Source organism: Pseudomonas sp. Root401 (assembly GCF_001425105.1).
GTDB classification, from domain to species: domain Bacteria; phylum Pseudomonadota; class Gammaproteobacteria; order Pseudomonadales; family Pseudomonadaceae; genus Aquipseudomonas; species Aquipseudomonas brassicacearum.
In genome coordinates this window covers 1-225,053 of the sequence record NZ_LMDO01000055.1, presented here as the reverse complement: position 1 = coordinate 225,053, position 225,053 = coordinate 1, and the positions used below count along the sequence as shown (strand labels likewise).

The following is a 225,053-nucleotide window of genomic DNA, read 5'->3' as shown; positions in this document are numbered from 1 at the left end:
TCGAGGCACCCAGCTCTTCTTGCACTTCTCGGGCGATGGCATCATGGCTCCTCTCGCCGAATTCAATGCCACCACCAACGGGACGAAAAAACATCTGCTTTTTGTTGGCATCGTAGAACTGGTTGACCAGTATTTTTCCATGATGATGAAAGATACAAAGAGCGAGGGGGCGAATGCGTTGCTCCGACATGAATAAAACTACCTTTTGATTTAATGATGCACAACGTCCTGCAAATCCCAGTGCCAGGGATTGAAACACCTACCGACTCAGCCTTGACTCATCGTCCCCGAAAAACTCGCCTCCACCGGCCCGATAAGAAAGACCGCGCCCACGCCATCCCAGCGAACCGTCACACACCCGCCATCACATTCAACCTCGACGGTGCTGTCCAACAAACCACGACGAATTCCATTAACAACCGCGCCACACGAGCAAGAACCTGAACCCAGTGCAATCCCTGCACCGCGCTCCCAGATGCGCAACCGAATATGCGTGCGATCAATGATCTGGACAAAATGAACGTTGGTCCTGAGTGGGAATAGCGCGTGGGTTTCGATGGCCGGGCCGATGGTCGCGATATCAACGGTTGCCAAATCTCCCACAAAGTAAGTGCAGTGCGGATTACCCATGCTGCACGCGGCTGGACTGCCGGCAAGTGGCAACACCGCGGTGTCCAGTGCTTGCGCCAAGGGGATATCCGACCAGCCGAAAAGCGGCACACCCATGTCGACGGAAATGTCGCCAGTTGGGGTACGTTCGCACGTGAGCAGGCCACGGTTAGTGCGCAGCGCTACCGAAGCAACATTTGCTTCGCGCATCAGCATATCCGCCGCTCCCCGTGTTGCGCTGCCGCAAACGTCCAGCGCGGAGCCATCCGCGTTCCAGAACATCACGCGCGCATCGGCATCGTCGCAATCGAGCAACACCGCGAGTTGGTTGAAGCCCACGCCCCGGTTCCGATCCCCCATTCGCTGGGCCATGGCACTCGTCACCGGGTTGGCCGAATTTCGCGAATCGACAATAACGAAGTCATCGCCATTGGCATGCATCTTTTGAAAGTTCAGCGGCATGCAAACGCCCTGCTGGAGATGGAAATGGAATTACCGTCGGGGTCTTTGGCGTTGGCGAAAGAGTAACCGTCCGCCCTGTGCGTAGCGCCAAACTTCAGGCCTTGGGCCAGGCACTTTGCCTTGAAACCCTCGACATCCTGGAGATCAAAGACAAGCTTTACGGTAACTTGCCCTGTTTTAACGGCCTTCCCTGCCGGGTGAACCATCAGGATCGCACCACCGTTTGCAGGGCTCAATTCGGTGACGCGGTCATCGGTTTTTCTTTCACTGGTAAAACTGAAATGACGCTCATAAAAATCGCAGGTCGCTTGAACGTCCCGGACATACAGCATGATTCGATTGAGTGACGGTTGCATGTGTTCTTCCTTGATCATTATCGGTGTTGCGCCTGCTCATATGCCTTAGTCATCACCTCCCAGGTTTTCGCGTCGGCAGGAATCAGATGCTCGATACGCAATGAGCTCATCGTGATGTCGAGCGGCATGCCGAAGGTTGTGAACGTTGACATGAACTTCAGCTCTCCATGGGGAGAGTCGACTCGCGTCAGCAACAGCGGAGGCAGCTCGTTAACCAGCGCCGCAGAGCTGTATGGGGCGGGCAGGCTCTTCAGAATCTCAGCCAACGCGGGATTACTCAAGGCTTCCCGAGATGCCCGTTGCCAGGCCACTAATCTTATTTCCTCGGCGTTACTCAAATGATCGCCCAAGCCACCGGGTTGCAGCAGTGTCACCAAGAGGTTGAGCCCATCGGCTGCATCCCTGGCAAGACCCACCAGATCGAACAAAACACCCGCGCTGGTATTGGCTGCAAGGATGTCCCATCGGGCACCCAGAACAATCGCCGGAGCGGGGTTATTGGCGTGAAGTACATGATTAATGGCATCACGTACCACTTCCATTGACGACGACGTGAGCGGCGTTGTTTCGTAGCGAGGGGCATAGCCACTGGCGATGAAGATGTCGTTGCATCGCTCCAAAGGTACATCCAGGGCAGTCAATAAGTTATGCAGAGTGCCGGGGCTTGGCTTGGCGCGCCCCGTCTCGATGCAACTAAGGTGACGCTGAGAGATCCCTGTGATCAGTGCGCAGTCCAACTGACTCAGTCCGGCCTGTTGGCGCAAGTGACGCAGTTGCGCACCAGCAGAGGTTGGCGGCGTTGTTCGAGAGAAAGGTCGACTGGTCATCCGTTGACTCTGGCATTGCGGGTAAGCGGCGCCCATGACCTCAGAGGTCATTGAAACCATGATGGTCAAATCACTAGCCTACCTCTACTGACCAATGAAAGAGTCCAAGGAGGTAAAGTGAAAAGACCCTACGTTGCACTTGTCGCGCTCCTGCTTTTTTCCGTGTACACGGCGAGTACGTTGTTTCTCGCCGAGCAATCGCTCCTGGCGTTCGGCGTCAGGCTCATGTCTAGCCCGGACACCGCGCAGGTAGTCATCGACCTTTATCTGCTCGCTTGCATGGCGTGCATCTGGATGTACCAGGACACACGTTCGAAAGGCAGATCGCTCACATCGTTGCTGCCTTACCTTCTGATCACGGCGATCTTCGTATCAATCGGTCCACTGTTGTACATCGTCGTTAACGGATTTGGACGTCAATCGCCGATGACAGGTACTCATGATTACCCACCTCCTTAAGCAATGCACTGCAGAGGACGATTAAAGCTCAAGGCCAATCAACGAGCACCGCTTTCGCATCTCCCTGGCGCATCTGGGCCAGTTCAGCATCCACCTAGCTGAGCACCAGAAAAGATGCACTGGCTCGAACCACGCGCTCCTCTCCAGCGCTGATATAGGTATTGGCAAACACCAATCGACTACCGGTTTTTTGAATATCTACGGCAGCCTCCAACCAATCGCCGATCTTGGCGGAGCCAGCGAAATCAGTAGTCATCGTGGTCGTCACGAGCTTGAGAGGCGGATCTTTCGAGAACGCAGCGCTGTAGCCCAGCGCGATATCAGCCAGCGCCATGAACAATCCTCCGTGAGCGAGTCCACGCGCATTGGTGTGTTTCTCCTCAACCCGAATCCCAACGGTAAAACCTTCGGAGTTTTCCCGATAATAAAAGGGACCTAGTAAGTCAAGGAAAGGGCTGCTACGAAATAACGGCTTGAAATCCTGTGGAATATCCATTTCACATTCCTTTACCCGTTAACCTGACAGATAGATCCTGGCGACGACCGTGGTGAATTGTCGTACACAGGCGACTCATTTGACTCTGCTCAATTCGATCCCAACGCGGCCTTTTTCTCAAGCCAATTCCCACGCGTCATCTCCCAAACCTCCTTAAGCAACGACCCACAAACAAAGTCCCCCTGCTGCGTCGCAATCAGGCGCATGCCTTCATGCTCCGAAACTTTACGCGAAGCCTCGTTGCCCACTGCCTTTGGCACTTGCATGACGGGACGTTCCAGCGCTTCAAACCAATAGGCGTTGATCACTTCGCAGGCCTCGCGCATGTAGCCTTTGCCCTGCCATTGCGGCGCCAGCCAGAAACCACGGTTGTTGCCGGGCTGGTCGTAGAGGCTGATGCTGCCGATGCTCTGTGTTGGCTCTTCGGCAATACGGATCATCCAGTGCCACTCGCATCCGGCTGCAATAGCCGGGAGCGCATGGTCGCGCACGTAAGTCAGCGCGCCGTCATCCGGGTAAGGCCAGGGCACGCGACTGTCCAGGTAACGGACCACTTCCCAATGGGGAAATAGCTGTTGGATCGCCGGTGCATCCGTCAGCTCAAGGGGGGTGAGGATGAGACGGCGGGTTTGGAACGTGGGGCTGGGGCTCATGATGAAACTCCTTTTTCAACGTTATGGCGTCCTTGGAAAATCCTCCACGCTAGAAGTTATCCGTCACCCTGCACAGTTTGCTGTCCTTCAAGAATGAACGGGGAAGTTGCGTCGTTGCCGCAGGCAGTTGCTTGAGCCTCACCTCACACTCATAACGCCCCGCAGCGTCCAGTTGGTAATCCTCCCCTGCCTTAGGGACAAAGCTGAACATGTTGTAGCATTGAGCACCGATGTAATGGAAAGCAATGGGCTGCCCGGCAGGCACCAGCAGCTCAGTCATTACCGTGGAAGATGAGTGTTTGTCGTCATCTGGCATGCCCAGGCTTTCGCCGTTGCGATTGGCGTAGCCATCGCGGAACGCCACCATGACGCCCGCGCCCGGCAGGCGGAAGTCCACACAATCGGACTTGGGTACGGCCCTGACCATGCCATCGCTGATCACCCGCAAGCGCGCGGTCTCGCCACCGTTAGGTGTTGAATAAGGTGTGGAGAAAGAGCGGACATCCGTCAATGCGCCACATCCGCTGAGCAAGGCCAGGACGCTGATGCTCAAGGCATACTGCAGCACACGGGAGGGCTTTTTGCGCGGGCAGAAGTTGATTCGGGCGCTGAGGGGGCGTGGCGATTGGCTCACGATGATGCTCCATGCGGGTCAGATATCCAGGGCCAACGACGGTCGAGAGGAACGCGATGCCAGCGCGAGATTTTATAGAGGGTTCGGGGACTGGCTGCAATGGCCGACGTATCGGGGCGTGTGTCATCCTGAGCTCCCATGGATCGACAACCACCCCTGCCCCTTGATCAGCAGATGATTGCCCTACCCCTTGTCCGGCTCTTTGGCTGTCTTTCTGCGGCCGTTCGAAGTTACTACTTTGTATTCATTCGATATGAGCCGTCACCTTTGCTGAGGCCGCAGTCAAGAAAGCACTCGGCTCCATCGCAAACCGCTCCGCCAGCGCATACGCCATCTTGTGGCTGATAGGCCTATCGCCATTGAGCACTTTGGACACCGCCGTTTTATCACCGATCTCAGGGAGGTCTGAACCGGTGAGCCCGAGCGTCTCCATCAGATCCTTGATCAATTGCACAGGCGTGCAGGTCGCCTCAAAAGCGGCATGGGACTCGCGAAACTGGTCGGAGTCGCGCTGGTAGGCCAGGATTTCGTCCTCGAGTTCAACGAGAATTTTCTCCTCAGTCTTGCTCAATTCGCGCCCGTCGGTGAGCGCATCGAGCAGGTCGGTCGCACGCTCATAGTCGGCAGGGGTCTTGATGCCATGCACAAACTCACCGCGCAGGCGATCCAGTAACGCATGTAGCTCGCCAAGCGTTGCGATCACGGTTTGAAAGTCGTTCCGGGCTGCGCTCATCGTCTTACCCCTTTGTTTCTTGCATACCAGACGTTGGCAACGTCGTAATCGGCATGCGTGTAGATGTGTTTGACGTAGAACTTCTGCCGGGTGTAGTTGACGCCACCTATCACCCTGAGATTATTGCCGCCTACGTCGATCACCACCCAGTTCATTGCGGCTCTGGGCTTGAACAAAACACCGTGCGTACCGAACAGCTTTTGCAGGTCCGCGAACGCTTTGGGGCGTGCCATCCTCAAAATGCGCAGGCATCGATCAAGCCCGGCCTTGTCGTTCGGGTACAAAATCGCAGCGTCGTCAAAACGTGATGGCGTGAGTATATCCATGGGCTTCCTTGTCTTTGAGCCGATGGTACTCTGGTTGTGTTTTTTCACAACTCCGATTTATTGACGACAGCGGGATTCATACCTTGGCAAGCGGGCGATTTAGCCGGCAGCATTGGGGCAAATGGGCTTATCACCTACACATCCCGAGACAAAAACATGAACCCTGTCGACTCGAACCGCCTGAAAACCTGGCAGGTCCTCTCCTCGCTCTTCCTGGATACCGACATCGACGACCTGACCTACGACTACATCGCTCGCGTAGTCCTTGAAACCAATTATTCGCCAAAGGAAATCCACAGCATCCTGTGGAATGAAGTGTTCCCGGTGCTCGAAGCGAACCTCAGGTCCGTGGCGGGTGAATGGGCGGGGTGGACGGACGAATGGCTGCTGGAGCACCTCAGTGCAAGTGATGGGATTGAGCCCGGGAAAGGCCGCGGCAGCATTGCCAAGGAGATTGCCAGGTGTTGGAGCCAAGTTGCAACGCGGTTGCCGCCTGGATATGCCTGACTAATGGCCCTCTCCCCCAATCAAAACCCTCCAGTCATTCTGGTCCCTGCTCAATATTCGGCAGAGCGTTTGCACGACTGACCCGGCTCGCTGGACCAAGCGATGCAGTTACCGCAAGATCAACACCGCCGCCACCGCAATCACGGCCACCACGCCAAAGACCATCCGCGCGATCCACGGCGCGGTGAGCCAGACGCCGGTCACCCCGGCAATCTGCCCCACGTTCTTTTCGGTCAGGCGGAAACTCGGCTCCCGGAAAGGATTGCCGCAATGTGGGCAGGCGTAGGCCTTGTCGGAAATTCGGGAAGCGCATTCAGGGCAATCGATCAGACTCATGTGCGACCTCAGGGAGAGACGAACTTGGGGTACTGACAGAGACCACGCATCTCCAGTTTTGGTTCTGAATCGAGTCAACCTTTTGGAGAGCACACTACGCAAAAGCGAACTGCTTCACAGCCAACAAGATAGCCCAGCCACTACTGTGGGGGTTTTACGCGCCGGATAAGGTCGTTCAGCACGTAGGTGTCCAGAAAGGCTGTGACTTCAATGATCTGACCATTCTTGAAGGTCATGTGCCACAGGTAGGTGTTGTTGTAGGGTTTGTGATCAAGCGCCGTGGCTGTTCCGTTCCACAGAACAACCACGACATCATTCTGAGCAACGATGCTCTGCACCGTGGGGACAATCGGTGTTGCCAGTCGCGCGGTAATCGGCCGCACGACTTGGGCCAGCTCAGCCTTGCTGTTATAGACACCGGAAACAGGACTCGTCCCGGCCACGGTCCATTTCGCATTGGGCGCCAGCAGATCGAACACCGTGCCTTTGCCCTGCTGCCAGTGAGTGAACGCCTGGCGGACCAGAGTCGCATTCGCGTGCTGGGTGTTTTCCGAAGCCCAGACGTTGTTCGTAAAAAATATTAAAGACAGTGCAAGCGCCTGGACGCGCCAAGCCAAATTCATCCATCTGGTCATGATGTTCTCTCACAGCAATGCAGTTGATAAGACGCTCTTCCAGGAGGACCTTAACGGCATGTGCCCAGAAACCTTTGCCCGATACTGCTGTGAGGTTGTCTGATGCTGTTTGGTAATCAGGCCACTGTGGGAGCGAGCTTGCTCGCCATAGCGGTGGATCAGTCACTTCGATGTTGGATGTATGGCCGTCATCGCGAGCAAGCTCGCTCCCACAGGGGTCAGTGCTTATTCCTGGATATTCCACGCGCCTTGTGTATTTTTCAGACGGCAGAAACCACAAAACCCCTGGTTTTCTTGGAAAACCAGGGGTTTTGTGTGTATCGAATGTGGCGGTGAAGGAGAGATTCGAAAGCACCCGATTGCCGTTTTCGGCGAATCAGGTCCCGGTTTATAGGGGTTTCAGGCCGATAGTTTGCGTGCAAACGTTCCCATGGCAGTCCCATGGAATCTGTGGGCCAGCAGGAGGCACGCTTGTGTAATGGGAGTTTTGCGTTTTTTGGGATTGGCGTCGGCAATGAGTAGTTTTGGTAACTCGCCCCATGGAGCTACCTTCAAAGCTTGATTTCGTTGGGGAACATAGGTTCGATACAAGGTGATTTTCTTGTAATGTAAAAGCAAGGTAATTACTTTCAGAAAAGCAATCTTTGATTTTAATAAAACCTTATAAATCAATCAGTTAAATAAAAAATATCTTTCCATCACTCTAAATTTCTTTCTGAAGTAATTCATCGAAACCAATCAATGCGGGGCTTTCAGCGCTGCTACGGTGTCTGAATTCGCGCATTACTTTTTTCCGACTGCGTTCCTGTGGTCCGGAGCCTTGGGAAGATCTGCGGCAGGCGAACGAATCGCGCTGTCGCGAACATATCAGACATACCCACCCTTCGCAGGGATTCGCAGGCCTTTCACTCCCTACATACTCCAGCCGAGTGGCCGGCCTCACTTGCGCTGAGCAGGACGCAGCCATGCAGAAAAAAAGATCGATTTAGCCCGCAGGCGTGGTGGGGGGATGACGGCGCGCGCCCCTGTACAATCTCGGAATCAGATGGAAGGGCTACCTCCCTGATGCAATCAAAAAGCCACATCCTGTATAGTCACTCTTTTTTGCCGAACCGTTGACGATAAACGGTCGGCGGACCTTATTCATGGATGGCTTCGATGGCTAAAAACCCGTTTCAGAAAATTGCGTTGCAATCACAGCAGATACCAGATTGCTTGGCGCGTAACGGTGCAGCAGTTGTCGGCATAGACACATCGAAAAGCAGCCCCCACATCTATGAATACTTACACAAAGAAATTCCCCACAAATTCAGTCTGTTCATTCTGGGAAATGGAACATTCACTATTGGACAGTGCACTGGCTACTGCAAAGAAACCTTCAATTTTTTTGCCGAAAAGATAGTCAGTGAGTGCGCGGGTGACGACACACCGTTCAACTATTCGAAATCCAATCTTGCTAATCGCGCGCAAGAGATAATTGACTATCTCTTGCACGAAGGCGCTTTAATTGAAGACGATGTAGTTGATGCAACTGGTCGCCGACTTCGTATGAGAGGGCCTCAGAGAGACACACTCACAATAAAAATACATAAAAACAACACAGTTCAGTTCCAAGGAAAGCGCCTAGAACTTTCAACTAAGCTATCTGACTTTTTGAGCAACATCTTATCTTTAGATGACGTCCTACAGAGTCAAATAGAGATTTTCTCAGTTGCCCTAACGGTTTCAGAAGTAAAGGATGAACTCGCGGAGAGAATCCCTGCGGCATGCTCATATATTAGTGAAGCTGTCAGAATTCAGCTCTCGGCAGCTCTGACCCTTACTAAAGTCGAATTAGATATCGAAGATCACTCTTATATAACTTTTCCTGCATTACGAGGTTTGGAAGGCTTTTTAAAGGACGTCCTGAGAGCTGCGGGTTATCAAGTACAGCCGAAACTGGGATTTGGGGAGTATTTTGATGACGGGAAAATGCGACGTGACCAGGCTAACCATGCCGGAGCTGTAAAAGCAGAAGTTCTGAACCAATGCTATCGTTACTGGTCAGACCAACGACACCGGCTTTTCCATATGGACAGCGTTGACATTCAGACAACACGGCGCTTGGATGCGAATGAGGCAAGGCACGTCGTCACGCATGTGTTCGAACTGGTGGAAGCATCTTCACGAGCCCTACTTTGCGAGCAGCCATGAAAAACTACCTATGCACGTTGACTAACACTCCATCTGCTGACTTGAGGGCGGTCATTTTCGCGACTAGCCCACAAAGTCCTTTTGACGAAATACAGAATATCGAGAAGCAACTGTGCAAAAGTAAAGTCAAGGGCAAAATCCTTTTTGATATGCTTTTGGCAAACGGATCAAAGATCAATAGATTTTTTATCGCAGAGTTTGATGGCCATCGCATTTCTTTACAATCATTAAAGAATGCGGATGACAATTACTCCACCTTCTCTAAAGTTTGCGCTGCAACTCTAAGCAAGCACACCGAACAACTTGACGACTCATTGCTGACCAATGCAATGAAGTACGCACTAAAAATCGGCACGCCCTTTTAGGACAAATATACCTTCCAGCATCACTGCCTCCACAAAAATAACGCATTCATATAACGACTCACAATACGACCTCAGCTCACCCCTCACTTTCAGCTTTATATTTTTTAAAGACAATTACTTCCTCGCCCAACCAGTTATTCAATTCTGACATCCGCGTCTGAATCGGTTCCAATTCGTTGGCCGAATAGATTTGCGCAGCCTCTCTGATCGATCCAAACCCGCCCGCGTTCTGCGGAACGATGCCCATCAACTGGGGCGGAATGCGCAAGCTCGCCAACACATCATCCCGGGTCTGATTCTTAATCGAATTGAATTCATCCTTGGCAGCCACCTCACTGACCGGAATCAACTGAATCCCATCCTTCTTGCCAGTAGGCGAATAAACAAACAAATTCCGAAAATTCCCTGGCCCCTTCGACTCCTTCAACGCTTTGCGCAAAGCATCAATATCCGCCTCAGTCTGCGCCGCATCCGTCATGTAAAGAATGAACCCCGCATGACTGCCGTTCTCGTAATACTTGCGCCGGAACAGGGTCGCCGACTCGTTGAGAAGTGCTGATTGCAACGCACTGATCCACTCCGGCAGCCCATAGATCTCCTGGTGCAAATCCGCCTCACGCAGATGAAAAATGCTCCCCAGCTCAAACGCGTGCTCGTTCTTCCAACCCTGCACCTGGTAGAACTGCCCCTCCTGTCCCACCCGCATGTACTTAGCCAGCGACGGCACCACTTGCCGTGTTTTGCCCAGCACCGACCGGCGCTTCTCCAGGTACCCATTGCCCAAGCATAGAAAATCCAAGGCGAACTGCTCAAAAGCTGCCCGGGACAACATCGGATGCGGGATAAAGGTCTTACTCAACAGGTTCCGCTTCAACATTAACCCCGAATGCAAATGCACGCTCGCCCCCACCGAACGAGCCAGACCATTGAGCGACAACGGCGGTTCATACCACCGCCCGTTGAACCAGCATTCCAAGTAATCAAACACCTCCCGACCGCCCAATACCGGCGTCGGCTCCCCAAAGCTGAACACCTGAGTCCCCGCACTGGCGGCATCGAGGGAGACCGGCAATAGTTGCTGGCTGGCAAGTTGTTCGGTCATGTAAAAATCTCCATACGCCCAGTATTGGCAGCGGTCTGCCCTTCAAGCGGTTCGTTCTGCAATGCGTGAAAGAGCGCCCAAGCCAGGTCGGCATGACCGGTGTTGTCGTTGCGCCCTGCGGTATAGGTGAATTGCCGGCCACCTGCGGTGATAGTTTTACGAATAGCCATGAGCGACTGGGCCATATCAGTCCAGCCGGCATCGAACTCCAGCCGCCCCTTGTGAATGACGTCATAGGCTTTGAGAACCAGGCGGGTTTTCACCTCGGGCGAGTAGCTGAAGGTAGTCACGGCCGGGAAGAACTGGCGCACCAGCTGGGCCACTCCGCTGCCCAGGCCGGTGACGTCGATACCGATGTAGGTGACCCAGTAGCGGTCGCACACACCCTTGATGGCGGCGGCCTGGGCGGCGAAGTCCATGCCGCGAAACTGGTGGCGCTCTAGCACGCGGAACTTGCCGCCGGGCACCAGGGGCGGCGCGACCACCACGAGGCCGGAACAATCGCCCGTCTCGGCCGGGTCGTAGCCGACCCATACCTGACGGTCGCCGAACGGGCGCATGGCGAACGGTTTGTAGTCCTCGGCCCACTCCACCCAGCTATCGACCATGCAAGACTGCAACACCGACAGCGGGAAGATGCTCGCGCCGTCATCGACGAACTCGCACATCAGCAGGTTGGCGAAGGCCTCGGGGCTGTACTCTCGGCGCAGCTCTTCGATGTCGAACCGATCGCACCCGCCCCGCTCGGCGTCAAGGATGGTGACGATCTGGCGCCACAACCGATCCTCACAAAACCGGCCCTGCTGGAGCGCGCCATGGGTCACGTCCACTTTGGTGTGCTGCGCTGCGGGCTTACCCTTGTTGAAGCGCTCCCCCGTCCAGAAGGTGTACGCCTCGTGGGCCATACTCGACGGCGTGGAGAAGTAGGTTTTGCGCCACTTCTTGTGCATCGCCATGCCCGAGGCGACCTTGTTCAACTCCTCGAACTTGAACGTCCAGAAGAACTCGTCGAAGTAGAAATTGCCGTGATAGCCCTGGGCGGTGCGAGCGTTGGTCCCGAGGAAAAACAGCTCGGCGCCGTTGGGCAGCACAATCGGGTCACCGGTCAGCTCGACGCCGATGACTTCCCGGGCGAAGGCCTGGATGTAGCCACGGAACAGGTAGGCCTGGTTCTTCGAAGCCGACAGGAAAATCTGGTTACGACCGGTGTCCAGGGCATCGATAAACGCCTCGCGAGCGAAGTAATACGTGGCGCCGATCTGCCGGCTCTTGAGGATGACGCGGGTGCGCTGATTGCCGGCCCGGTACCAGTCCTTCTGGTAGTCGAAACAGCCGTCGATGAACGCTTCGCGCAGCAGCTCGATCTGGTCTTCGCTGATGTCGTTCTTCGGGGACTTTTTCTTCGGCCTCTCGTTGCGCTTGGCGAGGTTCGGGTTGAGGTCGGTTTCGGTGCCGCCGCCCTGGAAACGCTGAATGCGGGCCTGGCGCTCAAGCTGCCGATGCAGCAGATCGATCTCCTTGAAATCGCCGCCGGTCTTGTTGTCCTTGAGGATCAACTGCACCAAGCGCGCTTCCAAGGCGCCGCCGATGCGCTCGACGTTGTCAGCCTGGTCCCACTTGTCGCGAGCCTTCCAGCTGTGTAGCGTTTTCTCCTTCTCGCCTGTCGCCTCGGCTATCTCACAGACGCGCCAGCCCATCCAGTACAGAAACTTGGATTGGCGTCGGGGATCGATGGGCAGCAAGGCGGTCGTCATGCCGAGATGCTGCCGCCCACCGCGGCGACTCAATAGCGCCGCCCCTTGTACCCTCCCCGCCTACAGTCCCGCCCCGTTGCCGCCGCTCGCGCCCATACCGACCATGCCCCTCATTGCAACGCACTGAGAATCCCTGGCATGAAGAAGTACCGCAGCAACTGGTTCCGCGTCGCCATCGAAGGCGCCACGTCGGACAAGCGCACCATCAAACGCAGTTGGCTGGAACAGGCCGCCAAGAACTTCAACCCGTCCACCTACGGTGCCCGTATCTGGCTGGAGCATTTCCGCAGCCTGCTGCCCGACAGTCCCTTCAAGGCCTACGGCGACGTACTGGCGGTAAAAGCCGAAGAGGTGGACGTCAACGGCCAAAAGAAATTGGCGCTGTTCGCCAAGGTCGAACCCACCAACGACCTGATCGCCATGAACAAGGCCAAACAGAAAATCTATACGTCCATCGAGATCGACGAGAGCTTTGCCGACACGGGCGAGGCCTACATCGTTGGCCTCGCCGTGACCGACTCGCCCGCCAGCCTAGGGACCGACGTCCTGGCGTTCTCAGCGCAGAAGCCCGAAGCCAGTCCATTCCAAGACCGTCACTATTCCGCGACCTCCATGTTCACCGAGGCGGTGGAAATCGAGCTGAAGTTCGACGAAATCGACGAGAAACCGAGCCTCGGCGCCCAGCTCCTCAACAAGGTACAAACCCTTCTGAGCGGCAAACAGGCCAAGGACGACACCGAGCTCTCCCAGATAGGCGAAGCGGTCGAAGCCATCGCCGAACACGTCAAGGATCTGCCCGACCAACTGGCCGTCGAAAAGCAATTCTCGGCGGGGCTGAAAACCCGACTCGATCAAGTCAGCACCGAACTGGCCGAGCTGAAAACCCAGCTGTCCACCACCCAGGATCCCCAGCAGAAGACGCGCCCGCAGGTCTCCGGCGGCGGTAACCAAGTCATGACCGACTGCTGACCATCAAGGACGATCAACATGCGTAACGACACCCGAGTACTGTTCAACGCTTACCTGCAGCAACTGGCGCAACTGCATGGGGTGGCTGACGTCACCACCAAATTCACCGCAGACCCGAGCGTCGCCCAGACCTTAGAAACCCGTATGCAGGAATCCAGTGCGTTCCTCAGTGCAATCAACGTTTACCCCGTCTCGGAACAGTCGGGTGAAAAGGTCGGTATCGGCATCGACGGCACCATTGCCAGCACCACCGACACCACCGTCAAAGACCGCGAACCACGCGATCCAAGCGGCCTGGATGACCGAGGGTACACCTGCACTCAAACCAACTTTGACACCAGTATTCGCTATCAAAAACTGGACCAGTGGGCCAAGTTCAAAGACTTCCAAGCACGCATTCGCGACGCCATCATCAAGGCCCAGGCCCTCAACCGGATCATGATCGGTTGGAACGGCATCAGCCGCGCCGCGACATCCAACCCAACCATCAACAAGCTGCTGCAAGACGTGAACATCGGCTGGCTGCAAAAGATGCGCGAGGAAAACCCTGCCCGGGTCATGACCGAAGTGAAAGACGGCAGCGGCAAAATCGAAATCGGCGCCAACAAAGACTTCGCAAACATCGACGCCCTGGTCGTCAGCATGGTCAACGAATTCATCGAGCCCTGGTACCAGGAAGACACCGAACTGGTGGTGATTTGTGGTCGCCAACTGCTGGCCGACAAATACTTCCCCATCATCAACACCATTCAGGCACCGTCTGAAATGTTGGCCGCCGACATCGTCACCAGTCAAAAGCGCCTCGGCAACCTGCCGGCCGTGCGCGTACCGCACTTCCCGGCCAGCGGCCTCATGGTCACCCGCCTCGACAACCTATCGCTGTACTGGCAGGAAGGCACTCGCCGCCGCACCGTCATAGACAACGCCAAGCGCGACCGCATCGAAAACTTCGAGTCGGTCAACGAAAGCTATGTCATCGAAGACCTGGGCTGCGCCGCCCTGGCCGAAAACATAACCCTGAACTGAGGCGGCCACCATGACCAACCCCTGCCGCCGCCACTTTGAACGCGTCACCGCTGCCGTCGAAGCGGCGGCCACAGACCCCACCCAAACCATGGCCGGCGCCACGGCTTACGAGCATCAGTTAAATCAGTTGCTGCAGGACCGCCTGCGCCTGAAACAGGTCCAGTCCAACCAGGGCAAGGCCGAACTCAAGCGCCAGTTACTACCGAGCTATGAATCCTACGTGCAAGGTGTGCTGGAGGCCGGCAAAGGCGCTCAGGACGAAGTGATGACCACCGTCATGGTCTGGCGCTTCGATGCCGGCGACTTCACCGGTGGCCTCGACATCGCGACCTACGTGCTGAAGTACAAGATGGTCATGCCGGACCGCTTCGCCCGCACCTTGGGTTGTCTGGTCGCCGAAGAGGTCGCCACAGCGGCGTTCAAGGCCCAGAAAATCGGTGAACCGTTCGACCTGGCAATCCTGCATCGCACCGCCGAACTCACCGACGCCGAAGACATGCCCGACCAGGCCCGCGCCAAGCTGTTTCTCGCCATGGGCCGCGCCACGCTGGAAGGCATCACCGAAGAGGCCCCAAGCCAACCCGGCCAGCTCCAGGCCGGCGTGGATCTGCTGAAAAAAGCCATCGCCCTGCACGACGCCTGCGGTGGCAAGAAAGATCTGGAGCGGGCCGAACGCCTGCTCAACAAACTTGCCGGCCCTGCTGGCTAACCGAGCGTCCCCACGCACCCCGCCGGCTCGGGGCGGATCGGCCAGGCCGCTCCCCCTGAACGTGAAGCCCCGACCACCGGCGACCTATTCTGAGTGCTGTTCCATGAGCGGATTTATAGCCGGCGGCACCGTCGCCAGCGGCCTTATCAATACCGATGCATTTTGGCCCCCAATCGACCTGGATCAGTTGCGCGCCACGCTACGGATCGACGCGAGCGTCACCGCGCCACGCCTGGAAACCGCCGCCGTTGCCGCCGCCATCAGCGTCAACCGCGAGCTGAGCGAATGGCGCACCACCCAGCAAGCGGCCGGCCATACGAAACTTGCCGATATGCCCGGCGAGCGTATCAACGGTGTACTTGTCCTGGTGCATCTCTACCGCCGCGCCATAGAGGCTGCGACCGGGGCCGAAGTTTGCGAGCGCTACCGCTCCTATGACTCCACAAACAGCGGCCACCAGAACGCAGAAGAACTCACCCCGAACATCGACGATTACCGTCGCGACTTACGTTGGGCCGTGCGTGATTTTCTCGGCGTCAATCGCACCACAGTGGAGTTGATCTGATGAAGGTCACCGTCCGCGCTCACCAAAACGACACCGTCGATTCCCTTTGCTGGCGTCATTACGGGCGCACCGCTGGCGTGACTGAAGCGGTACTTGAAGCTAATCCCGGCCTGGCCGACTACGGGCCAATTCTGCCCCAGGGCCTGGCCGTACAAATGCCCGAAGCCCAGACGACCGCACCACAGCGGCAGATGGTGAATCTATGGGACTGATGCCCTCTACAAGACCTGGACCTGATGAACAAACCTGAAAGCCTGCGCACTCATCTGCTCGCTACCATTGGCGAACTCAAGCACAACCCCGACCGACTGCTGATCTTCATCGACAACGGCAAAATCCGCTGCACCGCCGCAGCCAGCCTGTCCTTCGAGTACAGCTTTGATCTGCAGGTGATCCTCACCGACTTCGCCGGCCATCCTGACAGCGTTATGTTGCCGGTGCTGGGGTGGTTAAAAGTGAATCAGGCCGATCTGCTCGAAAACTTGAACAAGTCCGCCGAGGGCATTCAGTTCGAAGCCGACGTTCTGGACAACAGCAAGGTGGACCTCAGCCTGACCCTGTCGCTGAGCGAACGCGTGATCGTGGGGAGAGACGCCGACGGCACCACAACTATCCGCCACCCTGGTGAACCTCAGCCCACTGCCGCGTTTCTCGACCCGGCGTGGATACCCAGCGCCCAGAGCCCCAGCAGCGAATGGGTCATACCGAAATGACCAACCGACTAGAAGCGCTGGAAGACTGGGCCTCAGGTCTACTGAGCCAACTTGAACCGGCCGCACGAAGCAAACTCGCCCGCAACATCGGCCAGACACTACGGCGCAGCCAGCAGCAACGAATCACCGCTCAGCGAAACCCAGATGACAGCAAGTTTGCGCCACGAAAGCGAGACAGAATACGTGAAAAAAAAGGCCGATTGAAAAGGAAGAGGCTGATGTTTCAGAAATTACGTACCGCAAGGCTACTAAAAGCCTATGGCAACAGCAGCGTCGTTAGCGTAGGTTTTATTGGACGAGTTGGACGTATAGCTCGAATACATCAATTCGGGTTGAAAGAGCCTGCCGATGGCAGGCGTCCTGAGATAAAGTATAGCCAACGACAGGTCTTGGGTTTTAGGGAGGAAGATTTGGATTTGATTAAGCGCCAATTAATATCAAGCCTCATATCGACATGAGAAACATTCCCACCGACTCCCAAAAAAGCTGAAAGTCACACTGGATTCACTCAAACCGAAATCAGGGAAGGATATAGCAATGGAACATGCTGAAACCTCAGCAGAGATCAATGTAAGAGTTTCAACCGACGACACGGCCAACACGTTCGAAATAATCAAAGTTCAAGATGACAATAAATACTATCCAAGAACACATTACCTACTGATAGAGACCGAACTCAAATCCCATAGCTGGTCCTCTGAGACCGCATCCACTTCCACTTCAAAAATAAAAGTTAGAGCCACATATCTCTATGGAAGTGAAGGCATATACAAAGCGGGGTCCTTGATCAGCGAGATGGGCGGGGAAATGCAATCCTATAAGCAAAGCGTGAGATTGACCAATGGTGCGATCATGGTCAATGACTCAATGCAAGGATTACATGTCGGCACTTACCTTTTCCATAAAATTGTCACTTGGGCAAAACAATTTGACCACTCTTACAACATCGTCCCAATATCAGTTATCGCTGGGGATGCATACAAGGAAAACAAAGACCGAAGAAACAAACTCTACACCAATTCAGGAATAAAATTCTTATGGGATGGTCCTATAGGAATGCAAGGATCATCAGATCCTACGTTAACAGTTTCAGACCTTATCGCCTATGCTAACTGGCCCAACATACAAAAAGACTATGGAATGAGATCTCTTGATACAATGTGGGGAGAATTAGCCACTTTGAGGGAGAAGGTGCGAGGGCTTAAAGCCTCTAAACGCTATTACCGCCTTGAACATAAAACGATAAGATCGCGCCTGAGGTCCATTGCTGGATTTCTGAATATTCCAATATGCATCGGTTGCGTTTTTTTAGGTCTTGCTATTGGAAAATTTTTGGGTTGGCACCAACAATTGTAGCCTCTAGTTCTGCTAGCATATAAAGAATCCTAAAAACCGCAACAAACACTACAACAAACAAAGGCAAGGAGCATAGCATGGCCAAATTCATCTTCGATAAAAAGCTGCCTTTCAAGTCCAAAGAGGGAACAATGAAGCTGCAACGTTTTCTTCTACGACAGGCAGAGGCAAGATACGGCAACAGGGATTCAAACAAAAAAATCAACCAGCCGATTTATGAAGATAAAAATAAGAAATTCGGAGGTAGAGCTCCATTTATACTTAACAGTTTAGACGGAACAAGCGCATCGGCCATTCTAAGCAAAAATGCAGCCAACTATTGGCCAACAGCTCTATATGAACTTGCTCACGAAACAATTCACCTGTTAAATCCAATCAAGGGATACACCAACTACTTAGAAGAAGGTGTCGCAGTAGTATTCTCTTTAGAGGCTATGGAAGAGTACACTAATCACCAACCGCTACCAGAGCCCACCCCACATTACCGCCGTGCATTAGAACTTGTAAAAAAATTGCCAAACGACTTTGATGCGGCCATTCATTCAATACGTGAAAAATGTGGATCCTTAGGGGCTGCCACACCTGAAGATTTACTATTATTATTCCCAACCCTGGACCCAACAATAGCAAAGGAACTTTCCAACACTTGCGACTTCACATAAACAACAAACAGCACTACACCCTTGCGTTTCTTAGAGGCTCCACACAACCAAAGGAAATATTCTATTGAACAGCTTCCACGAAACACTTTACAGTCCAGAATCAGAAAAACTATTCGCCCCTATAATTCCAACCACCACCCAAGCAGCAGATACAATAGTAACAAAACTCAAATCACAAGTTTCGGACCCGCTTTACACCCCCCCTAAAAATCTGACTCTAAAATGGAAAGGCTCTTTTGCTTTTCAAGCAAGCGCAAGTGCGATGGCGACAAACCCGAACGAACACATCATAGAAATTTCCGATGGCGCGTCAATAGCAATCTATAAAGACGCGCTTCTTTTTCCTGAAATGTGCCGCACGCACATACTAGAAAGTCAATATCAAGTGTTATTTTCTTTACTAGACTACGGCAATGGAGCAAACCAAATATTGCCACCAGATCTGACTAAAGAAGACGCGAAAAATGATTTCTTTAGCATGTCACTGGAATGGCTATATTTACACGAACAAGCGCATTTATTTCAGGATCACGGAACGATACTTAGGTCTGAACTTGGAGATGAAAACAACCACTATCAATTTGTCTGGGACGAGTTCAATGCAGACTCTAACGCACCCGTAGTAGGAAGAGAAGCCTGGATACGCCACGCATTTGAGATATCCGCCGACTACGAAGCGACGAATTTACTAATACAGCATGTGCTCACTAAAAACAAAAAACAAGTAACCAAAACCACTCTATGGATGCTCACTTCAGCGCTTACCTGTATATTTCATAGATTTTATGGCAAAGAAAGACCTCTTCATGGAGGAGAGGCCGTTGGCACACACCCGGACCCGGCCTATCGTATGCGATATGCATTTTCAAACGTCATTAACACCCTCAACCACCCTGATGTAAAACCCTATGCCCCATGGGCTTCAACAGCCGAGGACATACGTAAAGTCATGCTACATGCGTTTAATGCGGCCAACATATACATGCAAGTCGCTCATTTTCAGGAGCCCGCATTTCCGCAGTTCATGTCTAGAATGACTGACAATAGCGAAGAATCAAAAAAATATAGAGACACTTTAAAAACAACTTGGAGCGAGTTACACCCAAAGGTGTTAGAAAAACACTTCGGATGGGGACATGAATGCGTGATGACTTTTATCTAGGACTGTCTTACTTACCAATCCCATTTTGAAAAGCTTTTGTAAATGGTCATACTACAACAAACAAAAAATGTATTTTCAGATTCATGGCGCCACCATCAGCGCCATGAACAACCTACCCACCCTCACCCGCCTACTCGAAAACCTCATCCGCTACGGCACCATCGCCGCCGTCCAGATGAAGCCACCACGCGTACGAGTAAAAACCGGAACCCTAACCACCGCCTGGCTACCCTGGATCGCTCTACGCGCTGGTGCCGACCGGGAGTGGAATCCTCCAACAGAAAACGAGCAGGTCCTACTCTTCAGCCCCTCCGGCCAGCTCGCCAACGGCGTCGTCCTAACCGGCCTGTTCGGCGACCACATCCCCGCCAACGGCGACCGCGAAGGCCTGCACCGCTGCACCTACCGCGACGGCACGGTGATTGAGTACGACAGCATCGCCCACCACCTCAACGCCACGCTCACCGATGGCGGCACCACCAACATGGTCAGCACTGGCGGTATCAACATCGTCGGCAACATCACGCACAAGGGCAATTACACCCAGACAGGCAATCAGAAAATCACCGGAAAGGTCACCGTCTCGACGGACGTGATTGCCGCTGGCATCAGCCTGGTGAACCACCCGCACGGCGGCGTCAAGCCGGGCAGCGGCAGAACAGGAAAACCGGAATGAACCGACACACCGGCGCCTCCCTCACCACCGTCGAAAGCATCGCTCAATCCATGAGCGACATCCTCAGCACGCGCATCGGTACCCGGGTCATGCGGCGCGAATACGGCAGCCTGTTGCCCGAGCTGGTAGACCACCCTTTCAACGACATCACCCGCTTGCAGGTGTACGCGGCCACCGTCATGGCGCTGATGCGCTGGGAGCCGCGTATCAGCCTGAGCCGCGTGCAGTTCCAGGGCGCCACGCTGCAAGGTCAATCCTCGTTGGACATCGAGGGCAGCATCGTCGATAGCAACGAACCGCTGAGCCTGAGCGTGCCTCTGAACCTGGGGGGTAGCGCATGAATTCATTCGTCGCGATTGACCTGGGCCGGCTCCCCGCGCCCGAGGTCGTTGAGCAGGTCGATTACGAGCAGATCCTCGCCGAGCGCAAGGCCTACGCCATCAGTCTCTGGCCGGTCGAAGAACAAGCCGAGATCGCTGCACGGCTTGAGCTGGAATCCGAGCCCCTGACCAAACTGCTCCAGGAGAACGCCTACCGCGAGACAGTGTGGCGTCAGCGCGTCAATGAGGCGTCCGTCGCCAACATGCTGGCCCTAGCAAAGGGCAGCGACCTGGAGAACCTGGCCGGCAACTTCAACGTCAAGCGCCTGGTCATTCAGGCCGCCAAGCCCTCGGCCGTGCCACCGGTTCCATTGCTGATGGAAAGCGACGACAGCCTGCGGGAGCGGGCTCAAATGGCATGGGAAGGCCTCAGCACCGCCGGCCCGCGCAACAGCTACATCTTTCATGCGCGCTCTGCCGACGGCCAGGTTGCCGACGCCACTGCCGAGAGTCCCGCCCCGGCCGAGGCGGTAGTGACCGTGCAATCGATCCTGGGTGACGGCACCGCCTCGCCCGCGCTGCTGGCAAAGGTCAATGCCTACCTCAGCGACGACGACCGCCGCCCTGTCGCGGATCGGCTCACCGTGCAAAGCGCCCAGGTCATCAACTACCAGGTCAAAGCCAAGCTGTTTCTTTCGACGTCGGGCCCTGAGAGCGAGTTGATCCTTGCGGCGGCCAATGCGCAGTTGCTTGCCTTCGTGCACCAACGGCGGCGGCTGGGCTTGGAAGTTTCGGAATCGATTATCCACGCCTCGCTGCACGTCGAGGGTGTGCGCAAGGTCGGGCTGGAGAACTGGGCGGACATCGTTGCCACGAAGTACCAGGCCCCGTACTGCACGGCCATCGACTTGGCGTTGGGGGTTGAATGATGGAAGACGCGCCCCTGCTCCCCAGCAATTCGACGCCGTTGGAGCGCCAAGCGGCGCAGGCGCTGGCCCAGATCCAACGAGTGCCGATTCCGTTGCGCACGCTGTACAACCCGGACCTATGCCCGTTGTCCCTGCTGCCTTATCTGGCCTGGACCTTTTCAGTGGATCGCTGGGACAGCAAGTGGTCCGAAGCGGCCAAGCGCGCCGCCATCCGTAGCGCGTATTACATCCACTCGCGCAAAGGCACCATCGGGTCACTGCGCCGCGTTGTTGAACCGCTCGGCTATCGGATCGAGATCATCGAGTGGTGGCAGACCGTTCCGGTCGGCCCTCGCGCCACCTTCAAGCTCAAGGTCGGCGTGCTCGACACCGGTATTACCGAAGAGATGTACCAGGAACTGACCTGGCTGATCGACGACGCCAAGCCCCTGACACGCCATCTCACCGGGCTCGCCATCAGCCTGGAAACCACCGGCATTGTTCATATCGGCGCCTGCCTCACCGAGGGCGACGAGATTGATATCTACCCACCTACACAGCGAGACATCGAAGTCACGGGCTACATCCACCAGGGCGGCCGTGAACACCAGATCGACACCATGGACATCTACCCATGACAGACCTAAACAGCCAGTTTTTCGCCATCCTCACCGCCATCGGCAAGGCCAAGCAGGCCAACGCGGACGCTTTGGGCGTTGCGTGGACCTTCGCGCAGATGGGAGTGGGCGACGCCAATGGCACCGATCCCATCCCCAGCGAGCAGCAGACACGCTTGATCAATGAGCGCCGCCGTGCCCCGCTGAATCAGTTGAAGGTTGACCCAGCCAACCCCAACATCATCATCGCCGAGCAGGTCATCCCTGAGCACGTCGGTGGCTGGTGGATTCGTGAAGTCGGCTTGTATGACGCCGATGGTGACCTGGTCGCGGTGGCGAACTGCGCGCCAAGCTTCAAGCCGTTGCTGACTCAAGGATCGGGCCGCACGCAGGTGGTGCGGATGAACCTCATCGTCAGCAACACCGCCAACGTCGAGCTGAAGATCGACCCGTCCGTTGTGCTGGCGACCCGTCAATACGTTGATATGAACGTTCAGGACATCACCCACGGCTTCGCTCGCTTGCTGTCGCCGACCTTTACTGGCAAGCCCAAGGCCCCGACGCCCGCCCAGCACGACAACACAAAAGCCTTGGCGACCACTGAGTTTGTCCAACGCGGCATGGGCAACTATCGAGGGTTCATCAACGCCACCGGCTCATTGACCCTGACCGCTGCCAGTATCGGGGCGGTGGTGAGCTGCATTGGCACATTCACGGTGACGCTCCCCCCGGCCGCTGATAGCCGTAGCGGCTCAACCGTCCACGTTCGAAATATTGGAAGTGGCACCATCACCGTCGCTTGTGCTGGGGCCGATACGATTAACGCCGGCTCCGGCCAGGTCACTAGCATGGTTCTTGAGCCCGGAACGAACCTTGAATTGATCGGCAACGGCGCTTCGAGTTGGTGGGCTTCTGGGTCTGCCCAGCTGGGATACTCCGATATTTTCAGTGGACAGTACTCGCCCGCTGGTTTTCAAAAATGGCCGAACCGTTTTATCGAGCAATGGATGCAAGTCACCTTGTCGGCCTCTGGTACCAGCACAATCACCTATCCACAAACGCTATCGGCGGTTTATGGGATTCACCCCGTGGTGATTTTCGGTGGGGCCCACTATGGCGTGTCGGTTGACGGTACTCCCGGGTTGTCCTCGTGCGGACTGAGAGCGAGCGCAGCGGTACCGCTGCACGTATTTGTCCGAATCATTGGGAAGCGTTAACCATGCCTTACTACATCGCTGATATTCGTGGATTCGATCATTCTGAAATTCCGCCAGCTGGATCGGTGTTCATTTCCGATGAGGACTTTCAAGCCTTGTTCAGGGACGTGGCGAGTCGCCCTGGCGTCTCGATCGTCCCTAACCGACAAGGTTATCCGGTGTTGCAGGATGCACCTGAGCCGACGCCGGCAGAGCTGGCCGCTGCGGCTTTGGTTCGTCGTGACGAACGGCTGGCCCAGGCAGCATTGCGAATAGCGCCGCTACAGGATGCGGTCGATACCGATCAAGCCTTTAAAGCAGAGGTACAGCAATTGAGGTTGTGGAAGAACTACCGGGTTGATCTCAATCGGATCGATCAGCAGGACGGTTTCCCTACTTCGGTTGCCTGGCCCATTGAGCCCGCGTCCAGCGAAAGCTGACGTTGGCCTGCCTGGGCAGGCTCGATTCTTTCCAACGGCAGGCAAAGAGCCTACAGCCACATACCCGGTTACACCGGATGCTGGCCTAGAGGCTACATCGCCTTGCGCCTTTGCCTACAACTAAGCCAGAATCCGCCCGCTTGTGCGGCTTGGTCCATACCGGTAGCTTGGTTTCCGTCACTGCTCATCAGTGATCGGGTTTAGCGACCCGAATCGGTATGGATGCAACAGCGCTCCTGATTTCATTGCGGATACTCATGTCTGCAATCGTTGCAATGGCGGCTGTACGCGGGAGACCTTCGGGTCTGCCGGGCTCCTGTACCCCCGGTTCGCTAACCTGCGTCCAGCTGCCACCCTTACTTGCTTAGCGACAAGTCATGGTGGCCCAATCAGGTCAGGAGATTCACCATGTTCAAGGTTACACCCAATCCTCCGGAATCAGATCCCACCTCTGCCTACTCAAGCCTCGACCCGGAAAAATTCCACGAAGCCACTGAGCGGGCGCTTGATTATTATTTGAAGCCAGAACAGACCAAACCCAAGAAAGAACCGGAAGCGGATCAGCTCTTCACTGTCGTCGAGAGCGTCGACACTGAAAGCCTGCTCGCCAACCTCAGTGAAAACCTGGCGTCCGCCAATGCCATGATCAGCGACCTGGCATTCGATCTCGAAGGTTCTCGCCGGCATGTTGCGATGGGTATCCAGCAAGTCATTGAAGTGAGTGAACTGCTGGCAAATCGTGCGCTGGATATCGTCGATCCGCGTTAGCAATGGGGCCGTGACCGAAAGGGCTAACCGGCGCTTGTAGCCCCCCTGCCTACAAGGCCGTCGGCTCGCCCAATCGGTGTAAGCGCGGCAGCCTGTGCAGTGTCATTTCCAACACTGCACAGGCACCCCATGACCGATTATCTCCATGGCGTGCGGGTCATCGAACTCAACGACGGCACCCGCCCCATTCGCTCCATCCCCACCGCTGTCATCGGCATGGTCTGCACGGCCGACGACGCCGATGCGGCCGCGTTCCCCTTCGACACGCCAGTCCTGCTAACCAACGTTCAAACCGCCATCGGCAAAGCCGGTACCACGGGCACCCTGGCGTCCAGCCTGCAGGCCATCGCGGACCAGACCCGGCCCTATACCATCGTCGTGCGCGTGAAGGAAGGCGCCACCGAGGAAGACACCACCAGCGCCCTGATCGGTACCACCACAGCCGACGGTAAATACACCGGCATGAAAGCCCTGCTCGCTGCCAAGGCCCGCGTTGGCATGGTGCCGCGCATCCTGGGTGTGCCAGGTCTCGACAGTCTGCCGGTCGCCACCGCCCTGGTGTCCATCGCGCAGCAGGTACGCGGCTTCGCCTACGTCAGCGCCTGGGGCTGCAAAACCAAGGAAGAGGTAGTCGCTTACCGGGCCAACTTCGGCGCCCGTGAAGCGATGGTCATCTGGCCCGAATTCCAGAATTGGAACACCGTCACCAACGCCACGATGACCGCCTCGGCGGTGGCCCGCGCCTTGGGTCTGCGCGCCAAAATCGATCAGGAAGTCGGCTGGCACAAGACGCTGTCCAACGTCGCGGTCAACGGCGTCACCGGCATCAGCGCCGATGTGTTCTGGGATCTGCAGAACCCCGCCACCGACGCCAACTACCTCAACAGCCACGACGTGACCACGCTCATCAACGAGGGCGGCTTTCGCTTCTGGGGCAGTCGCACCACCAGCGCGGACCCGCTGTTCGCTTTCGAGCATTACACCCGTACCGCGCAGATCCTCGCGGACACCATGGCCGAAGCTCATATGTGGGCGGTGGACAAGCCGCTGCACGCCTCCCTGGTGCGGGACATCATCGAAGGGGTCAATGCCAAGTTCCGCGAAATGATCAGCGCGGGCTATTTGATCGGTGGCAAATGCTGGTACCCAGACGACGCCAACGACAAAGACACCCTCAAGGCCGGCAAGCTGTTCCTGGACTACGACTACACCCCTGTGCCACCGCTGGAAGACCTCACGCTGCGCCAGCGCATCACCGACCGCTACCTGATCGACTTCGCCAGCAAGATCAATAGCTGACCCCCGCCCCTGCGCTCCGGAGAACCTGACATGGCCATGCCCCGCAAACTCAAAAACCTCAACCTGTTCAACGACGCCAACAGCTACCTGGGCGTGGTCAAGTCCGTCACCCTGCCGCCGCTCGGCCGCAAGATGGAGGGCTATCGCGGCGGCGGCATGAACGGCCCGGTCAAGGCTGATCTCGGCATCTCCGACGACGGTATCCAGTTCGTCTGGAAGACCGGTGGGCTGGACCTGATCGTTCTCAGGCAGTTCGGCGCAGTCAACGCCTCGGGTATCGCGTTGCGTTTTTCCGGCGCCTTTCAACAGGACGACACCGAAGCCATAAGCGCGGTCGAGGTGGTGATGCGCGGTCGTCACGAATCCATCGAGATGGGTGAAGCCCAGCCCGGGGAAGACACCGAACACAGCATCACCACCACCTGCACCTACTACAGATTGATCGTCGACAACGAAGACATCATCGAAATCGACCTGCTCAACTTCATCGAAATCGTGGATGGCGTGGACCTGCTGGACAAGCAGCGCAAAGCCATCGGCATCTGACCCATCCCACCCTCCGGAGCCTGTTGTGAACACACAAGACAATCTCGAAACCCTGCCGCCCCAAGACGACAACACCGTGCAACTGGACACCCCGATCATCCGGGGCAAGACCGTCATCGACAGCATCACCCTGCGCAAACCGCAATCCGGCGAGCTGCGCGGTGTGCAACTAGTGGACCTGCTGAATATGGACGTTGCCACTTTGTTCAAGATCCTGCCGCGCATCAGCCAGCCCAGTATCACCGCACCGGAAGCCGCCAACTTGGACCCGGCCGACTTGTTCACCTGCGGCACCAAGATCGCCGGTTTTTTATTGCAGAAAGCGGCGAAGCCCGATGCCTGCCTCGTTGCGTAGAAGACGCCATGGCCGACCTGGCTGTGGTTTTTCACTGGGCGCCAGCTGACATGGACATGCTGGGTCTGCAAGAACTCATGGAATGGCGCGAGCGCGCCCGTGTGCGGAGTTCCACCGATGGCGAATGACTTGAAACTGCGTGTGCTGCTCGATGCCATCGACAAAGCCAGTGGCCCGCTGAAGGCCATCGACAAAAGCAGCATCGCCACCGCTCGCGCCTTGAAAGAAACCCGCGACCGCCTCAAGGCCCTCAACGCGCAGCAGCAAGATGTCAGTGCCTGGCGTGCTCAACGCTCGGCCGCACTGCGCACCGAACAGGCGCTCAACGCAGCGCGGGAAAAGGTCAAAACACTCAGCCAACAATTCGCCGCCACCGGGGCGCCGACCCGTGCCATGACCCAGCACTTTCAGAAGGCTGTCCGAGCCGCTCAGGCGCTCAAGCAACAGCATCAAAAACAAAACGAACAGCTCCAGACACTGCGCACCCGAATGTCCGCTGCCGGCATCAGCACCCAACATCTGGCCCGCGATGAACGCCATCTGCGGCGACAGATCAGCAGCACCACCGCCAGCCTAAGCGTCCAACAAAAACAACTCGCCGCCTTGACGGAACAACGCCGACGCCTCAACGCTGCGCGGAGCTCGATGGACGGCTCTCGACGCACCGCTGGCGAGCTGGCCGCCAAGGGGGCTGTTGCGACGGCGGGCGGTGGTTCGGTGTTGTATGCAGGGGCACGATTGCTGTCGCCGGGCATCGACTTTGATGCCAGCATGAGCCAGGTGCAGGCCATCACTCGACTCGAGGAACAGGCCGACGCGCTCAAAGCCTTGCGCGCCCAGGCACGTCAGCTGGGCGGTGCAACCCAATTCACGGCGGGTCAGGCCGCCGATGCACAGGGCTATCTTGGTATGGCAGGTTTTGAGCCCCACGCCATCCAGACCGCGATGCCCGGCATGCTCAATCTCGCGGCAGCCGGCGGCACTGAGTTGGCCCAAACGGCCGACATTGCTTCGAATATTCTTTCCGGGCTGGGGCTAACAGCCGATGAAATGGATCGTTTGGGCGACGTATTGGTGGGCACGTTCACCCGCTCCAATACCACCTTGCAAATGCTGGGCGACACCATGAAATACGCCGCGCCTATGGCGAAAACCTACGGCGTGGAACTGGAAGTGGCCGCGGCGATGGCCGGTAAGCTTGGCGATGCTGGGCTACAAGGCAGCATGGGCGGCACGGCGCTCAGTTCGATCATGAACCGCTTGGCCGCACCGCCCAAAGGCGCGGAAAAGGCTCTGAAGCGATTGAACATCGCCACGGCCGACGCCGTTGGCAATCTGCGCCCGCTGCCGGATTTGCTGAAGGAGATCCACGACAAAACCCGCGCCTTGGGTACTGCCGAGAAAGGCGGCCTTCTCAAAGCCATTGCCGGTGAAGAGGCGGTAAAAGGCATGGCTCAACTGGTCGAACAAGCCGGCACCGGGCAACTACAAGCGCTCATCGCCAGCCTGCGCCAAAGCCGGGGCGAAGCCGCTCGTACGGCAAAGGTCATGGCGGACAATCTCAAAGGTGACCTGATTACCCTCAGCAGTGCCTGGCAAGACTTGGGCATCGAGCTGCAAGACCAGCAGAACGGCCCATTGAGGGAGCTGGTTCAGTCCGTGACGGGACTTGTTCGAAGCATCAAAAGCTGGACCCGGGAGAATCCAAAACTGGCGGCTGGGCTGGTGAAAGCTGTGGCCGTCATGGCCGCGCTGGCTGTCGCTGTTGGCGGTTTGATGTTGGCCCTGGCGAGTGTGCTGCTTCCGTTCGCGGCGTTACGTTTTTTCCTGATGCTGCTGGGCTTTCGCTTGCCAGGATTGATTGGCCTGCTGACAACGCTGGGCCGTACCGTGCTGCCCTTCCTCGCCAAAGGTTTGTGGATGATCGGGCGCGCTTTGATGCTCAACCCCATTGGCTTGACCATCACCGCCATCGCCGGCGCGGCCTACCTGTTGTATCAGCACTGGGACGCCGTAACGGCTTACTTGCTTGGCGCTTGGGACGAGATCCGAAGTGGCTTTGATGATGGGCTGGGCGGCATCTTGAGAGTGCTCGCAGACTTCAGTCCGGTTGGGCTGATCTATCAAGCTTTCGCCGCGGTGTTGAAGTACTTGGGCGTCGATTTGCCCAATCGCTTCACCGCCTTTGGTGGGCTGATGATTGATGGCCTGGTTAAAGGATTGACCGCCGGCATCGGCAAGCTCAAGGAGGTGGTCGATCGGCTTGGCACCCGAACGATTGATGCCTTCAAGGAAACCCTCGGCATCCACAGCCCCTCGCGAGTGTTTGCCGAGCTGGGCGGCTTCACCATGGACGGTCTCATCCAGGGCCTAACACGGCGCACCGACGATCCCGTGCGCACCATGACGGTTTTAAGCCAACGGCTCATCGAGGCCGGTGGACGCTTGGCGTCCTTTGATTCGTTGACGATTGATCATCGCGCCCCGATCAGCCCTCGGCCCGCCCAGCACATAGACAGTCACGACACCTACGCCATTCACATCCACGCAGCGCCCGGCATGAACGCCGATGCGGTCGCCCGGGCGGTGCGTGTCGAGCTGACGCGGCATCAACACGAGCAAGCCGCTCGACGCCGCAGCCGCCTTGCGGACCTGGAGTAACCGACCATGATGCTTGCCTTGGGCATGTTCGTCTTCAGCCTTTCCACCGCGGCCTATCAGGCACTGCAACGTCAAACCGAATGGCGCCACGCCAGCAATCCGCGCGTTGGCGCTGCTCCGGCTCGGCAGTTTGTCGGGCGCGGTGACGACACCATCACCCTGCCCGGCATCATCCTGCCGGAGCTGGCCGGCAGCGCACTGAGCCTCGACGCCCTGCGCCTGATGGCAAACACCGGTAAGGCCTGGCCGATGGTTGAAGGCAGCGGTCGAATCTATGGCTTGTGGATTATCGAGAGCCTGAACGAAACCAAAACCCTGTTCTTCCGTGACGGCACGCCACGGCGTATCGAATTCACGCTCAGCCTCAAGCGCATCGATGACGACCGCATTGACCTGCTCGGCGCAGCCACCCGTGTGGGCGTCAGTATCATGAGGGCGCTACTGTGATCGACGCGGCGCTGTCCAAGGTCACCGGATACATCGACGGCTTAGTCGAAGGCTATCGCCGCGATGCCGCTTACCCCGTGCCGGCGTTTCGCATCACTGTCGATGGAAAGGACATCGCCCAGTTGATCAGCCCGCGCCTAATGAACCTGGACCTGACCGACAATCGCGGCATCGAGGCCGACCAGCTCAGCATCACCCTCAGCGATCATGACGGGCTGCTGACTATTCCGCCGAAAGGTGCAGTGATCCGCCTGTGGCTGGGCTGGAGCGACACTGGCCTGGTGGACAAGGGCAGCTACACGGTCGATGAAATCGAACACAGCGGCGCGCCGGACGTGCTGAACATTCGCGCCCGTTCCGCGGACCTGCGCAAGGGTTTCAAAGCCAAGCGCGAGCGCAGCTGGAGCAATACCACGCTCGGCGCGGTGCTGGGCGATATCGCCTTGGGCAACGGCCTGACCACTAACATCGCCGACGCCTTGGCCGGGTTGCCCATCCTGCAGCTGGACCAGGCCAACGAATCTGACGCCAACCTGGTCAGTCGCATCGGCGAAGAGTTCGACGCCGTCGTCACCGTCAAGGCGGGGTGTCTACTGTGCCTGCCGGCTGGCGGCGGCAAGACCGCCAGCGGCGCCGACCTGCCGCACATCATCCTCACCCGCGCCGACGGCGACCAACATCGCTACCTGGAGGCTGATCGCGACAGCTACGACGGGGTGCGAGCGTACTTCTACGACGTGAACAGCGCGAAGAAACTGGAAGCCATTGCCGGCGGTGGCGACTACCTCAAAGACCTGCGCCACACCTACAGCGACCGTCAATCAGCTTTGCGCGCCGCTCGTGCTGAATTCAATCGGTTACAGCGCGGTAGCGCGACGCTCAGCTACACCCTCGCCCGGGGGCGGCCTGACCTGATTCCCGAATTGACCTACACGCTGCAGGGCGTGAAGCCGGAGATCGACGCGATCATCTGGTACGGCGGCAACGTGCTGCACAGCCTCAATGCAGACAACGGCTACACGGTCGACCTGGTGCTGGAAAGCAAGCTGCCCGAGGATAGGGTTGAGGATCAGGCTGAAGAGAACAAAGGCGACTTCACCGGGGTAATTGCTCACTACCGTGACAGGAGGACCGGGAAGGAAAAGACAGTGTCGATCGGTGATCAGAGCAGGCCTAAGCGACTGCGGTGGTTGTACGCCACGGAGAAATCGGCCAAGCGAGCGATTGACCGGGAGTGGCGACAAATGCAGACAGAGACGCCATGACCGGGGCACGGAAAAACGATTACGAATAACTCAAGGACGATTGCATGCAGGACATACGTTGCGGCCATTGCTGTCGCAAGCTGGCCGCCGCCAGCGGCTTCCAGGAACTACAGATCAAATGTCCGCGTTGCCGGACGCTCAACCATTTGAAGGCCCAGAGCCTCCCCTCAGTGTGCCGCGAGCATCCAGAACAACGAGTTCATGAATGCAGCAACCCACTATCGGAAGCCTGTTCGCAGGCATAGGAGGCTTTGATGTCGGATTTGAAAACGCCGGATACCGCAGCGCCTGGCAAGTTGAACTCAACCCCATCAACCGGGCTGTGCTTGCCGATCGATTTCCCCATGCACAGCAATTTGAAGACGTGCGTCAGTGCGGCGCCCATAACCTCAGCCCGGTCGACGTGCTCACCGCCGGCTTCCCCTGCCAGGACATCAGCCTTGCAGGAAACCGAGAAGGCAACCACGCCTCCCGAGGACTACGGGGCGAGCGCAGCGGCTTGTTCTGGGAAGTCATACGTATCCTCAAAGAGATACAACCTGGCTGGGTGGTGCTTGAGAACGTCGTTAACCTGCTCGCTGTCAACGATAGCCAAGACTTTGAGACAGTCGTCAGGGCCCTTGCGGACTGCGGGTATGTGGGATTTTGGCGAGTGCTTAATGCTCAATATTTCGGAGTCCCCCAGCAACGTCGTCGAATATTCCTGGTCGCCGGTTATCGACGAATGCCCCCCTTCGAGTTCCTGGCTGACGCCGCGCCAGTGGACGCAATACCTCCAGCGGCTCGCTCGATCCAATGGCCTCGGCCCGCGGATGCCTGGGCTGCCAATACTCTATTGGCAAACAAAGCCGGCTCCCAGATCGCTATGGGCTGTACCACTTTCGTCGCTCACCCGAACGGATGGGATCAGATGGTTGAGCGGCAGCGAGCGGCTGAAGATGATGGGTTTTGCCTCGGACTGGATGCGGCCAACCTTGCGGAGGCTTTCAGTGCCGGAAACGCCGTTGTTACGCAGGTCGCGGAGTGGGTTGGGCGGGGGTTGAGGGCGCATAGACCGGGCCCTGACGATTCCAACGACTAACGGCTGATGTCACCCACAGTTACCATCGCACCCTGGGCACGCATGGTATCGAGCACACGCTCCAGCTCGGCCTCAGAAAGAGCAAGCAGCGCCGCCAAGTAAAAATGCATATGCACACCCAAGGTACGCGGCGCGGCGCCGCCGGTGTACTTACGCCACTGTCCGCCCTGAGCCAGACCAGCCAGCTCAGCCATTTGTTGGCTGGTATAGCCGAGGTCGATTTTCAGGCGCGCCAAAGCGTCCGCGGACGGCGGACTGTACTGCTCGATTATTTTCATGGGGGCTCGATGCTGAAAGGCCCCGCGATTGCGAGGCCTGGTCCGGTTAGACGTATTTGATCAGCAGCGTGGTGACGGTGGCCACCGTGCCGATCAAGCCGGTGGCGACCGCGACTGGGTACCAGAACGTTTCGCGGGTCATCTTGCCCGCTTCGGCGTTGAGCTTTTTGGTCTCGGCCATCAATTTAGCAATTTCGACGTGGACCTTTTCCAGTTCTGCGCCGCTCATACTGAATTCCTGCATGGTGTTCATCCTTTCGGGTCACGGGTCGCGCTTTGTGCGCTGCCCTGAGACTCATGTTGTACCCTTAGGGTACAGTCCGCAAGCTTTCTCATGTTTCTGAGTATAACCATTTGAAACCCTCGCAGCTTGATACCACGACCAATTGCCAATCGCCCACCTCAAGCCTACGCCATGAAAGCCAGTACAGGGACGATCTCTTGCGGAACGCGACCAGTCAGCACCAGGAAGCGGCGCCAAACACCATAAGGCGGGGCCTTACTGCCATCCTTGAAGGCTCTTACACGGCGATCCGAAGACAACCCTAACAGGGCCGCCAGCTTTGCATCGGTGTTGTATGCAGGAAAATGCGCCTGGAAGTGTCGGAAGTAGGCACCGGTCAGATCCCGGTGCGGTGGCTCCCATCCCTCTTGCTCGGTCAGAAGGTGGGTTCGCGGGTACTGGCTTTCGTCCACCTCGGTTTGCCCAGGCAGTTTCGGTGCCTTCAGGTTGGCTTGGAGCTGCGTAATGCCCGCCTTCGTCGCCGCTTCGAACACAAAAGCCTGCTGTTCGGTAATGCTCGGTAGATCGATGTTCATAAACCAATTCCTTAAGCGCCTGTGAAGCGTCAGGGGCCTTACGGCCCCCTTTGCTACCGTGGCGACAGCTCGATACGTCGAACGTCTGAAACACGGATATTGACCAAGCTCAACGTCCCGGTGGCTACCCTTTGCCAGTCGCCGCGCTGGTGAATCGCTGCGAGACAGTAGAACAGGTAATCCGGTAACAACAGATCAGTTCGTTCCACCCGTAACCCGATGTGCTCGGGGTTGTAGCTTCGGGTGGGCTCGCCGCACCGTTGTATTGAGCCCCGCCGTACGATCCAGAAATGTGCCTCGGGAAAGCGCGTGCGGATGGTCGCTACCTCAGAAAGTTTCATCTCGTTCTCCGCCGGCGGCATGGCTAGCCCCCTCAGAGTCGAGTGGCTTTCTGCATGCCACCAACGGAATCGATACTAGGCTCTTTGAGCCTATCTGTACAGCTTTATTTAGGCTCATCGAGCCTAACCGAAAACGCAATTCGCGCTTTCACGCCCAAACCTCGCTGCAGGATCCGGCGTGATGGGGTGAAAGATCCGCTTAGCTTTGACTCTCTGAACTTAGAGCAACGTTCAAATCCGAAGTTTTGATGGCTTTATAAAGTATTCATCGCAACTGTATTGATATCGGACAACAGCAACTTTCCATGGTCGCTAGGACATAATGTCCTAGTCGACACGCAGTTCTACCGAAGCGCCACATACCGCTCGTCGGATTTTTTTGAGAACTCTTGGATTTATGCATTTGCACATCGCTTACCCCCCATGTCGCAAAACGGAGCATTTGGATAAGGCCAAACCCGCTGTTTGTCGAGATATCTCCCTGTCGGTCGCGCATTTGGGTTCTCCAGACACAACGAAGCCCGCGCAATGGCGGGCCTCGGGGCAGATTTTTCAGGTTGATTCCCGGAGGAATTCCTGTGGTAATCTCGCTTCAACCACTTACAGCCTTGCTTTTTGTTTCTCGCAATTCAGAGGGTATGGCCAAGTGACGAAACCGTCAACAGCGTGCGAGTGGTAAAAATACCATTAGACACGTTAATTTATTAGCTAAGTGTTTTACTTATCCGATAGAAAATATGGTTTTGATCATTACGTAGGTGGGATATGCATGGACCGTTAATATGGCGTTTCATGTCTCGCCAGAGCTTTGGAGTATTCCGAATGAAATCTTTCATTGGCCGATACCTTCCTGAAGAACTAATCCGACTGTTGCAGACTGCTTATTGGTCAATGCGACTGATTAGAATCCTTCAGCAGCTGTAACGCTTTAAAACGCTGGGGCCAATGGCCCCAGCGTTCGTTTCGGCAATCAGCTCACTCAATTGCACCTGACGGTCCATAACTGGTCGAGCTTCGTTGTAAAGCTCTGACTCATCATCTCTCGCCTCATCCCCCACTCCGGACTGGACGGCACGCTAGCAGTACGCAACGTCCCACGCCCCCACCGCTCGTTGATTTCATCCAAAACTCCCATCACCTTCTCAGCAATCAACGGTTGAGACTGAGCGAACAAGTCGTCCGTAAATTCACCAGACTGGCGCAAATCCATCAGCAGGATCTCAGCCTTGCTGTATTTGAATCCCGACATGAACAGACGATTCACCGCCTCGGTCGCCGCCTTCGTCAGCAATCGCACATCGTTGGTCGGGTAAGGCAGTTCGACCAAGGCCCCGTTGGCGTACTTCGCCTCTTCTGGGTTGAACATACCGGTGCGGATGCTGACGCGAATCTTCTTGCACAACGAGTTTTGCGCTCGCAGCTTTTCCGCTGCCCGGTGAACGTAGGTGGCCACCGCTTCCTTGATCGGCTCTATGGTCGTCAGGCGCTTGCCGAACATGCGGCTACTGCAGATCTCCTGCTTGGGCGGATCAGCCTCGGAAAGCTCCAGGCACGGGGTGCCGGCCAGCTCGCGGGCGGTCTTCTCGATCACCACGCTGAATTTCTGCCGGAGCATCCAGGGGTCGGCTTTCGCCAGGTCCATGGCCGTCTTGATGCCCAGGCCTTCTAGGTGGACCTTCATTCGGCGGCCTACGCCCCATACCTCGCTCACGGCGGTGTTGCGCAGCACCCAGTCACGCTTGACCTGGTCGCAGATATCCACGACGCCACCGGTGTGGGCCTGAAGGCGTTTGGCGGTGTGGTTGGCGAGCTTGGCCAGGGTCTTTGTGGGAGCGATGCCGACGCCCACCGGAATGCCGGTGCGCTTGTGAACCGCGGCGCGAATAGTGCGACCGAACGCCGTCAGATCGCCGCGAATACCTGTCAGGTCGGCAAAGGCCTCGTCGATGCTGTACACCTCCACGGCAGGCACCATCGATTCGATGATGGTCATCACCCGCTCGCTCATGTCGCCGTATAGAGCGTAATTACTGCTGAACACCTGGACACCGTTGCGGCGCAGCACGTCCTTTATCTGGAAGTACGGCACGCCCATCTTCACAAAGGGCTTCGCGTCGTAGCTGCGTGCAATGACGCAGCCGTCGTTGTTGCTCAGCACTACGATGGGGATCTTCGCCAGGTCCGGCCGGAAGACGCGCTCGCAACTGGCGTAGAAGCTGTTGCAGTCGATCAGCGCAAAGACTTGTTCACGGTTTGCCATGGTCACGCACGCTGTAGGTCACCACACCCCAGATAATCAGCTCGTCGCCCTCCATCACGTAGCGCGGCGGGTACTTGCTGTTCGCCGATAACAGAATGATTGTGTTGTCACGCATGTGCAGGCGCTTGCAGATGGGTTCCGAGTTCAGCCCGGCGATAACGATGTCGCCGTGCTCGGCCGTCAGGCTGCGATTGACGACCACCAGGTCCCCGCAAAATATGCCAGCGCCCTGCATGCTCTCGCCCTCGATCTTTGCCAGGTAGACATGCGGGGCACGGATCTCGAACAGCTCGTCCAGAGAGATGTGCTTTTCAATATGGTCGGCTGCCGGCGAAGGGAAACCCGCAGGAATCTGGAACGAGTACAGCGGGAGCTTTTCGCCCCCTTCCAACAGCGGGCCAAGGATGGTGACACTCATGACGCGAACTCAACGTAAGTTACTGTATGTGCATACAGTAAACTCGGCGTTGTACAGGCGGTCAATTGGTGTATAGGAAATTTCGACGGGTGACACTATGTGTGGACGCTATTCGATTTACGAGCCGATCGATCACTACCTGAGAGAGCTTGGCTCACAGCAACTGGTGATCAACGGCTATGACCTTTGGGCCATTGATCGGTACAACGTGGCGCCCACGACTCGTGTGGAAATCATCCGGCCGGCGGACGGTGGGTTGAGCATCGATAAGGTGCGGTGGGGATGGTCGCCGTTCTGGGCGAAGGGCAAGAGACCGGACCCTATCAACGCTCGAGTGGAAACGGTCACCACCGGGAAATTCTTCAAGCAGCTTTGGCCGAACGGCCGAGCTATCGCGCCTGCCAATGGCTGGTTTGAGTGGGTCAAGGATCCGGACGATCCCAAGAAAAAGCAGCCTTACTTCATTCGCCTGAAAAGCCAGGCGCCGATGTTCTTCGGCGCCCTGGCCCAGGTGACGCCTGGACTTGAGCCGAATGACCAGGACGGGTACGTCATCGTCACAGCTGCCAGCGATCAGGGAATGGTTGATATTCATGATCGGCGTCCGCTGGTGCTCGCTCCTTCAATGGCTCGGGAATGGCTCGATCCTGAGCTGGACGCGGTCAGGGCTGAAGAGATCGCCAAGACCGCGTGTCGACCGACTGAGGACTTCGAATGGTTTCGGGTTGGCAAAGAGGTGGGGAATGTCCGCAACCAAGGGCCGCAACTAATCCTTCCGCTGGATGATTTGTTTTGACCGCTTGGCAGAATTCGGGCAAGCCAACAAAAAGGCCAGAGAAGTTGGGGACTTAGAACGCTCCCCAACAGATTGTTTATCGATGGCCTACGTTTATTTGGCGTCTTCCCCCTCCAGCCGCTTCTTCAAGGCGTCTTTTGCAATGGGTCCGAGAGCGTCTGTCACAGCTTTAATTTCGGCTTTACTCTTGGCATTTTTACCCGACAGGGTTCCTGTCTCCACCACGGCGAACTTCAAATAGAGATCGCTAGCTGTTGGGAAGGCCATTGGCTTAGTAAGGGTCAGCCCACTCATCTCGTAGTTGCCTTCTCCATCCTTCACCGCTCTTCCGACAGCCTTGTACATTTGGACGGGCTTCTTGACCGAATCACCTACGTCAATCCCGGATACACTTATTGCGTCAGGTGACGCGTCCTTCAAGGTGCCATCATCAAAATACGACACGACGCCCGCCACAGACAGGCCAATCTTGCCTTTTCCATTACCCTCATCCTTGGTCAAAGCAGCGCTCGATTTTGACGCTACAAGGAGTGGCGCGAACTGAACGGCTGAAAGGCCATCCTTGCCAGGATTAAACGAGTCAACACTGAGCAGAATTGCCATCTGCGGGTCGTAGCTGACCTTTTTGTCCAGTCCGACTATAGGCCTATATCGAACGAGCGCTACACACTTCGCACTCGTCAGCATCGTACCGTTCGTGGTCCAAGTAGCGGTCCAGGTGCTACTCGATTGCTCTTGAATTTTGTCGACCTTGTTATTCACGGCCTCAACAGCCAGATCCCAAGCTACCCCGCCGAGAGCTGAAAGTGCAGCAGCTCCCACCGGTCCAATATCCAATGGATCGAACTCGCCTTTTCTAAAGCAATAATCCTTGAACTCCTCGGTGAGCTCGTTTTTTTCAAACAAGTTCGACCATTGCTTTGGATCAGTAAGCGAAGTAACCATGCTCCAACTTCCTTCGGAGCTGGAAGGTTCAATTTTGGAGGAGGTAATAATTGACCAAGATTCACAACCGCCTAAAACTAAACAAGCAACGGCGATCCCTACGTTATTTAATCGTCGCATTATCGTGGCACTCCGTATTCTCGCATCGGACAAGCATGGCAATATGCCACGGGAAAACTTTGTATAGCTCAGGGAAGCCATCTTGGCAAATAACCTTAAAAAAGGTTTCGCGACCGTGCGCTCACTTTATGGGGAAAAACCGCGCGAAGGCCAACCGTAATCTTTGCACCGTGCAGATCGTTGGGCTTGTAGCTGCAGACACTAGGTACCAATTCGATAAAAATTAAATAGCATCACACCAAAAAAAGCGCACCTGAACACACGTCAAAACTCCGCAACGCTAGCTAGGAAAAAGAGGATGATTTTGAACGACACGGGGAATTAGGTAGAGGTCTCTGCCCTGCCAGAGGTCCTCTACCTTACCAGTTTCAACTACGACATCGGTTGATAAAGCGCCCAATTAGGCGTTGGAGAAATTTAAATCATGAAGCGCAAGCCAGAGCCTTCGCCACGTGTCTTATATACCCTCGATCTGTATCAGACGACTCTCGATACCATGTAAGAAGATTCCACTCATCTCGTGTTAGCTCAGAATTTTCGCGGTCGTTCTTCTTCACGCCAATGTTCTTTTTCTCATCCTGATCCAACATGCCCACTACTCCATTAAGTGCATTGCGCGCGCAACGTTACTTAGGCGTGTGGGAAATCAAAACCGAAATTCGTCGTAACGAATCGTTTAAATACAACCAGTTATTTCTCGACGCGGGAAAGGCCGGGAGCTTCAGCCATCGCGCTAATGATGCGATGCACAGCTTTTTGGTCATAGTCAGACAAAGTCCTGAACTGGTGCAGCAGCGCTTCTTCGGCCTCGTTCAAGCCTTCGAGCGCACGTTGCGTCCGCCTTCCCGTCAAGACATACGGGACATCGACACCAGCCTTCAGCACCGCTGTAAGGTAGACGGAATCAGGGTTTCGCTCACCTTTTTCATAGCTGCCTTGGGTATTGCGGGTGATGCCACCCAGTTGCGCAAAGGCCTCCTGGTTGAGCCCAAGCCGCGTCCGTTCCTCACGCAAGCGTTCACCCACGCCAACGTCCATGTCATTTTCAGATGCACAACTTTTCAAACTTTCACCCTTTACAGGCACAAATCTTTGGGCATAATTGCACCAAATCAACACGGATGCCCACGAATGGACACTATGCCCGCCCCTCTCACACCCGAGCAAGCCCGAGCGATGCTTGATCGAAAAGGTATCAGCATTGCGGAGTTCTCTCGTCAGAACGCGCTGAACAGCAACCTGGTCAGCGACCTGCTCAATGGCCGGAAGAAAGGACGCCGCGGCGAAGCCCATCGGGCCGCGGTGTTATTGGGCATCAAGGTCGGCACTGTGCCGGCAACTGTCATCCCATCAGCCGTAGCGCAAGGACGCCGCCGTGAGCACTTACAAATTGGTCTGCCCTCATTGCCAGTCACGGATGCGCATACGCACCAGTGAAGGCACGCATATTTTTCTTCGCATTGCTTACTTGCAATGCACTAACGAGGCGTGCGGTTGGTCTGTTCGCGCCGAGTTTGAAATGACACACGAGATGAGCCCCAGCGGGATGGCCAACCCTTCGGTCAAGTTACCTTTGGCCGACGTCGCGCTACGTCGTGAGGCGATGACAACGAATGTCGCTCAACTCGAACTATTACCCCACTCAAGGATGGAGCGGACTGAATGAACGATACCCAGCCCATTTCGCTTGATTACCGCAGCAGCATGCAGCAGGCCGCCCTTGCCTATCTAGCTCGACACCAAGCAGAACATTTAGCCGATGGCGATCAATTGTTCAAAAACTGTATCCGCCATCTGATCGTTGCACTTGAGGTGCCGTCCGGCATTGCGACGAAACTGGCGCAGTTAGCCTGGACTGAGCATCACGCGGCGTCCGGCCTCAACCACCCCACCTCGCTTTAACCCTTAATCATTGACTCAACCCTACTCGACCGTAGGGCTGGGCTTGTATTGCCCATCAGTTGGTGCGACATGGAACAGTCAGAAACGCTACGAGCTGAAGTGCTTCAACGGCTCAAGGACGATTACGGATTCAAGGCGCGGCACAGCGACGTCTATTGGCGCGGCGGCAAGTGCCCAGCCTGTGGGCAAAAAGAGCTCTATACCCGGGTTTCGAAACCGTGGCTGATCATTTGCGGTCGCGAGAGCAAATGCGCAAAACGCTGGCACGTTAAGGAGCTGTATGAGGACTTGTTCGATGACTGGAGCCGTCGAGCGCCCTCCTGCGATCAATATCCCAACGCAACAGCTCGAGCTTATCTGGAGTTTGCCCGTGGGTTTCGTCTTGAGCTGATTCAGGGCTGGTTTAGCCAAGAGTCCTACTATTCCAGAGAGCTAAACGAAGGCAGCGCTACGGTCCGCTTCGCCCTGGACAAAGGGGGATATTGGGAACGTCTGATCGATCGTCCGCACCGCTTCGGCAAGATGAAAGCTCGGTTCAAGCCTGGCGAGAGTCCTCGCGGCGTTTGGTGGTGTCCGCCTTGCGTCGAATTGCTGGAGGTCGCAGAGCTGTGGATTGTCGAGGGGATCTTCGACGCTATCGCTCTGGTGCATAACGACATTGCAGCGGTGTCGTCTATGTCGTCCAACGCCTTTCCCGAAGAGTCGTTGAGAGAGCTGGCACGACTGCGCGGCGGCAGATTGCCCAAGTTGGTCTGGGCGCTGGACAACGAGCCCGGTGCGCACAAATACACCAGGCAATGGGTGCGACAGGCCCGTGCCTTGGGCTACGAATGTGAAGCAGCGCAGGTCCCTCAGCCTGACAGCCGCAAAGTTGACTGGAATGACCTGCATCAGCGCTGGGCCTTTATAGATGACGAGCCCCAGCGTACCGAGCAAATCAAAAGAGACTTGGCTACTGCCCGCTACCACGGCTCGCTTCTGATTGCCGAAAGCGCGACCGAGAAAGGCGTGCTGATGTACGAATGGCGAGAGCGTTTTGAGTTTCACTTCGGGTTCGAGAGTCGGCTGTACTGGTTCAAGATGGACTTGGATAAGTTCAACAAAGCCATGCAGGCATTGGAGTCGTCGGAGCGCCACGAAGACCAGCTGCTTAACGATAAACAACGTCGTGACAAGGCGCTGCGCCAATGCGGTGGTGTCGTCGAAATCGCCAACTGCTATCCCCAGGCGCTGTACTTCCAACGCAACGAGGTAACCGACGAGTCCTGGTACTACTTTCGGGTGGACTTTCCTCATGACGGCGGCAGCGTAAAAAACACTTTCACTGGAGGCCAGGTCGCTGCCGCCAGCGAGTTCAAGAAGCGCTTGCTCAGCATGGCGGCCGGTGCGGTGTTCACCGGCAGCGGGCAGCAGCTCGACAAGATCATGAAGGACCAGCTCTATGGGCTGAAAACTGTAGAGACCATCGATTATGTGGGCTACAGCAAAGAGCACGGCGCCTATGTGTTCGGCGATATTGCCGTGCGAAATGGCATCGTCAGCCAGGTCAACAAAGAAGACTTTTTTGAGTTCGACAAGCTGCGGCTCAAGACGCTGCAGAAGTCGATTGCGATGCACATCCAGCGTGATGCCAAGCACTACCGAAACGACTGGCTACCCATGCTTTGGACATGTTTTGGCGCTAAGGGAATCGTCGCGTTGGCGTTCTGGTTTGGCTCGTTGTTCGCCGAACAGATTCGCGCACAGTACAAGTCGTTTCCTTTCCTGGAAGTCACGGGCGAGGCCGGTGCCGGCAAAACGACGCTTCTGACTTTTCTCTGGAAGCTACTGGGCCGAGAGCACGAAGGTTTCGACCCGTCGAAATCAACACGTGCCGGCCGCCAGCGGGCCATGGGTCAAGTGTCCAACATGCCGGTGGTGTTGATCGAGGGCGACCGCAACGAGCCGGACAAAGCGCATGCCAAGGGTTTCGACTGGGACGAGCTGAAAGACTTCTTCGGCGGCGGCACCCTCGGCACCCGTGGTATGAAAACCAGTGGTAACGAAACCTACGAACCGCCGTTTCGAGGTGTCGTCGCCATCAGCCAGAACGCCGACGTCAGCGCTTCGGAGGCGATCCTGACGCGGATTATCAAAACTCACTTTGCTCGCCCTGCTGTGACCACCGAGAGCCGTGCCGCTGCGGACAATCTGAATTTGATCCCAGTGGAACAGCTCAGTCACTTTCTGCTGATGGCTGTGCGAGCTGAAGGCCAGGTCATGGCGAAGTTTGCCGAGCGCGTGGCGGTGCATGAGCAGCGTCTGCGCCAGCTCAAGGAGATCCGTGTGGAGCGGATCATTAAGAACCACAGCCAGATCATGGCGCTGGTGGACTGTCTTTGTTTGATCTGTCCGCTGGATGAAAACCAGCGCGTCACGACCCATCAGGCGCTGACCGCCATGGCTTTGGAACGTCAGTCGGCGATCAGTGCTGACCACCCATTGGTTGCCGAGTTTTGGGATGTTTACGAGTACCTGGAAAGCCTCGGCGAAGGGCCGCAAGTCAATCACAGCATCGACCCGAAACTCATCGCCATCAACCTCAATGACTTCGCCGAAAAAGCCAGCGATCACCGGCAGAACCTCGCGGATCTCAAGACCCTGCGCACGCTGTTGGTCAATAGCCGCAGCCGCAAACTTCTTGAGGTGAACAAGGCCACCTACAGCGCCGTTCGAGCGGCCCAGGCAGCCAATAACGCGATGGCTAGGAAATCTACCACCGTGCGGTGCTGGACCTTCCAGAACGCCTAAGAAGCACCGTTTGTAACCACCACCGGGCGCGTACTGCCTGGACAACATCAAAGGAGCAAGACCATGTCACCAGATCGACTCAGCGAAGCGTTTGAGGAAATTTTTCGATACGAGAAAGCCCTTCCAACTATTCGCCTGGCGGGTATTGAGGCGCTACACCGATTGATGCCTGCCGCTCAAGGCTATTCGGGACAGAGTGGCGTCATAGGGCGCTTCTTGCTCGGGCTTTACAACGGCCAGGACTACCCCTTCGACATGACCGAACTGCGTCGACTCGATGCGGCCCTTTTCGATGACTGCATCGCCGTCTTGCGGCTCGATCACACGACCGAACGAGAAGTGCATCGGTACTTCGAAAATGGCGATGAGATTTGGGAGGAACTGCGGAATCGATGGGTATGAAAACAGGAACGAAGTCGTAGCAATCATCATGCAAGACCAGGCCGAGGCCTGAAAGATGGTGTCGAGGAGCGGCAACTCCCCGATACCGACCACTACCAAGGAGCAGCACCATGCAAGCACGGAACCCAAGCAGCAGCGCCGGGGAGACTAGCACGAACGCGCTGGAATTCGATGATGACGTTTCCTACGTCGCCCTAAACAGGACATGCGGTATCGCTGTATTTCATGACTCCGAAGGCGTCGGTTGCAAGGAGTTGGCGCGATGAACAATGGCAAATCCTTTCCTTGGAATCTCGACCTGACGGGGTTCTGCGATCAATGCGGGAAATACCGAGTCCACGGTAACCATTACAAGTGCAGTAAGGCCCGGCAGTCCATTAACGAGCGACGTCGGGCCGAAGAGGCACGATCCGGTGTCACCTCCGGACCTAAAAAGAGCGCCAGTGTTTGGTGGTTACTTCGCCAGGAATGATCTTTAACACCGAGCCCGAAAACGAACGCAATACGGAAAGGCCCGTCAATGGGCCCTTCCTCGATACGTTGCAAAGGGGACGCACATGACACAAGGAGTAGAGGCTCGAGGCAATTCCATACGAGTCTATTTTCGTTTCAATGGGAAGCGGTGCCGGGAACTCATACCGGGGGGAAACACAGCGGCCAACCGGGAGCAAGCGCAGCGTCTGGTCAATATCATTCAATACGAGATAGAGGCTGGCACCTTCAATTACAGTCGGCACTTTCCCAACTCAGCCAGCCTGGTCGAGAACACGTTCGGCCACTACCTTGATCTATGGCTGAAGATCAAAAGTAACAGCGTTGCCGCCACCTCCTATCGGGGCTATGCCAATAAAGCAGAAGTGCATGTCCGGCCACGCTGGGGCAAGGTTCAGATCGACCAGATCGATCATCTGGACTTACAGGAGTGGGTGCAGGACACGTTGTCGAAGCGACTGAAGAACAAGACCATTCGGGACATCATCAGCAATGTGCGACAGGTCTTTCGGCTTTATCGGACTCGCAAGAAGGTTGCGCATGATCCGACCGAGGGGTTGTTTGTGCGCTTGCCGGATCCTGAAGCACCGGACCCGTTCACCAGGGCGGAGATCAAGCAGATCCTTGAAACGACAACCAATCGGACGCAAGAGCTGCTGATGATTCAGTTCATGATTTGGGCAGGGCCGCGGGTATCGGAAACAATTGCGTTGGCTTGGGAGGATGTCGATTTACAGCATGGGACGGTGACGTTTCGTCGCTCTAAGGTGCGAGGGGCTTATCGGGTCACGAAAACACGGCGCTCGACTCGGAAGGTGCGACTTCTAGAGCCGGCTTGGGATGCGCTACGCAAGATCGATGCGATGAATCCGGCAAAAAAGGCGCAGACGGTCGATGTCGTTGAGCGGGACAACAAGACGGTGCGACAGCATAAGCTGCACTTTGTGTTCCTGAACACCAAAAGCGGTCTGCCACATGTCAGTGACTTTGTCGTCCGGGATCGTTTTTTTAAAGCTCATTTGAATGCTGCCGGGGTTCGTTATCGCGGGCCAGGCCAGTGTAGGCATACCTACGCCAGCCAGTTGCTGACCACGGGCGTAGCTTCGATTGACTGGATTGCCGAACAGATGGGGCATACCAACGGGAATATGATTCGGCAGCACTATGGGACGTGGATTAATGAGGATGGGCCGGATGTGGTGGGGATGTTGCAACTGGCCTTGAAGCTTTCACCAGTTACAGCTCCACACTGAATCCAGAAATGCCCGAAGCGGGGCCAACGTCCTGTTCCAAGGCTTCGCCCAGCTCAAAGCTATCAAGTCCCCATTGAAGACCACACGCGAGCTCCCCATTGACGGGGACTTTTGGAAAAAAACCGCTTCGGCCGAAGCCGAAGCGGCACACTTCTCAGGCATTACTGACTTTTGAAGTGATCTCGCAGCAGTTCAAAGACGTGATGCACACGTACACAAACCACCACGAAATCCCAAGCATGTCTCAAATGCTTCAACATGCTAGGTCCTCCCGTAGTTGGACCACCTCCAGCGCGCTTATCCCGGAACACGCACGCCTCTCGGAACACACCAAGCGTTCCCTGTGAGATGGCTAAGCCGATGGCCTCTCGATTTTCAGCCGGCACAGATTCCTAGGCCCGTGTTGAGAGGATGAGAATCACGTTCAAAGCCATAAACTCCGACTGGCAAAGAACGCGAAACTGGCCTGATGTTACCGGCAATTTCCAACCAAAGTGGGGCGAGCTTGCCCATTGAGCTGTCGCAAAGGAGTCAACTTCCGCTCAGAACGAGGGTTTACGGGGCCTTGACAGCATAAAATTTTTTTTTCTTTTTTGGGAACGGTGATTTTTTTGTTTAAAAAACATAAAAAACCCACTACCCCTCGCCTGCCACGGCTTTCCACGCTCATCAACTACACCGCTAATCGTTAATTATTGCGCGGGTCGGCACCAGCTTGTACTCTCTTGCCCACACCAAGCGTTCCCTGTGAGCGAGCCAGCACGGCCCCTAACCGAACTGGCACAAAAAACCGCCTTCCTAGGGCGGTTTTTTTTGCCTGCAGTTTCCGACGTGACGCGTTATACCCCCCCCCACAAACCGCGCTGCAAAATTCTGTCAGGGTAATAATTCTACGGCTTTTCAGATTGGCCCAAGTGCGCACCCTATTGCAGGGTGTGGCCGCACGGTCTAGGGGGCTGGTTTCCAGAAGCAAACGAAAAGGCCCCCGCACCTGCTCAGGTGAGGGGGCTTTTGACATAAGCAGCGTTATTCGTAACGCGGCGTCAGTTGCGGCTGGCTTTTCCCAACGCCTCTATGGTTGCCAGATGCAAAGCGGAGCCATTGGTGAGTTGCTTAGCGAGACTGACCAAATAATCCTGTGCAGCAGGCCCTCCGGCCTCGCCCAGTGCTTTCAAGGCCGCTAGGTGGACAGCCGAACCGTTAGTTACCTGCTTGGCCAGGCTGACCAGATATAAAGCGCCTTCGTTCACATTGTTCATTGATGCTCTCCTTGAGTGATGGCTGATTGTAATCACATCAGCGTCCACCGAGGCACCTTTTTGCTCATCATGTGCGCTACTGAAAAGTTTGCCATAGCTGGTAACAGAAGAAGCCCACTAAAAGAAAGCCGGCAACCAGTCCGCTAAGCAAAGATGGGATTAAAAAGATCCACCACACCCGCTGTGAACGAATTTGAAATTTCCTCGTGGATGCAAGGAACAACTGGGAAAGTTTAGGCCCCCTCATGCTCTCAATCATCGCGTTTGTTCTGGACATATGGATACTGCCCCAGATCATTTTGACGATTTCCCATGAGATAAAGAGCATCAGTGAAAGTAAACCCAAAAGCCCGCAAAGCGCGTACAGCACGGGCGGCAGTTTCGGTGACAACGTGGACCAAAAACCAAACAGGCCTGCATACCCAGCGACCAAAATGAGATTCGTGTAGTTGGTAGCGCCCGCCATCTGTTTTTCGTTCAGTTGCATCAACAGGTCAGCCTCTTTATCCCTTTCGAGGTGAAGCTGAAATTCCTTTAACTCCTGTATCGCCTCTGCGTGCGCATTCACTACATCGCGTGCCTGCTCATTCCATTGCTGCTGGCTCATCTCGGTCCGCTCCATTAGTTGAGTTACTAAAGCTGGGCACGTGGATGCACATATCGGCCAGCGTGGAACCCAATATGCGCCAGATGGTTCGGCGTGAAAACCACCCTAAGCTCCGCCCCGCACGCGCAGTTTTTCGCACCATTATAGAGCGCCAGTCCCATGGTGGTCCCATGAGACTATTTTTCAGACGCCAAAAACCACAAACCCCCGACTTTCTCTAGGAAAATCAGGGGTTTGTGTTTGTAGAATGTGGCGGTGAAGGAGAGATTCGAACTCTCGATACAGTTTCCTGTATACACACTTTCCAGGCGTGCTCCTTAAGCCACTCGGACACTTCACCGTATCTCGACAAACTGTTCAGTCTGTCGAGGCGCGCTAATGTAGTCGAAAGCTTTTCCGATGGCAAAGGTTTTTTTCAGAATTTTCATGCGGTTAAGCTTGGTCGGGCATTTCAAACGCGCCTGGGCATGGCAAACCGGCCAATCTTCGGGGCTATGCAGGCGCTGCTCTATAGATGAAGGCGAAGCAGGATGGGCGGCCCAGGCTGTTTGCCGGGCCAGGGGCTGACCGGTGAGTCAGTCACGGCGCTTTACCTGGCCTGCGGCGGTGGGTAACGTCTGCGTCACTTCTCTTACAAGGAATAGCGTCATGAGCGACTTGATTGCCTACCATCTCGAAGACGGTATCGCGACCCTGACCTTGAACAACGGCAAGGTCAATGCCATCTCGCCGGATGTGATTGCCGCGTTCAATGCAGCGCTGGACCAGGCGACGGCGGATCGGGCGGTGGTGATCATTACCGGGCAACCGGGGATTTTGTCGGGTGGTTACGATCTGAAGGTGATGACCGCCGGTCCCAAGGAAGCGGTGAGCCTGGTCACAGCCGGCTCGACCCTGGCCCGTCGCTTGTTGTCGCACCCCTTCCCTGTCGTTGTCGCTTGCCCGGGGCATGCGGTGGCCAAGGGTGCGTTCCTGCTGCTCTCGGCGGATTATCGCATCGGGGTGGAAGGGCCGTTCAGCATCGGCCTGAACGAAGTGCAGATCGGCATGACCATGCACCACGCCGGTATCGAGCTGGCCCGTGATCGCCTGCGCAAGTCGGCGTTCCATCGCTCGGTAATCAATGCCGAGATGTTTAATCCACAGGGCGCTGTGGATGCCGGTTTCCTCGACAAGGTGGTGTCGGCCGAAGAACTGCAGGGCGCGGCCCTGGAAGCGGCGCGTCAGTTGAAGAAGATCAACATGACAGCCCACAAGAACACCAAGCTGAAAGTGCGCAAGGCTCTGCTGGATACGCTGGACAGTGCCATTTTGCTGGATCAGGAGCACTTGGGCTAACGCTTGTAGGAGCTGTCGAGCGAAGCGAGGCTGCGATCTTTTGATCTTTCGCTTGAGACTCAAGTGTTAGGGGAAAGATCGCAGCCTCGTTTCACTCGACAGCTCCTACAGGCCCAGCGAGAACAAGCCCCCTCACCACAGATGCAGCCCTCCCCTAGAGCCGGGCTTTTTCCTATGCGCGTCGTTTAAAAGTCCGCAACCGCTCTAGGCCGCTTCTGTCACGTTATTTCGCAACATGCGCTTAAACATCGTCCATCTCCTACCTCTATAGCGGCAATTGCTGAAAACAGTACACATCCGTACACTGCGCCACCTTTTGTCCCGATGGGGCCTGTAGATGCTGTTTGTATTGCGTATGTTGTTGATGGGCCTGCATTTTGTGCTGGCTGGCGTGCTCGGGGTGATTCTGGGGCTGTGCCGGCCGTTCAACCCGGACAACAGCCGTTTATGCGCAAGGTTGTATGCGTTGCCGGCGATGTGCATTTTGCGCCTGCGGGTCCGCACGCAAGTCGACTCGCTGGTGAATAAGCCCAACGGCTGCGTCATCATCGCCAACCACCAATCCAACTATGACCTGTTCATGTTTGGCAACGTGGTGCCGCGCCGTACCGTGTGCATCGGCAAGAAGAGCCTGAAATGGGTGCCGCTGTTCGGGCAATTGTTCTGGCTGGCGGGCAACGTGCTGATCGACCGCGGCAACGCGATCAAGGCACGACAGTCAATGCTGACCACCACCCATACCTTGCAGCACGAGGACACCTCGATCTGGGTTTTCCCAGAAGGCACGCGCAATTTGGGCGAGGATCTGCTGCCGTTCAAGAAAGGCGCCTTCCAGATGGCAATAGCCGCCGGGGTACCGATTGTTCCGGTGTGCGTGAGCAGCTACATCAAGCACATGCGCCTTAATCGCTGGCGCAGTGGTGACATTCTCATACGTTCATTGCCGGCGATTCCTACGGCCGGATTGAGCATGGATGACATGCCCCGACTCATTGCCCAATGCCGTGAACAGATGCGCGAGTGCATCGCGACAATGGACCGGCAGTTGCAAACCGTCTGAATGGAAAACCCGCCCCCTCGGCGGGTTTTCTTTTGCCGCCGAACTCCGCAGATTTTGCTGACTCTCAAGCTACAGGGCGCGTTAAGCTGATCGCTGCCTGTCACTGCCATTTCCAATAAGAAGTGAACCACCATTATGGGTAGAGTCGTTGCTGCTGCGGTCTACAGCGCCGGTAAGAAAGTCACCAATATCACCCTCGACGAAGGCAGTGCCTGGGCTGCCAAACCTGGTCATTTTGTATGGATCGGTCTCGAAGAGCCCAGCGCCCTGGAGCTGACCAACCTGCAGCGTCAATTCAACCTGCACGAATTGGCGATCGAAGACGCCATGGAGAAACACAGCCGGCCCAAGCTGGAGACCTTTGGCGATGCGCTGTTCATCGTCACGTATTCGCCGATACGCAAGGACGGCAAGCTGCTGTTCATCGAAACCCATATCTTTGCCGGCAAGGGCTACATCATCACGGCTCGCAACGGCCACTCAGCGTCCTACGCCCATGTCCGGCAGCGCTGTGAGGCACGTCCGCTTTTGCTGAAGCACGGGGAAGATTTCGTCCTCTACGCCATCCTAGATTTCGTGATTGAAAACTATCAGCCAATGGGTGAAGCCATTCACGCCGAAATCGATGAGCTGGAACACAATGTCATGTGCAGCTCCCTGAACGAACGGGACATCCAGAATCTGCACAGCTTGCGCCGCGACGTATTGCGCCTGCGCCGTTACGCGGCGCCAATGGTGGAGATCAGTGAAGAGTTGCAGAAACTCGACTTCCCCTTTATCGACAAGAACATGAGCCCGTATTTCCGCGACGTGCAGATTCATGTCACGCGGCAAATGGAAGACCTGGCCACCCTGGCCGACATCGCCAGCCAGACCATCGAAGTCGGCGTGCTGCTCGAAGCTTCGCGCCAGAGCGTGGTGCAGCGCAAGTTCGCGGCTTGGGCGGCGATCCTGGCGTTTCCCACGGCCGTGGCCGGGATCTATGGGATGAACTTCCAGGACATGCCGGAGTTGAGTTGGCAATACGGCTATTTCGCGGTGCTGGGGGTTATTGCGGTGGGCTGCTCGTCGCTGTGGTTGAGCTTCAAGCGATCGGGGTGGTTGTAGGCGAGCGTTCTTCGCTGGGATTTGTGTGGGATTTATCGTCGGAACGCCGCCCGGAGCAAGCTCGCTCCCACATGAGTGGTGATCTTTAGCCCTAGGTGGCTTCGACCTGCGGCTTGTGAGCGACGAAACGCATCATCCACTCCGCCACCGTAGTGCCATGGTGCTCCTGGGCCAGGCTCGCCACACCCTGGCTATAGATCTGCTCGCCGAGGTGTTGCTGGCGAATCTCCAGCAAGGCCCGGGAATAATCATGGATGAACTCCGGGTGGCCCTGGAAGCACAGCACCTGTTCATTGATGTGGTAGGCGGCGAACGGGCAGAAATCGCTGGAGGCGATGACGGTCGCGCTTTCGGGCAGTTCGGTGACCTGGTCCTGATGGCTGATCAGCAAGGTCAATTCTTCCATCACCGGGCTCATCCAAGGCGCCTTGGCGGCGAGTTTGTAGCGATGGGTGCCGACGCCCCAGCCTTGGGTGGCGCGCTCGGTCTTGCCGCCCAGCAACAACGCCAACAGTTGATGACCAAAGCACACACCGAGCAATTTATCGCCGCGCTGATAGCGCTCCAGCAGGTAGGTCTTGAGGGTTTGAATCCAAGGGTCGGCGCCGAAGGAATCAGCCTTGCTGCCGGTCACCAGATAAGCGTCAAACTGCTCGTCATCGCTGGGGTAATGCCCCTCCATCACGTTGTACACGACGAATTCGGCCGCGATGGGCTGCTGCGAAAACAGGCGCTGGAACATCTGCCCATAACCCTGATATTGGTCGACCAGTTCCGGACGCAGGATATCGGTTTCCAGAATGCAGATGCGTAGCGACATAAAAAATACCTGACACAATGATGGGAATATTGCACACCCCAGAGACTGCCCTGAAACACCGTCCCAAGGCAAGCCCCTTCCCGGGTCTGTCAGAACAGTTCGTGGCGGGCGGCTTTCTCCAATAGCAAGGCCGGCGGTGAGAAGCGCTCGCCGTATTGCTCGGCCAGATACTGGGCGCGACCGACAAAGTCCTGCAGGCCGTATTGATTGATGAACTGCAGCGCACCACCGGTCCAGGCAGCGAAGCCGATGCCGAAGATCGAGCCGACGTTGACGTCAGCGGTCGAAGTCAGCACCCCCTCCTCCATGCAGCGTACGGTTTCCAGGGCCTGGATGAACAGCAGGCGATCACGGATATCCTGCGGGGAAATCTGCCCGTCGGCTTTCTCGAAGCGGCTTTTGAGCGACGGCCACAGGTACTTTTGCCCATTGGCCGGGTATTCATAGAAACCGGCACCGGCGGCCTTGCCCGGTCGCTTGTATTCGTTGAGCAGCAAGTCAATCACGGCGAACGCCGGGTGCTCAATCGGCGTTTTCCCTTCTGCGCGAAAGTCCTTGGCGGTTTGCGTGCGGATATGGCTCATCAGGCTGAGGGAAACTTCGTCAGAGATCGCCAGAGGCCCGACCGGCATCCCGGCCTTGCGCGCTTCGGTCTCGATCATCGGCGCGCTCACGCCCTCGCCGAGCATGGCGATGCCCTCGTTGGTAAAGGTGCCGAACACCCGTGACGTAAAGAAGCCGCGACTGTCGTTGACCACAATCGGCGTCTTGTTGATCTGCAGGACAAAATCGAAACCCCGGGCCAGGGTCGCGTCGCTGGTGCGCGCGCCCTTGATGATCTCCACCAGGGGCATTTTTTCCACCGGGCTGAAGAAGTGCAGGCCGATGAACTTCGTCGGGTCTGGCACAGCCATGGCCAGGCCGGTGATGGGCAAGGTCGAGGTGTTGGAAGCGATCACCGCATCATCGCCCACCACCGCCTGGGCGGCGGCCGACACGCTGGCTTTCAGGGCGCGATCTTCAAACACCGCTTCGATGACCAGGTCGCAGCCGGCCAGGTCTGCGTTGCTGTCGGTGGGGTGAATCCGCGCCAGCGTGGCTTCGCGCTGCTGGGCGGTGAGTTGGCCGCGGGCGACCTTTTTATCCAGCAACGCCGCCGAACGGGCCTTGCCCTTCTCGGCCGCCGCCAGATCGACATCCTTGAGTACCACTGCGATGCCGGCCACGGCGCTGACATAGGCGATACCCGCCCCCATCATGCCCGCGCCGAGCACGCCGACTTTTTTCGTCAGATAAGGCGCAAAACCCTGTGGGCGAGAAACACCGTCCTTGATCTCATTGAGCTGGAACCAGAAGGTGCCGATCAGGTTCTTCGCCACCTGGCCGGTGGTCAGTTCGGTGAAGTAGCGGGTTTCGATCAGGTGCGCGGTGTCGAAATCAACCTGGGCGCCCTCCACCGCTGCGCAGAGGATTTTCTCCGGTGCCGGCAGGCAACCTTGGGTCTTGTTGCGCAGGATCGAAGGGGCGATTGCCAGCATTTGCGCAACTTTCGGGTCAGACGGCGTGCCGCCCGGCAGTCGATAGCCCTTTGCATCCCAGGGTTGGATGACGCTGGGGTTGGCAAGAATCCAGGCCCGGGATTTAGCCAGCAGTTCGTCACGATCCTTCGCCAGCTCATCGATCAAACCGGCCTGCAGCGCTTGTTGCGCATTGACCTTCTTGCCCTCGAGCAGATACGGCAAGGCTTTTTCCAAACCGAGCAGGCGCACCATCCGCACTACTCCGCCACCGCCCGGCAACAGGCCAAGCGTGACTTCCGGCAAGCCGAGTTGCACCGACGGCAGGTCCAGGGCCACGCGATGATGGCAGGCCAGGCAGATTTCCCAACCACCGCCGAGGGCCGCGCCATTGATGGCCGCCACCACGGGTTTGCCCAGGGTCTCCAGGGCACGCAGTTGGGCCTTGAGCAGCAGGACCATGTCGTAGAAAGCCTTGGCCTCGGGCTTGCCGACCTTGATCAATTCGTTGAGGTCACCGCCCGCGAAGAAGGTGTGCTTGGCCGAGGTGATGATCACACCGGCAATCGAGTCCTTTTCAGCCTGCAAACGGGCGACGCAGGCGGCCATGGCCTCACGGTACACCGCGTTCATGGTGTTGGCGCTCTGGCCTGGCATGTCCAGGGTCAGGACGACGATCCGGTCCTGGCCGGTTTCGTAACGAATGGCATCGGTCATGAAAAAGTGTTCCTTGAAGTCGGGGCTCAGAGGCGTTCAATGACGGTGGCAATGCCCATGCCGCCGCCGACACAGAGGGTCGCCAAGCCATAGCGCAGGCGACGCACCTCCAATTCGTCGAGCAACGTGCCAAGGATTGCGCACCCCGTAGCGCCCAATGGGTGCCCCATGGCGATAGAGCCGCCATTGACGTTGACCTTGGCCGGGTCGATGGCCATGTCCTTGATGAACTTGAGCACCACCGAGGCGAAGGCTTCGTTGACCTCGAACAGGTCGATGTCCTCCACCCGCAACCCGGCCTTGGCCAGGGCCTTGCGGGTAGCCGGCGCCGGGCCGGTGAGCATGATGGTCGGGTCGGTGCTGGTGACGGCGGTGGCGACGATCCGCGCCCGGGGTTGCAGGCCCATGGCGCGCCCCTTGGCTTCGGAACCGATCAACATCAGCGCCGCACCGTCGACGATGCCGGAACTGTTGCCCGGCGTGTGCACGTGATGGATTCGTTCGACGTGGCTGTAGACCCGCAGCGCCGTGCCATCGAAGCCCATCTGGCCCATGGCTTCGAAGCTTGGCTTGAGCTTGCCCAGGCCTTCGAGCGTGGAGTCGGCGCGGATGAATTCGTCGTGGTCCAGCAGCACGATGCCATTCTGGTCCCGCACGGCGACCAGGGATCTATTGAACGAACCGTCAGCCCGGGCACGCGCCGCTTTTTGCTGGGAATGCAGCGCATAACCGTCGACATCCTCACGGCTAAAGCCTTCCAGCGTGGCGATCAGGTCGGCGCCGACGCCCTGGGGAACGAAGTGACCGTGCAGGTTGGATTGCGGGTCCAGCGCCCATGCGCCGCCATCGCTGCCCATGGGTACCCGGGACATGGATTCGACGCCGCCGGCCACCACCAGGTCTTCGAAGCCGGAACGCACTTTCATGGCCGCCAGGTTCACCGCCTCCAGGCCCGAGGCGCAAAACCGATTGAGTTGCACGCCTGCCACGCTGACATCCCAGTTGGCCACCAGCGCAGCAGTCTTGGCGATATCGGCCCCCTGTTCACCCACCGGGGTCACGCAACCAAGCACGATGTCATCGACCTGGCTGGTGTCCAGGTCCATGCGCTGCTGCAAGGCGCTGAGCAGGCCACCCATCAGGTTCACCGGCTTGACGCTGTGCAAGGCGCCATCGGCCTTGCCCTTGCCGCGGGGCGTGCGTAATGCGTCGAAAATCAAAGCTTGGGTCATGACGTCCTCGAAACCACGGGGTAATGCGATGCCTTCAACCATAAGCCCAGCGGCGCCGGATTCAATGACCACAGCGCTCAATGGCGTTGACGGCCACGCTCAGACGAACGGTAGCGAGCTATCGGGTTAACCGATTCAGGAGGGCAAGCTGTCTAGCAAAAGGGCCGGCAGGAAGGTGGCAATAGGCCTCATACCTTTTTTAGAGCAACCTGTACCAAGCTGATATGAATTGGATCTAAGCCAAGACCGCCGCGGCCCCTAATGTAATCCTTGTACAAGAAAGTCGTCGGGTTTTGCCGAGGCGCTTGTCGGACAGGAAGTGCAACGCCAGCCGCCATGGATATGCAGGCTGGCTTTTAGGAAATAACAATAAAGGCGGGTCAGCCATGTTCAAACATTCGAAAGTTCGCCAAGCCGGACTCATTCTCTTTGCCACGACGCTGCTGTTGATTTTGCCGAATATCACCAAGGTGATTGGCTGAATCCTGCGCGAGGGCATCTGCATCATTCATTAGTTGTGTCGCCAAAAAATGTGACGGGTTCTCTGTTCGAGCCGCGATGGCTGTGCCAACCTTTGCGGCCCCCCTCGACATGGAAGGCGATCGACTTGAAAGCTCTTATTGTGTTCGGGGCGTTGCTGCTCAGCACGCCCCTTTATGCCGCGCAACTGGTGCTGGAGTTGGGCGCGGGCACGCGTACCTGGCAAACCGAAGAACTGCTCAAGCACCCGGACGCTCAAACGGTCCAGATCGCTGATGACGTTTCCTACAAGAAGCCCATGACCTATCGAGCCGTACCGCTGACGGCACTGTTGACGGGCGTCCAAGCGGATGACCATCTGCAAGCTGTTGCCCTGGACGGCTTCGCTGCCGAAATGCCTGCGGCGCCATTACTCAACAAGAGTGGCGCCCGAGCCTGGCTGGCGATCGAGGACCCGGCCAAGCCCTGGCCATCGCTGGGGGAAGGCAAGCACAGTGCCGGGCCTTTCTACCTGGTCTGGACCGATCCGCAGGCTGGCCACATCAGCCCGGAGCAATGGCCCTACGCAGTGGCGACCATCAAGCGCCTGTCGGCCGTGGCCGAACGCTTCCCGGCCCTGCTGCCGGCGCCCAACCTGGCCAAGGACGACCCGATCAATAAAGGTTTCGAACTGTTCCAGAAAAATTGCCTGGCGTGCCATCGGCTCAATGGCGCAGGCGATGCACAGTTCGGCCCTGACCTGAACATCCCTTTCAACCCGACCGAATACTTCTCCGGGGATTTCCTCAAGCGCTACATTCGCGACCCGCAAGCGCTGCGTCGCTGGCCCCAGGGCAAGATGCCCGGATTCTCGGCTGCGGTGCTGCCGGATTCGGAGCTGGATTTGCTAGTGGGTTACTTGAAGCATATGGCGGGACGCAAGCAGCCGTTGGCCCCGTGAGATCGCTCCCTCTGGGCTGCGCCCTGTAGGAGCTGTCGAGTGCAACGAGGCTGCGATCTTTCCCCAACCACTTGAGTCTCAAGTGAAAGATCAAAAGATCAAAAGATCGCAGGCTTCGCCAGCTCCTACAGAACCCAGCGCGAGCTCGCCCTCCCTCGCCACAGAAGCGCCCCCGTTGGAGGGCTATTGTTGTTGCACCGTGATCACCGGTGCAGCAGGCACGACCAGCTTGGCATGCATCTGCTCGCAACCGCCGCCGCGGCGCATGCCACGCACCGGGCAGGCGTCCAGGTAATCCAGGCCCACGGCCAGCTTCAGGTGGCGCTCCGGGCGGGCCAGTTGGTTGGTCACGTCGAAGCTGTACCAGGCGTCGTCAAGCCAGGCTTCTGCCCAGGCATGGCTTGCCAGGTGTTCGCTCGCTTCGCTGAACAGATACCCCGACACATACCGCGCCGGCACCCCCAGGCTACGGGCGCAGGCCAGGAAGGCGTGGGTGTGATCCTGGCACACCCCGCTGCGACCGGCAAAAGCCTGGGCCGCACTGGTCTCCACCTCAGTGGTGCCAGGGGTGTAGATCATGTGCTGGTTCAGCCCGTGCATCAGGTCGATCAGCGCCGTGCGATCGCGACGCTGCTGGCATTGCTGCGCGGCGAAGGTGCGAAGGGCTTCGTCCGCTTCCGTTAGCCGGGTGAAGCGCAGGAACGGCAACGCTGACTGGCTCTCGTGCTCGGCTTCGCGCAACGGATCGATATCCACCTGCCCGCGGGCGCCGATGATGACCGTTTCGTGGGGTTCGTCCAGGGTCAGTACGTGAAGGATGTTGCCGAACGGGTCCAGCTGCGCCCGCACCGGCCGGGGCAAATCCAGTTGCCAGCTCAGTACATGCTGGCGTTCGCTGTCGTGGGGCGTCAGACGCAGGTACTGGATGCTGGCGCGCACCTGATCTTCATAGTGGTAGGCCGTTTCGTGGCTGATCGAGAGTCTCATATGACCTCCAGGTAGGAACTGTGAATGGCGTTGCCCAGTTCACGGACCAGTGGGATGAATTCGGTGAGCCAGGCATGCAGGCCCCCGTCGAGGATTTCATTGATGCCGGTGTAGCGCAGGCGTGCGTCCATTTCCGCCGCCAGCCGTTGTGCCTGCCGGCCGTTGGTGCCCGGCAGGCTCGCGAGGATCTGGTTGATTTCTTCGGTACAGGCGCGCAGCGAACGCGGTACGTCGGCACGCAACAGCAGCAACTCGGCCACATGACGAGCGCCCGGGGCGTCACGGTAGATCTCGGTGTAGGCCTCGAAGGACGACAAGGCCCGCAACAAGGCGCTCCATTGGTAATACGCGTGGGCCGTGCCATCGCTGACCGTGTCGGCCTGGTCGCCGGCCATTTCGTAGCGGGCGTCGAGCAAGCGCAGGGTGTTGTCGGCCCTTTCGATGAAGGTCCCCAGGCGAATGAAGCGGAACGCGTCGTTACGCATGATGGTGCCGTAGGTTGCACCACGAAACAGGTGGGATCGCTCCTTGATCCACTCGCAGAAACGGCTCATGCCGTAGCGATTCAAGCCTTGCTCGGCGATACCGCGAATTTCCAGCCAGGTGGCGTTGATGTTCTCCCACATGTCGGCGGTGATTCGCCCACGTACCGCGTGGGCACTGGCTCGCGCGGCGCCGAGGCAACTGTAGATACTGGCCGGGTTGGCCGCTTCCAGGGCAAAGAAATGCAGCAGGCGCTCGGCGTGCAACTCGCCGTGTCGCTCCCGGTAATCATCCAGCGTGCCGGTGATCAGCAATGGCATGGCCAGCTCGTGCAGGCCGTCGCCACGCCCGTCCTGGGGCATCAGTGACAACGAATAGCTGACGTCGAGCATCCGTGCGAGGTTCTCCGCACGCTCCAGGTAGCGCGACATCCAGTACAGGTCCGAGGCGGTTCTACTCAGCATGGCAGCTCCTCAATCCTCGACTACCCAAGTGTCCTTGGTCCCACCGCCCTGGGATGAATTCACCACCAGGGAGCCTTCACGCAGCGCCACCCGTGTCAGCCCGCCAGGCACCACGCGGGTCTCACGGCCAGCGAGCACAAACGGCCGCAAGTCGATGTGGCGCGGGGCGATGCCGTTTTCGACAAAGGTCGGGCAGGTCGAGAGCGACAACGTCGGTTGAGCGATGTAGGCGTGCGGCTTGGCCTTGATCCGCTCGCGGAAGGCATCGATCTGCGCCGTCGTCGCGGCCGGCCCCACCAGCATTCCATAACCGCCGGAACCCTGGGTTTCCTTGACCACCAGGTCGGGAAGATTCGCCAGCACGTGAGAAAGTTCGGCAGGATTACGACATTGCCATGTAGGGACGTTTTTCAGGATCGGCTCTTCGTCCAGGTAAAAACGGATCATGTCGGTGACGAACGGGTACACCGACTTGTCGTCCGCCACGCCCGTGCCGATGGCATTGGCCAGCACCACGTTGCCGGAACGGTAGGACGACAACAGGCCCGGCACCCCGAGCATCGAGTCCGGATTGAAGGCCAGTGGATCGAGGAACGCGTCGTCGAGGCGACGGTAGATCACATCCACCGCTTTCGGGCCGTCGGTGGTGCGCATGAACACCTTGTCATCCCGCACGAACAGGTCGGCGCCTTCCACCAACTCCACACCCATTTCCCGGGCCAGGAACGCGTGCTCGAAGAACGCGCTGTTGAAACGCCCTGGCGTGAGTACCACGACGCTGGGATCGTCCAGCGGGCTGGAGCTTTTCAGGGTGTCGAGCAGCAGGTTCGGATAATGGTCGATGGGGGCGATGCGCTGGGCGGCGAACAGTTCGGGGAACAGGCGCATCATCATCTTGCGGTCTTCGAGCATATAGCTGACGCCGCTAGGCGTACGAAGATTGTCTTCGAGCACGTAGTACGTGCCGTCACCGTCGCGCACCAGATCGACACCACAAATGTGCGCGTAGATGTCACGGTGCAGATCCAGCCCTTGCATCGCCAGTTGGTACTGCTCGTTGGCCAGCACCTGTTCGGCGGGGATGATCCCGGCTCGGATGATCCGTTGTTCGTGGTAGAGGTCGGCCAGGAACATGTTCAGCGCCTTGACCCGCTGGATGCAGCCGCGTTCGACCACCCGCCATTCACTGGCCGGGATGCTGCGCGGGATCGTGTCGAAAGGGATCAGGCGCTCGGTTCCCTGCTCGTCGCCGTAGAGCGTGAACGTAATGCCTGCACGATGAAACAACAGGTCGGCTTCGCGCCTGCGTTGCGCCAGCAGCTCATCAGGCGTTTCCGCCAGCCAGCGGGCAAACGCCTGGTAATGCGGGCGGACCTGGCCGTTGGCATCGTACATTTCATCAAAACCGCTGCGGATCATGCCGTACTCCTTGTCACCCTGACAGCAAGGCTTCGCAAGCCCCGTGCCATCGGCATAAACGCTTTATGATCAACGGGTTGGATTCTCCTCTGACAGGCTGCGCACCTTTCTGGTGCGGCAAATGCCCCCGCCCCGCTGCCCCCCGCTCCATTGCGACGCAGGGGCGTCGCTCTGCTGAGCATAGCCATGGAAAAACGACGCGGCTTGATCTGGATACAGTTAGGTACAAAACCTGGCGGTTGTGGTGTTGGCGGGGGACATGCTCACCTATTCGGCGTCCGCCACAAATCCCTGTGGGAGCCAAGCTTGCTCGCGATGGCGGTGGGTCAGCCCCTCATCCCACAGTAATGTTCAATGCTCGGGTAGTTCACAGACATGAAAACGGCCGACACAAAGGTCAGCCGTTGCTGTGGTTGCGGTGAGTAACTGTCAGGCCTGCAGGCGGCGGATCTCTTGCTTGACACCCCAGCCCTCGATCACTCCACCCAAGGGTTCGACGACTGCTTCAAAGTCTTGCTCGAAGTCGCCAATGTCATCGTAAGTGGCGTACATCACCCGGCTCAGTTCCAACGACCAAGCCCCATCGTCCCGTGCACTGATCTGCGCATTCAACGATTCTCCCCGAAAATGACCTGCCGCCCTGCGCGCCCGCTCCTCGTCCGGGAAAATGGCGTAGAACTCAATGGGATGGAATCGGGAAAAATCGAAACCGCCTTCTTTCATGCGGCGCAATACGCTGGTGCTGATGTCTTCTTGATAGGCTGTGCTCATGAAACGTCCTCCTGAAACCAATGGATAGACTTTCCGTCTTCCCGTGCGTGAAGCCCTCAGGCTGCAAGCGGTACGGCATCAAATGGCCGTCGGGACACAAGCATGTAGCTGACAAGACCGGACCTTGGCGATCCTTTCGATGATCTCAATTGCAGAGTAGCCGCAAGTGGCAGCCACTGCCAAGCGAGACCAGCCACCGTTTCATGAAATCGGTGTAATGCTGATGATTTCGATACTGTGCTGGGACTTGAGGTTCTTGACGGTGGGATCTTCGGTGCGACCTTCCAGGTCGTTGAGGTCCAGTTGGGCGGAAACGGGCAGCAATTTTTCGCGAATCAGTTGTGCAGCCTGCTCCATCGTAGGCTCCTGCTCGTAGTCGAACTGCTCGGCGATGGCTTCGCCATGATCATCCACGAAAGTGATTTCCCACTTTTGCATCGGTGTCTCCTTGATCGATTCAGGGCCTGGCTTACCTTTATCTCGACATTGAGGGACGGACAATCGTTCCGCCGGGCGTCTGGACGGCACACATGAAAAGACCGCCTCAGGGGCGGTCTGGGTAGGAGCCGTGGCCGATCAGTTTTCGGCGCGTTCCTTCAGGGCTTTCAAGGTGTTGAACGGCGCATCCACCACGAACTTGTTCGCCAGCCAGGACGGCACGTCACCCCCTGGTTCGGTGTGGACCTGGTAGGTCACTTCGATCTGGTCCGCGCCCTTTGGCGTAAACTTCCAGAAGCCGTCGACCTGGGCCACTCGCACGAAACCTTGCTCTTCAGGCAGGTATTTCGGCACGCCCTTGAGCTTGCGGGTCAGGCTGCCATCGGCGCCCTCCTCGGTGGTGACTTCCAGCACCGAGTCCCGAGCCGTCACCGGCCATGGCGTGTTGAACTGGGTGTAGGTCCAACTCTGATTACCTTCGTGCTTGAGCAGTTTCTGGCTCTTGCATTCATGAATCCAGGCGCAGGCGCCGGGAACGTCTTCCTGCAGGGCCCGCAGCTTGGCCATGGTGGTTTTCATCACCGTCACGCCACGGTAGGCCTTGTATTTGGAGCCCGCCACCTCACTGAGGGAAACCTTGATACCGTCCTTCTCCTTGGCAACCTGCCAGTCCTCTGCCTGAGCGGTGGCCGTTGCCAGCAATACGGTCAACCCACACAACACAGCCATACGATGCAGCGAACCCATAGTTCTTTTCCTTATTGTCCAAGTTCGTTCAGTTAGGATCCGTTCATTGACTCATTACGCTGCCGTGATTTGTTCCCACCAACCGATCAGCCGGATAGCCTCTTCACTGCTGCTGCCGCAAACCTCGATGTCGGCTTCGAACGCCGAGCACACCGCCGGACGCTCCGGCTGGCCGAAGATCCGGCACAGGTTATCGACCGACAATTGCGCGCAACGTTCTCCCGCCGGCTTGCCTAGGGGCATGCCAGGGATCGGTGAGCTGATGGAAGGGGCGATGCAACAGGCGCCACAGCCTTCACGGCATTTCATGACGACAACATCCTCACTACAGGTAATGGTTAGTAACAGAACACAGAGTAACGGCTAAAACACTCGTTTTAAATTACCGTCTGCGTGTTTTTTCGCCCATGGAGGGATGACCGAATGGTCAGCGACGAACTGCAGGCCTGTCGAAGGTTTATTGCTTGAATTCGAAGTCCAGCGCCGCGCCTTCCACCTCATTGCGCTCCTGGTTGCGCAGTGGCAGCTGCATTTCATTGCTCAACAAACGGCCATTGAGCTGAAACGGCCCGGGTTTCTCGCCGAACATCGACGGCAAGAGGGGCTCACGCTTGGACTGCACCACCTTACCCGGTGGTTGCAGTTCCTCGACCATCTCATGGGGCAGGCTCAAATCCAGCTGGGCCGGCGGCAATGGGGTCTTGGCGACCTCGTGGGCGGATTTGCTCTTGGAGGCGATGGGCGCGCGTTTTTTCTTCGCGGGTGCCGCCTTCTTGGCGGAAGGCTTTTTGACCGCTGTGGTTTTTTTCGGCGCATCCTTCGTGGCATTGGTGGCCGGTTTTTCCTGCACTGGCGCTGCCGCGACGACGCCCCCCATGTGGAAGGCGCTCAACAGGCCGATCAAAACCCAGGCAGCAGGAACAATGGCTTTCATAGACACAACGGCAGTAACGGCAGGGACCCCCATGCTCGCCTGATAATGAGGCGCTGACAAGCACATCGAGCTAAGCCGCTGACGTCTAAAGAAATCCGTTGGCCGTCTCCTGGCACAATTGAGTGGCCAACAGCCCCAGCGTCATCAAGGCCCGCTCCGCCTCACGGTTCCAGGCAGTGCCGCAGTTCAAGCGAATGCAGTGGTTGAACTGCTCGGTGTTACTGAAAATCAGCCCTGGCGCGATGCTGATGCCTTGTTGCAACGCCCGCACATGCAACTCCTGGGTGTTGACCCGCCCCGGCAGGCTGACCCACAGGATGAAGCCTCCAGTGGGACGGCTCATCTGCGTGCCTTCGGGGAAGTACTGCTGCACCGCCAGCTGAAAGGCGCTGAGGTTCTTGCGGTACTCCTGGCGGATATAGCGCAAGTGCCGGTCATAACCGCCGTTTTCCAGGTACGCGGCAATGCCCATCTGCGTGACGCTGCACGCCGAATGCGTACTGAAGGTCTGGAGCCGCTGGATTTCCTGCTGGAATTTCCCCGCGATCATCCAGCCGATGCGCACACCCGGCGACAATGTCTTGGAAAAACTCGAACAGTAGATGACCCGGTCCAGCCGGTCGTAGGCCTTGAGGGCCTTGGTGCGTCCCTGCTCGAACATCAACTCGCCATAGATATCGTCTTCGACGATCTGGATGTCGAAGTCCGACGCCAGGCGCAGCAACTGCTTTTGCCGCTCTTCCGGCATGGTGCCGCCGAGAGGGTTGCTCAGGCGCGTGGTCAGCACCAGCGCTTTGATCGACCATTGGTTGGCCGCCAGCTGCAAGGCCTCCAGGCTCATGCCGGTGACCGGGTCGCTGGGGATCTCGATGACCTTGAGACCCAACAGATCCGCCAGTTGCAGCAAGCCGTAATAGGTCGGCGACTCGGCGGCGATCAAGTCCCCCGGCCGCGTCAGCACCCGCAAGGACATCTGCAGCGCATCGACGCAGCCGTGGGTGATCACCACCTCGGAAGGGTCCACCACGACGCCGGCATCGCGCATGCGAATCGCCACTTGGCGGCGCAACGGCTCGAAACCCGGGCTGAACATGTAGCTGAACGCCCGCGGGCTGTGGAAACGCGTGACTTTGGCCAATTGCTGATGCAAGGCCCGAACCGGCAGATAGTCAACACTTGGCACCGCCGCCCCCAGGGGGAATACCCCTTCGCGGCGCGACTCGACCAATACTTGCTGGATGATGCTGCTGCGCGTCACCAGCCCCGGACGCTCTACCCGGGCAATGTCCGGCGTCGGTGCCGTCAGGGCCGGCGTCTGGTGCACGTAGTAGCCCGACTGCGGCCGCGCGCGGATCAGCCCCTGGTCTTCAAGGTTGGCGTAGGCCTGCAGCACCGTGGCATGGCTGACGTTGAGCTGCGAGCTCATCTTGCGCACCGACGGCACGCGTTCACCGGGCTGATACACACCGCGCCGGATGTCTTCAGCCAGCTGTTGAGCAATACGTTGATAGAGCAGGAGGTTGGTCATGACGCAGCACTCGATTTCACGGGCATTTTATTCTTGTCGGAAACGATACCGGAACAGTTTAGAAGTGTACTGGGACAGTTGCCAGATTACTCGACAGTACAGTGGAGTGACAGCTCTAACTGTACCCATCGTGCATCGATTGCAGGGCCAAAAAAACCCGGCGCCTTTTACGGGGGCCGGGTTTTCCAGTGACGCAACCCTCAGCGGGCGGCGCCGAGCTGGCCTTTTTCGTCGGAGAACACAATTTCAACGCGACGGTTCTGTGCCCGGCCACGCTCGGAAGCGTTGACGTCCACCGGGTATTGATCGCCGTAGCCTTCGACCTGGATGCGCTTTTCATCTATCCCCAGGTCCACCAGCACATCCGCCACCGCTTGCGCGCGGTCGCGAGACAGCTTGAGGTTTTCCTGCTTGCCGCCGGTGCTGTCGGTGTACCCCTCGATACGGACCACGCGCTTGGGGTTGAGCTGCAGGAACTGCACGATCTTGAGCACGACCCGGTTGGCCGAGTTCTTCAGTTCCGCTTCGCCGGTGTCGAACAGCACGTCACCCAGGGTCATCACCAGGCCGCGATCGGTTTGTGTGGTCGCCATCGCCATGATCTGTTCTTCAAGCCATTTGCCCTGCTGCTGCACGCTCAGCAACTTGGATTCACGCAGGGCCAATTGCAGGCGCTGGCGTTCCAGTTCGAGCTTGGCGGCACGCTCTTCGTTGAGCACCTGGTTGCTGTGCTCCCGGGCGATCGCACTGTAGCGCTGGCTCAGGTAGGCGTAATGCTGCACATCTTCGCCGCTGCCCCAGTAGCTGGACAAACGATCGGCACGGGCCAGGGATTCGCCAGCGCGGATCACGTCCCGGGGTGCGGCACGCAATACATTGGCGTCTTCCTTGACCTTCTGGAAGTCGGTGCTGGCCTGCTCGAGCGCCGCTTCGCTGCGCTGACCCGCGCAACCATACAAGCTGGCCAGGCCGGCGAGGACCAGGCCACCCAATACGTGGGAGTGCTTCATTGGGCATCCTCCCTCAATTGTTTGCGCAAGCGCTTGATGCGGGTTTCGAGCACGTTCAGTTGCTCCTGGCTCTTGAGGGTCAGCACCTTCGCTTCGGCCAGGCGGGCGTCGAGTTCGGCCTGTTCAGCCCGCATGCGCGCCTTCTTGTAGGATTCGTCGGCCATGTTGGATTTGGCGCGGGCGAATTTTTCTTCAGCCAGTTTCAATTCGGGCACTTCGTCGGCGGTGGCGCCAACAGCCCGGGCTTGCTCCAGTGCCTGTTCAGTCAGGCGGATCTGTTCATTCGGCGCCGGATCGGCTGCGCAACCCGCCAGAGCCAGGACGGCCAGGGCAGCGAAAAGAGGTCGAATAGTCACTAATGTTCCCTACTGTTTTGGGGCACTGACAGATGGCTGCAACTGTGTATTCCAACGCTCGAGATTGCGTTGCAACACAGCCTCCGCCAGGCCGGACGCGGCCAATTCTGTCATCTTTTGCGCCAGCTGTCCGCGTAACCATGGGTCATTGCAGGCGGAGTTATGGGAAATCGCGAGGAACAGCCCGGGTTTGTCCACCGGTTGCGGTGCGGCTTGCAGGTCGTTGGCCATCCCCAGTGTCTGCGCCATTGCCAAGCCCGAGTAGCGCCCCGCCAGGACATATTCCACCTCGCCCAGCAGCAGTTTCTGAAAGGCCTGGGTCAGGTTGGGCGTGCGTACCAGGGACAACTGCTGCTCGGCAAAGACGCCGAATCCCTGGGTCATGCGTGCCTTTTCCGACAAGGCCCCGGGATGACCGTGAAGGTCTGCGGGCTGGTTGATGACCAGCGTCGAGTCCTTGCGGGTCCAGACCAGGTAATCGTTTTCGAGCAAGGGCGGATGAACGTAATCCAGCACTTCAAGCCCGGTAGCGGACAGCGGCGCGTCGGTGAGCAGGTCCATGCGTCCGCTGCGCACTTCGTCCAACGCCTGGGCGCGCTTGCCGGCATACAGCAGTTCGATCTTGATCCCCAGTTCTTGCGCGACCTGCGCCAGCAGGTCGGCACCGGCGCCAATCAAATGCTTGGGGTCCTGAGGATCCTGCCAGAGATAGGGCGGCGCATCCGGGCTGCCGGTGGCGATCAGTCGTTCACATTTGCCGGCGGCGACAGACAGGCCTGGCACGAGCGCCAACGTCCACAGCAACGACCAGCCGGCCAAACGACGCAGATCCATGGCAATACGCTCCTCTGAGGCAGAAATAAAAAACCCGGCCAAAGGGCCGGGCTCTTTATAAGTGAAGACGCCGGATTAGACCAGCTTCTCCAGCTCAGGGATGGCTTCGAACAAGTCCGCCACCAGGCCGTAGTCGGCCACTTGGAAGATCGGCGCTTCTTCGTCCTTGTTGATCGCAACGATCACCTTGGAGTCTTTCATGCCGGCCAGGTGCTGGATTGCGCCGGAGATACCGACGGCGATGTACAGCTGTGGCGCAACGATCTTGCCGGTCTGGCCGACCTGCATGTCGTTAGGCACGAAACCGGCGTCGACCGCGGCGCGGGAAGCACCGACGGCGGCACCGAGCTTGTCGGCCAGGGCGTACAGGTGCTTGAAGTTGTCACCGTTCTGCATGCCACGCCCGCCCGAAACGACGATCTTGGCGGCGGTCAGTTCAGGACGATCGGACTTGGCCAGTTCTTCGTTGACGAAGCTGGAGATGCCGGCGTCGTGAGCAGCGCCTACGGCTTCAACGGCAGCCGAGCCACCTTCGGCGGCAACCGGGTCGAAACCGGTGGCGCGGACGGTGATGACCTTGACCGCTGCGGTCGACTGCACGGTGGCAATGGCGTTGCCGGCGTAGATCGGACGCTTGAAGGTGTCGGCGCTTTCTACCGAGATGATTTCGGAGATCTGGTCGACGTCCAGTGCAGCGGCCACGCGCGGCAGGATGTTCTTGCCGTTGGAGGTGGCGGCAGCCAGGATGTGGCTGTAGCCCTTGCCAAGCTCGGCAACCAGCGGCGCAACGTTTTCCGGCAGTTGGTGCGCGTAGGCAGCGTTGTCAGCCGACAGCACTTTGGCCACGCCAGCGATTTTCGCAGCGGCTTCAGCCACGGCGCCAGCGCCCTGGCCAGCCACCAGCACGTGAATATCGCCACCGATTTTAGCGGCAGCAGCAACGGTGTTCAGCGTGGCCGGAGCCAGCGCCTTGTTATCGTGTTCGGCGATTACGAGGATAGTCATGATCAGATCACCTTCGCTTCGTTTTTCAGTTTCTCGACCAGTTCAGCCACCGACTTGACCTTGATGCCCGCGCTGCGTGCAGCCGGCGCTTCGACCTTGAGGGTCTTGTTGGTGGAGGCGGTGGAAACGCCCAAAGCGTCAGGCGTCAGCACTTCAAGCGGCTTCTTCTTGGCTTTCATGATGTTTGGCAGCGACGCATAGCGCGGCTCGTTCAAACGCAGGTCGGTAGTGACGATCGCTGGCAGTTTCAGGGAAACGGTCTGCGCGCCGCCGTCGATCTCGCGGGTCACGGCAACGCTGTCGCCGGACACTTCGACCTTGGACGCGAAGGTGCCCTGACCATAGCCGCTCAATGCAGCGAGCATCTGGCCGGTCTGGTTGTTGTCGCTGTCGATGGCTTGTTTGCCGAGGATCACCAGCGATGGCTGTTCCTTGTCGACAACGGCCTTGAGCAGCTTGGCCACGGCCAGGGAGGTCAGGTCTTCGGCGGATTCGACGAGGATGGCGCGATCGGCACCCAGTGCCAGCGCGGTGCGCAGTTGTTCCTGGGCGGTGGTCGGGCCGATGGAGACGACGACGATCTCAGTCGCCACGCCCTTTTCTTTCAGGCGTACGGCTTCTTCTACGGCGATTTCGCAGAAAGGGTTCATCGACATCTTGACGTTGGCGAGGTCGACGCCGGAGTTGTCCGCCTTGACGCGAACCTTGACGTTATAGTCGACCACTCGTTTGACAGCTACAAGAACCTTCATGGATTCCTCGTTACTCTCCGGTGAAAAAAAGTCGCCTAGGCGAACCTGGCGGTTGATGCTCATGGGCGCAAGGGCACCTCTAAAAACGCCGGCATGAACCACACATGACCCAGCTCACGGGAGTGAAGACCATTCGTCAGTGATGACCGATGAGTCATTCATTATCGCGGCGTGTAAACTGCGCGTCGCAACCACGCAATGCGTCACTTTGTGCTGCCTTCGCCCTGTCTTTAGAGGTGCTCTTGAAACCAACAGTCAGCCTACGGCGAGCGCAAAACCGCCCGTATCTTGACCGGAACGCCTATTCCGGTCAATACGGCAAAATGGTCAGTCATAAGCCGTACGTCAGTGATTTATCTGGGCTGCGGCAATTTCAAACAAACGTTTGTATTGGACCCTGAGAGTGGTGTAGATATAATGCGCCGCTTAAGAGAGACCCGCGTTTCATCCATTGTCGCTTTCGTCGCTTTTCGCGAAGGAAACAACGGATGCAACGCCAAACCTCCAATTAGAAAAAACCGTGAGCCTTGAGTAGGAGAGAGCCCTGTGGAACGCGAATACATGGAATTCGACGTGGTCATCGTCGGCGCAGGCCCCGCTGGCCTGTCTGCCGCTTGCCGACTGAAACAGAAGGCCGCCGAAGCCGGTAAGGAAATCAGCGTCTGCGTGGTCGAAAAAGGCTCCGAGGTCGGTGCGCACATCCTCTCCGGTGCGGTGTTCGAGCCCCGCGCCCTGAACGAACTGTTCCCGGACTGGAAAGAACTCGGCGCCCCGTTGAACACGCCCGTCGTGCGCGATGACATTTATGTCCTGAGAAACGCCGAGGCCGCGAGCAAAATCCCTGACTTCTTTGTGCCCAAGACCATGCACAACGAAGGCAACTATATTATTTCCCTGGGCAACCTGTGCCGCTGGCTGGCCCAGCAGGCCGAGAACCTGGGCGTGGAAATCTACCCGGGTTTCGCCGCCCAGGAAGCGCTGTTCGACGAGAACGGCGTGGTGCGCGGGATCATCACCGGCGACCTGGGTGTCGACCGCGAAGGCAATCCGAAGGAAGGCCTCTACACCCCTGGCATGGAACTGCGTGGCAAGTACACGCTGTTCGCCGAAGGCTGCCGTGGTCACATCGGCAAGCAACTGATCAAGCGCTTCAACCTGGACAGCGAGGCTGACGCCCAGCACTACGGCATCGGCCTGAAGGAAATCTGGGAAATCGACCCGGCCAAGCATCAACCCGGCCTGGTGGTGCACACCGCCGGCTGGCCGCTGGACATCATGGGCACCGAGAACACCGGTGGCTCCTTCCTTTATCACCTGGAAAACAATCAGGTGGTGGTTGGTCTGATCGTCGACCTGTCCTACAGCAACACGTTCCTGTCGCCGTTCGACGAGTTCCAGCGCCTCAAGCATCACCCAGTGCTCAAGCAGTACCTGGAAGGTGGCAAGCGCGTCAGCTATGGCGCCCGTGCCATCTGCAAGGGCGGCCTGAACTCGCTGCCGAAAATGGTCTTCAAGGGCGGCGCGCTGATCGGTTGCGACCTCGGCACCCTGAACTTCGCCAAGATCAAGGGCAGCCACACCGCCATGAAGTCCGGCATGCTTGCCGCCGAGGCCGTGGCCGATCGCCTGTTCGCCGAGTCCGAAGGCGGTGATGAACTGACCGCCTACGTCGACAGCTTCAAGAACAGCTGGCTGTATGAAGAACTGTTCGCCAGCCGCAACTTCGGCCCGGCGATCCACAAATACGGCGCGATCATCGGTGGCGGCTTCAACTGGTTCGACCAGAACATCCTTGGCGGCAAAATGCCGTTCACCCTGCACGACACCAAGCCCGACTACGCCTGCCTCAAGCTGGCAGCCGATTGCAAGAAAATCGACTACCCGAAACCGGACGGCAAGATCAGCTTCGACAAACTCAGCTCGGTGTTCATCTCCGGGACCAACCACGAAGAAGAACAGCCCTGCCACCTGAAGCTGACCGACCCGAGCATCCCGATCGGCAAGAACCTGCCGCTGTACGACGAACCGGCCCAGCGCTACTGCCCGGCCGGCGTGTACGAAGTGGTGACCAAGGAAGACGGCGAGAAGCGCTTCCAGATCAACGCCCAGAACTGCGTGCACTGCAAGACCTGTGACATCAAGGACCCTGCGCAGAACATCACTTGGGTGTCGCCGGAAGGCGCTGGCGGACCGACTTACCCGAATATGTAAGCCGTTGCGCTGAACATCAAGGCTCCCGTAATGGGGGCCTTTTTGTTGCCTCCGACTCAAGCAACACAACAGTCCAAATGTGGGAGCGAGCTTGCTCGCGATAGCGATTTACCCTTCAACACAGATGTCGACTGACACACCGCTATCGCGAGCAAGCTCGCTCCCACAAGGGATTCTCAAAGACTCAGGCGGCGCGCTCTTCCCCAGGGTTGCGCTCGAAGTAGCGCTTGTACTCCCGACTGAACTGCGATGAGCTCTGATACCCCACCTGGTGCGCGACCTGGGCCACGCCCATGCCCTCGGTGAGCAGCAGCCGCTGGGCCTTGAGCAGGCGCAAGCGCTTGAGGTACTGCACTGGCGACAGCAAGGTGCTGCGCTTGAAATGCTCATGGAAGGTCGAGGCGCTCATGTTCGCGCAACTGGCCAAGGTCTCGACGTTCAGCGGCTCGGTGAAGTGCGCATGCAAATGGCCCAGGGCCGCGGCAATCCGGGCAAATTGGCCTTGCTGCTCCACCAGCGCCCGCAGCACATCGGCCTGGGGCCCGCGCAACGCGACGAACAGCAACTCCCGCAGCCGCGCCTGGCCCATGACCTGGCATTCCAGTGGGTCGTGCAAGCAGCGCAACAAGCGTTCGACACATCCACGCATGGCGTCATCGAGCACGGCGCAGGTCATTGATTCCGGCGTCTGCGGTGCCAGGTTCCGCCCCGGCACCAGCCCCATGGCCAGCACCAACTCCCCCAGCATCGCCCGATCGATCGCAACGGAAACCCCAAGCAGCGGAGCATTGGGCATGGCGTAGGTTTCGCACTCGAACGGCACCGGCAAGGCCTGGATCAGATAGTGCCCGGCGCCATATTCCAGTGTGCGCGGTCCCAGGTACGCCAGTTTGCTGCCCTGGGCGATGATCACCAGGCTCGGCTCGTAGAGCTGCGGGCCACGGGCGACGTCCTGGCTGGCCCGAAGCGCATGTACGCCGGGCAGTGGCGTCGGGACGAAACCGTCGCGGGTCGCCAAGGGTTCTATCAATGAAACCAGCGTAGCGTTGGCATCGAGATGGCGGGTCAACAACATGAGCGAAAACTTCACGAAAAAAGGGATGAAACCATCATCGCAGGTCTGGCGTCACATAGGATCAGATCCTGGCCAAGACCGGAGGATTAGGCATGACAGGCGGAGGAATCGCCATCGCCACCTGTCGCCGGGACTCCCAGAATGAAACCCTCAACGTTCATTGCTTAGCGAGGTCCATCATGTACACAGCCATCGGATATGCCGCCCAGTCGGCCACCACTCCCCTCGCCCCCATGAAATTCGAGCGTCGCAGCCCGCGAGCCGACGATGTGGCGATCGACATTCTCTACTGCGGCGTCTGCCATTCCGACATCCACCAGGCCCGCAACGAATGGGGCATCGCCGTTTACCCGCTGATGCCCGGCCATGAAATCATCGGCAAAGTCACCGCCGTCGGCACGGACGTAACCCGCTATAAGGTCGGCGACCTGGTGGGTGTTGGCTGCATGGTCGACTCCTGCCGCGAGTGCGAAGCCTGCCGCGCTGACTTGGAGCAATACTGTTTCGAAGGCATGACTCAGACCTACGCCAGCCCGGACCGTGTGAGCGGCGGCCACACCATGGGCGGTTACTCCAACAGCATCGTGGTCAAGGAGCACTTTGTGCTGCGCATCCCGGCAGCACTCGACCCGGCCAGCGCCGCACCACTTCTCTGCGCAGGCATCACCACCTACTCGCCCCTCAAGCACTATGGCGTGAAGGCTGGCGACAAGGTTGGCGTACTGGGCATGGGCGGCCTGGGCCACATGGGCATCAAGTTCGCCAAGGCCTTGGGCGCAGAAGTCACGTTGTTCACCCGCTCGGCGAGCAAGGCCGAAGAAGCCCGTCGCCAGGGCGCGGACCATGTGATCGTGTCCACCGACGCCGAACAGATGGCCGCGGCAGCCGGACGATTCCACTTCCTGCTGGACACCATTCCGGTACAGCACGACCTCAATCCCTACCTCGACACGCTGCGTTTCGACGGCGTGCACATCATCGTAGGCCTGGTCGAACCCGTTGAACCGCCGGTACACGCGGCAAAACTGATCATGGGCCGTCGGGTCCTGGCCGGTTCGTTGATCGGCGGTATCGCCGAAACCCAGGAAGTGCTGGATTTCTGCGCCGAACACAACATCAGCTGCGACATTGAAATGCTCGACATCCGTCAGATCAACGAGGCCTATAGCCGCATGATCGCCGGGGATGTGAAATACCGCTTTGTCATCGACATGGCCACGCTCAAGGCCTGACGTTCGTCAAACCTTGGCGCCCAGTTCCGCCGACAACCGGGCTGTGACCCCTTTGACCAGGGGAATCAGCTCGGCCATTTTTTCCAGCGGCATGTACGGCACGGTGCTGGCGATGCTGATGCCGGCAACAATGCGCTTGCCGGCGTCACGGATCGGCGCCGCCACACAGCGAATCGACGGTTCGTTGTCTTCCAGGTCGAAGGCATAGCCCCCCGCCACATACTCCACCATCCGTTGCTGGAACTGTTCCCAGGATTGTTCCTGATGCTGAGGCCAGAACTGATTCTTCCCACCGGCTGGCAGGCTGATTTCATACAGCCGCTTCCATTGTTCCTGCGAGTCATCGAGCATCAGCGCCTTGCCGATCCCGGTGCGCGCCAACGGCATGCGATGGCCTACGCGCGAGCGCATTTCCGGGCCGTTGCGCCCCGGGTTCTTCAGCAGGTACAAGACTTCGTCACCTTCACGAATCGCCAAGTGCACGGTGTCCCCGGTGAGCGCCGACAGCTCGTCCAGGTACGGCCCCGCCAGGCTCACCAGTGGCAACTCTTCCCGGGCCTGAAAGCCCAGCTCGATCAATTTCGGCCCCAGCAGGTAGCCCACTTGCGGCACCACGCGCAGGTAACGTTCGTCCACCAGGCAACTGGCCAGGCGATGGGTGGTGCTGCGGGTGGTGCCGATCAGCCGGGCGATTTCCTTCAAGTCACGGGCGCCGCTGGCGACCGCCTGGACCACCCCCAGGCCACGCAACAATGTCTGCGTGCCCGTAGGTGCGGCGTCCTTGGTGATTTTTGGATCGTCTTGCTGCATAGCCGGCCTTCAACAGTGAGCGGGGAACGGGCGGCATTATGGTCGCCCGCCCCGTCGGACTACAACTCGATGCGCTCGACCTTCCCGACCAGCAGGATGTAGGACAGCGCGCCAGCCAGTGCCAGAACAGCGATATAGGTGATGGCCGGGGCAAACGAATCGCCGCTGGCGAGAAAGCCAATGACGATCGGCGTGGCGATGGCCGCCAGGTTGCCGATGAAGTTGAACACCCCACCGGTCAACCCGAGCAGTCGCGCCGGCGCCAGTGTGGAGACCAGCGACCAGGTGATCGACGCCAGGCCATTGCCGAAGAACGCCAAGGCCAGGAAGGCAATCACCAACGGAGTCGACTCGACGAAGTTGGCGCCGATGATCGAGGTCGAAATCAGCAATCCACCGATGATCGGCAGCTTGCGCGCGAAACCTACGGTGGCGCCACGACGAATCAACCAGTCGGAGAAGAACCCGGAACACAGCACGCCGACGAACGCTGCGAGGAACGGCAACGACGCCAGCAGACCGGACTTGATGAAGTCCATGCCGCGATATTTCACCAGGTAGGTCGGGAACCACGTCAGGAAAAACCACAGCGTGGAGTTGAGGCAGAACTGCCCCAGGTAAATACCCCACAATTTGCGTTGGGTCAGGACAATCCCCAGGTCGGTCCAGCTGAATTTCGCCTTGGCCTTGGCGGTATCGGCCTGGATATCCACCAACCCGCCGCCTTCGCGGATCAGTTCGATTTCGGCGGCATTGGCGCCTTTGAAATCCCGTGGCTCGCGATACACCGCGTACCAGATTGCCGCCCAGATGATGCCCACCGCGCCTGTGGCGACAAACACCATGTGCCAACCGAACGCGTGTTGCAACCAGGCCAATACCGGGGTCAGGAAGGCCAGCCCGACAAACTGCCCGGAGGTGTAGAAACCGATGGCCGTGGCCCGCTCGCGCTCAGGAAACCAGGTGGTGACCACGCGGCTGTTGATCGGATAAGCCGGCGCTTCCAGGGCACCGACCGCCATGCGCAGTACGAACAGCGCGATGAAACTGGCGGCAAAACCCAGCATTACCGTGGCCACCGACCACAACAGCAGGGCCACGCTATACAGAATCCGCGGCGGCACCCGGTCCACCAACCAACCACCAGGGATCTGCATGGCGGCGTAGGTCCAGCCGAATGCCGAGAAAATCAGCCCGACGTGGATTGGATCGATGCCCAGGTCGCTGGTCAGTGCGGGAGCGGCGATCGAGAGGTTGCTGCGGTCCAGGTAATTGATCACCACGGTGATGAACAGCAGGACCATGATGAAAAAACGCTTGCGGCTGGGCGTCACCAACGACGCCTGCGCGCTCAGGGTGTGCGCTTGCATGTGAGGTGCCTCTTTTTATGTTTATTGAGGAGTCGAGCACGCCCGATCGTTCCCACGCTCTGCGTGGAAACGCCTCTACGGACGCTCTGCGTTCGGCTCTTGAGGGACGCGGAGCGTCCCTGGCTGCATTCCCACGCAGAGCGTGGGAACGATCAAACCGAGAGAGTCAGGCGTGACTCACCACTCGGCAAAACTGCCATCGGCATGGCGCCAGATCGGGTTGCGCCAGCGGTGGCCGATGGCCGCGCGTTCGATGACGTATTCCTCGTTGATCTCAATGCCCAGGCCCGGGCCATTGGGGATTTTCACGAAGCCCTTGTCGTAGTCGAACACCTGCGGATCCTTGATGTAATCCAGCAGGTCGTTGCTCTCGTTGTAGTGGATACCCAGGCTCTGTTCCTGGATGAAGGCGTTGTAGCAAACCGCATCCAGTTGCAGGCATGCCGCCAGGGCGATGGGGCCCAGTGGGCAGTGCAGCGCCAGCGCCACGTCGTAGGCCTCGGCCATGTTGGCGATCTTGCGGGTCTCGGTGATGCCGCCGGCGTGGGACGCATCCGGCTGGATGATGTCCACGTAGCCTTCGCTGAGTACACGTTTGAAGTCCCAGCGCGAGAACAAGCGCTCGCCCAGGGCGATCGGGGTGCTGGTCAGCGGCGCCAACTCCTTGAGGGCTTCGTAGTTTTCGCTGAGCACCGGCTCTTCGATGAACATCAGCTTGTAGGGGTCGAGTTCCTTCATCAGTACCTTGGCCATCGGCTTGTGCACGCGGCCGTGGAAGTCCACGCCAATGCCGACGTTCGGCCCCACCGCATCGCGCACCGCCGCGACGTTGGCCAGGGCCAGGTCGACTTTTTCAAAGGTGTCGAGAAACTGCAGCTCTTCGGTGCCGTTCATCTTCACAGCGGTGAAGCCCCGCGCCACCGCTTCTTTCGCCGCGCGAGCGGTGTCCGCCGGCCGGTCGCCGCCGATCCACGAATACACACGGATCTTGTCGCGCACCTGGCCGCCCAGCAGGTCGCTGACCGACACGCCCAGGGCCTTGCCCTTGATGTCCCACAACGCTTGGTCGATGCCGGCCAGGGCGCTCATGTGAATGGCCCCGCCGCGGTAGAAGCCGCCGCGATAGAGCACGGTCCAGATGTCTTCGATGTTGCGTGGGTCTTTGCCGATCAGGTAGTCGGACAATTCCTCGACAGCCGCCGCCACCGTGTGGGCACGACCTTCGACCACGGGCTCGCCCCAACCGGTCACGCCCTCGTCGGTTTCGACCTTGAGGAAGCACCAGCGCGGCGGAACGATAAACGTGGTCAGCTTGGTGATTTTCATCTTGTTGTCTCTCTTGTCAGATGCAGCGCACGGGGCGCTGGAAAAGTCTTCAGTTCAAGGCGTTCCATGCGGCCACGTAGGCCTTGGCGCGCACCGCCACTTCATCCGCTGTCAGGCCCGGCTTGAACAGCCCGGAACCGAGGCCGAAACCCTTGACGCCGGCTTCGAGGAACACCGCCATGTTGTCCGGCGTAATCCCGCCCACCGGCACCAGCACGGTCCCGGCCGGCAGTACCGCAAGCCAGGCCTTGACCACCGCCGGGCCCATTTGCTCGGCGGGGAACATCTTCAGTACATGGGCGCCTTCGGCCAGCGCGGCAAAAGCTTCGGTGGGCGTGGCGACGCCTGGCGACAGGTACAAGCCCGCCGCTTTCGCCGCACGCAGCACCTTCGGATCGCTGTGGGGCATGACGATCACTTGGCCGCCAGCGGCTTTCACCTGCTCGACCTGTTCCGGCGTGAGCACGGTACCGGCACCGATCAGGCAATCGGCGGGCAAGGTACTGCGCAGGATGCGGATGCTTTCGTACGGTTCGGGGGAATTGAGCGGTACTTCGATGACGCGAAATCCGGCGCTGTACAGGACTTCGCCGATGGCCGCCGCCTCTTCGGGACGCAGACCACGCAGGATCGCGATCAGCCCGTTGTGCGCCAGTGCTTGTGTGAGCATGTCAGACCTCCAGTCAGGTTCAGGGGGCGGTGGAATCGAGCAACCCGGCCGCCACGGCCAGTTGCCACAAACCGCGTTCGGTGGCCTGTTCGGCCAAGACCACCCGGGCGAAGCCGCAGGCGTCGAGGGCCCGTTGATAACGGACACAGAGTTGGGAGTTGCCGATCAGCACCACCGTCGGCAGGTGGAGGCTGTCGCGTCGCCGACGCTGCACCTCGGCCAGCGCCGTCAGCTCATGGCCGATCAGCAGGCCCGAGAGGTAATCGGCCTGGGCGCTGGCCTCCAGTTCGCCGGTCAAGCCCAGGCTGCGGGCACTGAACACCGTGGACAACGGACCGACCTGGCCATCCACCGACAACGCCACCTGTACGCCACGATCAAAGGCCTCACCATCGAAGGTCGTACTCCGTTGCTGGGTGCGGCCGAGAATGCTGTGGTCACTGAGCACGGCGAAGATCTCGCCGGTCATGAAGGTGTCGAAATGCACGATGCAGCCATCGGCCACTTCCACCCATTTCGAATGGCTGCCGGGCAAGCCGATCAGCACCGCTTCGTCCGGCAGGCTGTGCAAGGCGCCGAGCACCTGGGTTTCTTCGCCGCGCATGACATTGGGCAAGCGTGAACGCTGAATCACGCCGGGCACGATGTGCACATCGACACCGCGAAGGCTGCGAACGGTTTGTAGGGAATGTCCGAGATTGGCGACGTTGGCGGGTGTGTCGCAGTAAGGCGCTTCGCGCCAGCCTTGAGCACTGCCGACCATGCCGCAGGCGATGACAGGCAAGCCTGGCTGAGCATCGAGCCAGTCGCCGCAGGCCTCGTCGAAGGCCAGTTCGAAACCGTCGATGCACACCCGGCCGGCCACGGTTCGCGGCCCGGAAGGCAACTGCATGATCCCCGATGACAGCGAGCGCTGCTCGAGCACCTCGCCACCGGCTGCGAGTTTGTAAGCCCGTAAAGAGGTGGTCCCCCAATCGAGCGCGATCAATTGCGCCTGCATCCGCTTCACCTGTTCTGTTTTTTGGCAGTGAGTGGAACGGACTATAAACCTGGGCGCGACAAAATCTCAATATATAAATATCACTCCCATATATTGGGATATCGAAAACCAACCACAAAGCCAATCGCCATCCGCCCAAGACCCTGCTACGTTTCTGAGCGGACGCCAAACAACTCAGGGAAAAAGTGATGGGACAACAGTTGAAAATCCTCGGCCGCACTTCCTCGATCAATGTCAGAAAAGTGTTGTGGACCTGCCAGGAATTGGAAATCGCCTACGAGCGCGAAGACTGGGGCATTGGCTTTTTTTCGACTCAGGATCCGGATTTCCTGGCCCTGAATCCCAATGCCCAGGTGCCGGTGATCATTGATGAGAACGGCGTGCTCTGGGAGTCGAACACCATTTGCCGCTACCTGGTGGGCAAGCATGGGCGCAGCGATCTGCTGCCTGTCGAGCCAGCCGCACGGGCGCGCATTGAGCAGTGGATGGATTGGCAAGCCACGGAACTCAACCCGTCATGGGGCTACGCATTCCACGCCCTGGTCCGCAAGAATCCGGACTTCCAGGACCCGCAGCGCATCGCCGCCGGCATCAAAGGCTGGAACGAGAAGATGGGTTTGCTGGAACAGCAGTTGAACCGCACCGGCGCCTACGTGGCCGGTACGGCGTTTTCCCTTGCGGATGTGCTCATCGGCTTGTCGGTGCACCGCTGGCGCCAGGCGCCCATGGAACGCCCGGACTATCCTGCGGTGGCCGCCTACTGCAAACGCCTTGAGCAGCGCCCGGGGTTTGCCGAGTACGCGTGCGCCGCGCACTCATGAAGGGCTCAATTGCCGTTAGCGAAATCCCGTAGCACCTTGCCGTCCATTCGGTAGCGCACCCACTCTTCCTGTGGTTGCGCGCCGAGGGATTTGTAGAACTCGATGGCCGGCGTGTTCCAGTCCAGCACGCTCCATTCGAAGCGCCCGCAATCGTTGTCACAGGCAATTTTCGCCAAATGGCGCAGCAACGTCTTGCCCGCACCGCCACCGCGCTGGTCAGGCGTGATGTACAGGTCTTCGAGGTACAGGCAGTTGCTGCCCAGCCAGGTGGAATAACTGAAGAAAAACACCGCGAAGCCAATCGGCACGCCATCACGCAGGCAGATCAACCCGTGGGCGGTTGCGCCCTCGCTGAACAGGCTGCGTTCGATGTCCGCCACACTGGCGATAACTTCGTGGCGGGCCTTTTCGTAATCGGCCAACTCGGTGATGAAGGCAAGGATTTGAGGCGCATCGCTGGGTTGCGCAGGACGGATCTCGATGGACATGAACAGGCCTTGTAGCCAATTGAAAGCGCCATACTAAGCCGCCACGGGGCGCTCGTCACATATGAAAATGAACATCATCCACGAACCCTCGAAGTACTGGCATACAAAGGATCTGTCATGACCGCTGCCGCCTTTGCACCTTTTCAAACCGTCGCCGCCCAGTTGCTGCCTCATGCATTGGAGCCATCGGAGGATGGCGCTCACGATCTGTCACACCTGCAACGGGTCTGGCACAACGTACGCTTGCTCCACCGTCATGAAGGCGGTGACCTGCTTATCCTGCTGGCGGCAACGTTGCTGCATGACTGCGTGGCGGTGGAAAAAAACTCACCGTTGCGCGCCCAGGCCTCTCGCCTGGCAGCGGATAAGGCATCGACACTGTTGTCGACCCTGAACTGGCCAGACGAAAAAATCAGCGCGGTTGCCCATGCCATCGAGGCTCACAGTTTTTCGGCCAATATCGCAGCGATCACACTTGAAGCCAAAATTCTCCAGGACGCTGACCGCCTCGACTCATTGGGCCTGCTCGGGGTGGCCCGCACATTCTATGTGGCCGGTCGCATGGGCAGCGCCCTCTATGACCCTCAGGATCCGCAGGCCAAGTCCCGGGATTACGATGATCGACGTTTCTGCCTCGATCATTTCCAGACCAAATTGTTGCACCTGGCCGACGGGTTCCAGACTGCCACCGGGCAACACATGGCGCTGATCCGTCACGAAAAACTAAAAAGCTTCATGGAGCAATTCATGGAAGAAGCCGGACTCGACGGCTAGACCATTCGTCGCGCCCCAGGCACCAACCCAAATCCAGCGAGGCCCAAGATCAGGTAAGCATTCTGAAAAATGGAGGCGACACCCATGATCACTTCAAGGCTGACCTCATTCACCTTCGCCGCGCTGCTGTCCTCGGTGGCCTTTGCAGCTTCCACCTCCGGCACCGGGCCGACCGATCCGGTGCAAGCACCCAACTCCCCCGCCACGAAAGGCCTGCCCACGTTGAACACCGACGGCAATGGCGGCGGCCTGAACAATGGCCAGCCACCCGCCACCGGCACCGATCCGCGTGTGCAGGGTAATGACACGGGGCGCCAGGGCGGCATGAATACACCGGACTCGACAGCACCTGATAACGCCGAGACCGGGGTGGGCTCGAAAACCACGACTGGTGGTTCGGGTTCCGAAGGTGGTGCCGCCAGCCAGTAGCCTCAGCTCAGACATTTGAGGAGGAACATCCCATGCCTCGTGGAAGCAAAGACAAGTACACCGCCGAGCAAAAACGCAAGGCCGCACATATTGAAAAAAGCTACGAGAAAAAAGGTGTGTCCGAGAACGAAGCCGAGGCACGCGCCTGGGCGACCGTGAACAAACAGTCCGGTGGTGGCGAACGCTCCGGTGGTTCAGGCAAGGAAAAACCGGCGACGGCCAAGAAAACCGACCGCAAGGAATCGGCCCGCCGCGCGGCCAAGACCCGCGAAGGTCACCCGCGTACCAGCAGAGCCTCCCATGGGACCCAGACTGTGGACAGCCTGATGAAGGAGGCCCGGGCGAAAAACATTCCCGGGCGCTCGAAGATGCGTAAGCAGGAATTGGTTGAGGCGTTGCGCAAGGCAGGGTGATTGTCGGCGTCAGGAAGGACGCCTTCGCGAGCAGGCTCGCTCCCACATTGGATCTGCGCTATGCCGGGGTTCTGAGCCCTGGCACAAAAACCTGTGGGAGCGAGCCTGCTCGCGATAGCGGTGGGTCAGCTAAGAAAATGTTGGATGCTCCCACATTGGATCTACGCTGTGCCGGGGTTCTGCGCCCTGGCGCAAAAACCTGTGGGAGCGAGCCTGCTCGCGATAGCGGTGGGTCAGCTAGGGAAGTGTTGGATGTGCCGACGCCTTCGCGATCAAGCTCGCTCCCACATTGGATCTGCGCTGTGCCGGGGTTCTGCGCCCTGGCACAAAATCCTGTGGGAGCGAGCTTGCTCGCGATGGCGGTAGATCAGTCGCCAGTGTTCGCCGTTGTTCAGCGTTGTTTCAAGCGGTCGATCACCACCGCCAGCAGCAGGATCGAGCCGCGGATGACGTATTGGTAGAAGGTGTCGATGTTCTTCAGGTTCATCGCGTTTTCGATGATCGCCAAAATCAGCACGCCTGCTATGACGTGGCGAATCATGCCGATACCACCGCTCAACGACACCCCACCCAGCACGCAAGCCGAGATCACGGTCAGCTCGAAGCCCTGGCCGATCATCGGTTGGCCCGAGGTCATGCGCGATGCCAGGATCACCCCGGCCAGGGCACCGATCACGCCATGCACGGCGAAGATGATGATCTTGGTGCGATCAACGTTCACCCCCGCCAACAACGCCGCTTCCTGGTTGCCACCGATGGCCATGGTATTGCGCCCGTAGGTGGTGTAATTGAGCAGCCAGCCGAAAAACAGGAAGCAGGCAATGGTGATCAGGATCGGCACCGGCACGCCGAACAATTGGCCGTTACCGAACACGAAGAACGATTCCTGCGATACCCCCACCGCTTTGCCGTTGGCAAAGATGTAGGCCAGGCCGCGGACGATCTGCATCGTCGCCAGTGTGGTGATCAAGGCGTTGACCCGCAGCTTGGCGATGACGATGCCGTTGATCAGGCCGACGATCAGCCCCATCACCAGCGCCGCGCTGACGCCGAGGAACACGCTGTTGGTGTCGCGCATCACCACCGCCGCGACTACGCCGGCACAGGCAATCACCGAACCGACCGACAAGTCGAAGTGCCCGGACGCCAGGCAATACAACATGGTGCAGGCCGCGATGCCGGTGGTGGAAATCGCCAGGCCCAGCCCGCGCATGTTCAGCGGCGACAGGAAGTTGTCGATCATCAGGGTGCAGAGCACGAAGATGCCGATGGCCGCCAGCAGCATGACCCAGTCATCCAGGAAACGGCGCAGGTCCAGGGGTTTGCGTGCCGTTGGCAGTGCATTGTTTTGAATGGTCATGATTTACCTCTCAGTTCGCCGCGTCGGCAACGCGTTGGCGCGGCAGCGCCAGTTGCAGCAGGTTGGATTCGTTGGCCTGGTCACGCGGCAGCTCGCCGCGCATGGCCCCTTCGCAGAGCACCAGGATTCGGTCGGAAATGCCCATCACTTCCATCAGGTCGCTGGACACCACGATCACCGCGATACCGTCGGCCGCCAGGTTGTGGATAATCTGGTAGATCTCCGCCTTGGCACCGATGTCGATGCCGCGAGTAGGCTCGTCCAGCAGCAGGACTTTCATCGGCATCGACAGCCAGCGACCAAGAATCGCCTTCTGCTGGTTGCCGCCGGACAGGTACATGATTTTCTGGCTGGCCGCCGGGGTCTTCACTTTCAGCGACTTGATCTGCTTGTCGGCATTACCCCGCTCCCAGTCGCCACGCAACAGGCAGCCGAGCGTGGAATGAGACGGGCGCGCACTGATGTTGATGTTCTCGCCCACGCTGCCCAACGGGATGATGCCTTCCTTCTTGCGATCCTCCGGGCAGAGCAGAACGCCCGCGGCGATGGCATCCCTTGGTGAACGCAGTTTCAGCTCTTTACCGTGCAGGACCAGGCTGCCCTCGCGCTGGCGCTCCAGGCCACTGAGCAAGCGAAAAAGCTCGGTACGACCGGCGCCGACCAGCCCGAACAAGCCGAGGATCTCGCCCTTGTGCACCTGGAAACTCACCGGTTCGCGCAAGCCCGGCCCCAGCAGGCCCTTCACTTGCAACGCCACATCGCCACGCTCCCGAGGACGGTAGTCATAGATGTCCTGGATATCGCGACCGACCATGCACGTGACGAGTTGATCATGGGTCAGCTCGCTCATGTTCTCGAAGGTCCGCACATAACGACCGTCCTTGAACACCGTCACCGCGTTACAGATGCGGAACACTTCTTCCATGCGGTGACTGACGTAGAGCACCACTTTGCCCTCGTCTCGCAAGCGGGTGATGATCGCCATCAAACGGTCGATTTCCCGGGCCGACAGGCTACTGGTGGGTTCGTCGAAAGCAATGACGTGGGCGCCACGGGACAAGGCCTTGGCGATTTCCACCAGTTGGCGCTGACCGAGGGACAGGCGACCGACTTTTTCCTGCGGGTCGATTTCGTCGGCCAGGCCCTTGAGCAGCGTCAGCGCCTGCTGGCGCAGCACGCCACGATTGACCAGGCCGAAACGCGCCGGCAAATGGCCGAGAAACAGGTTTTCAGCGACGGTCATTTCCGGCACCAGGTGCAGTTCCTGGTGAATCACCGCCACACCGCTGGCGATGCTGTCAGCGGTGCCTTTGAACGCCATCGTCTGTTCGCCGATCTGCAAGTCGCCGCTGCTCGGGATGTAGGCACCGCCCAGGATCTTGAGCAGCGTGGACTTGCCGGCGCCGTTTTCACCCATCAAGGCATGGACCTGCCCCGGATGGGCAACGAAACTGATATTGGCCAGCGCCTGCACGCCGGGAAAGGACTTGCCGATCCCGTTGAATCGCAAGCTGCCGCCGATGTTGTGTTGCCGTGTCGCTGTTTGCGCTTGCATAACCACCTCGAACTTACAGAGATCAAGCGACCCCGCCACTCATGTGACCAGGGCCGCTTTTGAATCAACCGGCCGTCAGTTCCACAGGCCGATCTTTTCCAGCTCTTGCTTGAAGTTCTCCCGGGTGATCAGCGTCACCTCGTCCATGGCGGTGTACTTCGGCGGCTCCTTGCCGGTGGTGATCCACTCGTACATCATTTCGGCAGTCTTGTAGCCTTCGATGTGCGGGCTTGGCAGCATCGAACCGAAGAAGCCGCTGTTAGGCTTTTTCAGCTCACCGATGGCGTCGGTGCCGTTGATGCCAATGCCGATCACATTGGCCGCCTTGAACCCGGCGGCTTCGGTGGCACGCACGCCGCCCAGCACGGTGTTGTCATTCATGCCGCCGATGATCAGGTTTTTCGCGGCGCTTGGCAGCTTCACCAGGGCCGAGTTGGTGGAGTCCATGCTGCCGGGTACGTCGAGGGTCTTGAGCGCCGAATAAAGGATGTGGTCTTCCGGCATCCCGGCCTTCTTCAGGGCATCGACCGAACCGTCGGTGCGCTTCTTGCCGGTGTCCAGCTCGTTGAAGGTGTTGATCACCGCGTAGGTGTCTTTCCACTCCCAGTTGCGCTTTTTCGCTTCAGCAGCCATGGCGGCGCCCTGCTTCTGGCCCACCTCGAACGCGGCCATGCCCAGGTACGGCACGTCTTCCATGAACTTGCCACTGGCGTCGACGAACCGGTCATCCACGGCAATCACCTTGAGATCGTTGAGCTTGGCCTTGGCCATGATGGCCGGGCCGAGAGACACGTCCGGCGGGCAGATCACGAAGCCCTTGGCACCGTTGGCGGCCAGGCTGTCGATGGCCGAGAGGGTTTTCTCGCCGTCGGGCACGGCGATCTTGATCAATTCGAAGCCTTTGTCCTTGGCCGCCTTCTCGGCAAACGCCCATTCGGTCTGGAACCAAGGCTCCTCGGCCTGCTTGACCAGGAAACCAATTTTTACCGCATCGGCCGCCAGCAAATGGCTGCTGAGGCTGACCGCGGTAACCGCCAGGGCGGCACGACACAGGGAACGGATCCCACGACGATGTTTCATAGTTGACTCCTTGTTTTTTTTATTGAAAGCCAAACGTCCAGGGATCTGCTCCACCGTCGGTGGAAATGCGCAGGCTGGGCGGTTACATCAAGTTGCTACACAGCATAGGCCTGAATAGTCATATCGTATGATGATTGGATTACAGGCGAAGTTTCCCACTGCAATCCAGGAATATTCAGTCGTGGTACATGACCGAACGTCCCCCATCAATGGTGATGCATGAGGCATTGATAAACGGTGCTTCGTCACTGGCCAGGAACACGGCCGTCATTGCCACTTCGATCGGTTGCCCGACGCGCCGTGGCGGGTGCAGATCCAGCGCACGCTGGCGTTCGGCATGGGGATCGGCAAAGCCGTTCCAGTAGTCGACGTTCAGTTGGGTTTCGATATAACCCGGGGCGATGGCGTTGACGCGTACCCCTTTGGGCGCGTATTCGATGCCCAGGGCGCGAGTCAGGCCAAGCAGGCCATGCTTGGCCACCGGGTAAGGGAAACAGCCGGGAATGATGTGGGACGAATGGACGGAGGCAATATTGATGATGCTGCCCACGCCCTGCTCGATCATCTGTGGCAACACTGCCTTGCAACCGTACCAGGCGCCATCCAGGTCGATGGCGAAGCAGCGACGCCAGTCCTCTTCGGTCATTTCCAGCGGGTCACGGAAGACATTGACGCCAGCGCAGTTGACCAACACATCGATGCGACCGTGCAGTTCAATCGCGCAACGGGCCATGGCCTGCAAGTCCTGCGGCTTCGACACATCAGCCTGCAGCGCTTGCACATCGGCCCCGCGTTCACGCCAGTGGGCGGCCACCGCCTCGACCTTTTGCGCCTGGATATCACTGATCACCAACCGGGCCTGTTGCGACGCGAACGCCGCGACGATGGCCTCGCCAATGCCTTGGGCGGCACCGGTCAACAGCACCACCTTGTCTTTCAGGCGCTCGCCCTTCGGTGGCTCCGGCACAGGGGGCAAGACCAAGGGCTCAGCCATGGTTCAAGCCTCCTGTGGGCGGGCACGACAAAAACCGGGCATCCACGGATGACCGGCGCAGAGGCGCTTGAAAGAACAGTGGCCGGCGTACGCCGCCGGGGCGTACGGGGAAAGATCGTTGCATCACTTCACCTGTTTTGTTTTTTTAGTGTGAGTGCGTATTGCCGATGGAGCCGACTATAAACCCGGCTACCAAATAATCTCAATATATATATTTACATCCCATATTTTGGGATTCACCCTGCAAACCTTGTACACGCCACACCAGGCACGTCGACACGCATCGACAGTACGGCACCGTCCAGCGGATGACCCAATGGGCTCGCCGCGCTGGTGATGTACAACGTCTTGAGGTCTTCGCCGCCGAACACACAACTGGTCGGGCGGCTGACGGGCAGTTCGATCACCCGATCGACCTGCCCGTTGGGGTTCAGCCGCAACAGGCAACTGCCGTCCCAGCGGGCGTTCCAGATATAACCCCGGGCATCCATCGCCGAACCATCCGGGCCGCCACGGGGATGGGGGCCGAACCAGACTTCGGCAGGCGCCAGGTTGCCCTCGGGGTAGATAAAGTGCCGATACAACGTGCCATCCAGGCTCTCGCCGAAATACACCGTGGTGCCATCGGGGCTCCAGAGCAACGTGTTCGGAATGCCCAGCCCGCGCAACAAGGGCATGACCCGGCCATCACCGGCGACGCGAAACAGCCCGCCGGAGCGCCGCTCGACCGGCAAGTCCTCGCCTTCGTCACCGATATTGTTCTGCATGGTGCCAAGCCACAGTTGGCCCAGGCCGTCGCAACGGGCCTCGTTGGGACGATTGCCTGGCTGGGGATCGGCCATGCACAGCAGTGTCAGGCGCGGTTCCAGGCCCGGAGAATCGAGATCGAGGCGGTAGACCCCGCTGCTCAGGGTCACCAGGGCGTCGCCACTCTGGGTCGGAATGAAAGCGGACACATGCTCGGGCATCTGCCAGATCTGTACGTTGGCGCCGATCAGCCGCAGCGCCTGCTTGCCGGCGATATCGACCCAATACAACGCCTGGGTCGGCTCGTCCCAGAAGGGCCCCTCGCCCAACTTCGCCCGGTGTTCCGTCACAGCCGTCCACTTCATTGAAACCTCCCGTTCCCGGCTTGCCCGGCAGCGTCGGTTCGACCGGCCATGACATTGGGGTAAAAGCGTTTGATCGCCAGGTCAGCGTTATCGATCAGGGTCATGCAGGCCCAGACGCCACGCGCCGCGTCACGGGCGGCGATGGCGTCGGCGATGTCCTTGTGGATGGGCAAGGTGCGGCGCAGCTCATCCGGGTCGGCCGCCGATACTTCGAACGACACCGCCAGCAACGCACCGAGGGCCGGGACCATTTGCTCGATGAACTGATTATGGCTGGCGGCCAGGATGCACTCATGGAAAAACTGGTCGGCGCGGTTGTAATCGGCGCCGCTGTCCACGGCGCGCTCCAGCGCATGGTAGGCCAGGCGGATCGCCTGCACCTGATCGGCCGTGGCCCGCTCGCAGGCCCAGCGCACCGCCATTGGCTCGATGGTGCGACGCAGGTCCAGCAAGTCATCGACAAAATTTTCCGGCAGGCCGCTGCGTGACAGCCAGCCAACCACTTGGGGGTCGAACAGGTTCCAGCGCCGCACCGGCAACACCCGAGTGCCGACTTTCGGCCCGACTTCCAGCATGCCTTTGGCCACCAGGGTCTTGATCGCCTCGCGAATCACCGTGCGACTGACGCCCAGTTGCTCGCCCAAGTCCGCCTCGACCTTGATGGTTTGCCCAGGCTTGACCTGGCCGGCGGCGATCCAGCTCCCCAGCCAATCGACGGTCGATGCATGAAAACTGCTGGACATGAAAACCCCGCGGGCCACTCTTATTGGAGGCCCACGCTAATCATCATACGATTGGGTGTCAATTTGAATTTTACTTGGCCACTGTGGGAGCGAGCCTGCTCGCGATAGCGGTGGGTCAGCTGAGAAGATGTTGGATGGTCCGGCGCCTTCGCGAGCAGGCTCGCTCACACAGGGTTTACGGTTCCAGGCCGATGGGGAAGAACTCGCCGCCGCTCCACACGCCCAACCAGCGCTGCCCGTCGATCTCGCGGCTGACCGCCAGTTCCACTAGTTGGTAGAACACATTGCGATGGATCAGTGCTTCGAGATTGCTGCGCACATGCACGTAGGGCGCGGGTTCCTGGGTCTGGGGATCGATCACCACCCGCAGCGGATGCTCGGCACCGGCCTCAGTGGTTTCCTCGACATTGGTGGTGAAGCGCAACAGCTGCCCTTCCCCCTGCCCTTCGACCTCAAGGGTCACGGCCACGAACGGCGCATCGTCGACCTTGATGCCGACTTTTTCCACAGGGGTAATCAGGAAGTAATCATCGCCGTCGCGGCGGATGATGGTGGAGAACAGCTTGACCATCGGCTTTCGCCCGATGGGCGTGCCCAGGTAATACCAGGTGCCATCCCGGGCGATGCGCATGTCGATGTCGCCGCAGAAGTCGGGGTTCCACAAGTGGACCGGCGGCAGGCCTTTGGTCTTGGGGATCTGCCCCAGCAAGTCATTGGCTTTTTGCGGTCCGCTCATGGTGACTCCTTATATTTATTCGTCGCTCATCCCCAGCAGGCTGCGGGCATATTCACGCAAAGGCGTGGCGATGAGGTCTTGTGGCTGCTTGTCGTGCAACGTCAGTAAACCGCCACGACTCTTGATCCGTGCAGTATCAATCAAATACTGGGTGCTGGTCTCGATCAACATGATTTGAATCACGCTGGTATCGACACCCAGGCGATCCAAGGCTTCTTCATCCTGCCATTCGTCAGTATTGCCGATGCGGTTGTCAGCCTTGGCGAAGCGGGTGTACAGCAAATAATGGGCGCCGGCGGAACGGGCCTCGCCCATGGCCTGGTCGAGGCCTTCGGGAACGCGGGCGCGACGGACCATGGGGAAATATTCGATGAAGCCATTGAAGGCTTCTTCGGCCACGACGTTGGGACGCGGGTAAGCACTGCCTGGCGGAGCAAAGGCGCCCTGGGCGATGTAGATGAACGAGTCGGGCTGAATACGCAGGTTGTTCACACGACGGCTGTCGCTATGGTCCAGCAGGCCGGCGTCGCTCATGTGATAACGAACGCCCTCTCCCATGTCGCTGACATTCATGCAGCCACCAAGCGCCAAAACGGCCAGCAGCAAAACCAGGCTACGCATCCTACCCTCCAAAAAACCGGTGTCGGAAAACCGGCGAATGGTCGTGGGATGCAGCTTTTGCGCCAGCTTGCAGGATGAAGGCGCGCAGTAACCCGTAGGAGCTGCCGAAGGCTGCGATCTTTTGAGCTTGATCTACCGGGCGTTCGCTCACGACTCAATGGCTTGGATAAAGATCGCAGCCTCGTTGCACTCGGCAGCTCCTACAGCAGAGTGCACCTGGTCGAGCCGGTCAGCCGCCGATGATTTTCATGATGGTCGCGCCGCCGGAGAATGCCACTTCCTGCTTGTCCCCCAACGCCTTGACCAACAAGCGCTGAAGCGCCGGCAAGGCCTGGTGGCGAGGCTTGTCCAGCAGGTCACCGACGAAGTGACGGTTACTCGACGACAGGCAGCCATGCAGCCAACCCGTGGAAGACAACCGCAACCGTGAGCAGGTACGGCAGAAAGGCACGCTTTCGTTGGCGATCACGCCAAAGTGCCCCAGCCCCGGTATCTCATAGCGCACCGCCGTGGCATCCACCGGCGCATCGGCTTGCAGGTATTCGTACTGATCGCCGATCAGGCTGAGCAGTTGCTGGAGGCTGACGAACTGCTGCAGGAAAGCGTTGGAATCGCTGGCCAGGTGCCCCATGCGCATCAACTCGATGAAACGCAACTCATAGCCACGTTCCAGGCAGTATTCGAGCAAAGGCATCACCTGGTCCAGGTTCTGCCCGCGCAACGGCACCATATTGACCTTGATCTTCATCCCGGCGGCCCGGGCCTGTTCCATGCCATCGAGTACAGTCGCCAGGTCGCCGCCACGGGCGATACTGCGAAACGCGGAGGGGTCCAGGGTGTCGAGGGAAACGTTGATGCGACGGATACCGGCGTCTACCAGCAACGGCAGCTTTTTCGCCAGCAACTGGCCATTGGTGGTCAGGCTGATGTCCTCCAGGCCCATCTGCCCTACCGCCATCATGAAACGCTCGAGCTTGGGGCTGACCAACGGTTCGCCGCCAGTGATGCGCAGCCGCTCGATGCCGGCGGCCTCGATCAAATAAGCCACGCCGCGCGCCATGGCCTCGGCCGACAGCTCATCCTGCGCAGCCACCAACCGCTTGCCATCAGGCACGCAGTAGGTACAGGCGTAATTGCAGGCGGAGGTCAGGCTGATCCGCAAATTACGGAAACGCCTGCCTTGACGGTCAACGATCATGGATCACTCCGGCACAAGAAAAATCGGACTCGCGGAAATTGACCTAGAAATCAAGATTTCGCAAGACCCAAGCCTGAGTATATTACTGGGACACTGCGCCATGTAAGCGGACATGGCGCAATAAGGCAGCTGAATGTCTTGGCCTGTGCGGCCTTAGCTGCTCGGGACGTCGGTATCGCGCTTGCGCTTGTTGCCCATGCGCACGCCGATGTCCATCAGGAACTGGAAGAAACCTTCCTGGTCTTCCAGCACGTTGCTCCAGAACGGCGAGTGATACAGCGCCACCGCGCCGTGCACCAGCGCCCAAGCGGCGCAGTAATGGAAATAAGGCGGCACGTCTTCAAGCTTGCCTTCGCTGATCCGGCCCTTGATCAGCAGGGTCAGGCGTTCGAAGTTCGAGGCGCGGATCTTGTGCAACTCCTCGACCATCTCCGGCACCTGGTTGCCCTTGACCACCTTCTCTTCCAGGCGATCGAACAAGCGGTAGCGCTGCGGGTCGCGCATGCGGAACTCGAAGTAGGCCCGGGACAGGGCCTCCTTGTCCTTGTCCACATCGGCCGAGTGCAGCAGCTCGTTCAAATCGCGCTCGTAGTCGAGCATCAGGCGCAGGTAGATCTCCGCCTTGGATTTGAAATGTTTATAAATCGTGCCTTTGCCGATACCCACGGCATCCGCAATCATCTCGACGGTGACACTGTCTTCACCCTGGTCGAGGAACAACTTGAGCGCGGTGTCGAGAATTTCCTGCTCGCGGCGGCGAAACTCACGGACCTTACGGGGTTCTTTGTGCATAAGAAAAAGGTCTGAAGGGTCAAAATTCGAAGCCGGGTATTATGCCTAACTTACGCAAAAATGCACGGATCATCCGTTCTCGGCCACTGTTCTTCACAAAACCGTACACACCCGGCTCGCCGTTTCTCACGCCAATGCGCCGCGCCTGCGAGCTTTGGCGACAGTGAGAACTTATCCGAAGCGAGCGTATTCCAAATTTGTTTAAAAACCGCCCCGGCCAGACTGGACGGGTTGGCATACTGATCAATACTTGAACTGTCGGCGCGACATCTCCCCCAAGTGACGCGCTGATAAAGGTACCAACGGACCGCGTGCCTTTGTTTTACTCCTAATGGTCTTAACCCGGATTCACCCCCCAGAACCCGGGTTTTTTTTGCATGGAATTCAGGCTTGCGCCGGACGCACATGAGCCAGCGGAAACAATTGCTTAAAATTTTCCGTCGTCTGCTCGGCAAACCGCTCGTAGGACTCACCGCGCAGCATTGCCAGAAACTCCGCCACCTCCCGTACGTATTGCGGAAGGTTCGGCTTGCCACGATAGGGAATGGGCGCAAGGTAAGGCGAGTCGGTCTCCACCAACAGCCGATCAGCCGGCACTTTGCTGGCAACGTCGCGCAATGCATCGGCATTACGGAACGTGACAATCCCGGACAAGGAAATGTAATAGCCCATGTCCAGGGCGGCCTTGGCCATGTCCCAGTCTTCGGTGAAGCAATGCAGCACCCCGGCCTGGGGCAGCGCGGCGTCACGCAGCAAGGCCAGGGTGTCGGCCCGGGCGCCACGGGTGTGGATGATCACCGGCTTGCCGGTCTGCCGGGCGGCCTCCAGGTGCAGCCGGAACGACGCCTGCTGCACGTCGGCGGCTTCCGGTTCGTAGTGATAGTCCAAGCCGGTTTCGCCGATGGCGACTACCCGTGGATGGTCCAGCTCACGCAACAGCCAATCGAGCGCCGGCGCGGCGTCAGGCTGGACATCCAGCGGGTGAACACCGACCGAGCAATCGACATCGGCATAACGTTCGGCCAGGGCCTTGACGTCGGCGGCGTTGTCGACGCTGACGCCAATGCACAGGAAATGACCGACACCTCGTTCACGGGCCGCGTCCAGCGCAGCATCCAGGGAGCCGCCATGGGCAGCGAGGTCGAGACGGTCAAGGTGACAATGGGAATCTACAAGCATAAAAGGCCGGGCTACATCGTATGGGTGGGACGGTCGGACTTCAGGGAGCCGGCCAAGTGGGTTTCGATCTGATTGCGGGCGGAATTGTCGCCGTCGCTGAATTGCACGCCGACGCCGGCGGCCCGGTTGCCCTGGGCCCCTTTGGGCGTCATCCAGATTACCTTGCCGGCAACCGGGATCTTTTCCGCTTCATCCATCAGGCTCAAGAGCATGAACACTTCATCGCCCAAGCGATAATTCTTGTTGGTCGGAATGAACAGGCCGCCGTTCTTGATGAAGGGCATGTAGGCGGCGTAGAGCACCGACTTGTCCTTGATGGTCAGGGACAGGATGCCGTTGCGTGGCCCGGGACTGACAGGTTCGTTCATGCTGATCTCCGCTGCGATTGAGCTGAGTTTAGTGTCCTGTATCACAGGACACTAGGCCGTGTCTGTCAGTTTCGACCAGGCAAACTCGCCCACTGCACCAACAGCGCCTCGAGCAACAGCACCCGATTGAGGTTCGCTTTGCCCAGCACCTTCTGACGTTGGGCAAGAATCCAGTCCTGAATGTTCAAGATTTTATCCTGGCCGCTTTTTTGCGCCAGGTACTGGATCACCTTGCGCATGTCCGCCAACCCCAGGCCAGCCTCGTCCTCGGTCAATTGGTAACGCAGGATCAGGCTCGACCAGTCGCAGAACCAGTCAAACAGCAAGAGCAACGGGATCGCGTTCCAACCCTCGGCCAGTTGCGTGGGGGATTGCTGCTGCTTGAGCAGTTTCTTGACCCCGTCCACCACCAGGGCCCGCTGCTCCCGCACGCCCTGGGCCTGAAGGCTGACAGCCGCCAGGGGCGAGCCGGCCGCCAGGGTCAGCAACTCGACACGCTCTTCGTCGCTGCTGTCGGGCAAGGCCTGGGCCAGCCACTGCAAGCTCATCGCCTCGCTCGGCAGCGGGCAGGCCTGTTGCACGCAGCGACTCTTGATGGTCGGCAGCAAGCGACTCGGCTGGTGGCTGACCAGCAGCAACACGGTGTCGCCGGAAGGCTCTTCAAGACTTTTGAGCAAGGCGTTGGCGGCGTTGATGTTCATCGACTCGACCGGCTCGATCAGCACCACCTTGCGCCCGCCCATCTGCGAGGTCTGGACCACGAAGCTGACCAGGTCCCGAACCTGGTCGACCTTGATCGCCTTGTCCGCCTCTTCCGGTTCCAGCACGTAATTATCGGGATGGCTGCCCGCCTTGAGCAGCAGGCAGGACTTGCACTCGCCGCAGGCATTCGAGACACCCGGGCGCTGGCACAGCAGGCTGGCCATCAGGCGCTCGGCCAGCGCCCGCTTGCCGATGCCGGCCGGGCCATGCAACAGATAGGCGTGGGCATGCTGGGCACGACCGGCCAGTTGCTGCCAGAGGCCGTCTTGCCAGGGATAGGCTTCAGCCACGGACACGCTCCAGCAAACGCGGCAGCAAGCCGTCCAGGGACTGTTGGACCTGGGCCAGCGGTTGCGCGGCATCGATCAGCAGGTAACGCGCCGGATCGGCCTTGGCGCGACTCAGGAAAGCACTGCGCACGGCATTGAAGAAAGCCTGGCCCTCAAGCTCGAAACGATCCAGCCGACCACGGGCACTGGCGCGGGCCAGGCCGATTTCCACCGGCAGGTCGAACACCAGGGTCAGGTCTGGCCGCAGGTCACCTTGGACGAAGGTTTCCAACGCAGCGATGCGCTCCACGGACAAGCCCCGGCCGCCGCCCTGGTAAGCATAGGTCGAATCGGTAAAACGATCGCAGAGCACCACCGCGCCACGGGCCAGCGCCGGGCGAATCACCTCGGCCAAGTGCTGTGCCCTGGCCGCGAACACCAGCAACAGCTCGGTGTCGGGGTTCATGACCTCTTCAATGGGCGCCAGCAGCACCTCGCGAATTCGCTCGGCCAGCGGCGTACCGCCCGGCTCGCGGGTCAACACCACCTCGATGCCAGCCGCCCGCAGGCGTTCGGCCAGGTATTCGCGGTTAGTGCTCTTGCCGGCGCCTTCCGGGCCTTCCAGCGTTATAAACAAGCCAGTCACAGGCGATCCTTAATCAAAGTCATTGCGGGCTCGGCGGCTCGCTGGCATCCGGTTCGGGAGCAGGCACTTGGGGCGGCACCTGGGGTACAGCGTCGGGCGCCGTGTCGGGTGATGCCGCGGGAATGGGTGCCTGCTCGTCCGATGTTGCCGGGGCCGGGCTGGAGCGGTAATCGGCACGGCGCTTGAGTTGGAATTCGCGCACCGCGTTGTTGTGCGACTCCAGGTCATCGGAAAACACGTGGCTGCCGTCACCGCGCGCGACGAAGTAAAGGCTGTTGCCCGACACCGGGTTCAATGCCGCATGAATCGCTTCGCGCCCCACCATCGCAATCGGCGTCGGCGGCAAGCCCGGGATCATGTAGGTGTTATAGGGGTTTTCTTCTTTCAGATGGGCGCGGGTGAGCTTGCCGGTGTAGCGCTCGCCCAGACCATAGATCACCGTGGGGTCAGTCTGCAGCAGCATGCCCAGGCGCATGCGCCGCACAAAGACGCCGGCAATCTGCCCGCGCTCCTGGGGCACGCCGGTTTCCTTCTCCACCAACGACGCCATGATCAGCGCCTGATACGGCTGGGTATAAGGTACATCGGCGGCACGCTGTGCCCACTCCTTGGCGAGCACGTCTTCCAGGCGGTCGTAGGCTTTTTGCAGCAGGTCGACATCCGAGGTGCCACGCACGAAGCGATAGGTGTCCGGAAAGAATCGGCCTTCGGGGAATATCCCGGAGTGACCAAGACGGTCCATGACCTGGCTGTCGCTCAGGCCGGTGAGGGTCTGCTGGAGTTTTTCATCCTTGGCCAGTGCGGCGCGCACCTGGCGGAAGTTCCAACCCTCCACCAGCGTCACGCTGTACTGCACCACTTCGCCGCGCTTCCAGACACCGATCAGGCCTTCCATGGTCATGCCCGGCACCAGCCGATATTCACCGGAGTGCAACGGCTGGCCAGCGAGATTGAAGCGCCAATAGATCCGCAGCCAGAAGGCGTCCTTGATCAGGCCATCGGCTTCGAGGCGCTTGAGGGTTCCGGTCGGGGTAGTCCCGTTGGGCACGTCCAGCAATTCTTCCTGGGTGATGTTCAGCGGCTGTTGCAGCGCCGAATGAATCTTCCAGGCCGAAGCGCCCAACAACAGCCCTGCCAGAACCAGTCCGGTCTCCAGCAGCAGCAAGAATTTACGTCTCACGAATCAAACATCCAATAGCGCACGGGCAAGGGTTTGCAGTTTACGGGTGAGCGGGCCAACCGACCAGCGCGCCGAACCGCATCCGCGTACCGGCCACACGCCATAAACGCTGTTGCAGACGAAGACTTCATCAGCCTGGTGCAGCTGTTCGAGACTGATGTCCGTGATTTGCGTGGCGATGCCCAGGGACTTGGCTTGAAACAATAATTCTGCACGCATCACGCCGGCCACCCCGCAACGGCTCAGGTCCGCCGTGAACAACACGCCATCGCGCACCAGGAACAGGTTGCTGAACACACCTTCGATCACCCGTCCGGACGTATCCAGCATCAAGCCTTCGGCGTACTGCCCATCACTCCATTCGGCACGAGCCAGCACTTGTTCCAGGCGATTGAGATGCTTGAGGCCGGCGAGCAAGGGCTGCTCGGACAACCGCACGCTGCAAGGAAACAGAAGAACGCCTTGTTCGCCATGGGTGGCGGGGTAAGCGGCTGGCGGGCTCCCTTGCAGGATGCGCCGGGCCGGGGTCGAGGGATCAGCGGCATAACCGCGCAGACTGTCGCCACGGGTGACGATCAGCTTCAACACGCCGGCGCCCAGGCACCGAGCATAGGCACTGAGCTCAGCGCTCAACGCGCTCATGTCGACATTGAGCGCCAACCGCCGGCAACCGGTTTCCAGGCGTTGCAGGTGACGGTCCAGCAACACTGGCCCGCCAGCGTGCACGGCGAGGGTTTCGAACAACCCATCGCCGTAAGCCAGGCCGCGATCTTTCAGCGACAGGACGTCGGCCGGCTGACCGTCGACCCAGCTTTCCATCAACCGGCGAACCGGCGGAACACCAGCGAACCGTTGGTCCCGCCAAAGCCGAAGGAGTTGGACAGCACCACATCGATGTCCATGCTGCGGGCAGTGTGCGGCACGAAGTCCAGATCGCAGCCTTCGTCCGGCTCATCGAGGTTGATGGTCGGCGGCGCGGTCTGGCTGTTGATCGCCAGGACGCTGAAAATCGCTTCCACCGCCCCTGCCGCACCCAGCAGGTGACCGGTCATGGACTTGGTCGAGCTGACCGCCAGCTTGTAGGCGTGCTCGCCGAACACGGTCTTGATCGCCTGGGCTTCGGCCAGGTCGCCGGCCGGGGTCGAAGTGCCGTGGGCGTTGATGTACTGCACCTGCTCGCCGTTGAGCTTCGCATCACGCAAGGCGTTGGCGATGCAACGGGCGGCACCGGCGCCATCGGCTGGTGGCGACGTCATGTGGTACGCATCGCCACTGGTGCCAAAGCCGATCAGTTCGGCGTAGATGGTCGCGCCGCGCGCCTTGGCGTGCTCCAGTTCCTCGAGCACCAGCGCACCGGCACCGTCGGACAGCACGAAGCCATCGCGGCCCTTGTCCCACGGCCGGCTCGCGCGGGCGGGCTCGTCGTTGCGGGTCGACAGCGCACGGGAAGCGCCAAAGCCACCCATGCCCAGGCCGCAAGCCGCCATCTCGGCGCCGCCGGCAATCATCACGTCGGCTTCGTCGTACATGATGTTGCGCGCGGCCATGCCGATGCAGTGGGTACCGGTGGTGCACGCCGTGGCAATGGCGTAGTTGGGTCCCTGGGCACCCAGGTGGATGGACAGGAAACCGGAAATCATATTGATGATCGAGCCCGGCACGAAGAACGGAGAAATCCGTCGCGGCCCCGATTCGTGCAGCGTGCGGCTGGTTTCTTCGATATTGGTCAAGCCGCCAATACCCGAACCCATGGCCACGCCGATGCGTTCACGGTTGGCGTCGGTGACTTCCAGCCCGGCGTTGCGCACTGCCTGGAAACCGGCTGCCAAGCCGTATTGAATGAACAGGTCAAGCTTGCGAGCTTCCTTGACCGACAGGTATTCCTCGACATTGAAGCCCTTTACCGAGCCGCCAAAACGGGTGGAATAGGCAGAAAGGTCGGTGTGTTCGATCAGACCAATGCCACTGCGGCCAGCCAGAATGCCCTGCCAACTGCTCGGCACATCCGTGCCCAGTGGCGATAACATACCCATACCGGTGACTACGACGCGTCTACGCGACACAGCACTCTCCTTTTTCTAATGACGACTTTGCATCAGGCCTAAAGAAAAAACCGCACGCCGTGATGGCAGTGCGGTTTTTCCATGACAGCTAGCGACGACTAAAAACGATTACGCCTGGTGGCTGGTAACGTAGTCGATAGCAGCTTGTACAGTAGTGATCTTCTCAGCTTCTTCGTCAGGAATCTCGGTCTCGAATTCCTCTTCCAGAGCCATCACCAGCTCAACAGTGTCAAGGGAGTCGGCACCCAGGTCTTCAACGAAGGAAGCGGTGTTAACAACTTCTTCTTCTTTAACGCCCAGTTGCTCGGCAACGATTTTCTTGACGCGCTCTTCGATGGTGCTCATACCTTGTTTTCACTCCTAATGGACAAATTCAGGCAGCTGGCCGGTGGGTAAGTGTATAGAAGAACTTTTCGGTTTTTCAACCGAAAGCTTCACTCCTCAAACCCTGCGGCCCGCCGTCTATAAATTGATTGCAGCTTTATAACGGATTTTAGACAGCTCGTATGACATTTTTTTGAAGCAATCCGTCACATTTAACTCATGTACATCCCGCCGTTTACCGGGATTGTAGCCCCGGTCACGTATGCCGCACCGTCCGACGCAAGAAAAGCGACCACGGACGCGATTTCTTGAGCTTGCCCCAGACGACCCAGCGGAATCTGCGTCAACAAGGCTTCACGCTGTGCTTCTGGCAGTCCACGGGTCATGTCGGTGTCGATGAAACCCGGTGCAACCGAGTTTACCGTAATCGAGCGCGAACCCACTTCACGCGCCAGCGCACGGCTGAAACCTTCCAGACCGGCCTTCGCCGCAGCATAGTTTACTTGGCCTGCGTTGCCCATGGCACCCACAACCGAACCGATACTGATAATTCGACCCCAGCGAGCCTTGGTCATGCCACGCAAAACGCCCTTGGACAGCCGGTACAGACTGTTCAGGTTGGTGTCGATCACGTCGAACCATTCGTCATCTTTCATGCGCATCATCAGGTTATCGCGGGTGATACCGGCATTATTGACCAGGATCGCCGGCGCACCGAACTGCTCCTGAATGCCTGCCAGCACCGCCGCAACGGATTCGTCGCTGGTGACGTTCAGCTCCAGGCCGGTGCCTTGGATGCCATTTTCCTTCAGGGTCGCGGCGATACGCTCGGCGCCCGAAGCGGAAGTCGCGGTGCCGATAACGATGGCGCCTTGACGACCCAGTTCCAGGGCGATGGCCTGGCCGATGCCACGGCTTGCACCGGTCACCAGTGCAACTTTACCTTGCAGACTCATGCAAGCTTCTCCTGTTCAGGCCTGCGCTGCACGGGCGGCAGCGAAGGCGTCTGGGGTGTTGAGGTTGGAAGTCGACACGCCTTCGGCGCAGCGTTTGTTCAGGCCTGCCAGCACTTTGCCAGGGCCGCATTCGACCAGCTCGGTCGCGCCCTTGGCCGCCAGGGTCTGCACCGATTCGACCCAGCGAACCGGCTTGTAGAGTTGCTCCAGCAGATCACGCTTGAGGGTCTCGAGATCCGGCGCCACGTTGGCGCTGACGTTCTGCACCACGGGAATCTGCGGGGCCTGCCAGTCGATGGCGGCGATGGATTCGGCAAAGCGCTCGGCAGCCGGACGCATCAGTTCGCAGTGCGACGGCACGCTGACCGGCAGTGGCATGGCGCGCTTGGCGCCACGGACCTTGCAGCCCTCGATGGCGCGCTCGACAGCGGCCTTGGCACCGGCGATGACCACTTGGCCCGGGGAGTTGAAGTTCACCGCACTGACCACATCGCCTTGCGCCGCTTCGGCACAGGCGGCCAGCACATCGGCGTCTTCCAGACCGAGGATCGCGGCCATGCCGCCCTGCCCGGCCGGAACCGCTTCCTGCATCAACTGGCCACGACGCTCCACCAGCTTCACCGCGTCGCCCAGGCTCAGGCTGCCAGCGGCTACGAGGGCGCTGTATTCGCCCAGGCTGTGACCGGCGACGAATGCCGGGCGCGCGCCGCCTTCAGCCAGCCACAGGCGCCACAATGCGATCGAGGCGGTCAGGATGGCTGGTTGGGTTTTATCGGTTTGATTGAGGCGCTCTTCCGGCCCTTGCTGGGTCAGTGCCCAGAGGTCATAGCCGAGCGCATCGGAAGCTTCTTTGAATGTTTCGAGGATCAGCGGGTATTGCGCGCCCAGCTCGGCCAGCATGCCGAGGGACTGCGAGCCCTGTCCTGGAAAGACGAATGCGAGGGAAGCAGACATGAAAACAAAGCCCCTAATGATCTTGTCGTCAAAAATTGACGCCCCTGGGGGCGTTAGCAAACTGAAAGTTGGATGGCGGCTTGAACCGACCGGTCACATTTAAGCATTGTCGGACGAAAACGCCTAAGTTAACAAATCCTCGAGGCGACCATGCAGGCGCTCCGGCAGGTTTTCCTGGATCTCGATCACCGCTCGGTTGATCGCACTCTGGAAACCCTGCACGCCCGCCGAACCATGGCTCTTGATCACGATACCCTGCAACCCGAGAAAACTCGCACCGTTGTGCCGCGCCGGCGCCAGGTCGGCCTGCAACCGGCGCATCAACGGCAACGCCAGGGCGCCGACCACCCGCGAGGCCAGGCTCTGCTTGAACAAGGTCTCGATACGCTGGCCGATCATGGTCGCCAGGCCTTCGCTGGACTTGAGCAGGATATTGCCGACGAAGCCATCACATACCACCACATCGGCCTCGCCACGGTACAAGCCATCGCCTTCGACAAAGCCGATGTAGTTGATGCCCCGCGCGCCCTGCAGCAGCGTGGCCGCCAGCTTGACCTGCTGGTTGCCCTTGATGTCTTCGGTGCCGATGTTCAGCAACGCCACACGAGGGCGCACGATGCCCAGGGTTTCTGCCGCGACCGAGCCCATCACCGCAAATTGCAGCAAATGCTCGGCACTGCAATCGACGTTGGCCCCCAGGTCGAGCAACTGACAAAATCCGCGCTGGGTCGGAATCGCCGCCACCATCGCGGGCCGGTCGATACCCGGCAAGGTCTTGAGCACGTAGCGCGACAGCGCCATCAGCGCACCGGTATTGCCAGCGCTGACGCAGGCCTGGACCTTGCCATCGCGCAGCAGCTCAAGGGCTACCCGCATCGAGGCGTCAGGCTTGCCGCGCAGGGCCTGGGCCGGCTTTTCGTCCATGGTGATGATTTCGGACGCCGGGGTGATAGTCAGGCGCGCGCGATCGACAGCCGATTGGCCGCTGAGCATTTCTTCCAGGAGGGAGGGTTGACCGACGAGGGTCAGGTGCAGCGAGGGTGTAGCATTCAGACAAGCAAGGCTGGCCTGAACAATGCTGCGGGGACCGAAGTCCCCGCCCATTGCGTCAATCGCGATGACTTGAGCGGACAAGTGATTACTCGTCAGCGCCCTTGTCGATCACTTTACGGCCACGGTATACGCCTTCTGGCGATACGTGGTGACGCAGGTGAACTTCACCAGTGGTTTTTTCTACGGACAGGGTGCTAGCCTCGAGAGCGTCGTGCGAACGGCGCATGTCACGGGCAGAGCGGGATTTTTTGTTCTGCTGAACAGCCATAATTGATTAACTCCTAAACGTTTGGGTCACGCTTTAACTGCGCCAATACACTGAACGGGTTGGACCGCGTTACCTCGTCCTCGCTCGGTTCGGGCTCATCTGCTCCCGCCGGCTGCTGGCATTCTTCCGGATGATGAGCAGGCACAATGGGCAAGGCGAGCAGAAGCTCCTCCTCGATCAGTGACTGCAGATCCAATGGATCTTCGCCCAGTTCCAGCACGTCATAACCTTTCGGCAACGACTGGGTATTCGCACCCTCCTTCACCACGGCGTAACTGCATTCGCTGTGGATCGGCAGGGTGACCAGCTCAAGACAACGCTGGCAAACCATTTTGACTTCAGTGTCGATAAAGCTGTGGATAACCACAGATTTACGTTCATCTCGTTCAAAAACGAATTTGGCCTGGACCGTACCGACATCGTCGGAAAGCGGGTCGCAGAGTCTCTTCAAATCGGCCAGCAGCAGTTCACCTTGAAGGGTGGTGCCACGGTCAGCCAATTTGCGCGGGTCAACGTGAGGTGGAATCGGGTCATTCAACATAGGCGCAGCATTATAGGGATGCCCCCGGCCATGTCAAAGGAAATTCAGCCCTGTCCGTCACTTGCGCGCCTCGCTAGAATTCAGCCCTGCCTTTTGGAGCCGCCCATGCTGCCTTTATTACTTGCCTCAAGCTCGGTCTATCGCCGGGAATTGCTTGCCCGCCTGGGACTACCGTTCGTCTGCTGCTCACCCGACATCGACGAAAGCCATCGCCCCGGCGAGCCCGCCCTTGATCTGGTCAAGCGCCTGGCCCGGGAAAAAGCCCTGGCACTGGCCGACAGCCACCCGGCGCACCTGATCATCGGTTCAGACCAGGTCGCCGTGCTCGGCGAACGCATCCTGGGCAAGCCTCACACCTTCGAGAACGCTCGCGAGCAACTGCTGGCTGCCAGCGGCGCCAAGGTCACGTTCCTGACCGGCCTGGCACTGCTCAACAGCCAGACCGGCGCCTGCCAGGTCGACTGCATTCCGTTTACCGTTACCATGCGCACCCTGGACCCAGAGCGCGTCGAACGCTACCTGCGGGCCGAGCAACCCTACGACTGCGCCGGCAGCTTCAAGGCCGAAGGACTTGGCGTGAGCCTGTTCCAGAGCACCGAAGGGCCGGACGCCACCAGCCTGGTCGGGCTGCCACTGATTCGTCTTGTGGATATGTTGCTGGCCGAGGGTCTGCAGGTACCCTGAGAAGCGACGCCTGAGTACAGCAGACTCAACATGCAACTTGTGACAAGGGGATTTATCCCCTCGCCACAGAGGATCGCGCGAGCCAACAAGCTAGCGCAGTGCGGGCCCCTGGAACCCCATCCACATCGCCAGACGCTCGGCAATGCTGGCGCCCAGTTTTTTCGAGAAGCGGTCGATCGGCGATTCTTCGATGGTGAAATCCACCAACTCCTTTTCACCAATCACGTCCCGAGCCACCGAACTGGCGCTGCCCAGGCCATCGATCAAGCCCAGTGGCAACGCTTGCTCGCCCGACCAGACCAGCCCGGAGAACAGCTCCGGATGCTCCTTGTCTTTCAGCCGCTCGCCCCGCCCCTTCTTGACGCTGGCGATGAACTGTTTATGGGTGGTGTCGAGCACGCCCTGCCAGAACACCGTCTCCTCGGGCTTTTGCGGCTGGAACGGATCAAGGAAGGACTTGTGCTCGCCCGCGGTATAGACCCGGCGCTCCACCCCAAGCTTGCCCAGCGTCTCGACGAAGCCATAACCGGCCGCCGTCACGCCAATGGAGCCCACCAGGCTGGCCTTGTCGGCATAGATCTGGTCCGCCGCACTGGCAATGTAATAGGCACCAGAGGCGCCGAGATCGGAAATCACCGCGTAGACCTTGATATCCGGATGCGCCGCACGCAAGCGGACGATTTCGTCATAGACGTAGCCAGCCTGCACCGGGCTGCCACCCGGACTGTTGATGCGCAGCACCACGCCTTTGACCTTCGAATCTTCGAACGCGGCCCGCAGACTGCCGATGATATTGTCCGCGCTGGCCGCTTCCTTGTCGGCAATCATGCCCTCGATGTCGATGACCGCCGTATAGGCCGCACCACCTCCCGGACTCTTCTTCCCATCAAGCGCCTGGAAGATCATCGCCAAGCCGAAAAACAGATAGATGAAGACCAGGCACTTGAAGAAGATCCCCCAGCGGCGCGCACGACGCTGTTCCTCCACCCCAGCCAGCAGGGTCTTTTCCAGCAGTTTCCAGCTTTTATCATCACCGTTGTCAGCGCTCGCCTTGGCCGGTGCCTTCCATTCATCGGTCATACATGCATCCTCAACAGACTTTAATCGGCGCGCTGGCTCAGCCAGGCGTGCAATTCAGGAAAATGGTCAATCGCCAGTCGCGGCTCGAACGCCTTGAGTGCCTCGATGGACTGCGCACCATAGCTGACAGCCACCGACCCCATGCCGGCATTGCGGGCCATCTGCAGGTCGAACGAAGAATCCCCCACCATCAACGCCTGCGCAGGCCGCATTTCACAATGAGCCAGTATCTGCTCGAGCATCAGAGGATGCGGCTTGCTGGCTGTCTCATCGGCGGCACGGGTGATTTCGAAGTAATTGTCCCAACCATGGGCCTTCAATACTCGATCCAACCCACGGCGAGCCTTGCCGGTCGCGACCGCCAAGCGATAACCCTCGCCTTTCAAGGTTTCAAGGGTATGAACCACGCCCTCGAACAACGGTGAAGGCTCGGCCTCCAGCGCAATGTAGTGATCGGCATAGTGCTGGCGAAAAACCACCAGCTCATCATCGTCAATGTCCGGATACAAACTGCGAATCGCTTCCGGCAACCCCAGGCCGATGATGCCCTTCACCGCGAAATCGTCGCACCGGGCAAAACCCGAGCGATCCGACGCGACATGCATCGACTCCACGATCCGACCGATGGAATCGGCAAGAGTGCCATCCCAATCGAAGATCAGCAGTTTGTAGTCAGGATGCACTCAACCGCTCCACGGTCTTGGCCCACATGTCATCCACCGGGGCCTGCAATTTCAGCTCGCCACCATCGGGCAGCGGCACGGTCAGCATGTAAGCGTGGAGAAATAGGCGCTTGCCGCCCAGATCGCGGATTTCCTTGGTGAAATCATCATCGCCGTATTTGCTGTCACCGGCAATGCAATGCCCGGCATGCAAGGTGTGAACACGGATCTGGTGAGTACGCCCGGTCACGGGCTTGGCCTCGATCAGGGTGGCGAAGTCGTCGAAACGGCGCAATACCTTGAACACCGTCAGCGCCTCCTTGCCTTCCTCATTGACTTCGACCATGCGCTCGCCGGAACGCAGGTTGCTCTTGAGCAACGGCGCACGGACTTGCTTGATGGAGGTTTCCCAGCGACCACGCACCAGCGCCATGTAGCGCTTGTCGACGCCGTCGCCGCGCAATTGCTCGTGCAGGTGGCGCAACATGCTGCGTTTCTTGGCAATCATCAGCAGGCCGGAAGTGTCGCGGTCGAGGCGATGGACCAGCTCCAGCTCCTTGGCGTCCGGACGCAACTGACGAAAGGCTTCGATCACACCGAAATTCAGGCCGCTGCCACCGTGAACCGCAATGCCCGCGGGCTTGTTGATCACGATCAGGGCTTTGTCTTCATAGATAATCGAGGCTTCAAGGCGCTGCAGCAGCCCCTGGGCCAGGGGCACCGGCTCATCGCGCTCGGGCACGCGAACCGGCGGCACGCGCACGATGTCACCAGCCTGGAGTTTGTACTCGGGCTTGATCCGACCTTTGTTCACCCGCACTTCGCCTTTGCGCAAAATGCGGTAGATCAAGGTCTTGGGCACGCCTTTGAGCCGGGCCAGCAGGAAGTTATCGATTCGTTGGCCGGCATATTCCGGCGAGACCTCGAGCAGTTGAACGGCTGGGGTCGAAGGGGCAGTAGTTGTCATGGCGGCGATCATAACAATTTTTTATGGAATTGAAGCACTTAATCATTGCTGCTATAGTCGCGAACGCCGCCAAAAGTGGCTGGACAGTGGACTAACGGTCAAAAACCGGCCCTGACCAACGCAATTCACGAGGACGAGAGGCCGTCCTACGGGGCTTTCGCTACGTAACGGTAGAGTTTTCAGGTGTAACGAGCGCAGGTGACATGAGGCCTGAAATACGCCGCAAAGCAGAGTTTTGACTCGCCTTGCGCGCCACATTCACGGCCAGTTCACAAAGTGCAGTCAGCTGCGGACGACCCCGAGCGAATGTTTCGGAAACAACGCCTAAATTAGCCATGATGCGTGACCTCCCCTTCCGGAGCTCACGGTAAATGCCAACCCGCTGCGGATTCTGCGCGCGGCAGCACCCGAATTATCAGGGATACGTGTAGGGTGGAGATGTACAACCGTCGGACTGTGTAGCACTAGGCTTATATTTAGACGCTTCATCTCGTCCACAGGCGCCGGTTGATTCCTCCTCCTGACTGAGTGCTTGAGTACCAGCAAGCAGGACGCGTCCGTCGCGACTTCGCCATCATTGGGTCGAACTCGCTGGACACTGGAGTGGCCTTGCCATCTCCAGGACGCACCTGACACCGACCGTGAGAAGTCGTGTGTGCCGAACGCCGTTTCCGGCAGCCCGGAAACCGACGGTACTACATGAAAAGAATGCTGATTAACGCAACTCAACCCGAAGAGTTGCGTGTTGCACTGGTAGACGGCCAGCGCCTCTACGACCTGGATATCGAATCCGGTGCACGCGAGCAGAAGAAGGCCAACATCTATAAAGGCCGGATTACTCGCATCGAACCAAGCCTTGAGGCTGCCTTTGTCGATTTCGGCTCCGAGCGCCACGGCTTCCTGCCCCTCAAAGAAATCTCCCGCGAATACTTCAAGAAGGCCCCTGAAGGCCGCGTCAACATCAAGGACGTCCTGAGCGAAGGCCAGGAAGTCATCGTTCAGGTCGAAAAAGAAGAACGTGGCAACAAGGGCGCCGCCCTGACCACCTTCATCAGCCTGGCCGGCCGTTACCTGGTCCTGATGCCGAACAACCCTCGCGCCGGTGGCATCTCCCGCCGCATCGAAGGCGAAGAGCGCAACGAACTGCGTGAAGCCTTGAACGGCCTGGTTGCCCCGGCTGACATGGGCCTGATCGTGCGCACTGCTGGCCTTGGCCGCAGCAGCGAAGAAATGCAGTGGGACCTCGACTACCTGCTGCAACTGTGGACCGCCATCAAAGAAGCCTCGCTGGATCGCTCCGCGCCGTTCCTGATCTACCAGGAAAGCAACGTGATCATCCGCGCCATCCGCGATTACCTGCGCCAGGACATCGGTGAAGTGCTGATCGACAGCGTCGAAGCCCAGGACGAAGCCCTGACCTTCATTCGCCAGGTGATGCCGCAGTACGCCAGCAAGATCAAGCTCTACGAAGACAGCGTTCCGCTGTTCAACCGTTTCCAGATCGAAAGCCAGATCGAGACCGCCTTCCAGCGCGTCGTCGAACTGCCGTCCGGCGGCTCCATCGTCATCGACCCGACCGAAGCCCTGGTGTCCATCGACATCAACTCGGCCCGCGCCACCAAAGGCAGCGACATCGAAGAAACCGCCCTGCAGACCAACCTTGAAGCGGCCGAGGAAATCGCCCGTCAGTTGCGCCTGCGCGACATCGGCGGCCTGATCGTCATCGACTTCATCGACATGACCCCGGCCAAGAACCAGCGCGCCGTGGAAGAAAAGGTCCGTGAATGCCTGGAAGCCGACCGCGCCCGCGTACAGGTCGGTCGCATCTCGCGCTTCGGCCTGCTGGAAATGTCCCGTCAGCGCCTGCGTCCGTCCCTGGGCGAAAGCAGCGGCATCGTTTGCCCGCGTTGCAACGGCACTGGCATCATCCGTGACGTCGAGTCGCTGTCCCTGGCGATCCTGCGCCTGATCGAAGAAGAAGCCCTGAAAGACCGCACCGCCGAAGTTCGCGCCCAGGTGCCGATCCCGGTGGCAGCGTTCCTGCTCAACGAAAAACGCAACTCGATCACCAAGATCGAACTGCGCACCCGTGCCCGTATCGTCATCCTGCCGAACGATCACCTCGAGACGCCGCACTTCGAAGTGCAGCGCCTGCGCGATGACAGCCCGGAAGCCCACACCAACCAGTCCAGCTACGAAATCGCTGCTGCCGCTGCCGAAGTGGAAGAAGTCCAGCCGGCCGCCGCCACTCGCACCCTGGTTCGCCAGGAAGCCGCGGTCAAGACCGCTCCGGCCCGCGCCAACGCTCCGGTTCCGACCGAAGTGGCCGCTCCGGTTGCCGCCCCGGCCGCCGCACCAGAACCAAGCCTGTTCAAAGGCCTGGTGAAGTCGCTGGTCAGCCTGTTCGCCACCAAGGAAGAACCAGCGGCCCCGGCCGTCGTCGCCAAGCCTGCCACGACCGAGCGTCCTGCCCGCAACGAAGAACGCCGTAACGGTCGCCAGCAGACCCGCAACCGCAACGGTCGTCGTGACGAAGAACGCAAGCCTCGCGAAGAGCGTGCACCGCGTGAAGAACGTGCGCCACGTGAGCCGCGTGAAGAGCGTCAGCCGCGCGAAGTTCGTGAGGAAGCGCCAGCCGTAGCCCGCGAAGAGCGTGCACCACGTCCGCCGCGTGAAGAACGCCAGCCGCGCGCACCGCGTGAAGATCGCAAGCCACGTGGCGAGCGTGAAGAACGTGTTCGCGAACTGCGCGAGCCACTGGATGCCGCCCCGGCTGCTGCCGCCGCCACCGCTGAAGAGCGTCCGGCTCGCCAGCCTCGTGAAGAACGTGCACCGCGTCCGCCACGTGAAGAGCGCCAGCCACGCGCCGAGCAGGCAGCCGCCGCTGCCAGCGAAGAAGAAGTACTGAACACCGAAGAGCAGTTGCAGGAAGACGGCCAGGACACCGCCGAAGGCGATCGTCCACGCCGCCGCTCCCGTGGCCAGCGTCGTCGCAGCAACCGTCGTGAGCGTCAGCGCGACGCCAACGGCAACGTGATCGAAGGTTCGGAAGAGTCCGAGTCCACCGAGAACGCTGAAGCGCCAAGCGCTGCCGACCTGGCTGCCGGCCTTGCCGTGACTGCCGCCGTTGCCAGCAGCGCGATCAGCGCCCCGGCCGAAGCCGAGGCTCACGAACAAGCCGAACGCGCTACCGCTGCCGTGGAAAGCTCGCCGGTTGAAGCGCCTGTGGTCGAAGCCACTACTCCGGTGGAAGCCACTGCTTCGCCAGAAGTGGAAGTCGCCCCGGTCCGTGAAGCCCAGGTTGCTGAAACTGAAGTGGTCGCCGAGCCTGCACCGGTCGTCGAGCAGCCAGTGGTAGCCGCTGAGCCGGCCTTCGAAGCACCGGCCGAGGAAAAGGCCCCAGAGCCTGCCCGCGAGGAGCAGACTGCGTTCAACTGGACCGCCGAGCCAGTTGCACCGGCACCTGTTGTCGAGCCTGAACCGACACCAGAGCCCGTGAAAGCGGTCGAGCCAGAAGTAGTCGAGCCTGCTCCAGTGGTCGAAGCACCCGTGGTTGTCGAAGCTCCTGCCCCGGTTGAAGAGCCAGCACCTGCCAGCGCCCTGACCGCGAATGGCCGCGCGCCGAACGATCCGCGCGAAGTGCGTCGTCGCAAGCGTGAAGCCGAGCGTCTGCAGAAGGAAGCCGAACAAGCTGCCGCTGCTGCCGCTCAAGCGCCTGCTGCCGAGCCAGCTCCAGTCGTGGAAGAAGTCGCCGAGGCAGCCCCTGCCCCGGTCGCCGAGACCCCGGCTGAATCGGCTCCGACGTTCGACGAACCTCAGCACACCGCTGAAGAAGTCGTACCGCGTCACACTGAAGCCCTGGAAAAAGAGCACGAGCCTAAACCTCACGCCTGATTCCACCGCCCAGTAAAAAGCCCCGCCTGGTCATGCCAGGCGGGGCTTTTTTATGCCTTCATACTTCTCCACAGTGGGTCTGGGGCCAGGCACAAAATTTATGCCCACTGAAAATCCAATGTGGGAGCYGAGCTTGCTCGCGATGGCGTMGGSTCAGCTTGCATCAATGSTGAATGCCAGTCCGCTATCGCGAGCAGGCTCGCTCCCACAGGGGGCCCGGGGTCGGGCACAAGACTTATATCCACTGAAAATCCAATGTGGGAGCCGAGCTTGCTCGCGATGGCGTMGGSTCAGCTTGCATCAATGCTGAATGTCAGCTCGTTCCCACACGGTTCTGCGTCGTCTGTTATTTGAAGGCCAGCGCCTCTGGCACATCGACATCCCATGTCACACCAGGGTCATCCACCGGCACTTCGACCACTTGCGCCCCGGCAAACAATACCTTGGCCCCCCGATCGCCGGTCAATGTCATCAGTTTCGGTCCAAACCCACGACCGAACCCCACCGGATGCCCGTACTCACCTGCCAGGACCGGCACGCTGATGCCGTCCGCACGGATCCCCGCCACCACCTGTTCGATGCTCGACGGCAGGATAAAAGGCATGTCGCCCAGCACCATCAGCCAGCCATCAAGGTCCGGGCAGGCCTGGACGCCTGCAGCAATGCTGTCGCCCAGGCCGGGCGAGTCCAGTTCCACGAAATCACAGCCATAGGCCTGGGCCATGCGAACGGCTTGCGGCCGCTCCCTACTCGTCACCAGCACGCGCTTTTCCAGGGCGGCAGGCAGATTCACCAGCACCTGTTCGATCACCGACCGCACGGCGCCGTCACGCCCGGTGCAATCAGCCAGCAATTTATCCTTGTCCGGGCCTGCAATCCGGCGGAAACGGCTGCCTGATCCGGCCGCCAGAATGATCACGCCAATCGACTCGCTCATACGCCCTCCTTGCCCACGGCTTACAGCGGCTTTTTCTGCCGCAGTTCAACGCCATTCTTGATGGCCACGATTTCGGCCAGCAGCGACAAGGCGATTTCCGCCGGGGTGTGGCTGCCGATGTGCAAGCCGATGGGTCCATGCAAACGTTCAATGGCCTCTGCTGACAAGCCTAGCTGAGCCAGGTTATCCCGGCGCTTCTGGCTGTTGACTCGCGAGCCCAGGGCGCCGACATAAAAAGCCTTGGAGTCCAGGGCCGTAAGCAGCGCCATGTCGTCCAGGCGTGGGTCATGGGTCAAGGCCACAATGGCGGTGCGCTCGTCGGTCTGGATGCTCAACACCGCTTCGTCGGGCATTCCCGAGACGAAGCGGCCATGCTGCTCTTCCCAACCGTAGACAAACTCCTTGCGCGGATCGCAAATCAGCACTTCAAAGTCCAGCAGCCGGGCCATTTCCGCCACGTAGCGCGACAGTTGCCCTGCGCCAATCAGCAGCAGCCGCCAACGCGGACCGTATATGGCCCGCAGGACCTGCCCATCGAACACCAGGGCGTCGGTCTTGCTGGCCGGGGTCAGGACCACGTTGCCGCTGGCGACTGTCAGCTCACGGGCGACAATCTCATGGGCTTCGCAACGTTCCAGCAACTGCGCGACCCAGTGTGGATCGCCCACCCGCTCTTCGGTCAGGCGCAGGGTGCCACCGCACGGCAGGCCGAAGCGCGCCGCTTCTTCGCGGGTGACGCCATAGGTGATCAGTTGCACCGGCGGACCGTCCGCCGGAATGCGACCGTCGTGCAGCCGGGCGATCAGGTCATCCTCGACACAACCGCCCGACACCGAACCAATCACCACGCCATCTTCGCGCAGGGCCAGCATCGCCCCCGGCGGTCTTGGCGCGGTGCCCCAGGTCTGGACCACGGTGAACAACACCACCCGCTGCCCGGCGCGACGCCACTCAAGCACACTGCGCAGGACATTCAGATCAACGCTGTCCATCAGGCCTTCGCCTGCTGCCAGCCTTGCAGCTGATAGCGCACGGGCAGGCTACGAATACGCTTGCCGGTGGCAGCGAAAATCGCGTTGCACAGCGCTGGCGCAATCGGCGGCACGCCCGGCTCGCCGACACCGCCCAACGGCACCTCGCCCGGCGGCGTGACCAGATGCACCGCCACTTCCTTGGGTGCCAGGGACATGCGCGCCACTTCGTACATATGGAAATTGTCCTGCTGCACCTTGCCGTCCTTGAAGCTGATTTCCCCCACCATGGCATTGCCCAGGCCCATGACGCAGGCGCCCTCGAACTGGGAACGGATGCGCTCGGGGTTGATCTGCGGACCGCAATCCACGGCGATGTCCGCCTTGTGCACGATCACCGTGCCATCGTCCTTGACCTCCACCTCGATCACCGCCGCCACGTAAGTGACGAAACTGTAATGCACCGCCAACCCCAGGCCACGGCCCTTGGGCAGCTCCCGGCCCCAACCGGCGGCCTTCGCAGCGGTTTCCAGCACCGTGCGAATCCGCGCCGTATCAATCGGATAACGCTCGGGGGATTCGCCATAGTTCCATTCTTCGCTCAAGGTACGCGGATCGATCTTACGGTCCGGCCCGAGCAATTTGACCTGGTACTTCAGCGGATCCTGGCCGGCCTTGTGGGCCAATTCGTCGATGAAACTCTGGATCGCGAAACCATGGGGGATGTTCGACACCGAACGGTACCAGCCCACCCGGGTGTGAGCCGTGGCTTCGGGGTTCTCCAGGCGCAGGTTCGGGATGGCGTAGGCCATGTTGGTCACGCCCATGCCTATTTCGAACGGCGCCTCGTGGGTCATGCCCGGCGCAAACAGTGCGGTGATGCTCGGGGCCACGGTGCGGTGCAACCAGCCGGACGGCATGCCGTCCTGGTTCAGGCCGGCCTTGAGGTATTCGGCCGACACGGTGTGGAAATACGAATGATGGATATCGTCCTCGCGGGTCCATTGCACCCGTATCGGCTGGCCTGGAAACTCCTTGGCAAGCACCGCTGCTTCGACGACGAAATCGGGTTTGGACTTGCGCCCGAAACCACCACCGAGCAACGTGATGTTCACCGTGACCTTCTCGAAAGGGATGCCCAGGCGCTCAGCGACACGTTCACGGGTCACCTGCGGCGCCTGGCTCGGTGCCCAGGCTTCGCACTGGCCATCCTTGAAACGGGCAACGGCAACCATCGGCTCCATCGGTGATTGAGACAGGTGAGGCAGGTAATACGCAGCTTCCAGGGTCGAGTCGGCCTTGGCCAGCGCATCGTCGAGGTCGCCGCTGCTGCGCACGACTTTTCCGGGCTTGAGGGCCGCCGCTTCCAGCTCCTTGCGGTAGGCAATGGAGTCATAACCGGCATTCGGGCCATCGTCCCACTGGATTTTCAACGCTTCGCGGCCCTTGATCGCCGCCCAGGTGTTCTTCGCCACCACCGCCACGCCGCCCAACGGCTGGAATTCCGAGGGCAGCGGGCGCCCTTCGATCTGCACCACCTTGACCACGCCAGGCACTTTCAGCGCCGCGCTGCTGTCCACGCTCTTGACCTTGCCACCATAGACCGGCGGACGCGCGATGACGGCATAGAGCATGCCGTCGAAATGCACATCGGCGCCAAACACGGCACGACCATTGACGATGTCCGCGCCATCGATGGCCCGGCTCGCCTCCTTGCCGATGTAGCGGAACTCCGATGGCTGCTTGAGGCGCAGGCTGTCACGCCCCGGCACCGCCAGGGCACTGGCGGCAGCGGCCAATTCGCCATAACCCAGTTCACGCCCCGAAGGCTGGTGCAGCACTTTGTGCAGTTGGGCATGGCATTCACCCACCGGTACCTTCCACTGCGCGGCGGCGGCCTGTTCCAGCATGGTCCGGGCGGCGGCCCCGCAACGGCGCATCGGCTCGTACCAATGACGCATGCTGCGTGAACCGTCGGTGTCCTGGTTGCCGAAGCGCGCCTCATCGGCCGGCGCCTGTTGCACCTTCACACGCGCCCAGTCGGCCTCCAGCTCATCGGCCACGACCATGCTCAGGCTGGTGCGCACACCCTGGCCCATTTCCGAACGGTTGCAGATCACAGTCACGCTGCCATCAGCGGCAATGCTGACGTACACCTTCGGGTCGTCGACCGCCCCATGGGGCATGCCCTCGGCGCCGAATTTCTTTTCCTCGGCAAAGGCCTCCGGCAGGCCCCAGGTGGCCGCCAGCACCAGTACACCGGTGGCGCTCGCGCCTTTGAGGAAGCCGCGACGGCTGAGGTTGCTCAGGACAAAATCATCGGGCAAGCGGCTCATGCCTTGGCCTCCTTCAGGTGGGTAGAGGCCTGGCGGATCGCGGTCTTGATCCGGTTGTAGGTGCCACAGCGGCAGAGGTTGCCGACCATGGCTGCTTCGATCTGCTCATCGCTCGGGTTGGGGTTGGTCTTGAGCAAAGCGGTGGCGGACATGATCTGCCCGCCCTGGCAGTAACCGCACTGGGCGACGGCGGTCTCGAGCCAGGCCTTCTGGACGACCTGCCCGACCGGGTCAGTGTGCAGCCCGTCGATGGTGCTGATGTTCTGCCCCTTCACCGAGCCGATGGGTGTGATGCAACTGCGCGCCGGGGCGCCGTCGATGTGGATGGTGCAGGCGCCGCACAGGCCCATGCCGCAGCCGAATTTGGTGCCGTTGTAACCGGCCACATCCCGGATAGCCCACAGCAGCGGCATGTCCTCGGTCACATCCAGTTGATGGTCTTTTCCATTGAGTTTCAGGGTAATCATGGGCACGCCCGCATAGTTATCGAGTTATGGGGTCGAGCAATCTGCCGTTTGGGTGACGGTTCGGTTGTCGCAGACTGGCTCAGGCTGATCGGGCTCTCTTATGCCGACGCACGCAGGCGTCTGCTTCGGGCCTTTAGGATGCGATGGTCGCATCGTTAGGGAGCTAAATTAACCCAGGATCACGCAAAACGCCCTGCACAATCCTGCACAAATGCTTGTGTGCAGGGTGTGCAGGGCGTTTTTCAGGCGCTTGCGTAAAAGTCGCTCAGTACCGATTAGGTTCCATTTCCAGCTCGACCTGGAAACGTTCAGCAATGTCTTTCTGGATGCGCAGGGCCAGGTCCAGCAGTTGCGGGCCCGTGGCGTTGCCGTAGTTGACCAGCACCAACGCCTGCAACTTGTGCACCCCGGCATCGCCCTCGCGAAAGCCCTTCCAGCCGGCCCGTTCGATCAGCCAGCCGGCAGCGATTTTCATCTGCCCTTCAGACTGTGGATAAGCCACCAGGTCAGGGTATTGCAGTTTTAAGTGCGCCACATGCGTGGCCGGCACCAGCGGGTTCTTGAAGAAGCTGCCGGCATTGCCCAACACGGCCGGGTCCGGGAGTTTTTCGCTGCGGATACTGCAGATGGCCCGGCTCACATCGGTGGGTGTTGCCTGCTCGATGCCCTGCTCGGTCAATCGCTGACGCACCGGGCCGTATTCCAGATGCAAGTGCGCGGCGCGGCTGAGGGCAAAACGCACCCGCAGGATCAACCAGCGACCCGCTTGCTGTTTGAACAGGCTGTCACGATAAGCGAACCGACAGTCTTCAAGGCCGAAATCGCGCAGCTCGCCAGTCTGACGATCGAGCGCGGTGAGGCCGGCGAAGACATCCTTGATCTCCACGCCGTAGGCGCCGATGTTTTGCATCGGTGCCGCGCCCACGGTGCCGGGGATCAGGCTGAGGTTTTCCAATCCCGCCCAACCTTGCGCCAGGGTGTGCTGGACGAAAGGATGCCACGGCTCCCCTGCTTCGGCTTCGACCACCACCCTTTCGCCGTCATCGCTGAGCAGGCGAATGCCGTGGCTGGCCATGCGCAGCACCAATGCATCGATGTCGCCGGTCAGCAGCAGGTTGCTGCCGCCGCCGATGACCAGCAATGGCACGGCTTGCTCGGTGGCATAAGCCAACGCCTGGCGAACATCGTCATCGCTGTGGGCTTCGGCGAACAACCGGGCAGTGACGTCCACGCCGAAACTGTTGAAGGGCTTGAGGCTGACGCCCGCCCGAACCTGCAAGGTCATAACCGCCCCTTCAATTCGATCACCAGGCGATCGGTAGCGCGTTCGATCAGGTCCAGCACTTGTTCGAAGCCTTGTTCGCCGTCGTAGTACGGGTCCGGCACCTCGTCGAGCTCGGCTTCGTAGCGCCGCAGGAACAGGTCCAGCTCGGCCCTGCCATTGGCCGGTTGCAGGGCCTTGAGGTTGCGCAGGTTGCTGCTGTCCATCGCCAGGATCAGGTCATAGGCGGCGAAGTCGGCGCGGGTCACCTGTTGCGCGCGTTGGGCCGACAAGTCGTAGCCACGCTTCAGGGCCGCCGCCTGACTGCGCTTGTCCGGGGCCTTGCCGACGTGCCAGTCACCGGTGCCGGCGGAAGCGACTTCCACCTGCCCGGCCAGCCCGGCCTCACGCAACTTGTGGCGCAGGATGCCTTCGGCGGTGGGCGAGCGGCAGATATTGCCAAGACAGACGAACAGGACCCGCATCAAGCCTCCAGCAGGCGACGAACGCGCTCGAGGTCTTCGGCGGTGTCGACACCGGTCGGTGGGGCGATCAGCGCATCGGCGACGTGGATTCGCACGCCGTGCCACAGGGCACGCAGCTGTTCCAGGGATTCAGTGTTTTCCAGCCAGCATGGGCCCCAGGCGACGAAGTCCTGGAGAAAGCCGGCGCGGTAGGCATAGATGCCGATGTGGCGGCGGTATGGCACACCTTCCGGCATCACGTCACGGCTTTGGGCGAATGCGTCCCGCGCCCAGGGCAACGTCGCGCGGCTGAAGGTCAACGCCAGGCCATTGAGGTCACTGACCACCTTGACCACATTGGGGTTGAACAGGGTCTGCACATCCTCGATCGGCTCGGCCAGGGTGGCCATGCGCGCCTCGGTGTGGGCCGCGAGGTTGGCGGCGACCTGATCGATCACGCTCGGCGGGATCAACGGTTCGTCACCTTGCACATTGACCACGATAGCGTCGGCGGCAAGACCGAGTTTCGCCGCGACCTCCGCCAGGCGGTCAGTGCCGGAATTATGGTCTTCGCGGGTCAGCACGACCTCGGCGCCAAAGCCTTTGCAGGCCTCTACGATGCGCGCATCGTCAGTCGCCACCACCACACGCTGGGCGCTGCTTTTGCAGGCCTGCTCCCAGACATGCTGGATCATCGGCTTGCCGGCAATCGACAGCAACGGCTTGCCGGGCAGGCGCGTCGAAGCGAAACGCGACGGAATGACAACGGTAAAGGCTGCAGTCATTTATCCAGGCGCTCGTCGGTGGTCAGGGTGCGGGCTTCGCTTTCGAGCATCACCGGGATGCCGTCGCGAATCGGGTAGGCCAGGCCGGCGCCCTTGCTGATCAGTTCGGTCTTGTCGGCGCTGAGCTTGAGCGGGCCTTTGCAGACCGGGCAGGCCAGAATGTCGAGCAGTTTGGTGTCCATGGAATTCCCCTGGATAAAAGGTTTTAAGGCAAAAGCCGATCCGGCAACAGGCGCATCAACTGCGTATCGAACCAGGCCGCGAAGGCCGGCGACGGCGCGGCGTCTACCGCCAGGTACCACCAGTCGGGTGCGGCGAAGGCACGGCATTTGACTGCGTCCTTTTCCGTCATGACCACCGGCAGCGATGGCGTGAAACTCAAGGCCTGGACGCTGTATTCGGCGTGGTCGGCAAACCCATGCGGTATTGGCCGCCAGTGTAGCGTTTCGAGGGTCTTGAAGAAACGTTGGGGATTGCCGATGCCGGCCACGGCATGCAGGGCCTGGCCGGGTGGAAAATGGGCAAGGGAGCACCGCTCGCCGCTGGCCAGGTTTACCAGCGCGGTGGGGCGCAATTGGAAGGCGAAACCGTCTTCGCGGTCGGCACTGGCGCCGTTGTACAGCACGGCGTCGACCGATTGCAGGCGCTCGACCGGCTCGCGCAACGGCCCGGCAGGCAGGCAACGGCGGTTGCCCAGGCCGCGGGCGTTGTCGATCAACACCAGCTCGAGGTCGCGGGCCATCCGATAATGCTGCATGCCGTCGTCGGACAGGATCAGGTCCAGCGGTTCGGCCTCCAGCAGCGCCTGGATCGCGCGACTGCGATCGGGGTCGATCATCAACGGCACACCGGTGCGCTGGACGATCAACAGCGGCTCATCACCCGCGACGTCGGCGCCCTGCTCGGCCGCGACGCGCCAGGGCAGTTGCGGCGGCTTGGCGCCGTAACCCCGACTGACCACGCCGACCCGCAGGCCACTGCGCTGGCAGTGCTGGATCATCCACAGGATCAACGGCGTCTTGCCGGTGCCGCCAACGGTGATATTGCCCACCACGACCAACGGCACGGGGGGCTGGTAGATCTGGCCTTCACCCGCCAGGAAACGCTCGCGCTTGCCCACCACCACCCGTCGGTACAACCACTCCAGCGGCCGTAGCAGGGTCAGGGCCGGGTGACCTTCGTACCACGCGGCAAGCAATCGATCGGACATGGCCATCAGGGTGCGGGGGCCGCCTCGACCGTGGTCATGCGCAGATGGCTGAAACCGAGTTTGCCGGCCGCGTCCATGGCGGTGATCACCGATTGATGAGGGGTCTTGCCATCGGCGCTGATGGACAGCGGAAGGTTGGTGTCGCCGCCAGACTCTTTCTGCAGGGCCTCGATCAGGCTCGCCAGGTCGCTCTTGGGCAGCAATTGGTTGTTCACCGAAAACGCCCCTTCGGCGCTGATGGTGATTTCCAGGTTCTTCAGTTGCTGGTCTTCGGCCGGCGAGCCGCTGACGGCCTGCGGCAATTCAACCTTGAGCTGGGTTTCCCGGGTGAAGGTGGTGGTCACGACGAAAAACAGCAGCAGGATGAACACCACGTCGATCAGCGACGCGAGGTTGATCTCGATGTTTTCCCGTGGCTTGCGGCGGAATTTCACTTCTTGCCCCCAGCCAGGTCCACGTCACGGTCCCCCTGCACCACCTCGACCAGCTTGATCGCTTCCTGCTCCATGCCGACCACCAATTCGTCGACGCGGCGTTGCAGGAACCGATGGAAGAACACGGCCGGAATACCCACCATCAGGCCGGCGGCGGTGGTGATCAAGGCTTTGGAAATGCCCCCCGCCAGTACCGCGGCGTTGGTGGTCATGCCGGAGCCGGTAAACGCACTGAAGATGTCGATCATGCCCAGCACCGTACCCAGCAGGCCCAACAGTGGGGACATGGCGGCGATGGTCCCGAGGGTGCTGATATAGCGTTCCAGTTCATGGATGACCCGGGCGGCGGCTTCCTCGATGCACTCCTTCATGATCTCGCGACCATGCTTGGAGTTCGCCAGGCCGGCGGCGAGGACTTCCCCCAGCGGTGAACTGGCACGCAGCTCCTTGAGCTTGTCCTTGTTCAGCTGCTTGTCCTTGATCCAGACCCAGACCTGTCCGAGCAGATGCTCCGGGGTCACGCGGCTGGCCCGCAGGGTCCACAGACGTTCGGCAACGATACCCAGTGCCGCGATGGAACTCAGAATGATCGGCAACATCATCCAGCCGCCGGATTTGACCAATTCCCACACAGTGACTGCCCCCTCGAAAAAGTGCGCCACTTTATCACACAGACTCGCCTTGCAGACCCGCCCCACCGATAAGCGCATCACCCGGTTGCGCTGGATCAATATTGCCCCGGTGGCCCGACGGCTGGCGGATCGCGCCAGTAGCGGCGGCGCCCGGCCTCGGTGCGCGGCCCCTCGAAAGCACCCAGTTGCAGACGAATGGCGCCCTGCTCGGCGCTGTCGTAGACCGCCAGGCCCGAGCGTCGATACCGGGCCATCACCTGGGGATGAGGGTGGCCGAACGCGTTGCCCTGCCCCCGGGAGATCAATACCGAATGCGGCATGAGACGTGACAGCAACGCCATCGACGACGAACTGCGGCTGCCGTGATGCGGCGCGGCCAGCCACTGGATCGGCGCCGCCAGGGACTCGTCGAGCAAGGCCCGTTCGGCAGGGGTGTCGATATCGCCGGTCAGCAGCAGGCGTTCGCCGCCGGCCTCCACCCGCAGGACGCAGGACTTCTGGTTGCTTTCAACGGCAGAGGCCCACCGCCACAGCTCGAACCTGACCCCGTCCCATTCCCAACGCCTACCGCTTTCACAAGGGCCGGCCAGCAGCTCGGCGGGCAGCGCGTCGGAATCGCCGCTGATCACTTCCCGCGTCGGCAGCCCATTGCGCACGGCGCGGGCACCGCCAGCGTGATCGGCGTCGGCATGGCTGAGCAGCATCAGGTCCAAGCCGCGCACACCCAGTTTGCGCAAGGTCGGCAGGACGACCCGTTCGCCCGCGTCAGCCTCGCCAAAGCGCGGCCCGGCATCGTAAAGCAGGCTGTGATGCTGGGTCCGCACCAGCACCGCCAGCCCTTGGCCCACGTCCAATTGCCAGATCTCGGCTTGCCCTTGGGGCAGGTGTTCTTGCGGAGGAAAAACCATCAGCAACATCATCGGCCACCCCAGCACACGCAGCGGCACACCTTTGGGCAACAGCAGCAAAAAAGCACCGACGGCGGCGATACCCAAGGCCCACGGCGGGACTGCGGCAGGGACCCAGGCCGGCATTCGTCCGGCAACCAGCGTCAGCCCCTTGAACAGCAGATCGAGCAGCCCGCCGGCGATCCACAGCAGGCCTTCGCCCATGAGCGGCACCGGCAACAACGCCGTGCCGAGCAACGCTGGCGGCAAGACCAACAGGCTGATCCAAGGCACCGCGAGCAGGTTCACCAGCGGCCCGCTGAGGCTGACCGGCAAGCCCACGATCAACAGCAACGGACACAGGCCGAGCGCAACCAGCCACTGGGCACGGGTCCAGGTTTGCCACCAGCGCCACGGCCCCAGGCGAGCGCCAAAGGTGAACATCAAGATGGCCACGGCTGCAAACGACAACCAGAACCCCGGCCGCAAGCTGGCAAGCGGGTCGAACACCAGCACCCCGACGAAGGCCAGCAGCCAGGCCCACCACGGATCTGGCTGTTTGAAACGCAAGCGCCACAGCAACACCAGGCCGATCATTGCGCAGGCCCGCCGCACCGGCACCTCGAAGCCGGCGAGCAGGCCGTAGCCCAGGGCGGCACAGAAGGCCAGCCCACAGGCCCACGGCAACCAGGCCAGCCCCTCCGGCCACAGGCCATAACGCGCCGCACCGGCCACCAACAAGTACACCAGGCCGGCGAGCAGGCCGATGTGTTGCCCGGAGATCACCAGCAAATGGACGGTGCCGGTGTCTTGCAGCACCTGCCAATCCTCGCGACTCAGCCCGCCGCCGTCGCCCAGGACCAACGCCGCCAGCGCTCCGGAGCGGCCGTGGGCATCGACCTGTGCCAGCGCCTGGCGCACCTCGTCGCGCCAGGCCCCCCGGGCCGCTTGCAGGAGATGGCCATCCTTGATCGTGCCGGTCGCGCCGATACCGCGGCTCAGCAACCAGGCGGCATAGTCGAAGCCGTGCGGGTTCCGCAGCCCGCTGGGCCGCTTGAGCTTCACCGCCAATCGCCATCGTTCGCCGCTGTTGACCGGCGGACCACCAAACCAGGCGAGACGCATCGCCGTCGGTAGGCGGGTACGGCGTGAATGGACATCGGCCAGTTCGAAGCGCACCACGCCTTCGCCCTGTTGCGGCAAACCGACCACGCGACCCTCGACCCAGCGGGTTTCGCCGTCAAGCGCGATGGGTAACCGGTCGTCCAACGCAAACTGCGCCGACAGGCAGGCCCAGGCCAGCCCGAACAGGAAAAAACCCAGAGGGTAGGTTCGAAACGGCAACGCCATCAGCGCGAGCATCGGCATGGCTGCAATCAGCCACAACGACGGCAGTGCCGGCAAAAAAATCGGGGCCAACAGCCCCAGTGCAAGCGCGACTAATCCTGTGCGCATGACCCGTCCTTGAGAGTGCCCTCTTCAGGCATAGACGGTCCGCGGCACCGCTGGCGTTATCAATTGTCACAAAGTCTGAATCTGTCAGCCGTAGAATCCAGACATACTTGCGGCCTTACTGCGTTGAACCGACCGAGAAGCCTTATGCCCCGGCGCCTATTCAAACGTTACATGCCAGACCCAGAGAGCATTCGGGAACATAAATCCTTACGTTTTCTCGGTACCCTGCTGCACGATCCCAACCTTTGGCACCTCAATCGGCACTCTGTGGCCCGGGCGATGGCTGTTGGCCTGTTTGCCGCATTCTTGCCGATCCCGTTGCAAATGTTGCTGGCCGCCGCATTGGCCGTCACGGTGCGCGGCAACATGCCGATCGCGGTGAGCCTGGTGTGGCTGACCAACCCGATCACCATGCCGGCGGTGTTCTTCTGCACTTACCAGACCGGCGCCTGGCTGATGGACGTGCCCGCCCGGACGCTGCCCGAAGAGCTGACCTGGGAATGGATCAGCGGCCAGTTGTCCACTTTGTGGCAGCCGTTCCTGCTCGGCTCGGTGGTGACCGGCCTGGTACTCGGCGCCCTCGCCTACTTCGTCACCATGAGTTACTGGCGCTGGTGGGTGGCCCGACAGTGGAAGCGGCGCAAGAAAAGCCGGATGTGAAATGCAAAAAGGCCTCCTGGGATGGAGGCCCTTTTTTTGGAGTTCGGACTGACGCCATCGCGAGCAGGCTCGCTCCCACAAGGGAATGCACTCAATGTGGGAGCGAGCCTGCTCGCGATAGCGATATATCAGTCAACACACTGCTGGATCAGGTACGCATCCCGCGCCCGCTGACCAGCAACCGCGCACAACCGAGGTAAAGCACCACGGTCGCCACCAGCATGAAGGTAATGGCGATGCTGATCTTGATGTCCGACACCCCGAGGATGCCGTAGCGAAAGGCGTTGACCATGTGCAGCACCGGGTTGGCCAGGGACACGGTCTGCCAGAACGGCGGCAGCAGGGAAATCGAGTAGAACACCCCGCCCAGGTAGGTCAGCGGCGTGAGCACGAACGTCGGGATGATGGAGATGTCATCGAAGTTGCGCGCAAACACGGCATTGATGAAACCCAGCAGCGAAAAGATCGTGGCCGTGAGCACCACCACCAATACCGTCACCCCCAGGTGATGCACCTGCAAATCGGTGAAGAACAACGACAGCAGGGTCACGATCAGGCCCACCGCCAGGCCGCGCAACACGCCACCCAGGGTGTAGCCAATGAGGATCGTATGGGGCGATACCGGCGAGACCATCAGTTCTTCGATCGAACGCTGGAACTTGCTGCCGAAGAAACTCGACACCACGTTGCCATAGGAGTTGGTGATCACCGACATCATGATCAGCCCCGGCACGATGTAGTCCATGTACGTGAAGCCGCCCATGTCGCCGATCTGCCGGCCGATCAGGTTACCGAAGATCACGAAGTACAAGACCATGGTGATGGCCGGCGGCAGCAGCGTCTGCGGCCAGATCCGCATGAAACGCCGAACCTCACGGTAAACGATGGTATTGAGGGCGATGAGGTTGGGGCGCAGTTCGGAACTCATGCTCATACCGCCACCTTCGCCAGATTTTTCTCCACCAGGGACACGAACAACTCCTCGAGGCGATTGGTTTTGTTGCGCAGGCTCTGCACTTCAATGTTTTGCAGGGCCAGTTGGGCGAACAACCCGGTGATACCCACGGCTTTGTCCACCTGGACTTCCAGGGTGTGGCTGTCCACCAGGCGGGCCGGATAGCCAATGAGCTGAGGGGCCAACTGCAGATCATTTTTCAGGTCCAGCAGGAAGGTTTCCACATGCAATTGGCTGAGCAACTGACGCATGCTGGTGTTCTCGACGATGGTGCCGTGGTCGATGATGCCGATGTTGCGGCACAACTGCTCAGCCTCTTCCAGATAGTGGGTGGTGAGGATGATGGTGATGCCTTTCTGGTTCAGCTCGGTGAGGAAGCTCCACATCGAACGACGCAGTTCGATGTCCACGCCGGCAGTCGGTTCGTCGAGGATCAACAGGCGCGGCTCATGCACCAGCGCGCGGGCAATCATCAGGCGCCGCTTCATGCCGCCGGACAATGAACGGGACGGCACGTCGCGCTTGTCCCACAGGCCCAGTTGGGTCAGGTACTGCTCGGCGCGCTCGTTGGCGATCTTCGGCGGGATGCCGTAGTAACCGGCCTGGGTCACGACGATGTCGAACGTCTTCTCGAACTGGTTGAAGTTGAATTCCTGGGGCACCACGCCAATGCAGCGCTTGAGGGCGGCGGGCTCGCGGTCCAGGTCATGACCAAAGACGCTCACCGTGCCGCTGGTCTTGTTCACCAACGTGGAAAGAATGCCGATGGTGGTGGATTTGCCGGCACCGTTGGGGCCGAGCAAAGCGAAAAAGTCACCTTCGGCGACGTCCAGATCGATACCACTCAAGGCCTGGAAACCGTTGCCGTAGGTTTTGGTTAGCTGCCGGATGGACAGAGCGGAACTCATATCGGATTACGCACCAAGAAGGGAGGGAGGAAAAGAATAGATAAGGGCGGGCGGCGAGCAATACAACCACGGCGCACGAAGGCAATGGTGCTTGGCGTCGCCGCACAAGTACAGTCAAGTGTGTCGATAGTAAGTATTAAGTCAACGCGGTCATGACAGCCTTGCGGTAGGCCGCACGCTCCTGCAACCGCGCGTACCAGGCCCGCACGCCAGGTAGCTCGGCACGCTGGATGGGCATCTCGAACCAGGCATAAATGAAACTGCCCAGGGGAATGTCGCCCATGCCGATTTCAGCACCCGACAGGTAGGGCTGCTCACTCAGGGTCTGCTCGACCATCGCCAGCAAGTCGTCGCACTCTTTGATCGCCGCGTTGATGGCCGCCCAGTCCTGTTGCTCGGCCGGGGTGCGCAAGACGCCCCAGAACACCGTGCGAAACGGTGCGGCAAAGCTGGAGGTGGTCCAGTCCATCCATTTTTCAGCCTGGGCCCGTGCCTGTATGTCTGCGGGATACCAGGTCGAACCCGACGCATGGCGAGCAGCCAGGTAACGCACGATGGTGTTGGATTCCCAGAGCACGAAGCCGTCGTCTTCGATCATCGGCACCCGACCATTGGGGTTTTTCGCACGGTACTCGGGCGTGTCCACCACACCGAATGCCCCGCCCGCATCAATGGCCTCGTAGGCCAGCCCCAACTCTTCGGCGCACCACAACGCCTTGCGCACATTCGATGAATTTTTCCGGCCCCATATTTTCAGCATCACGGCGTCCTCGATGGATAAATGCCGCAGCAGCATACGCCGGATCAGGTACGACTCAAATCGCCCTGCATGTCGCCGAGCAAGAGTGGCACCTGCTCGCCGAACAGGTGCGGGTAGCATTTTTCCAGGTGTTCGAAGAAGAACGCTTCGGGCACATCGGCGAACTGGCCGTGGTCGGTGACATATTCCATCAGCTTCGCCCCTTGCCGATTGAACGGGTGGAAAACGCTGTCGTGGCGACCGTCGAATTCCAGCGGGGCCACGTCGAACAATTCGCACAGCCCCTGGTTGAATGCCGGCGTGGCCTTGACCCAGCGGTCGTTCAGGTACAGCTCGGTATAACCGTGCATGGCGAACACGTCGCTCCTGAGCAATTCCAGCAAGCGCGGTGTGGACAAGTGATTGCGGACATCCGCCAGGCCAATGCGCGCCGGGATACCGCAATGCCGGGCGCAGCCGGCCAGCAAGGTGGCCTTGGGCACGCAATAGCTTTCGCCCGCAGCCAGCGCGTAACTGCCGCGCAGGGTCGCCGGGTCGCGACTGAAGGTGTAGGGGTTGTAGCGCACCGCCTCGCGCACGGCGTAATACAGGTTGACCACTTGGGCCAGCGGGTCGCGTTCGGCACCGCGGTGAGTTTCGGTGAAGTCGACGACTGCGGGGTGATCGCTGTCGATGAAGGGGCCGGGGTTCAGGTATTGCTGCATAAAAGGAATACCTCTCAAAAAACATCACCGCCTGTAGGAGCTGTGTAGGAGCTGTCGAGTGCAACGAGGCTGTGATCTTTCCCCAGACAATTGCATCCTGAGCGAAAGACCGACAGAGCAAGATCAAAAGATCGCAGCCTTCGGCAGCTCCTACGGGGCTTGCCTCGAGTTTATCCACAGCCCCCAGCCAGCGATAACGGCATTCCGGCCAAACAATGGCGCTTTCTCACCTTGTTAACGAACGATTTCCCACGGCTGTTGCCAACCAGACTGGCGCAATGCACCCAGGGTTTCCCACGAAATCAATCACATCGCGCTGACTGCCGGTTTTGCAGATGCCGTCTAAGCTCTGAAGGTCGGTTTTGCCTTGGTTCACGGAGGATTACATATGCTGTTGTTGTGGATACTGGTCCTGGTCGTCGGGATCGCCTGGCTGGCGCACCGGCGCATCGACCCGCTGCCCGCGCTGGGTATCGTCGCGGTCTATCTGTTGGCCATGGGTATTTTCAGCCATGCGCCCGGCTGGCTGCTGCTGATCCTCTGGGTGGTACTCGCCGCTGTCGCGGCCCCGCTGCTGCTACCGGACCTGCGCCGTCGGTATTTCAGTGCGCCAATGTTCGACTGGTTCCAGAAAACCCTGCCGCCCATGTCCGAGACCGAGCGCGACGCCATCGATGCCGGCACGGTGTGGTGGGATGGCGAACTGTTCAGCGGTCGCCCGGATTGGGACTTGCTGCTGGCCTACCCCAAGGTGCAACTGACCGAGGAAGAGCAGGCGTTCCTCGACGGCCCCACCGAAGCCCTCTGCGCAATGGTCAGCGACTGGCAGATCGGCCAGGCCATGGACCTGCCGCCTGAAGCCTGGGCCCATATCAAGGAGCACGGGTTCTTCGCGCTGATCATTCCCAAGGAATACGGCGGCAAAGGCTTTTCTGCCTATGCCCACTCCCAGGTGGCGATGAAACTGGCCACGCGCAGCGGCGACCTGGCCTCCACCGTGATGGTCCCCAACTCCCTCGGCCCGGCAGAACTGCTGTTGCATTACGGCACCGATGAACAACGCGACCATTACCTGCCGCGACTGGCCCGTGGCGACGACATTCCCTGCTTCGCCCTGACCGGGCCGCTGGCCGGCTCCGACGCCGGAGCGATGCCCGACACCGGCATCATCTGCAAGGGTGAATGGGAAGGCCAGGAAACATTGGGCCTGCGCCTGAACTGGGAAAAGCGCTACATCACCCTCGGCCCGGTAGCCACCCTCCTGGGCCTGGCCTTCAAGGCGTATGACCCCGACCACCTGCTGGGTGACGAAGAAGATCTGGGCATCAGCCTCGCCTTGATTCCCACCGGCACTCCTGGCGTGCATATCGGCCGCCGTCACCTGCCCCTTGGCGCCGCGTTCATGAATGGGCCGAACTGGGGCAAGGACGTATTCATCCCGCTGGACTTCCTCATTGGCGGCCAGGACATGCTCGGCAAGGGCTGGATGATGCTGATGAACTGCCTGTCGGTCGGGCGCTCGATTTCCCTGCCGGCGGTGGGCACCGGTGCTGCGAAGTTCACCAGCCTGGTAACGGGCCAGTACGCCCAGGTGCGCGAGCAATTCAACGTACCGTTGTCGGCATTCGAAGGTATCCAGGAAGCCATGGCGCGCATCGGTGGCAACGCCTGGATGATGGATGCTGCGCGCATGCTGACCGCCAACGCCGTGGACCTGGGGGAAAAGCCTTCGGTGCTGTCGGCCATTCTCAAGTACCACCTGACCGAACGCGGCCGCGAGTGCATCAGCCACGCCATGGACGTGCATGGCGGCAAGGGCATCATCATGGGCCCGAACAATTACCTGGGTCGCAGCTGGCAAGGTGCGCCGATCTTCATCACGGTCGAAGGCGCGAACATCCTGTCGCGCAACCTGATGATCTTTGGCCAGGGCGCCATTCGCTGCCATCCGTTCGTGCTCAAGGAAATGGCCCTGGCAAGCCGTGAAGACAAGGACCAGGCACTGGTCGAGTTCGACGCCTTGTTGCTCAAGCACATTGGTTTTGCCGTGAGTAACGCCGCCAGCACCCTGGTGCTAAACCTGGGCCTGGGGCATTTCGAGAAGGCCCCCGGCAATGCCTTGAGCCAGGGATATTTCCGCGCCCTCAACCGGCAGGCAGCGGCATTCGCCCTGCTGGCGGACCTGAGCATGATGCTGCTGGGAGGTGAGCTCAAGCGCCGGGAACGCTTGTCGGCCCGCCTGGGCGACGTATTGAGCAATCTGTACCTGGCGTCCGCCGCACTCAAGCGCTATCACGACCTGGACTCGCCGGACCACATGAAGCCGCTGTTCACCTGGGCCATGGAGGAAAGCCTGGGCCAGTCGGAGCGTGCGCTGGATGAACTGCTGAGCAACTTTCCGAACCGGGTGCTGGGTTGCCTGTTGCGCCTGGTGGTGTTCCCCTTCGGTCGTCGTCACAAGGGCCCGAGCGACAGGCTCGACGCCGAGGTAGCGGCGGTCATCGGTCGGCCCAAGGGTGACCCGACCCTCGAAGAGTTGCTGCAGGGCTGCTATCGCCCGCAATCGACCGACGATCCGGTGGGCGCCCTGCAACACGCCGCTGACCTGCTGGCCGCCGCCCATCCGCTGCACAAGAAACTGCACGTCGCGCTCAAGCAGGGTCAGCTCAACCCGGCGCCGGGCGAACCTCTCATCGACGCAGCCCTGGAAGCGGGTGTGCTGCAAGCCGGTGAAGCGCAGACCTTGCGCGCGGCCGAGGCGGCGCGGCGTAAGGTCATCGATGTGGATGACTTCGATAAGGAGGAGTTGACGCTAGCGCAATACAAGGTCCGTTGATACTGACGGCCAGTACGCTCGTCACCTATAGCTCTTCACCTACAAAAGCAGGCGCAAGGGCTTTATACTCCTGCGCCCGTTTTGCTCTTGAGGACTTATCTCGTGTCCAATGTCGTTGCCGATCACCTTGTCTTGCTTGACCACTTGCGCAGCATCCTGGTCGCCGTGGGTGAGGCCGAACAGGTGCCCGAAGAAAGCCATGCCCTCTTTCTGGAGCGCTTCGACGAGTTGCGCGCGCAACTGCCCGTCGACCCGATCGAAAGCCAGTACCTGGGCCAGGACCTCCTCTGCCAGGTGATCGTCCGTTATCCACAGATCGCCCACCTGGTGCCTCGCGACCTGCTCTGGTACTTCGCCGGCGACTGCCTGCACTACATGCCCGACGAAGAAATCGCCCTGTACCAGGCCCTGGAGGAACGTCGTTTCGAAGCCGAGCAAAACGACGAGCCTTTCGACTGGAACCAGGAAAAGCAATTGCTGGCGATGTCGGAGCAGGACAGCAAGCACTGATTGCGATCCGTCATGCAAAGGCCCGCACGGTTAACCCGGCGGGCTTTTTTTTGCCTAGCCAACGTGTGTTGCCTGGACAGGCCTCATCGCGAGCAAGCTCGCTCCCACACTGGTTTGCGGTTGATCATAAAATTCATGTGCACAACAGACCTCCTGTGGGAGCGGGCTTGCTCGCGAAAGCGGTGGGTCAGCTTGCTGCGATGCTGCCCGTACCATCGCCATCGCGAGCAGGCTCGCTCCCACACTGGTTTGTGGTTGCTCATAAAATTCATCTGCACTGCAGATCCTGTGGGAGCGAGCCTGCTCGCGATGGGGCCGGTCAAAATAACCCATCACTCTCCGGCAACTCATAACCCGTCGCGACCTTGCTGGGGCCACTCCCGTCGCCCACCGTGCTCAAGGTCGGCTCTTTCTCCAGGCACGCCACCAGATAATCAATGAACACCCGCAGCTTGGGCGGCAGGTAGCGGGTCGGCGAATGCAGCAACCACAAGCCACCGTGGTAGGACGCCAGGAACGTCCAGTCGGCCAATACCTGCACGATCAAGCCTTGCTCCAAGGCATGACGGGCGGTGAAGTACGGCAGGCTGCCAATGCCGATGTGCTGCAAGACGGCCCCCAACCGCACGCCCGTGTGATTGGCCGCGTAGCGCCCGTGCACGCCGACGGTGACGGACTTGCTGCCTTTCTTGAACTTCCACCGCGCATCGTTCGGGGTTGCCCCCAGGTAAATGCAGCTGTGTTCCAACAGGTCGTGAGGATGCGTGGGCGTACCGTGTTCCGCCAGGTACTGCGGCGTGGCGCAGAGCAGGTGATCGATGGTCAGCAACTGACGCCCCACCAGCCCGACCGGAGGTTGATCGGTAATCCGGATGGCCAGGTCGACATGATCGTCGATCAGGTCAACCTGTCGATCCTCCAGGAACAGCTCCACATCGACCTTCGGATAACGACGCAAGAATTCGGGCATGTGCGGATGAATCACGAAACGCCCCACCGCCTTGGGCACGCTGACACGGATACGGCCTTCAGCCTCCTGGGTGAACTGCCCACTGATTTCCATCACCGACCGAGCGGCGGCGACCATTTCCTGACAGCGCTTGAACACCTCCTCCCCGCCATCGCTCAAACGCAACTTGCGGGTGGTGCGTTGCAACAAACGGGTCGCCAGGGCTTTCTCCAGGCGAGAAATACTGCGGCTGATGGCCGACGGCGATGAACCTGACTGGCGGGCCGCCTCGGAGAAACTGCCGGTCTCCACGACCTTGACGAAGATGGCCATTTCGGCCAGCAACGGCAACGGTAGATTTGTGCTCATGGCGCAACAGTCCTTTGAAATTTGAACGGATTATCACCCTTTTACGCCCTACCTATAATCCCATCACAATTTCTGATGTGGATATGGCACATGACGCTTCGCCTCTTTTTCCATAGCGATGACCTCAAGGCCAACGTTGAAGTCCTGGATTGCAGCCCCCGGGAGCATGAATTTGCCGTGGTGCTGCACGCCACACTGTTCCATCCCCAGGGTGGTGGTCAGCCCTGCGACACCGGATGGATCGGTGAAAGCCAGGTGCTGCGCGTGGTCCAGGAAGGGCCGCAGATCGTCCATTACGTCGACAGTCCGGTGGCCTTGGGCACGGCGGCGATCAGCGTGGATGCGCAGCGCCGACAGTTGAATGCGCGCCTGCACTCGGCTGGGCACCTGATCGGCCATTTCGCCGAGACCCGTGGCTGGACGCCGATCAAGGCCCATCACTGGCCCGGTGAAAGCCGCGTGCAGTTCCAGCCAGGGGAAAATCCTCAGGAACTGGACATCTCAATGATTCAGCAAGGCATTGACGAATGGATTGCCGATGACCTGCCGCGCCTGATCACGTTGCGCGAAGGCCTGCGCGAAGTCGGTTTCGGTGAACTGACCGCCTACGGTTGTGGCGGTACTCACGTGCAGCGCCTACAGGAACTGGGAACAGTCACCATCGCCTCGCTTTCGCAAAAGAAAGGAACACTGTCAGTGCACTACCACGTGGCCTGATAGCCGCCAGCCCCTGCGACCAGGAGTGGCTCGCAGGCCTCGCCTCCCACTGCCAGATCTGCCCCTGCGAACAGTGCCTCTCAACACAAAAAGACGGATTATTGACGCCTGTTTGAGCGAGACTTTCCCTTCCGTCACTTTTTAGTCATTTTTTTGATTCAGGGCGTGGCGCTTTGCCATGCTTGAACTACCGTCAAACAGAAGCAAGGACGGGGTCGGTAAAACGCTCCTGAAGCGACCTGATCGACACCGTCACTGCCTTCGAAAATCCCGGAGATCCCGGGTACCGAAACGTTGTTTGCAAGCAGCCTGTCGTTCAGTCAGGCCGGTGAAATGCGCCCGTTTGCTTATAGCGACGAGGCCTGAAACCGGCATCAATGAACGGTCAGGCGAGATGGAAAGGGGCAGCCCGGGCCTCTTAAGTGATCCGAGGCAAATAGTTAAGCCTAGGGATGGTCTCTTCATCGAGGATCACTTCATGACCCAGCGCACTGCACCCGTTTTAAAACATTTCATTCATGGCCTGTTCTGGATGGGTCTTGGCTTGGAGGCGGCCCAGGCCGCAGCGGCAAATTGTTCGCAACTGGACAATTTGCCGGCGACCTTCGAGGTCGGCCAAGGGCACCAGAGCGAACTGCGCATCCTCGCCCCCGTGACGAAGTTGGCGGTCGGCGATCCGAAAATTGCCGATGTGCAGCCCAGTGGCAACGATGCCTTCATCCTCACAGGCCTGGCGCCCGGCGCCACCAGCCTGATGGTCTGGACCGACTGTTCGAAGATACCGCGCCAGAGCATGGTCTTTGTCAAAGGCCGGGCCACCGAGGCGCTGACCAGCGCTGCGAGCATCCCCTCCGAAGACCCTATGCTGCTCGCCCAGGTGCAGACCGACATTCGTTTCGTTGAGGTCAGCCGGACCAAACTCAAGGAAGCCTCGACGTCGATTTTCGGCAGCCGTGGCAACTTCCTGTTCGGTTCGCCGAGGACCTTGCCCACCATCGGCGGAGTTGTCCGGCCTTCGTTGCCGGCCAACAACGACATGTTCAACCTGTCTTTCGCCACCGGCCAAACCCTGTTGATGATCAACGCGTTGGAAGGCAGTGGTTTCGCCTATACCCTGGCGCGGCCAAGCCTGGTGGCCCTCAGCGGGCAGAGCGCAAGCTTCCTGGCCGGCGGCGAAGTGCCGATCCCGGTGCCCAGTGCCGGCAGCGACAACGTGTCCATCGAGTACAAGGAGTTCGGTATTCGCCTGACCCTGACCCCCACCGTCATCGGCAAGAATCGCATCGTGCTGAAGGTGGCACCGGAAGTCAGTGAGCTGGACTTCACCAACGCGGTGAACATCGCCGGGACACTGGTGCCAGCACTCACAGTGCGCCGTACCGATACCAGCATCGCCCTGGCCGATGGCGAAAGTTTTGTCATCAGTGGCCTGATCAGCACCCGCAACAGCTCACAGGTGAACAAGTTTCCGGGGCTTGGCGATGTGCCGATCCTCGGCGCGTTCTTTCGCGACAACGCCATCAACCGCGAAGAGCGCGAGCTGCTGATGATCGTCACCCCGCACCTGGTCCAACCGTTGGCTGCCGACGCGCAACTGCCAACATTGCCGGGTGAGCAACTGCGCAATTACGACCCGAATTTCTACCGCATGTACTTCCTCGAAAGTGGCGAGTTTGACAACCGCAGCGGGCTTTCCAAATGAGCCGGCGACTGATGTGCAAGGCATCCGTTCTCCAACGGGTTGCCAAGGGGCATTCAATGAAAACAGTGATCGCATTAGCGGCAACCTTGATGCTCGCCGGTTGTGCCAGCAATGGCGTGGTGGCTTCACGCTCGGCCGATTGCGCCAAGCCAGGATCCGACCAGGAATTGGCCCTGAACATGGCTGAAGACATGGCCAACGAGGGCCGTTTGTACGCCAGCCTGGCAAACCTCGAACGCTTGCCCGAGGACTTGGTCCAGGTCCGCCTGCGCAAGGCCCGGGTGCTGCGCCTGATGGGGCGCAACGAGGCCGCACCGTTGTACCAAAGCCTGCTCGGGACATGCCTGGCCGCTGATGGCGAACATGGTCTTGGCCAGTTGGCGGTCGCCAAAAATGACAATGCGACCGCTACGCAATACCTCGAACGCGCAGCAAAAATGGCCCCGACCGACGGCAAGATCCGCAATGACCTGGGGGTCGTCTACCTCAATCAACGACGCATTTCAGAAGCCCGCTTCGAGTTCATGACCGCCATGGAGCTCCAGCAGTCTGACACGCTGGCCGCGCTCAACATGGTGACCCTGCTGATCTACCAGGACAACTGGAAGCAGGCCGCCGAGCTCGCGAACATGGCCAAGCTGAGCCCCCAGCAAGTGGCGGATGCCCAGGCCCGTGCGGAAAAGATCAGGGGCTCGGCCCCTCAGGCAGTGACGTCACCCCCCAACCGCCTGACCGAAGTTGTCGATGCTTCAACCGGCGCGGTCAAGTAGAGCGTTACGAGGAGTCCAGAAAATGATGACCAAACAATTGATGATCGTGTGCATGGTGGGCCTGTCCAGCAGCGCCTGGGCCATTGAGCCTGGCCCCTCTTCGCCAGCACAGCAAGGCACCGAGAGCTGGATGCAACTGCAGATTCGCGGCGTGGTGGCCTCCACCAACCTGCAAACCGCCTCGTCCGCCGAACGCGAGATGGCCATGCAGCGTTGGCTCAACAGCTTCAACTACCCGATCCCGGAGTTCTTTGACCAGGACTCGGCAGGAGAAATCACCAGCAGCAAATGAAGCACGCTGGAAACGAAAAGACCGCAGCCCTCGACAGCGCCTACATTTGATCCGATGTAGGAACTGCCAAGGGCTGCGGTCTTTTGACTGACCGCCGGAAAAACCTGGGGCCCCCAACACTCATGTAACTGACCCACCGCTATCGCGAGCAGGCTCGCTCCCACATTAATTGGATCGGGGTACGACTGGGAGAGTCAGGTCGGCTGTCAGGCCGCCTCGCCGAGCAAGCTTTGCTCCCACAGGTCCTGCTCAAACAGATCTGATGGGTGCACGACCGGGAGAACCAGGCCGGCTGTCAGGCCGCCTCGCGAGCAAGCTTTGCTCCCACAGGTCCTGCTCANCTCAAACAGATCTGATGGATGTACGACTGGGAGAGTCAGGTCGGCTGTCAGGCCGCCTCGCGAGCAAGCTTTGCTCCCACAGGTCCTGCTCAAACAGATCTGATGGGTGCACGACCGGGAGAACCAGGCCGGCTGTCAGGCCGCCTCGCGAGCAAGCTTTGCTCCCACAGGTCCTGCTCAAACAGATCTGATGGGTGTACGACCGGGAGAGTCAGGTCGGCTGTCAGGCCGCCTCGCGAGCAAGCCTTGCTCCCACAGGTCCTGCTCAAACAGATCTGATGGGTGTACGACCGGGCGAGCCAGGCCGGCTGTCAGGCCGCCTCGCGAGCAAGCTTTGCTCCCACAGGTCCTGCTCAAACAGATCTGAGGGGTGCACGACCGGGAGAGCCAGGTCGGCTACTAGGCCGCCTCGCGGTGGACGTTGATCTCGGCGCCCCGTTAACCACGATGGCCGAACGCAGGCATTGCGCAGTGGGCATCCCGGCATGGATGCCGGGATAGCTGCGCGGGGCCATGGATGGCCCTTCGCGGCGGCCCACGGAGCAATGCCTTCGTTCGGGCATGCCGAGCCTAAGCGAGGCACCGAGTGGTGGGCCATGAAGCGTTTTGCTTACTTTTGACTGGGCCGGCTCCCGGGCTTCTCAAAAGTGAGTCGCCGTCAGGGCGAAACCCTAAGCAGCCGTTACCGCAGGAATGGATATGTACCCGGTCAACAAGAGCAAGGCCAGCCGTCAGGCCGCCTTCGCGAGCAAGCTCGCACACAATGGGACTGTGGTAAACACAAGACTCATGAATACCCACCGATCTACATATTCCCAAAGGCCCTGAACACACCGATCATGGCCGGACCAATGGCAACCAGGAAAAAGCTCGGCCACAGGCAGAAAATCAGCGGAAAGATCAGCTTGGTGCCAATCTTGGCCCCCATTTCTTCCGCAGCCTGGGTACGCCGGTCGCGAAACTCATCGGCGTAGATCCGCAGGGTATCGGCCACGCTGGTGCCGAATCGGATACTTTGCGCCAGCAGGCTGACCAGGCCCTGGATATCCTCCAGGCCAGTACGCACGGCCAGTTGCTTGAGGGCCTCGGTGCTGGTGATGCCCGCCCGGATCTGCGCATTGACCAGCGCCAGTTCCTCGGCCAGTTCGACCTGGCTGACCGACATCTCTTCAGCCACCCGCTCGATCGTCGTAGGTAGCGCCAGGCCCGACTCGACGCAAACCACCATCAGGTCCAGCGCATCCGGGAACGCGGCGCGCAGCCGGCCTTGGCGTGCCTGCTTGCGCTTGCCGACGTAGATCGCCGGCAGCAACCAACCGATGCCCGCCACGAGAGTCACCCCCAGCAAGCCGATGGCCACTGAAACCTTGACCATCGGCAATAGCAACAACGCAACGCCGACCAGCAACAGCGGCAGCATCAGGCGCACGGCCCAATACATCTGCACCGCCGAGGCAGACCGGTAACCGGCGTGGGTCAGTAAGGTCTGGGTGGCCGACGTGTGGGCCTGGTCGGTCGAGGCAAAGCGCTGGCCAACCCGCTCCAGCAAGAGCTGCAGGTTACCGGGTGCCTCCTGCCCTGCGATGTTGCCAGCGTAACCGCGCTTGATCAGCGCCAGGCGCCGCTGCACCGGATCCTGCAGGCCCAACATCAACAGCAGGAGCGCGACGGCCGCCAGCACCGCGCTGAGGCCAATCGCGGCAATGAACAATAGGCGTGCCAGTTCTTCGTTACCGGTAAACCGACTCAACAATCCGAGCAAAAAGTCCATGACTGAAACCTCTCGGCGCGACAGCGCTTAAACCTGGATCCGGATGATCTTTCTTATCCAGAAAATCCCGATCAACATGGCGCAGAACGCGCCGATGATCAGCTTGTGCCCTATGGGGTCATTGATCAGCACCGGCATGTAGCTGGGGCTGGTGAGCACGATGGCGATCGCCAGCACGAACGGGATCGCCACCAGCACCCAGGCCGACATGCGCCCTTCCGCCGACAGCGTCCTGATCTTGCGCTGGAAACGAAACCGCCCACGAATCAAGCGACTCAGGCGTTCCAGCACTTCGGTCAGGTTGCCGCCGGTCTCGCGGTGGATGAGGATCGAAGTCACCAGCATCATCACCGTCATGCTCGGCATGCGCTCCAGCAGGCCGAGCATGGCCCGGCGCACATCGTTGCCATAGTTGATGTCGGAAAACGTCATGCCGAATTCCTGGGCGACCGGCCCTTTGTGCTCCTCGGCGACCAGGCGCAGGGTTTCGTTGAACGGGTGCCCGGCGCGCAAGGCACGGCACATGGCGTCCAGTGCATCCGGCAAACCTTCCTCGAAGGCGGCGAAACGCTTGTTGCGGTCACGCAGGATTTTCAGCACCGGTAGCCAGGTCGCGACGAACGTCGCCAGCAGCGCCAGCCACCAGATCGGCGAGACCATCAGCACCAAGGCACCCGCCGCCGCCCCCAGGGCCAGACCGAGCAGCATGACCCGATAAGCGCGGTATTCATGCCCGGCCTGTTCGATCAGTTGGGTCAGGTTGGCCATGAACGGCAGCTGTTCCAGGCGCGCTTCCAAGGGGGACAGGCGCGTCAGGTATTTCTGCCGCAACACGGTCTGCATGTTGGGCAAGTGGTTGGCTTTCTCCAGTACATGCAGGCGCCCGCGAATGCGCTTGCGCATCCTGCCGGCCTCGCCGAACACCGGCACCACCACGCCCTGGGACAGCAGGAATACGGCGATGAACACCATGCCAAGGAACATCAGGATGAATTCACTGGGGATATTGTTCATGACGTCCGGCCCTCCATCCACTCAGGACGAAACAAGGTCAGCGGCAGTTCGATGCCACGCTTGGCCAGCACATCGCGGAAGGCCGGGATCATGCCACTGGGCCGATACTCCCCGAGCACCTCGCCATGTTCACCGATGCCCTGGCGCACGAAGGAGAAAATTTCGGTCATGGTGATGATCTCTCCTTCCATCCCGTTGATCTCTTGCATGCTCACCACGCGTCGCTTGCCGTCTTCTTGACGCTCCAGTTGGATCACCACATCGATGGCCGAGGCAATTTGTTGACGCATGGCCTTGATCGGAAAAGTCGCCCCAGTCATCGACACCATGTTCTCGACTCGCCCCAACGCATCCCGTGCCGTGTTCGCGTGGATGGTGGTCAAGGAGCCGTCGTGGCCGGTGTTCATCGCCGTGAGCATGTCCATCGCCTCGGCGCCGCGCACCTCGCCAATGACAATGCGGTCCGGACGCATCCGCAGGCTGTTGCGCACCAACTCCCGCTGGCTCACCTCGCCGCGCCCCTCGATGTTCGACGGGCGGGTTTCCAGGCGTACCACGTGGGGTTGCTGCAGTTGCAACTCGGCCGAATCCTCAATGGTGACGATGCGTTCGTTGTGGGGAATGAAACTGGACAGCACGTTGAGCATGGTGGTCTTGCCGCTGCCGGTGCCGCCGGAGATCAGCACGTTCAGGCGCCCGCGAACGATGGCCTTGAGCAGCAAGGCAATGGCCGGGGTCATGGTGCCGACCTGGATCAGGCTGTCGGTGTTGAGCAGGTCCACGGCGAAGCGCCGGATCGACATGCTCGGACCGTCGATGGCCAGCGGTGGAATGATCGCGTTGACCCGCGAACCGTCCTTGAGCCGGGCGTCCACCAAGGGCGAGGACTCGTCGATACGTCGCCCCAAGCTGGAAACGATGCGGTCGATGATGTTCAGCAAATGCTGGTCGTCGCGAAAACGCACGTCGGTGCGTTGCAACTTGCCGAAGCGTTCGACGTAGACCGAGGCAAAGCCGTTGACCAGGATGTCGGACACGCTATGGTCGGCCAACAACGGTTCCAGCGGCCCGAGGCCGAGCACTTCATCGGTGATCTGCTTGATGATCAATTGCCGGCTGGCCGTACTCACCGGTGCCGAATGTTCCTCGAGCAGACGTTGGCAGATATCGCGTATCTGCCGCGCGGCCTCGACTTGTTCCAGGGTATCGAGCAACGACAGGTCCATGACCTTGAGCAGTTGCTGGTAGATCTTTTCCCGCCACTCGGCCTCCACCGGCGTGACCTGGCTGCGGGTTTCGTACAGCACGTCGGGGATAGCTTGCTCCCAGGCCATCAACGCGTCTGTCGGGTCCGGCAGGCCGTCGCCGGGTTGGGCGCCCGCTGAAGTGCCAGGTTTGGCGGGCTGTTTGCGCAAGCGGTTACGAAAGTCGCTGATCATGGGTCATCCCCCGAAAAAACGGTTGAAGGCGCGTTTAAGCAGGCCCTTGTCTGTGGCCATCTGGTGACCGACCAGGTCTTCGGTCAAATCGCGCAGGGCGGCGGTGATTGCCGCCTTCGGCGCATGCAGCCCCAACGGCACGCCAGTGTTCTGACTCTGGCTGACCAGGTTGAAGTCATTGGGCAATTTCGACAGGTTCGGGCAACGCAGGGCCTCGCCGATGTCCTTGAGGCTGACGGCGGCGTTTTTGTCATAGCGGTTGATCACGATCTGCAACTGATCCCCGCGCACGCCCAGGTCTTCGCGAAGGATGCGCACCAGGGCACTGGCATCGCGCAGGTGGCTGACGCTCTGTTGCACCACCACATACACCCGGTCCACCTGCTCCAGCACCGAGCCGGTGAGGTGATCGATCTGCCGCGGCAGGTCCACCACCACCCAGTCATAACTGGCGCGGGCCAGTTGCAACAGGGCGTCGAGCTGTTCCGGTTGGGCATCCTGGGGCAGGCACAACTCACCAGCCCGGCCACCCAGTACGTGCAGGGTCGGGCTGAAGTGGCTGCAAAAGCCCCGCAGCGCGACGCTGTCCATGTCGTCGACCTGTTGCAGTACTTCCAGATGACTGTGGGACTGCGCCACGTCCAGGTAATGGGTCACGCTGCCAAATTGCAGGTCCATGTCCAGCAGCAAGGTATTGCCTGCCCGGGCGCTGAGCTGCTGGGCCAGGTTGCACGCCACCAGGGTCCCGCCGGAGCCACCCTTGGCGCTGATCACGGCGACCAGCTTGCCCTCGTTGCCACTGCCCAGGCGCACATCCGCGACCAGACGATTCAACGCCGCCACCAATTCGGTATCGGCGATGGGTTCGGGCAGCACGTCCCGGGCGCCGGCCTGCATCGCCAGGCGCATGCCCTCCTGCTCACCCAAGGGACCACACACCAGCATCGGCGGACGTTCATGGGCCGGACGCTGCAGCAAGGCTGACAACTCTTCGCGCCACAGGTGGCTGACGCGTAGCAGCAGCAGGTCGGGCATGCGGTCCAGACCGTAGAGCGGGTCCACATGGCCGTTGCTGACCAGGCGTGTGCTCACCTCCAGGCCAGGCATGCGCTGGCAGACGCATTGCAGGTCACGCAGGGACGTGGCATCGCGGCTGCTGATCAGTATCCGCAGCCCGGCTCTGCCAGTCGCGGTCGAAAGCGGAGTTTCCCTAGTGTTCAGCATGGTGTGATCTCCCCGGAATCGGAATGACGCCCAAGGCTTTCGCGTGGCAAGGTTGCCCGGAACGCGGGCAAGGTAATGGGCACGCCTAACCCGGGAATGAACAGGTTGAAAACGAAGTTCTGCACGCTCAGCCGAACATAGCGGATGGCACGAAAGCCGGTGGCGCCGGACGTGTCGGCGGGGTTCGCTACCACGGCGCCATTGACGTCCAGGTAGGTCAGCGCCAGGTTCGAGGTCGCCAGGTTGCTGATCAGTTGACTGGTGCCGGCGTCCGTCGCGGCGTTGAAGATGGCCCGGCGCAACACCACCGGGTCGCTGATATTGCACACTGCCGCCAGGCGCACACCGCGCCGCGCCGCTTCATCCAGCGCGTTGACCGTAAAGTACAGCCGGCCCATTTCCACCACGCCGAACAGCAGGATGAACACCAGCAAGCCCACGAAGGAGAACTCCACGATGTAAGTGCCGCGCATGTGTTTGTTATTCATCACAGCGCCCTCATGACAGTGGTTGCGACCAACTGGATGCCCAGCGGAATGGCATTGCCGAAAAACCCTGGGATCGAACCCGTGCAGTTGCCCGCACCAATCACCGGGCAGAAGGGGTAGGTGATGGTGACGCGCACATGATCGATGCCCTCAGCGGCGACCTGCACGTGAGCCGTGGTCAACCCTGACACCACGGCGGTGCCGGTAGCACTGGGCACGCCATACACCGCAACGTTTTTTGTCTGGGTCAGCAACGTGTTGTTCAGCGTGATGCTGCCCAGGGTGGTGTTCCACGCCTGACTGGCGACGAAGCGGTCGGCATCGCGACTGGCCTGCAACAGCACGTTGTACTGGTAGAGCATGCGACCGAACTCACCGAAGGCCAGCAGCAACAACAGCAGCAACGGCAGCACCAGGGTGAACTCCACCAGCGCCACGCCTTGTTGGGCTTGTGCTGGTTTGAAATGAGAAAGTCCCATGACGCCTCCTACGAGTCGGTGCTCGGAGTGCCGCTGCCGTTGAGATAGGTTTTGTAGAGCTGAATGATCTGTGGGCCGGAATCAGTGGACGGCGTCGGGCCGGGTACGTTGTCGCCCTCGCACTCCTGGACGAACTGGCCAAAGATGATCGACTCCGAACCACCACCGTTCACCGGCTGCAGGACGAAATAGCAGCCGAACCCCAAGACCGGAATCGACGTCGAGCCGCTCAGTTTCCCGGCGCAATCGCCAATCACGATCTTCAGCATCCGACGCTCGAAAACCCCGTTGCTTTCACAACCGCTGGCGCCCCCCGCCACACAGGCGGCGACCTGGGCCCGCCAGTCGTTGTAGTCCTGTATCGCCTCGCCGCCTGCCGAGAGATCGCCGTTGCTCGAGGTGATGGACTGACCTTTGTATTGCGCCTGGGAGAGCGAATCGTTGTAGGTGATCGCCGGGGTGCCTGAGGACGTGACCAGGTCCGGTGGGTAGTCCGAAGAACTGACCGGGCCGTTGTAGATACCGAAGCGCGTATTCAAACCTTGGGAAGTTGGGCCGGCTTTATTACCTGGCGCAGTCTGGACGTTGTCGCCGACACTGCGGCAAACCGAGCCACCACCGGCCAGATCCTCCCGGACTGCGCTGCCGCCTGAGCCGAAATCGAGCAATTGGAAGTTGCCCGGGCCGATGGGCGAGGTGTTCCCTGCTGCCGTTTTCAAGACTTCCAGGTCGCCAAACTGATACCCCCAGAAGTTGCCGGCGGCCGGGTTGTATTGAGTGGGATCGCCACAGACCATCAACGGCGCCAGGTCACAAGGAGAGGTGGGGCTGGGACCGGCAGTGGCAATCGCCGCCACGCGCTTGTTGCCCAAGCCGGCGCTGCCCATCGTTTGCACGAAGCTCCAGAAAAAGCCGTTCAATTGATAGCTGGACACCGACACCCGTACGTATTTGGCATCGCTAGGTCCTGGGTAGGAGAACGGGCCGTAGACGCTGCTGGAGAGTTCCACCTCGGCAAACGCACCCGGGTTGCCGGCGATTGCGGTGGCCAACTCGGTGTTGCCGACGGCGTTGGCATTTCTGTTGAGCGTGTCCAGGGCCGCCGCGCGGGTGGTGCTGGCCATGTTGATGCCGCCAGTCACCTGGCTCAGGGTCTTGGCCCCGCCCAGGGCCGCGGCATCCACCGCATTTTGCAGGCGCGTCTTGTTCAACAGCATGTGCCCACCATCCAGGGCCAACGCCGCCATCATGGAAATCGCTACCAGCGCGATCACCATCAGTACACTTACCGCCCCTCCCTGGCGCCGGATATTGGCATTCATCATCGAGCCCTCATTACAACGTTTGAGGATCGGCATCGCCACGGCCCGCAAGGGCCTGGCATAGGAGGCGTTACTCAGCGGACATTGATCACACTGCTTTCAACTCCGCGGATCAGCGTGATCGCCCCGCCTTGCGGTTTGGCACTGCGCTGCACCGCGGGTTTTGGCAGTGGAGCGGCCATCGCCATGACTGGCGCCGGGGCTGGCGGCGCAACGGCCACGGCCTTTTTCTCCAGGTTCAACGGGTTGCGCAAGGCCAATTGCAGCTTGCCCTCGGTCTGCGCAGTGACCAGCAATTCCGCTTCGGTGGCGGACATTTCCAGCGTCACGGCCCGCACCACTACGGGTTGGGTCTTGTCCGTGCCTGCGGTCTGGTCCACGGCCAGCACCCGCAGGTTTTCCAGGATGGTCCGGGATGTCGCGCTGTTGCTGCCGGCGCTGGTGGTCTTGGTCGCCAGGACATCGACCCGGTTGCCCGGCAAGAGGAAGCCACCCACGCCGACCACATCATCCACTCGTACCGAAATGGCCCGTTTGTCCGGTGCGATCAGCGAAGCCAGGGTGCTGCCTCCCAAGTGCTCGCTCAGGCGCGCGCCCCGCACGATGTCGCCGCGCAGGATGTCGAAGGTGGCGATCTTGCCTACAGCCTGCTCGCTGGCATCGAAGGCGTCGTCCGGGATCGTGTCCATGGGCATGCGCACGGTCGTGACTTGCTGGGCCTCGACCATTTGCCCGAAGGGGATTTCCACCGTGGCGACCACCACGCTTCGCAAGTGGTCATCGGGGGTCGCGTTGAGTCGTGCGCTCAGCCAGGAGTCGGCCATCCATGCGGCACCAAGGCCCATTACCAGGGAAACGCCTATCAGGGGAAGCGTACGAGAGCTCATGTCGGTATCTCCAGATCAAAGGAAGTCGAGCTGAACGAAGTAGTTGTGCCAGGCCCATTCCAGCTCTTGCGGCGACAGGGGCCCGGAACCGCCCAGGTAACGCTGGCGGTCGAGCGCCATGTTCAACAGGTCACGGGGATGGCAAGGCACCAGCGGCATGCCTTCGCCGGCATACAGCCGCTGCAGGACATAGCGCACCAACAGCGGGTCATAGGGGATGCCCAGGCGTTCGCACTCCTGGCGCCAGATTTGTTCGTATTCCTCAGGCTTGAGGTAGCCGAACTGCACCTTGTAGCCAATGCGCCGCAGGAAGGCCTCGTCGGCCAATTCAAGGGGATTGAGGTTGGTGGAAAACACCAGCACCAGGTCGAACGGCAATTCGCAATGCCGGCCGCCGCCCAGGTTGATGAAGTCGCGCTTCTCCTCCATGGGCACGATCCAGCGGTTGAGCAACTCGGCTGGGGCCATGCGCTGGCGGCCCATGTCATCGATGATGAACAGACCGTTGCTGGCCTTGAGCTGCAACGCCGCCTGGTATTGCCGGGTGAAAGGGTCGTAGCGCACGTCCAGCTGTTCCATGCTCAGCTCGCCGCCGGTAATGACGATCGGGCGTTTGCAGCACAGCAGCCGGCGGTCGATGCCTTCGTTGAGCATCAGGTTGTTCGATTGGCCGTTGTCATCCAGGCGCTGGTGCACCTGCGGGTCGTAGATCTCGATCACCGATTCGTTGATAACGATGGCATGGGGCACCCAGATCGCCTCGGCGAACAGCCGGATCAATCGGCTGCTGACATAGGTTTTGCCCGTGCCCGCCGGGCCGTAGATCATGATCGCCCGCCCGGAATTCAGGGCCACGCCCAACTGGTCGAGCATGCCCTGGCTCAGCACCAGGCCGGCCAGCGCCTGATGCATGTCCTTGGCGGTGATGCGGCCATGGTGAATGGTCTGGATCTTGATCAGCGAGCGATAGGTGCTCACCGGGAATGGCGCCGCGCCGATGTAGCCGCTACGGGACAGGGCGTCACGCGCCGAACTGCGGCCGCGCTCGGTCAGGCCATAACGCAGCGTCTGCCCGCCCGATTGTCCCAACTGGCCCAGCACTTCGACGCGACCGTCCTTGCGCAGGAACGCCAGGACTTCTTCCAGTACCGCGCCGGTCAGGGCCAGGCGCTCCACCAGCCGCGACATGTCCAGCACACCGGCGTCGTGCAGGTGCTTGCACACCAGTTCACCCAGGAAGCTGTCGCTCAGGCCGGTGTCGCGAATGGTGCATGGCTGTGGCGCCAGGCGCTGGACCGCTTCCCGTTCGCTGGGGTAGGCATCGCTATCGTTGATGACGTGCATGACTAGACTCCCCAGCCGCCGGCAACCAGTTGCCAGTAGACGCTGTTCAAAGTGCCGATCAGGATCGCAATCGAATAAGGAAAGGGTTTGCCGGCCACTTCATCGGAAGTCGGCGCCAGATAGGACTGGGCTCGCACAATCAGCCAGTAACGCCCCAGGGTCTGGAGCAGTTGGCCCCGGGCCAGGACGATCAGGAAACCGCACACACCGCCGGCGATCAGGCTGAACAGCGCCGCCCACAGTGCGTAATGAAAAGGCAGGAAGCTGCCGACCATGGTCATCAGCTTGACGTCACCGGCGGCCATGCCACCGACCGCATACATGGGCAGGAACAACCCGAAACAGATCAGCATGCCCAACAGGCTGTCGCCCAGGCCGCCGAGCCCACCAGTATAAACCTGGCCGGCCAACCCCAGGGCAAGGCCCAACAGGACCAGCGTGTTGGGGATGCGGTGGCGACGCAGATCGCTCACCACCGCCACACCCAGCAGTCCTACCAGCAGTACCGTCGACACCAGCAATTCCATGGACATGATGCGTCTCCCTAGTTTGGTTATTGTTAGCAGGCGACGTTGCCATTGGCGGCTTGGCACAACGCACGGATCTTGGTATCCACCACACCGCCCAGAAGGACGAATGCCGCTGCCACCAACACCGTGATCAAGCCACCCGCCACCGCGTATTCAACAATGGTCAGGCCGTCTTCATCTTTGGCGAACTTGCTGATCGAAGTTCTTATTGTCTGGAAAGTCATTTCATGAACCTCACGCTGATAAGAAGTACTGCTAAAAACTTGGGTAGAGGGGACAGCGCAAAGTCCATTTGATTGATTCGTTGTACTCACTGCAAAAGAGTCGCAAGCGTTATTCCTTGAAAGGTACCGTGTCCCCGTCGCTGCAAGTTGCCGCGGTCAGCAGGCAACGTTGCCGTTGACCGCCTGGCACAGTGCACGGATCTTGGTATTCACGGCGCCGCCCAGAAGAACAAACGCGGCGGCCACCAATACGGTGATCAACCCGCCGGCCACTGCATATTCCACAATGGTCAGGCCATCTTCATCTTTGGCGAACTTCAGTACCGAAGCCTTGATAGTTTGAAGAGTCATTTCGCACACCTCATCGGGGTTGTTTTTTCAAGGGGCAGTACATTGCGAACTGCCTGATGCAACCCTAGTCAGCAGGTGGTCATAGCCGTTAGGAGGATTTTGCACATCGCTAGGATTTTTTTGCGGGGATGGAAAAGGCGCCAGGGGGCGGGAAATCCATCCGTGCCGCAGCGCAAAGGGGCGCTCGCCAGCATCCCGTGACGGGGGTGGCGCTAAAAGATCGAATTTTTATAAAAAATTATTCGGCGAAGTGATAGCACAGTGACAATACTGCTAGCTAAAGGGCAGAAAGAACCTCTGGGTAGTCGTCCTATGACGTCACATCTGACTGGCAAGCCAAAGCTGTTATGGTTCGATCTGACTCATGATCGGTCCACCAAGGAACTCATTTCCCAGTTCCTGGACACGTGCGATTGCACATTGGCAAAAAACGCCATGCTGCCCAGCGGGGAACAGGTCGACATGATCTGCATCCACTTCGATCGCCCGGACACGCCGGGCCTGCGGCGCCTGTTGGAGATCAAGCGGACCGTTCCGGCCATCCCCATCACCATGTTCACCGTGCAGCACTCCGAAGAACTGGCGGTGTGGGCCATGCGCTCCAGCGTCTGGGAATACATGGTGGTGCCCCTGTCTACCGCCGAGAGAAAGCGCTACCTGACGGCCGTGGTGCAACTGTGCGAGTTGCGTCGCAATACCAATGGCCGGGGCAAGACCTCGCAGATCGACCACTCCCCGACCCTGCCGGACAGTATCCGCCTGACCTCCGGGCACCAGAAACACCAGGCCCTCAGCCACATCATGCTGTACATCGACCAGCATTTTCGCGAAAGCATCGATCAGCGCGATCTGGCCAAGCGCTGCGGCATGACCACGTTTCGCTTCAGCAGGGTGTTCAAGGAAGCCAACGGGCTCGGCTTCACCGACTACGTGCTGAACAAACGCATGAGCTTTGCCAAGGAGCTGCTCGATAACAGCCAGATGCCCATCACCAGCATCGGCTACGAGGCAGGTTTCAAGGACCCTTCCTACTTCGCCCGCGCCTTCAAGCAATACGCCAGTTGCACCCCCAGTGAGTACCGTCTTGCGTACCAGATGCGCAGCGCAAGTCCCGCACCGGCGCCTGCGGATGAGGCAGCTCTGGAAGCGATTGAAAACCTGGTGCACAGCCTTGAGGGGTGAGCCATGTTTGTTCAGCAGAGCACGTAGTCAGTGCGCAGCACCCAGGCTCATGGGGCGAGCTTTCTTCTCTCGATAGGAATGGACAGGACAATGCTGGTGCGCGTCTCTCCGTAGGCGTTGATTTTCGCAATGATGTCCTCGATCTCAGCCATGGATCTGGCGTAGATCCGGATCAGATAGGAGTCGTTTCCGGTGATGTGCAGGCACTCGACGACTTCGGGTATGTCGGTGAGCGTTGCTATTAATTTGGACTTCGCCGGCTTGAGAGTGGTGATGCCGACGACAGCTGATATGCCATACCCCAGTTTGGTTGGATCTAACTGAGCGTAATAGCCCTTGATCACCCCTGAGTCTTCAAGTTTACGCAACCTGTCATTGGTGGCAGGAATAGAAAGACCTGCGTGCTTGGAAAGCTCTGTGATGGAAATGCGACCACAGTCCTGTACCTTACCCAGGATTTTGACGTCTATACGATCCATGTGCGTTTTCCCCGGTTAAAAGTATAAATTTTAATGAAAAGCCCGCGTTTTTCATTAAAAAAAGCATGCACCAAAATAAAGCAGAGCGCTAGTCTATTTCCAGCCTGAAAGCCTGAGGGCAATCAATAGCCCTGCTCTTTAGCGTGACGCACTCATAATAAAATATTCTCTCCAGGGATGGTGTTCGCATGGAAGATGAAAAGATAAAGTGTGGAAAAAAGTCATACTCTTTCACCCAGCACATTGGCACGCAAGTGCTAAATCTGCGGCGTTTCAAGAAGGACCAGATCCTGATGTACTTGACGGGTGTCGGTCTCTTTTCGCTGGGCGCCAAGTGCTTCATCATCAGTCAACTGGGTACCGACCCACTAGACGTCTTGATCATCTCGATCGATAAAATACTTATGCTGGGCATGGGCATTTGTTCGGCTATCGTGTCCCTCTTCTTCCTGACATGGTGGATGCTCTGGAACAAAAAATACCCGCCGATAAGTCCCTTTATTACAACAACACTGACCGGTCTGCTGATTGATCTCTGGTCATGGCTGGGGCTCGGAGAGTATTTGATCGCGAGAATGAATGAGTACACGTTATTGGCGACGGGGCTGATGTTATGTGCCTACTCCTCCGCATTGATCATCATGAGCGGTATTGGAATCAGAATCATGGACCTCGTGGTACTGACCATGGTCTCCAAGTGGGGCTGGTCATTCACCAAAGCCAAAATGATCATTGAAATCGGCATCTTTTCGAGCGGATGGCTTTTAGGCGGCCCGTTCGGCGTGGGAACGATTGCATTCCTGTTAGTGATCGGCCCGCTTATTCAACCCTTCATGAACATGAATGCCAAGCGCTTTTCCCTCAAGAACCATGGATTAATTCGCGCTTCATCCGCTTACTAATACCTATAAAGATGGCTGCCATTCATGGCGGCGGGATTGTTTCGCCTTGATTTTTTCAACCGATGATATTGATAGCAACTTCCGTGATGAGGAGTGAGAGATGGACACTACAAAAAATAAAAACTGGACCTTGGAAAGCAGCCCGGCAAAACTGGAAGAAATACTTCCGGGGGGCGCCGTCAAGTGTCATCTTTCCCCACGAAACTGTGTCATACAGGAGGGCAAGGTAGGTTTTTGCAAAGTGCGCGGAAACCGCGGCGGCAGACTCGTTACATTGAACTACGGCAAAGGCGTTCACAGCACGGAAGAAACCATTGAGACCGAAGCCGTTTTCCACTTTGCCCCTGGAGAGCGGATCTTGTCCCTGGGCAATATCGGCTGCATGCTCAACTGCGGTTATTGCCACAACTGGAAGACCTCGCAAGCCAAGTACGTCACCGACAAAGACGTTTACTACTACACCCCTGAACAAGTTGTGGAAACCGCACTCAAGCACGGAATACGCGTCATTTCCTGGACGTATAACGATCCCGTTGTCTGGCACGAATTCATCCTCGACACGGCAAAGCTGGCCAAGGAAGCGGGCCTGATCAACCTGTATAAATCGGCGTTCTTTATCAGTGAAGAAGCCATTGATGAACTATTGCCGGTCATCGATATTTTCTCGATTTCGCTGAAATCCATTTCCCCGGAATACTACCGCAAGGTCACGACCGGCTGGGTAGAACCGGTCCTGGCCGGCATCAAGAAGGTCTATGACGCCGGTAAATATGTCGAGGTCAGTACCTTGATGGTGACCGACATCAGCGACGACGAGGAAACGGCCCGGAAAATCAGCCAGTGGGTATTGGATGAGCTAGGCCCGAATGTGCCGCTGCACTTCGTCAGGTTCCACCCCGATTACAAAATGAGCAACAGCATCCGTACCCCTGTGGACCGGTTGCTGAAGGCTCGGGACGTTGCTCGCAGCATGGGCGTTGAGCACGTCTACCTGGGCAACGTGAATGACGTCGAGGGAACCAACACCAGCTGCAACAACTGTAACGCCCTGCTCGTCACCCGCTATGGCTTGAACGCTGAAATCATCGGACTCGACAGCAAGGGTTGCTGCTCTCAATGCGGGCATGACGCGCATTTCAAATTACTCGGCGAGCATCAGGCGAACGCCCCTGTCGAGTTGCGAGAGGACGCGCTGAGCGCTTACGAGAAACGCAAGTTCGAGTGGCATGGGGATATCGTGTCGCTGCACGCCCAAGTGCTGAATACCGAAGATTTCGAACAGACCGTCTACCTGCGGCGCAACTATACGGACGGGCACAACAGCGATTGGAAGTCACTGACACTGCGGCCGCATGAAAGCTATCGATTCATTATTGCCAAGGCACGCATCGATGAAACCGGCCCTGAGGTCTGGCTCCCCAACGGGGTGAACTCGAACCTTCATGAAGTATTCGACAGGGCTCACTTCCCCACGGAGTCGATTGAAGAGATTGGTATTTCGCAAAACGACATTACCCCGACCATTGGCTACGAGGGCAAGCAGAACATGTATGAACAGGTCATCAAACTGGTCAGCCAAGCATGAAAGTGTCCACTGAAATACTTCATATCAAGGTCGATGACCGGGATGCGCGTCCTTCGGTAACGCCTATTTATCAGTGCAGCGCCTTCAGCGCTGACTCGGCCTTCTTCTACTCAAGGAAGGCCAATCCCAATGTGAGTGAATTGGAACAGGTTGTCGCGTCCCTGGAGGGCAGCGAATATGCCCTGGCCTACAGCACCGGGATGAGCGCCATCTACATGGTGTTGGAACTGTTGAAACCGGGTGCTTCGCTGGTCATCAACAAATACATCTACGGCTGCTCTTATAAATTGTTCCAGCGGTATGCGGCACGCATCGGCGCACACCTGACGATTCTGGATCTCACCACACAAGACGGGTTGAATACCTTGCCGGCGAACGTCGACATGGTCATTTTCGAAACACCGACCAACCCGTTCCTGAAAGACATCGATATTCATGCGGTCAGCCGGGCCGTCAAGCAAAACAACCCGCAAGCACTGGTGGTGGTTGACAACACCTGGGCCACGCCGATATTTCAGAAACCGTTGAATTTTGGCGCCGACATTTCACTGTACAGCGCAACCAAATACTTCTCCGGACATAGCGATGTCATGGGCGGCCTGGTTCTGGTCAACAGTGAAATGATTTACAACCGCCTGCTTGAGGGTCGCTTTTATTCAGGCACGATATTAACGCCCAATAGCGCATGGTTGCTTCGCAGAAGCATGCAGACGTTCAACCTGCGCATGGAAAAGCACAGCCAGACGACAGCAAGCATGCTCAACTATCTGCGCGAGCTGCCCTTTATTGAGCATGTCTATTACCCACGCGTCGATGGCAAGCAACTGACCGGTTATGGCGGCATTGTGTTTGTTGATATCCGGCCCGACCTGGTTCCCTTCTACAAAACGTTCACCAGCGCGCTCAAATGGTTTGGCACGGGCACTGGAATGGCCTGCGTGACATCAATGGTTGCCCAGCCCTTCAGTGGCAGCCATGCCTCGATGACAGATCAGGAAAAAGCGGACATGGGCATCGAAAAAGGCCTGGTTCGATTGTGCTTTGGCCTGGAGGACCTGGATGACCTCAAGGACGACCTGCTGCAGGCATTCGAAGCCACGCAGAGGCAGGTCGATCAAGAGCGCTCACTCGATCCTGCGTAGCGGGTGTTGATCATGAGCAACGGGCCTTCAATGGCTCGTTGCTTTTTTATGGAGAAGCGAAAGTGTCCAGCGCATTCGAAAGCACGATATTCGACGACCCCATCCTGAACGTCATCCACTTACTGAACTCCATTGCCCAAGAGAACCCGGAGGCCATTTCACTGGCCTCCGGTCGACCCGATGATGAGCAGTGCGACCCTTCGCTCATCGACAGCGGCCTGGCCCAATACAAAGATCACGTTGCCGGCACCGAACAGTCACTTGCGACGCTGCTCTGCCAATATGGGAAAACCTCTGGAATCATCAATGAAATAATCGCCAGCCATTTGCAGGCGGATGAAGCGATCAACGTTTCCAACCCTGAAAGCATTGTGGTGTGCATGGGCTTTCAAGAAGCCTGCACCTTGACGCTCCTGTCCCTTTTTGAAGAAGGTGGGGTTTTATTGGTACCTGACCCGGTGTTTTCCGGGATCACAGGGATCGCCAAACTGCTGGGTATAAAAATAGTCCCCGTCCCCATGACGGTCTTTCTTGATCCGATCGCCCTGCGCAGGCTCATTGAAGCGCTGGAATCCAGAGGTGAAAGAATCAAGGCGCTTTATGCGATTCCTGACTTCAGCAATCCTACCGCCGACAGCCTTTCCCATGACGACAGGAGAGCCATGCTCTCCCTCGCCGATGAAAAGAACTTTTTCATCCTCGAAGACACTGCCTACCGTTACTTCAGGTACGAAGGCGATGCCATTGCGTCCATGAAGTCCATCGACAGCCGCCGGGTGTTCTTGCTGGGCTCGTTTGCCAAATCGATTTTCCCGGGCTTGCGCATGGGCTATGTGGTCGCCCCAGAGGGCACTGGGGTCACGTCCTTCAGCAGCCGATTGTGCAAGGCCAAAAGCCTGATCACGGTGAATACCCCTGCCTTGTGCCAAGCGGTAGTCGCAGGCTTGCTGATCGAGCACAACTACTCGTTGAAAGGGCTGAACCAACCCAGGGTGCTGTCTTATACAAAGAAAAGAAATCACATGCTTGAATGCCTTGAGCGCGAATTTCCATTCAGGATCGGCGCTCAAAGAGCGGTCAGCTGGAATCATCCGGCAGGCGGCTTCTTCATTAATGTGCAGCTGCCTTTCGTCTTTGGATATTCTGAAATGCGCGAATGCGCCAGGCTATTCAAGGTGATTGTATTTCCCACCACCTTGTTTTCGCTGATGGATGAGGCCACCACCCAGGTCAGGCTGTCGTTCAGCAATGCAACTGCCTCGCAAATCACCCAGGCGATAGGCCGTTTCAGGGCATACGTCGAGTTCAGACTGCAATAAAACGTCCCCATGCACGCAGGGGAGAAACCAGGCTTATGCCTCGCTCAGCGAGGCATAAGCTCCAGGTCAGGTTCCCGTGGCGAGCATGACGCCTGTGGCAACCTGGTAGGCCCCCAGGATGGTGATGGTTGCCCCTGAAAAGTAGTTGATCAGCCTGAGCTTTGATTCGGCAATCCGCGCCTTGAAAATGGAGGAGAACCCACTTAACCCCAGCCACCAGGCAGCCGAGCCCAGGAAGATACCGGTCACCATCGGCAGCAAGGCGTGCTGGCCGCCTTGGTCACTGGCCATGCCGTCACTCAAGGCGGCAAATATCGCGATAAACGACAAGATGGTCATGGGGTTGGACAGCGTCAGGAACAGCGTGGTCGAGTAGGCTTTGAACATGTTGGCACGCTCACCCGCCATGGCCGTCGCACCGCCCTTCGATCGTATTGTCTGATAGCCAATGTAGGCGAGGAACAACCCACCAAAAATACACAACCAGGGTTTGAAGCTGATGAGCGTCGCAATGATGGCCGTGACACCCAGGGCACCGATGAATCCATAGATCGAATCGGCTGTGGCCGCGCCCAATCCCGTCGCGAAACCAGCTCTCCACCCAAGCATCAGGCTTCGCTGTATGCACAACAGCCCAATGGGTCCTACAGGGGCTGCAATGCACAGCCCAATGACCATCGATTTAACGAAAATCAGCATAAATGCATCTCCAGAATGGGTACTGGAAGGTTAGGAGAAGTGCATTTTTTTAGGAATGAACTATTAATCTTCCTAGGCGTTTTCCCTTAAATTTTGCAGGAAGTACTCGCACCTCCCCTTCAATATTAAGGAAAATCGTCGCCATCCCCCTCAGACAACGCAAACCGCTCGTTAAAGGCCTCTTAGCGCCGGATCCATAACCTTGGGCATTGAAATGGCTTTTTTACGCGCATAAAAAAACGCCGCTCAAATGAGCGGCGTTTTTTTGAATTTGGAGCGGGAAACGAGACTCGAACTCGCGACCCCGACCTTGGCAAGGTCGTGCTCTACCAACTGAGCTATTCCCGCAAATGGCGTCCCCTAGGGGACTCGAACCCCTGTTACCGCCGTGAAAGGGCGGTGTCCTAGGCCACTAGACGAAGGGGACACGCTGCCCGGAACACATGGTGTGTGTTCCAGTGCCCAGACCCGCCTCCGAAGACTTGGTTCTGGTTTCACTCAGCCCTGCCCGAAAGCAACGCTGTTTAAAATTGGAGCGGGAAACGAGACTCGAACTCGCGACCCCGACCTTGGCAAGGTCGTGCTCTACCAACTGAGCTATTCCCGCATTGGCGTCCCCTAGGGGACTCGAACCCCTGTTACCGCCGTGAAAGGGCGGTGTCCTAGGCCACTAGACGAAGGGGACACACGTACAACATTCACTCCTTATAGCGTTTGGCTGAGTGCTTTACGCTGTAAGTGGCGCGCATTCTATGGATGGATTGAAGGGTCGTCAACCCCCAGATATAAATTTATTTAAATCAATGACTTCGCCCGGTTTGGAGGCGATCCGGACATTTTGCCCGCCCGGTCTCTGACGCCTATATTCTGTCACCCGCCGAGACGCTATAGTCGCACCCGGCAAATGATGGCAATGTGCATCTACCCGGTTATGCTTCCTATAAACAGCACGACGCCCGTCTAATCGCGTCGCTCGGGCCTATGCGCTTAAAAGCCAAGCCACTACACTCATGACATGCGTACCACAATAAAGAGGTCTTACCGGTGACACCACTCATGATCACCCTGCTCGTCGTAGCCGGGATCGCCCTGTTGATCGCCATTGGCTACATGAACCACGTGGTGGAAAACAACAAGCTGGAAAAGGCCCGCACCAAGGTAGAACTCAACGACCGCATGCGTCGCTGTGGCGAGCTCACCGAAACCTTCCCCGGGCAGTTGATGACCCCTGCCCTGAAGTTGTTGATGACGCGCCTTGAGATGAACGTCTGCCAGCGCTTGCTGAACCTGGAGAAGACCAATTCCGCGGTCAAGGCACGCCTGGACGAATTGAGCGCACTGGCCGCGCAGGGTGAATCGATCCCGGTGAACAATCCACCGGCACCGATCCAGACCGAAGCCAAGGCCAAGGACGTACGGTTTCTGCTCGAGGCCTTGCACGGCCAGATCACCCGCGCTGCCCAGGACGGTTTCCTGCCGCCTAACGAAGCCAAGCGCTGGATTCGCGAAGTGCGGCACATCCTGGTGCTGCTGCACATCGAGTTCTTCAACAACCTCGGCCAGCAAGCCCTGCAGCAAGAACAACCCGGACAGGCCCGCCTGGCCTTCGAGCGCGGTGTGCAATACCTGCGCAAGCAACAGGAACCCCAGGTCTACGCCGAACAACTGGCCTACCTGGAGAAACTCCTGGCCCGCGCCAATGCCCAGGTCCTGGCCAGCACCCAGCCGGTCGAAGGCGAGGTCAACCAGTTGACCGAAGGGCTGAAGGACGCCGAAGTCAACGACGAGTGGAAGAAGAAGAAGGTCTACGACTGATACTTGGGCAAGGCTATTAAACCTTCCTCTTTGTGGTAAGCGGCCCCACCTGTAGGAGCTGACGAGTGCAACGAGGCTGCGATCTTTCCGGTCACGCTTGAGTCTCAACCGAAAGTCAAAAGATCGCAGCCTCGTTGCACTCGTCAGCTCCTACAGCTCAGCCACCAGGATCTCCGTCGTTTTGGTCACAACTTGAAATGCCCCACCATCCCTTTCAGCTCAACCCCCAACTGCGCCAGCTCGATGCTGGAAGCGGCATTGCCGCGCATCGCCAGGGAGGATTGATCGGCGCTGGCGCGAATGCTGGTGACACTGCGATTGATCTCCTCGGCCACCGAACTCTGCTGCTCGGCCGCCGCCGCGATCTGTTGGTTCATCTGTTGGATCAGTGATACCGCCGCCGCAATACTGCCCAAGGCGCTTTCGGTTTGCAGTGCATCGCTGACCGCCATCTTCACCAACTCGCCGCTGCTCTGGATCTGCTGCACGGAAGCCTGGGCCGCTGACCGCAGGGCGCTCACCAGTCGCTCGATCTCCTCGGTGGACTGTTGCGTGCGCCTGGCCAACGCCCGCACCTCATCGGCCACGACCGCAAAGCCCCGGCCCTGCTCCCCGGCCCGGGCCGCCTCGATAGCGGCATTGAGCGCCAACAGGTTGGTTTGCTCGGCCACGCTCTTGATCACACTCAGCACCGTGCCGATGTTCTGGATCTCGGCGCTGAGGCTTTCGATGCTGGAGCTGGCCGACGTGGCCGAATCGGCCAACTGCTCGATGCGCACCATGCTCTGACGCACCACCTGTTGGCCGCTTTCGACCTTGTCGTCGGCAGTCTGGGCCGCTTGTGCGGCTTCTTCGGCGTTGCGCGCCACATCATGCACGGTCGCCGTCATCTGGTTCATCGCCGTGGCGACCTGCTCGGTTTCCTCTTTCTGGCTGCTGACTTCCAGGTTGGTCTGTTCAGTCACGGCCGACAGCGACTGGGCCGAATTGGCCAACTGCTCGATACCGGCCTGCAGGCCGCTGACGATACTGCTCAGCCCCGCGCCCATCTGTTGCATCGCCTGCATCAACTGACCAATTTCATCCCGGCGCGTCACTTCGACCGTGGCGCTCAAGTCACCCGCCGCAATCTGCTGGGCCACGCGAATGACACTGCGCAGCGGCGTCACGATCAGCCGGGTTATGACCCACGCCGCGATCAATCCCACCAGCAACGCCAAGGCCGACGAACCGATGATCAGCAGCGAATTTTTCTTCAGTTCGGTCTGCATGGCATGGTCTTCGGCACTGAAGGCCTGGTCGACCCTCGCCACCACTTGATCGGCCCGCTCGTGCAGCTGCTGGTAGACGACTTTTTCCTTCGCCAGCAGGCCGGTGTATTCGGCCAATTGTTCATTGAACCCGGCGATATGCCCGGCCACTTCATTCAGCACGGTCTGGTAACCCGGGTCCTTGACGGTGGTCTTGAGCACGTCGGCCTGTTTCATCGCCTGCTCGGCCTGTTCGATGTTGCCTTCTCCGGCACCCTCGACATTGCCTTTGCGGCTCTGGTCCAGGCGGACCCGGGCTTCGTTCATCGCCTGCAACATCAACCGCGATACTTCGCTGACCTGGTTGGCCTGCTCGATGAACTCGGCCCCTTCCTTGCCCTCGGAATCTTTCAAGGTATAGGCGCCGTCATCCGCCAGCCCGGCCTGCAACACGTCCAGGTTATTGGCGACGCTGGACACCGACCAACTGGCCATTTCCAGCGCCAGGTCCTTGCTCTGGCTCAACCCGACAAATTCGTCGAACGCCTTGCGATACGCAGCCAGCGCCTGCTCCACGTCGGTCATCACCGGCACGTTGGCAGCCGACTGCACCTTGAGTTCGTTCGCCTGGGCCACCAGCCCATCGACGCCCTGGCGCAAAGCATCGGCCGTCTTGGGATCGGAGCGCGAGGCGTATTCCTGCTCCAGCAGCCTGACCTTGAGCAACCCGCTGTTGAGGGAGGACATCTGTTTCAAGCCATCGAAGCGATAGCTGATGGTCTGCAGGGACCAGACACCGATGGCCGCGACCACGGCGGTCAGCAACAGCACCAGGACAAATCCGATACCCAGTTTCTTTGCCATACCCAGGTTGGCAAAACGTCCTTGCACGGCCGAAATCATTGCGCTCAGTCCTCTGCCAGTGTGTGTTGATTGCAGATTCGCAACGAGACGCCCTGCAACACAAGATGCTGGCGTCGGAATAATGGCAAAAAGCTACAGCCGCGTCGTTTTCAGGACACTAGAGGTCGATCCAGAGCCGCGGCCCGGAAGAACGCCAGCGCCCTGGGGTCACGGGCATACGCCACGTTGATCCGTAGCCAGTCGCTGTCGGTGCCCGAAGGACTGAATGCGCTACGCGAAGACAGCAGCACGCCGAACCGCCTGGCCAGACCTTGTACTCCAGCGTAGTCACACAATGGCGGTCTTGCCCAGATGAAAAGTCCGCCGGCCGGTTTGCCAAAGACCTCCCAGTCGGCGTCTTCCAGTACCTGCAACAGCACCGCCATATCGGCACCCAGGCGCTGCCGCTGGCGCTGGACCAGCTTGCGATAGGCGCCATTGGCCAGGAGGCAGGCAAGGACCGACTCACAGAACCGCGACCCACCCATGCTGGTAATGCCCTTGACCTCGCTCAGGCGCGCGATGATGGAGGGCCCGGCCACCACGAAACCGACGCGCAACGAACTGCTCAGGGTTTTCGAGAAGCTGCCCACGTAGACCACCTCGGGGTCCAGTGCCGCCAGCCGGGTCCGTGCCGAGCTCTGGAAATCGCCATAGGCATCGTCTTCGATCACCAGTACGCCGTGTTCCTTCGTCAATTGCAGCAGCCGTTGAGCGACGGCCGGAGCCAGGCTGCTGCCAGTCGGGTTATGGCAGGCGCTGTTGACGAACAGCGCAGTGGGCCGGTGCGTCGCCAACAGGTCTTGCAGCGCATCGACGTCCGGGCCGCGCGGGGTCCTGGGCAGTTCGATCATGTCGATGTCGTGCAACCTGAGCAGGTCGAACAGGCTTGAATAGCCGGGGCTCTCCACGACCACGCAGGAACCCGACGGCAGCAGAGTCCGTACGATCAGGTCCAGCCCGTGGGTCGCCCCGGTGGTGGTCAGGATCAGGTCTTTATCGGCCTCGATATTGAGTTGTTTCAGGCGCCTGGACAGTTGTTCACGCAGGGCGGGCAGCCCCAACGACGTGCTGTAGTTGAACAATCCCGCCATGTCGGTGCGAGTGACCTGACGAATCGCATAGCCCAGGTCATCGCTTTCACGCCAGCTCTCGGGCAGCCCGCCACACCCCAGCTTCAATTCCCATTGCGAGCTGTCCCCCCCGTCAACGAGCGTGTCCTGCTGTCGCTTCTGATCGTTGGGCTCGGGCCCGAGGGACGGAGGGGGTGCGACAAAAAAGCTGGAACCATGGCGGGACGCCAACAGGCCCTGGGCGACCAGGCGCTCGCACGCTTCATTGACGCTGGACTGGCTGAGCAGGTTCTCCCGCGCCAGTTGACGGACGGATGGCAGCCGAGTCCCCGGTTGCACCGCATCCTGTCGGATCCAGCCGGTCAGCGCGTCGACGATTTGCTGCACGACAGGCACCAGGGCCTGTCGGTCGATTCTCAACTCCATGAGTAACCAAGCTCCTAAGCGTTTGTTTTATTTCCGGAAACAGTTAAGCACAGGCCGCTACGGGACGATGTACGACAACGTCGCCAAAACCGTCGATTCTCATCCTTTGAAACACATTGAGGGCCGTTCCGAGGTTTTTTCTGCCCCACACGAAAAAGCCCGCAACCAGTGCGGGCTTCGTCCTACAAGCTGAGGGGGCACGTCCTCAGAACGCCGTGACGCCGCCGTCCACTGCCAGGGAATGGCCCGTGGTGAAAGCCGCCCCGTCGCTGCACAAATACAGCACGGCGCTGGCGATTTCCTCGACTTTGCCGATACGTCCCACCGGGTGCATGGCATTGGCGAACTCGCCTTTTTTCGGGTCCGCTTCATAGGCACGACGGAACATGTCGGTGTCGATCACCGCCGGACAGACTGCGTTGACGCGGATTTTCTTCTTGGCGTATTCGATGGCGGCCGATTTGGTCAGGCCGATCACGGCATGCTTGGACGCCGCATAGATGCTCATCTTCGGCGCCGCCCCCAGGCCCGCCACCGAGGCCGTGTTGACGATCGCGCCGCCGCCCTGGGCCAGCAGCAATGGCAGTTGGTACTTCATGCACAGCCAGACGCCCTTCACATTGACCCCCATGATCGCGTCGAACTCATCCAGGGTACCGTCGGCCAACTTGCCCTTCTCGATCTCGATCCCGGCGTTGTTGAAGGCGTAGTCAAGGCGGCCGTAGGTCTTGATCACTTCGTCCATCAGCTGCTGCACATCGTTTTCCAGCGTCACGTTGCAGCGCACGAACACCGCTTCGCCGCCCGAATCACGAATCGACTGCACCGTGCCCTCGCCGCCCGCCACGTCCAGGTCGGCCACCACCACTTTCAGGCCCTCTGCCGCGAACGCCAAGGCAGTGGCCCGGCCGATGCCAGCGGCGGCGCCGGTAACCACGGCGACCTGTCCGGAAAACGTCATGCTCATTGTCTGTTCCTCGAAGAATGCGGGAGATGCCGCCAGTCTAGTCACAGGTCCCGAGGACGCGGCAGCACTATCCAATTGCCGTTTAAGCATTCATGGGCGCCAGTGATAAAGCCACTGGGCGAACTATCACTGTGTTGGATCGAACTGCATTCGCTGTATCAGCAAACCTTGCGACAAATGCTTCGAAGGTCTATCAACAAGGCTTCATTCATCTTGAGTGCCCGCCATGACTGCCCAGACCAATCGCCAATTCCTGCTCGCCAAACGCCCGGTAGGTGCGGCGACCCGCGAGACTTTCACCTATCAGCAAGTACCGGTCGGCGAACCGGCAGCCGGCCAGATCCTGGTGAAAAACGAATACCTGTCCCTGGACCCGGCCATGCGCGGCTGGATGAACGAGGGCAAGTCCTATATCCCACCCGTCGGCATCGGCGACGTGATGCGGGCATTGGGTGTCGGCCAAGTGATTGCCTCGAACAACCCGGGGTTCGCGGTCGGGGACTACGTAAACGGTGCGTTGGGGGTGCAGGATTATTTCCTCGGCGAGCCAAGAGGTTTCTACAAGGTCGATCCGAAACTGGCACCGCTGCCACGTTATTTGTCCGCCCTGGGCATGACGGGCATGACCGCCTATTTCGCCCTGCTGGACGTCGGCGCGCCCAAGGCTGGCGAGACCGTGGTGCTCTCAGGGGCCGCCGGTGCGGTGGGCAGCATCGCCGGGCAGATCGCCAAGATCAAAGGCTGTCGCGTGGTGGGCATCGCCGGTGGAGCCGACAAATGCAAGTTCCTGGTCGATGAACTGGGTTTCGACGGCGCCATCGACTACAAGAACGAAGACGTCCACACCGGCCTCAAGCGCGAATGCCCCAAGGGCGTGGATGTGTATTTCGATAACGTCGGTGGCGACATCCTGGATGCCGTGCTCAGCCGCTTGAACCTCAAGGCCCGCGTGGTGATCTGCGGCGCCATCAGCCAGTACAACAACAAGGACGCGGTGAAGGGCCCCGCCAACTACCTGTCGCTGCTGGTCAACCGGGCGCGCATGGAAGGCTTCGTGGTCATGGACTACGCCGCGCAGTTCGCCGCCGCCGGGCAGGAAATGGCCGGCTGGATGGCCAAGGGGCAGCTCAAGAGCAAGGAAGACATTGTCGAAGGGCTGGAGACATTCCCCGAGACGCTGACCAAATTGTTCAGTGGGGAGAACTTCGGGAAGTTGGTATTGAAGGTCTGACACAAAACAACTGTGGGAGCGAGCTTGCTCGCGATGGGGCCGTGTCAGTCAACATTGATATTGACTGACATACCGCTATCGCGAGCAAGCTCGCTCCCACATTGGGGATTATCAGTGTTTGGTCAGGCCAGCTCGGCCACGACCGCCGCCAGCGCCTTGGCCGGATCGGCGGCCTGGCTGATCGGGCGACCGATCACCAGGTAATCGGCACCGGCGTCCAGCGCCTGGCGTGGGGTCAGGATGCGACGCTGGTCGTCCTGGGCACTGCCCGCCGGACGAATCCCCGGGGTCACCAGTTGCAGCGACGGGTGAGCCGCTTTCAGGGCGCTGGCCTCCAGGGCCGAACAGACCAGACCGTCCAGGCCGGCCTTCTGCGCCAGCGCCGCCAACCGCAGCACCTGCTCCTGGGGCTCGACGTCCAGGCCGATCCCGGCCAAGTCCTCGCGCTCCATGCTGGTCAGCACGGTCACGCCGATCAGCAACGGTTTCGGGCCGCTGCGCTGATCCAGCACTTCACGGCAGGCCGCCATCATGCGCAGGCCACCGGAGCAATGCACGTTGACCATCCACACGCCCATCTCCGCAGCCGCCTTGACGGCCATGGCGGTGGTGTTGGGGATATCGTGGAACTTCAGGTCCAGGAACACTTCGAAACCCTTGTCACGCAGGGTCCCGACAATTTCCGAAGCGCAACTGGTGAACAGTTCCTTGCCGACTTTGACCCGGCAAAGCTTGGGGTCCAACTGGTCGGCCAGCTTCAGGGCGGCGTCACGGGTGGGGAAATCCAGGGCGACGATGATGGGCGTCTGGCAGGCGGACATGAGCGGGCTCTCAGGCAAGTCGAAATCGGCGCGCATTGTAGCGGAACGAGCGCCCGTGCGGGACCCGATGATCGGTAATTCTCATCGTCCCCCTGCAGCATGGACGATACCGGCCTTTGTGTCGAAGCCGATACATTCATGACATGCGTACAACATGTCGACACGCTACCGTCCGCCGCCGCAACCCGTCCTTTCAGCGCTTCACGCCTCACGGCACGAGGCCTATGCTGAGGGCTCAACCTCGCCGCCTTCTTTGCGGTTGGCAGCCTACCTGGCAGATGATGCATCCATGCAGAACACCCCTGTTGCAAATTCTGACGATCAAAAAGTGCCCGACGATGACAAGCGCTGGAACACCCGCGCGCTGATCGTCGATGACGACGTGCCGATCCGCGAGCTGCTGATCGATTACCTGGCCCGCTTCAGCATACGCGCCAGCGGCGTGACCGATGGCGCGGCCATGCGCCAGGCGATGCAGGCCGAGCACTTCGACGTGGTCGTGCTCGACCTGATGCTGCCGGGTGAAGATGGCTTGCAACTGTGCCGCTGGCTGCGCGCCGAATCGGACATCCCGATCCTGATGCTCACCGCCCGCTGCGAGCCCACTGACCGCATCATCGGCCTGGAGCTGGGCGCCGATGACTACATGGCCAAGCCATTCGAACCCAGGGAGCTGGTGGCGCGCATCCAGACCATCCTGCGCCGGGTGCGCGACGACCGCAGTGAGCAGCGGGCCAATATCCGTTTCGACAACTGGCGGCTCAACAGCGTACTGCGCCAACTGATCTCGGGAGACGGGCTGGTGGTGCCGTTGTCCAATGCCGAGTTCCGCCTGCTGTGGGTCTTCATCGAACGGCCGCGCCGAGTGCTCAGCCGCGAACAACTGCTGGACGCCGCTCGCGGACGCTCCATCGAGGCCTTCGACCGCAGCATCGACCTGCTGGTATCACGCCTGCGCCAGAAGCTGGGCGACGACCCCAAGGCCCCGCAACTGATCAAGACCGTGCGCGGTGAGGGCTACTTGTTCGACGCGCGGGACATCGGTTGATGCAACTGCGCCTCGACTCCCTGTTCGGCCGCCTGTTTGGTGTGCTGTTGCTGGCGATTGTCCTGGCGCATATGTTGGCCTTTGCCTGGTTTTTCCACTACGACCAGCCCCCACCTCCCGGGCCGCCGCGTGAAATGGCCCGACAAGGCGAAGCCCCCCCGCGCTTCGGCCCGCCCCCCAACCGCCCTCCGCGCCCCTGGTTCGGCGGCCCGGTGGTACCGCTGACCTTTCAATTCGTGTTCCTGATCGTCGCAGCGTGGTACGGCGCCAAGCTCCTGACCCGACCCATCCAGCGCCTGAGCGATGCCGCCGAGCGCCTGAGCGAAAACCTCGACAGCCCGCCGCTGGATGAAAACGGCCCCCGCGAAGCGCGACAGGCGGCCCATACGTTCAACCTGATGCAGCAACGGATTCGCGAGCAGGTGCAGCAGCGCTCGCGCATGCTCGGCGCGGTGTCCCATGACCTGCGCACGCCGCTTTCGCGGCTCAAGCTGCGCCTGGAGCAGATCGATGACATCAAGCTGCAAGGCCAGATGCGCCAGGACCTGGACGACATGATCGGCATGCTCGATGCCACCCTCACCTACTTGCACGAACAGCGCACCAGTGAAGCGCTGCAATGGATGGATGTGCAGGCCTTGGTGGAATCGTTGAGCGAAAACGCCCAGGACCAGGGCGCCGATGTGCAGGTCAGCGGTACCTGCGCGCCGCTGCAGGTGCAACCGATGGCGCTGCGTTCGTGCCTCAACAACCTCATCGACAATGCCCTGCGCTACGCCGGTCACGCCTTGATTAGCCTGGAAGACCAACATAAGCAGGTGCTGATTCGAGTCATCGACCATGGTCCCGGTATCTCGGCGGACAAACGCGAGGCGGTGTTCGAACCGTTCTTTCGCCTGGAAGGCTCGCGCAACCGCAACTCCGGCGGCATCGGCCTGGGCATGACCATCGCCCGGGAAGCCACCGAACGCCTGGGCGGGCAATTGACCCTGGAAGAGACGCCAGGGGGCGGGTTGACGGCGGTGATCAGCCTGCCTCGTCTCTAAGCCCTCTTATCCATCCTGTGGGAGCGAACGCTGTGTATTTCTCTCGGTACAAACTCCACACACCCACGACAACTGCCCCGCCGAGGCTGCATAAGCCGGTGCACCCACCGGCTACCCCAGCCCAAGGAGAGCGCCCATGATTGGTAGCGTCAGCAGTTACTCGACCTATACCAGCACCAGCAGTACCGCAACCAGCAGTGCCCGCAGCCAGCAGTTTCAAAAGGAACTGCTGAGCAAGCTCGACAGTGACGGCGACGGTTCGGTCAATCAGGAAGAGTTGAGCACCGCCCTGTCGCAAAAAAGCGACGATGGCATCCTGGTCAGCCTGAGCGACAATTTCGGTGACCTGGACAGTGACGGCAGCGGTGACCTGAGCAGCGAGGAAATGGCCGCAATGGCGCCGCCACCTCCGCCGCCACGGGACCAGGCGCCAAATACCGAACTGGCCGATGCGCTGCTCAGCGTCCTGGACACCGACGGTGATGGCGTGGTCAGCAGCGATGAGTTGAGCAACGGCCTGGCCAGCACGGACAGCGATGCCGACAGCCAGCAAGTGTTCTCGGCATTGGACAAGAATGAAGACGGCACTGTCAGCCTCGACGAACTCGCCGCCAGCCTTGCGCCACCGCCACCACCGCAACAGGCCTCCAGTGAAGAGCTGTTCAGCCAGCTCGATGCCGATGGCGACGCCACCGTAACCGCCAGCGAACTGAGCAGCGCCTTGCAGGCCAGCAACGGTACGTCCACGAGCACCGACACCAGCGCGATGCTGATGGAAGCACTCGACAGCGACAGCAGCGGTGGCGTCAGCAGCGACGAATTCAACAGCGCCTTGCAGGCCGGTCGCCGCAGCGACAGCTCCACCGAACAGGCCAATGTCAGCGAAGCGTTGAACAGAATGATCGCCAACCTCAGCCGGCAATACTCGCTGGATAACGTCGCCACTGTAGGGAAACACCTGAACGTGGCGACCTGATTCACCGAGGCTGCACCTGTAGGAGCTGCCGAAGGCTGCGATCTTTTGATCTTTTGATCTTTGATCTTTCGCTTGAGATTCAAGTGTTAGGGGAAAGATCGCAGCCTCGTTGCACTCGACAGCTCCTACATAGCTTCTACATAGCTCCTACGCCCCAGCGGGAGCAAGTGTTCGGGCAACAGGTGCTCGGCATTCAAGCTACCGCGCCTGGCTTTTGCTCCAGTCCGTCAACAGGCTATACGCCACCGCCAGCAGGGTCGGGCCGATGAACAGGCCGATGAAACCGAAGGCAATCAACCCGCCGAACACCCCCAGCAGCACGATGACCAGGGGCAGGTTTCCGCCACGGCTGATCAGGTACGGCTTGAGCACGTTGTCCACGCCGCTGATGATGAACGTGCCCCAGATGCCAAGAAACACCGCCATCCCGTACTCACCCTTCCACGCCAGCCACGCCGTGGCGGGGATCCACACCAGTGGTGGCCCCATGGGGATCAGGCTCAACAGGAACGTGACGATACCCAGCACCAGCGCCCCCGGCACCCCGGCGATCAGGAAGCCGATCAGCGCCAGCACGGCCTGGGCCGCCGCTGTGCCGATCACGCCGTTGACCACCCGTTGCACCGTACCGGCCACCAGCTCGATGTAGTAACCGGCGCGGTCGCCGATCAGACGCTCCAGCAACCCGTGGACGAACACCGCCAGGCGCGGGCCGTCGCGATAGAAAAAAAACACGAACACGATGCTCAGGGTCAGCTCGAGAATGCCGCCGCCAATCTGCGCACTGCGGGCCAGCAGCCAGTTGCCGACTTGCCCCAGGTAAGGCTTGATCGACACCATCATTGCCGCGCCCTGCTGGTCGATGCTGTTCCAGATGCCGACCAGTCGCCCGCCCACCAGCGGCACCCCGGCCAGCCAGTCGGGCGCTTCGGGCAGGCCGTCGACCTGCACGTCCTTGATGAACGCCGTGGCATCACGCACATGGTCGGCCAGGTTGAAACCCAGCCACACCAGCGGCACCGCCACCAACAACATCCAGCCTACTGTCAGCAACGCCGCCGCCAGGGATTCGCGGCCATTGACCCAGCGGGTCAGCAGGCGCATCAGCGGCCAACTGGCGAACGCCAGCACCGCGCCCCAGAACAGCGCCGACCAGAACGGCGCCATGACCCAGAGGCTTGCGCCGAACAACACCAGGAGCAGGATCTGCACCAACAGCCGATCGTTATTAAGCATGTAGGGTCTCGAAAAAATGAACAGGTGCGAGGCAACGGCGTGAAAGCCGCTGCCCCGAGACAGCTTAGCGCAGCAACTCCAGGTGCAATCCCGCCGCCTCGCCGCTGGCGGCCTCCATGCGCGCCGCCCGGACGCCCTGGCCCGCCAGAGCCTCAAGCCAATCCTCGGCCCGGGGCCCGGCGATACTGACCCGCAAGCCCGTGTCCAGGTTCAGCGCCCGGGACAACAGGCGCAACCAGATGTCGTCCGGCTCACCGGCAAGACGCGGCAAATCCAGGACCCCAGTGTCCTTGAGCTGGCGCAGCAGCGTGGCCGACGTCGGCAACAGGTCGCCCAGCGCTGCGCTCGCCTCGAACTGCTCGACATGCAGGTAGGCCTTGCGATTGCCACGGGTGATGGCATACAGCGCAATCAGTGTGTTGTCCGTCGGTGGTGCCAGGCGCAGCAGCAGGAAGGCCTGGCCGTTGTCGGCACCATAGAGCTTGGAGTTGCCGAAAACGTCGTTGGCCCACAGGCTGCTTTCGCCGCAATCGCGGGCCTGGCACCAGAACAACAGCTCGGCGCCCTGCTTCTGCAACGCTTCGCGCGCTGCGGTAAAGGCCTGGGTGGCGGAATGTTCCGGCGGCAGTTCATAGGTGACCGACGTGACGTTCCCACGGGCATCGACCTGGCCATCGAAGCGCAGTTGGCCGCTGATCTTGCGGATCGAGCCCATGGGGTAGACGCGCTCCAGGTCGCTGGTTTGCCGGTAATCGACAATCTGCGCGTCGGGCATGCGCGGCACACGCTCCAGGTCGCGACTGCCCGGCACATCGACGGCGAACGACGCCGGGCTGAAGCAGGCCAGCACCAGCAGGACGAGTGAGTGAACGGATAATTTCATCGGGTCGGCTTGGCCTGGGACGCGTGGACGCAACGGGCGTCGTCAATGCACCGCGAGGCTGATAAACAGAGGTCTGTCATGGTTGTCTCCCTTTCAACCCGCCCAGCCTCGACAGTTGCCCGCCGCAAGTCAAGGAACGGTGAAGAACCGATTGAAACAGTCTGCTACAAGCGTGGCACCGACCTCGTCGTTCAGGTGTAGATGATGGCCGCCGGGCAACTGCTCATGACTGAAGGGTAGACGCTCCAGCAACTCCGGGTGCTGGGCCAGCATGCCGTCGGCCGCCACCACCAGATGCGCCGGACAAGCGACTCGCGCCACGAACGCCATGGCCTGTTCATCGGTCAGGCGCAAAGGCGATGGCAAGGTCAGGCGGTTGTCAGTGCGCCAGGTATAGCCCCCGGGCACCGGCATCAGGCCGCGCTGGGCCAGCAATTCGGCGGCCTCGCGACTGACCGCCACCAGCCCCTTCATCCGCGCTTCGATGGCTCGCTCCAGGGTTTTGTAGACCGGCTTGCGTTTTTGCTGCAGATCCAACTGGGCTTGCAGGGCCATGCCCATGCGCTCGGCCGCGTTATCGCCTTTGGCTGTCGGAGGAATCACCCCGTCGATCAACCCCAGGTGCGTCACCCGCTCCGGCAGGGAGCCGGCCAGCACCAGCGAGACAATGGCCCCCATGGAGTGCCCCAGCAGGGCGAAACGCTTCAAGCCCAGTTGTTCGGCGACTTGCAGCACATCGTGGGCATAGTCCCAGAGGGCATAACCGGCACCGGGCGGCCGATGCCCGGAGTGACCGTGGCCGGCCATGTCCAGGGCAATCACCCGCAGGCCCTCGAGCCTGGGCGCCAGGCGGGCGAAGCTGTTGGCGTTGTCCAGCCAACCGTGCAAGGCAATCACCGGCAACCCATCTTCCGGGCCGAACAGGTGGGCCGCCAGTTCGATGTGCGGCAGGCTCAGGCGGACCTCCTCGACCACACTCATGCGCTGCGCCCTTCCCAACGCTGGAACAGGTTCTTGAGCAGGTTGGCCGTGTCCTGTGGACGTTCGAGGGGGAACATATGGCCGCCGGGCATGCTCAGGGATTCGCCATGGAGCATGCGCCCCACCGAACGGGTGTGATGCCGCATCACCACACGACTCTGCCGGCCGCGCACCACGGCCAGCGGCACCTTGAGCTTGCGGGGCCGCCCAGGGCTGGTGTGCGGCACGCCGCGGTAAATGCTGATTTCCGTGGCCGGGTCGAAGCGCAGTCGCAGCCGGTCGCCGACTTGTTGCAGGCCGTGTTGCAGGTAGGCGTCGAAGCAATCCGGGTCAAAGCCGCGGAACAGGGTCTTGCCGGCAAAATACTGCCGGGCCGACGCCAGGTCAGCGAACTCCTCACGCCGCCCCAGGGTCCGGCCCGCGGGTGTCAGGCGGTCGATGAAGCCCAGGCGCTTGGCGGCCAGGATCACCCACTGGTCGGTACGGGTCAGCACCGGCGAATCGAGCATGACCACGCCGCGATACAACTCGGGGCAGCGCAACGCCGCGTGCAGGTGCAGCACGCCGCCCAGGGAGTGACCGACGCCCCACACCGGCGCCGGTTGCTGCTCCAGGTGATGGATCAGTTCGTCCACCAGGTTGTGCCAGTTATCGTCCACCGGGAAACGCGGGTCATGACCGTGCAACTCCAGATGCGCGACCTGGTACTGCGGCGCCAGCGCGGCGAACAGCTTGCCGTAGGTGGCCGAGGGAAAACCGTTGGCGTGGGCGAAGAAAATCTGTTGCGACATGACAGCCGATCCATTGGGGGAACTGGGGCAGATTGTCCGCAGAACCCGACGGCACGGCAATGACCGTAACTGACAGGAATGATGACAGTCGGGCTTGGGCTATGGGGTCATGAAACTGTAAGCACTGCCCGATGTGGCGAGGGGATTTTGTGGGAGCAAGGCTTGCCCGCGATACAGGCGACTCGATTTTTGAAAGACCGCATCGCCGCCATCGCGGGCAAGCCTTGCTCCCACAGAGAATCCCCTCGCCACAGGGGCTGGGGTCAACCCCGTCTCAACGCGCCGGCGGTTGCTCGCCCAGCGGCACCACGGCCATGGTCAGGCGCGACACGCAGTTGACCTTGCCCTCGTCATTGACCAGGCGAATGTCCCAGACCTGGGTGGTGCGGCCCAAGTGGACCATCCGGGCCGTGGCGGTCACCCGTCCGCTGCGCACGCCGCGCAGATGGTTGGCGTTGATCTCCAGGCCCACGCAATAGAACTTGCTGGCATCGACACAGAGATAGGCCGCCATGGACCCGACCGTTTCGGCCAGTACCACCGAAGCACCGCCATGCAACAGGCCGAACGGTTGGTGGGTGCGATGATCGACCACCATGCTGGCGGTCAGGGATTCGTCGTCGAACGACTCGAAACGAATGTCCAGCACTTCACTGATGGTGTTTTTACCGGCGGCGTTCAGTTGCTCGATGTTGGGGGTGGTGCGCCACAGACTCATCGTTGCCCTTCCTGTGTGATTATTGTTTTGCCCAGTTCTGCAACCGACCGGTTCAGGGGTGCCTGATCCCTTTGAGCTTCATCGCCCCGGCCAGCGGCATGTCGCCTTCCAGCTCGGCCAGGCCGGCGGTTTGCACTTGCTCGGGGCGTTGCAGATGGCCGTGCTGCAGAAAGCCCAGCAGGCTGCCCACCAAGGGGTTATGGCTGACCAGCAGCACATTGTCGTGGTCCTCGAGGCGTTCCAGGACTTTTTGCGGCCGGGTGTCCGGCGTGAGCCAGTTCACCGTGATCAGCTCAGGCTGAAAACCCAGCGCTTCGCGCACCAGTTGTGCGGTCTGCTGGGCGCGCAGATAGGGACTGGCGTAAATGGCGGTCAGGGGCTGGCCGATCAATTGCGCGGCACTGCGCAACACTTCCTCGCGACCGTGAGCCGTCAGGGCCCGCTCCGGATCCGGACGGGCACCGTACGGCTCAGCCTCACCATGACGCAACACCCACAATTTCATAGCTTCGGCTCCTCGTCCCGGGCGGGATGCGGGGCCGGCGCCACGGTGTGAGGCGCTTCACCTTCCGGCGTGCGCGGGGTCGGCCAGTCCGCGAACGGCCAGGGTTTCTGATCGCTGTGGAAGGTGCCGAAACGACCGATCTGGGCCAGGAACTGGCTCAGGCTGTCACCGAAATTCATCAGGCTGGCGCTGGGTGCGCCGTAGATCAGCCGATAGATCAACTGCACCAGCACCACGGCGCCGAGGATGAATTGCGCCACCTGCCAGACCAGCAGGTAAATCACCATCCACAGCACACGCAGCAGGATGGATTCGTATTGGGGTTGCCCTTGGGGATCGTTCATGGCTCGCTCCTGCTTGCGGTCAATAAAGGTTCAGTTGAAACCGCTGGTGGAAATGAAATCAACGTCGGTCTTCGGTTCGCCACGCATCAACAGCTCGATCACCTGTTCAAGCGTGCGCCCTTCGAACAGGATCGCGTGCAGCCCGGCGACCAGTGGCATATACACCCCCGCCTCCTGGGACTTGGCCTTGAGCACCTTGAGGGTATTGACCCCTTCGGCCACTTCACCCAGGCGCGACACGGCCTCGTCGAGGCTCAAGCCTTGGCCGAGGGCAAAACCGACCTGGTAGTTGCGGCTCTTGGGCGAGGAACAGGTGACGATCAGGTCGCCCACGCCGGCCAACCCCAGGAAGGTCATCGGATTGGCGCCCTGGCTGACGGCAAAGCGGGTCATTTCCGCCAGCGCGCGAGTGATCAACATACTCTTGGTGTTCTCGCCCATGCCCAGCGCCACCGCCATGCCGGCGATGATGGCATAGACGTTCTTCAACGCCCCGCCCAGCTCCACACCGAAACGGTCGGCACTGGCGTAGACCCGAAAGGTGCGGCCATGCAGCGCCGCCTGGACCCGTTGGCACAGTTCCTCATCTTCACTGGCGACCACGGTGGCGGTCAGCGCGTGCTCGGCGATCTCCCGTGCCAGGTTCGGCCCGGAGATCACACCGATCCGAGCCTTGGGCGCGATTTCTTCGAGAATCTCGCTCATCAGCTTGAAGGTCTTGGCTTCGATGCCCTTGGTCAGGCTCACCAGCAACTTGCCGCTCAAGCATTCCGCGTAGGGCGCCAGCACCGAACGCAAGGCGCTGGACGGCAAGGCGACGAAGAACAGGTCGCTGCCCTCCAGGGTTGCCTGCAAGTCAGTCACCGGTTCCACTTCCGGGCGGATCTTGATGCCCTTGAGGTAACGCGGGTTCTCGCGATTGACCCGGATGGCCTCGGCCTGCTCCGGGTCACGCATCCACTGGCGCACCGGGTGACCATTCTCGGCCAGCAGGTTAGCCACGGCGGTGCCGAAACTCCCGCCTCCCAGGACCGCAATCGGGCGCTGTTCAGTCATATGCAATCCGTTCATCCATACCAAGTGGCAATGCGGGGCATTATACGGAGCGGCCAGAGCGCGACCAGCCCCGGCAACAATTACCACCAGCTGTAGGAAGCTGACCACCAATTCCTAGGAAAATGCTGTCAACGCGAATGGAAAAGTCGTTCAGCTCGGTTAACATGCCCGCCATCCACCCCATCTCAAAGGCTGTGCCGTGTCCGTTGGCCCTTCCCGTCCAGGTTCGTCCCTGCTATTGGCACTGATCATCAGCCCGCCAGTGCTGGGCGACGACCTGTTCGTGGACAGCCAGCCCATGCCCCAGGTGCTGACGGCCACGCGCCTCAAGCAATCACCCGCGGCAGTGCCAGGCAGCATGACCGTGCTCGACAGCGAGTTGATCAAGGCCAGCGGCGCCCGCGATATCAGCGAACTGCTGCGCCTGGTGCCGGGCATGATGGTCGGCAACATCAGCGGCAACCAGGCTGTCGTGAACTACCATGGCACCAACGCCAGCGAAGCCCGCCGCATGCAAGTGCTGATCGACGGCCGCTCGGTATACCGCGCCGGCCTGGCCACGGTGGACTGGAGCGATATTCCGGTGGCCATGGAGGACATCGAGCGGATCGAAGTCTTCCGCGGCCCCAACACCGTCAGCTACGGCGCCAATGCGCTGATGGCGGTGGTCAATATCATCACCCGCGCCCCGGCCGACAGCCATGGCACCCGGCTGAAAATCACCCGTGGCCAGCGTGGCATCAGCGACTGGTACGCCAGCCAGGGCAGCGGCTGGGACGGCGGCGACCTGCGGCTGTCGCTGTCCGGCCAGGAAGACGATGGCTTTGACAGCGACCGCAACGGCGCCGATTACCGCGACAGCCGCCGCCTGAACCGCTTCAACCTGTCCGTCAGCCAGACGTTGAACGAGCAGCAAAGTATCGACTGGCAATTGAACGCCAAGGACGGAACCAATCAGCGGCCCTATACCTACCATCCCGTGTTTGCCGGGATTACCGCCGCTGGGGATAACTCCGACGTCATCGCCAAGGACTACGCCGGCTCACTGCGCTGGAACCTGGACCTGGACCCCAACCACAGTCTTTATGTACAGGGCTCGATCCAGCACTGGGATCGCCAGCAGACCTGGCGCGCCTGTGATGCCGAGGTGTCCTTCAGCCCACAACTGACCGACCTGTGGCAGCTCAACCCCAACTATGCCGAGAAGCTGGCACGCAATATCCCCAGCTACATCAACAGCGGCGCGCCAGCCGGCACGCCACAGGAACAAACGTTGGCCAATCAGGTGCTCGACCAGTGGCGCAACGGCGCCTCGCAAACCCTGTGCGGCGATATCGACCAGAGCGCCCGGGAATCGCGCTACGACCTGGAGATCCAGGACACCCTGAGCCTGTCCGACAGCCTGCGACTGGTCACCGGCGCCAACTATCGCTACGACCGGGCCGACTCGGAGACCTACTTCAACGGCACCCTGGACGACACCACCTGGCGCCTGTTCGGCCAGCTCGAATGGCGGGCCACCGAACATTGGTTGTTGCAGGGCGGCGCGATGTTCGAGGACACCCGCCTGACCGGCAGCTCGCTGACCCCACGGGTCGCGGTCAACTACCTGATCACCCCGCGCCACGGCCTGCGGGCGGTGTACTCCGAAGCCGTGCGCTCCCCGGACATGTTCGAGAACAACGTCAACTGGAGCTATCAGGTCACCAACCTGCAACCCGCCGCCTTCGGCCAGAACAGTGCCCGTTACTTCGTCCGGACCCGCGGCCCGGGCAACCTGGAACAAGAGCACATGCGCTCCCGGGAACTGGGCTACAACGGTTATTTCGTGGACTTGGGGCTGGCGGTAGACGTGAAACTGTTCCATGACGAAATCACCGGCATGATCAGCGAACCGTTGCGCAACAATCAGTACATCGCCAGCAACAGCAACGAATCGCAATTCTCCGGGGCTGAAACCCAGGTCGACTGGCGCATGACCAGCGCCGACCGCCTGCGCCTGACCTATGCCTATGTCGACGCCCAGGCCAGCAACCCCCTCGACGAACAACTGACCGCCCGCAACAGCGGTTCGGCCGGTTGGTTACGGGACTGGGGCCAAGGCTGGAACAGTGCGCTGTTCTATTACGCCGCCGACGCCCTCAATGGCTATCGCTACGAACGGATGGACACCCGCCTCGCCCGGCGCATTCCCCTGGGCAAGGCCAGCCTGGAACTGGCGGGGGTCCTGCAGCAACGCCTGGACAACCAGCCCACCACCTTTATCGACAACCGCTACGACTCCCGCCATGTCGTGTACTTCAGCGCGGAGTTGTCCTTCTAGATGTCCCGGCGCCCACCCCGCAAGACGCCATTTCATGGCCGCCTGACGCTAGCCCTATGCCTGGCGTTTGCCGGTTGGCTGGCGACCATCGAGGCCCGGGCCGCCGAGATCCTGCTGACCGGCGCCGAGGACAGCCCCGGCGTGCAATCTTTCACCCAGGCCCTGAAAACCCTGCGCCCCGAAGACAGCGTGCGGTTTACGCCGCTGGCCAACCTGCCGGCACCAGACAAGCTACCGGGCAATGTCCGCCTGGTCCTGCTTGACCTGCCCAGCCTCGACTGGCGCCTGCAAGATGCCCGGGGGCCGGCCACCCTGGTGCTGCGCATCAGCCGCCAGCAAGCCCGAGAGCGCCTGGGCGAAGCAACGCCTGCGCACCTGAGCCTGCTGTGGAGTGATCCGCCGATGGCGCGGCAGTTGCGGCTGATTCGCACCATCCTGCCGCAAGTGCGACGGGTCGGCGTGCTTTACGACACCCACAGCGAATTCCTGCTCAAGGACATCCAACAGGCCGCGGCACCGCTGGGCCTGGCCATCGTCAGCGAACGCTGGGACGACACCAACGACAGCCGCCCGCTGCAAAACCTGCTGGGCCAGAGCGACGTGCTGCTGGGTCTCGATGACCCCGACTTGTACAACCCCAAGACCGTGAAGAACCTGTTGCTCAGCAGCTACGCCCGGCAACGCGCCCTGATCGGGCCCAGCGCCGCGTTCGTCAAGGCTGGCAGCCTGGCCAGCACCTATAGCGACCAACAAGACTGGCTGGCGATTCTCGACGAGTTGCTCGACCGCCCCGCCACCACCTGGCCGCGCACCCTGTATCCGGACCGTTTCAAGGTCTTGGGCAACCGGCAGGTCTCCCGCTCGCTGGGGATCGAACCGATTGACGCCGAATCCGTCGCGGCAACGCTGGCCGAAGGAGAACACCGCCCATGACCTTGCGTCGCCGTTGGGACATCAACACCCGAACCCAGCTCATCGCCCTTGGCCCGGCGTTGCTGCTGACTGTGCTGCTGATCAGTTTCTTTACCTTCGTGCGGATCCAGGACTTGCGCCAGGAGCTCAATCACACCGGGCAACTGATCGCCAACCAACTGGCGCCCGCCACGGAATACGGGGTGATTTCCGGCAACAACGAAGTGCTGGAAAGCCTGCTCACCGCCACCCTGGCGACCCCACACGTGCGCTTCCTGGAGGTCCAGGACAGCACCGACAAGGTCCTGGTGTACGTCGAACAACCCGAGCAAACTCGCAGCCGCGCCCAACAGGTCGAAGTCTTCCAGGCCCCGGTGCGCCTGCAGCGCATCGCCCTGAACAATGACTTCCTGCAGGGCAACAGCCCATCCGTCGAGGCCTCCGGCGAAGATTACCTGGGCCGCGTGATCGTCGGCATGTCCAGTGACGCCTTCAGTCAGCGGCAGCAGGAAATCCTGTTCAAGGCCGCGATCCTGGCGCTGTTCGCCCTGCTGTTCACCTTCCTGGTGGCGCGCCGGCTGGCCACCAACCTGTCCCGGCCGATCCGCGACATCGGCAACGCGGTCAAGGCCATCCAGCAAGGCGACTACAGCACCCCGCTGCCCATCGTCGATGACGCCGAACTGGGGGCCTTGTCGCGGCACATCAACAATCTGGCCGATGGTTTGGGGCAAGCCAGCCGCGAACAGCACCAGGCCATGGCGCAGTTGATCAAGACCCGCGAAGAGGCGGAAAAAGCCAACAGCGCCAAGTCCGAGTTCCTGGCGATGATGAGCCATGAACTGCGCACGCCCATGAACGGCGTGCTGGGCATGCTGCAGTTGCTGGAAACCACCCGCATGACCGACGAGCAGCACGAGTACACGGCACTGGCGTCGGAATCCACCGAACACCTGCTGAAAGTGATCAACGACATCCTCGACTTCTCGCGCATCGAACGCTCGGCCCTGGAACTGGAGCACATCCCGTTCAACCTGGCCGAGCTGGTGGGCAGTTGCGCGCAGTCCTTCCAGCACAGCGCCGCGCAGCGCAAGCTGGGCCTGGACCTGCTGGTCCCGGACGACATGCAGGCCTTGCAGGTCCAGGGCGATCCGACGCGGATACGGCAGATCCTGGTCAACCTGATCGGCAATGCACTGAAATTCACCGAGCAAGGCCGTGTCACCGTGCAATGCCAGTGGCAGGCCCTGGACCACGAACTGCTGTGGTTCACCTGCACAGTGCGCGACAGTGGCATCGGAATCCCGGCCGAGAGCCTGGAGCGCATGTTCGACGCCTTCCAGCAGGCCGACAATTCGATCTCCCGGCGCTACGGCGGCACCGGCCTGGGCCTGCCAATCGCCCGTACCCTGGCCGAGCGCATGGGCGGGACGCTGCGGGCCCAGAGCGAAGAAGGCCAGGGTTCGGTGTTCACCCTCGAAATCCCGCTGGCCCTGTCGCGCCAGACGCCAGCGACCCTGGCGCCGCGCCTGCCGGTTGGCAGCGGCGATGGCGGAGGCCGCAACGTGTTGCTGGTGGAAGACAATCCGGTCAACCAGACGGTGGTCGAAGCCATGCTGCGCAGCCTGGGCTTCACCGTCAGCATCGCCACCGATGGCGCCCAAGCCGTACGCAGCGCCGAAAGCCTGATTTTCGAAGCGATCCTCATGGATTGCCGATTGCCCATCATCGATGGCTACGAAGCCACGCGGCAGATCCGCCAGTTGCCGGGCTGCGGCGAGGTGCCGATCATCGCCCTGACGGCCAACGCCTTGCAGGGTGACCGCGAAGCTTGCCTCGCGGCGGGCATGAACGATTACCTGGCCAAGCCGTTCAAAAGGAACGACCTGCAGCAGATTCTGCAGCGCTGGGTGAACTAGAACAGGTCACTGGACCATCTGTGACTGGCGTGAAAGGCGAAAGTGCGGCAGTCTTAGGCACCCGAACAAGCCTCGATTGGGGCTTGAATAAAAATTTCAGTGCACAGGTGTACATTCATTTCCCGTGTGCTGTGACTTTCACTACAACGCAATAGTCTATGAGTAGGCTGTCGATTCGAGGCATGAACGCTTCGGTCGGCCGGGAAGATTTGCCCCACCCTGCCGCATGGGACTATTGAGGAGCTCGCATGACCAAACAAAACGCCTTTACCCGGGAAGATCTGCTGCGCTGCAGTCGCGGTGAGCTGTTCGGTCCAGGTAACGCGCAACTGCCCGCCCCGAACATGCTGATGGTGGATCGCATCACCCATATCAGCGAAGAGGGTGGCAAGTACGGCAAAGGTGAATTGGTCGCCGAGCTGGATATCACTCCGGACCTGTGGTTCTTCGCCTGCCACTTCGAAGGTGATCCGGTGATGCCGGGCTGCCTGGGCCTGGACGCCATGTGGCAACTGGTCGGTTTCTTCCTCGGCTGGCAAGGCCTGCCGGGTCGCGGTCGCGCCCTGGGTTCGGGCGAAGTGAAGTTCTTTGGTCAGGTCCTGCCGACCGCCAAGAAAATCACCTATAACATTCATATCAAACGCGTCCTCAAGGGCAAGCTGAACATGGCCATTGCCGATGGTTCGGTTGCCGTGGATGGTCGCGAGATCTACACCGCCGAAGGCCTCCGGGTCGGCGTTTTCACCTCCACTGACAACTTCTAAGGGTTATCCGCATGCGCCGCGTCGTTATCACTGGTCTGGGCATCGTTTCGTGCCTGGGCAATGACAAAGAGACCGTCTCCGCTAACCTGCGTGCAAGTCGCCCTGGCATCCGGTTCAACCCGGAATATGCCGAAATGGGTCTGCGTAGCCAGGTTTCCGGCTCCATTGACCTTCCCCTCGAAGAGCTGATCGATCGCAAGATCTACCGTTTCGTCGGCCACGCGGCGGCTTACGCCTACCTGGCCATGAAGGACGCCATCGCTGACTCCGGGCTGACCGAAGAGCAGGTTTCCAACCCGCGCACCGGCCTGATCGCCGGTTCCGGTGGCGCCTCCACCTTGAACCAGATGGAAGCGCTGGACATCCTGCGCGAGAAAGGCGTCAAGCGCGTTGGCCCATACCGCGTCACGCGGACCATGAGCAGCACGGTTTCCGCCTGCCTGGCCACGCCGTTCAAGATCAAGGGCCTGAACTACTCCATCGCCTCTGCCTGCGCCACCAGTGCCCACTGCATTGGCAACGCCATGGAACAGATCCAGATGGGCAAGCAGGACGTCGTGTTCGCTGGCGGCGGTGAAGAAGAACATTGGAGCCAATCGTTCCTGTTCGACGCCATGGGCGCCCTGTCCAGCAAGCGCAACGACACACCGGAAAAAGCTTCCCGTGCCTACGATGCCGACCGTGACGGTTTCGTCATCGCCGGCGGCGGTGGCATGGTGGTGGTCGAGGAGCTGGAACACGCCCTGGCCCGTGGCGCCAAGATCTACGCGGAAATCGTCGGCTACGGCGCCACTTCCGACGGCTACGACATGGTTGCCCCAAGTGGCGAAGGCGCCATCCGTTGCATGCAGATGGCCATGTCCACCGTTGATGCACCGATCGACTACCTGAACACCCACGGCACCTCGACTCCGGTCGGCGACGTCGCGGAAATGAAAGGTGTGCGCGAAGTGTTCGGCGACAAGGCACCAGCCATCAGCTCCACCAAGAGCCTGTCGGGTCACTCCCTGGGCGCCGCCGGCGTTCACGAAGCGATCTACTGCATGCTGATGATGGAAGGCAACTTCATGGCCGGTTCCGCCAACATCGACGAGCTGGATCCAGAAGTGGCCGACCTGCCAATCCTGACCAAGACTCGCGAAAACGCCACCATCAATACCGTGATGAGCAACAGCTTCGGCTTCGGCGGCACCAACGCCACCCTGGTACTGAAGCGCTGGCAGGGCGCGTAGGAGCTGCCGCAGGCTGCGATCTTTTTAAAGCGAAAAAGATCGCAGGCTTCGCCAGCTCCTACAAGTCAATAAAAACGCCCCGACTGGTTCGGGGCGTTTTTTTTGCCTGGCGAATATGCCTGGGTTCCTCGTGGGAGCTCGCCCCACAGCGTTCCCTCAATCAGCGCACGACAAACCGCTGCTGCGTCAGCAGCCGATCACCCTGGAACACCATGAACCGCCACTCCCCCGGCACCACTTCGTGGCTTTCGGTGAATTCGTAGGCCATGACATCCTGGGGCGCGCCGGGCACCAGTTTCTGGATGACCTCGAACTTGTCGTGGCGCACGCCATCGGGGGTACGAATGCCGGGGGTGAAGTACAACAGGGTCAACGGCTGGTCATCCGCGATCTTGCCGGCCAGCTGGTAGCGCATGCCGAACTTGGTGCCCAGCTTCGCCGGCACGCTCTCGGTCTGGCGGATCTGCTCGTTGCTGCGCCGCAGGACCCGCTCTCCCGATTGCAGCTCGGCTTGCGGCCCTTCGAAAACACCGTACTCCACCGGGCCTTCGACACGGACTTCGGCCTGTGCCAGGCCGCAGGTCAACAACAGCGCGACCAGTGCGCTTGAACGGGTGAGGTGCATAGTGCGCTCCTTGATTGAGATGAGCGCGAGGGTATGACGCGGGAGTGACAGGCTGATGACAAAGCGATGTTGCTCTGTGGGAGCAAAGCTTGCTCGCGATGCAGGCACCTCGTTTCCCCGGAAGCCGGCGTCGTCTTCATCGCGGGCAAGCCTTGCTCCCACACAACACCGCCAGAAAGTTATCCCGCGCCACCTTCTGCGCCACGTCTTCGGGTAAGGCATCGAGAAACGGATCGAAGCTGCGCAGCTCCTTGCCCAACTTGTCGAACCGCCCGACGACATCCGAGCCCACCATGAAGCGCTCAGGAAAGCGCTCCACCAGCGTTACCCACTCATCCCGGGGCTTGCCCGCCTCGTCCAGCAAGTACGGCGTGAGCACGCTCCAGGACAGGTCTATGTACAGATTGGGATAAGCCTCGAGCATGCGGGTCAGGGTCGGCAACAGAAAATCCAAGCGGGTCTGGTGACGATGGATTTCCATGCTGGTACCGGCATGGGCCCAGATGAAGCGCGTGTGCGGATGATTGCGCAACGGCTCCTCGATTTCTGCCAGATACAGCGGATTTTTCTCACGCTTGGAAGTGATGTTGGAATGCAGCATCACCGGCAAGTCGTTCTCGGCCGCCAGGTGATAGATCCGCGTCATGGCTTCGTTGTTGGCCCGTGGGGTATCGCCCGCGGTCAGCGCTGTCAGATCGTCGTGGCGGGTGAAGACCTCGCCGATGCCTTGCCACAAACCCGGGTAGAGATCGAGCATGCGCTGGATATGGGCGGCGGAGTTCTTGTCGTTGGGATTGAAGCCCGACAGGAACGGATGAAAGTGCCGGCGCTGCTCGTCGGTCAGCTTGCTCACCGCCGCGGCGACAATCACGTCGGTGGCGCTGTACCAATAGGCATCCGCATCGTCACCGGCGTAATAGCGCGGACGCTTGGGCTCGTCCTCATGCCATTTCTTGGCCACCGGCACTCCGGAAATCATCACATGCTCGATGCGATTGTCCGCCATCGCCTGGAGCAACTTGGGCATGCCGGCGGTTTCCTGGAAGAAATCAACGTAATGCAGGTGCGCATCGCTGTAGGCATATTCGCGAGCCACGGCGCCGCTGCTGGAAACGACCAGCAGCCAGGCGCAGATCAAACGGGTCAGGGGCACGGGCAGTCTCCAGAAGCCTTGAACAGCGTAGACCCCAACCGTCCCGCCGGGGTTCAAGACGTATCTGCCGCGTCTGCCGGCGACGGGTTATGCTTCGTGCAACCGTTGTTCAACCTGGAAGACAACATGACCACTCCCCTGACCGTTCGCCCCCGCGCCGAAGATGTCGAAGGCCAGCCGATTCTTCGCCCGCTGCCTTCCGCCAAATGCCGCAGCGTCGGGCCTTTCGTGTTTTTCGATCACATGCTGCAAACCACCTACCCGGCCGGCAGAGGCATGAACATCCGCCAGCATCCGCACATCGGCCTGTCCACACTTACCTACCTGTTCGAAGGCAAACTCCAGCACAAGGACAGCCTGGGTTCCGACCAGGTGGTGGACGCCGGGGATGTCAGTTGGATGACCGCCGGCAGCGCCATCGCCCATGTCGAGCGCACCCCCGAGTCATTGCTGGGCAGTGCTTTTGTCATGCACGGGTTGCAAGTCTGGCTGGCCTCGCCCAAGGCCCACGAACAAGGCCCCGGGCATTACAGTCATCACCCGGCACAGAGCCTGCCGGTCAGCGAGAACCTGGGGGTCAGCATCCGGATGATCGCCGGGGCAGGCTTTTGCCTGGAATCGCCGGTGCCGGTGCTGTCGCCGACGCTTTATGCCGAGTTGAACCTGCAAACCGCGACGACCTTGCTGATTCCCACCGAACATGCAGAGCGGGCACTGTACGTCTTGAGTGGCGAGGCGTTGCTGGACGGCGAGCCGGTGCAGGCTCACTCCTTGGTGATACTGCCGACAGGGGAAGAAATGACGCTGTTTGCCGACAGTGACTGCCATGCCGTGCTGTTCGGCGGTGCGCCTCTGGACGGGCCGCGGCGGATCAACTGGAACTTCGTTTCCAGCGACCCAGCCCGGATCGATGAAGCCCGCCGGCGCTGGGCGGCTGGGGATTGGCCGACGGTGCCGGGGGAAAGCGAGCGGATCGAGTTGCCCTAGATTCACAACATCCTGTGGCGAGGGAGCTTGCTCCCGCTCGACTCTGTAGGAGCTGGCGAAGCCTGCGATCTTTTGATCTTGATCTTGATCTTGATCTTTCGCTTGAGATTCAAGTGACTGGGGAAAAGATCGCAGCCTCGTTGCACTCGACAGCTCCTACACAGCTCCTACACAGCCCCTACACAGCTCCTACAGGCCCACACAGGTTCAACTTGAAGCATTCAGCCCTTGAACACTTCATCCAACAAGTTATGCATCGACCTGAACGCCCGCCCAGCCACCTTGGCGTCGTACATCATCTTGCCCGGCACATTGGCCTGCGGGTCGGTGAACGAATGCACCGCACCGCCGTAGCTCAGCAATTGCCAATCCACCCCGACGGCGTTCATTTCATCTTCGAAGGCCGGTAGCTGCTCTTTCGGCACCAGCGGGTCCGAAGCGCCATGCATGACCAACACCGCGCCCTTGATGTTCTGCGCATCGGCCGGGTTCGGGGTATCCAGGGTGCCGTGGAAGGAAATCGCCGCCTTCAGCGGTGCGCCGCTACGGGCCAGTTCCAGGGCGCAGCAGCCCCCGAAGCAAAAGCCGAACGTGGCCAGCCTGGAAGCGTCGACCTGCGCTTCGCCCTGGCTCTGCAGTTGCTCGAGCGCCGCCTGCATGCGCTTGCGCAACAACGCCCGGTCGTTCTTGAGGGGCATCATCGCCGCCCCCGCCTCATCGGCATTGCTCGGGCGGACCGTCTGCCCGTACAGGTCGGCGATCAACACCACATAACCGTTGGCCGCCACCGACCTCGCGATGTCCTCGGCCCCCGCCCCTACGCCCATCCAATTCGGCGCCATCAGCAACCCCGGGCGCGAGCCCTGTTGGCTGACGTCGAAGGCCAGGCGGCCTTCATAGGTTTGACCTTCGATCTGATAAACCAGCGAACGAACCGTAACCTGACTCATGACTGACTCCTCTTGAACGGAACACCAGAAATGAAAAAACCCGCCGAAGCGGGTTTTTCCTGCACTTGCTTAAGCTGACAGTTCAACCAACAGCTTGTTCAGGCGACGCACATACGCCGCCGGGTCCTTCAGGCTGTCGCCAGCCGCCAGGGCCGCTTGGTCGAACAGGATGTGCGAAAGATCGCCGAAACGCTCTTCGCTCTGCTCGTTGTCGAGTTTTTCCACCAGTGGGTGGGCCGGGTTGAATTCGAAGATCGGCTTGGAGTCCGGGACTTTCTGGCCGCTGGCTTCGAGAATCTGGCGCATTTGCAGGCCCAGGTCCTGCTCACCGATGGCCAGGATCGCCGGGGAATCGGTCAGGCGGTGCGAGACACGCACTTCACTGACAGCGTCGCCCAGGGCCGTCTTGATCCGCTCGACCAAGCCTTCCTTGCTCTTGGCGACTTCTTCGGCGGCTTTCTTGTCTTCTTCCGAATCCAGGTTGCCGAGGTCCAGGTCACCACGTGCCACGTCGACAAAGCTCTTGCCGTCGAACTCGTTGAGGTAGCTCATCAGCCACTCGTCGATGCGGTCGGTCAGCAGCAGCACTTCGATGCCTTTCTTGCGGAAGACTTCCAGGTGCGGGCTGTTCTTGACCTGTGCATAAGTTTCACCGGTCAGGTAGTAGATCTTGTCCTGGCCTTCCTTGGCGCGAGCCAGGTAATCGGCCAGGCCAACGATCTGCTCGCCATCGTCACCCTGGGTCGACGCAAAGCGCAGCAGGCCGGCGATCTTCTCTTTGTTGGCGAAGTCCTCGGCCGGGCCCTCTTTCATCACCTGGCCGAAATTTTTCCAGAAGCTCTTGTACTGCTCTGGCTCGTTCTTCGCCAGCTTTTCCAGCATGTCCAGCACGCGCTTGGTCAATGCCGACTTCATGGAATCGATGATCGGATCTTTCTGCAGGATCTCCCGCGAAACGTTCAGCGACAAATCGTTGGAGTCCACCACACCTTTGATGAAGCGCAGGTACAGCGGCAGGAACGATTCGGCCTGGTCCATCACGAACACACGCTGCACGTACAGCTTCAGGCCGCGTGGCGCTTCGCGCTGGTACAGGTCGAACGGTGCACGGGCCGGCACGTACAGCAGCGAGTTGTACTCCAGTTTGCCTTCGACCTTGTTATGGCTCCAGCTCAGCGGGTTCTCGAAGTCGTGGGCGATGTGCTTGTAGAACTCCTGGTATTCCTCGTCTTTCACTTCGGTGCGCGGACGGGTCCACAAGGCACTGGCGCGGTTGACGGTTTCCCATTCCACTTCAGGCTTTTCTTCGCCTTCGGCAGCGGTGACTTCCTTCGGCAGCTCGATCGGCAGCGCGATATGGTCGGAGTATTTCTTGATGATGTTGCGCAGGCGCCAGCCATCGGCGAACTCGTCTTCGCCGGACTTGAGGTGCAGCACGATGCGGGTGCCGCGATCCGCCTTGTCGACGGTGGCGACTTCAAACTCGCCCTCGCCCTTGGACGACCAGTGCACGCCTTCGCTCGCAGCGAGGCCGGCACGGCGGCTGAACACTTCGACCTGGTCGGCAACGATGAACGCGGAATAGAAACCGACGCCGAACTGACCGATCAGGTGGGAATCTTTCTTCTGGTCGCCGGACAGGTTCTTCATGAAGTCGGCAGTGCCAGACTTGGCGATGGTGCCCAGGTGCGTGATCACCTCTTCGCGGCTCATGCCGATGCCGTTGTCTTCGAGGGTGACGGTTTTCGCGTCCTTGTCGAAGCTCACACGGATTTTCAGCTCAGCGCCGCCTTCCAGCAATTCAGGCTTGGAAAGGGCTTCGAAACGTAATTTGTCGACAGCGTCAGAGGCGTTCGAAATCAACTCGCGAAGGAAAATTTCCTTATTGGAATACAGCGAGTGAATCATCAGGTGCAGCAGTTGCTTCACCTCGGTCTGGAAGCCCAGGGTTTCCTTTTGAGTTTCCACGCTCATGGTCATCAAACTCCAAGTGGATGGTGGTGTCCGCCTCGCTGAGATTGGCGGCGGGATGTCCTCAAGGTGGGGGCAACGCTGATGATTTCAAGGGCGATCCGGTTTTGACGGCTCCTGGATCTTGAAATGTGCCCGGGCAGTGGCGATGGGTTCGGCCTCGACGTCTTGCCAGGCGGTGATCGCGACGTTGGCCACCCGCCGGCCCTGGCGCCAGACCTGGCATTTGGCATAGGTGTCGCGAAACTGCCCGGTGCGCAGGTAATCCAGGGAGAAATCGATGATTTTCGGTATGCCTGGCGTGCCGGTGGCGATCAACAGATGCACGGCAGCGGCCAGTTCCATGAAACCGGCGATGACGCCGCCATGGATGGCCGGCAGTAAAGGGTTACCAATGTTGTCTTTGTTGGCCGGCAGGCGAAACAACAAGTCGTCGCCCTGGCGCGTGCATTCGACGCCGATGAGTTGCGCATAGGGAATCGAGGCGAGCAGCAGCGCGTAGTCGCCTTGCTCGCAGGCCCGGCGCAGGTGTTCCTGAGTGATATCGGTCATGGCTGGCCCACGGTGGTCGTCGGGACGCCCTTCCCCATTCCCCTGGCATGCTGGCCCAGGCGCATGAAGGTGCCCACCACATGGGCGATGGGTTGCTCGGGGTTGTCCTGGTAGGCGAAACCCCGGGTGAAGATCACGTCCGGGGTGACTCGGTAGCATTGCGCGAAGCCGTAGACATCCTTATGGGGCTCGGCGGCATGCATGTAGTCGATGCGCAGGTCGAGGGTGGGACAGACTTCGAATTGCGGCAGCACACATAAAGTCGACATGCCGCACGCGGTGTCCATCAGTGAGGTCAACGCGCCACCGTGGATGATGCCCGTCAGTGGATTGCCGACGATTTGCGGGCTGAACGGCAGGATGACCGTCAGCCCGTCACGACTGGCACTGTGCAGCTTCAAGCCCAGCACCTGGCAATGCCTGAGTGCGGATAAAAAACGTGTCGCACGCTCAAAAACGGGGTCTTCGGCCATTCGATTAACGCTCCAATGAGTGACGAGACCTGAAAACAGGCGCAATCCACAAAGTTCCGTTGCAGTGCAAAGTTATATATCTGTTATGCAACAGGAACTTAATCCGAGGGGTGGCGTTCAAAAGGCCAGTAGTTATTTCCATAAGGAGAAACACCCCATGCGTAAGACTTTTGCTATTGCCTTGATGTTGGCCGCTTCCCTCGGCCTCGCTGCCTGCGATAAAAAATCCGAGGACAAAGCTCAAGATGCCCAACAACACGCTGAGCAAGCTCAGCAAGACATGAACAAAGCACAGGATAAAGTGAACGACGCGGCGAAAGAAAACGCCGAAGCCGCCAAAGCTCAGTCTGAATCGAAAGATGCCGCCGCGCAGGAACAAGCCCCTGCTCCTGAAGCGCCTAAAACCAACTGATACGGTTTTAGCGGCAAAAGAAAACCCGCCTGGTGCGGGTTTTCTTTTGCCTGCGATTTGGCGGCGACGCCTGTCAGGCCGCTTCCTTGCCCACCTCGGACACGGGCGCTTCGGTGGGGGTATAGACCATCACGTCCAGCACATCGGAGTGAAACTCGCGCTGGTACAACACAAACACCACCCCGGCACTCATCAACATGAATAACCAGGGGCTGACGAACCACGCCAACATGGTCATGCCGAAGTAATAGGAACGCAGGCCGAAGTTGAACTGGTTGGCGGCCATGGAGATCACTCGCGCCGCCCTCAGTGCAAAAGCCTTGCGCTCCTGCTCCGACACATGGCGCTCGCCGATCATCGGCGCCGAGCCAATCAGGACTGCCGCGAAGTTGTATTGGCGCATGCACCAACTGAACGTGAAGAACGCATACACGAACACCAGTGCCAGGCACAGCAACTTGACCTCCGCCATGCCCTGGGACGCCTGCTGCACCATGGGGATGTCCGCCAGCAACGACACCGCCCGATCGGACGCCCCGAGTACCGTCAGGATACCGGCCAGGATGATCAGCGTACTGGAGGCGAAGAAGGATGCGTTGCGCTCCAGGTTGCCGATCACGCTGGCATCGGCGATACGGTTCTCACGCAGCAGCATGCGGCGCATCCAGTCTTCGCGGTACAGATGCATCACGCTGGCCAGGCACGCCGTGTCCCGGGCCTTCCAGCTGGCATAACGGGTGTAGCCCGCCCAGCAGATGATGAACCAGGCGGCGGCAAGCAGGTGGATCAGGTTGGCTTGGATGAATGACATTCGATTTCCTGTGACGAAACAAAATCTGTGGCAATAGTATCAGCGAACCCTGTGGGAGCGAGCCTGCTCGCGATAGCGGTATAACTTTCACTTCGATGTCGGCAGTTCCAACGCTATCGCGAGCAGGCTCACTCCCACAGTCCACGGAAAAAGACACTGCACTCAAAAAAAATGCCCCGTATCGATTGATACGGGGCATTTCAGTTCTTGCCGATGGATCTGCCTGTAGCCGCTTAAGCCAACGCTTCGCTGCGTTTGCCCAGCAGGCGATCGCACACCACCGCGACCGCCAGGGTCATCACCGAAGGCACCAGCCAGGCCAGGCCTTGCTCGCTCAGCGGCAGATGGGCCAGTTGCGCCGGCATCCAGTCCGCCAGGCCAGCGCCCTTGAGCGCATCGATCAGGCCAAACAGGAACGACACCAGCATCACCGGGCCAACGATGCGTCCCTGCTCGTGCCAGAAGTCCTTGCAGAAGCTCAGGGCCACCAGGGCGATGCACGGCGGATAGATCGCGGTGAGGACCGGAATCGAGAACGCGATCAGCTTGGTCAGGCCCAGGTTGGACACCAGCAGCGAAAAGGCCGCCAGGATCACGACCAAGGTCTTGTAGGACAGCGGCAGGACGCGGCTGAAGTACTCGGCACAGGCGCAGGTCAGGCCGACTGCGGTCACCAGGCACGCCAGGGAGATCAACACCGCAAGGAAACCGCTGCCCAGGCTGCCGAAGGTGTGTTGCACGTAGGCATGCAGCACAGCGGCGCCGTTGGTTGCGCCCACGGCCACTTCATGGCTGCCCGAACCCAGGCGGAACAGGCTGACGTAGACCAGCGCCAGGCCCACCCCGGCAATCAGCCCGGCGATGATCGCATAGCGGGTGATCAAGGCCGGCGACTCGACGCCCCGGGAACGGATCGCGTTGACGATGACAATGCCGAACACCAAGGCGCCCAGGGTATCCATGGTCAGGTAGCCATTGATGAACCCTTGGGAGAACGGTGCCGCGATGTACTCGGGGGTCGCCACGCCGATATCACCCGCGGGCAAGGCAAACGCCGCGATACCGAGCACGGCCAGGGCGATGATCTTCAGTGGCGCGAGGAAGCGCCCGACGGTGTCCAGCAGACGGCCCGGATAGAGCGAGATGAAAAACACCAGCAGGAAATACACTGCGCTGTAGAGGAACAGCGCCAGCGGGCTTTCACCGGTCAACGGCGCCAGCCCGACTTCGAACGAAACGGTGGCGGTACGCGGCGTGGCGAACAACGGGCCGACGGCCAGGTAGCACACTGCCGCCAGTACACCACCGGCGAGCTTACCAATGGGGCTGCTCAAGGCGTCCATCGCACCGCCCACCTTGGCCAGTGCAACGACCGTGATGACCGGCAGCCCGACCGCCGTGATCAAGAAGCCCAGCGCCGCCATCCAGACATGAGGTCCGGACTGCAAACCGACGATAGGCGGGAAGATGATGTTGCCGGCCCCGACGAACAGGGCAAATGTCATGAAACCAAGCGCCAGGATGTCCTGGCCTTTCAACACTTTCATTAAGGAAACCACACTACTGAATCGGAATTTAGAGAGGGATTTCCCTTATGGGTGAGGGAAATGCTGCCGATCCGTATGGGACCGACCCGTTTAGCGCGGCGCTTCCTTGTGGGCAGCGGTCGCAAAAATGGCTGCTAGCCTAACGAATTTAGCGAGAAAACGCACTGTTAAGGGGCGAACTATCCGATGCGCGACGTCCCTGTGTCGCGTTTACGTATCTATTTTTCCTGCGCAGCCCCTGTGGCAAGGGCCTTTATCTGTGGAGCAAGCCTTGCTCCCACAGGGCCTTGTTCTCACAAAGCCTTGCTTCAACAGTGCCAGAAACGACAAAGGCCACCCGAAGGTGGCCTTTGTTGCTGGAACAAAAAAGTCAGCCGAAGCTTACTTCTTCATTTCCCAGCCAGTCAGCTCGGCCAGGGCCTTGCCGATGTCTGCCAGCGAACGCACGGTTTTCACGCCTGCGTCTTGCAGTGCAGCGAATTTCTCGTCTGCAGTGCCTTTGCCGCCAGAGATGATTGCGCCAGCATGGCCCATGCGCTTGCCCGGAGGAGCAGTCACACCAGCGATGTAGGAAACAACCGGCTTGGTCACGTTGGCCTTGATGTAGGCAGCCGCTTCTTCTTCAGCCGAACCGCCGATCTCACCGATCATGACGATCGCTTCGGTCTTCGGGTCTTCCTGGAACAGCTTCAGGATGTCGATGAAGTTCGAGCCTGGGATCGGGTCACCGCCGATGCCGACGCAAGTCGACTGACCGAAACCGGCGTCAGTGGTCTGCTTCACAGCTTCGTAGGTCAGGGTGCCGGAACGGGAAACGATACCGACCTTGCCTGGCAAGTGAATGTGACCTGGCATGATGCCGATCTTGCATTCGCCTGGGGTGATCACGCCTGGGCAGTTAGGGCCGATCAGGGTGATACCCAGCTCGTCGCACTTGACCTTGGCTTCCAGCATGTCGATGGTCGGGATGCCTTCGGTGATGCAGACGATCAGCTTGATGCCGCCGAACGCTGCTTCAAGGATGGAGTCCTTGCAGAAAGGAGCTGGAACGTAGATCACGCTGGCGGTGGCGCCAGTGGCGGCTACAGCGTCTTTCACGGTGTTGAACACTGGCAGGCCCAGGTGCTCGGTGCCGCCTTTGCCTGGTGTTACGCCGCCAACCATCTTGGTGCCGTATTCGATGGCTTGCTGGGTGTGGAAACTACCTTGCGAACCGGTAATACCCTGGCAGATAACCTTGGTGTCTTTATTGATCAGGACGCTCATTATTTGCCCTCCGCAGCTTTGACAACTTGTTGAGCAGCGTCGGTCAGGCTGGTAGCAGCGATGATGTTCAAACCGCTTTCTGCCAGTACTTTAGCGCCCAGCTCAGCGTTGTTGCCTTCAAGGCGAACAACAACCGGGATTTTCACGCCAACTTCTTTCACGGCGCCGATGATGCCTTCGGCAATCATGTCGCAGCGAACGATGCCGCCGAAGATGTTGACCAGTACTGCAGCGACGTTGGTGTCGGACAGGATGATCTTGAACGCTTCGGTTACGCGTTCCTTGGTAGCACCACCGCCCACGTCGAGGAAGTTGGCTGGCTTGCCGCCATGCAGGTTGACGATGTCCATGGTACCCATGGCCAGGCCGGCACCGTTGACCATGCAGCCGATGTTACCTTCCAGGGCCACGTAGTTCAGTTCGAACTTGGCAGCGTGCGCTTCGCGCGGATCGTCTTGCGACGGATCGTGGAAAGTCTTCAGTTTAGGCTGACGGTACATGGCGTTGGCGTCGATGTTGATCTTGGCATCGAGGCAGTGCAGGTCGCCGTCGGCCTTGATCACCAGCGGGTTCACTTCCAGCAGTGCCAGGTCGTGGTCCTGGAACAGCTTGGCCAGACCTACGAAGATCTTGGCGAATTGAGTGACCTGCTTACCTTCCAGGCCCAGCTGGAATGCCAGCTCGCGACCCTGGAATGGCTGTGCGCCAACCAGTGGATCGATGGTGGCCTTGAGGATTTTCTCAGGGGTATCGTGAGCGATTTTCTCGATGTCCACGCCACCTTCGGTGGAAGCCATGAACACGATACGACGGCTCGAACGGTCAACGACAGCGCCCAGGTACAGCTCTTTAGCGATATCAGTGCACGATTCAACCAGGATCTTGGTGACTGGCTGACCGTTGGCGTCAGTCTGGTAAGTCACCAGACGCTTGCCCAGCCACTGCTGTGCGAAGGCTTTGGCGTCTTCTTTGCTGCGAACCAGCTTGACGCCGCCCGCTTTACCGCGACCACCGGCGTGAACCTGGGCTTTGACAACCCATTCGCTGCCGCCGATTTTGTCGCAAGCTTCTGCTGCCGCTTCCGGGGTGTCTACCGCGTAACCGGTGGATACTGGCAGGCCGTACTCAGCGAACAGCTGCTTACCCTGATACTCGTGAAGATTCATGCTTATTACCGTCTTCGTTAGGTACTGCGCATTCGGTGCTGCACCGTTCTGGTGCCGCACCACCTGTGACTGCTGCTTGCGTAGCGTTCCGGTTAACCGGTTCGGCTACGCAAGGCTGCGTCCAGCGGATATTCCGCGGTGAGTCTTGCTCGCAAGGCTCACGACGGGCCAAACCGCCGTGGTTTCTTATTGTCTATTAACGCTTCTTGCGGTTGGCCACGTGGATGGCGCCGCCATTTACGGCCAGGGCCGCTTCGTGCAAGGCTTCGGACAGGGTCGGATGGGAGAAGACCATCATGCCCAGATCTTCAGCGCTGGTGCCGAATTCCATGCCGATCGCGCCTTGCTGTACCAGCTCGGCAGCGCTTGGGCCAATGACGTGAACGCCCAATACGCGATCCGTCTTGGCATCGGCGATGACTTTCACGAAACCACCGGTATCGTTGGCTGCCATGGCACGGCCACTGGCTGCAAACGGGAAGGTGCCGACGTTAACTTCAACGCCTTCGGCTTTCAAGGCCTGCTCGGTCTTGCCAACCCATGCGATTTCCGGGTGGGTGTAGATAACCGAAGGGATCAGGTCGTAGTTCATCTGGGCTTTGTGGCCCTTGATGCGCTCGACAACCATGATGCCTTCTTCGGATGCCTTGTGTGCCAGCATCATGCCGCGAACCACGTCACCGATGGCGAAGACGCCCGGTACTGCGGTTGCGCACTGGTCGTCGACGGCAATGAAGCCGCGCTCGTCGATTTCCACGCCGCTATCGGCTGCCAGCAGGTCGGTGGTCACAGGACGACGGCCGACCGCGACGATCAGCTTGTCGAAGGTGATGGTCTGTTCGCCGTTGGTGTCGGTGTAGGTCACTACGACTTCTTCGCCGTTGACCTTCGAACCGGTCACGCGAGCGCCCAACTTGATGTCCAGGCCCTGTTTGGTCAGGGTTTTCAGCGCTTCCTTGGAAACCGCGGTGTCAGCGGCCATCAGGAAGGTGTCGAGGGCTTCCAGTACGGTCACTTGCGCACCCAGGCGCGACCATACCGAACCCAGCTCGAGGCCGATCACGCCAGCGCCGATCACGCCCAGGCGTTTTGGTACGGTCTGGAATTCCAGGGCACCGGTGGAATCGACGATCACGTTCTGGTCGACCGGAGCCGGCGGAATGTCGATCGGACGCGAGCCTGGTGCCAGGATGACGTTTTCGGCTTCGATCACTTCAACCGAACCGTCTGGCTTGGTCACTTCGACTTTCTTGCCCATCAGCAGCTTGCCGTGACCCTGGATCGAGGTCACGCCGTTGGCCTTGAACAGGGTAGCAACGCCGGAGGTCAGGCCTTTGACGATGTTGGCCTTGCGACCGACCATCGCCGGCACGTCCATGGTCACGCCGGCGTGGTTGATACCATGGATCTTGAAGCCATCCTGCGCTTCGTGGAACTTCCAGGAGCTGTCCAGCAGCGCCTTGGAAGGAATGCAACCGACGTTCAGGCAAGTACCGCCGAGGGCCAGCTTGCCCTCCTTGTCGGTGTATTTCTCGATGCAGGCAGTGGTAAGGCCCAGTTGCGCAGCCTTGATGGCCGCTACGTAGCCGCCAGGGCCCGCACCAATCACTACCACGTCGAATTTCTGAGTCATAAAAGGTTCCTTTTAGCTGCAAGCTTCAAGCCGCAAGCTGCAAGTGGAAGCCGTCCTTGCTCGCTTTGAGCTTGAGGCTTGCCACTTGCAGCTTGCAGCTGCTTTTTTAAATATCCAGGAGCAGACGAGCCGGATCTTCAAGCAGGTTCTTGATGGTTACCAGGAACGTCACGGCTTCTTTGCCGTCGATCAGGCGGTGATCGTAGGACAGTGCCAGGTACATCATCGGACGAATCACGACCTGACCATTGATCGCCATCGGACGCTGCAGAATGTTGTGCATGCCCAGGATAGCCGCTTGTGGCGGGTTGACGATCGGGGTCGACATCATCGAACCGAATGTACCACCGTTGGTAATGGTGAACGTACCGCCGGTCATCTCTTCGATGGACAGCTTGCCGTCACGGGCCTTCTTGCCGAAGGTGGCGATGCCGCCTTCGATTTCGGCCAGGCTCATCAGTTCGGCGTTACGCAGTACCGGAACCACCAGGCCACGGTCGCTGGAAACAGCAACACCGATATCGGCGTAGCCGTGGTAGACGATGTCGGAACCGTCGATCGACGCGTTGACGGCCGGGAAGCGTTTCAGCGCTTCGGTGGCAGCCTTGACGAAGAACGACATGAAGCCCAGGCGTACGCCGTTGTGGGACTTCTCGAACAGATCCTTGTACTTCGAACGCAGGGCCATGACTTCGGTCATGTCGACTTCGTTGAAAGTGGTCAGCATCGCCATGTTCGATTGGGCTTCTACCAGACGCTTGGCCACGGTAGCGCGAACGCGGGTCATCGGAACGCGTTTTTCAACGCGGTCACCGGCAGCGAACACCGGAGCGGCAGCGGCAGGTGCGGCAGGCTTGGCTGGCGCGGCGGCCGGAGCGGCTTTCTTGGCGGCAACGGCTGCAACCACGTCTTCCTTGGTCACGCGACCACCCTTGCCGGTGCCGGCAACGGAAGCGATGTTGATGCCGTTCTCTTCAGCCAGCTTGCGCGCAGCAGGGGCAGCGACTGGATCGTCTTCGCCACCAGCGGCTGGCGCGGCGGCCTGGGCGGCAGCCGGTGCAGCAGCGGCGGCCGGAGCAGCAGCGGCAGCACCGCCTTCTTCGATCGAGCCCAGGACCTGGTTCGACAGAACGGTAGCGCCCTCTTCGGCAATGATTGCGCCCAGCACGCCGTCAGCTTCGGCCAATACTTCCAGCACGACCTTGTCGGTCTCGATGTCGACGATCAGGTCGTCACGCTTGACGGCCTCGCCTGGTTTCTTGTGCCAGGTGGCAACGGTGCCATCGGCAACCGATTCCGGGAATGACGGGGCTTTGATTTCGATAGCCATTATCTGTGGGTCCTTAAAATTCGGTTTCAGTCAGCGCGAAGGCGTTAAACAGTGAAGGCATCTTGCAGCAGTTTTTCCTGCTGCTCGGCGTGCATCGACGCATAACCACACGCAGGTGCAGCGGAAGCATCACGGCCGGCATATTCCAGGCCCAGGGCCTTGTTATGGTTGCCGATGCTGCGACGCAGGTGATGCTGGCTGCTGTACCAAGCGCCTTGGTTCATCGGTTCTTCCTGACACCACACCACATGGGTGAGGTTGGTGTAAGGCGCGATGGCCTCCATCAGGTCTTCTTCCGGGAACGGGTAAAGCTGCTCGATACGCACGATGGCGATGTCTTCGCGGCCTTCGGCACGACGTTTTTCCAGCAGGTCGTAGTAGACCTTGCCGCTGCACAGGACCAGGCGAGTGACCTTCGCCGCGTCCAGGGTGTCGATTTCCGAAATAACGGTCTGGAACGAGCCTTCGGCCAGATCCTCGAGCGTGGAGATCGCCAGTTTGTGACGCAGCAGCGACTTGGGTGTCAGCACGATCAGCGGCTTGCGCAGCGGACGGATGACCTGACGACGCAGCAGGTGGTAGATCTGCGCCGGAGTCGTCGGTACGCAGACCTGGACGTTGTGCTCGGCACACAGTTGCAGGTAACGCTCCAGACGTGCCGAAGAGTGCTCCGGCCCCTGCCCTTCATAACCGTGTGGCAACAGCATGGTCAGACCGCAGAGACGGCCCCACTTGTGCTCGCCGCTGGTGATGAACTGGTCGACAACCACCTGGGCACCGTTGGCGAAGTCGCCGAACTGGGCTTCCCAGATCACCAGCGCATTCGGCTCGGTGGTGGAGTAGCCATATTCGAACGCCAGGACGGCTTCTTCGGACAGCAGCGAATCGTACAGGTCGAAACGTGGCTGGCCTTTGTACAGGTGTTGCAGCGGGATGTGGGTGCTGGCGTCTTTCTGGTTGTGCAGCGCCGCATGGCGGTGCGAGAAAGTGCCGCGGCCTACATCCTGGCCGGTGATGCGCACAGGGTGACCTTCGAACGCCAGGGTCGCGTACGCCATGGTTTCGGCATAACCCCAGTTGATCGGCAGGCCGCCGGCTTGCATCTTCTGCCGGTCTTCGTAGATTTTCGCAACCTGGCGCTGAACCACGAAGCCTTCCGGGATTTCCAGCAGCTTGGCGGACAGTTCCTGCAGGGTCTTGAGGTCGAAACGGGTGTCGTGACGCGCGGTCCAGGCGTGGCCCAGGTACGGACGCCAGTCCACGAACAGCTCTTTGTTCGGCTCTTTGACCAGGCTTTTTACAACGTGCAGGCCGTTATCCAGGGCATTGCGATATTCATCGACTTTTTCCTGGACGCGCGCTGCATCCAGCACACCGCTCTGGGTCAGGCGTTCGGCATACAGCTCACGGGTGGTGCGCTGCTTGGCGATCTGCTGGTACATCAGCGGCTGGGTGCCGCTTGGCTCGTCGGCCTCGTTGTGGCCGCGACGGCGGTAGCAGACCAGGTCGATCACCACGTCGCGCTTGTACTGCATGCGGTAGTCGATGGCCAACTGGGTCACGAACAGCACGGCTTCCGGGTCATCGCCATTCACATGGAGAATCGGCGCCTGGATCATCTTCGCAACGTCGGTGCAGTACTCGGTGGAACGCGAGTCTTCCGGGTTGCTGATGGTGAAGCCGACCTGGTTGTTGATCACCAGGTGGATGGTACCGCCCGTCTTGAAGCCGCGGGTCTGCGACATCTGGAAGGTTTCCATGACCACGCCCTGACCTGCGAACGCAGCGTCACCGTGGATGGAAATCGGCAGGACCTTTTCACCGGTCGGATCGTTGCGACGATCCTGGCGAGCACGGACCGAACCCTCGACCACCGGGGAAACGATTTCCAGGTGGGATGGGTTGAAGGCCATGGCCAGGTGCACTTCGCCACCTGTGGTCATCACGTTGGACGAGAAGCCCTGGTGGTATTTCACGTCACCGGAACCCAGCTCGACCTTCTTCTTGCCTTCGAACTCGTCGAACAGCTCGCGCGGGTTCTTGCCGAAGGTGTTGACCAGCACGTTCAGGCGACCACGGTGGGCCATGCCGATGACAACTTCCTTGGTGCCGTAGGAACCCGAACGCTGGATCAGCTCGTCCAGCAGCGGGATCAGGCTTTCGCCACCTTCCAGGCCGAAACGCTTGGTGCCCGGGTATTTGGTGCCCAGGTACTTTTCCAGGCCTTCGGCGGCGGTGACGCGCTCGAGCAAGTGGCTCTTGATATCGGCGGAGTACGTCGGACGGCCGCGAACGCTTTCCAGACGCTGCTGGAACCACTGGCGCTGCTCGGAATCGACGATGTGCGTAAATTCAGCGCCGATGGTGCGGCAATATGTCTGCTGCAACGCTTCGTGAATTTCGCGTAGGCTCGCTTCCTCTTTGCCGATGAACAGGTCGCCGGCACGGAAGGTCGTATCAAGATCGGCATTGGTCAAGCCGTAGTGAGTGATCGACAGGTCTGCAGGTGCAGGACGCTGCCACAGCCCCAGCGGGTCAAGCTGGGCTGACTGGTGGCCACGCATCCGGTAGGCCTGGATCAGTCGCAGCACTTCAACTTGCTTCTTCTCGTGTTCACTGCTCACGCTGCCGGCAGACACCGGTTGAGCGCGGCGCTGGTTCTTTGCCAGCAACACGAAATGATCGCGAATCGTCGAGTGCGAAACATCAGTGGCAGAGTTACCGTCAGCCGGCAACTTCTGAAAGTAGGTGCGCCATTCTTCTGGCACAGCGTTAGGGTCGTGCAGGTAGAGCTCGTAAAGCTCTTCCACATAGGCAGCGTTACCACCGGAAAGGTGGGCACTGTTCCACATGCGCTGCATCACGCTTTCTTGCATGCTTGGTCACCCTCGATTAGGGGAACACCACCGGCGAAAACACCGAGCAAACTTGCAGAAGTCCGAGTGCAGCGACTAAAACAAGCCACTTAGGATCACGCTGATAGTCCGGGTACCAGCCCGGATGCCCCTGCTTGTCTCATTTCTTCAAAATAAGAACTGCCGCTTTGTGAGCGGCTGTTCTGGTTATAGCCATGACGCGGGTTGAAGCCCGCGCCCTGGCCTTTACGGGTACAACGGTCCTACGGGTACAGCAGCTGAATCAAACGCCGCTTTGCAGCAGCATGTTACGAATGTGACCGATGGCCTTAGTCGGGTTCAGGCCTTTTGGACAAACGTTGACGCAGTTCATGATCCCGCGGCAGCGGAATACGCTGAACGGGTCATCCAGCGAAGCCAGACGCTCGGACGTCTTGGTGTCACGGCTGTCTGCCAGGAAGCGGTACGCTTGCAGCAGGGCGGCCGGGCCCAGGAACTTGTCCGGATTCCACCAGAACGATGGGCACGAGGTCGAGCAGCAAGCGCACAGGATGCACTCGTACAGACCGTCGAGCTTCTCACGCTCTTCAGGAGTCTGCAGACGCTCGATGGCCGGAGCCGGCGTGTCGTTCTGCAGGAATGGCTTCACCTTCTCGTATTGCTTGTAGAAGATGCTCATATCGACGACCAGGTCACGGATAACCGGCAAACCTGGCAGTGGACGAACGATCAGCTTGTTGCCCTTGACCACGGCAGACAGCGGCGTGATGCAGGCCAGGCCGTTCTTGCCGTTGATGTTCATGCCGTCGGAGCCGCAAACGCCCTCGCGGCAAGAGCGACGATAGGAGAAACCCTCGTCCTGCTCTTTGATCAGGGCCAGCACGTCCAGCACCATCAGGTCTTTACCACCGGTATCGACCTGGAAGTCCTGCATGAACGGCGCAGCGTCCTGATCAGGGTTGTAGCGATAAACACTGACTTGCAACATAGCGGTCACCCTTAATAAGTCCGGACTTTTGGTTCGAAAGTCGGAACAGTCTTCGGCGAGAAGTTCACGGCACGCTTGGCGACGCGTTTTTCACCCGGGAAGTACAAGGTGTGGCACAGCCAGTTTTCGTCGTCACGGTCTTCGAAGTCTTCGCGGGCGTGGGCGCCACGGGACTCTTTACGCACTTCTGCGGCGATGGCGGTGGCTTCGGCCACTTCCAGCAGGTTCTGCAATTCCAGCGCTTCGATACGGGCAGTGTTGAACGCCTGCGACTTATCGTTGATCTTCACGTTGGCAATTCGTTCACGCAATTGCGCCAGCTGGGCGATACCCTTCTGCATGTATTCGCCGGTACGGAATACACCGAAGTAGTTCTGCATGCAGTTTTGCAACTCGCGACGCAGGGTCGCCACGTCTTCGCCTTCGGTACGCTCGTTCAGAGCGGACAGACGCGCCAGGGCGGCTTCGATGTTGGCGTCGGTGGCATCGTCATATTCGATACCGTCGGACAGCGCTTTTTCCAGGTGCAGGCCGGCAGCGCGACCGAAGACCACCAGGTCGAGCAACGAGTTGCCGCCCAGGCGGTTGGCACCGTGGACCGATACGCAAGCCACTTCACCCACTGCGAACAGGCCAGGGATGATTGCGTCCACGCCTTCGGCGTTCTGGGTGATTGCCTGGCCATGAATGTTGGTGGCAACGCCGCCCATCATATAGTGGCAGGTTGGAACTACTGGAACTGGCGCAACGACCGGGTCGACGTGAGCGAAGGTCTTGGACAGTTCGCAGATGCCTGGCAGGCGGCTGTGCAGCACTTCCTCGCCCAGGTGGTCGAGCTTGAGCATCACGTGGTCGCCATTCGGACCGCAACCGTTGCCGGCGATGATCTCTTTAACCATCGAACGGGCAACCACGTCACGACCGGCAAGGTCCTTGGCGTTCGGAGCATAACGCTCCATGAAACGCTCGCCGTGCTTGTTGATCAGGTAACCACCTTCACCACGGCAACCTTCGGTCACCAGTACACCGGCGCCGGCAATGCCGGTTGGGTGGAACTGCCACATTTCGATGTCTTGTACCGGCACGCCAGCACGCAGGGCCATGCCGACGCCGTCACCGGTGTTGATCAGGGCATTGGTGGTGGATGCGTAGATACGACCTGCACCGCCGGTCGCCAGTACGGTGGCCTTGGCGCGGATGTAGGTGGTTTCGCCGGTTTCGATGCAGATCGCGATCACACCGACGAAGGCGCCGTCCTGGTTCTTCACCAGATCAACGGCGTAGTACTCGTTCAGGAACGTGGTACCGGCTTTCAGGTTGCCCTGGTACAGGGTGTGCAGCAGCGCGTGACCGGTACGGTCGGACGCCGCGCAAGTACGCGCAGCCTGGCCGCCCTTGCCGTAGTCCTTGGACTGGCCACCGAACGGACGCTGGTAGATACGACCTTGCTCGGTACGCGAGAACGGCATGCCCATGTGGTCCAGCTCGAACACCGCGGCCGGGCCTTCCTGACACATGTATTCGATAGCGTCCTGGTCACCGATGTAGTCGGAACCCTTGACGGTATCGTACATGTGCCAGCGCCAGTCATCGTTCGGGTCGGCCGAAGCGATGGCGCAGGTGATGCCACCCTGGGCGGAAACAGTGTGCGAACGGGTCGGGAAAACCTTGGTGATCACGGCAGTCTTGTGACCGCCCTGTGCCAGTTGCAGCGCTGCGCGCATGCCGGCACCGCCACCACCAATGATGATGGCGTCGAAAGAAATCGTTGGAATGTTAGCCATGGATCAGATACCCCAGAGAATCTGCACACCCCAGACGAAGTAAGCGAACATCGCAACGCCGCATACTGCCTGGAAGAGGAAACGTACGGCAGTCGCCGACTTGCCGAACGCCATTGGCGTCAGGTAGTCGGTCGCGATGGTCCACATGCCGACCCAGGCGTGAGCGCCCAGTGCGACAAGTGCCAGCAGACTGAAGATACGCATCCAGTTGTTTGCGAACAGTTCATGCCATTGGGCGTAGCCCAGGCCTGGGTTTGCTACGACATATCCGATCAGGAAGATGAAGTAAGCCGCGAGAACGACCGCAGACACACGCTGCGCCATCCAGTCATAGAGGCCCGAACGCGAAAGGTTCGTGACGTTGGTTACCATATCCAGACTCCTGCCAGAACGATCAGCACCGCAGACACGGCGATAATGATTTTCGAGCCCAGCTTGCCGCCTTCCAGCGTCTCACCGATGCCCATGTCCATGATCAAGTGGCGCACACCGGCAACCAAGTGATACAGCAAGGCGGACAGGATGCCCCAAATCACTAGCTTGGCTAGCGGACTGGTCAGACACGCTTTCACCTGACCGAAGCCTTCTTCCGAATCGAGCGACTTGTCCAATGCATAAAGCATGATGGCCAGGCTGACGAAGAGGATGACACCGGAAATACGGTGAAGAATGGACGTGTAAGCAGTGACTGGGAGTTTGATGGTCCTTAGGTCTAGGTTTACAGGTCGTTGGCTTTTCACGGCTTTTTTTTCACACTGAAGAGCCCCTAACAATCAGGGCAAAGTTGTTGGGGCGCGCACTGGTCAGGTACTCACCACCCAGGGAGTGACGACCCCCAAGAAAGCAGGCCCAAAAGCCCCTGGCGGTCGGTGGCCGAGTATAGACAGTTAGGCTACTAATGACAACGCGTTCACCTTCCCCTAATAGCGCATTGCACATACAGCGCAAAAGGCGTAAACGGCAGGTAATTTCGCGGAAAAAGTCCGGTTAAAGCCTTCTGGAGCAAGACTTTAGGCAAATTGACTTTCGAATTTATCTCACTATAGTGGTGCGGGCCCTGCGTGGGGGGTCTGTCTGATGATTTCAAGCATTAATAGGAGGCCACATGGCTGACAAAAAAGCGCAGTTGATCATCGAGGGCGCAGCCCCCGTCGAGCTGCCCATTTTAACCGGCACCGTTGGTCCCGATGTAATCGACGTACGGGGCCTGACGGCCACGGGCCGTTTCACCTTTGACCCAGGTTTCATGTCGACTGCCTCGTGCGAGTCGAAAATCACCTACATCGACGGCGACAACGGCATCCTGCTGCACCGCGGCTACCCGATCGAGCAACTGGCTGAAAAATCGGACTACCTGGAAACCTGCTACCTGCTGCTCAACGGCGAGCTGCCAACCGCAGAGCAAAAGGCCCAGTTCGTCAGCACCGTGAAGAACCACACCATGGTTCACGAGCAGTTGAAGACCTTCTTCAACGGCTTCCGTCGCGATGCCCACCCGATGGCCGTCATGTGCGGCGTTGTCGGCGCCCTCTCGGCCTTCTACCACGACTCCCTGGACATCAATAATCCCCAGCATCGCGAAATCTCCGCGATCCGCCTGGTGGCAAAGATGCCGACCCTGGCAGCCATGGTCTACAAGTACTCCATGGGCCAGCCCATGATGTACCCGCGCAACGACCTGACCTATGCAGAGAACTTCCTGCATATGATGTTCAACACCCCGTGCGAGATCAAACCGATCAGCCCGGTGCTCGCCAAGGCCATGGACCGGATCTTCATCCTCCATGCCGACCACGAGCAGAACGCCTCCACGTCCACCGTACGCCTGGCCGGCTCCTCGGGTGCCAACCCGTTCGCCTGTATCGCCGCCGGTATCGCCGCACTCTGGGGCCCTGCCCACGGCGGTGCGAACGAAGCGGTACTGACCATGCTCGATGAAATCGGCGATGTCTCCAACATCGACAAGTTCATCGCCAAGGCCAAGGACAAGAACGATCCGTTCAAGCTGATGGGCTTCGGTCACCGGGTCTACAAGAACCGCGACCCGCGCGCCACCGTCATGAAGCAGACCTGCGACGAAGTGCTCAAGGAACTGGGGATCACAAACGATCCGCAACTCGAACTGGCCATGCGCCTGGAAGAGATCGCCCTGACCGACCCGTACTTCATCGAACGCTCGCTGTACCCGAACGTCGACTTCTACTCGGGGATCATCCTCAAGGCGATCGGCATTCCAACCAGCATGTTCACCGTGATCTTCGCCCTAGCGCGGACCGTCGGCTGGATCTCCCACTGGAAGGAAATGCTCTCCAGCCCGTACAAGATCGGCCGTCCGCGCCAGCTGTACACCGGCTACGAGTCGCGTGACATCACCCAGCTGGAAGACCGCAAGTAAGACCTGCCTTGCTATAGGTCCCAAGCTGCACCGAACAGCCCCTGCTTCTTATATAAGAGCAGGGGCTGTTTTGTTTATGCCCTCTTTGATATCTACGGCGACGGGTCCGAAGCCTTCGCGAGCAGGCTCGCTCCCACATTGGACCCTGTGTATGACGCAAATCTCCTGGGTACATATCCGTTGCTGCGGTAACGGCTGCTTAGGGTTCCGCCCTGACGGCGGCTCACTTTTGAGAAGCGCAAAAGTAAGCAAAACGCTCCTGCCCCACCACTTGGTGCCTCGCTTAGGCTCGGCATGCCCTCTCTCCGGCATTGCTTCGTGGGCCCGCCGCGAAGGGCCATCCATGGCCCAGCGCGGCTATCCCGGCATCCATGCCGGGATACCCACTCCACAATGCCTGCGTTCGGCCAGCGTGGTTAACGGGGCGCCGAGATCAACGTCCACCGCGAGGCGGCCTGATAGCCGACCTGGCTCTGGGTGATCGCGTTTCTCCTGTGGGAGCTTGCTCGCGATAACGCCGGCCCATCCAACATCTCCATCGACTATGAAACCGCTATCGCGAGCAGGCTCGCTCCCACAGTTGGATTGAAGCACAGCCGCCAGAGACAGGTCGGCTGCCAGGCCGCCTCGCTTCTGATCTTGATCTGGGGCGCCCCGTTAACCACGCTGGCCGAACGCAGGCATTGCGCAGTGGGCACCTCGGCATGGATGCCGAGGTAGCCGCGCTGGGCCATGGATGGCCCTTCGCGGCGGGCCCACGGAGCAATGCCGGAGTGAGGGCATGCCGAGCCTAGGCGAGGCACCGAGTGGTGGGGCATGAGCGTTTTGCTTACTTTTGCGCTTCTCAAAAGTGAGCCGCCGTCAGGGCGGAACCCTAAGCAGCCGTTACCGCAGCAACGGATATGTACCCTTACCCCAATCCACAGCCTTAAGTGAACAGCATTACCTGTGGAAGCGGGCTTGCTCACGAAGACGTCATCACTCAAACCACAGCTATCACACACAAAAAAATACCCCAGCCTCTCGACCGGGGTATTTCCTCAAGCACTACGCTTACAACTTACCGTATCAATGGCTAACCGCCCCACTCGCCCCCAGGCCAGTCTGCGAACGTACGAACTGCGGGAAGAACAGCGCCCGCTCGTTGACACCCTCAGCCGATTTGTCGGTGATGGAGAAGAACCAGATGCCGACGAAGGCAATGGCCATCGAGAACAGCGCAGGGTATTCATACGGGAAGATCGCCTTCTCGTGACCCATGATCTGCACCCAGATGGTCGGGCCGAGCACCATCAGGCCCACGGCACTGACCAGGCCCAGCCAGCCGCCAATCATGGCGCCACGGGTGGTCAGCTTCTTCCAGTACATCGAAAGCAGCAGTACCGGGAAGTTACAGCTCGCAGCAATGGAGAACGCCAGGCCCACCATGAACGCGATGTTCTGCTTCTCGAACAGGATGCCCAGGCCGATCGCCAGCACCGCCAGGGCGATGGTGGTGATTTTCGAGACGCGAATCTCGTCCTTCTCGTTGGCCTTGCCTTTCTTGATCACGCTGGCATACAGGTCATGGGACACCGCCGAGGCACCGGCCAGGGTCAGGCCCGCGACGACCGCCAGGATGGTGGCAAAGGCTACCGCCGAGATGAAGCCCAGGAAGATACTGCCGCCCACAGCGTTGGCAAGGTGTACCGCCGCCATGTTGTTGCCGCCGAGCAAGGCACCTGCCGCGTCCTTGAAGGCCGGGTTGGTGCTGACCAGCAGGATCGCGCCGAAGCCGATGATGAAGGTCAGGATGTAGAAGTAACCGATGAAGCCTGTGGCATACAACACGCTCTTGCGCGCTTCCTTAGCGTCGCTCACGGTGAAGAAGCGCATCAGGATATGCGGCAGGCCTGCGGTACCGAACATCAGTGCCAGCCCCAGGGAGAAGGCCGAGATCGGATCCTTCACCAGGCCGCCAGGGCTCATGATCGCCTCAGCTTTAGGGTGAACCTTGACCGCCTCGGCAAACAGCATGTTGAAGTCGAAGTTGACGTGCTTCATGACCATCAGGGCCATGAACGAAGCACCCGAGAGCAACAGCACCGCCTTGATGATCTGTACCCAGGTGGTGGCCAGCATGCCGCCGAACAACACGTAGAGGCACATCAGGATGCCCACCAGAATCACCGCAACGTGGTAGTCCAGGCCGAACAGCAGCTGGATCAGCTTGCCGGCACCGACCATTTGCGCGATCAGGTAGAACGCCACCACCACCAGCGAGCCGCTAGCAGACAGGGTGCGGATCTGGGTTTGCCCCAGGCGGTAGGACGCCACGTCGGCAAAGGTATATTTACCCAGGTTACGCAGGCGTTCGGCGATCAGGAACAGGATGATCGGCCAGCCCACCAGGAAGCCGATGGAGTAGATCAAGCCATCGTAGCCCGAGGTGAACACCAGCGCGGAAATCCCCAGGAAGGACGCCGCCGACATGTAGTCGCCGGCAATGGCCAGGCCATTCTGGAAGCCGGTGATCTTGCCGCCGGCCGCATAGTAGTCGGCCGCCGAGTTGTTTTTCTTGGACGCCCAGTAGGTGATATACAAAGTCGCGCCGACGAAGGCCACGAACATCAGGATAGCCGCGACGTTGAGGGGTTGTTTCTGCACGGCACCGGTCAGGGCTTCAGCCGCCCAGGCGCCCGGAGCGAACGCTGCGATGCTCAATAGAGCGAGTAGACGCCGGATCATTGCTGAGCCTCCTTGAGAATCGCATTGTTCAGGTCGTCGAACTCGCCATTGGCGCGTCGTACGTAGATAGCGGTCAGGACGAAGGCCGAGACAATCAGGCCGACACCGATGGGAATGCCCCAGGTGATAGTGGACTCAGGCGAGATCTTGGCCCCGAGAATGTGTGGCCCGTAGGCGATCAGAAGAATGAAGCCGGAATACAGACCAAGCATGATCGCCGAGAGAATCCAGGCGAACTTTTCCCTTTTTCTCACCAGCTCCTTGAAGCGCGGGCTGTTTTGAATAGAGAGGTAAATGCTGTCGTTCATTGTTTTTATCCTCGCAGCACAGATTTAATTGGAACGACCCTACTCTATGCGGCTCAAGGCCAGGTTCCAGACGACCTTAGTATTAGAACGACATGACGGTGTTGCCCGTTTCCCGCAAAAAAAACCAAGCCCCTCCCACAGGGGTTTGCGTTGCGCTCAGAATTGCAGGCAAAAAAAACCGCATGACACACGGTCATGCGGTTTTTCGGAACAGCTAAAGCAGGCCGATTACTTGCCGGTCCACTCCTTCACGCGATCCGGGTGCTTGGCAACCCAGTCCTTGGCGGCGGCGTCAGGCTTGGCGCCTTCCTGGATCGCCAGCATGACTTCGCCGATCTCGTCTTTCGAAGCCCATTGGAATTTCTTCAGGAACGCGACCACTTCCGGTGCCTTGGCCTCCAGTTCCTTGCTGCCGATGCTGTTCACGGTTTCAGCCGCGCCGTAGACGCCTTTCGGGTCTTCCAGGAAGCGCAGTTTCCACTTGGCGAACATCCAATGCGGCACCCAACCGGTGACGGCGATAGATTCGTTTTTCTTCTCGGCACGGGTCAGCTCGGCAATCATGCCGGCGCCGGAACTGGCCTTGAGTTGATAACCGGTCAGGTCGTAATCCTTGATCGCCTGTTCGGTCTTGAGCATTACGCCTGAACCGGCGTCGATGCCGACGATGCGCTTCTTGAAGGAGTCGTCGGTTTTCAGATCCTCGAGCGACTTGGCCTTGACGTACTCCGGCACGATCAGGCCGATTTTGGCGTCCTTGAAGTTGGGGCCATAGTCGACCACCTGGTCCTTGTTCTTCGTCCAATAGTCGCCGTGAGTCACCGGCAGCCAGGCCGAGAGCATCGCGTCGAGCTTACCGGTGGCCACGCCTTGCCACATGATCCCGGTCGCGACCGCTTGCAGCTTCACGTCATAACCGAGTTTCTGCTTGATCACTTCGGCGGCCACGTGGGTGGTCGCGACGCTGTCGGACCAGCCGTCAACGTAACCGATGCTCAGGGTTTTGGTTTCGGCGCTGGCCAAGGTGGAACTGATGGCCAGTACCAGTGCGGCACCTGCGCCCAAGAGTCGTCGCATCTTCATCGTTACTTCCCCGAAAGTGCTGCGCCCGACGGATGCCGGGCGGCGTCAACGTATAGTTATGATGCTCAGCGCCCCCATCACGCTCGCCCTCAAACCGGTCTGAACGCCAGTGGAGTACTGACTCGTTGATCATCAACCTGCGCCGATCCGGAACCTGCTCTGTCTGCGACGTCGAGGCAACGAGAAACGACATCAGAACGCCAGCTCTCAGTTCCAGGCATTTGTACCAGCGCCACACGTGAGATTTGCGGTCAAATCCGGCAAACGCCAGATAACTAGCCGCCAGCACGCACGACCGTGTATCTTCCCGCTACTATCGCGCCCCGTCCGTGCCTGTTTTGTGCCCATCATGGCACTTGGCTCCGCTTCGGTGGTCATAGCCTGCGAACCTCATTCGGCACCTTCCTCTAAGGGATCCAGTCATGCTCCGTTCCTTGCGCTTCGCTGCCCTTCTCGGCGGCCTTATCCTGAGTGCGTCCGCGCTGGCGGCAGATATTGACGCCGCCAGCTATGGCTACCCCTTGACCAACCCGTTCGAGGCGACCATCGCCACCACGCCACCGGACCTGCGTCCGGAGTTGCCGCTGATCGAAGACATCAACCAGGCGGACCACAGCCTGACCCTGCGCCCGGAACGCGAGTTCATCCTGCCGGACAACTTCTGGCCGGTAAAAAGCCTCACCTACCGCATGGCCACCCAGGACAAGCCCGCGCCGCTGATCTTCCTCATCGCCGGCACTGGTGCGCGCTTTGACAGCAGCATTAATGAATACCTCAAGCGCCTCTACTACAAGGCCGGCTACCACGTGGTGCAGTTGTCCTCGCCCACCAGCTTCGACTTCATGAGCGCCGCGTCGCGCTTCGCCACGCCAGGCATTTCCAAGGAAGACGCCGAAGACATGTACCGGGTGATGCAAGCCGTGCGCGCGCAGAACCCCAAGCTGCCGGTGACCGAGTACTACCTGACCGGCTACAGTCTCGGCGCCCTGGATGCGGCCTTCGTCGCACACCTGGACGAAACCCGGCGCAGCTTCAACTTCAAGAAGGTGCTGCTGCTGAACCCGCCGGTGAACCTCTATACCTCGATCACCAACCTGGACAAACTGGTCCAGACCGAGGTCAAGGGCATCAACAACACCACCACCTTCTATGAGCTGGTGCTGAACAAGCTGACGCGCTACTTCCAGCAAAAAGGCTACATCGACCTCAACGATGCCCTGCTCTACGACTTCCAGCAGTCCAAGCAACACCTGAGCAACGAGCAGATGGCCATGTTGATCGGCACCTCGTTCCGTTTCTCGGCGGCCGACATCGCATTCACCTCGGACCTGATCAATCGGCGCGGGTTGATCATCCCGCCCAAGTTCCCGATTACCGAAAGCACCAGCCTGACGCCGTTCCTCAAGCGTGCGCTGCAATGCGATTTCGACTGTTACCTCACCGAGCAGGTGATCCCTATGTGGCGCGCGCGCACTGACGGCGGCAGCCTGTTGCAACTGGTCGACCAGGTCAGCCTGTACGCGCTGAAGGATTACCTGCACGACAGCTCGAAGATTGCCGTCATGCACAATGCCGACGACGTCATTCTCGGCCCGGGCGACCTGGGCTTCCTGCGCAAGACCTTTGGCGATCGCCTGACGGTTTATCCACTGGGCGGCCACTGCGGCAACCTTAACTACCGCGTCAACAGCGACGCCATGCTGGAGTTCTTCCGTGGCTAAATATCTGCTGCTTATCGCTGCGTTAATGAGTGCGGGCATGGTCCACGCCGACAACAGCAAGGCCAATGCGCCTGTGGTGGTGGATTCGGACGGCTTCAAGGAACCGTTGACCAAGCTCAAGTTCAACCCGGGGTTGGACCAGCGCGAGTTCGAGCGCTCGACCCTAAACGCCCTGAACGTCTATGACCCGCTGGAGTCGTGGAACCGCCGGGTCTATCACTTCAACTACCGCTTCGACCAATGGGTATTCCTGCCCGTGGTCGATGGCTACCGCTACGTCACGCCAAGCTTCGTGCGCACCGGCGTCAGCAACTTCTTCAACAACCTGGGGGACGTGCCGAACCTGATGAACAGCCTGCTGCAATTCAAGGGCAAGCGTTCGATGGAAACCACGGCGCGCCTGCTGCTCAACACCACCGTGGGCATCGCCGGCCTGTGGGACCCAGCCACGGCCATGGGCCTGCCGCGCCAGAGCGAAGACTTCGGCCAGACCTTGGGCTTCTATGGCGTGCCGGGCGGCGCGTACTTCGTGCTGCCGATCTTCGGCCCGTCGAACCTGCGCGATACCTCAGGCTTGCTGGTGGACTACACAGCCGAATCGGCGATCAACTTCCTGAACGTCTCCGAAGTCAGCTCCAACCACCCGGAACTGCTGCTCCTGCGCGGTGTGGACAAGCGCTACCAGACCAGCTTCCGCTATGGGCAACTGAACTCGCCGTTCGAGTATGAGAAGGTGCGCTACGTGTACACCGAGTCGCGCAAGTTGCAGATTGCCGAGTAGACGCCTGATCCAAGAAAAAGGCCATTCGATTCTCACCGGATGGCCTTTTTCTATTGCGAATGTCTACGCGTCGAACCTCATTCAGCTGTCCGCTACCTGCCGTTCCAACGGGTCCAAGCCGTAATTGTTAGGCCCTTTCGTACCGCTTGCCGCCAAGCTGATAAGGACGATGAACGGGCCAACCAATGGCACCGCCCCCCAGAAAACATTCAGCCCGCTTTTGTTCATGTCGTGATAACGTCGCCAGATAACAGCCAACCGAGGGCACGCTGTCAGGAGGCAATAGATGGGGTACAACAATAGATAATAAATTTCTTTATTCAATCCAGTGGCGATACCAAATCCGAAAAAAAGCAGCCCCAAGCCAAACTCGAACAAAAAGAACATCCAGTATTCTTTTCTGCTGGCACGCCCTCTAAAAGTTGCGTACTGCCGCAACACTTGCCAATACCATTTCATCAAACGCTCCCTTCACTGACGGAAAATGTATTTGAGCCACTACCGGCCAAATAGCGCGAGGGAGTTTATAAAAGCCTTCCATCGGCAAACGTAGGAAAAGCCTGAAAGTACTGTCTTAAAAGACAACGCTTCAGCCTCTCAAGGCTTTCCAGACCTTACCCACCACCACTACACCCGCCAACACCACTGCCCCCGCCACGATTCCTGCCACCGCATTGAGCAACATTGGCACGATAAACCCGGCACCGCCGGCACTGGCCGTCACGCCTTCTATCCAGTGATGCACCACCGGCACGCCGTGGGTCAGGATGCCACCACCCACCAGGAACATCGCCGCCGTGCCGATCACCGACAGACCTTTCATCATGTAGGGCGCTGCACTCAGGATGGCGCCGCCAATGCTTTTGGCGGCCTGGCCTGGCTTCTGCGTCAACCAGAGCCCCAGGTCATCGAGCTTGACGATCCCGGCCACCAGGCCATAGACACCAATGGTCATGACGATGGCGATGCCCGACAGGACGATCACCTGCTGGGTCAGCGCGGCGTCGGCAACGGTGCCGAGGGTGATGGCGATGATTTCCGCCGACAGGATGAAGTCGGTGCGCACCGCGCCCTTGATCTTGTCCTTTTCAAAGGCCACCAGATCGACCGCCGGATCCGCCACGGCCTCGACCAGTTGCGCATGTTCGGCCTGGTCTTCGGCCTTGCTGTGAAGGAACTTGTGGGCCAGTTTTTCGAACCCTTCGAAACACAGATAGGCGCCGCCCACCATCAACAACGGCGTCACCAGCCAAGGGACGAAGGCGCTGATCGCCAGCGCCGACGGCACCAGAATCAACTTGTTGATGAACGAGCCCTTGGCCACCGCCCACACCACCGGCAGCTCCCGCTCGGCACGCACACCTGACACCTGCTGGGCATTGAGCGCCAAGTCATCGCCGAGCACGCCAGCGGTCTTCTTGGCGGCCATTTTGGTCATCAGCGCAACATCGTCGAGCACGGTGGCGATATCGTCGATCAGTACCAGCAAACTGCTTCCGGCCATGGAGGGGCTCCTTGAAATAATAATGCCGCGCAGCATACCGCGAGCCGCGGCGCCTTGGGGCATTCTTGAGCGCCGCGCGAGGCCGGTGCTACCATGCGCCACCGCCAGAACAGGCAAGGAACCCCTGGGTTTATGAGCACTATCCGCGAGCGCAACAAAGAATTGATCCTGCGTGCCGCCAGCGAAGAATTTGCCGACAAGGGCTTCGCCGCGACCAAGACCAGCGACATCGCGGCCAAGGCAGGCCTACCCAAACCCAACGTCTACTACTACTTCAAATCCAAGGAAAACCTCTACCGCGAGGTCCTGGAAAGCATCATCGAGCCGATTCTCCAGGCTTCGACACCGTTCAATGCCGACGGCGTGCCCGGCGAGGTACTGAGCCACTACATCCGCTCCAAGATCCGCATCTCCCGCGACCTGCCCTTCGCCTCGAAAGTCTTCGCCAGCGAAATCATGCACGGCGCCCCCCACCTGAGCCCCGACCTGGTGGACCAACTCAACGCCCAGGCCCGGCACAACATCGCCTGCATCCAGACCTGGATCGACCGCGGCCAGATCGCCCCCATCGACCCCAACCACCTGATGTTCAGCATCTGGGCCGCCACCCAGACCTATGCCGATTTCGACTGGCAGATCAGCGCCGTGACCGGCAAGGCCAAGCTCGATGAGGCGGATTACGAAGCGGCGGCGCAGACGATTATTCGGTTGGTGTTGAAGGGGTGTGAGCCAGACTGAAGACTGAGTAGCCCTCATCGCGAGCAAGCTCGCTCCCACAGGGTTTTGCGGCGCCCTTGTGGGAGCGAGCTTGCTCGCGATTGAAGACAACTCGATTTCAAGTCAAAGCCAAATGGCATCCCACAACGGATAGTCGCCAAGTCGCTCTACCAGGCCTAGCCGCAGTGGATTTGCCACAACATAGCGAGCCAGCTTTACCAAATCCTCTTCCCGCCGCAGTGCTCGGTCATGGTAGCCCGGTTGCCAAAGGCTGCCTCTGTGCCCTGTGGACATGTTTACCGCCCGAGCACTCAAGGACTTGGTTTTTTGCATCAACTCATTCAACGAGCCTTGCTGCAATTCAATCAACCAATGGAAATAGTCAGGCATGATCACCCAAGCCAATGACTTCGCCCTTCTCTCAACCTGGGCACACCTAAATTGCTCAACGACCAATCGACCTAAAGCGAAACCCTGGAAAATCGGCTTTCGCTCAGCCGTGTTAGTGGTCAATAAATAGATTCGATTCAACTCACCGTAACGGCCGGTGCACAAACGATGTGAAGCAGGTAGATCAGGCATTCCTTCGCCTCTCCAATGATCAGGTCATCAAAGGCTAGGACTGTAGATTTTTGAATGCCGGACAGACTCTTGGCTGGATGTGTCTGGTAGATCGTCATCGCGAGCAAGCTCGCTCCCACACTGGGCTTGCGGCGCTCAGACATTATGTGTCCAGCATCAGCCCCTGTGGGAGCGAGCTTGCTCGCGATGACGTCAGTCAATTCACCACAAAATCAAACAGTAACTCCCACATCCGCCCGCAACTGCACCGCCTCCACCGCCCTGACCGCCACCTGCTCATCCACATCCGAAACATCACCACTGACACCAATCGCCCCCAGCACCTTCCCATCCTGATCCCTGATCAACACCCCACCCGGGGCCGGTACGACGTTGCCCTGTCCCAGCCCGTTCAATGCCGCGAAAAACGCCGGGCGTTGCTGGGCGTCCTGGGCGAGCAGGCGTGAGCCTTTGCCCAGGGCGATGGCGCCCCAGGCCTTGCCGATGGCGATCTGCGGGCGAAGCAGGCTGGCGCCGTCTTCGCGCTGCAAGGCAACCAGGTGCCCGCCGCTGTCCAGGACCGCGACGGTCAGGGGGGCAGCGCTGATTTCACGACCGGCGGCAAGGGCTTGCCCGGCGAGGTTGACGGCGATTTTCAAGGTTAGAACGCTCATAGGTGCTGTCCTTCTTTTGTTATGGGAGAGCCTTGCGGGCTTCACTTTCAGCAAAACCGTACACAACAAATAGAACACAACAACGCATATTTTTGTATACAATAATTTTCACAAAGCACCTTAATCGATGAAAAGCCGCAGCAAAACCTGGCCTTCCGACGAATGAAACAGATGCTTGAGGAAATGGATTGACCTGCGCGGTTTGCCGTGAATACACTCTGCGCAAAGCCACTTGTATACAATTACAAAACGTAAGAGGCACAAAATAATGAGCAAAATGAGAGCAATCGAAGCCGCCGTCCTGGTTATGCGCCGTGAGGGCGTGGACACCGCCTTCGGTATTCCGGGTGCCGCGATCAACCCGCTGTACTCCGCCCTGCAGAAGGTGGGTGGCATCGATCACGTCCTTGCTCGCCACGTTGAAGGCGCCTCCCACATGGCCGAGGGCTACACCCGCACCAAGGCCGGCAATATCGGCGTGTGCATCGGCACCTCGGGCCCGGCCGGCACCGACATGGTGACCGGGCTCTACAGCGCTTCGGCCGATTCGATCCCGATCCTGTGCATCACCGGGCAAGCCCCCCGCGCCCGTATGCACAAGGAAGACTTCCAGGCAGTGGATATCACCAGCATCGTCAAGCCCGTGACCAAGTGGGCAACCACCGTGCTGGAGCCGGGCCAGGTGCCGTATGCCTTCCAGAAGGCGTTCTTTGAGATGCGCTCCGGCCGTCCGGGCCCGGTGCTGATCGACCTGCCGTTCGACGTGCAGATGGCCGAGATCGAATTCGACATCGACGCCTACCAGCCATTGCCATTAGCCAAACCCGCGGCCAACCGCGTGCAGATCGAGAAAGCCCTGGCGATGCTCAATCAGGCTGAGCGTCCATTGCTGGTGGCCGGTGGCGGCATCATCAACGCCGATGCCAGCGACCTGCTGGTGGAGTTCGCCGAACTGACTGGCATTCCCGTCATCCCTACCTTGATGGGCTGGGGCACCATCCCCGACGATCATCCGCTGATGGTCGGCATGGTCGGCCTGCAAACCTCCCATCGCTATGGCAACGCAACCTTGCTCAAGTCGGACGTGGTGCTGGGCGTCGGCAACCGCTGGGCCAACCGTCACACCGGTTCAGTGGATGTCTATACCGAAGGCCGTACGTTCATTCACGTGGACATCGAGCCGACCCAGATCGGCCGCGTGTTCACTCCCGACCTGGGCATCGTTTCCGATGCCGCCTCGGCCCTGACGGTGTTCATCGAAGTGGCCCGTGAATGGCAAGCCGCCGGCAAGCTGAAAAACCGCGACGCCTGGTTGCAAGACTGCCAGCAGCGCAAGGCCAGCCTGCAACGCAAGACGCACTTCGACAACGTGCCGGTCAAGCCACAGCGGGTGTACGAAGAAATGAACCAGGTGTTCGGCAAGGACACCTGCTACGTCAGCACCATCGGCCTGTCACAGATCGCCGGGGCGCAGTTCCTCCACGTCTACAAACCACGCCACTGGATCAACTGCGGCCAGGCAGGTCCTTTGGGCTGGACCATTCCGGCCGCGCTGGGGGTGGTCAAGGCCGACCCGAGCCGCAAGGTCGTGGCGCTGTCGGGTGACTATGACTTCCAGTTCATGATCGAAGAGCTGGCGGTGGGTGCGCAGTTCAAGCTGCCCTACATCCACGTCGTGGTGAACAACTCCTACCTGGGTTTGATTCGCCAGGCCCAGCGCGGGTTCGACATGGACTACTGCGTGCAGTTGTCCTTCGACAACCTCAACGCACCGGAGCTCAACGGCTATGGCGTGGACCACATTGCCGTGGCCGAAGGCCTGGGGTGCAAGGCGTTGCGAGTGTTCGAGCCGTCCGGTATCCAGCCGGCCCTGCGCCAGGCCCAGGCGATGATCGAGGAGTTCAAGGTGCCGGTGATCGTCGAGATCATCCTGGAACGGGTGACCAACATTTCCATGGGCACCGAGATCAACGCCGTCAATGAGTTTGAAGATCTGGCGCTTGTGGGCAACGATGCACCGACTGCCATTTCGCTACTCGATTGACCGACCGTTGATCGTTCCCACGCTCTGCGTGGGAATGCAGCCCGGGACGCTCTGCGTCCCAAAGCGGAACGCGGAGCGTCCCCAGAGGCATTCCCACGCAGAGCATGGGAACGATCAGAAACAACCTTACTTACAGGAGACCACCATGCCGCGTTTCGCCGCCAACCTGTCCATGCTGTTCACCGAGCAGGATTTCCTCGCCCGTTTCGAAGCCGCCGCCAAGGCCGGGTTCAGTGGCGTCGAATACCTGTTCCCCTACGACTACAGCTCCGCCGAACTCAAGGCCTTGCTCGACGCCAACGGCCTGACCCAGGTGCTGTTCAACCTGCCGGCCGGTGACTGGGCCAAGGGCGAGCGCGGCATTGCCTGCCTGCCGGACCGGGTCGAGGAATTCCGCGCCGGTGTCGACCTGGCAATCGCCTACGCCCAGGTGCTGGGCAACACGCAGGTCAACTGCCTGTCGGGGATTCGCCCGCAGAACTGCAGTGAAACCCTGGTGGAAAAAACCTTCGTCGCCAACCTGAAATACGCCGCCGAGAAGCTGCAGGCCAAAGGCATCAAGCTGGTGATGGAAGCCATCAACACCCGCGACATTCCCGGCTTCTACCTGAACAACACCGCCCAGGCCCTGTCGATCCGCGAGCAGGTGGGCAGCGCCAACCTGTTCCTGCAATACGACATCTACCACATGCAGATCATGGAAGGTGACCTGGCCCGGACCCTGTCAGCGCACCTGGGCGAGATCAACCACGTGCAACTGGCGGACAACCCGGGCCGCAATGAGCCGGGCACGGGCGAGATCAACTATCGCTTCCTGTTCGAACATCTGGACCGCATTGGCTACACGGGTTGGATCGGCTGCGAATACAAGCCGCTGACCACCACCGAAGCGGGATTGGGCTGGCTGAAAACCCATAATGCGATCTGACCCAACTCCTCCCCTTGTGGGAGCGAGCTTGCTCGCGATGACGTCGGTACAGCCAACATCACCGGCACTGACCCACCGCGATCGCGAGCAAGCTCGCTCCCACAGGAAAGCAATCTCTCATTTGCCTGAAGCAGCGATAACAACAAGAGGATTTTCTCATGGCTAAAATCGGATTCATCGGCACCGGCATCATGGGCCACCCCATGGCACTGAACCTGCAAAAGGCCGGTCACAGCCTGTTCCTGTCCCAACACCATGACCCGGCCCCGGCCGATTTGCTGGCCGGTGGCGCGGTGGCGTTGGCCAACCCGAAGGAAGTGGCCCAGGAAGCCGAGTTCATCATCGTCATGGTCCCGGACACCCCGCAGGTTGAAGATGTGCTGTTTCGCGCCGATGGCGTGGCGGCGGGCGTGGGCGCGGGCAAGGTGGTGATCGACATGAGCTCGATCTCCCCCACCGCCACCAAGGCCTTCGCGGCGAAGATCAATGAAAAAGGCGCGCAGTACCTTGATGCCCCGGTGTCCGGCGGTGAAGTCGGCGCCAAGGCCGCGACGCTGAGCATCATGGTCGGTGGCGACAGCGCCGCCTTCGAGCGGGCCCTGCCGCTGTTCCAGGCGATGGGCAAGAACATCACCCTGGTGGGCGGCAACGGCGACGGCCAGACCGCCAAAGTGGCGAACCAGATCATCGTCGCCCTGAACATCCAGGCCGTGGCCGAGGCCTTGTTGTTCGCTTCGAAAAACGGTGCAGACCCGGCCAAGGTCCGTGAAGCGCTGATGGGCGGCTTCGCTTCGTCGAAGATCCTCGAAGTGCACGGCGAACGCATGATCAAGGGCACCTTCGACCCGGGCTTCCGCATCAGCCTGCACCAGAAGGACCTGAACCTGGCCCTGCAAGGCGCCAGGGAACTGAACATCAACCTGCCCAACACCGCCAACGCCCAACAAGTGTTCAGCACCTGCGCGGCCATTGGTGGCAGCAACTGGGATCACTCGGCGTTGATCAAGGGGTTGGAGCACATGGCCAATTTCTCGATTCGAGATAACTGACACACCAAAAAAACCCTGTGGGAGCTTGCTCGCGATAGCGGTGGATCTGCCTGCATTGATGTTGAATGTGAAACCGCTATCGTCGGATCGCCGCCCGGAGCAAGCTCGCTCCCACAGGGTCTGCATCAACACTAATAATAAAAACCGGGAGCCCGCCATGTCGGTCGATCCGCAACAACTGCTGCGCGAGCTGTTTGCCACAGCCATCGACGCGGCCCATCCGCAACATGTCCTTGAACGCTACCTGCCCAGCGACCGCAGCGGCCGAGTGATCGTCATCGGCGCCGGCAAGGCCGCGGCGGCCATGGCGCAAGTGGTCGAGCGCTGCTGGCAGGGCGAAGTGTCTGGCCTGGTGGTGACCCGCTACGGCCATGGCGCACCCTGTCAGAAAATCGAAGTAGTGGAAGCCGCCCACCCGGTGCCTGACGCCGCCGGCCTGGCCGTGGCCCAGCGGGTGCTGGAAATGGTCAGCAACCTCAGCGAAAACGACCGGGTAATCTTCCTGCTATCCGGCGGCGGTTCCGCCCTGCTCGCCTTGCCCGCCGAAGGCATCACCCTGGCCGACAAGCAATCGATCAACAAAGCCTTGCTCAAGTCCGGCGCGACCATCGGCGAGATGAATTGCGTGCGCAAGCACCTCTCGGCGATCAAGGGCGGACGCCTGGGCAAGGCCTGCTGGCCGGCGACGGTGTACACCTACGCGATCTCCGATGTGCCCGGGGATCTTGCCACGGTCATTGCCTCCGGCCCCACCGTGGCCGACCCTAGCACGTCGGCCGAAGCCCTGGTGATTCTCCAGCGCTACCAGATCGAGATACCGCCCTCGGTACGCAACTGGTTGCACAGCCCGGCATCGGAAACCGTCAAGCCCGGCGACCCAAGCCTGGCCCGCAGCCACTTCCAATTGATCGCCCGCCCCCAGCAGTCATTGGAGGCTGCGGCAGTAAAAGCGCGCCAGGCCGGTTTCAGCCCATTGATCCTCGGCGACCTGGAAGGCGAATCCCGGGAGGTGGCGAAAGTCCATGCTGGCATCGCCCGGCAAATCGCCCTGCACGGCCAGCCATTGGCGGCGCCGTGCGTGATCCTCTCCGGCGGCGAAACCACTGTCACTGTGCGCGGCGACGGGCATGGCGGGCGCAATGCAGAATTCCTGCTGAGCCTGACTGACAACCTCAAGGGTCATCCCGGCATCTACGCGCTGGCCGGCGACACCGACGGCATCGACGGTTCCGAAGACAACGCCGGCGCCCTCATGACCCCGGACAGTTATCGCCGCGCCGCCGAGCTGGGCCTGTGCGCCAGCGACGAGTTGGGCAACAACAATGGCTACGGCTACTTCGCCGCCCTGGATGCGCTGATCGTCACCGAACCGACCCGCACCAACGTCAACGACTTTCGCGCCATCCTGATCCTCGAGAACCCCAAACATGACGCCTGATAAAAAGGTCAAGATCCTCGCGACCCTCGGCCCCGCCACGCGCGGCATCGATGACATCCGCGCGCTGGTACAGGCCGGCGTGAACATCTTCCGCCTGAACTTCAGCCACGGCGAGCATGCCGATCACGCCCAGCGCTACCAGTGGATTCGCGAGGTCGAGCAGCAGCTCAATTACCCGCTGGGCATCCTGATGGACCTGCAAGGCCCAAAGCTGCGGGTCGGTCGATTCGCCGACGGCAAGGTCCTGCTGCAACGCGGCCAGGCCCTGCGTCTGGACCTGGACCCGACGCCCGGTGATCACCGCCGGGTCAACCTGCCCCACCCGGAAATCATCGCGGCCCTGGAGCCCGGCATGGACCTGCTGCTGGACGACGGCAAGTTGCGCCTGCGCGTGACCGCCAGGCACAGCGACGCCATCGACACCGAGGTGCTCAACGGCGGTGAGCTGTCGGACCGCAAAGGCGTGAACGTGCCCCAGGCCGTGCTCGACTTGAGCCCGTTGACCACCAAGGACCGGCGCGACTTGAGTTTCGGCCTGGAGCTGGGCGTGGACTGGGTGGCGTTGTCGTTTGTGCAGCGGCCCGAAGACATCCGCGAGGCCCGGGCGCTGATCGGCGACAAGGCGTTCCTGATGGCGAAGATCGAGAAGCCATCGGCGGTGGCCCAACTACGGGAAATCGCCGAGTTGAGCGACGCGATCATGGTTGCTCGCGGTGACTTGGGTGTCGAAGTCCCGGCCGAGAGCGTGCCGCAGATCCAGAAGAACATCATCGGCACCTGTCGCGCCCTCGGCAAACCGGTGGTGGTAGCGACCCAGATGCTCGAGTCGATGCGCTTCTCCCCGGCGCCCACCCGCGCCGAAGTCACCGACGTGGCCAACGCCGTGGCCGAGGGGGCCGACGCGGTGATGCTGTCGGCGGAAACCGCTTCAGGCGACTACCCCCTCGAAGCCGTGCAGATGATGAGCAAGATCATCCGCCAAGTGGAAAACGGCCCCGACTACCAGGCGCAACTGGATGTCAGCCGGCCAAAAGCCGAGGCCACGGTGTCGGATGCGATCAGTTGCGCGATCCGTCGCATCAGCAACGTGCTGCCAGTGGCGGTGCTGGTGAACTACAGCGAATCGGGCAGTTCCAGCCTGCGGGCGGCGCGGGAACGGCCGACGGTGCCGATCCTCAACCTCACACCGAACCTGCAGGCCGCTCGCCGCCTGACGGTGGCCTGGGGCGTGCATTCGGTGGTCAACGATCGGTTGAAGCAAGTGGATGAAGTCTGTTCCACCGCCCTGGAAATCGCCCAGGCACAAGGCATGGCCCAGCGCGGCGATACCTTGCTGATCACCGCGGGGGTGCCGTTCGGGCAGCCGGGGTCGACCAATTCGTTGCGCATTGAGACGTTGATCTAGCGTCTGTACTGGCCTTATCGCGAGCAAGCTCGCTCCCACAGGGTTTTGTGAATGCCGCAAGTCCAGTGTGGGAGCGAGCTTGCTCGCGATGAAGTCGACTCGGTCCATCAGATATATCAACCATGCCCAACACCCACTGCCCCGATTGGGCCACCGCCCTGCTCAACGGTTTCAGCCAAATCTTCCTCCAGCGCCATCCGCTGTGCGGCCTGCTGTGCCTGCTGGCGATCCTGCTCACTGCGCCCGCCCTGTTCGGCGGCGCGTTGCTCGGTGGGGTGGCCGGATTGCTCACGGCCCAGCGACGCGGTTACGCCAAGGCCGACCGGCAAGCCGGGCTGTTCAGCTACAACGGCATCCTGCTGGGCTTGCTGCTGAGCCTCGCGTTGCCCTGGTCCGTCCTGTTGCCACCGTTGATCATCGCCGCAGGCGGTCTCAGCGCGATGCTGACCCAGCAATGGCTCAAGCGCACCCGTGGCCCTCGGTGCCTGCCCGCCTACACCGCGCCTTTTGTCGGATTGGCTTGGCTGCTGACGAGCTTCACCCTGCCGCCGCTTCCGGTCACCTCAATGGAAATGACCCTACCCAACCTGCTGGCGGCGCTCCTGAGCGGGCTGGGCCAGGTCATGTTTCTCGGCCATCCGGCGGCGGGTGCGCTGATCGCGGCGGGCCTGCTGCTGGCCGACCGTCGTGCCGCTGCTTGGGCGTTGTTCGGTTCCGCCGCCGGCCTGGCCTTCGCCTTGTCGCAACATGAAAACGCAACCGCCCTTTGCGGGCTGGGCGGCTACAACCCGGTGTTGGCGGCACTGGCCCTCAGCCAACAGCGCCACCAACCCTGGCTGCCCCTGGCGGGCATTCTCCTGGCGGTCGTGCTTACCCCAGGTTTTATCGCCCTCGGCCTGCCTCCCCTGACGGCACCGTTCATCCTCGCCTGCTGGTTGATCCAGGCCACCGGCCGGGCGTGGCGCCAAGTCAGCCTCGACAGCGCGCCTTGCGCTCTGCAGGGCAATCGCCCTAGGCTTCGCTGATTCCGGTTCAGGCGAAGATTATGCAAAGCAGCAGCAATTGGCGCGAACGCCTCTACGTGATCATTTTCCAGACCGACACCGTCGCCGGCCGGCGCTTCGACAGCACCTTGCTGTTGATCATCCTCGCCAGCCTGGTGATCGTGATGCTCGACAGCATCGACAGCGTGCACAAAAACTACGCGGCCCTGCTGGCCGCTATCGAGTGGGGCTTCACCTTCATCTTCATCGTCGAGTACGGCCTGCGCCTGTACTGCTCGCCCAAGCCGCTGCGCTATGCCTTCAGTTTCTACGGGCTGGTGGACCTGCTGGCGATCGTGCCGGGGATCCTGGCGCTGTACTACAGCGATGCCCAATACCTGTTGATCATTCGGATCATCCGCATGCTGCGGATTTTCCGTGTGCTCAAGCTCAGCCCTTACCTCAAGCAGGCCAACTATCTGATGGCGGCGCTGCGGGGGAGCAAGCAGAAAATCATAGTGTTCCTGGTCAGCGTCTCAACCCTGGTAACGGTATTCGGCACGCTGATGTACGTCATCGAAGGCCCTGGGAATGGCTTTACCAGCATCCCCAAAGGCATCTATTGGGCTATCGTGACACTGACCACGGTGGGCTTCGGCGACATCGTGCCCAAGACGCCGCTGGGCCAGGTGGTGTCGTCCCTGGTGATGATCACCGGTTATTCGATCATCGCCGTGCCAACGGGTATTTTCACGGCGGAACTGGCCACGGCCATGCGCGGCGACCAGCTCCAGCACGATTGCCCGGTGTGCAGCAAAAACAACCACGAACACGGTGCCGCTTTCTGCTCCCGTTGTGGCAACGCGCTGTTTAAGAAATTGGAATAAGCAAAGCACTTTTTGATGCTTGAAGGTCTATAGGCTTGCAGCTAGTGTGCTGGCTAATTGCCCGGAACCCCCGTTCGAATAAAAAGGAATTCGCTGTGAAGAACTTCTTTGGCGCCTCACTTCTCGCCGTCGGCCTGACCTTCGGCAGCCTCGCCCACGCCGCCCCGACCCTGCTCAACGTTTCCTACGACGTGATGCGCGATTTCTACAAGGACTACAACGCAGCCTTCCAGAAGCACTGGCAGGCCGAGCACAACGAAAACATCACCGTGCAGATGTCGTTCGGCGGCTCCAGCAAGCAGGCGCGTTCGGTGATCGACGGGCTGCCGGCGGATGTCATCACCATGAACATGGCCACCGACATCAACGCCCTGGCGGACAACGGCAAACTGGTGCCCGAGAACTGGGTCAGCCGCCTGCCGAACAACAGCGCGCCGTTCACCTCGGCCACGGTGTTCATCGTGCGCAAGGGCAACCCGAAAGCCTTGAAAGACTGGCCCGACCTGCTCAAGGACGGTGTGCAGGTGATCGTGCCCAACCCGAAAACCTCCGGCAACGGTCGCTACACCTACCTCTCGGCTTGGGGTTACGTGCTGAAAAATGGCGGTGACGAGAACAAGGCCAAGGCCTTCGTCGGCAAGCTGTTCAAGCAGGCGCCGGTACTGGACACCGGCGGTCGCGCCGCGACGACCACTTTCATGACCAACCAGATCGGCGACGTGCTGGTGACCTTTGAAAACGAAGCGGAAATGATCGCCCGCGAATTCGGTCGCGACCAGTTCGAAGTGATCTACCCGAGCGTTTCCGCCGAAGCCGAGCCACCGGTCAGCGTGGTGGACAAAGTCGTCGAGAAAAAAGGCTCCCGCGAAGCCGCCGAGGCCTACCTCAAGTACCTGTGGTCGCCCGAAGGCCAGGAAATCGCCGCCGCCAACTACCTGCGCCCACGGGATCCGGCGGTACTGGCCAAATACACCGACCGCTTCCCGAAAGTGGACTTCCTGTCGGTGGAAAAAACCTTCGGCGACTGGCGCACGGTGCAGAAGACACACTTCAATGACGGTGGGGTTTTCGACCAGATCTACAGCGGGCAATAAGAGAGGACAAGCTGTACGCGATCCTGTGGCGAGGGAATCTGTGGGAGCAAAGCTTGCTCGCGATGAAAACAGCGCGGGGCCTCTGGAACCGAGGTGCCGGTATCGCGGGCAAGCCTTGCTCCCACACAAGCTTGCCCCGACCACACAAGCTTTGCTCCCTCAGATCCCCTCGCCACAAAATCTTCCCAGCGTCCTTGTGCGTCCCATCATCAACTGCAAGCATGTCTGATATCAACCACAAGCCCTGTTCCAGGGCCCCATAACGCTTTAGCCTCGCGCCATCTTTCCTGTTCACTGACGAGATTGCCATGAGTGCTCATTCACCTACCTCGCCCGGCAGCCCCCTGACCCGCGGCATGGTCCTACTCTTCGCCTTCTGCTGCGGCGCCATCGTCGCCAACATCTACTACGCCCAACCGATCATCGAACTGATCGCACCCGACGTCGGCCTGAGCAGCACCATGGCCAGCCTGATCGTCTCGCTGACCCAGATCGGTTATGCCTTGGGCCTGTTTTTCCTGGTGCCACTGGGGGACTTGCTGGAAAACCGGCGGCTGATGATCATCACCACCGTGGTGGCGATCGCCAGTTTGTTAGGGGCAGCGTTCACCGATCAGCCGAACATATTCCTGCTGGTTTCGCTGTTGGTGGGGTTCAGCTCGGTGTCGGTGCAAGTCCTGATTCCGCTGGCAGCGCACCTGGCGCCGGAGGAAACCCGGGGACGGGTCGTGGGTGGAATCATGGGCGGCCTGCTGCTGGGGATCCTGCTGGCGCGGCCGGTCTCCAGCGTCGTGGCCGATCACTTCGGCTGGCGGGCCATGTTCATCATCGCCGCCGTGTTGATGGCCGCCATCAGCATCGTCCTGGCGCTGACCGTGCCCAAGCGCCAACCCGACCATAGCGCTACCTACGGCCAGCTACTGGGCTCGCTCGGCACCCTACTGCGCCAGCAACCACTGTTGCGGCAACGGGCGTTCTACCAGGCTTGCATGTTTGCCACGTTCAGCCTGTTCTGGACCGCCGTGCCGCTGGAACTGTCACGCAACCATGGCCTGTCCCAGACTGAAATCGCGCTGTTCGCCCTGGTCGGTGCCATTGGTGCCATCGCCGCGCCCATCGCCGGTCGCCTGGCGGATGCCGGCCATACCCGCAACGCCTCGTTGCTGGCGATGCTGTTCGCCAGCCTGAGTTTCCTGCCGGCATTCATCCATCCGCTCTACAGCGTGATCGGCCTGGCGGTGACCGGCGTGGTCCTGGATTTCTGCGTGCAGATGAACATGGTCCTGGGCCAGCGCACCATCTATGCCCTCGATGCCAAGAGTCGCAGCCGGCTGAATGCGCTGTACATGACCAGCATCTTCGTCGGTGGCGCCTTCGGCTCATCGATTGCCAGTGCGGTGTACGAACACGGCGGCTGGTTGTGGGTGGTGATCGTCGGCAGTGCCTTCCCACTGTTGGCCTTGCTGCGCTTCTTGAGCACCTCGCGCAAGCCATCCCTGGCCACGGCCTGAATACCCCACGCCTAAAAAAGCCCGGTCGCCTTCAGCGCCCGGGCTTTTTGGTGGAGCGTGTCAGATCCGCACGTTGCCACGCGGCCCGGCAATCGCCCAGATGATCAGGCCCAGTACCGGCAACAGCAGGATCAGCAGCACCCAGAGGATTTTCATCCCGGTTTCCGCGCCACTCTTGAGTACATTGATGATCGCCCAGATATCGAGCGCCAGGATGATCAGGCCGATCAGGCCGTTGAAAGTGGAACCCATGGTGTCGCTCCCAAATGGTGATGTGCACCCTTAGGATAGCGGGCCCCAGGCAAGGGTTCCGTTTTATTGCTTCAGACGTGGACGGCGACCTTGAGAGCTTCCAGGGCCGGCGCGACGGCAATGCCGACTTCGGCACACAGCTCCAGCACCCGTGGCACATCGTTGCCGTACACCAGCACCATTTGCAATTCATCGTCGAGCAACTGGCTGAAGTTCATCAACACGTAGCCGCCGTTTTCCTTGTTCAGGCTGCTCATCTGGATCTGGATGCGGTTGAGCGCGGTCAGGGCTTCGGTTTTCGCCAATTGCTTGGGCTTGAGGTTGAACGCCACACCGGGGCCGAACGAGGCGACGATCTGTTCGAACAGGTCCACGTAGGTGTCGGCCTGGAACAGCACGGTGTCCGGCAGGCTGCCCACCACGACCCACTCACCCAACGGGATCGGGAACGTGTCGTCGTAGTTGATATCGGGGTTGGCCGCCAGGAAAACCGTCGTATCGGCGTAGGCCTGGGCCGCTTCGTCAGCGATTTTCGCAATGTCCGCGTCGCCGAGGCAGCCGGAGCTGATTTTACCGATGAGTTCGATGAGGGCGGCTTTCATGGGGTGAATCCTGTGGCGAAGGGTGTTTTGAGGGCGGGCAGGATAGCGCATCACATCGGTCCGTAGGAGCTGCCGAGCGAAGCGAGGCTGCGATCTTTTCCCTGGCAGTTGAATCTCAAGCGAAAGACCAAGATCAAAAGATCGCAGCCTCGCTTCGCTCGGCAGCTCCTACAGGGCCAGCAACTTTTCCAACTGCGCCGTGGTGTCCACCGCGCCCATGGTCTTGGCGGCATCAAGGGCCGAGACGCCGTTGGCATCCTTGGCTTTCGGATCGGCGCCTTTGCCGATCAGGTAGTCGACGATTTCCACGCGATTGAACATCGCCGCCATCATCAGCGCGGTACGACCATCGAAGGAGGCCCCTTCCACTTGCGCGCCGCCCTCCACCAACGCCGAAACCACTGCCAGGTCGCCCTTGAACGCCGCGCCGGCAATCGGGCTCTGGCCGTTATCGTTGCGGATTTCCGGATCGGCCTTGTGCTCCAGCAGCACTTTCACCGTTTCCACATGCCCGTGGTAAGCGGCCAGCATCAACAAGGTGTCGCCCTTGTGGTTACGCAGGTTGGGCGGCAGGCCCTTGCTCAGCAACGCGGCCATCATGGCCGCATCACCCTGGCGTGCAACGTTGAACACCTGCTCGGCAAACTCCGCAGCCTCTTCCGGGGTCATCTGGCGGCTTGTATCGGACATGGGAAACTCCACTCGGGTCTTCGCAAAGCGGCTAGTTTCCCGAGGGACCCGGGCGCTGTCATCCCTTTTTTCACTGTGCCCGTCATAGCCAGAATCAATAACGCAATTGTCCGTCCTGAATCCGAACTGCCAACTGCCGATCCACCCGCACGTAAGTATCGGTGCCCGGCAGCCAGGCATAGACCGGCTCATCCCCGGTGACACATGGGTCGAATGCTTCGGCCTTGAGGCGGGTCTTCTGATACTTGAAGGTGCCGGTGGTGTCCATTTTCACCTTGATGCGCAGGAACAGCGGCACGGCATAGGCAGGCAGCTTGCATTGCAAAAACTGCAACAACTCGCTGAAGTCCAGGGTCGCCAGGGATTCGGACGGGGTGATTGCCGCCATGCCGGCACGGCCATTGGTGCCATTGATCTCCACGCCATAGGCCACCGCCTCGGCCACCTGCGGATGTTGCAGCAGTACATTTTCGACTTCCGTGGTGGAGACGTTTTCGCCTTTCCAGCGATAGGTGTCGCCGAGGCGATCAACGAACTGCCCATGCCCGAAACCAATGTTGCGCAACAGGTCTCCGGTATTGAAGTAACGGTCACCCGGCGCAAAGACATCCCGGCAGATGGTTTTTTCGGTCAAGGCCTGATCGGTGTAGCCATCCAGTGGTGCCTTCTCGTCGATCCGCGCCAGCAGCAGGCCCGGTTGGCCCCTGGGCACTTTTTGCATGCGACCTTGCAGGTTGCGCAACGGCAGGCCGCTGGCATGGTCGTACTGCACCAGCTCCCAGCCCATCAGGGAAAAGCCGATGGTGTTGTCGAAATTCAGGATGTTGGTGAAACCGATATTGCCGTCGCTGGCGGCATACAGCTCACAGATGTGGTCGATGCCAAACCGGCTCTTGAAGGTCGACCAGGCCCCGGGGCGCAGTCCGTTGCCGATCATTTTCTTCACACCGTGGTGACGGTCATCGGCAGCGACGGGCTGGTCGATCAGGTAGCGGCACAACTCACCGACATACCCCAGCGTGGTCGCCCGGTAACGGCGCACGTCGGTCCAGAACTGGCTGGCGCTGAACTTGCGCCGAATCGCGAACCCCGAGGCCCCACAGATCGCCGCGCCCCAGCACACGCACAGGCCGGTGGCGTGGTACAGCGGCAAGGTGCAATACACGACATCGTCGGGCTGCATGTCCAAGGCGATCAGGCCGAAGCTGGTGGACGTGCGCATCCAGCGACCATGGCGAAACACCCCGGCCTTGGGCAGCCCTGTGGTGCCCGAGGTGTAGAGATAAAAACACGGGTCGTTGCAGAAAACCTGCCGGCTGCACGCCGGGTTATCGCTTGGGTAATCCTCGCTGCCAGCCATCAGGTCGATGAAACCGGACGGGGCATCGGACGGGATATCGGCACTGTCCTGATCCGCCAGCCACCAGGTCCTGCTGCTCGACAGCGTGGTTCGCCCTCGTATGTCGTTGAAGACCGCTACCCGTTCATCCCCGACCACCACCGCGACCGGGTTGACCAGGGCCAGGCTGTGCACCAGCGCATCGCCGGTTTGCGAGGTGTTGAGCATGGCACTGACCGCGCCAACCTTGGCCATCGCCAGCACGCTGATCAATAGTTGTGGCCGATTCTCGATGAATATCGCCACGCAATCGCCCTTGCCGATGCCCTGGGCCAGCAGGTAATGGGCGATGCGATTGGCCTGCGCGTTGACCTGTGCATAACTCAACACCGTTTCGCCGCACAGCAGTGCCGGGCCCTGGGGATTGCGTTGCGTGGCCTGTTCGAAACACCAGCCCAGGCCGCAAGGCTGGGTTGGGTCCTGGACGTTGGCCTGCTTCATGCCTTTGACGATTCGGGGGACGGCTTTGGCAATGACTGGCAGCTTGCGCAGCATCATGCCCCAGGTAATCGCGTCGCTGGGTGTACGACTCATGGTGATCTTCCCCGTTCGACCTCGTGGGTCTCGGTTCTTGTTATCGGGCAGCAGGTGATTTTGGCTCGAAAGTACGCCGGCAATTGCGCCGCTGTACACGCGGTTTTTGCAATGTTTTGTATCCACTGCCCGAGACAGGCGAAGCGTGAGCGCCGCAAAACGATTTGGTTCCAAAAATCATTGCCCGACCACGCAAAATGCAGGATGCACGATGGCTATTCATGCAAGATGCACGAAAGCAAAAATGCAGAAAAAATATAACTATCTGTTTTTAAAGGGTTTTATGTAAATTCAAATGCTGGCACAGACAGTGCAACTTCCCCTCCACGGTTTGCCATACCATGGAGCAGTCAACTATGAACATGATTCAAGAAAAGTTTGCGTCCCTGTTTTCCAACTACGAAGTGACCACCCAGCCCCGCCCGGATGGCGGCATCCTGCTGACCTTGCGTAATAGCGACGGCAAGCTGTTCAAACGCACGATTTCCTACGCTCAACTGCATGCGGGGGATCAGTTGTCCTGGGCGATCAGCGCGATTCGTCGTGACCTGGCTGAACAGGCTAGCGAGTTACCACAGATCACCTTGTTGCAGAGCCAGCATCGGTTTGCGCTGCCGACTTACCATAGCGCTTGAGTCTGCTGGAAAAACGCGGTGCTGTTTGCTCTTGCTTGAAAAAACGGCGCTTCTTTCAGAAATGGGAAGCGCCGTTTTTCTGGGGTTTCTTTTGGGGGCGTCCGCTTTTGGTTTGGTGTGTATATCCGTTTCTGCGGTAACGGCGTTTTTCAAGGTAGTTGTCGCGTCAACCGTTTTGCTATGCCGCTTTTTTCTCGGTCTGCTGTTCCCGATCCGGGTTTAGCAGCACCGTTCCTATCGGCTCCC

Annotated in this window: 229 protein-coding genes, 5 tRNA genes and 2 pseudogenes (1 of these 236 running past the window's edge); 87 read left to right on the top strand and 149 right to left on the bottom strand. The window is 59.9% G+C overall.

The features are described 5' to 3' along the window. The 4 genes from ASC85_RS27225 to ASC85_RS27210 all read right to left on the bottom strand — a co-directional run. A protein-coding gene (locus ASC85_RS27225) for an NUDIX hydrolase (protein WP_057452100.1) crosses the window boundary here: on the bottom strand, positions 1-190 show its 5' portion. Its footprint begins 257 nt before the window's first position; only the first 190 of its 447 coding nucleotides appear in the window; the start codon lies at positions 188-190; its stop codon lies beyond the left edge, outside the window. A 77-nt stretch (positions 191-267) separates the two neighbouring features. Further along, positions 268-1,071 carry a diaminopimelate epimerase gene (gene dapF, locus ASC85_RS27220; RefSeq protein ID WP_057452099.1) on the bottom strand — a complete coding sequence of 268 codons (804 nt, stop codon included), beginning with the start codon at positions 1,069-1,071 and terminating at the stop codon, positions 268-270. Then, positions 1,062-1,427, bottom strand: a complete 366-nt coding sequence (locus ASC85_RS27215) for a VOC family protein (protein ID WP_003204132.1) — start codon at positions 1,425-1,427, stop codon at positions 1,062-1,064. The genes dapF and ASC85_RS27215 overlap by 10 nt, the downstream gene beginning before the upstream one ends. A 17-nt stretch (positions 1,428-1,444) precedes the next feature. Beyond that, positions 1,445-2,254 carry a helix-turn-helix domain-containing protein gene (locus ASC85_RS27210; RefSeq protein WP_057452116.1) on the bottom strand — a complete coding sequence of 270 codons (810 nt, stop codon included), beginning with the start codon at positions 2,252-2,254 and terminating at the stop codon, positions 1,445-1,447. A gap of 117 nt (positions 2,255-2,371) precedes the next feature. On the opposite strand from ASC85_RS27210, the gene ASC85_RS27205 reads away from it, so the two are divergent. Then, positions 2,372-2,713, top strand: a complete 342-nt coding sequence (locus ASC85_RS27205) for a hypothetical protein (protein WP_057452098.1) — start codon at positions 2,372-2,374, stop codon at positions 2,711-2,713. Between the two features lie 94 nt (positions 2,714-2,807). Here ASC85_RS27205 and ASC85_RS27200 read toward each other — a convergent pair whose 3' ends face one another. The 5 genes from ASC85_RS27200 to ASC85_RS27180 form a co-directional block, all read right to left on the bottom strand. Then, positions 2,808-3,209, bottom strand: coding sequence for a PaaI family thioesterase (locus ASC85_RS27200; protein WP_057452097.1), 402 nt, complete (start codon positions 3,207-3,209; stop codon positions 2,808-2,810). Positions 3,210-3,298: 89 nt separating this feature from the next. After that, a complete protein-coding gene (locus tag ASC85_RS27195; RefSeq protein ID WP_057452096.1) occupies positions 3,299-3,862 on the bottom strand; it encodes a GNAT family N-acetyltransferase in 564 nt (187 codons plus the stop codon). A 49-nt stretch (positions 3,863-3,911) separates the two neighbouring features. Further along, positions 3,912-4,496, bottom strand: coding sequence for a hypothetical protein (locus ASC85_RS27190; protein WP_057452095.1), 585 nt, complete (start codon positions 4,494-4,496; stop codon positions 3,912-3,914). A 244-nt stretch (positions 4,497-4,740) separates the two neighbouring features. Further along, on the bottom strand, positions 4,741-5,229 hold the full coding sequence (locus tag ASC85_RS27185) for a helix-turn-helix domain-containing protein (RefSeq protein ID WP_057452094.1): 489 nt from the start codon (positions 5,227-5,229) through the stop codon (positions 4,741-4,743). Beyond that, positions 5,226-5,555 (bottom strand): type II toxin-antitoxin system HigB family toxin, encoded by a 330-nt coding sequence (locus ASC85_RS27180; protein WP_057452093.1) that lies wholly within the window; start codon positions 5,553-5,555, stop codon positions 5,226-5,228. Before ASC85_RS27180 ends, ASC85_RS27185 begins: the two co-directional genes overlap by 4 nt. 156 nt (positions 5,556-5,711) lie before the next feature. Between ASC85_RS27180 and ASC85_RS27175 the strand changes: the two genes are divergently transcribed. Continuing rightward, positions 5,712-6,062: a DUF7079 family protein gene (locus ASC85_RS27175; protein ID WP_057452092.1), complete on the top strand. Its 351-nt coding sequence runs from the start codon at positions 5,712-5,714 to the stop codon at positions 6,060-6,062. Positions 6,063-6,170: 108 nt separating this feature from the next. Here the strand turns inward: ASC85_RS27175 and ASC85_RS27170 are convergent, their stop codons facing one another. Both ASC85_RS27170 and ASC85_RS27165 read right to left on the bottom strand, forming a co-directional pair. Then, positions 6,171-6,398: an integrase gene (locus ASC85_RS27170; protein WP_003204158.1), complete on the bottom strand. Its 228-nt coding sequence runs from the start codon at positions 6,396-6,398 to the stop codon at positions 6,171-6,173. A gap of 140 nt (positions 6,399-6,538) precedes the next feature. After that, on the bottom strand, positions 6,539-7,021 hold the full coding sequence (locus ASC85_RS27165) for a nuclear transport factor 2 family protein (protein ID WP_046063744.1): 483 nt from the start codon (positions 7,019-7,021) through the stop codon (positions 6,539-6,541). Between the two features lie 1,170 nt (positions 7,022-8,191). Here ASC85_RS27165 and ASC85_RS27160 point away from each other — a divergent pair. Together ASC85_RS27160 and ASC85_RS27155 are read left to right on the top strand one after the other, a co-directional pair. After that, positions 8,192-9,226, top strand: a complete 1,035-nt coding sequence (locus tag ASC85_RS27160) for an RNase LS family HEPN domain-containing protein (RefSeq protein WP_057452091.1) — start codon at positions 8,192-8,194, stop codon at positions 9,224-9,226. Further along, entirely contained in the window at positions 9,223-9,591 is a 369-nt protein-coding gene (locus ASC85_RS27155; RefSeq protein WP_057452090.1) for a type II toxin-antitoxin system RnlB family antitoxin, read from the top strand. The genes ASC85_RS27160 and ASC85_RS27155 overlap by 4 nt, the downstream gene beginning before the upstream one ends. Before the next feature lie 76 nt (positions 9,592-9,667). On the opposite strand, the gene ASC85_RS27150 is transcribed toward ASC85_RS27155, so the two are convergent. Continuing rightward, entirely contained in the window at positions 9,668-10,693 is a 1,026-nt protein-coding gene (locus tag ASC85_RS27150; RefSeq protein ID WP_057452089.1) for a phage portal protein, read from the bottom strand. Next, on the bottom strand, positions 10,690-12,447 hold the full coding sequence (locus ASC85_RS27145) for a terminase ATPase subunit family protein (RefSeq protein WP_057452088.1): 1,758 nt from the start codon (positions 12,445-12,447) through the stop codon (positions 10,690-10,692). Before ASC85_RS27145 ends, ASC85_RS27150 begins: the two co-directional genes overlap by 4 nt. A 138-nt stretch (positions 12,448-12,585) precedes the next feature. Here ASC85_RS27145 and ASC85_RS27140 point away from each other — a divergent pair, with 138 nt between their 5' ends. The 26 genes from ASC85_RS27140 to ASC85_RS27040 all read left to right on the top strand — a co-directional run bounded on the left by ASC85_RS27140 (position 12,586) and on the right by ASC85_RS27040 (position 32,188). Then, entirely contained in the window at positions 12,586-13,416 is an 831-nt protein-coding gene (locus tag ASC85_RS27140; protein ID WP_057452087.1) for a GPO family capsid scaffolding protein, read from the top strand. Between the two features lie 18 nt (positions 13,417-13,434). Beyond that, positions 13,435-14,442 carry a phage major capsid protein, P2 family gene (locus tag ASC85_RS27135; protein ID WP_057452086.1) on the top strand — a complete coding sequence of 336 codons (1,008 nt, stop codon included), beginning with the start codon at positions 13,435-13,437 and terminating at the stop codon, positions 14,440-14,442. A gap of 10 nt (positions 14,443-14,452) precedes the next feature. After that, complete coding sequence (locus ASC85_RS27130; RefSeq protein WP_057452085.1) at positions 14,453-15,151, top strand: phage terminase small subunit; 699 nt, start codon at positions 14,453-14,455, stop codon at positions 15,149-15,151. 103 nt (positions 15,152-15,254) lie between these two features. Further along, entirely contained in the window at positions 15,255-15,716 is a 462-nt protein-coding gene (locus tag ASC85_RS27125) for a head completion/stabilization protein (RefSeq protein ID WP_057452084.1), read from the top strand. Continuing rightward, positions 15,716-15,928: a tail protein X gene (locus tag ASC85_RS27120; RefSeq protein WP_057452083.1), complete on the top strand. Its 213-nt coding sequence runs from the start codon at positions 15,716-15,718 to the stop codon at positions 15,926-15,928. Before ASC85_RS27125 ends, ASC85_RS27120 begins: the two co-directional genes overlap by 1 nt. Before the next feature lie 24 nt (positions 15,929-15,952). Beyond that, positions 15,953-16,429 (top strand): phage tail protein, encoded by a 477-nt coding sequence (locus tag ASC85_RS27115; RefSeq protein ID WP_057452082.1) that lies wholly within the window; start codon positions 15,953-15,955, stop codon positions 16,427-16,429. After that, on the top strand, positions 16,426-16,887 hold the full coding sequence (locus ASC85_RS31835) for a phage virion morphogenesis protein (protein WP_082534515.1): 462 nt from the start codon (positions 16,426-16,428) through the stop codon (positions 16,885-16,887). Before ASC85_RS27115 ends, ASC85_RS31835 begins: the two co-directional genes overlap by 4 nt. Positions 16,888-16,966: 79 nt before the next feature. Next, positions 16,967-17,785, top strand: coding sequence for a hypothetical protein (locus ASC85_RS32400; RefSeq protein WP_156395719.1), 819 nt, complete (start codon positions 16,967-16,969; stop codon positions 17,783-17,785). A gap of 77 nt (positions 17,786-17,862) precedes the next feature. Beyond that, entirely contained in the window at positions 17,863-18,447 is a 585-nt protein-coding gene (locus ASC85_RS31830) for a hypothetical protein (protein ID WP_156395718.1), read from the top strand. A gap of 64 nt (positions 18,448-18,511) precedes the next feature. Next, positions 18,512-19,609, top strand: coding sequence for a hypothetical protein (locus tag ASC85_RS27110; protein ID WP_156395717.1), 1,098 nt, complete (start codon positions 18,512-18,514; stop codon positions 19,607-19,609). Between the two features lie 103 nt (positions 19,610-19,712). Next, positions 19,713-20,285, top strand: coding sequence for a phage baseplate assembly protein V (locus ASC85_RS27105; protein ID WP_057452115.1), 573 nt, complete (start codon positions 19,713-19,715; stop codon positions 20,283-20,285). Next, entirely contained in the window at positions 20,282-20,626 is a 345-nt protein-coding gene (locus ASC85_RS27100; protein WP_057452080.1) for a GPW/gp25 family protein, read from the top strand. Before ASC85_RS27105 ends, ASC85_RS27100 begins: the two co-directional genes overlap by 4 nt. Next, positions 20,623-21,534, top strand: a complete 912-nt coding sequence (locus ASC85_RS27095; RefSeq protein WP_057452079.1) for a baseplate J/gp47 family protein — start codon at positions 20,623-20,625, stop codon at positions 21,532-21,534. Before ASC85_RS27100 ends, ASC85_RS27095 begins: the two co-directional genes overlap by 4 nt. Next, the gene (locus tag ASC85_RS27090; RefSeq protein ID WP_057452114.1) at positions 21,534-22,151 is read left to right on the top strand and encodes a phage tail protein I; all 618 of its coding nucleotides are present in this window, start codon (positions 21,534-21,536) and stop codon (positions 22,149-22,151) included. The genes ASC85_RS27095 and ASC85_RS27090 overlap by 1 nt, the downstream gene beginning before the upstream one ends. After that, positions 22,148-23,347, top strand: a complete 1,200-nt coding sequence (locus ASC85_RS31825; protein ID WP_082534514.1) for a phage tail protein — start codon at positions 22,148-22,150, stop codon at positions 23,345-23,347. Before ASC85_RS27090 ends, ASC85_RS31825 begins: the two co-directional genes overlap by 4 nt. 2 nt (positions 23,348-23,349) lie before the next feature. Further along, positions 23,350-23,766, top strand: coding sequence for a tail fiber assembly protein (locus tag ASC85_RS31820; RefSeq protein WP_082534513.1), 417 nt, complete (start codon positions 23,350-23,352; stop codon positions 23,764-23,766). A 408-nt stretch (positions 23,767-24,174) separates the two neighbouring features. Continuing rightward, positions 24,175-24,534, top strand: coding sequence for a DUF6124 family protein (locus ASC85_RS27075; protein ID WP_057452078.1), 360 nt, complete (start codon positions 24,175-24,177; stop codon positions 24,532-24,534). A 129-nt stretch (positions 24,535-24,663) separates the two neighbouring features. Then, the gene (locus ASC85_RS27070; protein WP_057452077.1) at positions 24,664-25,833 is read left to right on the top strand and encodes a phage tail sheath protein; all 1,170 of its coding nucleotides are present in this window, start codon (positions 24,664-24,666) and stop codon (positions 25,831-25,833) included. 30 nt (positions 25,834-25,863) lie between these two features. Then, entirely contained in the window at positions 25,864-26,379 is a 516-nt protein-coding gene (locus ASC85_RS27065) for a phage major tail tube protein (protein WP_057452076.1), read from the top strand. A gap of 25 nt (positions 26,380-26,404) precedes the next feature. Continuing rightward, positions 26,405-26,734, top strand: coding sequence for a phage tail assembly protein (locus ASC85_RS27060; RefSeq protein WP_057452075.1), 330 nt, complete (start codon positions 26,405-26,407; stop codon positions 26,732-26,734). Between the two features lie 8 nt (positions 26,735-26,742). Further along, on the top strand, positions 26,743-26,862 hold the full coding sequence (locus ASC85_RS31815; protein WP_082534511.1) for a GpE family phage tail protein: 120 nt from the start codon (positions 26,743-26,745) through the stop codon (positions 26,860-26,862). Further along, complete coding sequence (locus ASC85_RS27055; RefSeq protein WP_057452074.1) at positions 26,852-29,395, top strand: phage tail tape measure protein; 2,544 nt, start codon at positions 26,852-26,854, stop codon at positions 29,393-29,395. The genes ASC85_RS31815 and ASC85_RS27055 overlap by 11 nt, the downstream gene beginning before the upstream one ends. Before the next feature lie 6 nt (positions 29,396-29,401). Further along, on the top strand, positions 29,402-29,842 hold the full coding sequence (locus ASC85_RS27050; RefSeq protein ID WP_057452073.1) for a phage tail protein: 441 nt from the start codon (positions 29,402-29,404) through the stop codon (positions 29,840-29,842). Next, entirely contained in the window at positions 29,839-31,107 is a 1,269-nt protein-coding gene (locus tag ASC85_RS27045) for a phage late control D family protein (RefSeq protein ID WP_057452072.1), read from the top strand. The genes ASC85_RS27050 and ASC85_RS27045 overlap by 4 nt, the downstream gene beginning before the upstream one ends. Before the next feature lie 44 nt (positions 31,108-31,151). After that, positions 31,152-31,352, top strand: a complete 201-nt coding sequence (locus ASC85_RS31810) for a Com family DNA-binding transcriptional regulator (RefSeq protein WP_082534510.1) — start codon at positions 31,152-31,154, stop codon at positions 31,350-31,352. After that, a complete protein-coding gene (locus ASC85_RS27040) occupies positions 31,313-32,188 on the top strand; it encodes a DNA cytosine methyltransferase (protein WP_057452071.1) in 876 nt (291 codons plus the stop codon). The genes ASC85_RS31810 and ASC85_RS27040 overlap by 40 nt, the downstream gene beginning before the upstream one ends. On the opposite strand, the gene ASC85_RS27035 is transcribed toward ASC85_RS27040, so the two are convergent. From ASC85_RS27035 to ASC85_RS27015, 5 genes are all read right to left on the bottom strand, one after another. Beyond that, a complete protein-coding gene (locus tag ASC85_RS27035; protein WP_057452070.1) occupies positions 32,185-32,466 on the bottom strand; it encodes a hypothetical protein in 282 nt (93 codons plus the stop codon). The genes ASC85_RS27040 and ASC85_RS27035 overlap by 4 nt on opposite strands. Positions 32,467-32,512: 46 nt before the next feature. Continuing rightward, positions 32,513-32,695, bottom strand: a complete 183-nt coding sequence (locus ASC85_RS27030) for a hypothetical protein (RefSeq protein ID WP_082534519.1) — start codon at positions 32,693-32,695, stop codon at positions 32,513-32,515. 179 nt (positions 32,696-32,874) lie between these two features. Then, positions 32,875-33,285, bottom strand: a complete 411-nt coding sequence (locus ASC85_RS27025; protein ID WP_057452068.1) for a hypothetical protein — start codon at positions 33,283-33,285, stop codon at positions 32,875-32,877. 1,320 nt (positions 33,286-34,605) lie between these two features. Beyond that, entirely contained in the window at positions 34,606-35,886 is a 1,281-nt protein-coding gene (gene umuC, locus ASC85_RS27020) for a translesion error-prone DNA polymerase V subunit UmuC (protein ID WP_057452067.1), read from the bottom strand. Then, the gene (locus ASC85_RS27015; protein ID WP_057452066.1) at positions 35,873-36,304 is read right to left on the bottom strand and encodes a LexA family protein; all 432 of its coding nucleotides are present in this window, start codon (positions 36,302-36,304) and stop codon (positions 35,873-35,875) included. The genes umuC and ASC85_RS27015 overlap by 14 nt, the downstream gene beginning before the upstream one ends. Positions 36,305-36,401: 97 nt before the next feature. Here ASC85_RS27015 and ASC85_RS27010 point away from each other — a divergent pair, with 97 nt between their 5' ends. Then, positions 36,402-37,100: an SOS response-associated peptidase gene (locus ASC85_RS27010; protein WP_057452065.1), complete on the top strand. Its 699-nt coding sequence runs from the start codon at positions 36,402-36,404 to the stop codon at positions 37,098-37,100. 93 nt (positions 37,101-37,193) lie between these two features. Here the strand turns inward: ASC85_RS27010 and ASC85_RS27005 are convergent, their stop codons facing one another. Then, entirely contained in the window at positions 37,194-38,045 is an 852-nt protein-coding gene (locus ASC85_RS27005; protein ID WP_057452064.1) for a hypothetical protein, read from the bottom strand. Between the two features lie 810 nt (positions 38,046-38,855). After that, positions 38,856-39,203 (bottom strand): helix-turn-helix domain-containing protein, encoded by a 348-nt coding sequence (locus tag ASC85_RS27000; RefSeq protein WP_057452063.1) that lies wholly within the window; start codon positions 39,201-39,203, stop codon positions 38,856-38,858. 102 nt (positions 39,204-39,305) lie between these two features. On the opposite strand from ASC85_RS27000, the pseudogene ASC85_RS33330 reads away from it, so the two are divergent. The 6 genes and pseudogenes from ASC85_RS33330 to ASC85_RS26975 all read left to right on the top strand — a co-directional run. Continuing rightward, positions 39,306-39,497, top strand: a pseudogene (locus ASC85_RS33330) (DNA-binding protein); the annotation flags it as partial. Positions 39,498-39,540: 43 nt separating this feature from the next. Continuing rightward, positions 39,541-39,831: an ogr/Delta-like zinc finger family protein gene (locus ASC85_RS31795; RefSeq protein WP_072344114.1), complete on the top strand. Its 291-nt coding sequence runs from the start codon at positions 39,541-39,543 to the stop codon at positions 39,829-39,831. After that, complete coding sequence (locus ASC85_RS26990; RefSeq protein WP_057452062.1) at positions 39,828-40,067, top strand: hypothetical protein; 240 nt, start codon at positions 39,828-39,830, stop codon at positions 40,065-40,067. Before ASC85_RS31795 ends, ASC85_RS26990 begins: the two co-directional genes overlap by 4 nt. Before the next feature lie 69 nt (positions 40,068-40,136). Beyond that, positions 40,137-42,857, top strand: a complete 2,721-nt coding sequence (locus ASC85_RS26985) for a toprim domain-containing protein (protein ID WP_177343183.1) — start codon at positions 40,137-40,139, stop codon at positions 42,855-42,857. A gap of 63 nt (positions 42,858-42,920) precedes the next feature. Then, positions 42,921-43,259: a DUF7673 family protein gene (locus ASC85_RS26980; protein WP_057452061.1), complete on the top strand. Its 339-nt coding sequence runs from the start codon at positions 42,921-42,923 to the stop codon at positions 43,257-43,259. A gap of 557 nt (positions 43,260-43,816) precedes the next feature. Then, positions 43,817-45,004, top strand: coding sequence for an Arm DNA-binding domain-containing protein (locus ASC85_RS26975; protein ID WP_057452060.1), 1,188 nt, complete (start codon positions 43,817-43,819; stop codon positions 45,002-45,004). Positions 45,005-46,047: 1,043 nt separating this feature from the next. Here the strand turns inward: ASC85_RS26975 and ASC85_RS26970 are convergent. The 3 genes from ASC85_RS26970 to ASC85_RS26960 form a co-directional block, all read right to left on the bottom strand. Then, on the bottom strand, positions 46,048-46,263 hold the full coding sequence (locus ASC85_RS26970; protein WP_057452059.1) for a hypothetical protein: 216 nt from the start codon (positions 46,261-46,263) through the stop codon (positions 46,048-46,050). Between the two features lie 76 nt (positions 46,264-46,339). Beyond that, a complete protein-coding gene (locus tag ASC85_RS32395) occupies positions 46,340-46,870 on the bottom strand; it encodes a hypothetical protein (RefSeq protein ID WP_156395716.1) in 531 nt (176 codons plus the stop codon). A 250-nt stretch (positions 46,871-47,120) separates the two neighbouring features. Then, positions 47,121-47,210 (bottom strand) — tRNA-Ser (locus ASC85_RS26960). A 308-nt stretch (positions 47,211-47,518) separates the two neighbouring features. On the opposite strand from ASC85_RS26960, the gene ASC85_RS26955 reads away from it, so the two are divergent. The 3 genes from ASC85_RS26955 (at position 47,519) to ASC85_RS26945 (ending at position 50,375) form a co-directional block, all read left to right on the top strand. Beyond that, positions 47,519-48,208 (top strand): crotonase/enoyl-CoA hydratase family protein, encoded by a 690-nt coding sequence (locus ASC85_RS26955; protein ID WP_013693979.1) that lies wholly within the window; start codon positions 47,519-47,521, stop codon positions 48,206-48,208. A gap of 337 nt (positions 48,209-48,545) precedes the next feature. Beyond that, a complete protein-coding gene (locus tag ASC85_RS26950) occupies positions 48,546-49,268 on the top strand; it encodes a 1-acylglycerol-3-phosphate O-acyltransferase (protein WP_057452058.1) in 723 nt (240 codons plus the stop codon). A 135-nt stretch (positions 49,269-49,403) separates the two neighbouring features. Continuing rightward, the gene (locus ASC85_RS26945) at positions 49,404-50,375 is read left to right on the top strand and encodes a magnesium and cobalt transport protein CorA (RefSeq protein WP_014339460.1); all 972 of its coding nucleotides are present in this window, start codon (positions 49,404-49,406) and stop codon (positions 50,373-50,375) included. Between the two features lie 91 nt (positions 50,376-50,466). Here the strand turns inward: ASC85_RS26945 and ASC85_RS26940 are convergent, their stop codons facing one another. From ASC85_RS26940 to ASC85_RS26930, 3 genes are all read right to left on the bottom strand, one after another. Next, positions 50,467-51,195 carry an amidotransferase gene (locus ASC85_RS26940; RefSeq protein ID WP_057452057.1) on the bottom strand — a complete coding sequence of 243 codons (729 nt, stop codon included), beginning with the start codon at positions 51,193-51,195 and terminating at the stop codon, positions 50,467-50,469. An 89-nt stretch (positions 51,196-51,284) separates the two neighbouring features. Further along, a complete protein-coding gene (locus ASC85_RS26935; protein WP_057452056.1) occupies positions 51,285-53,429 on the bottom strand; it encodes a 3-hydroxyacyl-CoA dehydrogenase NAD-binding domain-containing protein in 2,145 nt (714 codons plus the stop codon). 26 nt (positions 53,430-53,455) lie between these two features. Then, complete coding sequence (locus ASC85_RS26930) at positions 53,456-54,661, bottom strand: acetyl-CoA C-acetyltransferase (RefSeq protein WP_057452111.1); 1,206 nt, start codon at positions 54,659-54,661, stop codon at positions 53,456-53,458. Positions 54,662-55,268: 607 nt separating this feature from the next. Between ASC85_RS26930 and ASC85_RS26925 the strand changes: the two genes are divergently transcribed. Next, on the top strand, positions 55,269-56,081 hold the full coding sequence (locus ASC85_RS26925) for a c-type cytochrome (protein WP_057452055.1): 813 nt from the start codon (positions 55,269-55,271) through the stop codon (positions 56,079-56,081). Positions 56,082-56,264: 183 nt separating this feature from the next. Here the strand turns inward: ASC85_RS26925 and ASC85_RS26920 are convergent, their stop codons facing one another. The 14 genes from ASC85_RS26920 to ASC85_RS26855 form a co-directional block, all read right to left on the bottom strand. After that, a complete protein-coding gene (locus ASC85_RS26920; protein WP_057452054.1) occupies positions 56,265-57,068 on the bottom strand; it encodes a transglutaminase family protein in 804 nt (267 codons plus the stop codon). Beyond that, a complete protein-coding gene (locus ASC85_RS26915; protein WP_003204175.1) occupies positions 57,065-58,015 on the bottom strand; it encodes an alpha-E domain-containing protein in 951 nt (316 codons plus the stop codon). Before ASC85_RS26915 ends, ASC85_RS26920 begins: the two co-directional genes overlap by 4 nt. 9 nt (positions 58,016-58,024) lie before the next feature. Then, positions 58,025-59,434 carry a circularly permuted type 2 ATP-grasp protein gene (locus ASC85_RS26910; protein WP_003204177.1) on the bottom strand — a complete coding sequence of 470 codons (1,410 nt, stop codon included), beginning with the start codon at positions 59,432-59,434 and terminating at the stop codon, positions 58,025-58,027. 429 nt (positions 59,435-59,863) lie between these two features. Then, positions 59,864-60,205 carry a ribonuclease E inhibitor RraB gene (locus ASC85_RS26905; protein ID WP_003179463.1) on the bottom strand — a complete coding sequence of 114 codons (342 nt, stop codon included), beginning with the start codon at positions 60,203-60,205 and terminating at the stop codon, positions 59,864-59,866. Positions 60,206-60,406: 201 nt separating this feature from the next. Then, positions 60,407-60,643 carry a hypothetical protein gene (locus ASC85_RS26900; protein ID WP_057452053.1) on the bottom strand — a complete coding sequence of 79 codons (237 nt, stop codon included), beginning with the start codon at positions 60,641-60,643 and terminating at the stop codon, positions 60,407-60,409. A 138-nt stretch (positions 60,644-60,781) separates the two neighbouring features. Further along, positions 60,782-61,390 (bottom strand): START domain-containing protein, encoded by a 609-nt coding sequence (locus ASC85_RS26895; protein ID WP_057452052.1) that lies wholly within the window; start codon positions 61,388-61,390, stop codon positions 60,782-60,784. Positions 61,391-61,444: 54 nt separating this feature from the next. Continuing rightward, the gene (locus ASC85_RS26890; protein ID WP_057452051.1) at positions 61,445-61,699 is read right to left on the bottom strand and encodes a YkgJ family cysteine cluster protein; all 255 of its coding nucleotides are present in this window, start codon (positions 61,697-61,699) and stop codon (positions 61,445-61,447) included. Between the two features lie 148 nt (positions 61,700-61,847). Next, a complete protein-coding gene (locus ASC85_RS26885) occupies positions 61,848-62,324 on the bottom strand; it encodes a hypothetical protein (RefSeq protein ID WP_057452050.1) in 477 nt (158 codons plus the stop codon). Between the two features lie 85 nt (positions 62,325-62,409). Beyond that, the gene (locus tag ASC85_RS26880; RefSeq protein WP_057452049.1) at positions 62,410-63,852 is read right to left on the bottom strand and encodes an aminotransferase-like domain-containing protein; all 1,443 of its coding nucleotides are present in this window, start codon (positions 63,850-63,852) and stop codon (positions 62,410-62,412) included. Between the two features lie 200 nt (positions 63,853-64,052). Next, on the bottom strand, positions 64,053-64,862 hold the full coding sequence (locus ASC85_RS26875) for an OmpA family protein (RefSeq protein ID WP_057452048.1): 810 nt from the start codon (positions 64,860-64,862) through the stop codon (positions 64,053-64,055). Next, positions 64,859-65,218, bottom strand: coding sequence for a DUF4398 domain-containing protein (locus ASC85_RS26870; protein WP_057452047.1), 360 nt, complete (start codon positions 65,216-65,218; stop codon positions 64,859-64,861). Before ASC85_RS26870 ends, ASC85_RS26875 begins: the two co-directional genes overlap by 4 nt. Before the next feature lie 9 nt (positions 65,219-65,227). Continuing rightward, positions 65,228-66,052 (bottom strand): substrate-binding periplasmic protein, encoded by an 825-nt coding sequence (locus tag ASC85_RS26865; protein ID WP_057452046.1) that lies wholly within the window; start codon positions 66,050-66,052, stop codon positions 65,228-65,230. Between the two features lie 75 nt (positions 66,053-66,127). Beyond that, positions 66,128-67,057, bottom strand: a complete 930-nt coding sequence (locus tag ASC85_RS26860; protein ID WP_003204194.1) for an electron transfer flavoprotein subunit alpha/FixB family protein — start codon at positions 67,055-67,057, stop codon at positions 66,128-66,130. Between the two features lie 2 nt (positions 67,058-67,059). After that, entirely contained in the window at positions 67,060-67,809 is a 750-nt protein-coding gene (locus tag ASC85_RS26855; RefSeq protein WP_014339477.1) for an electron transfer flavoprotein subunit beta/FixA family protein, read from the bottom strand. Positions 67,810-68,355: 546 nt separating this feature from the next. On the opposite strand from ASC85_RS26855, the gene ASC85_RS26850 reads away from it, so the two are divergent. Then, on the top strand, positions 68,356-70,020 hold the full coding sequence (locus ASC85_RS26850) for an electron transfer flavoprotein-ubiquinone oxidoreductase (RefSeq protein ID WP_057452045.1): 1,665 nt from the start codon (positions 68,356-68,358) through the stop codon (positions 70,018-70,020). 184 nt (positions 70,021-70,204) lie between these two features. Here the strand turns inward: ASC85_RS26850 and ASC85_RS26845 are convergent, their stop codons facing one another. Beyond that, positions 70,205-71,095, bottom strand: coding sequence for an AraC family transcriptional regulator (locus ASC85_RS26845; RefSeq protein ID WP_057452044.1), 891 nt, complete (start codon positions 71,093-71,095; stop codon positions 70,205-70,207). Positions 71,096-71,274: 179 nt separating this feature from the next. On the opposite strand from ASC85_RS26845, the gene ASC85_RS26840 reads away from it, so the two are divergent. Then, a complete protein-coding gene (locus ASC85_RS26840; RefSeq protein WP_057452043.1) occupies positions 71,275-72,327 on the top strand; it encodes an NAD(P)-dependent alcohol dehydrogenase in 1,053 nt (350 codons plus the stop codon). A gap of 6 nt (positions 72,328-72,333) precedes the next feature. Here the strand turns inward: ASC85_RS26840 and ASC85_RS26835 are convergent, their stop codons facing one another. The 5 genes from ASC85_RS26835 to ASC85_RS26815 all read right to left on the bottom strand — a co-directional run bounded on the left by ASC85_RS26835 (position 72,334) and on the right by ASC85_RS26815 (position 77,503). Then, a complete protein-coding gene (locus ASC85_RS26835; RefSeq protein WP_013693986.1) occupies positions 72,334-73,137 on the bottom strand; it encodes an IclR family transcriptional regulator in 804 nt (267 codons plus the stop codon). A 59-nt stretch (positions 73,138-73,196) separates the two neighbouring features. After that, entirely contained in the window at positions 73,197-74,507 is a 1,311-nt protein-coding gene (locus ASC85_RS26830; protein WP_057452042.1) for an MFS transporter, read from the bottom strand. A 177-nt stretch (positions 74,508-74,684) separates the two neighbouring features. After that, the gene (gene dgoD / locus ASC85_RS26825) at positions 74,685-75,833 is read right to left on the bottom strand and encodes a galactonate dehydratase (protein WP_003179439.1); all 1,149 of its coding nucleotides are present in this window, start codon (positions 75,831-75,833) and stop codon (positions 74,685-74,687) included. Positions 75,834-75,882: 49 nt separating this feature from the next. Continuing rightward, positions 75,883-76,503 carry a 2-dehydro-3-deoxy-6-phosphogalactonate aldolase gene (locus ASC85_RS26820; RefSeq protein ID WP_057452041.1) on the bottom strand — a complete coding sequence of 207 codons (621 nt, stop codon included), beginning with the start codon at positions 76,501-76,503 and terminating at the stop codon, positions 75,883-75,885. A 19-nt stretch (positions 76,504-76,522) separates the two neighbouring features. Further along, complete coding sequence (locus tag ASC85_RS26815) at positions 76,523-77,503, bottom strand: 2-dehydro-3-deoxygalactonokinase (RefSeq protein WP_057452040.1); 981 nt, start codon at positions 77,501-77,503, stop codon at positions 76,523-76,525. Positions 77,504-77,691: 188 nt separating this feature from the next. Here ASC85_RS26815 and ASC85_RS26810 point away from each other — a divergent pair, with 188 nt between their 5' ends. Then, the gene (locus tag ASC85_RS26810) at positions 77,692-78,324 is read left to right on the top strand and encodes a glutathione S-transferase family protein (protein ID WP_057452039.1); all 633 of its coding nucleotides are present in this window, start codon (positions 77,692-77,694) and stop codon (positions 78,322-78,324) included. Positions 78,325-78,329: 5 nt separating this feature from the next. On the opposite strand, the gene ASC85_RS26805 is transcribed toward ASC85_RS26810, so the two are convergent. Continuing rightward, positions 78,330-78,812 (bottom strand): GNAT family N-acetyltransferase, encoded by a 483-nt coding sequence (locus tag ASC85_RS26805; protein WP_018613598.1) that lies wholly within the window; start codon positions 78,810-78,812, stop codon positions 78,330-78,332. Between the two features lie 117 nt (positions 78,813-78,929). On the opposite strand from ASC85_RS26805, the gene ASC85_RS26800 reads away from it, so the two are divergent. The 3 genes from ASC85_RS26800 (at position 78,930) to ASC85_RS26790 (ending at position 80,428) form a co-directional block, all read left to right on the top strand. Further along, positions 78,930-79,586 (top strand): HD domain-containing protein, encoded by a 657-nt coding sequence (locus tag ASC85_RS26800; protein ID WP_013693987.1) that lies wholly within the window; start codon positions 78,930-78,932, stop codon positions 79,584-79,586. A gap of 84 nt (positions 79,587-79,670) precedes the next feature. Then, positions 79,671-80,015 carry a hypothetical protein gene (locus ASC85_RS26795; RefSeq protein ID WP_057452038.1) on the top strand — a complete coding sequence of 115 codons (345 nt, stop codon included), beginning with the start codon at positions 79,671-79,673 and terminating at the stop codon, positions 80,013-80,015. Between the two features lie 32 nt (positions 80,016-80,047). After that, the gene (locus ASC85_RS26790) at positions 80,048-80,428 is read left to right on the top strand and encodes a Rho termination factor N-terminal domain-containing protein (protein WP_057452037.1); all 381 of its coding nucleotides are present in this window, start codon (positions 80,048-80,050) and stop codon (positions 80,426-80,428) included. A 391-nt stretch (positions 80,429-80,819) separates the two neighbouring features. On the opposite strand, the gene araH is transcribed toward ASC85_RS26790, so the two are convergent. The 23 genes from araH to ASC85_RS26675 all read right to left on the bottom strand — a co-directional run bounded on the left by araH (position 80,820) and on the right by ASC85_RS26675 (position 101,182). Continuing rightward, complete coding sequence (gene araH, locus ASC85_RS26785; RefSeq protein WP_003204223.1) at positions 80,820-81,788, bottom strand: L-arabinose ABC transporter permease AraH; 969 nt, start codon at positions 81,786-81,788, stop codon at positions 80,820-80,822. A 10-nt stretch (positions 81,789-81,798) separates the two neighbouring features. Then, complete coding sequence (gene araG / locus ASC85_RS26780; protein ID WP_057452036.1) at positions 81,799-83,343, bottom strand: L-arabinose ABC transporter ATP-binding protein AraG; 1,545 nt, start codon at positions 83,341-83,343, stop codon at positions 81,799-81,801. A 75-nt stretch (positions 83,344-83,418) separates the two neighbouring features. Continuing rightward, on the bottom strand, positions 83,419-84,423 hold the full coding sequence (locus tag ASC85_RS26775) for a substrate-binding domain-containing protein (RefSeq protein WP_014339489.1): 1,005 nt from the start codon (positions 84,421-84,423) through the stop codon (positions 83,419-83,421). Between the two features lie 175 nt (positions 84,424-84,598). Then, the gene (locus tag ASC85_RS26770) at positions 84,599-85,417 is read right to left on the bottom strand and encodes an SDR family oxidoreductase (protein ID WP_057452035.1); all 819 of its coding nucleotides are present in this window, start codon (positions 85,415-85,417) and stop codon (positions 84,599-84,601) included. Between the two features lie 236 nt (positions 85,418-85,653). Next, the gene (locus ASC85_RS26765; protein ID WP_057452034.1) at positions 85,654-86,529 is read right to left on the bottom strand and encodes an SMP-30/gluconolactonase/LRE family protein; all 876 of its coding nucleotides are present in this window, start codon (positions 86,527-86,529) and stop codon (positions 85,654-85,656) included. Then, positions 86,526-87,272 carry a FadR/GntR family transcriptional regulator gene (locus ASC85_RS26760; RefSeq protein WP_057452033.1) on the bottom strand — a complete coding sequence of 249 codons (747 nt, stop codon included), beginning with the start codon at positions 87,270-87,272 and terminating at the stop codon, positions 86,526-86,528. The genes ASC85_RS26765 and ASC85_RS26760 overlap by 4 nt, the downstream gene beginning before the upstream one ends. A 175-nt stretch (positions 87,273-87,447) precedes the next feature. Further along, on the bottom strand, positions 87,448-88,008 hold the full coding sequence (locus ASC85_RS26755; protein WP_013693990.1) for a DUF1285 domain-containing protein: 561 nt from the start codon (positions 88,006-88,008) through the stop codon (positions 87,448-87,450). 15 nt (positions 88,009-88,023) lie between these two features. Continuing rightward, on the bottom strand, positions 88,024-88,629 hold the full coding sequence (locus ASC85_RS26750; RefSeq protein WP_003204236.1) for a DUF4823 domain-containing protein: 606 nt from the start codon (positions 88,627-88,629) through the stop codon (positions 88,024-88,026). Between the two features lie 229 nt (positions 88,630-88,858). Then, entirely contained in the window at positions 88,859-89,827 is a 969-nt protein-coding gene (locus tag ASC85_RS26745; RefSeq protein WP_057452032.1) for a GTP 3',8-cyclase MoaA, read from the bottom strand. 153 nt (positions 89,828-89,980) lie between these two features. After that, complete coding sequence (locus tag ASC85_RS26740) at positions 89,981-90,619, bottom strand: TetR/AcrR family transcriptional regulator (RefSeq protein ID WP_003204240.1); 639 nt, start codon at positions 90,617-90,619, stop codon at positions 89,981-89,983. 384 nt (positions 90,620-91,003) lie between these two features. Beyond that, a complete protein-coding gene (locus ASC85_RS26735) occupies positions 91,004-91,798 on the bottom strand; it encodes a TatD family hydrolase (protein ID WP_018613583.1) in 795 nt (264 codons plus the stop codon). Positions 91,799-91,809: 11 nt separating this feature from the next. Then, positions 91,810-92,166 carry a PilZ domain-containing protein gene (locus tag ASC85_RS26730; protein WP_003204243.1) on the bottom strand — a complete coding sequence of 119 codons (357 nt, stop codon included), beginning with the start codon at positions 92,164-92,166 and terminating at the stop codon, positions 91,810-91,812. A gap of 65 nt (positions 92,167-92,231) precedes the next feature. After that, on the bottom strand, positions 92,232-93,218 hold the full coding sequence (locus tag ASC85_RS26725; protein ID WP_057452031.1) for a DNA polymerase III subunit delta': 987 nt from the start codon (positions 93,216-93,218) through the stop codon (positions 92,232-92,234). Beyond that, a complete protein-coding gene (gene tmk, locus ASC85_RS26720) occupies positions 93,211-93,843 on the bottom strand; it encodes a dTMP kinase (RefSeq protein ID WP_018613575.1) in 633 nt (210 codons plus the stop codon). The genes ASC85_RS26725 and tmk overlap by 8 nt, the downstream gene beginning before the upstream one ends. A 19-nt stretch (positions 93,844-93,862) precedes the next feature. Next, complete coding sequence (mltG, locus tag ASC85_RS26715) at positions 93,863-95,023, bottom strand: endolytic transglycosylase MltG (RefSeq protein ID WP_057452030.1); 1,161 nt, start codon at positions 95,021-95,023, stop codon at positions 93,863-93,865. Positions 95,024-95,026: 3 nt separating this feature from the next. After that, complete coding sequence (gene pabC / locus ASC85_RS26710) at positions 95,027-95,842, bottom strand: aminodeoxychorismate lyase (protein ID WP_057452029.1); 816 nt, start codon at positions 95,840-95,842, stop codon at positions 95,027-95,029. Beyond that, positions 95,842-97,086 (bottom strand): beta-ketoacyl-ACP synthase II, encoded by a 1,245-nt coding sequence (gene fabF, locus ASC85_RS26705; protein ID WP_018613569.1) that lies wholly within the window; start codon positions 97,084-97,086, stop codon positions 95,842-95,844. Before fabF ends, pabC begins: the two co-directional genes overlap by 1 nt. A gap of 108 nt (positions 97,087-97,194) precedes the next feature. Beyond that, the gene (gene acpP, locus ASC85_RS26700) at positions 97,195-97,431 is read right to left on the bottom strand and encodes an acyl carrier protein (protein WP_003175607.1); all 237 of its coding nucleotides are present in this window, start codon (positions 97,429-97,431) and stop codon (positions 97,195-97,197) included. A 191-nt stretch (positions 97,432-97,622) separates the two neighbouring features. Continuing rightward, on the bottom strand, positions 97,623-98,366 hold the full coding sequence (gene fabG / locus ASC85_RS26695; protein WP_057452028.1) for a 3-oxoacyl-ACP reductase FabG: 744 nt from the start codon (positions 98,364-98,366) through the stop codon (positions 97,623-97,625). Positions 98,367-98,381: 15 nt separating this feature from the next. Then, the gene (fabD, locus tag ASC85_RS26690) at positions 98,382-99,320 is read right to left on the bottom strand and encodes an ACP S-malonyltransferase (protein ID WP_057452027.1); all 939 of its coding nucleotides are present in this window, start codon (positions 99,318-99,320) and stop codon (positions 98,382-98,384) included. A 123-nt stretch (positions 99,321-99,443) separates the two neighbouring features. Continuing rightward, a complete protein-coding gene (gene plsX, locus ASC85_RS26685) occupies positions 99,444-100,454 on the bottom strand; it encodes a phosphate acyltransferase PlsX (RefSeq protein ID WP_082534508.1) in 1,011 nt (336 codons plus the stop codon). Between the two features lie 4 nt (positions 100,455-100,458). Continuing rightward, positions 100,459-100,641 carry a 50S ribosomal protein L32 gene (rpmF, locus tag ASC85_RS26680; protein ID WP_003179396.1) on the bottom strand — a complete coding sequence of 61 codons (183 nt, stop codon included), beginning with the start codon at positions 100,639-100,641 and terminating at the stop codon, positions 100,459-100,461. 13 nt (positions 100,642-100,654) lie between these two features. Then, the gene (locus ASC85_RS26675; protein ID WP_003204262.1) at positions 100,655-101,182 is read right to left on the bottom strand and encodes a YceD family protein; all 528 of its coding nucleotides are present in this window, start codon (positions 101,180-101,182) and stop codon (positions 100,655-100,657) included. Between the two features lie 105 nt (positions 101,183-101,287). On the opposite strand from ASC85_RS26675, the gene ASC85_RS26670 reads away from it, so the two are divergent. Continuing rightward, the gene (locus tag ASC85_RS26670) at positions 101,288-101,866 is read left to right on the top strand and encodes a Maf family protein (RefSeq protein WP_057452025.1); all 579 of its coding nucleotides are present in this window, start codon (positions 101,288-101,290) and stop codon (positions 101,864-101,866) included. 90 nt (positions 101,867-101,956) lie between these two features. On the opposite strand, the gene ASC85_RS26665 is transcribed toward ASC85_RS26670, so the two are convergent. From ASC85_RS26665 to rluC, 3 genes are read right to left on the bottom strand one after another with little or no spacing between them, the layout of a single operon-like run. Further along, on the bottom strand, positions 101,957-102,946 hold the full coding sequence (locus tag ASC85_RS26665; protein ID WP_057452024.1) for a S49 family peptidase: 990 nt from the start codon (positions 102,944-102,946) through the stop codon (positions 101,957-101,959). Positions 102,947-102,966: 20 nt separating this feature from the next. Next, positions 102,967-103,629 (bottom strand): HAD-IA family hydrolase, encoded by a 663-nt coding sequence (locus ASC85_RS26660; protein ID WP_057452023.1) that lies wholly within the window; start codon positions 103,627-103,629, stop codon positions 102,967-102,969. Continuing rightward, positions 103,619-104,575, bottom strand: coding sequence for a 23S rRNA pseudouridine(955/2504/2580) synthase RluC (gene rluC, locus ASC85_RS26655; protein WP_057452110.1), 957 nt, complete (start codon positions 104,573-104,575; stop codon positions 103,619-103,621). The genes ASC85_RS26660 and rluC overlap by 11 nt, the downstream gene beginning before the upstream one ends. 699 nt (positions 104,576-105,274) lie before the next feature. Between rluC and rne the strand changes: the two genes are divergently transcribed. Next, positions 105,275-108,469: a ribonuclease E gene (gene rne / locus ASC85_RS26650; RefSeq protein WP_057452022.1), complete on the top strand. Its 3,195-nt coding sequence runs from the start codon at positions 105,275-105,277 to the stop codon at positions 108,467-108,469. 346 nt (positions 108,470-108,815) lie between these two features. Here rne and ASC85_RS26645 read toward each other — a convergent pair whose 3' ends face one another. The 12 genes from ASC85_RS26645 to ASC85_RS26590 form a co-directional block, all read right to left on the bottom strand. Further along, positions 108,816-109,406, bottom strand: a complete 591-nt coding sequence (locus ASC85_RS26645; protein WP_057452021.1) for a nucleotidyltransferase family protein — start codon at positions 109,404-109,406, stop codon at positions 108,816-108,818. Positions 109,407-109,426: 20 nt separating this feature from the next. Next, positions 109,427-110,398, bottom strand: coding sequence for an XdhC family protein (locus ASC85_RS26640; protein WP_013694000.1), 972 nt, complete (start codon positions 110,396-110,398; stop codon positions 109,427-109,429). Next, positions 110,398-112,713, bottom strand: a complete 2,316-nt coding sequence (locus tag ASC85_RS26635; protein WP_057452020.1) for a xanthine dehydrogenase family protein molybdopterin-binding subunit — start codon at positions 112,711-112,713, stop codon at positions 110,398-110,400. The genes ASC85_RS26640 and ASC85_RS26635 overlap by 1 nt, the downstream gene beginning before the upstream one ends. Beyond that, positions 112,710-113,180, bottom strand: coding sequence for a (2Fe-2S)-binding protein (locus ASC85_RS26630; protein WP_057452019.1), 471 nt, complete (start codon positions 113,178-113,180; stop codon positions 112,710-112,712). Before ASC85_RS26630 ends, ASC85_RS26635 begins: the two co-directional genes overlap by 4 nt. A gap of 265 nt (positions 113,181-113,445) precedes the next feature. Next, positions 113,446-114,465, bottom strand: coding sequence for a UDP-N-acetylmuramate dehydrogenase (gene murB / locus ASC85_RS26625; protein ID WP_057452018.1), 1,020 nt, complete (start codon positions 114,463-114,465; stop codon positions 113,446-113,448). Then, positions 114,462-114,926, bottom strand: a complete 465-nt coding sequence (locus ASC85_RS26620) for a low molecular weight protein-tyrosine-phosphatase (RefSeq protein ID WP_057452017.1) — start codon at positions 114,924-114,926, stop codon at positions 114,462-114,464. The genes murB and ASC85_RS26620 overlap by 4 nt, the downstream gene beginning before the upstream one ends. Then, positions 114,926-115,690, bottom strand: coding sequence for a 3-deoxy-manno-octulosonate cytidylyltransferase (kdsB, locus tag ASC85_RS26615; RefSeq protein WP_003204286.1), 765 nt, complete (start codon positions 115,688-115,690; stop codon positions 114,926-114,928). The genes ASC85_RS26620 and kdsB overlap by 1 nt, the downstream gene beginning before the upstream one ends. Continuing rightward, the gene (locus ASC85_RS26610) at positions 115,687-115,872 is read right to left on the bottom strand and encodes a Trm112 family protein (protein ID WP_003179363.1); all 186 of its coding nucleotides are present in this window, start codon (positions 115,870-115,872) and stop codon (positions 115,687-115,689) included. Before ASC85_RS26610 ends, kdsB begins: the two co-directional genes overlap by 4 nt. Before the next feature lie 23 nt (positions 115,873-115,895). Then, positions 115,896-116,906: a tetraacyldisaccharide 4'-kinase gene (gene lpxK / locus ASC85_RS26605; RefSeq protein ID WP_057452016.1), complete on the bottom strand. Its 1,011-nt coding sequence runs from the start codon at positions 116,904-116,906 to the stop codon at positions 115,896-115,898. Further along, positions 116,906-117,334 carry an ExbD/TolR family protein gene (locus ASC85_RS26600; protein WP_013694002.1) on the bottom strand — a complete coding sequence of 143 codons (429 nt, stop codon included), beginning with the start codon at positions 117,332-117,334 and terminating at the stop codon, positions 116,906-116,908. The genes lpxK and ASC85_RS26600 overlap by 1 nt, the downstream gene beginning before the upstream one ends. After that, positions 117,331-117,966 carry a MotA/TolQ/ExbB proton channel family protein gene (locus ASC85_RS26595; RefSeq protein WP_162254895.1) on the bottom strand — a complete coding sequence of 212 codons (636 nt, stop codon included), beginning with the start codon at positions 117,964-117,966 and terminating at the stop codon, positions 117,331-117,333. Before ASC85_RS26595 ends, ASC85_RS26600 begins: the two co-directional genes overlap by 4 nt. Positions 117,967-118,061: 95 nt before the next feature. After that, positions 118,062-120,308: a DNA internalization-related competence protein ComEC/Rec2 gene (locus ASC85_RS26590; protein WP_057452015.1), complete on the bottom strand. Its 2,247-nt coding sequence runs from the start codon at positions 120,306-120,308 to the stop codon at positions 118,062-118,064. Between the two features lie 144 nt (positions 120,309-120,452). Between ASC85_RS26590 and ASC85_RS26585 the strand changes: the two genes are divergently transcribed. Further along, the gene (locus ASC85_RS26585) at positions 120,453-120,968 is read left to right on the top strand and encodes a DUF2062 domain-containing protein (RefSeq protein WP_041476071.1); all 516 of its coding nucleotides are present in this window, start codon (positions 120,453-120,455) and stop codon (positions 120,966-120,968) included. A gap of 148 nt (positions 120,969-121,116) precedes the next feature. Here ASC85_RS26585 and ASC85_RS26580 read toward each other — a convergent pair whose 3' ends face one another. The 4 genes from ASC85_RS26580 to ASC85_RS26565 all read right to left on the bottom strand — a co-directional run bounded on the left by ASC85_RS26580 (position 121,117) and on the right by ASC85_RS26565 (position 124,295). Then, positions 121,117-121,896, bottom strand: coding sequence for an ABC transporter permease (locus ASC85_RS26580; RefSeq protein ID WP_041476072.1), 780 nt, complete (start codon positions 121,894-121,896; stop codon positions 121,117-121,119). 2 nt (positions 121,897-121,898) lie between these two features. Beyond that, complete coding sequence (locus ASC85_RS26575; RefSeq protein ID WP_057452014.1) at positions 121,899-122,831, bottom strand: ABC transporter ATP-binding protein; 933 nt, start codon at positions 122,829-122,831, stop codon at positions 121,899-121,901. A 136-nt stretch (positions 122,832-122,967) separates the two neighbouring features. Then, positions 122,968-123,591 carry a glutathione S-transferase family protein gene (locus ASC85_RS26570; RefSeq protein WP_057452108.1) on the bottom strand — a complete coding sequence of 208 codons (624 nt, stop codon included), beginning with the start codon at positions 123,589-123,591 and terminating at the stop codon, positions 122,968-122,970. A 44-nt stretch (positions 123,592-123,635) separates the two neighbouring features. Next, positions 123,636-124,295 (bottom strand): transglutaminase-like domain-containing protein, encoded by a 660-nt coding sequence (locus ASC85_RS26565; protein WP_057452013.1) that lies wholly within the window; start codon positions 124,293-124,295, stop codon positions 123,636-123,638. A gap of 388 nt (positions 124,296-124,683) precedes the next feature. Between ASC85_RS26565 and ASC85_RS26560 the strand changes: the two genes are divergently transcribed. Together ASC85_RS26560 and ASC85_RS26555 are read left to right on the top strand one after the other, a co-directional pair. After that, positions 124,684-127,131 carry an acyl-CoA dehydrogenase gene (locus ASC85_RS26560; protein WP_057452012.1) on the top strand — a complete coding sequence of 816 codons (2,448 nt, stop codon included), beginning with the start codon at positions 124,684-124,686 and terminating at the stop codon, positions 127,129-127,131. Positions 127,132-127,233: 102 nt separating this feature from the next. Then, a complete protein-coding gene (locus ASC85_RS26555) occupies positions 127,234-127,641 on the top strand; it encodes a PA2817 family protein (protein WP_018604120.1) in 408 nt (135 codons plus the stop codon). A 319-nt stretch (positions 127,642-127,960) separates the two neighbouring features. Here ASC85_RS26555 and ASC85_RS26550 read toward each other — a convergent pair whose 3' ends face one another. Then, entirely contained in the window at positions 127,961-128,959 is a 999-nt protein-coding gene (locus ASC85_RS26550) for a LysR family transcriptional regulator (RefSeq protein WP_057452011.1), read from the bottom strand. A 90-nt stretch (positions 128,960-129,049) separates the two neighbouring features. Here ASC85_RS26550 and ASC85_RS26545 point away from each other — a divergent pair, with 90 nt between their 5' ends. The 4 genes from ASC85_RS26545 to ASC85_RS26530 all read left to right on the top strand — a co-directional run bounded on the left by ASC85_RS26545 (position 129,050) and on the right by ASC85_RS26530 (position 132,440). After that, positions 129,050-129,676: a hypothetical protein gene (locus ASC85_RS26545; protein ID WP_057452010.1), complete on the top strand. Its 627-nt coding sequence runs from the start codon at positions 129,050-129,052 to the stop codon at positions 129,674-129,676. Positions 129,677-130,154: 478 nt separating this feature from the next. Continuing rightward, positions 130,155-131,378 carry a type II and III secretion system protein family protein gene (locus ASC85_RS26540; protein WP_014339530.1) on the top strand — a complete coding sequence of 408 codons (1,224 nt, stop codon included), beginning with the start codon at positions 130,155-130,157 and terminating at the stop codon, positions 131,376-131,378. A 56-nt stretch (positions 131,379-131,434) separates the two neighbouring features. Then, positions 131,435-132,148 (top strand): tetratricopeptide repeat protein, encoded by a 714-nt coding sequence (locus ASC85_RS26535; RefSeq protein WP_057452009.1) that lies wholly within the window; start codon positions 131,435-131,437, stop codon positions 132,146-132,148. 22 nt (positions 132,149-132,170) lie between these two features. Next, positions 132,171-132,440, top strand: coding sequence for a DUF3613 domain-containing protein (locus tag ASC85_RS26530; protein ID WP_014339532.1), 270 nt, complete (start codon positions 132,171-132,173; stop codon positions 132,438-132,440). 1,146 nt (positions 132,441-133,586) lie between these two features. Here ASC85_RS26530 and ASC85_RS26525 read toward each other — a convergent pair. The 12 genes from ASC85_RS26525 to ASC85_RS26470 all read right to left on the bottom strand — a co-directional run bounded on the left by ASC85_RS26525 (position 133,587) and on the right by ASC85_RS26470 (position 143,854). Continuing rightward, positions 133,587-134,552 (bottom strand): type II secretion system F family protein, encoded by a 966-nt coding sequence (locus ASC85_RS26525; RefSeq protein WP_057452008.1) that lies wholly within the window; start codon positions 134,550-134,552, stop codon positions 133,587-133,589. 27 nt (positions 134,553-134,579) lie between these two features. After that, positions 134,580-135,566 (bottom strand): type II secretion system F family protein, encoded by a 987-nt coding sequence (locus ASC85_RS26520; protein ID WP_057452007.1) that lies wholly within the window; start codon positions 135,564-135,566, stop codon positions 134,580-134,582. Further along, a complete protein-coding gene (locus tag ASC85_RS26515) occupies positions 135,563-137,005 on the bottom strand; it encodes a CpaF family protein (RefSeq protein ID WP_057452006.1) in 1,443 nt (480 codons plus the stop codon). The genes ASC85_RS26520 and ASC85_RS26515 overlap by 4 nt, the downstream gene beginning before the upstream one ends. A 3-nt stretch (positions 137,006-137,008) precedes the next feature. Next, entirely contained in the window at positions 137,009-138,229 is a 1,221-nt protein-coding gene (locus tag ASC85_RS26510) for an AAA family ATPase (protein WP_057452005.1), read from the bottom strand. Further along, positions 138,223-138,717 carry a TadE/TadG family type IV pilus assembly protein gene (locus ASC85_RS26505; protein WP_057452004.1) on the bottom strand — a complete coding sequence of 165 codons (495 nt, stop codon included), beginning with the start codon at positions 138,715-138,717 and terminating at the stop codon, positions 138,223-138,225. Before ASC85_RS26505 ends, ASC85_RS26510 begins: the two co-directional genes overlap by 7 nt. Further along, positions 138,717-139,196 (bottom strand): TadE/TadG family type IV pilus assembly protein, encoded by a 480-nt coding sequence (locus ASC85_RS26500; protein ID WP_057452003.1) that lies wholly within the window; start codon positions 139,194-139,196, stop codon positions 138,717-138,719. Before ASC85_RS26500 ends, ASC85_RS26505 begins: the two co-directional genes overlap by 1 nt. Before the next feature lie 8 nt (positions 139,197-139,204). Further along, positions 139,205-140,521, bottom strand: a complete 1,317-nt coding sequence (locus tag ASC85_RS26495; protein WP_057452002.1) for a TadE/TadG family type IV pilus assembly protein — start codon at positions 140,519-140,521, stop codon at positions 139,205-139,207. A 71-nt stretch (positions 140,522-140,592) separates the two neighbouring features. Further along, complete coding sequence (gene cpaB / locus ASC85_RS26490) at positions 140,593-141,405, bottom strand: Flp pilus assembly protein CpaB (RefSeq protein WP_057452001.1); 813 nt, start codon at positions 141,403-141,405, stop codon at positions 140,593-140,595. A gap of 15 nt (positions 141,406-141,420) precedes the next feature. Then, positions 141,421-142,749: a hypothetical protein gene (locus tag ASC85_RS26485; protein WP_057452000.1), complete on the bottom strand. Its 1,329-nt coding sequence runs from the start codon at positions 142,747-142,749 to the stop codon at positions 141,421-141,423. A gap of 2 nt (positions 142,750-142,751) precedes the next feature. Next, positions 142,752-143,282: an A24 family peptidase gene (locus ASC85_RS26480; RefSeq protein ID WP_014339542.1), complete on the bottom strand. Its 531-nt coding sequence runs from the start codon at positions 143,280-143,282 to the stop codon at positions 142,752-142,754. Positions 143,283-143,308: 26 nt separating this feature from the next. Then, positions 143,309-143,503 (bottom strand): Flp family type IVb pilin, encoded by a 195-nt coding sequence (locus ASC85_RS26475; protein ID WP_014339543.1) that lies wholly within the window; start codon positions 143,501-143,503, stop codon positions 143,309-143,311. Positions 143,504-143,659: 156 nt separating this feature from the next. Then, on the bottom strand, positions 143,660-143,854 hold the full coding sequence (locus tag ASC85_RS26470) for a Flp family type IVb pilin (protein WP_008070254.1): 195 nt from the start codon (positions 143,852-143,854) through the stop codon (positions 143,660-143,662). Between the two features lie 312 nt (positions 143,855-144,166). Between ASC85_RS26470 and ASC85_RS26465 the strand changes: the two genes are divergently transcribed. Beyond that, entirely contained in the window at positions 144,167-145,036 is an 870-nt protein-coding gene (locus ASC85_RS26465) for a response regulator transcription factor (protein ID WP_057451999.1), read from the top strand. A gap of 47 nt (positions 145,037-145,083) precedes the next feature. Here the strand turns inward: ASC85_RS26465 and ASC85_RS26460 are convergent, their stop codons facing one another. Next, positions 145,084-145,515 (bottom strand): Lrp/AsnC family transcriptional regulator, encoded by a 432-nt coding sequence (locus tag ASC85_RS26460; RefSeq protein ID WP_057451998.1) that lies wholly within the window; start codon positions 145,513-145,515, stop codon positions 145,084-145,086. Between the two features lie 188 nt (positions 145,516-145,703). Between ASC85_RS26460 and ASC85_RS26455 the strand changes: the two genes are divergently transcribed. The 4 genes from ASC85_RS26455 to ASC85_RS26440 all read left to right on the top strand — a co-directional run bounded on the left by ASC85_RS26455 (position 145,704) and on the right by ASC85_RS26440 (position 150,463). Beyond that, positions 145,704-146,417 carry a YczE/YyaS/YitT family protein gene (locus tag ASC85_RS26455; RefSeq protein WP_057451997.1) on the top strand — a complete coding sequence of 238 codons (714 nt, stop codon included), beginning with the start codon at positions 145,704-145,706 and terminating at the stop codon, positions 146,415-146,417. Between the two features lie 100 nt (positions 146,418-146,517). Continuing rightward, on the top strand, positions 146,518-148,002 hold the full coding sequence (gene amrS, locus ASC85_RS26450) for an AmmeMemoRadiSam system radical SAM enzyme (protein ID WP_057451996.1): 1,485 nt from the start codon (positions 146,518-146,520) through the stop codon (positions 148,000-148,002). Beyond that, a complete protein-coding gene (locus ASC85_RS26445) occupies positions 147,999-149,144 on the top strand; it encodes a PLP-dependent transferase (RefSeq protein ID WP_057451995.1) in 1,146 nt (381 codons plus the stop codon). The genes amrS and ASC85_RS26445 overlap by 4 nt, the downstream gene beginning before the upstream one ends. Before the next feature lie 62 nt (positions 149,145-149,206). After that, positions 149,207-150,463: an aminotransferase-like domain-containing protein gene (locus ASC85_RS26440; protein WP_057451994.1), complete on the top strand. Its 1,257-nt coding sequence runs from the start codon at positions 149,207-149,209 to the stop codon at positions 150,461-150,463. A 66-nt stretch (positions 150,464-150,529) separates the two neighbouring features. Here ASC85_RS26440 and ASC85_RS26435 read toward each other — a convergent pair whose 3' ends face one another. The 5 genes from ASC85_RS26435 to ASC85_RS26415 form a co-directional block, all read right to left on the bottom strand. Beyond that, positions 150,530-151,162, bottom strand: a complete 633-nt coding sequence (locus ASC85_RS26435) for a LysE family translocator (RefSeq protein ID WP_057451993.1) — start codon at positions 151,160-151,162, stop codon at positions 150,530-150,532. Positions 151,163-151,434: 272 nt separating this feature from the next. After that, a tRNA-Gly gene (locus ASC85_RS26430) sits at positions 151,435-151,510 on the bottom strand. A 3-nt stretch (positions 151,511-151,513) separates the two neighbouring features. Further along, positions 151,514-151,589 (bottom strand) — tRNA-Glu (locus ASC85_RS26425). 104 nt (positions 151,590-151,693) lie between these two features. Beyond that, positions 151,694-151,769: transfer RNA gene (locus tag ASC85_RS26420), tRNA-Gly, on the bottom strand. A 2-nt stretch (positions 151,770-151,771) separates the two neighbouring features. Then, positions 151,772-151,847, bottom strand: a tRNA-Glu gene (locus ASC85_RS26415). Between the two features lie 371 nt (positions 151,848-152,218). Here ASC85_RS26415 and ASC85_RS26410 point away from each other — a divergent pair. Beyond that, entirely contained in the window at positions 152,219-152,977 is a 759-nt protein-coding gene (locus tag ASC85_RS26410; protein WP_057451992.1) for a hypothetical protein, read from the top strand. Between the two features lie 185 nt (positions 152,978-153,162). On the opposite strand, the gene ASC85_RS34015 is transcribed toward ASC85_RS26410, so the two are convergent. From ASC85_RS34015 to ASC85_RS26395, 4 genes and pseudogenes are all read right to left on the bottom strand, one after another. Continuing rightward, positions 153,163-154,026 (bottom strand): methyl-accepting chemotaxis protein, encoded by an 864-nt coding sequence (locus ASC85_RS34015; protein ID WP_371103551.1) that lies wholly within the window; start codon positions 154,024-154,026, stop codon positions 153,163-153,165. Then, positions 154,024-154,248 (bottom strand): annotated as a pseudogene (locus ASC85_RS34010) (HAMP domain-containing protein); the annotation flags it as partial. The gene ASC85_RS34015 and the pseudogene ASC85_RS34010, both read right to left, overlap by 3 nt. A 992-nt stretch (positions 154,249-155,240) precedes the next feature. Further along, positions 155,241-156,629 (bottom strand): aminotransferase-like domain-containing protein, encoded by a 1,389-nt coding sequence (locus ASC85_RS26400; protein WP_057451990.1) that lies wholly within the window; start codon positions 156,627-156,629, stop codon positions 155,241-155,243. 205 nt (positions 156,630-156,834) lie between these two features. After that, positions 156,835-157,596: an SDR family oxidoreductase gene (locus tag ASC85_RS26395; protein ID WP_057451989.1), complete on the bottom strand. Its 762-nt coding sequence runs from the start codon at positions 157,594-157,596 to the stop codon at positions 156,835-156,837. A 226-nt stretch (positions 157,597-157,822) separates the two neighbouring features. On the opposite strand from ASC85_RS26395, the gene ASC85_RS26390 reads away from it, so the two are divergent. Next, on the top strand, positions 157,823-158,827 hold the full coding sequence (locus ASC85_RS26390) for an NADP-dependent oxidoreductase (protein WP_057451988.1): 1,005 nt from the start codon (positions 157,823-157,825) through the stop codon (positions 158,825-158,827). 122 nt (positions 158,828-158,949) lie between these two features. Here ASC85_RS26390 and pyrF read toward each other — a convergent pair whose 3' ends face one another. Continuing rightward, the gene (gene pyrF / locus ASC85_RS26385) at positions 158,950-159,648 is read right to left on the bottom strand and encodes an orotidine-5'-phosphate decarboxylase (RefSeq protein ID WP_013694023.1); all 699 of its coding nucleotides are present in this window, start codon (positions 159,646-159,648) and stop codon (positions 158,950-158,952) included. A gap of 289 nt (positions 159,649-159,937) precedes the next feature. Here pyrF and ASC85_RS26380 point away from each other — a divergent pair, with 289 nt between their 5' ends. The 3 genes from ASC85_RS26380 (at position 159,938) to xopAW (ending at position 162,718) form a co-directional block, all read left to right on the top strand. Next, positions 159,938-160,696, top strand: coding sequence for a response regulator (locus ASC85_RS26380; protein ID WP_057451987.1), 759 nt, complete (start codon positions 159,938-159,940; stop codon positions 160,694-160,696). Continuing rightward, on the top strand, positions 160,696-161,742 hold the full coding sequence (locus ASC85_RS26375) for a HAMP domain-containing sensor histidine kinase (protein ID WP_057451986.1): 1,047 nt from the start codon (positions 160,696-160,698) through the stop codon (positions 161,740-161,742). The genes ASC85_RS26380 and ASC85_RS26375 overlap by 1 nt, the downstream gene beginning before the upstream one ends. 136 nt (positions 161,743-161,878) lie before the next feature. After that, complete coding sequence (xopAW, locus tag ASC85_RS26370; RefSeq protein WP_057451985.1) at positions 161,879-162,718, top strand: EF-hand domain-containing protein; 840 nt, start codon at positions 161,879-161,881, stop codon at positions 162,716-162,718. Positions 162,719-162,916: 198 nt separating this feature from the next. On the opposite strand, the gene ASC85_RS26365 is transcribed toward xopAW, so the two are convergent. The 8 genes from ASC85_RS26365 to ASC85_RS26330 form a co-directional block, all read right to left on the bottom strand. Continuing rightward, on the bottom strand, positions 162,917-163,954 hold the full coding sequence (locus tag ASC85_RS26365; protein ID WP_057451984.1) for an AI-2E family transporter: 1,038 nt from the start codon (positions 163,952-163,954) through the stop codon (positions 162,917-162,919). Between the two features lie 64 nt (positions 163,955-164,018). Continuing rightward, the gene (locus ASC85_RS26360; RefSeq protein WP_057451983.1) at positions 164,019-164,837 is read right to left on the bottom strand and encodes a DUF4892 domain-containing protein; all 819 of its coding nucleotides are present in this window, start codon (positions 164,835-164,837) and stop codon (positions 164,019-164,021) included. Between the two features lie 129 nt (positions 164,838-164,966). Beyond that, complete coding sequence (locus ASC85_RS26355) at positions 164,967-165,818, bottom strand: alpha/beta hydrolase (RefSeq protein ID WP_057451982.1); 852 nt, start codon at positions 165,816-165,818, stop codon at positions 164,967-164,969. Further along, positions 165,815-166,609 (bottom strand): alpha/beta fold hydrolase, encoded by a 795-nt coding sequence (locus tag ASC85_RS26350; RefSeq protein ID WP_057451981.1) that lies wholly within the window; start codon positions 166,607-166,609, stop codon positions 165,815-165,817. The genes ASC85_RS26355 and ASC85_RS26350 overlap by 4 nt, the downstream gene beginning before the upstream one ends. Before the next feature lie 274 nt (positions 166,610-166,883). Beyond that, positions 166,884-167,327, bottom strand: a complete 444-nt coding sequence (locus ASC85_RS26345; protein WP_003204388.1) for a hotdog fold thioesterase — start codon at positions 167,325-167,327, stop codon at positions 166,884-166,886. Between the two features lie 52 nt (positions 167,328-167,379). Further along, a complete protein-coding gene (gene sixA, locus ASC85_RS26340; RefSeq protein WP_057451980.1) occupies positions 167,380-167,832 on the bottom strand; it encodes a phosphohistidine phosphatase SixA in 453 nt (150 codons plus the stop codon). Continuing rightward, on the bottom strand, positions 167,829-168,176 hold the full coding sequence (locus tag ASC85_RS26335) for a DUF4389 domain-containing protein (protein ID WP_003204392.1): 348 nt from the start codon (positions 168,174-168,176) through the stop codon (positions 167,829-167,831). Before ASC85_RS26335 ends, sixA begins: the two co-directional genes overlap by 4 nt. Positions 168,177-168,206: 30 nt before the next feature. Then, positions 168,207-169,232, bottom strand: coding sequence for an NAD(P)H-dependent glycerol-3-phosphate dehydrogenase (locus ASC85_RS26330; RefSeq protein ID WP_057451979.1), 1,026 nt, complete (start codon positions 169,230-169,232; stop codon positions 168,207-168,209). Between the two features lie 199 nt (positions 169,233-169,431). On the opposite strand from ASC85_RS26330, the gene ASC85_RS26325 reads away from it, so the two are divergent. The 5 genes from ASC85_RS26325 (at position 169,432) to fabB (ending at position 176,382) form a co-directional block, all read left to right on the top strand. After that, positions 169,432-171,555: a TonB-dependent receptor plug domain-containing protein gene (locus tag ASC85_RS26325; protein ID WP_057451978.1), complete on the top strand. Its 2,124-nt coding sequence runs from the start codon at positions 169,432-169,434 to the stop codon at positions 171,553-171,555. Then, the gene (locus ASC85_RS26320; protein ID WP_057451977.1) at positions 171,556-172,488 is read left to right on the top strand and encodes an ABC transporter substrate-binding protein; all 933 of its coding nucleotides are present in this window, start codon (positions 171,556-171,558) and stop codon (positions 172,486-172,488) included. Continuing rightward, the gene (locus ASC85_RS26315; RefSeq protein ID WP_057451976.1) at positions 172,485-174,386 is read left to right on the top strand and encodes an ATP-binding protein; all 1,902 of its coding nucleotides are present in this window, start codon (positions 172,485-172,487) and stop codon (positions 174,384-174,386) included. Before ASC85_RS26320 ends, ASC85_RS26315 begins: the two co-directional genes overlap by 4 nt. 248 nt (positions 174,387-174,634) lie before the next feature. Then, the gene (fabA, locus tag ASC85_RS26310; protein WP_003204400.1) at positions 174,635-175,150 is read left to right on the top strand and encodes a 3-hydroxyacyl-[acyl-carrier-protein] dehydratase FabA; all 516 of its coding nucleotides are present in this window, start codon (positions 174,635-174,637) and stop codon (positions 175,148-175,150) included. Between the two features lie 11 nt (positions 175,151-175,161). After that, positions 175,162-176,382: a beta-ketoacyl-ACP synthase I gene (fabB, locus tag ASC85_RS26305; protein ID WP_057451975.1), complete on the top strand. Its 1,221-nt coding sequence runs from the start codon at positions 175,162-175,164 to the stop codon at positions 176,380-176,382. Between the two features lie 160 nt (positions 176,383-176,542). Here the strand turns inward: fabB and ASC85_RS26300 are convergent, their stop codons facing one another. After that, entirely contained in the window at positions 176,543-177,007 is a 465-nt protein-coding gene (locus ASC85_RS26300) for a DUF3859 domain-containing protein (protein WP_057451974.1), read from the bottom strand. A 136-nt stretch (positions 177,008-177,143) separates the two neighbouring features. Continuing rightward, positions 177,144-178,160, bottom strand: coding sequence for an amidohydrolase family protein (locus ASC85_RS26295; protein WP_057451973.1), 1,017 nt, complete (start codon positions 178,158-178,160; stop codon positions 177,144-177,146). Positions 178,161-178,286: 126 nt separating this feature from the next. On the opposite strand from ASC85_RS26295, the gene ASC85_RS26290 reads away from it, so the two are divergent. After that, a complete protein-coding gene (locus ASC85_RS26290) occupies positions 178,287-179,147 on the top strand; it encodes a pirin family protein (protein ID WP_057452107.1) in 861 nt (286 codons plus the stop codon). A gap of 221 nt (positions 179,148-179,368) precedes the next feature. Here ASC85_RS26290 and ASC85_RS26285 read toward each other — a convergent pair whose 3' ends face one another. The 4 genes from ASC85_RS26285 to ASC85_RS26270 all read right to left on the bottom strand — a co-directional run bounded on the left by ASC85_RS26285 (position 179,369) and on the right by ASC85_RS26270 (position 183,093). Next, positions 179,369-180,097: a dienelactone hydrolase family protein gene (locus tag ASC85_RS26285; protein ID WP_057451972.1), complete on the bottom strand. Its 729-nt coding sequence runs from the start codon at positions 180,095-180,097 to the stop codon at positions 179,369-179,371. Between the two features lie 69 nt (positions 180,098-180,166). After that, positions 180,167-182,071, bottom strand: a complete 1,905-nt coding sequence (htpG, locus tag ASC85_RS26280) for a molecular chaperone HtpG (RefSeq protein WP_057452106.1) — start codon at positions 182,069-182,071, stop codon at positions 180,167-180,169. A gap of 87 nt (positions 182,072-182,158) precedes the next feature. Beyond that, positions 182,159-182,620, bottom strand: coding sequence for a PaaI family thioesterase (locus tag ASC85_RS26275; RefSeq protein WP_057451971.1), 462 nt, complete (start codon positions 182,618-182,620; stop codon positions 182,159-182,161). After that, positions 182,617-183,093, bottom strand: coding sequence for a PaaI family thioesterase (locus ASC85_RS26270; RefSeq protein WP_057451970.1), 477 nt, complete (start codon positions 183,091-183,093; stop codon positions 182,617-182,619). The genes ASC85_RS26275 and ASC85_RS26270 overlap by 4 nt, the downstream gene beginning before the upstream one ends. Before the next feature lie 157 nt (positions 183,094-183,250). Between ASC85_RS26270 and ASC85_RS26265 the strand changes: the two genes are divergently transcribed. Next, positions 183,251-183,505 (top strand): hypothetical protein, encoded by a 255-nt coding sequence (locus tag ASC85_RS26265; protein WP_057451969.1) that lies wholly within the window; start codon positions 183,251-183,253, stop codon positions 183,503-183,505. Positions 183,506-183,578: 73 nt separating this feature from the next. On the opposite strand, the gene ASC85_RS26260 is transcribed toward ASC85_RS26265, so the two are convergent. From ASC85_RS26260 to sdhC, 11 genes are all read right to left on the bottom strand, one after another. Continuing rightward, entirely contained in the window at positions 183,579-184,316 is a 738-nt protein-coding gene (locus ASC85_RS26260; protein WP_057451968.1) for a DUF599 domain-containing protein, read from the bottom strand. Positions 184,317-184,549: 233 nt separating this feature from the next. After that, a complete protein-coding gene (gene brnQ / locus ASC85_RS26255) occupies positions 184,550-185,863 on the bottom strand; it encodes a branched-chain amino acid transport system II carrier protein (protein WP_057451967.1) in 1,314 nt (437 codons plus the stop codon). Between the two features lie 381 nt (positions 185,864-186,244). Further along, a complete protein-coding gene (sucD, locus tag ASC85_RS26250) occupies positions 186,245-187,129 on the bottom strand; it encodes a succinate--CoA ligase subunit alpha (RefSeq protein ID WP_003179236.1) in 885 nt (294 codons plus the stop codon). Next, complete coding sequence (gene sucC / locus ASC85_RS26245; protein ID WP_003179235.1) at positions 187,129-188,295, bottom strand: ADP-forming succinate--CoA ligase subunit beta; 1,167 nt, start codon at positions 188,293-188,295, stop codon at positions 187,129-187,131. Before sucC ends, sucD begins: the two co-directional genes overlap by 1 nt. 196 nt (positions 188,296-188,491) lie before the next feature. After that, positions 188,492-189,928, bottom strand: coding sequence for a dihydrolipoyl dehydrogenase (gene lpdA / locus ASC85_RS26240; RefSeq protein ID WP_057451966.1), 1,437 nt, complete (start codon positions 189,926-189,928; stop codon positions 188,492-188,494). Positions 189,929-190,034: 106 nt separating this feature from the next. Then, positions 190,035-191,258, bottom strand: a complete 1,224-nt coding sequence (gene odhB, locus ASC85_RS26235; RefSeq protein WP_053163102.1) for a 2-oxoglutarate dehydrogenase complex dihydrolipoyllysine-residue succinyltransferase — start codon at positions 191,256-191,258, stop codon at positions 190,035-190,037. 44 nt (positions 191,259-191,302) lie between these two features. Continuing rightward, complete coding sequence (locus ASC85_RS26230) at positions 191,303-194,134, bottom strand: 2-oxoglutarate dehydrogenase E1 component (protein WP_057451965.1); 2,832 nt, start codon at positions 194,132-194,134, stop codon at positions 191,303-191,305. A gap of 262 nt (positions 194,135-194,396) precedes the next feature. After that, on the bottom strand, positions 194,397-195,101 hold the full coding sequence (locus tag ASC85_RS26225; RefSeq protein ID WP_003204434.1) for a succinate dehydrogenase iron-sulfur subunit: 705 nt from the start codon (positions 195,099-195,101) through the stop codon (positions 194,397-194,399). Positions 195,102-195,112: 11 nt separating this feature from the next. Further along, complete coding sequence (sdhA, locus tag ASC85_RS26220) at positions 195,113-196,885, bottom strand: succinate dehydrogenase flavoprotein subunit (RefSeq protein WP_003204436.1); 1,773 nt, start codon at positions 196,883-196,885, stop codon at positions 195,113-195,115. A gap of 3 nt (positions 196,886-196,888) precedes the next feature. Beyond that, complete coding sequence (gene sdhD, locus ASC85_RS26215) at positions 196,889-197,257, bottom strand: succinate dehydrogenase, hydrophobic membrane anchor protein (protein ID WP_003204438.1); 369 nt, start codon at positions 197,255-197,257, stop codon at positions 196,889-196,891. Next, a complete protein-coding gene (gene sdhC, locus ASC85_RS26210) occupies positions 197,251-197,625 on the bottom strand; it encodes a succinate dehydrogenase, cytochrome b556 subunit (protein ID WP_003179220.1) in 375 nt (124 codons plus the stop codon). The genes sdhD and sdhC overlap by 7 nt, the downstream gene beginning before the upstream one ends. Positions 197,626-197,990: 365 nt before the next feature. Between sdhC and gltA the strand changes: the two genes are divergently transcribed. Next, a complete protein-coding gene (gltA, locus tag ASC85_RS26205; RefSeq protein ID WP_014339589.1) occupies positions 197,991-199,280 on the top strand; it encodes a citrate synthase in 1,290 nt (429 codons plus the stop codon). A 1,068-nt stretch (positions 199,281-200,348) separates the two neighbouring features. Here gltA and ASC85_RS26195 read toward each other — a convergent pair. From ASC85_RS26195 to ASC85_RS26185, 3 genes are all read right to left on the bottom strand, one after another. Further along, a complete protein-coding gene (locus ASC85_RS26195) occupies positions 200,349-202,007 on the bottom strand; it encodes a cation acetate symporter (protein WP_057451963.1) in 1,659 nt (552 codons plus the stop codon). Next, positions 202,004-202,315 carry a DUF485 domain-containing protein gene (locus ASC85_RS26190; protein WP_057451962.1) on the bottom strand — a complete coding sequence of 104 codons (312 nt, stop codon included), beginning with the start codon at positions 202,313-202,315 and terminating at the stop codon, positions 202,004-202,006. Before ASC85_RS26190 ends, ASC85_RS26195 begins: the two co-directional genes overlap by 4 nt. 228 nt (positions 202,316-202,543) lie before the next feature. Then, on the bottom strand, positions 202,544-203,398 hold the full coding sequence (locus ASC85_RS26185) for a glycine betaine ABC transporter substrate-binding protein (protein ID WP_057451961.1): 855 nt from the start codon (positions 203,396-203,398) through the stop codon (positions 202,544-202,546). A 422-nt stretch (positions 203,399-203,820) separates the two neighbouring features. Between ASC85_RS26185 and ASC85_RS26180 the strand changes: the two genes are divergently transcribed. Together ASC85_RS26180 and ASC85_RS26175 are read left to right on the top strand one after the other, a co-directional pair. Further along, positions 203,821-205,119, top strand: a complete 1,299-nt coding sequence (locus ASC85_RS26180; protein ID WP_057451960.1) for a serine/threonine protein kinase — start codon at positions 203,821-203,823, stop codon at positions 205,117-205,119. Further along, positions 205,112-205,900: an MlaA family lipoprotein gene (locus ASC85_RS26175; protein WP_057451959.1), complete on the top strand. Its 789-nt coding sequence runs from the start codon at positions 205,112-205,114 to the stop codon at positions 205,898-205,900. Before ASC85_RS26180 ends, ASC85_RS26175 begins: the two co-directional genes overlap by 8 nt. Positions 205,901-205,981: 81 nt before the next feature. Here ASC85_RS26175 and ASC85_RS26170 read toward each other — a convergent pair whose 3' ends face one another. Both ASC85_RS26170 and ASC85_RS26165 read right to left on the bottom strand, forming a co-directional pair. Continuing rightward, a complete protein-coding gene (locus ASC85_RS26170) occupies positions 205,982-206,359 on the bottom strand; it encodes a DUF805 domain-containing protein (RefSeq protein WP_057451958.1) in 378 nt (125 codons plus the stop codon). 130 nt (positions 206,360-206,489) lie between these two features. Then, positions 206,490-207,404, bottom strand: coding sequence for a DUF808 domain-containing protein (locus tag ASC85_RS26165; RefSeq protein ID WP_057451957.1), 915 nt, complete (start codon positions 207,402-207,404; stop codon positions 206,490-206,492). A gap of 132 nt (positions 207,405-207,536) precedes the next feature. Here ASC85_RS26165 and ASC85_RS26160 point away from each other — a divergent pair, with 132 nt between their 5' ends. After that, on the top strand, positions 207,537-208,142 hold the full coding sequence (locus ASC85_RS26160; protein ID WP_003204456.1) for a TetR/AcrR family transcriptional regulator: 606 nt from the start codon (positions 207,537-207,539) through the stop codon (positions 208,140-208,142). Positions 208,143-208,244: 102 nt separating this feature from the next. Here ASC85_RS26160 and ASC85_RS26155 read toward each other — a convergent pair whose 3' ends face one another. Both ASC85_RS26155 and ASC85_RS26150 read right to left on the bottom strand, forming a co-directional pair. Then, the gene (locus tag ASC85_RS26155) at positions 208,245-208,703 is read right to left on the bottom strand and encodes an REP-associated tyrosine transposase (RefSeq protein WP_057451956.1); all 459 of its coding nucleotides are present in this window, start codon (positions 208,701-208,703) and stop codon (positions 208,245-208,247) included. 212 nt (positions 208,704-208,915) lie between these two features. Next, positions 208,916-209,356: a GlcG/HbpS family heme-binding protein gene (locus ASC85_RS26150; protein ID WP_057451955.1), complete on the bottom strand. Its 441-nt coding sequence runs from the start codon at positions 209,354-209,356 to the stop codon at positions 208,916-208,918. Between the two features lie 268 nt (positions 209,357-209,624). Between ASC85_RS26150 and gcl the strand changes: the two genes are divergently transcribed. The 9 genes from gcl to ASC85_RS26105 all read left to right on the top strand — a co-directional run bounded on the left by gcl (position 209,625) and on the right by ASC85_RS26105 (position 220,695). Continuing rightward, the gene (gcl, locus tag ASC85_RS26145) at positions 209,625-211,400 is read left to right on the top strand and encodes a glyoxylate carboligase (protein ID WP_057451954.1); all 1,776 of its coding nucleotides are present in this window, start codon (positions 209,625-209,627) and stop codon (positions 211,398-211,400) included. Between the two features lie 145 nt (positions 211,401-211,545). Then, positions 211,546-212,328, top strand: coding sequence for a hydroxypyruvate isomerase (gene hyi, locus ASC85_RS26140; RefSeq protein ID WP_057451953.1), 783 nt, complete (start codon positions 211,546-211,548; stop codon positions 212,326-212,328). Positions 212,329-212,486: 158 nt separating this feature from the next. Beyond that, on the top strand, positions 212,487-213,377 hold the full coding sequence (locus tag ASC85_RS26135; RefSeq protein WP_057451952.1) for a 2-hydroxy-3-oxopropionate reductase: 891 nt from the start codon (positions 212,487-212,489) through the stop codon (positions 213,375-213,377). A gap of 157 nt (positions 213,378-213,534) precedes the next feature. After that, positions 213,535-214,815, top strand: coding sequence for a glycerate kinase type-2 family protein (locus ASC85_RS26130; RefSeq protein ID WP_057451951.1), 1,281 nt, complete (start codon positions 213,535-213,537; stop codon positions 214,813-214,815). Further along, the gene (gene pyk / locus ASC85_RS26125; RefSeq protein ID WP_057451950.1) at positions 214,805-216,220 is read left to right on the top strand and encodes a pyruvate kinase; all 1,416 of its coding nucleotides are present in this window, start codon (positions 214,805-214,807) and stop codon (positions 216,218-216,220) included. The genes ASC85_RS26130 and pyk overlap by 11 nt, the downstream gene beginning before the upstream one ends. A 122-nt stretch (positions 216,221-216,342) precedes the next feature. Beyond that, positions 216,343-217,245: an urea transporter gene (locus tag ASC85_RS26120; protein WP_057451949.1), complete on the top strand. Its 903-nt coding sequence runs from the start codon at positions 216,343-216,345 to the stop codon at positions 217,243-217,245. A 20-nt stretch (positions 217,246-217,265) separates the two neighbouring features. Continuing rightward, positions 217,266-218,090, top strand: a complete 825-nt coding sequence (locus tag ASC85_RS26115; protein ID WP_057451948.1) for an ion transporter — start codon at positions 217,266-217,268, stop codon at positions 218,088-218,090. 95 nt (positions 218,091-218,185) lie between these two features. Then, positions 218,186-219,184, top strand: coding sequence for a sulfate ABC transporter substrate-binding protein (locus ASC85_RS26110; protein WP_024618774.1), 999 nt, complete (start codon positions 218,186-218,188; stop codon positions 219,182-219,184). A gap of 308 nt (positions 219,185-219,492) precedes the next feature. Continuing rightward, positions 219,493-220,695 carry an MFS transporter gene (locus ASC85_RS26105; RefSeq protein WP_057451947.1) on the top strand — a complete coding sequence of 401 codons (1,203 nt, stop codon included), beginning with the start codon at positions 219,493-219,495 and terminating at the stop codon, positions 220,693-220,695. Positions 220,696-220,755: 60 nt separating this feature from the next. Here ASC85_RS26105 and ASC85_RS26100 read toward each other — a convergent pair whose 3' ends face one another. The 4 genes from ASC85_RS26100 to ASC85_RS26085 all read right to left on the bottom strand — a co-directional run bounded on the left by ASC85_RS26100 (position 220,756) and on the right by ASC85_RS26085 (position 224,172). After that, positions 220,756-220,947 carry a PLDc N-terminal domain-containing protein gene (locus ASC85_RS26100; RefSeq protein ID WP_057451946.1) on the bottom strand — a complete coding sequence of 64 codons (192 nt, stop codon included), beginning with the start codon at positions 220,945-220,947 and terminating at the stop codon, positions 220,756-220,758. Positions 220,948-221,018: 71 nt separating this feature from the next. After that, positions 221,019-221,549 (bottom strand): hypothetical protein, encoded by a 531-nt coding sequence (locus tag ASC85_RS26095; protein ID WP_057451945.1) that lies wholly within the window; start codon positions 221,547-221,549, stop codon positions 221,019-221,021. A gap of 168 nt (positions 221,550-221,717) precedes the next feature. Further along, positions 221,718-222,239, bottom strand: coding sequence for an ankyrin repeat domain-containing protein (locus ASC85_RS26090; RefSeq protein WP_057451944.1), 522 nt, complete (start codon positions 222,237-222,239; stop codon positions 221,718-221,720). A 94-nt stretch (positions 222,240-222,333) separates the two neighbouring features. Next, the gene (locus tag ASC85_RS26085; RefSeq protein WP_057451943.1) at positions 222,334-224,172 is read right to left on the bottom strand and encodes a long-chain-acyl-CoA synthetase; all 1,839 of its coding nucleotides are present in this window, start codon (positions 224,170-224,172) and stop codon (positions 222,334-222,336) included. A gap of 356 nt (positions 224,173-224,528) precedes the next feature. Between ASC85_RS26085 and ASC85_RS26080 the strand changes: the two genes are divergently transcribed. Continuing rightward, positions 224,529-224,807, top strand: coding sequence for a DUF3509 domain-containing protein (locus tag ASC85_RS26080; RefSeq protein WP_003204481.1), 279 nt, complete (start codon positions 224,529-224,531; stop codon positions 224,805-224,807). Positions 224,808-225,053 lie beyond the last annotated feature (246 nt).

Excerpts from the sequence above, each read along its gene's own strand:
- dapF (WP_057452099.1), bottom strand. The coding sequence starts at position 1,071 with ATGCCGCTGAACTTTCAAAAGATGCATGCCAATGGCGATGACTTCGTT.
- ASC85_RS27215 (WP_003204132.1), bottom strand. The coding sequence starts at position 1,427 with ATGCAACCGTCACTCAATCGAATCATGCTGTATGTCCGGGACGTTCAA.
- ASC85_RS27210 (WP_057452116.1), bottom strand. The coding sequence starts at position 2,254 with ATGACCAGTCGACCTTTCTCTCGAACAACGCCGCCAACCTCTGCTGGT.
- ASC85_RS27200 (WP_057452097.1), bottom strand. The coding sequence starts at position 3,209 with ATGGATATTCCACAGGATTTCAAGCCGTTATTTCGTAGCAGCCCTTTC.
- ASC85_RS27195 (WP_057452096.1), bottom strand. The coding sequence starts at position 3,862 with ATGAGCCCCAGCCCCACGTTCCAAACCCGCCGTCTCATCCTCACCCCC.
- ASC85_RS27185 (WP_057452094.1), bottom strand. The coding sequence starts at position 5,229 with ATGAGCGCAGCCCGGAACGACTTTCAAACCGTGATCGCAACGCTTGGC.
- ASC85_RS27180 (WP_057452093.1), bottom strand. The coding sequence starts at position 5,555 with ATGGATATACTCACGCCATCACGTTTTGACGACGCTGCGATTTTGTAC.
- ASC85_RS27175 (WP_057452092.1), top strand. The coding sequence starts at position 5,712 with ATGAACCCTGTCGACTCGAACCGCCTGAAAACCTGGCAGGTCCTCTCC.
- ASC85_RS27170 (WP_003204158.1), bottom strand. The coding sequence starts at position 6,398 with ATGAGTCTGATCGATTGCCCTGAATGCGCTTCCCGAATTTCCGACAAG.
- ASC85_RS27165 (WP_046063744.1), bottom strand. The coding sequence starts at position 7,021 with ATGAATTTGGCTTGGCGCGTCCAGGCGCTTGCACTGTCTTTAATATTT.
- ASC85_RS27160 (WP_057452091.1), top strand. The coding sequence starts at position 8,192 with ATGGCTAAAAACCCGTTTCAGAAAATTGCGTTGCAATCACAGCAGATA.
- ASC85_RS27155 (WP_057452090.1), top strand. The coding sequence starts at position 9,223 with ATGAAAAACTACCTATGCACGTTGACTAACACTCCATCTGCTGACTTG.
- ASC85_RS27150 (WP_057452089.1), bottom strand. The coding sequence starts at position 10,693 with ATGACCGAACAACTTGCCAGCCAGCAACTATTGCCGGTCTCCCTCGAT.
- ASC85_RS27145 (WP_057452088.1), bottom strand. The coding sequence starts at position 12,447 with ATGACGACCGCCTTGCTGCCCATCGATCCCCGACGCCAATCCAAGTTT.
- ASC85_RS27140 (WP_057452087.1), top strand. The coding sequence starts at position 12,586 with ATGAAGAAGTACCGCAGCAACTGGTTCCGCGTCGCCATCGAAGGCGCC.
- ASC85_RS27135 (WP_057452086.1), top strand. The coding sequence starts at position 13,435 with ATGCGTAACGACACCCGAGTACTGTTCAACGCTTACCTGCAGCAACTG.
- ASC85_RS27130 (WP_057452085.1), top strand. The coding sequence starts at position 14,453 with ATGACCAACCCCTGCCGCCGCCACTTTGAACGCGTCACCGCTGCCGTC.
- ASC85_RS27125 (WP_057452084.1), top strand. The coding sequence starts at position 15,255 with ATGAGCGGATTTATAGCCGGCGGCACCGTCGCCAGCGGCCTTATCAAT.
- ASC85_RS27120 (WP_057452083.1), top strand. The coding sequence starts at position 15,716 with ATGAAGGTCACCGTCCGCGCTCACCAAAACGACACCGTCGATTCCCTT.
- ASC85_RS27115 (WP_057452082.1), top strand. The coding sequence starts at position 15,953 with ATGAACAAACCTGAAAGCCTGCGCACTCATCTGCTCGCTACCATTGGC.
- ASC85_RS31835 (WP_082534515.1), top strand. The coding sequence starts at position 16,426 with ATGACCAACCGACTAGAAGCGCTGGAAGACTGGGCCTCAGGTCTACTG.
- ASC85_RS32400 (WP_156395719.1), top strand. The coding sequence starts at position 16,967 with ATGGAACATGCTGAAACCTCAGCAGAGATCAATGTAAGAGTTTCAACC.
- ASC85_RS31830 (WP_156395718.1), top strand. The coding sequence starts at position 17,863 with ATGGCCAAATTCATCTTCGATAAAAAGCTGCCTTTCAAGTCCAAAGAG.
- ASC85_RS27105 (WP_057452115.1), top strand. The coding sequence starts at position 19,713 with ATGAACAACCTACCCACCCTCACCCGCCTACTCGAAAACCTCATCCGC.
- ASC85_RS27100 (WP_057452080.1), top strand. The coding sequence starts at position 20,282 with ATGAACCGACACACCGGCGCCTCCCTCACCACCGTCGAAAGCATCGCT.
- ASC85_RS27095 (WP_057452079.1), top strand. The coding sequence starts at position 20,623 with ATGAATTCATTCGTCGCGATTGACCTGGGCCGGCTCCCCGCGCCCGAG.
- ASC85_RS27090 (WP_057452114.1), top strand. The coding sequence starts at position 21,534 with ATGGAAGACGCGCCCCTGCTCCCCAGCAATTCGACGCCGTTGGAGCGC.
- ASC85_RS31825 (WP_082534514.1), top strand. The coding sequence starts at position 22,148 with ATGACAGACCTAAACAGCCAGTTTTTCGCCATCCTCACCGCCATCGGC.
- ASC85_RS31820 (WP_082534513.1), top strand. The coding sequence starts at position 23,350 with ATGCCTTACTACATCGCTGATATTCGTGGATTCGATCATTCTGAAATT.
- ASC85_RS27075 (WP_057452078.1), top strand. The coding sequence starts at position 24,175 with ATGTTCAAGGTTACACCCAATCCTCCGGAATCAGATCCCACCTCTGCC.
- ASC85_RS27070 (WP_057452077.1), top strand. The coding sequence starts at position 24,664 with ATGACCGATTATCTCCATGGCGTGCGGGTCATCGAACTCAACGACGGC.
- ASC85_RS27065 (WP_057452076.1), top strand. The coding sequence starts at position 25,864 with ATGGCCATGCCCCGCAAACTCAAAAACCTCAACCTGTTCAACGACGCC.
- ASC85_RS31815 (WP_082534511.1), top strand. The coding sequence starts at position 26,743 with ATGGCCGACCTGGCTGTGGTTTTTCACTGGGCGCCAGCTGACATGGAC.
- ASC85_RS27055 (WP_057452074.1), top strand. The coding sequence starts at position 26,852 with ATGGCGAATGACTTGAAACTGCGTGTGCTGCTCGATGCCATCGACAAA.
- ASC85_RS27050 (WP_057452073.1), top strand. The coding sequence starts at position 29,402 with ATGATGCTTGCCTTGGGCATGTTCGTCTTCAGCCTTTCCACCGCGGCC.
- ASC85_RS31810 (WP_082534510.1), top strand. The coding sequence starts at position 31,152 with ATGCAGGACATACGTTGCGGCCATTGCTGTCGCAAGCTGGCCGCCGCC.
- ASC85_RS27040 (WP_057452071.1), top strand. The coding sequence starts at position 31,313 with ATGCAGCAACCCACTATCGGAAGCCTGTTCGCAGGCATAGGAGGCTTT.
- ASC85_RS27035 (WP_057452070.1), bottom strand. The coding sequence starts at position 32,466 with ATGAAAATAATCGAGCAGTACAGTCCGCCGTCCGCGGACGCTTTGGCG.
- ASC85_RS27030 (WP_082534519.1), bottom strand. The coding sequence starts at position 32,695 with ATGAGCGGCGCAGAACTGGAAAAGGTCCACGTCGAAATTGCTAAATTG.
- ASC85_RS27025 (WP_057452068.1), bottom strand. The coding sequence starts at position 33,285 with ATGAACATCGATCTACCGAGCATTACCGAACAGCAGGCTTTTGTGTTC.
- umuC (WP_057452067.1), bottom strand. The coding sequence starts at position 35,886 with ATGGCAAACCGTGAACAAGTCTTTGCGCTGATCGACTGCAACAGCTTC.
- ASC85_RS27015 (WP_057452066.1), bottom strand. The coding sequence starts at position 36,304 with ATGAGTGTCACCATCCTTGGCCCGCTGTTGGAAGGGGGCGAAAAGCTC.
- ASC85_RS27010 (WP_057452065.1), top strand. The coding sequence starts at position 36,402 with ATGTGTGGACGCTATTCGATTTACGAGCCGATCGATCACTACCTGAGA.
- ASC85_RS27005 (WP_057452064.1), bottom strand. The coding sequence starts at position 38,045 with ATGGTTACTTCGCTTACTGATCCAAAGCAATGGTCGAACTTGTTTGAA.
- ASC85_RS27000 (WP_057452063.1), bottom strand. The coding sequence starts at position 39,203 with ATGGACGTTGGCGTGGGTGAACGCTTGCGTGAGGAACGGACGCGGCTT.
- ASC85_RS26990 (WP_057452062.1), top strand. The coding sequence starts at position 39,828 with ATGAACGATACCCAGCCCATTTCGCTTGATTACCGCAGCAGCATGCAG.
- ASC85_RS26985 (WP_177343183.1), top strand. The coding sequence starts at position 40,137 with ATGGAACAGTCAGAAACGCTACGAGCTGAAGTGCTTCAACGGCTCAAG.
- ASC85_RS26980 (WP_057452061.1), top strand. The coding sequence starts at position 42,921 with ATGTCACCAGATCGACTCAGCGAAGCGTTTGAGGAAATTTTTCGATAC.
- ASC85_RS26975 (WP_057452060.1), top strand. The coding sequence starts at position 43,817 with ATGACACAAGGAGTAGAGGCTCGAGGCAATTCCATACGAGTCTATTTT.
- ASC85_RS26970 (WP_057452059.1), bottom strand. The coding sequence starts at position 46,263 with ATGAACAATGTGAACGAAGGCGCTTTATATCTGGTCAGCCTGGCCAAG.
- ASC85_RS32395 (WP_156395716.1), bottom strand. The coding sequence starts at position 46,870 with ATGAGCCAGCAGCAATGGAATGAGCAGGCACGCGATGTAGTGAATGCG.
- ASC85_RS26955 (WP_013693979.1), top strand. The coding sequence starts at position 47,519 with ATGAGCGACTTGATTGCCTACCATCTCGAAGACGGTATCGCGACCCTG.
- ASC85_RS26950 (WP_057452058.1), top strand. The coding sequence starts at position 48,546 with ATGCTGTTTGTATTGCGTATGTTGTTGATGGGCCTGCATTTTGTGCTG.
- ASC85_RS26945 (WP_014339460.1), top strand. The coding sequence starts at position 49,404 with ATGGGTAGAGTCGTTGCTGCTGCGGTCTACAGCGCCGGTAAGAAAGTC.
- ASC85_RS26940 (WP_057452057.1), bottom strand. The coding sequence starts at position 51,195 with ATGTCGCTACGCATCTGCATTCTGGAAACCGATATCCTGCGTCCGGAA.
- ASC85_RS26935 (WP_057452056.1), bottom strand. The coding sequence starts at position 53,429 with ATGACCGATGCCATTCGTTACGAAACCGGCCAGGACCGGATCGTCGTC.
- ASC85_RS26930 (WP_057452111.1), bottom strand. The coding sequence starts at position 54,661 with ATGACCCAAGCTTTGATTTTCGACGCATTACGCACGCCCCGCGGCAAG.
- ASC85_RS26920 (WP_057452054.1), bottom strand. The coding sequence starts at position 57,068 with ATGAGACTCTCGATCAGCCACGAAACGGCCTACCACTATGAAGATCAG.
- ASC85_RS26915 (WP_003204175.1), bottom strand. The coding sequence starts at position 58,015 with ATGCTGAGTAGAACCGCCTCGGACCTGTACTGGATGTCGCGCTACCTG.
- ASC85_RS26910 (WP_003204177.1), bottom strand. The coding sequence starts at position 59,434 with ATGATCCGCAGCGGTTTTGATGAAATGTACGATGCCAACGGCCAGGTC.
- ASC85_RS26905 (WP_003179463.1), bottom strand. The coding sequence starts at position 60,205 with ATGAGCACAGCCTATCAAGAAGACATCAGCACCAGCGTATTGCGCCGC.
- ASC85_RS26900 (WP_057452053.1), bottom strand. The coding sequence starts at position 60,643 with ATGCAAAAGTGGGAAATCACTTTCGTGGATGATCATGGCGAAGCCATC.
- ASC85_RS26895 (WP_057452052.1), bottom strand. The coding sequence starts at position 61,390 with ATGGGTTCGCTGCATCGTATGGCTGTGTTGTGTGGGTTGACCGTATTG.
- ASC85_RS26890 (WP_057452051.1), bottom strand. The coding sequence starts at position 61,699 with ATGAAATGCCGTGAAGGCTGTGGCGCCTGTTGCATCGCCCCTTCCATC.
- ASC85_RS26885 (WP_057452050.1), bottom strand. The coding sequence starts at position 62,324 with ATGAAAGCCATTGTTCCTGCTGCCTGGGTTTTGATCGGCCTGTTGAGC.
- ASC85_RS26880 (WP_057452049.1), bottom strand. The coding sequence starts at position 63,852 with ATGACCAACCTCCTGCTCTATCAACGTATTGCTCAACAGCTGGCTGAA.
- ASC85_RS26875 (WP_057452048.1), bottom strand. The coding sequence starts at position 64,862 with ATGAAGCACTCCCACGTATTGGGTGGCCTGGTCCTCGCCGGCCTGGCC.
- ASC85_RS26865 (WP_057452046.1), bottom strand. The coding sequence starts at position 66,052 with ATGGATCTGCGTCGTTTGGCCGGCTGGTCGTTGCTGTGGACGTTGGCG.
- ASC85_RS26860 (WP_003204194.1), bottom strand. The coding sequence starts at position 67,057 with ATGACTATCCTCGTAATCGCCGAACACGATAACAAGGCGCTGGCTCCG.
- ASC85_RS26855 (WP_014339477.1), bottom strand. The coding sequence starts at position 67,809 with ATGAAGGTTCTTGTAGCTGTCAAACGAGTGGTCGACTATAACGTCAAG.
- ASC85_RS26845 (WP_057452044.1), bottom strand. The coding sequence starts at position 71,095 with ATGTTGTTGACCCGCCATCTCGATGCCAACGCTACGCTGGTTTCATTG.
- ASC85_RS26840 (WP_057452043.1), top strand. The coding sequence starts at position 71,275 with ATGTACACAGCCATCGGATATGCCGCCCAGTCGGCCACCACTCCCCTC.
- ASC85_RS26835 (WP_013693986.1), bottom strand. The coding sequence starts at position 73,137 with ATGCAGCAAGACGATCCAAAAATCACCAAGGACGCCGCACCTACGGGC.
- ASC85_RS26830 (WP_057452042.1), bottom strand. The coding sequence starts at position 74,507 with ATGCAAGCGCACACCCTGAGCGCGCAGGCGTCGTTGGTGACGCCCAGC.
- dgoD (WP_003179439.1), bottom strand. The coding sequence starts at position 75,833 with ATGAAAATCACCAAGCTGACCACGTTTATCGTTCCGCCGCGCTGGTGC.
- ASC85_RS26820 (WP_057452041.1), bottom strand. The coding sequence starts at position 76,503 with ATGCTCACACAAGCACTGGCGCACAACGGGCTGATCGCGATCCTGCGT.
- ASC85_RS26815 (WP_057452040.1), bottom strand. The coding sequence starts at position 77,503 with ATGCAGGCGCAATTGATCGCGCTCGATTGGGGGACCACCTCTTTACGG.
- ASC85_RS26810 (WP_057452039.1), top strand. The coding sequence starts at position 77,692 with ATGGGACAACAGTTGAAAATCCTCGGCCGCACTTCCTCGATCAATGTC.
- ASC85_RS26805 (WP_018613598.1), bottom strand. The coding sequence starts at position 78,812 with ATGTCCATCGAGATCCGTCCTGCGCAACCCAGCGATGCGCCTCAAATC.
- ASC85_RS26800 (WP_013693987.1), top strand. The coding sequence starts at position 78,930 with ATGACCGCTGCCGCCTTTGCACCTTTTCAAACCGTCGCCGCCCAGTTG.
- ASC85_RS26795 (WP_057452038.1), top strand. The coding sequence starts at position 79,671 with ATGATCACTTCAAGGCTGACCTCATTCACCTTCGCCGCGCTGCTGTCC.
- ASC85_RS26790 (WP_057452037.1), top strand. The coding sequence starts at position 80,048 with ATGCCTCGTGGAAGCAAAGACAAGTACACCGCCGAGCAAAAACGCAAG.
- araH (WP_003204223.1), bottom strand. The coding sequence starts at position 81,788 with ATGACCATTCAAAACAATGCACTGCCAACGGCACGCAAACCCCTGGAC.
- araG (WP_057452036.1), bottom strand. The coding sequence starts at position 83,343 with ATGCAAGCGCAAACAGCGACACGGCAACACAACATCGGCGGCAGCTTG.
- ASC85_RS26775 (WP_014339489.1), bottom strand. The coding sequence starts at position 84,423 with ATGAAACATCGTCGTGGGATCCGTTCCCTGTGTCGTGCCGCCCTGGCG.
- ASC85_RS26770 (WP_057452035.1), bottom strand. The coding sequence starts at position 85,417 with ATGGCTGAGCCCTTGGTCTTGCCCCCTGTGCCGGAGCCACCGAAGGGC.
- ASC85_RS26765 (WP_057452034.1), bottom strand. The coding sequence starts at position 86,529 with ATGAAGTGGACGGCTGTGACGGAACACCGGGCGAAGTTGGGCGAGGGG.
- ASC85_RS26760 (WP_057452033.1), bottom strand. The coding sequence starts at position 87,272 with ATGTCCAGCAGTTTTCATGCATCGACCGTCGATTGGCTGGGGAGCTGG.
- ASC85_RS26755 (WP_013693990.1), bottom strand. The coding sequence starts at position 88,008 with ATGAGCGGACCGCAAAAAGCCAATGACTTGCTGGGGCAGATCCCCAAG.
- ASC85_RS26750 (WP_003204236.1), bottom strand. The coding sequence starts at position 88,629 with ATGCGTAGCCTGGTTTTGCTGCTGGCCGTTTTGGCGCTTGGTGGCTGC.
- ASC85_RS26745 (WP_057452032.1), bottom strand. The coding sequence starts at position 89,827 with ATGATCGTTGACCGTCAAGGCAGGCGTTTCCGTAATTTGCGGATCAGC.
- ASC85_RS26740 (WP_003204240.1), bottom strand. The coding sequence starts at position 90,619 with ATGCACAAAGAACCCCGTAAGGTCCGTGAGTTTCGCCGCCGCGAGCAG.
- ASC85_RS26735 (WP_018613583.1), bottom strand. The coding sequence starts at position 91,798 with ATGCTTGTAGATTCCCATTGTCACCTTGACCGTCTCGACCTCGCTGCC.
- ASC85_RS26730 (WP_003204243.1), bottom strand. The coding sequence starts at position 92,166 with ATGAACGAACCTGTCAGTCCCGGGCCACGCAACGGCATCCTGTCCCTG.
- pabC (WP_057452029.1), bottom strand. The coding sequence starts at position 95,842 with ATGGAAAGCTGGGTCGACGGTCAGCCGGCCGACGTCCTGTCGCTGAAA.
- acpP (WP_003175607.1), bottom strand. The coding sequence starts at position 97,431 with ATGAGCACCATCGAAGAGCGCGTCAAGAAAATCGTTGCCGAGCAACTG.
- fabG (WP_057452028.1), bottom strand. The coding sequence starts at position 98,366 with ATGAGTCTGCAAGGTAAAGTTGCACTGGTGACCGGTGCAAGCCGTGGC.
- fabD (WP_057452027.1), bottom strand. The coding sequence starts at position 99,320 with ATGTCTGCTTCCCTCGCATTCGTCTTTCCAGGACAGGGCTCGCAGTCC.
- rpmF (WP_003179396.1), bottom strand. The coding sequence starts at position 100,641 with ATGGCTGTTCAGCAGAACAAAAAATCCCGCTCTGCCCGTGACATGCGC.
- ASC85_RS26675 (WP_003204262.1), bottom strand. The coding sequence starts at position 101,182 with ATGTTGAATGACCCGATTCCACCTCACGTTGACCCGCGCAAATTGGCT.
- ASC85_RS26670 (WP_057452025.1), top strand. The coding sequence starts at position 101,288 with ATGCTGCCTTTATTACTTGCCTCAAGCTCGGTCTATCGCCGGGAATTG.
- ASC85_RS26665 (WP_057452024.1), bottom strand. The coding sequence starts at position 102,946 with ATGACCGATGAATGGAAGGCACCGGCCAAGGCGAGCGCTGACAACGGT.
- rluC (WP_057452110.1), bottom strand. The coding sequence starts at position 104,575 with ATGACAACTACTGCCCCTTCGACCCCAGCCGTTCAACTGCTCGAGGTC.
- rne (WP_057452022.1), top strand. The coding sequence starts at position 105,275 with ATGAAAAGAATGCTGATTAACGCAACTCAACCCGAAGAGTTGCGTGTT.
- ASC85_RS26645 (WP_057452021.1), bottom strand. The coding sequence starts at position 109,406 with ATGAGCGAGTCGATTGGCGTGATCATTCTGGCGGCCGGATCAGGCAGC.
- ASC85_RS26640 (WP_013694000.1), bottom strand. The coding sequence starts at position 110,398 with ATGGACAGCGTTGATCTGAATGTCCTGCGCAGTGTGCTTGAGTGGCGT.
- ASC85_RS26635 (WP_057452020.1), bottom strand. The coding sequence starts at position 112,713 with ATGAGCCGCTTGCCCGATGATTTTGTCCTGAGCAACCTCAGCCGTCGC.
- ASC85_RS26630 (WP_057452019.1), bottom strand. The coding sequence starts at position 113,180 with ATGATTACCCTGAAACTCAATGGAAAAGACCATCAACTGGATGTGACC.
- murB (WP_057452018.1), bottom strand. The coding sequence starts at position 114,465 with ATGACCTTGCAGGTTCGGGCGGGCGTCAGCCTCAAGCCCTTCAACAGT.
- ASC85_RS26620 (WP_057452017.1), bottom strand. The coding sequence starts at position 114,926 with ATGCGGGTCCTGTTCGTCTGTCTTGGCAATATCTGCCGCTCGCCCACC.
- kdsB (WP_003204286.1), bottom strand. The coding sequence starts at position 115,690 with ATGACTGCAGCCTTTACCGTTGTCATTCCGTCGCGTTTCGCTTCGACG.
- ASC85_RS26610 (WP_003179363.1), bottom strand. The coding sequence starts at position 115,872 with ATGGACACCAAACTGCTCGACATTCTGGCCTGCCCGGTCTGCAAAGGC.
- lpxK (WP_057452016.1), bottom strand. The coding sequence starts at position 116,906 with ATGGCCATGTCCGATCGATTGCTTGCCGCGTGGTACGAAGGTCACCCG.
- ASC85_RS26590 (WP_057452015.1), bottom strand. The coding sequence starts at position 120,308 with ATGCGCACAGGATTAGTCGCGCTTGCACTGGGGCTGTTGGCCCCGATT.
- ASC85_RS26585 (WP_041476071.1), top strand. The coding sequence starts at position 120,453 with ATGCCCCGGCGCCTATTCAAACGTTACATGCCAGACCCAGAGAGCATT.
- ASC85_RS26580 (WP_041476072.1), bottom strand. The coding sequence starts at position 121,896 with ATGAGTTCCGAACTGCGCCCCAACCTCATCGCCCTCAATACCATCGTT.
- ASC85_RS26575 (WP_057452014.1), bottom strand. The coding sequence starts at position 122,831 with ATGAGTTCCGCTCTGTCCATCCGGCAGCTAACCAAAACCTACGGCAAC.
- ASC85_RS26570 (WP_057452108.1), bottom strand. The coding sequence starts at position 123,591 with ATGCTGAAAATATGGGGCCGGAAAAATTCATCGAATGTGCGCAAGGCG.
- ASC85_RS26565 (WP_057452013.1), bottom strand. The coding sequence starts at position 124,295 with ATGCAGCAATACCTGAACCCCGGCCCCTTCATCGACAGCGATCACCCC.
- ASC85_RS26560 (WP_057452012.1), top strand. The coding sequence starts at position 124,684 with ATGCTGTTGTTGTGGATACTGGTCCTGGTCGTCGGGATCGCCTGGCTG.
- ASC85_RS26550 (WP_057452011.1), bottom strand. The coding sequence starts at position 128,959 with ATGAGCACAAATCTACCGTTGCCGTTGCTGGCCGAAATGGCCATCTTC.
- ASC85_RS26545 (WP_057452010.1), top strand. The coding sequence starts at position 129,050 with ATGACGCTTCGCCTCTTTTTCCATAGCGATGACCTCAAGGCCAACGTT.
- ASC85_RS26540 (WP_014339530.1), top strand. The coding sequence starts at position 130,155 with ATGACCCAGCGCACTGCACCCGTTTTAAAACATTTCATTCATGGCCTG.
- ASC85_RS26535 (WP_057452009.1), top strand. The coding sequence starts at position 131,435 with ATGAAAACAGTGATCGCATTAGCGGCAACCTTGATGCTCGCCGGTTGT.
- ASC85_RS26530 (WP_014339532.1), top strand. The coding sequence starts at position 132,171 with ATGATGACCAAACAATTGATGATCGTGTGCATGGTGGGCCTGTCCAGC.
- ASC85_RS26525 (WP_057452008.1), bottom strand. The coding sequence starts at position 134,552 with ATGGACTTTTTGCTCGGATTGTTGAGTCGGTTTACCGGTAACGAAGAA.
- ASC85_RS26520 (WP_057452007.1), bottom strand. The coding sequence starts at position 135,566 with ATGAACAATATCCCCAGTGAATTCATCCTGATGTTCCTTGGCATGGTG.
- ASC85_RS26515 (WP_057452006.1), bottom strand. The coding sequence starts at position 137,005 with ATGATCAGCGACTTTCGTAACCGCTTGCGCAAACAGCCCGCCAAACCT.
- ASC85_RS26510 (WP_057452005.1), bottom strand. The coding sequence starts at position 138,229 with ATGCTGAACACTAGGGAAACTCCGCTTTCGACCGCGACTGGCAGAGCC.
- ASC85_RS26505 (WP_057452004.1), bottom strand. The coding sequence starts at position 138,717 with ATGAATAACAAACACATGCGCGGCACTTACATCGTGGAGTTCTCCTTC.
- ASC85_RS26500 (WP_057452003.1), bottom strand. The coding sequence starts at position 139,196 with ATGGGACTTTCTCATTTCAAACCAGCACAAGCCCAACAAGGCGTGGCG.
- ASC85_RS26495 (WP_057452002.1), bottom strand. The coding sequence starts at position 140,521 with ATGATGAATGCCAATATCCGGCGCCAGGGAGGGGCGGTAAGTGTACTG.
- cpaB (WP_057452001.1), bottom strand. The coding sequence starts at position 141,405 with ATGAGCTCTCGTACGCTTCCCCTGATAGGCGTTTCCCTGGTAATGGGC.
- ASC85_RS26485 (WP_057452000.1), bottom strand. The coding sequence starts at position 142,749 with ATGCACGTCATCAACGATAGCGATGCCTACCCCAGCGAACGGGAAGCG.
- ASC85_RS26480 (WP_014339542.1), bottom strand. The coding sequence starts at position 143,282 with ATGTCCATGGAATTGCTGGTGTCGACGGTACTGCTGGTAGGACTGCTG.
- ASC85_RS26475 (WP_014339543.1), bottom strand. The coding sequence starts at position 143,503 with ATGACTTTCCAGACAATAAGAACTTCGATCAGCAAGTTCGCCAAAGAT.
- ASC85_RS26470 (WP_008070254.1), bottom strand. The coding sequence starts at position 143,854 with ATGACTCTTCAAACTATCAAGGCTTCGGTACTGAAGTTCGCCAAAGAT.
- ASC85_RS26465 (WP_057451999.1), top strand. The coding sequence starts at position 144,167 with ATGACGTCACATCTGACTGGCAAGCCAAAGCTGTTATGGTTCGATCTG.
- ASC85_RS26460 (WP_057451998.1), bottom strand. The coding sequence starts at position 145,515 with ATGGATCGTATAGACGTCAAAATCCTGGGTAAGGTACAGGACTGTGGT.
- ASC85_RS26455 (WP_057451997.1), top strand. The coding sequence starts at position 145,704 with ATGGAAGATGAAAAGATAAAGTGTGGAAAAAAGTCATACTCTTTCACC.
- amrS (WP_057451996.1), top strand. The coding sequence starts at position 146,518 with ATGGACACTACAAAAAATAAAAACTGGACCTTGGAAAGCAGCCCGGCA.
- ASC85_RS26445 (WP_057451995.1), top strand. The coding sequence starts at position 147,999 with ATGAAAGTGTCCACTGAAATACTTCATATCAAGGTCGATGACCGGGAT.
- ASC85_RS26435 (WP_057451993.1), bottom strand. The coding sequence starts at position 151,162 with ATGCTGATTTTCGTTAAATCGATGGTCATTGGGCTGTGCATTGCAGCC.
- ASC85_RS26410 (WP_057451992.1), top strand. The coding sequence starts at position 152,219 with ATGATCACCCTGCTCGTCGTAGCCGGGATCGCCCTGTTGATCGCCATT.
- ASC85_RS34015 (WP_371103551.1), bottom strand. The coding sequence starts at position 154,026 with ATGGGCGCGGGGCTGAGCAGTATCGTCAGCGGCCTGCAGGCCGGTATC.
- ASC85_RS26400 (WP_057451990.1), bottom strand. The coding sequence starts at position 156,629 with ATGGAGTTGAGAATCGACCGACAGGCCCTGGTGCCTGTCGTGCAGCAA.
- ASC85_RS26395 (WP_057451989.1), bottom strand. The coding sequence starts at position 157,596 with ATGAGCATGACGTTTTCCGGACAGGTCGCCGTGGTTACCGGCGCCGCC.
- ASC85_RS26390 (WP_057451988.1), top strand. The coding sequence starts at position 157,823 with ATGACTGCCCAGACCAATCGCCAATTCCTGCTCGCCAAACGCCCGGTA.
- pyrF (WP_013694023.1), bottom strand. The coding sequence starts at position 159,648 with ATGTCCGCCTGCCAGACGCCCATCATCGTCGCCCTGGATTTCCCCACC.
- ASC85_RS26380 (WP_057451987.1), top strand. The coding sequence starts at position 159,938 with ATGCAGAACACCCCTGTTGCAAATTCTGACGATCAAAAAGTGCCCGAC.
- ASC85_RS26375 (WP_057451986.1), top strand. The coding sequence starts at position 160,696 with ATGCAACTGCGCCTCGACTCCCTGTTCGGCCGCCTGTTTGGTGTGCTG.
- xopAW (WP_057451985.1), top strand. The coding sequence starts at position 161,879 with ATGATTGGTAGCGTCAGCAGTTACTCGACCTATACCAGCACCAGCAGT.
- ASC85_RS26365 (WP_057451984.1), bottom strand. The coding sequence starts at position 163,954 with ATGCTTAATAACGATCGGCTGTTGGTGCAGATCCTGCTCCTGGTGTTG.
- ASC85_RS26360 (WP_057451983.1), bottom strand. The coding sequence starts at position 164,837 with ATGAAATTATCCGTTCACTCACTCGTCCTGCTGGTGCTGGCCTGCTTC.
- ASC85_RS26355 (WP_057451982.1), bottom strand. The coding sequence starts at position 165,818 with ATGAGTGTGGTCGAGGAGGTCCGCCTGAGCCTGCCGCACATCGAACTG.
- ASC85_RS26350 (WP_057451981.1), bottom strand. The coding sequence starts at position 166,609 with ATGTCGCAACAGATTTTCTTCGCCCACGCCAACGGTTTTCCCTCGGCC.
- ASC85_RS26345 (WP_003204388.1), bottom strand. The coding sequence starts at position 167,327 with ATGAGTCTGTGGCGCACCACCCCCAACATCGAGCAACTGAACGCCGCC.
- sixA (WP_057451980.1), bottom strand. The coding sequence starts at position 167,832 with ATGAAATTGTGGGTGTTGCGTCATGGTGAGGCTGAGCCGTACGGTGCC.
- ASC85_RS26335 (WP_003204392.1), bottom strand. The coding sequence starts at position 168,176 with ATGAACGATCCCCAAGGGCAACCCCAATACGAATCCATCCTGCTGCGT.
- ASC85_RS26330 (WP_057451979.1), bottom strand. The coding sequence starts at position 169,232 with ATGACTGAACAGCGCCCGATTGCGGTCCTGGGAGGCGGGAGTTTCGGC.
- ASC85_RS26320 (WP_057451977.1), top strand. The coding sequence starts at position 171,556 with ATGTCCCGGCGCCCACCCCGCAAGACGCCATTTCATGGCCGCCTGACG.
- ASC85_RS26315 (WP_057451976.1), top strand. The coding sequence starts at position 172,485 with ATGACCTTGCGTCGCCGTTGGGACATCAACACCCGAACCCAGCTCATC.
- fabA (WP_003204400.1), top strand. The coding sequence starts at position 174,635 with ATGACCAAACAAAACGCCTTTACCCGGGAAGATCTGCTGCGCTGCAGT.
- fabB (WP_057451975.1), top strand. The coding sequence starts at position 175,162 with ATGCGCCGCGTCGTTATCACTGGTCTGGGCATCGTTTCGTGCCTGGGC.
- ASC85_RS26300 (WP_057451974.1), bottom strand. The coding sequence starts at position 177,007 with ATGCACCTCACCCGTTCAAGCGCACTGGTCGCGCTGTTGTTGACCTGC.
- ASC85_RS26290 (WP_057452107.1), top strand. The coding sequence starts at position 178,287 with ATGACCACTCCCCTGACCGTTCGCCCCCGCGCCGAAGATGTCGAAGGC.
- ASC85_RS26285 (WP_057451972.1), bottom strand. The coding sequence starts at position 180,097 with ATGAGTCAGGTTACGGTTCGTTCGCTGGTTTATCAGATCGAAGGTCAA.
- htpG (WP_057452106.1), bottom strand. The coding sequence starts at position 182,071 with ATGAGCGTGGAAACTCAAAAGGAAACCCTGGGCTTCCAGACCGAGGTG.
- ASC85_RS26275 (WP_057451971.1), bottom strand. The coding sequence starts at position 182,620 with ATGACCGATATCACTCAGGAACACCTGCGCCGGGCCTGCGAGCAAGGC.
- ASC85_RS26270 (WP_057451970.1), bottom strand. The coding sequence starts at position 183,093 with ATGGCCGAAGACCCCGTTTTTGAGCGTGCGACACGTTTTTTATCCGCA.
- ASC85_RS26265 (WP_057451969.1), top strand. The coding sequence starts at position 183,251 with ATGCGTAAGACTTTTGCTATTGCCTTGATGTTGGCCGCTTCCCTCGGC.
- ASC85_RS26260 (WP_057451968.1), bottom strand. The coding sequence starts at position 184,316 with ATGTCATTCATCCAAGCCAACCTGATCCACCTGCTTGCCGCCGCCTGG.
- brnQ (WP_057451967.1), bottom strand. The coding sequence starts at position 185,863 with ATGAAAGTGTTGAAAGGCCAGGACATCCTGGCGCTTGGTTTCATGACA.
- sucD (WP_003179236.1), bottom strand. The coding sequence starts at position 187,129 with ATGAGCGTCCTGATCAATAAAGACACCAAGGTTATCTGCCAGGGTATT.
- sucC (WP_003179235.1), bottom strand. The coding sequence starts at position 188,295 with ATGAATCTTCACGAGTATCAGGGTAAGCAGCTGTTCGCTGAGTACGGC.
- lpdA (WP_057451966.1), bottom strand. The coding sequence starts at position 189,928 with ATGACTCAGAAATTCGACGTGGTAGTGATTGGTGCGGGCCCTGGCGGC.
- odhB (WP_053163102.1), bottom strand. The coding sequence starts at position 191,258 with ATGGCTATCGAAATCAAAGCCCCGTCATTCCCGGAATCGGTTGCCGAT.
- ASC85_RS26230 (WP_057451965.1), bottom strand. The coding sequence starts at position 194,134 with ATGCAAGAAAGCGTGATGCAGCGCATGTGGAACAGTGCCCACCTTTCC.
- ASC85_RS26225 (WP_003204434.1), bottom strand. The coding sequence starts at position 195,101 with ATGTTGCAAGTCAGTGTTTATCGCTACAACCCTGATCAGGACGCTGCG.
- sdhA (WP_003204436.1), bottom strand. The coding sequence starts at position 196,885 with ATGGCTAACATTCCAACGATTTCTTTCGACGCCATCATCATTGGTGGT.
- sdhD (WP_003204438.1), bottom strand. The coding sequence starts at position 197,257 with ATGGTAACCAACGTCACGAACCTTTCGCGTTCGGGCCTCTATGACTGG.
- gltA (WP_014339589.1), top strand. The coding sequence starts at position 197,991 with ATGGCTGACAAAAAAGCGCAGTTGATCATCGAGGGCGCAGCCCCCGTC.
- ASC85_RS26195 (WP_057451963.1), bottom strand. The coding sequence starts at position 202,007 with ATGATCCGGCGTCTACTCGCTCTATTGAGCATCGCAGCGTTCGCTCCG.
- ASC85_RS26190 (WP_057451962.1), bottom strand. The coding sequence starts at position 202,315 with ATGAACGACAGCATTTACCTCTCTATTCAAAACAGCCCGCGCTTCAAG.
- ASC85_RS26185 (WP_057451961.1), bottom strand. The coding sequence starts at position 203,398 with ATGAAGATGCGACGACTCTTGGGCGCAGGTGCCGCACTGGTACTGGCC.
- ASC85_RS26180 (WP_057451960.1), top strand. The coding sequence starts at position 203,821 with ATGCTCCGTTCCTTGCGCTTCGCTGCCCTTCTCGGCGGCCTTATCCTG.
- ASC85_RS26170 (WP_057451958.1), bottom strand. The coding sequence starts at position 206,359 with ATGAAATGGTATTGGCAAGTGTTGCGGCAGTACGCAACTTTTAGAGGG.
- ASC85_RS26165 (WP_057451957.1), bottom strand. The coding sequence starts at position 207,404 with ATGGCCGGAAGCAGTTTGCTGGTACTGATCGACGATATCGCCACCGTG.
- ASC85_RS26160 (WP_003204456.1), top strand. The coding sequence starts at position 207,537 with ATGAGCACTATCCGCGAGCGCAACAAAGAATTGATCCTGCGTGCCGCC.
- ASC85_RS26155 (WP_057451956.1), bottom strand. The coding sequence starts at position 208,703 with ATGCCTGATCTACCTGCTTCACATCGTTTGTGCACCGGCCGTTACGGT.
- ASC85_RS26150 (WP_057451955.1), bottom strand. The coding sequence starts at position 209,356 with ATGAGCGTTCTAACCTTGAAAATCGCCGTCAACCTCGCCGGGCAAGCC.
- gcl (WP_057451954.1), top strand. The coding sequence starts at position 209,625 with ATGAGCAAAATGAGAGCAATCGAAGCCGCCGTCCTGGTTATGCGCCGT.
- hyi (WP_057451953.1), top strand. The coding sequence starts at position 211,546 with ATGCCGCGTTTCGCCGCCAACCTGTCCATGCTGTTCACCGAGCAGGAT.
- ASC85_RS26135 (WP_057451952.1), top strand. The coding sequence starts at position 212,487 with ATGGCTAAAATCGGATTCATCGGCACCGGCATCATGGGCCACCCCATG.
- ASC85_RS26130 (WP_057451951.1), top strand. The coding sequence starts at position 213,535 with ATGTCGGTCGATCCGCAACAACTGCTGCGCGAGCTGTTTGCCACAGCC.
- pyk (WP_057451950.1), top strand. The coding sequence starts at position 214,805 with ATGACGCCTGATAAAAAGGTCAAGATCCTCGCGACCCTCGGCCCCGCC.
- ASC85_RS26120 (WP_057451949.1), top strand. The coding sequence starts at position 216,343 with ATGCCCAACACCCACTGCCCCGATTGGGCCACCGCCCTGCTCAACGGT.
- ASC85_RS26115 (WP_057451948.1), top strand. The coding sequence starts at position 217,266 with ATGCAAAGCAGCAGCAATTGGCGCGAACGCCTCTACGTGATCATTTTC.
- ASC85_RS26105 (WP_057451947.1), top strand. The coding sequence starts at position 219,493 with ATGAGTGCTCATTCACCTACCTCGCCCGGCAGCCCCCTGACCCGCGGC.
- ASC85_RS26100 (WP_057451946.1), bottom strand. The coding sequence starts at position 220,947 with ATGGGTTCCACTTTCAACGGCCTGATCGGCCTGATCATCCTGGCGCTC.
- ASC85_RS26095 (WP_057451945.1), bottom strand. The coding sequence starts at position 221,549 with ATGAAAGCCGCCCTCATCGAACTCATCGGTAAAATCAGCTCCGGCTGC.
- ASC85_RS26090 (WP_057451944.1), bottom strand. The coding sequence starts at position 222,239 with ATGTCCGATACAAGCCGCCAGATGACCCCGGAAGAGGCTGCGGAGTTT.
- ASC85_RS26085 (WP_057451943.1), bottom strand. The coding sequence starts at position 224,172 with ATGAGTCGTACACCCAGCGACGCGATTACCTGGGGCATGATGCTGCGC.
- ASC85_RS26080 (WP_003204481.1), top strand. The coding sequence starts at position 224,529 with ATGAACATGATTCAAGAAAAGTTTGCGTCCCTGTTTTCCAACTACGAA.